The following is a 230,686-nucleotide window of genomic DNA, read 5'->3' as shown; positions in this document are numbered from 1 at the left end:
CCGGTGGAGCGATCGCCCTGCAGGCCTGGATCGGTGTGCTTGACCTCGAGCTCGACGGTGACGGGAAGCTCGACGTACAGCGGAACGCCCTCGTGCATGGCGACCTGAACGCGCAGGTTCTCGAGCAGGAAGCGTGCGCCGTCACCGACGGTGGCCTCACCGATCGAGAGCTGGTCGTATGTGTCGGCGTCCATGAACACGTAGTCGCTGCCGTCGTGGTAGAGGTACGTCATGTCGCGGCGGTCGACCGTTGCGGTCTCGACCTTCACACCGGCGTTGAACGTCTTGTCGACGACCTTGCCCGAGAGCACGTTCTTGAGCTTGGTCCGCACGAATGCGGGTCCCTTACCGGGCTTGACGTGCTGGAATTCGATGATCGACCACAGCTGGTTCTCCAGGTTGAGAACCAGTCCGTTCTTGAAATCGCTGGTGGAAGCCACTTGCTTCGCGTCTCCTCAATCGTTTGTGCGCGTGACGCGCCGTCGGTCACGTGCGGGATTCGCTCCCGCCCGTGCGCTAGACGGACGTGAGTTCCTTGCTTGTCAGGGTGAGCAGTTCCGGACCCCCGTCGCGAACGACGAGTGTGTCCTCGATCCGAACGCCGCCGCGACCGGAGAAGTAGACACCCGGCTCGACGGTGACCGCTGCACCGCTCAGCAGTGTACCGGTGCTCGTCTTCGCGATTCCCGGCGCTTCGTGGATTTCCAGGCCGACGCCATGGCCGAGCCCGTGGAGGAAGTACTCCCCGTACCCTGCGTCCTCGATCACCGAGCGTGACGCGGCGTCGACCGAGGCGGTGGTCACTCCCGGTGCCAGGGCTTCGCGACCGGCAGTCTGCGACCGCTGCACCAGCTCGTACAGATCGCGCTGCCACTGCGCGGGAGTCCCGATGACGAAGGTTCGAGTCATGTCCGAGTGGTAGCCGCCGACGAGTGCGCCGAAGTCGAGCTTGACGAAGTCGCCGTCGGCCAACACCGCATCGGTGGGCCGGTGGTGCGGGACCGCCGAGTTGGCTCCCGCAGCAACGATGGTCTCGAACGAGATCGCATCGGCACCGTGGTCGAGCATCGCCGATTCCAGCTCCCGGGCCACCTCACGCTCGGTCCGGCCTGCTCGGATACCGCCCCCACCGATCAATCGAGCCAGGGCCTCGTCGGCGGCGCGGCAGGCGTCCCGGAGCAATCCCACCTCGAACTCGTCCTTGACCATGCGCAACGACTCCACGACACCCGGTGCACGCACCAACTCCGCAGCACCGTCGAGCTCGGACCACGCGCGATGGGCGTCGACGGTCACCACATGACTCTCGAAACCGATCCGGCCGCCGCTACCCGACACGCCCGATCGAAGCAGGTGTATCGCCGACGCCCGGTCGATCTCGGCCCGAAGATCCGGCACCTGCTCGGCCACCTGGGTGACGTACCGACCGTCTGTGCAGATGACCGTCCGATCCTCGTCACCGGCCGAATCGGCCACCGAGACCAGTAGCGCGGCGTTGGACCCGGTGAATCCAGTCAGATATCGCACGTTGAGCAGATCGGTGATCAGCATCGAATCGAGTCCGTCGGCGGCCAACAGTTCTCGTAGGGCACCACGACGGGCACCGAAATCGGCAGGCATGAGCCCGACATTACCGGTCGCCCCACAGGCTCCCCCTCCCTCGACCGGCTCGTCGAACTTGTGGGCCCCGACACACAAACTTCGACGTGCGGATATGCTGTGCCGCATGACTGGGTGGGCAGTGCGTGGCATAAGTATGGGATTGGTCAACGTCGTCGTTCGACTGCTGCTGGGGGCAGCAGTGTCGATGTGGCCGCTGAGCGGATCGGCACTGCGCTGGGTGGCATACGCCCTCGTGCTGCTCGTCATCATCGTGTGGGCCGGCATCGATGGAATCCGCGACCGGCGCAAGCATCCCGACCCCGAGGACGGCGAGGACCTCACCATGGTCTGGCTCAAAGCCGCTGTGGTCGGTGGACTCCTCGGTGGTCTCCTGAGCTGGATCGTCGACTTCTTCGTCGATTTCAGCCTGGGTCAGAACGGTCTGGTCTTCGAGCTCACGTCCGGAGCCGCGTTCACGATTCTCACCATCTTCATCGGCGCCAGCGTCGCGGTGTTCGTGGGACGACAGATCGTCAACCGCGAGGCCAAGAAGAAGTTGGCCACTTCGGACGCCGAACGCGCGCACGACCGCCAGCTGGTCAACGCCGGCCAGGAGAACCGTTCGGGTCAGGCAGAGGCGACGCGGACCGAACCCACGCGGACCGAAACGCAGTGGGCTCCCGAGCACGGCGACGCCGACACCGAGGTGTTCTCGGCAGTGGACGCGGACGGCAAGCCGCGGCTGGACAAGCGCGGCAGCCACGGCAGCGCCGACGGTTCCTGACTCCCCTACATCGACCTACGGGCGGTGATCGACGCTGTACGCGTCGATCACCGCCCGTTGTCGTCAGGCCCCGAGACTGGCCGACGGCGTCACAACATGATGGCCGACCCACCTGCGGCCGGGGCCTCGCGGCCGACCGCGGAGAATGCAGCGACGAGCAGTGCCGGATCCGGACCTTCGAGCCGTCCGGGCTTGGCCAAACCGTCCAGAACCACGAACCGCAGCAGCCCGGCCCGGTTCTTCTTGTCCGTCTGCATGCCCTTGAGCAGATCCGAGAACGCATGCTCGTCGTAGGTGACCGGCAAGCCGACCGATTCGAGAATCGAACGGTGGCGGTCGGCAGTAACGTCGTCCAGGCGTCCGGCCAGGCGTCCCAGCTCGGCCGCGAACACCAGACCGACCGACACCGCGGCACCGTGACGCCACCGGTACTGCTCCCGCCGCTCGATGGCGTGCGCGAGCGTGTGCCCGTAGTTCAGGATCTCGCGCAGGTTCGACTCACGCAGATCTGCCGCCACGACCTTCGCCTTGACCTCGACCGAGCGCCGAATCAGCTCCGGGAGCACGTCGCCGGTCGGATCCAGCGCCGCGGCAGGATCGGCTTCGATGATGTCCAGAATCTTCGGATCGGCGATGAATCCGGTCTTGATCACCTCGGCCAGGCCCGAGACGATCTCGTTCTTCGGCACGGTCTCCAGGGTCGCCAGATCGATCAACACGGCAGCCGGTTCGTGGAAGGAGCCGACGAGGTTCTTGCCGGCATCGGTATTGATGCCGGTCTTGCCGCCCACGGCCGCGTCGACCATGGCCAGCAGCGTCGTCGGAACGTGGACGATACGAACTCCGCGCATCCAGGTCGCGGCCACGAATCCGGCCAGGTCCGTCGCCGCTCCACCGCCCAGACTGACGATGGCGTCGCTGCGAGTGAGACCGATTCGGCCGAGAACCTCCCAGCAGAAACCGGCCACGGCCAGATCCTTGCCGTCCTCGGCGTCCGGAATCTCGATGCGATGAGCGTCGATTCCCTTGTCCGCCAACGCCGCTCGCACTGCTTCCGCGGTCTCTGCCAGCGGAGGCTGGTGGAAGATCGCCACGGTGGCCGTTCCGGCGAGCTGGTCGACGAGATCCGTCAACAGACCTCGGCCGATGATCACCGGGTACGGGTTGGCAGTCTCGACCTGGACGCGCACTGGCTCTGTCATCGAATCACCTTCATCTACTGGGGGTTTTTCTCGTTCGCATCGCGCCCGGGAACAGGGGCGATGGCGGTCAGCTTCGACACCAACTGGCCCACGACCCGAGCGGGGCTGCGACTGTCGGTGCGCACGCGCACCGTGGCCACCGATCGATAGAGAGGTCGCCGATGGCGCATCAGTTCCTGGTACTTCGCACGCGGGTCAGGACCGGCGAGCAACGGCCGAACCGTGTTCGCACCGGTACGCCGAAGCCCTTCGGCCACACTGATTTCCAGGTACACCACAGTGTGCCCGGACAGCAGGGCGCGGGTGGCGGGCGACAGCACAGCACCACCGCCGAGGGAGACGATCCCGTCGTGCGAGGCCAGAGCACCGGCGACAATCCGCTCCTCGATCTGCCGAAAGGCCGGTTCGCCGTCGTGCGAGAAGATATCGGCGATCGTACGACCGGTGTCTCGCTCGATGGCCACATCGGTGTCGAACAGGTCCAGGTCGAGAGCCTGTGCCAGCCGTCGACCGATCGTCGACTTGCCTGCTCCCGGCGGTCCGACGAGGACCGCGTACGGGGTCATCGTGGAGGTCGGGCGGCGGTGCCCTTCACGTAGTGGTCGACGTTGCTCGTCGTCTCCGCCAGCGAGTCCCCACCGAACTTCTCCAACGCTGCCTGCGCGACGACCAGGGCGACCATGGTCTCGGCCACGACACCGGCAGCCGGAACAGCGCAGACGTCCGAGCGCTGATGAATGGCCACGGCCTCGTCGCCGGTCGTCATGTCGACCGTTGCCAACGCGCGCGGAACCGTCGAGATGGGCTTCATCGCCGCCCGCACTCGCAGGGCCTCACCGTTGGTCATACCGCCCTCGATGCCGCCTGCCCGGTTGGTCGAGCGCAACACACCGTCCGGACCGGGCTTGATCTCGTCGTGAGCGACGCTTCCTCGTCGACGCGCGGTCTCGAAGCCGTCCCCGATCTCGACCCCCTTGATGGCCTGGATTCCCATCAGTGCCGCGGCGAGTCTTGCGTCGAGCTTGCGTTCTCCGGAGACGAAGGACCCGAGGCCCACGGGCAGACCGTGGACCACGACCTCGACGACGCCGCCGAGGGTGTCACCGTCCTTCTTCGCTGCTTCGATCTCGGCGATCATCGATTCTTCGGCGGCCTTGTCGAAGGCGCGCACCGGAGATGCGTCGATGGCGTCGAGGTCCGCGCCAGCGGGCGGCGGCCCGACATAGGGGTCGGATGCCCCGATGGAGATCACGTGGGAGACGACATCCACTCCGAACGCCTGCTTCAGGAACAGGCGGGCGACGGTGCCGATGGCGACCCGGGCGGCTGTCTCACGCGCGCTGGCGCGTTCGAGCACCGGGCGAGCGTCGTCGAAGCCGTACTTGAGCATCCCGGAGTAGTCGGCGTGGCCGGGCCGCGGCCGCGTCAACGGGGAGTTGCGCGCGAGATCCGCGAGCACTGCCTCGTCGACGGGATCGGCCGACATCACCTGCTCCCACTTGGGCCACTCGGTGTTGCCGACCTCGATCGCGACCGGACCACCCATCGTGCGTCCGTGTCGGACTCCACCGGTGAGGGTCACCTTGTCGGCCTCGAACTTCATACGGGCACCTCGGCCGTAGCCGAGGCGACGGCGAGCGAGTTGAGAGGCAATGTCGTCCGAGGTCACCTCTACTCCCGCGACCATTCCTTCGAGAATGGCGACGAGAGCGGGTCCGTGGGATTCTCCGGCAGTTATCCAGCGCAGCACTCGAACATCTTTTCACGCCAGGGACGCCGCGGATGCCAGCAGGGTGGCCGCGCACATGGACGGGCCGTGCGGGATGCGGGCTCGCCTGTGCCCCAACGCCGCGGCGATCGACCCCACCACGGCAGTTGCCACCGGTGCCGACAGCGCGGCGATCGCCCATCCTCCCCCGCCGCCGACGCACGCGATCGAGCCGACCGACCAGGCGAGTTTGACGTCCCCCGCTCCGAACGCCGCGGGCGCGAGAAGGTGAACGACGAGGTAGATCGCGAACAACAGAGCACCGCCCAGCAGTGCCCCCGGCGAGCCGGTGAGAACGAGCGCGATCGTCACCACGAGCGCCCCGGGGACGGTCAAGGCGTTCGGCAACCGGCGTCGCTGCAGGTCGACCGCGCTGAGTGCGGCGAACCACCACGTCGTCACGCACAACGGAACCGCGTATTCGGTACCGCCGAATCGCCACCAGACCCATCCGGTACCGATCGCAGACAGCAGCGGCAGGAGCCGAGGACTCCATCGGACCAAACATCGGCGCATCGCCAGCCCCACAACGGCACCGACCACGACCGCACCACACACGACAATCATGAGCGAAGGGTGGCACCACGGCAGCGATCGACTGTGACGAAAGCCCAGGTGGGACATTGCCCTGTGCACAACTCGAACCCTGTGGACAACTCGCGTCCCGTGGACTACTCCGGCCCGTGGACTACTGCCGGCTCGAACTCACAACGCGGTGAACAGTGCGTCCCGCATGATCGCTCGCGGTGCCGGCCTGCCGGTGAACTGCTCCACCTGCCCGTACGCCTGATTGAGCAGCATCGACAATCCGCTGATGACGGTTCCACCGGCTGCGTCCACGGCAGTTGCCAGGGGCGTCGGCCACGGATCGTAGATGGCGTCGAGGACCAGGGGTGCCTGGGCGAGTTCCGACGCGATGTCCGCGGCCCCGGCCGCGGGCACGGTGCTGACCAGCACAGCGGACTCCGCTGCGACGGCTGCGAGCCGAGGGTCGGTCATGTCCACGAACTCCGCGCGCATCCCCGCGGCGACGGCGCAGTCCAGTGTGTCTCGGGCGCGGTCGGCCGACCGCGCGACGACAGTGACCGCAGTCGCTCCGAGTCCGGCCAGCGCCACGATCGCCGGCCTCGACGTTCCTCCTGCGCCGACCACCGTCACGGTGCGACCGGACAGGTCCTCGATTCCGGCGTCGCGCAGTGCGCCCACGATTCCGTCGACGTCCGTGCAATCGGCGCGCCAGCCCGACTCGGTGCGGACCAGGGTGTTCGCCGAGCCGGCCAGAACTGCCCGCGTGGTGCGCTCGGTCGCGTACGCCAGAGCCGCGACCTTGCCCGGCATGGTGACCGACACGCCGACCCATTCGGGGCCGAAACCGTCGAGCAGGCCGGGCAGCTGCTCACCGGTGCAGTCGATGCGCTCGTAGGTCCAGTCGGCGAGGCCGAGCGCGCGGTACGCGGCACAGTGCAGCACCGGCGACTTCGAGTGTTCGACAGGGCTTCCGAGTACAGCGGCGCGCACGTCAGCGGCCGCTGTCGAGGAAGCCACCCTCGACCTTGGTGATGTTGGCCAGGTGTTCCTCGTAGCTGCGGGTGAACAGGGTTTCGCCCGCCTGGTTGATGGTCACGAAGTACAGCCAGTCACCGTCGGCGGGCATCTCGACCGCCTGCACCGCTCCGATACTCGGCGAGGAGATCGGGGTTGCCGGCAGCCCTTCGCTGGCATAGGTGTTCCACGGTGTGACGCGGGCGCGGTCGGCGTCGGTGGTGGCCACCTCGGTCGTGTCGAGCGAGTAGTTGACCGTCGAGTCGAACTCGAGCTTCTGCGGCACCGCGAGCCGATTGAGGATCACCCGGGCCACCTTGCTGAAGTCCTGCGGCAGCGACTCCCGCTCGACGAGCGACGCGGCGACGAGGGTGTCGTACGGAGTCAGCCCGGAGTTGGCGCCCGCGGTGAGGATTCCGGTGTCCTCGTAGCGGGTCGCGCTCTCGGACACCAACTGCTTCAGAATGTCGGTCGGAGCCGCGCTGGGATCGAAGTCCCAGGTTCCTGCGGCGATCAGGCCTTCGAGCTGGCGATCGCGGTCCGGGACTCCCTCGACGCGATCGGTGGCCCAGTCGGGCACGCCCAAGGCGGCCGGGTCGTCCACGGCTCCGGCCACGTTGAGGTCGTCGTAGCTCACGCAGGTGGGGGTTCCACTGCCGGTTCGGTCCACGCAGCTGGCCTCGGAGATCAGGGTGTAGATGCCCTTCTTGACGGCACCGGTGTTCACGTCGCGCGCGTCGTGCAGCTGACGGCCTTCCGAGATCACCATGTTGCCCACCCGGGAGGCGGGGTCGACCAGTTCGTTCACGGCCTGCGAGGCAGGCACGTTACTGGCGAGCAGATAGAAACCGGGTTGAACCGAGGTGATGGCGTTGTTCAGGAGCGCCGCTTCGAGGAAGGCTCCCGAACTGGCGACCACACCCTTGTCCGCTGCCTGGGTACCGATCTGTTGCGCGGTGTCGTTGGGATGAACCTGAATCACCACGCCGTCGCCCGGTGAGCCCGCGGTGAAGTCGGCGTTCGGTGTCGTGCGATTGCCGAACTTGTTCACCGCGAAATACGCTCCTCCCGCGACTGCCACGACCAGTACGAGCCCGAGTACCAGAGCGACCAGGCGGCCGCGGCGCTTGCGGCTGGAGGCAGCTCGGTCCTTCCGGGTCGCGGCACGGCTGCGGCCGACCTCCTGTGGCAACGCTCCGCGCTCGGCCTCGGGCTCCCGATCTGCGTCACGAGAGGACCGGGGATGCGGCTCCTGACGCTGCGGCGGGCCGTGCACAGTGCGGTGGAACTCGCTGCCCTCGTCCACGCGATAGCCGATCGGGTCGGTGTGCGCCTCGTCCGAGCGCGCATCTCGCCGGTCCCGATCGGACCCTTCGTAGTTCACTCGTCGACCTCCGTCGATCCTGAATTGTTCGCTGCACGATCCGATACGGCACGGCGCTCGTCGAGCCAGCCCTGCAGTATCGCGACCGCCGCAGCCTGATCGATCACCGATCGTTGGTTCTTGGCTCGCACTCCACTGTCCCGTAGCGCGCGCGATGCACTCACGGTAGTCAGTCGCTCGTCGGCCATCCGAATCGGCACATCACCCAATCGCCGGTGCAGGGAGCGGCCGAATTTCTCGGCTGCGTCGACGGCATTGCCGCGCTCTCCGCGCAGCGTCCGAGGAAGCCCGATGACGATCTCGACGGCCTCGTATTCGGCGACGATCTCCGCCACCCGCGCCACGTCCGGGGCGTCGGGACCCTTGATCTTCGATCGCGGCACGGTCTCGACAGGCGTGGCGAGTACACCGTCGGGATCGCTCGAGGCGATGCCGATGCGGACACTACCGACGTCGATGCCGATACGACGGCCGCGGCCGGGATCGTCGACTCCTGGCCGATCGGGGCCGCGCCCCTGAGCTACCACGATCGTCAGTGGGTGGTGAGTTCGGTCAATCGAGCCCGGGCTGCGTCGATACCGGCTTCGATTCCGGCGACGTCCGATCCCGACCCCTGTGCCAGCTCGGGCTTGCCGCCGCCTCGGCCACCGATGCTCGGACCGAAGGCCGCCACCAGATCGCCTGCCGCGATGCCTGCATCCTGAGCTGCCTTGTTGGTCGAGACCACGAACGGGACCTTGCCGTTCACGGTGCCGAACAGCACCACCACGGCCGGATCCGCGCCCAGCCGTCCTCGGATGTCGGTGACCAAGGTGCGCAAGTCGTTGCCGCCGACGCCGTCCGGTGCCTGCGCGATGACCGCTCGCACGTCTCCGAATCGCTCGGCCTTGCCGACGAACTCACCTGCCGAGGCCAGCACTGCGGCGGCCTTGACGGCGTCGAGTTCCTTCTCCGCGACGCGCAGACGCTCGACCAGGGTCTCGATGCGGGCCGGAACCTCCTCGGACGGCACCTTGAGCGAGGACGCGATGCCGGCCAGCAGCGCGCGTTCCTTGGCGAGATAGCGGTACGAGTCGAGGCCGACGAAGGCTTCGACTCGGCGCACTCCCGAGCCCACGGACGATTCACCGAGAATGGTGACCGGGCCGATCTGCGACGAGTGCTGCACGTGCGTACCACCGCACAGTTCCATCGAGAACGGTCCGCCGATCTCTACGACGCGCACTTCGTCGCCGTAGTTCTCACCGAACAGGGCCATGGCGCCCATCTTCTTGGCACTGTCGAGGTCGGTGACCATGGTGTTGACCGCGAAGTCCGAACCGACCGCATCGTTGGCGACATTCTCGATGTCGTCGCGCTGCGCGTCGGACAGCGCACCCTGCCACGAGAAATCGAAGCGCAGGTAACCGGGCTTGTTGAGCGATCCGGCCTGTGTCGCGTTCGGCCCGAGTACCTGTCGCAGTGCCGCGTGCACCATGTGGGTACCCGAGTGGCCTTGAGTCGCGCCCTTACGCCACGCGTGGTCGACGTCGACGTGCACGGTGTCGCCCTCGGTGATCTGCCCCGACTCGACCACCGACTTGTGCGTCCAGAGCTTCTTGGCAATCTTCTGCACGTCGTTGACCTTGACGCCGAGGCCGGGTGCGGTGATCGTGCCGATGTCGGCGATCTGGCCACCGGACTCGGCGTAGAGCGGGCTGCGGTCGAGGATGATCTCCACCGAGTCTCCCGCAACCGCGGTCGGAACGCGGACGCCGTTGGAGATCAGGGCCAATACCGTTGCCTCGGAACCGAGCTCGTCGAATCCGGTGAACTCGGTCGGCGAACCGTCGACGAAATCCTTGTAGACCGTGAGGTCTGCGTGTGCGTGCTTGCGGGCACGGGCGTCGTCCTTGGCCCGGTTGCGCTGCTCGGCCATCAGCGAGCGGAAACCGTCCTCGTCCACCGACAAGCCGGCCTCGGCGGCCATCTCGAGCGTCAGATCGATCGGGAAACCGTAGGTGTCGTGCAGCGCGAATGCCTCGGCACCGCCGATCTTTTTCGCACCCGACGCCTTGACAGCCTCCGCCGCTCCCTCGAACAGCCGCGAACCCGAGGTGAGGGTCTTGAGGAACGCCGTTTCCTCCCCCACTGCGACGGTCAGAATGCGATCGAAGTCGGTCACCAGATTCGGGTACGACTCGGCCATCGTGTCTCGTACGACGGTGACGAACTGCGCCATGGTCTCGTCGGGTGCGCCGAGCAGGCGTGCCGATCGGACGATGCGGCGCAGCAACCGGCGCAGCACGTAGCCGCGACCGTCGTTGCCGGGATTTACTCCGTCGGAGATCAGCAGCGCGGCGGTCCGGGCGTGATCGGCGATGACGCGGAAACGCACGTCGTTGTCGTGGTCGGCACCGTAGGCGCGTCCCGAGAGTTCCTCGGCCTTGGCGATCACCGGTCGGACGAGGTCGGTCTCGTAGACGTTGTCCACGCCCTGGAGCAGGAAGGCGACACGCTCGACGCCCATGCCGGTGTCGATGTTCTTCTTCGGCAGCGGACCGAGAATCTCGAAGTCGTCCTTGCTGATTCCCTTGCCGCGTTCGTTCTGCATGAACACGAGGTTCCAGATCTCGATGTACCGATCCTCGTCGGCCTCCGGACCGCCCTCGGCACCGAACTCGGGTCCTCGGTCGTAGTAGATCTCCGAGCACGGGCCACAGGGTCCGGGAATGCCCATGGACCAGTAGTTGTCGGCCATTCCTCGACGCTGAATTCGCTCGTCGGGCAGGCCTGCGATCTCCTTCCAGAGCTCGATCGCCTCGTCGTCGTCGAGATACGCGGTGGCCCAGATCCGCTCGGGATCGAACCCGTATCCGCCGTCCTCGACGCTGTCGGTCAAAAGAGACCAGGCATGCCGGATGGCGTCCCGCTTGAAGTAGTCGCCGAACGAGAAGTTTCCTGCCATCTGGAAGAACGTGTTGTGCCGGGTGGTGATGCCGACGTTCTCGATGTCGAGGGTGCGCACGCACTTCTGGACGCTCGTCGCCGTCTTGTACGGCGGTGTCTGCTGACCGAGGAAGAACGGCACGAACGGAACCATGCCCGCATTGACGAACAGCAGATTGGGGTCGTCGAGGATCAACGACGCACTGGGTACTTCGGTGTGTCCCGCCTTCACGAAATGGTCGAGGAAACGCCTGCGGATCTCATGGGTCTGCACGGATACAGGTTAGCGTCGTCGGACCCCGCACCGACTCGAGGGCCTATCGGCCTCGGATGATGCGGCGCAGTTTCCCGACCCTGGTCGCGATTTCCCGCTCGGCACCGTGCTCGGTGGGCTCGTAGTAGTTCACGCCCACCAGTTCATCCGGCGGATACTGCTGCCCCAGTACGCCGCCAGGACTGCTGTGCGGATACCGATACCCGACGGCGTTCCCCAGCCCTTGAGCTCCCTTGTAGTGGCCGTCGCGCAGATGCGGCGGCACCGACCCCGACTTGCCTGCAGCCACGTCGGCCATGGCAGCACCGAGTGCGCCGATCACGGCACCGGACTTGGGCGCAGTCGCCAGATGGATCGTGGCCTGCGCCAGCGCCAACCGCGCCTCGGGCATCCCGATCATCTGCACGGCGCTGGCAGCGGCCGTCGCCGTCTGCAACGCCGTGGGATCGGCCATCCCGATGTCCTCGCTGGCGTGCACCACGAGACGTCGCGCGATGAACCGCGCGTCCTCGCCTGCCGTGATCATCCGCGCCAGATAGTGCAGGGCTGCGTCGACGTCGGACCCTCTGATCGACTTGATGAACGCGCTGATGACGTCGTAGTGCTGATCTCCGTCGCGGTCGTAGCGCACGGCGGCCTTGTCGACACTGGCCTCGACCGTCGCGAGGTCGAGCATCCCGTCGGTTGCAGCGCCCGCTGCCGCCTCGAGGGCCGTCAACGCCCGTCGGGCGTCGCCGGCCGCGAGACGCACCAGGTGATCCATCGCGTCCTCGGCGATGGTCACTGCACCGTCCAGGCCGCGTGGATCGTTCGCGGCGCGAGTGAGCAACAACTCGATGTCCTCGGATCCCAACGGCTGCAACTGCAGAACCAACGACCGGGACAGCAGCGGCGACACCACCGAGAACGACGGGTTCTCCGTGGTCGCAGCCACCAACAACACGATCCGATTCTCGACGGCAGCGAGCAGTGCATCCTGCTGCGTCTTGGAGAATCGGTGCACCTCGTCGATGAACAACACCGTCTGCTCGCCCGAGAGCAGTCGGCGACGCGCGAGTTCGATGACGTTGCGTACTTCCTTGACACCGGCCGAGAGGGCCGACAGCGCCTCGAACTTGCGTCCGGTCGCTCCCGAGATCAGCGACGCCAGCGTCGTCTTGCCGGTTCCCGGTGGTCCGTAGAGCATCACCGAGGACGCACCGGAGCCCTCGACGAGGCGGCGCAGTGGAGCACCCGGAGCCAACAGATGAGACTGCCCCACCACCTCGTCGAGGCTCGTCGGACGCATACGCACCGCCAGAGGTGCGTCGGGCCTGACGTAGGTGGACGTGGGACGGGACTCGGCGATCATCGCCTCCGGGGGCGCAGGCGCGTCGAACAGCCCGTCGCCCAACTCGTCGCTTCCCGAGATGTCCCCGCCGGAGAAGTCACTACCGATGCCGCCGCTCACCCGTCGAACGCTACCGATGCGACCGGCGGATGCGCGAACGACGTCTTCCTCAGCGCTCCCACTTGGTGCGCAGAGCGGTGGCGACCGACGTCGCGTAGTCGGCGATATCGGTCTCACCGACGCGCGCGGCACTGTCTGCCAGCGCCGTCCACCGCGAAATCAGTGCCTGCGACCGCGGAACCGACAGGTGGTGAGCACGCGCCGCTGCGATGCGAGTGTGGTCGTCGGGCAGGAACCAGTAGGTGCTGAGCCACACCCAGATCAGACGTGCGTCGAGAATCTTGCTCGCCAGCGTGGTGTCGTCGGCCAACGCGGGCCATATGCCCACCACTTCCGAACGCCACGCGTCGATCATCGCCTGCTCTCGAGCGTGCGAGAGGTCGAAGCTGCACAGGCAACCGGGGAACGACGCCAACGCGTAGGTGATGTCGAGGGTGGCGTCACGAAATCCGCCCCACTCGTAATCGAGGAACCGCACGCCTTCGTCGTTGACGATGATGTTGTCGGGACACAGGTCGGACGGGCTGAAGGCGCGGAAGGCGCCATGCGCGAACAGCCGTCCGCTGCGAGAGACGCGATCGAGAATTGCATCCGGGGTCGTTCCGACGCCCAGAAGATCGGTCAGCAGCCCGGGGACCTCGGCGAGAGCGTCGGGTATCTGGGCGGAGATCCCGTCGGTGGAGTCGGGTTGTCCCACCCGTCGCAGCAGAGCGGCGAAGTCGTCCTCACGGCCGACGGTGGCGGCGTGCATGCGGCCGAGCGCCTGCGCCATGGCCATCAAGGAATTGGTCACCGCGGCTTCGTCCGAGTTGCGCAGCAGAGTGGTGATGGGACTGGCGTCGCCGAGGTCGCTGAGCACCAGCAGTCTCGCGTCGAGGTCGTACGCGTGCAGCTCGGGTCCGGGCCTGCTGTCCGTGGCCAGAGCGTTGGCGAACTGATAGGACGCTGCCTCGCGCAGGAAGGCGCTGGAACCGGAGATGTCGGCGAGCTCGGCATGCAGTTCCGATTCGGCGGGCAGGTCCCGGACCTGCTTGATCACCAGGGTGCGGGGCAGCTGAAACGGGTTCTCGGACACTCGGACTCGCAACACGATCGCTTGGCCGCTACCCCCCAGATTCACCGGGTCGATCAACGTCACCGGAGCTCCGGTGCGTTTGGTGAGGAGTCGCTGGGCTGCTGCTACTACCTCTGATACAGGGTCTGCCAGTGTTGCGGTCATCGATATCCAAGCTACCCGTTCGGTGTGTTCTGCTGTGCCGTCTCGGTGACTACGAATGGAAAACGATTGTCCGTTTTGCGGCTTTTCGCACGTTGCATTCGTAGATTCGACCAGATGGTCGGTTACCCCGAGCCACCGAAGTATGCCGGGTTCGCTACTGCGGTGCAACGTCCACCGATACGGCGATGGTGCTCTCCTCCGCTTCGGTGTAGATCACTCCGCGCAGGGGAGGCACGTCGGCGTAGTCGCGTCCCCACGCCACGGTCGCGTATCGCTCGTCGACCAGCTGATCGTTGGTGGGATCGAAGGCGAGCCACCGATCGTTCGGCATCCACACCGCAGCCCACGCGTGGGTCGCGTCGACACCGATCATCCGCTCCTTGCCGGGCGGAGGCTCGGTTGCGAGGTATCCCGACACGTACCGGGCCGCCAGACCCTGGGACCGCAAGCACGCGATCGCAAGGCGAGCGAAGTCCTGGCACACTCCCGATCTCGCGGCGAGGACGTCGACAACGGTGGTCGAGACCGTCGTCGAGCCGGAGAGATAGCGAAAATCGGTGAAGATCCGATGTGTCAGATCCACGACGACGTCCGCGAGGGGACGACCGGGCCAGAAGCTGGGGGCCGCGTAGGCGCGCACCTCGTCGGTGATCTCCGGAGTCGGCAGATCGAGAGCGAACTCCACGGCCGACGCACGGGCCGGATCCGCCGGCACGTTCGCACCGAACAGCGCCATCCGAGCCGACTCCCAGGATGCAGTCGCCGGCCACGACGTCGTCTCGTCCGCCGGACGGGGATAGACCTCCACCAGCGAATCCGCCGTGACCACCAGCTTCTCGTGGTCGTGCGTGACGTGGAAGTACACATCCTCGTTGCCGTAGACGTCCACGCCGAAGGATTGATCGGTGGGTGCCGGCTCCACCGTGACCGACTTCTCCACGCAGTGCTGCCCGTCCATGTCGCGCGGCGCGAGGAATCCGCGCCCGTAGGACGAGGTGACACGGTCGGAATACGTGTAGGTGGTGATGTGCTTGATTCGGTACCGACGACTCATCACCGCACCCCGTTCGCAGTTCGGATGTTCGCGCTGCCCCACAGCGGCTGCGTGCCACCGGGCAACGACATGTGCGTGGCGAGGACGACGCGGGACAATTCCTCGAGCGAGTCGTGGATGCCGTCCACCAGCTCGAGCAACTCCACCCGCCTGCCGTTCGCATCGACCGATTCCAGATCGCCCGGGTCAACGCGCCGCAACCGCACCCGCATCTGCTCGACGAGCTGCTCGGGCCGCGACGTACCCGAGGCATCGGGCAACGAACCCAGGTCGTCCCGCAGCCGATCGAGCTGGTAGACCAACGCTCGCGGGTTGCCCTCGTCGAACAACAACAGTTGCGCGACGGCCGCCGGACGTGCGCGCCCGCTGTTGCGTCTGCGGTAGATCACCGAGGACTCGGCCGCGGACAGCACCGAATCGATGACCGCTTGTTCGGTGGAGGGCGTGAGAGCGTGGCTCAGCGTGGCCGAGAGCAGCGCAGTCAGCTGCAGACCACGCTCGATCCGTTTGCCTGCATCCATCAGGTACCAGCCCGCGTCTCGCACCATCGATTCCGATGCCAAGCCGGCCAGCGCAAGCAACCCGCGCAGCACACTCGACTGCGACGACGCCAATTGCGCGCCGTTGTGAACCGGCGACTCGGCCAACTCCTCGAGCGCGGTGTCGATGCGGTTCAGCACCGCCCAGGTGTCGTTCGAGAGCTGGTCGCGCACCGCGCGCGCCGCTTGCTGCATCCGATCCACCGATTGGGCCAGCGAACCCAGACGTCCCGTCGAGAGCATCAGCGAGCGCATTTCCACGCTCGCATCACTGCGGTTCTTCTCGTCGAGGAACCCCGGCCAGGTGCGCGAGACCTTCGTGACCGCTTCGAGAAGGATCGGCAGACTTTCGCTGCCTTCGAGCCACGGCATCGATCGATAGTCCTGATTGCGTTCGCGCGCAGCGATGAGCAATCGAGTCATGTCCTCGGCACGCTCGCTGTAGCGGCCGAACCAGAACAGGTCGCCGAGCACACGCGGGGAACTGACGACATCGACGTTGGACGCGGCGTACTGCGGCAACTCCTCCACCGTGGCGGGCGGCGTGTGCGGAGCGGAGTCGGCCGGGGTGACCCGTTCCACCGACTTGACCCACACATCCTTCGACGCCACCGTGATGAGCGGTTCGGTGACCGGTGCGGTGAGCACCACCTGCCCCAGGCCGCCGCGCATCGGCGTGTACCCGCCCCGCTGCGCAACCGTGAACAGCCGCATTCCCACCTGCGCCGGCGCCACCGACAACTGCGAACCCGAGCCGCCGTCGATCGACGAACCGACCGGAGCCAACGAGAACTCGGGGACTTCCTGCCCGGTCCACTTCCACGGCTCGGCGAGAATTCGCTTCCACAGCTCCTCCGCGGCGACGTCGGTGAGATCGTGCCCCACCACCGTGCGACGTGAGGTGGTCGAGCGCAGCACCAGCGAACGCATCCGGCTTCCGAGGTGCGAGAGCTGATCCGGGTCGCCACCCCAGTAGGTCTGTACCGAACCGAGAATCAGATCCTCGTCCAGCAGGGCACGACTCAACGCCGGAAGCAACGGAAGCAGAGCCGGGTTCTCGAGCACACCGCTACCGAGCGTGTTCACCACGCTCACGGCCCCGCGCCGCAGCACTTCGACCAGACCGACGACTCCGAGATGAGAATCCGGGCGCAGATCGAGTGGGTCGGCGAACTCTGCGTCGACTCGGCGCAGCACCACATCGACCCGCCGCAGCTTGCCGAGCGACCGCATCCACAAACAGCCGTCGCGCACCACGAGATCGGCATTCTCCACGAGCGGAAAGCCGAGAACCGTTGCGAGATAGGCCTGATCGAATGCCGTCTCGGAATGCGAACCGGGACTGAGCACCACCACGACCGGATTCTCCGCCGATGCGGGTGCCGCATCGCGAAGCGCCAGACGAACCGCCCGAGCGAACGTGGACAGCGGCCTGGGATTGCTGGCCTGGAACAACTCCGGCATCGCGCGCGACATCACCCGCCGATCGGCGAGCGCGTAGCCCACTCCCGACGGTGCCTGCGTGCGGTCGGCGACGACCCGGAATTCGCCGTCGGAACCTCGGGCGACATCGGCGGCATGCATGAACAGCTGATGCGGCCCCGGAACGGTGATCGCATGCGCCGTCCGCAGATAGCCCGGGTTGCCGAAGACCAACTCCGGCGGAATCAACCCCCGACGAACGGTTTCCTGGGCACCGTAGATGTCGGTGAGCATCGCATCGAGCAACATCGACCGCTGAACCAAACCTGCTTCCAGACGGTCCCACTCGTCGGCCGCGACGACCAACGGAACACTGTCCAACCCCCACCGAACAGCACTGGGCAACGCCTCGCTGCCACCCGACGGAATCGGGTTGTACGTGATGCCGTGGTCGTCGACCAGACGGCTCACCCGCGACTGCAACGTCTGCATGGCACCCGAGCCGGCCTCGCGCATACCGTCGATTAATTCCGCCCAATGCGGACGGACGTCGTCGCCGTCTAGCATCTCGTCGAACCGATCGACACGACCGGTCACGGCCTCACGCCGACCGCGATACGCGAGCCACGGCGACCCGGCTCCACTCGAAACGTCTTCGTTCCTGCCGGCTCCACTCGAAACATCGTCGTTCCTGCCGGCTCCACTCGAAACATCTTCGTTCCTGCCGGCTCCACTCAGGGTGGTATCCACGGGCACCATCGAGCCGTTGTTCCTTCCGTCGGTCGATCACACTCCGCCGCCGGGTGACTCCGCTGCCTGCGGAACCACCCGATACGCGTCGGACCGAGATCGCTACCGGTCGACTCGTTCTCCTGTGCAATCGCGCGTCAGGACGTGATGACTCCGGTCCGGCGCAGGTCGAGCATGCCGGGCGCGGACACATCGATCGCTTGGCGAGCGTGCATCTCGAGCAATCTTGCTACGTCCACCTTGCCCGAGGTGAACCCGCCCTCCTCGAAGCGGCCGTTACGGCGTGCTTCGGCTTCCACCGAGTTGACCGGAGGCCCCTCGTACGAGCGACCGCCCGGGTGCACGACGTGGTACGAGCACCCACCGACCGCACGTCCGGTCTGCATTTCCACCAGATCGAAACGCAGTGGACTCTGCACCTCGATCGTCGGGTGCAGAGCGCTCGGCGGCTGCCAAGCGCGGTAACGCACGCCGGCGACCTGCACGTCCTGACGCTCGGTCCGCAACATCGGCACCGGCACCCCGTTGCACGTCACCATGTATCGGCCCGCGTCGGCTCCGGCGACCTGCACCTGGATTCGTTCCACCGAAGAGTCCACGTACCGGGCGGTGCCCGAGGATGTCGATTCTTCGCCGAGGGTGTTCCATGGCTCGATCGCACCCCGCAGCTCGATCTCGGCGTCACCGACCACGGTGGTACCGATTCGGGGGAATCTGAACTCGGTGAACGGATCGAGCCAGCTGGTGTCGAAATCGATGCCGTGCTCGCGGAGGTCCTCGATGACACGACCGATATCGTTGATGACGAAGTGCGGCAACATGTACCGACCGTGCAGATTGGCACCGTGCCGGATGAGAGGTGCCTTCAGCGGGGTGTCCCAGAACCGCGAGACCATCGATCGCACGAGCAGTGACTGCACCATCGCCATCTGATGGTGCGGCGGCATCTCGAACCCGCGCAGTTCGAGCAGTCCCAGTCTTCCGCGAGTGGAATCGGGACTGTAGAGCTTGTCGATGCAGAACTCGGCGCGGTGCGTGTTGCCGGTGATGTCGGTGAGCAGGTGCCGCAGCGCTCGGTCTACGACCCAGGGCGACGCCGATCGGTCGGCCCCGGTCAGTCGCTCGATCTCGCTGAATGCGACCTCGAGCTCGTAGAGCGATTCCTCGCGTCCCTCGTCGGCGCGAGGAGCTTGCGACGTGGTGCCGATGAAGCGGCCCGAGAACAGGTACGACAGCGACGGGTGCCGCTGCCAGTGCGTCAGCAGCGAGACCAACAGGTCCGGCCGACGCAGAACGGGTGAATCCACCGGCGTCACGCCGCCGAGGGTGATGTGGTTTCCACCGCCCGTTCCACGTGTGGTGCCGTCGTTGTCGAATCCCTCTGTGCTCAAACGGGACTGACGCGCCTCGAGGTAGAGACGCTCCATCAGATCGTTCTGTTCCGCCCACGAGGAGGTCGGTTGCACGTTGACCTCGATCACACCGGGATCCGGTGTGACGGTGAGGGTTTGGATACGCGGATCGGACGGCGGACCGTAGCCCTCGATCACGACGGGCGTGTCGATGGTCGACGCCGCCTGCTCGACCCGCGAGACGAGATCGACGAAATCGTCCAACCGATCCATCGGTGGCATGAACACGTGCAGGACGCCGTCGCGAACCTCGGCGACCAGTGCGGTGACGGCGGTGCCACCCACCCCGGACGTCTCGTTCACCAACTGCGCGTACCGCGACTCGGCCGGGTTCACCGCACGCGGCGGTTGCTGGGTCAGCTGCGGTGTCGGCAGATCCGGCTTGGGCGCGGTGGGGTCTGCCGGATTCTCGACGGGACCGCCGTCCCAGGAGATCGCGCGAAGTGGCAGCCGCAGGCCCGCGGGAGAATCGCCCTCCAGCAACACTATTCGGCCGCGGCGCAACTTCCAGTCCGAGCTCTCCCAGCCGGAGCCGTCCTCGGTGCGCGAGATGGGCAGCACGAATGCCGCAGGCTCGTCGGTACTCGCATCGAGCCGTTCGAGCAGTTTCTTTCTGGCATCAGCGGAATCGGCTCCCGGTTCGAGATCCTCGTCGTCGTCGGGCGGATCACCGTAGGGCTGGCGAACCAGGTCCAACAGTTTCACCAACGGGTCCTCGTAGGCGGGACGCGCCTGTGAGGCGGGCAGTCCGAGCGCCTTGACCAACTCGTCGATCAATGCCTGCGACGCCGAGTTGTCCACCGGTTCCGGGCGCAGGTCCTCCGCCAACCAGGGATCGGCGATCAGATCGGAGTCGTGCCACAGAGCTTGACCGTCGGTGCGCCAGAACAGTCCCACCTGCCACCGCGGCAGAGGTTCGCCGGGGTACCACTTGCCCTGGCTGCGCTGTACCAGACCGTCCGGTGCGTAGATGGTGCGAAGCCGTTCGGCGAGCACGCTTGCCAGCTTGCGCTTGTGCGGGCCGTCGGCCGTGGTGTTCCACTCGGGCGCTTCCTGATTCTCGATCGCGACGAACGTGGGCTCGCCGCCGACGGTCAACCGAATGTCCTGGTCGAGCATCCGCTCGTCGATCTTCTCGGCTGTGGCCTTGATCGATTCCCACTGCTCGGCGGTGTACGGCAACGTCGTTCGCGGATCCTCGTGGACGCGGACGACAGTGTTCGAGAAATCGAGTTCGGCCTTGCACTTGCTCGTCGCACCGGAGATGGCGGCGGCCGTCGACGGGTGCGGCGTCGCCGACAGTGGAATGTGGCCCTCGCCGGCGAACAGACCCGATGTCGGGTCCATCCCGACCCAGCCCGCACCGGGGAGATAGACCTCGGTCCAAGCGTGGAGATCGGTGAAGTCCTCCACCGGCCCGGACGGGCCGTCCAGCGACTTGACGTCGGAGGACAACTGCACCAGGTAACCCGAGACGAACCGCGCTGCCAGACCCATCTGACGTAGTACCGACACCAGCAACCACGCCGAGTCGCGGCACGACCCGACAGCGGACGTCAGGGTCAGATCGGGGGTCTGCACTCCGGGTTCCATGCGCACGGAGTACCCGACGTCGCCCATGACGGCTTGGTTTGCCATCACGAGAAAATCGATGGTGCGCAACGACTCTCCGCGTTCGGTGACAGCCGCCTGCAGCTTCTCCACCCAGGCCGAGACCACCGGTCCCGGTCCGGATCCGGCCTTACCCTCGTCCACCGGCCGTAGATACGGCTCGAGGTCGGGAAGGTCGTGCTCTTCGTACGCGAAGCCGTAGTGCTCGGCCCATTCCTCGACGAAGAAGTCGAGGGGATTGATCGACGCCATGTCCGCGACGAGTCCGACGGTGATCGACAGGTGATCGGTTCGCTCGGGGAAGACCACCCGAGCGAGGAAGTTTCCGAACACGTCCTGCTGCCAATTGACGAAATGCTCTGCCGGCTCGATCTTCAGCGAGTACGCCTCGATGGGAGTACGCGAATGCGGTGCCGGTCGCAGCCGAATTTCGTGCGGAAAGATCTTGACGGTGCGGTCGAATCGGTAGCTGGTGCGGTGTTCGAGTGCAACCTTGATGCCCACGGCGAGCCCCTCGTGATAGTCCCGGTATGGGTAGAACACCCAACCCTAGTAGGACCGGGCCCGGTGCGCTCGGCGAGAAATCGTGTCCGAAATGTACTGACCGGGCAGGTGTGTAGTGCTTGACACCCTCTCCGTGGTGGGGTTCGCTCGGCGAGAATCGAGTATTCGTTCGACGCACGCCACACTTTGCAACCAAAGGGAATCTCGTGAGTGACAATTCACCCAACGGACCGCAGTACGGCTCCGATCCGAACCAACCCCAGTACCCCACGAATCCAGCGTCCGGTTACCCACCGCCCGGCAACTACCCACCGCCCGGCAATTACCCGCCCCCGGGCAACTATCCTCCGCCACCGGTAGGCGGAAACGCCGGATTCGGACTGGGCTCGCAGTTGCCCGGCGGCGCGCAGCCCGGCAGCCTCGGATCACGTTTCGCGGCGCGCTTCCTGGACTTGCTCATTCTCGCGATCGTCCAGATCATCCTGTACTTGATTCTCCCCAGCGGGTTCTTCGGAACTTTCCTGATGGGTCTCGCGACTGCGCTCCTCGGCTTCGCGTACTTCACGCTGCTCGAGTCCTCCCGCGGCCAGACTCTGGGCAAGCAACTCCTCGGCCTACGCACCCTCGGCCCAACAGGCGGACTGCCCACTCAGGCCGAGGCGGCCAAGCGCAATGCCTTCCTTCTGCTCAACATCGTGCCGTTCGTCGGCAGTTTCCTGGTGATCGTGGCGTACATCGTCGTTGCGGTGACCATCAACTCCAGCCCGACCAAACAGGGCAAGCACGACGAGATCGCCGGCGGAACCCAGGTCATCAGCATCTCGTAACAACCTGTCCACGCACGAGCGGACCTCCGACATCAGGCGGAGGCCCGCTCGTCTGCGTTCACAGTGTTACGGGGTCTCGGTGCTCCGAACCACCCCACGCGTCCCGACCACAGACCAGGAGAACGACGTGAACGACGATCCGACAGACGAACCGCGGCCCGGCCAGGGTTCCGATCCCGACGGCCCCGAAACGCCGAACACTCCCCCGCCGAACACGGAAAACACCCCGCCGCCTGCCGGCGGTCAGTACCCGCCCCCGCCCGGGAACTATCCGCCGCAGGGCAACTACCCACCGCAGGGACCTCAGGGCGGCTACCCGCCTCCCGGTGGCTACCCACCCCCGCCAGGAAACTACCCGCCCCAGGGCAACTACCCACCACAGGGACCACAGGGCGGCTACCCGCCTCCCGGTGGCTACCCACCCCCGCCAGGAAACTACCCGCCTCAGATCGGCGCGCCCGGCAGCTATCCACCGCCACCCGGTGCGTATCCACCCCCGCCCGGCAACTACGCGAGCTACGCGAACTACGAGAACCAGGGCTACGGTCAGGCTCCGCTGGGCCCGAACCCCGGCCGCCTCGAGGTCGGTGCCGCGCTGAGCTACAGCTTCGACAAGTTCAAGGCCAATGCGGGACCGTGGATCGGTTTGTCGGCCATCGTGTTCGTTTTTGGTGCGGTTGCGTTCGGTGTGGTCTTCGCATCGAGCATCGCCGCGGCGATGAACGCCGACAATCGAGGCGAGACCATGGACACCGGAGCCTTCTCGGTGCTGTCGATTCTCGTCACGATCGTCGTGAGTATGGTCAGCTACTTCGTCAACGCGGCATTCGTTCGCGGAGCACTGGACGAGACGGGCGGATTCCAGAAGCCGCCCCTCGGTCGATTTTTCCAGCTCACCAACGTTCCGCAGATCGCGATCCTGGCAGTGATCTGGACTGCCGTCAGCGTGCTGTCGAGTTTCGTTCCGTTCCTGGGGACGGTGCTTCTGCTCGTGGCGAGTGTCCTGACGATCTTCTCCTTGACATTCGCCCTGGACCAGAATCAGTCGGCCATCGACTCCATCAAGTCGAGCGTGGACCTGGTGGTCAAGAACTTCGGGCCCGTCATCTTGTTGATTCTGGCCTTGGCCGCGATCAACATAGTCGGTGCTATCCCCTGCTTCCTCGGATGGCTGGTGACCATCCCGATCTCGGTGATCGCGACCAACTACGCCTACCGCGTCCTCACCGGCGGTCCGCTGTCCCCCGCACGCTGACCTGATCCGAACAGACGAATGTCCCCGTAACGCACTGCGCTACGGGGACATTCGTTTTCGAACCCTTCTAAGCCTCGGCTGGTTCTTCCTTCTTCTCCGGCTTGAAGTCGACGCCCGATTCCTTACGCTGCTGCGGCGTGATCGGTGCGGGCGCGTCGGTCAACGGGTCGATGCCGCCACCGGACTTGGGGAACGCGATGACCTCTCGGATGGAATCGACTCCGGCGAGCAGCGCGGTGATGCGATCCCAGCCGAACGCGATGCCGCCGTGCGGCGGTGCGCCGTACGAGAAGGCATCGAGAAGGAAGCCGAACTTCTCCTGTGCCTCTTCCTTGCCGATACCCATGATCGCGAACACCCGTTCCTGAATGTCCTTGCGGTGGATACGAATACTGCCGCCGCCGATCTCGTTGCCGTTGCAGACGATGTCGTAGGCGTAGGCCAGAGCAGATCCGGGGTCGGTGTCGAACGTATCCATCGACTCCGGCTTCGGAGAGGTGAACGCGTGGTGCACTGCCGTCCACGCACCGGATCCGACGGCCACGTCCCCACTGGCTGTGGCGTCGGACGTGGGCTCGAACAGCGGGGCATCGACGACCCACACGAACGCCCACGCCTTCGGGTCGATCAGGTCGAGCTTACGAGCGATCTCGCCGCGCACGGCACCGAGCAATCCACGGGATGCCTTGACAGGGCCGGCGGAGAAGAAGATCGCATCGCCGTTGTTCGCGCCGACGTGTGCGGCGAGGCCGTCGCGCTCGGCGTCGGTCAGGTTCTTGGCAACCGGACCACCCAGCGTGCCGTCCTCACCGACGAGAACGTAGGCGAGGCCCTTGTGGCCACGCTGCTTGGCGAATTCCTGCCATCGGTCGAGCTGCTTCCGGGGCTGGGTCGCGCCACCGGGCATGACGACCGCACCGACGTACGGGGCCTGGAATACTCGGAAGGTGGTGTCGGAGAAGAAGTCCGTGCACTCGACCAGTTCGATCTCGAACCGAAGATCGGGCTTGTCCGAACCGTAGCGGCGCATGGCCTCGGCGTAGGTGATCCGCGGAATCGGAGCCGTGAAGTGATACCCGACGAGCTTCCACAGCGATGCCAGGATCTCCTCGGCCAGCAGGATGACGTCGTCCTGAGTGACGAAGCTCATCTCGACGTCGAGCTGAGTGAACTCCGGCTGACGGTCGGCGCGGAAATCCTCGTCCCGGTAGCACCGGGCAATCTGGTAGTAGCGCTCGATACCGCCGACCATGAGCAGCTGCTTGAACAGCTGCGGACTCTGCGGCAGAGCGTAGAAGCTACCCGGCTGCAACCGCGCCGGCACCAGGAAGTCGCGGGCACCCTCGGGGGTGGATCGCGTGAGCGTCGGAGTCTCGACCTCGACGAACTCGTGGTGCGCGAGCACCGAGCGGGCGGCGGCGTTGACGTGCGAGCGCAGGCGAATGGCATGCCCCGGTCCCTCACGACGCAGATCGAGGTAGCGGTACTTCAGACGCGCTTCTTCGCCCGGCTGGTCGTCGAGCTGGAACGGCAGCGGTGCCGCCTCGGACAGGACCTCGATCTCGGAGGCCTCGACCTCGATTGCACCGGTGGGGATCTCGTAGTTGGCGTTGCCCTCGGGGCGGCCCTCGACCTTGCCGGTCACCTTCACGACGTATTCGGCGCGCAGGCGATGGGCCTGCTCGAGTGCTGCTCCCTCACGGAAGACGACCTGGGACACACCGGACGCGTCGCGCAGATCGATGAAGATGACGCCGCCGTGATCGCGTCGGCGGGCCACCCATCCCGTCAGCGTCACGGTTCGGTCGACGTGCTCGGGGCGTAATGAGCCGGCGAGGTGGGTGCGCAGCACGGGTGTCCTTTCGAGAAAAATCCGCTGATCGTGTTCTTCGCTCACCGATCCTACGGAGCACATGACCGTAGAAGGAAACGAGATCGCGACGCGGCATGCGAAGCTATGGCCGACAGCAGCGATGTGCGTTCTCGCCACAGGGTGGGAGCTCGGCGGAGAGGAACTCGGGCATGACCTTCAGAGAAGGTTCGCGGATGGAGCGGGGTCGAGTCTCCGTCGGCGGCAGCGGTGGCGGCGGACGCGGTGGCAAACTCGCCATCGGCGGTGGTGCCGGCGGCCTGATCATCATCGTCATCGCACTGCTCTTCGGCGGAGATCCCGGTTCGATTCTCAACCAGATCAGCGGTGGTGACAGCTCGGCGGGGCAGGTCGACTCCGGCACCTCGGGGACCCTCGAGGGCTGCGAGACCGAGGCGGACGCGAACAGCAAGATCGACTGCCGTATCGGATTCACGGTGTCGAGCCTGGACACCGTCTGGGAATCTCAGCTGCAAGCGCAGACCGGCGTCGCCTACGTTCAGCCCGGCGTGAATCTGTTCTCGGGAGCAACCAACACCGGCTGCGGCAACGCCACCAGCGCCGTCGGGCCGTTCTACTGCCCGGCCGATTCCACCGCCTACTTCGACACGAGCTTCTTTCAGGTTCTCGTCGACCAGTTCGGCTCGAGCGGCGGCCCCTTGGCGCAGGAGTACGTGGTGGCGCACGAGGTCGGCCATCACCTGCAGAACCAACTGGGCGACATAGGCCGCGCGCAGGCCGATCCGCAGGGACCCGAGTCCGGTGGCGTCAAGGTGGAGTTGCAGGCCGACTGCTACGCCGGAATCTGGGCGCACTACGCAGCCGACACGGTCGATCCGGCCACCGGGGTTCCGTTCCTGGAGCCGCTGACCACCACCGACATCGACGACGCTCTCTCCGCCGCGTCGTCGGTGGGCGACGACCGAATTCAGCAGGCATCCACCGGCAGCGTCAACCCCGAGGGCTGGACGCACGGTTCGTCTGCACAGCGACAGGCATGGTTCACCGCGGGCTACGAGACCGGGCAGGTCGCGGCCTGCGACACGTTCTCGGCACGCGACCTGAACAATCCCTGAACCCCGAAGTAGTCGGAACGACGTAGTCAGAACAGGGTGAGGGCCGGCCCCGAGGTCACCGACGCTCGGGGTTCGGCAGGTTCGTTGACCGGCAGCGAGCGGGTCTGCTCTGGGGCGAACCCGTACTTGTCGAGCAACGGATCGATGCGGCCACGTAGCCACTGCTTGTACTCCGGAGTCACGTACGCCCCGTGCCCGTAGAGCTGACGGTACCGCCGCACCAACGCGGGGTGCTCCTTCACCAGCCAGCTCATGTACCAATCTTTGGTGCTCGAACGCAGATGCATCGGCAGGGCCGTCACGGTCGTCGCACCCGCCTCGGCCAGAGCACCGATGAGGCCGTCCAGTTGCTTGGCCCCGTCGGTGAGAAACGGAATGACCGGTGCCACCAGAACTCCGCACTCCAGTCCGGCGTCGCGGACCGCTCGAACGAGGTCCAATCGCGCTCGCGGACCGGGGGTTCCGGGCTCGAGCTGCTTCTGCAGGTCGGCGTCGTGAATAGCGAGGCTGATGCTCACGTGCACATCGACTTGCTGGGCGGCCAACGTCAACAGAGGTAGATCGCGTCGCAAGAGTGTGCCCTTGGTCAGAATCGAGAACGGAGTGCCGGATTCGGTCAGTGCCCGAATGATGCCGGGCATCAACCGATATCGACCCTCCGCGCGTTGATAGGGGTCGGTGTTGGTTCCCAGCGCCACCGGCTCACGCTTCCACGATCGCCGCGAAAGCTCCTTGCGCAGAACGGCCGCGACGTTGGTCTTGACGACGATCTGCGAGTCGAAGTCGTTGCCGGAGTCCAGATCCAGGTACTCGTGCGTCGGGCGGGCGAAGCAGTATCGACATGCGTGCGAGCATCCGCGCATCGGGTTGACGGTCCACGAGAAGGGCACCTGCGATTCGCTCGGGACCTCGTTCAGGGCGCTCTTGCACAGCACCTCATAGAAGGTGATGCCCTCGAACTCCGGCGTCTGCACGCTGCGGACCAAACCCGACCGCTCGAGCCCCGGTAGCGCCCCGTCGTCCGCGGCGTCGAGAGTCTGGCCCGCCCATCGCATGCACACAGTCGAACATTTGTTCTATGTCGTGTCAAGGCCGGCTCGCCCCGGCCGATCCCCGCTCGGGTGTGGTCATCGGAAGGCGATACCGTAGGCCCCCAGTCGATCCTAGGAGTGCACCGCCGTGACCGCCCCGAACACACCGACCCTCGAACCCATTCTGCGTCTTGGCCTCACACTCGGACCGGGAATCGACATCGGTTCGGTACCCGCGGGCGAGCGGGTCGTCACCACCGTGCTCGGCGGCGCAGCTCCCGGCCCCGACATCGAGGGGACTCTCGCAGCCGGATCGACCGTCGTCAGCGTGACGCGGCCCGACGGATGCACCGAGTTCAGCAGCGACCTCGTTCTGGAATTGGCGACCGGAGGCTACCTCTCCTTGGACTATCGAGGGGTTCAGTTCGGGCCTGCCGAGGTCATCGAAGCTCTGAACGATCCCGAGCGTGAGGTCGATCCCGCCACGTACTACTTCCGCGGCACCCTCCGCGTGTCGACGGCGGTGCCGAAGTTCACCTATCTCAACCGCGCACTCGTCGTCACGTCCGGATCCCGCTCCGCCGAAGCCGTTGTGCTCGACGCTTTCCTGGTCACCTGATCACGGTTCAGTCAAGCAGCTGCGCGACCTCGCGGTCGGTCAGCGTGGCCTGCGGAGTTCGCCCTTTGCTTCGAACCAGTTCGACAGCGCGATAGAGCGGCCGCTGATCGAGTCCGGCATCGCGTGCCTCGGCACGCAGCTGATCCACCAGCACCGATGCGATCGCTGCGGCGGGCACCAGCTCGGTGGTCCACAGCGAGTCGGCGAGGCTGCGTAACGCGAGAATCGGCAGCTCACGGCCCCCGTCCCTGGTGTAGAGCGCAAGAGGAACCACGATGTGTGTACGCCCGTCGTAGAGCCGCAGCGAGATCTGATCGATTCCGGCCGTTCGAATCGTCAGTTCGGCCGTCACCACCTCCGGCATCTTCAGCCGGCGCGTGCGCAACCCTCGCGCGCACAGTTGCGGGCCGTCGAGCCACACCCGTCGGCGCAGACCGAGCCAACCCGACAGCACTGCGGGACCGCCGACGATCACCCCGACGAGAACTGCAACCCATACCGGCGCGAACAGCGCCAGGACGACGGCGAGAAGAATCCCGATCGCAGCCGACCCGACCATTATCTTGCGCAGGCGCGGTGCCAGGAACTCCACCGAGACCAGGTCGAGGGCTACCGGCCCCGCGTTGGACCGAGAGTCACCGGGCCGGGACTCACTGGGCAAGGCGCGCTCCGAGGGCGTCGACCACGTCGGCCATCGGAACGGTGTCCTGCTCGCCGTTCGAAAGGTCTTTCACCAGAACCGATTCCGCGGCCAATTCCTGGTCACCGAGCATCAACGCGAACCGCGCCCCGGACCGGTCGGCGGCCTTCATGGCACCCTTGATCCCGCGATTGCCGTAGGCCATGTCCACGGCTATTCCTCGTTCGCGTAGCTGAGCCGCGATGTCGACGATCGCCAGCTTGGCGCCGGCACCCATCGGAACGCCGAAGACCTGGCATCGTGACGTCGCGCCCGCGGTCTTGCCTTCGGCGGCGAGGGCCAGCACGGTGCGATCGACGCCGAGGCCGAACCCGATTCCGGAGAGCGCCTGCCCGCCCAGCTGTTCCATCAGCCCGTCGTAGCGTCCGCCGCCGCCGATGCCCGATTGTGCGCCGAGCCCGTCGTGCACGAACTCGAACGTCGTCTTGGTGTAGTAGTCCAGGCCCCGCACCATCCGCGGATTCACCAGGTACGGAACGTTCATCACGTCCAGGTATGCCAGCACTTCGTCGAAGTGTTCCTTCGCCGATTCGGAGAGGTGATCGAGCATCAGCGGTGCGTCTGCGGTCATCGCGCGCACCTCAGGGCGCTTGTCGTCGAGCACCCGCAGCGGGTTGATCTCGGCGCGTCGACGGGTGTCCTCGTCGAGCGGAAGCGCGAACAGGAACTGCTGCAACAGCTCTCGGTACTGCGGGCGGCAGGTGTCGTCGCCGAGCGAGGTGATCTCGAGCCGGAACCCGGTGAGCCCGAGGGTCCGGAAACCGGCGTCGGCCACCGCGATGACCTCGGCGTCCAGCGCCGGGTCGTCGACGCCGATCGCCTCGACACCTACCTGCTGCAGCTGCCGGTACCGGCCGGCCTGCGGGCGTTCGTAGCGGAAGAAGGGCCCGGCGTAGGCGAGCTTGACCGGCAGCGCTCCCCGATCCAATCCGTGCTCGATCACCGCGCGCATGACTCCTGCGGTGCCTTCGGGACGCAGCGTCACCGATCGATCTCCGCGGTCGGCGAAGGTGTACATCTCCTTGCTCACCACATCGGTCGACTCCCCGACTCCGCGGGCGAACAGCCCGGTGTCCTCGAAGATCGGCAGTTCGATGTGGCCGTAGCCGGCGTTGCGGGCGGCGTCGAGCAGCCCCTCGCGGACGGCGACGAACTCGGCCGAGTTCGGGGGGAAGTAATCGGGGACGCCCTTGGGCGCAGAAAAGGCGGTCGGCTTGCTCACGTTCACAGCTTCCCTTGCTCGGGGTCGGTGAGTCCAACGAGGAACGGATTGGACTCACGCTCCTGGCCTATCGAACTCTGTCCGCCGTGCCCCGGGAGCACCACCGTGTCATCACTGAGCGGTAGCAGCCGACTCGCGATCGATCGCAGCAGCTGATCATGATCGCCGCCGGGCAGGTCGCTGCGCCCGATCGATCCCGCGAAGAGGGTGTCCCCGGTCAGTGCCAACGGAACCGAGCCGTCGGGCCCATCTGCGTGGGCGAGGAACACGACGGATCCCTGGGTGTGCCCGGGTGTGTGCACCACCGTGAACTCGATTCCGGCGAGCTCGAGCCGGTCACCGTCCGTGAGCTCGATCACCTCGGGCGGTTCGTGGAACTCGAGGTCGCCCAGCACTGCCGCCAACGTCGGGCCCGTTCCCTTGATCGGATCGGCCAGCATGTAGCGGTCCTCGGGTGCGATGTACGCCGGGACGCCGTACTTTGCGCAGATCGGCTCCACCGACCACGTGTGGTCCAGATGACCGTGCGTGAGCAACACTGCGGTGGGGGTGAGCGAGGACTGCGTCAGGAAGTCGATCAGCGGATCCGCGGCGTCCTGACCGGGATCGACGACGACACACTCGGACGCGTCGTCCTGGGCCAGGATGTAACAGTTGGTCTGAAACATGCCTGCGGGGAATCCGGTGACGAGCAAGACAAACGCTCCTAAAGGCTGAGGCCGAAGTACCGAGCAAGCTTAGTGTGGCCGCTCGCGTCGGGTCCCCCCAGCATGCTCTCAGGCAACAGTGGCAAACTCGCGTTGGCCGATTCTCGGCCGGTTACCACACGATCGGTCCGTGCAGCGAGCGGGCGAGGTCGTTTTTCGACAAGCGGGAGGAACACGAATTGCCCAGCAACGAGCAACGGCGCGAGGCTGCCAAACGAAAGCTCGAACGCCAACTCGTACGCCGCGCCGAGCGAGCGCGGCGTCGTAAGCAATTGACGATCGTCGGTTCCGTTCTCGGCGTCGTCGCGGTCGTGGCCGTCGTCTCGGTCGTGTTCGTGGTGACGCGCGGTGACGACGATGCGAGCACCGCGCAGGAATCGTCGACGTCGGCACCTGCCGATTCGATCATCGCAGCGGGACGCACCGAGCCGCTGCCCGAGACGGTGAACTGCTCCTATCCCGCTGCGACGCAGCCGGCGGCCAAGGAGAACACTCCCCCGCGCACCGACAACGTCCCCACCAGCGACGAGCCGCTGAGCTACAGCATGACCACGTCTGCGGGCAACATCGGTCTGACGCTGAACAATCCCGAGGCTCCGTGCACGGTCAACAGCTTCGTATCGCTCGCCAATCAGGGCTACTTCGACGGCACCACCTGCCATCGACTCACCACGGGCGCGGGCCTGCAGGTGCTGCAGTGCGGCGATCCCACGGGCACCGGCTCCGGTGGTCCGGGGTACCAGTTCGCGGACGAATTCCCCACCGATACGTATGCCGAAGGCGACCCCGCCGCACAGACCCCGATCGCATACCCGCGCGGAACGTTGGCCATGGCCAACGCAGGCCCGGGTACCAACGGCAGCCAGTTCTTCCTCGTCTACGGCGATTCCGAACTGCCGCCCGCCTACACAGCGTTCGGCACCATCGACGAGACCGGACTCGCCACTCTCGACGCCATCGCGGCCAAGGGAGTGGAGGGCGGCGCATCCGACGGAGCGCCCGCCGAACCGGTCGACATCACGTCCATGCTGAGCGACCTGTGAACCGCACCTCGGCGCTGACGATCGCGGTCTCGGCCACCGCGCTGGTACTCGCAGGGTGTTCCGGTTCGACCGAACCGGCGGCCGCACCGACCACGACACCGTCGTCGACGACGACCACGACGACCGAAGCACCCGCGCCGCGTCCTGCACTCGACCTGTCCCGGTTCGGTGCGTTGCCGCCCGTGCCGCAGCCGACGACCGATACGGTGTCCTGCTCGTATCCGGCGGAGTCGCCTGCCGCCAAGGAGGTCGACGCTCCTGCGACCGACAACATCGACGTGTTCGGAAACGTCGACGTGACGCTGTCCACCAATCAGGGTCCGATCGACATCACACTCGACCGGACTCAGGCACCGTGCACCGTCAACAGCGTCGTCGGCCTCGTTCAGCAGGGTTATTTCGACGGCTCGCCCTGTCACCGACTGACGACGTCACCGGGCCTCGAGGTATTGCAGTGCGGTGATCCGTCCGGGTCCGGTCGAGGTGGACCGGGATACACCTTCGCCAACGAATACCCCACCACCGCGTACACCGACGACCCGGCGCAGGCCGAGAATCCGGTGGTCTACCCCCGAGGAACGTTGGCCATGGCCAACGCAGGCCCCGATACCAACGGCAGCCAGTTCTTCCTGGTGTACGCCGATTCGGTGCTGCCGCCGCAGTACACGGTGTTCGGCACGATCTCGGACTCCGGTCTGCAGACCCTCGACGCCATCGCTGCGGGCGGGGTCACCGGTGGCTCAGAGGACGGCGCACCGGCGAACCCGGTGATCGTGGAGTCCGCCGCCTGAGTTCGCGTTCGAAAGCCGAGAGGGTGAGCAGAACATCTGCTCACCCTCTCGTCGTTCTCGGACTGCCGCTCAGGCAGCGGACGTCAGGCGGTACACGTCGTAGACGCCCTCGACGTTGCGCACGACGTTCAGCACGTGCCCGAGGTGCTTCGGGTCGCCCATCTCGAACGTGAACTTGCTGATCGCAACCCGGTCCCCCGACGTAGCGACGGACGCCGAGAGAATGTTGACCTTCTCGTCGGCGAGCGCCTTGGTGACGTCGGAGAGCAGTCTGTGACGGTCGAGTGCCTCGATCTGAATGGCGACCAGGAACACCGACGACGCCGACGGTGCCCACTGAACCTCGATGAACCGTTCGGACTGTTCCTCGAGCGAGCGTGCGTTGGTGCAGTCGGTGCGGTGGACACTCACCGATCCACCACGGGTGACGAATCCGAGGATCTCGTCTCCCGGCACCGGGGTGCAGCACTTGGCGAGTTTCGCGACGACGCCCTCGGATCCGGTGACCAGTACGCCCGCGTCGCCGACCTGACGTGGTCGAGTCGGGATGGTCGACGGTGTCGACCGCTCGGCGAGCTCTTCCTCGACATCGCCGACGCCGCCGAGATGGGCGACCAGCCGCTGCACCACATGGCGAGCGGACACATGATTCTCGCCGACCGCGGTGTAGAGCGCAGAGACGTCGACGTACCGCAGCTCGTGCGCGATTGCCGACATGGACTCGGCATTCATCAAGCGCTGCAAGGGAAGTCCGCCTCGACGGACCTCCTTGGCGATGCCGTCCTTGCCCGCCTCCAGAGCTTCCTCGCGGCGCTCCTTGGCGAACCACTGGCGAATCTTGGTCTTGGCACGCGGTGAGGCGACGAAACCCTGCCAGTCCCGGCTCGGTCCGGCAGTGGCGGCTTTCGAGGTGAACACCTCGACCACTTCACCGTTGTCGAGAGTGCGTTCCAGTGCCACGAGTCGACCGTTGACCCGCGCGCCGATACAGCGATGCCCCACCTCTGTGTGCACCGCGTACGCGAAGTCGACCGGACACGATCCGGCGGGCAGGGTGACCACGTCGCCCTTGGGCGTGAAGACGAAGATCTCCTTGACCGCGAGGTCGTAGCGCAGCGACTCGAGGAACTCCCCCGGATCGGCGGCTTCTCGCTGCCAGTCGAGCAACTGACGCATCCACGCCATGTCGTCGACCTCGGCATTGTCCTGCGAATGCTTGCCCTTGGTCTCCTTGTAGCGCCAGTGCGCCGCAATTCCGAACTCGGCTGTACGGTGCATGTCCCGCGTCCGGATCTGCACCTCGAGGGGCTTGCCCTCGGGTCCGATCACCGTGGTGTGCAGCGACTGGTACACCCCGTAGCGCGGCTGCGCGATGTAGTCCTTGAAACGGCCCGCCATCGGCTGCCACAGCGAATGCACCACGCCGACAGCGGCGTAGCAGTCGCGGATCTCGTCGCACAGGATGCGGACGCCCACCAGGTCGTGGATGTCGTCGAAGTCGCGGCCCTTGACGATCATCTTCTGGTAGATCGACCAGTAGTGCTTCGGGCGACCCTCGACGACGGCACTGATGCGCGACGCGGCGAGTGTCGCGTTGATCTCGGCCCGAACCTTTTCGAGGTAGGTGTCGCGGGACGGCGCACGATCGGCCACCAGACGCACGATCTCGTCGTACTTCTTGGGGTGGAGTATGGCGAACGCCAGGTCCTCGAGCTCCCACTTGACCGTGGCCATTCCGAGCCGATGGGCAAGCGGCGCAATGACTTCCAGCGTCTCTTTGGCCTTGCGCGCCTGCTTCTCCGGGGGTAGGAACCGCATGGTGCGCATGTTGTGCAACCGGTCGGCGACCTTGATGACCAACACCCGCGGATCCCGCGCCATCGCGATGATCATCTTGCGGATGGTCTCGCCCTCGGCCGCAGTTCCGAGCACGACCTTGTCGAGCTTGGTCACTCCGTCCACGAGATGTGACACCTCGTCGCCGAATTCCTCGGTCAACTTGGCGAGCGAATATCCGGTGTCCTCGACGGTGTCGTGCAGCAGCGCCGCAACCAGCGTGGTCGTGTCCATCCCCAGCTCGGCCAGAATGTTCGCCACGGCGAGGGGGTGGGTGATGTAGGGATCGCCGGACTTGCGCATCTGCGAGGCGTGCAACTCGTCGGCCACGTCGTAGGCCCGTTGCAGCAACGTCAGGTCGGCCTTGGGATAGAGCTCCCGGTGCAGGCTGACGAGTGGCTCGAGCACCGGCTTGACCGCCGCGCTGCGTCCAGCGGTGATGCGGCGCGCCAGACGTGCTCGCACTCGCCGCGATGCCGAGGTGGGGACAGGTGCCGAATTACGGGTTCCCGACGGAGCCTGCGAATCGTTCGCCACCGGGTCGTGGGGAACCGGAGTGTCGACGGCCGGGCGGGATTCACCGGACGCGGCCTCGTCGGTCGTGACGCCGTCGACGCCGGTCCGATCGCTGACGCCGGTCTGATCGGCAACTGCGGGCCGCTCGGGGACGGCAGGCCCATCGGGCAAGGGCTGATCGATGTAACGGGTCACTCTCATCACCTCCTGCCACACGTTCCGCGTTGTCGCCGGAATTGTTCGGTCAACGCTTCGTGAAAGAGACTTTAGTCCTCATACTCGAACCAGGCAGCCGAGCGGGTAGCCACTGCACTTGTCGCGCCCACCCAGAACAGCGATCTCGAGAACCACAGCGGCTCCGGCGATCACCGCTCCCTGCTCGGCCAACAACCGAGCCGTCGCATCGACGGTACCGCCGGTCGCCAGTACGTCGTCGACCACCAGCACTCGCTTCCCGGTCACGTCGATCGCAGTCGGGATCTGCAATTCGGCGGTTCCGTACTCGAGATCGTACGACCGTGAATGCACCGGAGGCGGCAACTTTCCCGCCTTGCGCACCGCCAGCACACCGCACCCGAGTTCGAGGGCAACTCCGGCCCCCAGCAGAAATCCCCGTGCGTCGATACCCGCCACCAGATCGACGTCCTCGAATCCCTGCGCCAACTCCGATACGACGCTGCGTAACGCCGGTCCGTCCGCGAACACCGGTGTCAGATCGCCGAAGCGCACACCGGGGACGGGAAAATCGTCGACCCACCGCGTCAGCCTGGCCACGGCAGCGGCCGCACCCACTGCACCGCCTGCATCGTTCATCGAAGAAGCACCCACCGATCCATGTTCCATCCGGCACCAGCGGCCGTCGGGTTGGGCACCACGTCCTGCATGCCGTCACTGACGACAGTCGTCCGCGGCTCGTTGTACAGGGGAAGCGACGGCATGTCGTTCCACAGGATGTTCTCGCCCTCGGTGGCCAGCGCCAGAATGCGCTCGGGATCATCGGTCACCGCCAATTGATCGACGATGGAATCGATCCTGCCGTTGCTGTATCCGCCGACGTTCAAACCGATTCCCGTGCGCAGCGAATACCGTGCGGTCGCCGCGGCAGCCGAACCCGACGGTCCAGGAAGCGATCCGCTGCTACCCAGAACGGCATCGACCGCCCCGGCCCGCAGGGCGGACGGTGTGAAGTCCGGCGAGCTCGCGTCCTCGACGGTGATGCCCGCGGCGGCACAATCGGCAGCCATGCGGCTCACCACCTGGGCGCGCCGCGCGTCCGGTCCCCGGTAGCCGACACGAACGGTCATTGCATTCTCGCCTGCGGCCTCCAGCTCTCGGCTCGCCTGGTCCAGGTCCGAGCGCTGGTAGCGATCACCCGCTACCGCCGCGACCGACGGGTACACCAACGTGTCGGGCTGGACGAGGCGAGAGTCGACGACACCCGAGCCGAGACCCGCATCTGCCGCCTCGGAACCGGGGTGACCCAGTGTGTCGAACAGATCCGATCTCGGGATGCACGCGGCCACTGCTCGACGTGCACTCGCCTCGCCCAGCACCCCCTGGGTCGAGAACGTCAACTGCTCGACGCCTCGCGACGGTTCCTCGGTGGTGCTGAAACCCTCGGTGGTCCCGAGATCGACGGCACCGGCACCGTGGTCGACCACGTCCAGCGAGCCGTCCGCGGACTTCGCCGCCAGGTCGGTGCCCTTGGGCCAGACGACCACCTGTTCGGTCTGAGGCGGGTTTCCCCACCAGGCGTCGTTCGCCACGAGCACGAGACCGTCCTCGGCGGAGTAGGACTCGACACGGTACGGGCCGGCCGAGGGCAGCAGCGAGAGGTCGATCGAACCCGGTGTCAGGGTCCATCCGGTGTTCCAGAAGTCGGCGATGCGGCGCACCACGTCGTCGTCCTCGGCCAGGATGGGATCGACGACGTTCGGCACGCCCGCTGCCCGGGCCGCGACATGCGCCGGTAGCAGGTCGGTGGCACCGAACAGCGCTCGCCAGTTCTGGTAGCTGCGGCCGGATGCGAAGACGACGGTGGCTTCCTTGGCCCCCGGAACGCAATCGATGCGCTCGATGTCGGAGTACCCGGCCGTCGACGCCGCGTCGAACATGGGGCGGTCGGTGGCGAACCTTCCGCTGTTCGCCGCCCAGGCCAACACCAGGTCGTCGCAGGCCATCGGCGCACCGTCCGAGTACGTCGCGGCCGGGGCGATGGAGTACTGCACGGTCAGGGTGTCACCGGGTACCACCGACACTGTTCCGATGTCGTTGTCCGACAACGCATCTCCCTCGGGCCCGAGGTAGCTGAAGCCCACCTGCACCCGGGTGAACGCCTGTCGGGCTCCCGACGCCGCGCCGTCGACGGTTCTGGCGTTGTACGTGTTCACCACGTTGTCGAACGAGTAGCCGATCGAGGGCACCTTGTCCTCGGGCGACGAACACGCCGTGATGGACACCGCGCCGACACTCGCTGCCACCAGTGCCGCGCTCCACCGTCGTTTCACGTGCACTCTCCGTCCCTGTCGAAGGTGGTCTACCGACGCTTCTTGTTTCGTTTCCCGGTGGGGCGGTTGCCCGGCTGGGGAGCAGAAGACTTCGGAGTGGCCACGCCGACAGCCACCGGCTCCGGAACGAGACCGGCCGCGCGAGCCGCCGCTTCGGCACGCTTGGAGTGGACCTTGCGGGTGTGGACTGCGACGGGGCCCCACTTCTCCTTGAGCGTCACCAGCAACGGAGTGGCGAAGAAGATCGACGAATAGGCACCGACGATCATGCCGACCAGCTGTACCAGCGCCAGATCCTTGAGCGTGCCCACTCCGAGTAGCCACACCGCGATGATCATCAGTGCGATCACCGGGAGAACACCGATCACGGTGGTGTTGATCGAGCGCATCAGGGTCTGGTTGACGGCCAGGTTCGCCTGTTCGGCGTAGGTCTTGCGATGCAGGTTGAGGATGCCGCGGGTGTTCTCCTCGACCTTGTCGAACACCACCACGGAGTCGTACAGGGAGAAGCCGAGGATCGTCAGCAGACCGATGACCGTCGCAGGCGTCACCTCGAATCCGACGAGCGAGTACACACCTGCGGTCACCAGAAGGTCGAAGGCCAGGGCAGCCAGAGCCGCCAACGCCATGTCTCGCTCGTATCGGACCGCGATGTAGATACTGACGATGACCAGGAAGACCACGAGTGCGATCAGGGCTTTCTGGGTGATCTGGCTGCCCCAGGTCTCACTGACGTCGGACACGCTGATGGCGTTCGGGGTCGCGGTACCCGAGTTGTCCTGCGGCTGGAAGGCCTCGAACAACGCCTGGCGAAGGGTGTCCACTTCGGCGGGGTCGAGAGCTTCGGAGCGAATCTGCACCGTTGCTGCTGCACCCGAACCGACGGTCTGAACCGAGACCGGCGGCATGCCGAGCGAGTCGTCGTAGACGGTTTCGACCTGCTCGGTGGAGATGTTGTCGGCGGCGGGCAGCGCGATCCGGGTTCCGCCCTCGAAATCGATACCGAGGGTGAAGCCGCGGACGAGGAAGCTCAGCAGGCACACCAGCACGATGACGCCGGTGAGGATGTAGTAGAACCGGCGACGACCGACGATGTCGAAGGCACCGGTGCCGGTGTACAACCTGGACAGCCAGCTGTGCTTGGGCTGGGTGGATTGATCGACGCCCGAATCGTAGAGGGGCGATGGGGTCGACGTGGTCGTGTCCGACATGTCATGCCTCCTTCGACGGCGCAGTGCCGGTCTTGACGGCGAGTGCCTTGTTGGCTGCGCGCTTGCGTTCGAGCGCGATCTGCTGGACGGCACCGAGGCCGTTGACCGACGGCTTGGACCAGAACGTGGATTTCGACGCCAGGTACACCAGCGGCCAGGTCACCAGCACCACGACGATGATGTCCAGGATCGTCGTCAGTCCGAGGGTGAACGCGAAGCCGCGGACCTGACCGACGGCCAACACGTACAGCACCGCGGCAGCGATGAAGCTGACCGCGTTGCCGGACAGGATCGTCTTGCGTGCGCGTGCCCAACCACGAGGAACCGCCGACCGGAAGCTGCGGCCTTCCCGGATCTCGTCCTTGATGCGCTCGAAGAACACCACGAACGAGTCCGCGGTCATACCGATACCGATGATCAGGCCTGCGATTCCTGCCAGGTCCAGCGTGAAGCTGATCCATCTACCCAACAGAACGATGATTCCGTAGACGACGAGACCGGCCAGCGCCAACGACAGCGCGGTGAGCAGCCCGAGGGCACGGTAGTAGAGCAGGCAGTAGACCAACACCAGCGCCAGTCCGATGGCACCTGCGAGCAGTCCGGCTTCGAGCGAGGCCAATCCCAGTGTGGCCGACACAGTTTCGGCCTCGGAGGACACGAAGGAGAGCGGCAGCGAGCCGTACTTGAGCGTGTTGGCCAGCTCCGAGGAGGTCTGGGCATTGAAGTTGCCGGTGATCGAGGTGGCGCTGCCGGCTGGGGTGGCCCCCTGGATGACCGGCGCACTGATCACCTTGGAGTCCAACACGAACGCAGCCTGCTTCTGCAGGTTGGCCGCGGTGAACTGAGCCCAGGTGTTCGAGCCCTCCGTGTCGAACGTCAGGCTCACCTGGAACTGTGCCTGCTGACTGTCGAACCCGGAGGTCGCGTCGGATATCTGCTGACCGTCGATGATCGTCGGACCGAGTAGATAGACGGCCGTTCCATCGGTCGAGCATGCGACGAGGGGAAGAGCAGGATCGTCGTTGCCTGCGAGCGGGTCGGCGGCGTTGCAGTCGAGGGACTGCATCGCGAGTTGTTGGACCTGCTGGTCCTCGCTCTGCCGCAGCGCCTTCGCGTCGGCGATCTCCTGGGCGGCGCGATCGGCGTCGGACAGCGAAGCGTCGGTGGCGGGGTCCTCGGCCGGTGCATCGGTGGCAGGTGCATCAGTGGCGGGAGCGGGAGTCGGATCGACCGCAGACGGATCCTGCGCCGGGAACACACGTTGCTGCGGAGTGGCCGGATCTGCAGGCGCAGCCGGGTCCGCCGAAGCAGCCGGGTCTGCCGGTGCAGCAGGATCGACCGGCGCGGCCGGGTCGGCCGGGGTCTGCTGCGTGCCTGCACCCTCGCCCGTCGACGGAGCAACGGATCCGATCACGGGACGGATGAACAGTCGCGCGGTCTGCCCGAGGGTGCGGGCCTGGGAGCTGTCGTCGCCGGGCACCGTGATGACGAGGTTGTCGCCGTCGATGACCACCTCGGAGCCGGAGACACCGAGACCGTTGACGCGGGTCTCGATGATCTGCTGCGCCTGCTGCAAGCTGTCCTGCGTCGGTGCGTTGCCGTCGGGGGTCCGCGCGGTGAGTGTCACGCGCGTGCCGCCCTGCAGGTCGATTCCCAACTTCGGCGAGGGGTCTTTGTCTCCGGTGAAGAAGACCATGGCGTACACCGCTGCCATCAGCACCGCGAAAACGGCGAGATAGCGGGCGGGTTGCACCGGTCCGCTGGAAGGTGCCACGGTGTGTGTTTCTCCTCTGAGGCGATGGAAAATGTCGGTTCCTGGAGGGCCTGGCGGCCCGCTGTGTCAGCGGTGAGCGGTGCGATTGTGCACCACATCGGTCACCGCAGAGAAAACCGCTGCCGGATACTGTCTCCGACAGCGGTTGTCGATCACATCGAGCTCACTCTTTTTCGAGCCTCTTCGCCGTCTGCTCGACGGTCTCGTCCGGCCGGGCCGCGTCTGTCTTGCTCAGCGACGGTCCCGCGGTGTTGTTCGAGCCGAGGGCCGCGATGTCCGCATCGGTGGTGGCGTCGATGTCGGTGTCGTCGAACTCGGAATCGTCGGGCAGCACCTCACGCACGACTGCGCGCGACCACGTGGTGATGACGCCGTCGGCGATCTCGAGGTCGATCGTGTCGTCCTCGACCAGGACGACGCGGGCGTACAGACCGGCGGTGGTGACGACCTCGTCGCCGATCTTCAGCGAGTCCTGCATTTCCGTGGTCTTGGCCAACACCTTCTTCTGTCGACGCGCATTGAGAAACAGCGGTACCAGAAGGGCCACGATCAGCAGCGGAAACAGCAAATCCATCGGAAGGTCAGTCCTCGAAGTCGGGTTCGATATACGTCATTGTCTCGTGCGAGAACGCCGCCGGTGCGGGCCTCGCAGCTACCCAGTGTGCCATTACCTGGAACCGGTCCGGTCCGTTCGTGTCCTGTTGTGCCCGATTCATTCGAATAATCCCTGCTGGACCTCCGAGGATCGGACTGAAATCCCACCCACTGCGAGGTCCGGTGGCGGTGTCAGACCGAGGTGTTGCCACGCAGCAGCGGTCGCCACGCGCCCGCGGGGGGTGCGGGCGATCATTCCGGCACGCACCAGAAACGGCTCGCACACTTCCTCGACCGTCGACGGTTCCTCGCCGACGGCGACGGCCAGTGTCGATACACCCACCGGCCCACCGCCGAAACTCCGGATGAGCGCGCTGAGTACCGCGCGGTCGAGTCGGTCGAGCCCGAGCTTGTCGACGTCGTAAACCACCAGGGCGGCCTTCGCGGTGTCCTGGGTGACGGTGCCGTCGCCGCGCACGTCCGCATAGTCGCGAACTCGCCGAAGCAGTCGGTTCGCGATTCTGGGGGTGCCGCGCGAGCGCCCGGCAATTTCCGCGCAGCCGTCCCGGTCGATCGGTACGCCCAGAATTCCCGCCGACCGCATGAGGATGCGCTCGAGTTCGCTGGGCTCGTAGAAATCCATGTGCGCCACGAATCCGAAGCGATCTCGCAGCGGCCCGGTGAGCGCACCCGACCTGGTGGTGGCACCGACAAGGGTGAACGGTGCCACCTCGAGTGGAATCGACGTCGCTCCCGGCCCCTTGCCGACGATGACGTCGACGCGGAAATCCTCCATGGCCAGGTACAGCATCTCCTCGGCCGGACGAGCGATGCGATGGATTTCGTCGATGAACAGCACGTCCCCCTCGACCAGGTTGCTGAGCATCGCCGCAAGATCGCCTGCCCGCTCGAGCGCCGGACCCGACGTGAGCCGCAGCGAGGTTCCCAGCTCCGCGGCGATGATCATTGCCATGCTGGTCTTACCGAGTCCCGGCGGACCGGACATCAGGATGTGATCGGGGGTGCCGCCGCGCATCTTGGCACCCGACAACACGAGCTGGAGCTGCTCTCGCACGCGCGGTTGACCGATGAAATCGGTGAGATTCTTCGGACGCAGACTCGTCTCGACATCCAGATCGTCGGACATCGCGTCCGCACCGACCTGGGATTCGGCGAATTGGTCGTCCTCGGTCACCCGGGCCTACCTGGACTTTCCGAGATACGCCAGCGCCGACCTCAACGCAGTCGACGTCGTGGCCTCGGGCTGCTGGGCGAGCACCGCGTCGGTGGCTTCCTCGGCCTGCTTGGTGGGGAATCCGAGACCGATCAGCGCTTCGACGATCTGGTCTCGCATCGAGTTGCCGGCACCGGACCCCGGCACGGCTGCGCTTCCGGCGCGTCCGACCACCGCGTCGACCTTGTCGCGCAACTCGACGACCATCCTCTCCGCGCCGCGCTTGCCGATACCGGGCACCCTGGTCAGAGCTCCGATATCACTGTCCGCCAACGCAGTTCGCAGCGCATCGGGCTCGTGTACGGCAAGAGTCGCCATGGCGATTCGCGGGCCGACGCCGGTCACGGTGAGGAGCAACTCGAACAGCTCACGCGACTCCTTGTCGGGGAACCCGTACAGCGTCTGCGAATCCTCGCGCACGATCATGGTCGTCAGGAGGGTCGCTTCGCTCCCCCGGTGCAGCGTGGCCAGCGTCGCCGGAGTGGCGTTGACCCGGTACCCGACGCCCGCAGCCTCGAGCACGGCGTGATCGAGCGCGATGTCCACCACCGAACCCCTGATCGACGCGATCATCGTGCGCCCGCCTCCTTCTTGGCCATTTTCTCGATCCTGCGTGCCACGACGGCGCGAGCCTTGCGCTCCTCGGCCAGACGCGCGTCGTACTTGCGTTTCTGCTCGGCGGCCATCGCTTCGGCCTTCGCCATCCGGGCGATCATGGGTGCTCGCCAGCAGTGACAGATACCGAGGGCCAATGCGTCGGCCGCGTCGGCGGGAGTCGGTGCAGTCTGCAGTCCGAGAATGCGCATGACCATGGCGGTTACCTGAGCCTTGTCGGCCGAACCGTTGCCCGTGACGGCCGCCTTGACCTCACTGGGAGTGTGAAAGCAGACGTCGACGCCACGCCTGGCCGCTGCGAGGGCGATGACGCCACCGGCCTGGGCCGTGCCCATGGCCGTGCGAACGTTGTGTTGAGCGAACACTCGCTCGATCGCCACCACCGAGGGCTTGTGGGTATCGAGCCAGTATTCCGCGGCCTCGGAAATCCGCAAAAGACGCTGCGCGAGGTCCATGTCCGCGGGCGTTCGCACCACATCGACATCGAGCGCGACCACCGTTCGGCCCACACCGCCCTCGATCAGACTGAGCCCACACCTGGTGAGACCGGGGTCGACACCCATCACCCGCACGCCACCACACCTTCCGCTTACGAACTGTTGTTCGATAGCGTAGCGGAGCCCACCGTCGGATCAGGGATACGACACCCGGTCGATCACGTCGTCGGATGCGAGTGGCGTCAGTCCTCGGCGTCGAGCTCGGCCATGACCTCGTCGGAGAGGTCGACGTTGGACCACACGTTCTGGACGTCGTCGCTGTCTTCGAGTGCATCGATGAGCTTGAACACCTTGCGTGCACCGTCCGCGTCGACCGGGACGTTCACCGACGCCTGGAAGCTCGCCTCGGCCGAGTCGTAGTCGATTCCGGCCTCCTGCAGAGCGGTGCGCACGGCGACCAGGTCGGTCGGCTCGCTGACGACCTCGAACGTGTCGCCGTTGTCGTTGACTTCCTCGGCACCGGCTTCGAGAACGGCCATCAGGACGTCGTCCTCGCTCTGACCGTTCTTCTCCAGGGTCACCACGCCCTTGCGCGAGAACAGGTACGACACCGAACCCGGGTCGGCCATGTTCCCGCCGTTACGGGTCATCGCGACACGGACCTCGCCTGCGGCGCGGTTGCGGTTGTCGGTGAGGCACTCGATGAGGATGGCAACACCGTTGGGTCCGTAGCCCTCGTACATGATGGTCTGCCAATCGGCCCCGCCGGTCTCTTCGCCTGCACCTCGCTTGCGCGCCCGCTCGATGTTGTCGATGGGCACAGAGGTCTTCTTCGCCTTCTGAATGGCGTCGAAGAGCGTCGGGTTGCCGGTGGGGTCACCGCCACCCGTGCGGGCCGCCACCTCGATGTTCTTGACGAGCTTGGCGAAAGACTTGCCACGTCGGGCGTCGATCACCGCCTTCTTGTGCTTGGTGGTGGCCCATTTTGAGTGGCCGCTCATGCGATAGGGCCCCTTCCTGCTCGAAATCAGTGTTGTCGACTTTACTCGCCCGGTACCGCGCTCGGCACCGACCGACCGTCGAAGGTTCTAGCGGCTGCGCACCATGTCGACGAAGAGTGCGTGCACTCGATCGTCGCCGGTGACCTCGGGGTGAAAACTCGTCGCGAGAACGGAGTTCTGGCGAACGGCCACCACGCGTCCGGCGGCCGGTCCGTGCGGCACGGTGGCGAGCACCTCGACGTGCTCGCCCACCCGCTCGACCCACGGCGCGCGGATGAACACCGCCCGCACCGGCCCACCGTCGATACCGGTGACGTCGAGGTCGGTCTCGAACGAATCGACCTGACGACCGAAAGCGTTGCGCCGCACGGTGATATCGAGGCAATCCAGATGTCGGGCGTCGGGCCTGGTGTCGAGAATCTCGGACGCCAGCAGAATCATGCCCGCACAGGAGCCGTAGGCGGGCAGTCCCTCCGCCAACCGCGCGCGCAGCGGGTCGAGGAGCTCGAACACGCCGAGCAGGTTGCTCATCGTCGTCGATTCCCCGCCGGGGATGATCAATCCGTCGATCTGCGCCAGTTCGGCGGGACGCCGCACGGTGACTCCGCGCGCACCGCTCGACTCGAGCGCAGCCAGGTGTTCGCGAACGTCGCCCTGCAGCGCGAGAACACCGATGGTCGGAGCGATCACTTGCGGCCGAAGGGATCGACATGAGGCGCGTCGGGGTCCCGCTCGTAACGCATCAGCCCTTCTTGCACCACCGCGGCAACCATGCGTCCGGACGTGTCGAAAATTCGCCCCTGAGCCAGTGCCCGGCCGAAATCGGCCGACGGTGACGTCTGGTCGTAGAGCAACCATTCGTCTGCCCGGAACGGCCGCAGGAACCACAGCGCGTGATCGAGGGAGGCGGTCTGGGTGACGGCGTCCGGGTGCGGCACCTTGGCGGAGCCGATCAACGTCATGTCGCTCATGTACGCGAGGGCGCAGACGTGGAACACCTGATCGTCGGGCAACGTATCGCGGTAGCGGAACCACACACGTTGCTGCGCAGCGAAACTGGGATGCTTGACGGTCTGGTCATCAGGAATGAGACGGATGTCCCATTCCGACCATTCCTTGTAGTACGAGTGGTCGTATTCGGCGAGGGTGGTGGGATCGGGCAGGCTGTCCGGTCCGACGACCTCGGGCATGACGTCCTGGTGCGAAATGCCGTCGTCGTCGCCGTGGAACGAGGCAGACATCGTGAAGATCGCCTTGCCGTGCTGAATTCCGGTGACGCGGCGTGTGCAGAACGACCGGCCGTCGCGGATTCGATCGACCATGAAGACGGCCGGTTCGTTCGGATTGCCCGGACGCAGAAAATAGCCGTGCAGCGAGTGCACACGAAACTCGGGAGCCACTGTGCGCACCGCCGCGACGAGCGCCTGGCCCGCCACCTGACCGCCGAACGTACGGGGCAACCGAGAAGGGAAAGTCCGTCCCCGATAGATGTCGTTCTCGATCCGTTCCAATTCGAGAATGTCCTCGATGCTGGCCATGGCTGGTGTCCACCTTTCTGTGACAACGGCTCAGGCTAACAATGGATGGACCAGGCAAGATGGTCGGTGTGGGTCAACCGATGCCGATATTTCCCGATCTTCTCGTCGAGTCGATCGTCGACTCGTGCCCGGACGGGGCCCGCTCGATCGTCGTGATCGACGGTGCCGATGCCGCGCGACCGGTCGACTTCGCCACGCGCACAGCCGAACACGCCCGCTCTCGGGGCCGTCCGGCTGCCGTGGTCGACCTGCACGACTACGTCCGACCTGCGTCCATTCGATTCGAGTACTCGCGAACCGACGAATTGAGCTATCGCACACTGTGGTTCGACTACGACGCCCTGGTTCGAGAGGTCATCGCCCCGCTGGGGCCCGGTGGCGGAGGTCACTTTCTACCGCGACTGTGGGATGAGGCCACCGACCGCTCGGCTCGGGCCCGCACCACCTCGGCGGCGGCGAATCAGATCGTCCTGATCGCGGGACCCATGCTGCTCGGCCGGGGATTGAACGTCGATCTGTCGGTGCAGCTACGCCTGTCCGCGAACGCTTTACGCCGCAGAACGAGCGCCCCCGATCAGTGGACCTGCGCCCCGTTGCTCGAGTACTACGAGAGCCTCGACGGCTCGGCCGAGCGGCCGGATCTTCTGGTCCGATGGGACCATCCCGACCGCCCGGCACTCGAACGCTACTGACGCAGAACCGTCACCAGCCACGCTCGGCGAGACGGTGTCCGACGGGGAGGTCGTCGACGTTGATGCCGACCATGGCCTCACCGAGACCGCGGGAGACCTTGGCAAGCACATCGGGGTCGTCGAAGAACGTGGTGGCCTTGACGATCGCCTCGGCGCGCTCCTTGGGGTTGCCGGACTTGAAGATTCCCGATCCGACGAACACGCCCTCGGCACCGAGCTGCATCATCATCGCTGCGTCCGCGGGAGTGGCGATGCCACCGGCGGTGAACAGTGTGACGGGCAGTTTGCCGGCCCGGGCGACCTCGACGACGAGGTCGTACGGGGCCTGCAGTTCCTTCGCCGCCACGTACAGCTCGTCTTCGGGGAGCGAGGTGAGGCGACGGATCTCGTCGCGAATCTTGCGCATGTGCGTCGTCGCGTTCGAGACGTCGCCGGTTCCGGCCTCGCCCTTGGAGCGAATCATGGCCGCTCCCTCGGTGATTCGACGCATCGCCTCACCCAGGTTGGTGGCACCACAGACGAAGGGAACGGTGAAGTTCCACTTGTCGATGTGGTTGGCGTAATCGGCCGGGGTGAGCACCTCGGACTCGTCGATGTAGTCGACGCCGAGGCTCTGCAGGATCTGCGCTTCGACGAAGTGGCCGATGCGGGCCTTCGCCATCACCGGGATGCTGACCGAGGAGATGATGCTGTCGATCATGTCGGGATCGCTCATCCGCGACACCCCACCCTGAGCGCGAATGTCTGCGGGGACGCGCTCGAGGGCCATGACGGCAACTGCTCCGGCGTCTTCGGCGATCTTGGCCTGATCGGCGGTGACCACGTCCATGATGACGCCGCCCTTGAGCATCTCGGCCATCCCCCGCTTGACGCGCGCGGTGCCGATTCCGTTCTCGCCCGAACCGCCTTCGGCAGATCCAGCGGGTGTAGTGGATGCGTGTGGGGTACTCAAGCCGACTCCTGTGTTCTGGGCACCGTTCGTGGCGCACCGGACTGATATGTGCAACTACGTCCATCCGCGCAATCGATCACGCGCGGCGCGAAGTCGCGCCCAGAACTGTAGGCCTCCTGGCGACGGTTTCCCATAACCACTTCATGATTGCTGGACTGCTCGAAAAGGGTCCAGATTGCTAGCGAATAGCGCGCACGTCAGGGTCGCCGCGTCGAGCGAGAGCCACGTTCACCTCGTCCAGCAGTTCCGCGAGGTCCTGGGGATAGACGTTCTCGCCGACAGCGCTGAGCGCACGGATGTCGGCCTCGGTGCACCACTGATGGCCGGTCACGGTGCGGCGCTCGAAATCGGTGAACCCGGCGCTGTGCGGCTCGAACTCCTGCGTTCGGATCGCGAAGAACAGTTCCTCGGAACGGATCAGGGTTCCGTTGAACGGGAACGTCGCAACCCGTCGCCACAGTGGACCGCGCAGATCTGCCGCCGCGACGGTCAGGCCGGTTTCCTCGTGCACCTCGCGCACCGCTGCTTCGCGGAGCGACTCGCCCTTCTCCACTGCCCCACCGATGGTGAACCAGAAGAAGGTGTCGGGCACCGTCGGATCGTGTCCGCGCAACAGCAGAACGCGGCCCCGTTCGTCGAGCAGCACCACCCGAGCGGATGTTCGCGGAGTGGCTCTGTTCTCGCTGCCGAACGTCGCGGCAGCAGACCGCTCGGCGATCTCGAAATACGACGGCAGGGCCGCGGTACCGCCCAGATGCAACCACCGGACCGGGCGTCTGACCCGCAGCGCCAGAGTGTCCCGGACGGCGTCGTTGTGGAAGCGCCGTGCGATCAGGACGCGGGCCTCGGCGTCGGCCAGTTCGGCGACCAGTTGCGGGGGCAGGGCATTCGGCTCGACGACGGCAAGTGCCATGGACACCGCGTTCTCGGCCTCTTCCCGCTGCGACCGGTCGGCGCGTTCGGCCCGATCGGCCAGTGCGGCGAGTTCTCTGCTCGACGAGGCCGTGTCGCGGGTGGCAGCGGACACCGCTCGCGCGACGACGGCGCGGCGGGCCAGTGCTGCATCGAGTGCCTGCCAGGCAAGGTCGGTACGCACGTGCAAGCGGTCCAGTCGGTTCGCCGTGCCGTACGCCCACAGGCCGACGACGAGAATCAGTACCGCGACCAGACCGAGTACCAGGATCGTGAGCGCCGAGAGGGTCATCAGTTCGCCGCCCGCACTTTCTGGCCCCCGAGGGTGACGGTTTCGTAGACCCGCAGGATCTGCTCGGCGACGACGGGCCAGTCGTAGGCGGCCACGGCGAGCGAGGCGGCATCGACGAGTCGAGCACGAACGGCGTCGTCGGAGAGGATCGCGGTCACTGCGGCGGCGACGGCATCGGAATCGTCGATCGGAACCAGCAGTCCGCAGGTGCCGTCCTTGAGCACCCGCCGGAATGCGTCGAGTTCGCTTGCCACCACCGGAGTTCCGGCGGCCATGGCCTCGACGAGGACGATGCCGAAGCTCTCACCGCCGAGGTTGGGTGCGCAGTAGACGTCGGCGCTGCGCATCGCCGATGCCTTGGTCGCATCGTCCACCTGCCCCAGGAACGTCAGGTGCGAGGCGAGTGCGCCTGCGTCCTTGCGGAGCTTGTCCTCGTCGCCGCGGCCGACGATGAGGATCTCGATGTCGGGATGGGATTCGACGAGGGTGGGCAGTGCCCCGAGCAGGACCGCCATTCCCTTGCGTGGTTCGTCGAAGCGGCCGAGGAAGAGCACCGTGCGACCGGCACGTGGATAGCCTTCCAGCACAGGGGCGTCGGCGAAGGCAGGAACGTCGACTCCGTTGGGGATCTCGACGGCGTCGGAGCCGAGGGCCTCGACCTGCCAGCGTCGGGCGAGTTCCGAGACGGCTATACGTCCGCTGATCTTCTCGTGATAAGGCCGCAGCACACCCTGAAAGGTGCTGAGCACCAAGGACTTCGTCGTCGAGGTGTGGAAGGTTGCCACGATCGGTCCGTCCGCGGCCTTGAGCGCCAACATCGACAGGCTGGGCGCGTTCGGTTCGTGGATGTGCAGCACGTCGAAATCGTTGTCGGAGATCCACTTACGGATTCGGGAATACGTGATCGGCCCGAATCGAAGCCGCGCGACGGATCCGTTGTAGGGAATGGCGAGCGCCTCGCCCGCCGAGACCACGAAATCCGGCAACTCGACGTCGTCCGACGCCGGAGCCAGGACACTGACGCGATGTCCGCGTTCGATGAACACCTCGGCCAGCTGCTGAACGTGCGCCTGCACTCCACCGGGAACGTCGAACGAGTACGGGCACACCATGCCGATCTTCACGCGCCCTCGATTCGGGCACGTCGCTCGGCCGACCAGTCGCTCATCCACAACGGTTGCAGCATGTGCCAGTCCGCCGGATGCGCTCGGATGCCGGCAGCGAAATGATCGGCCAACGTCTGGGTGGCGGGCCCGACTCCGGCCGAGACGTCCACTGGAGGCGAAATATCGAAGCCCCAGCCGTCGCCGTCGAAATAGCCGTGTACCGGCAACAGCGTCGCTCCGGTGTCGATTGCGAGTTTTGCGGCACCGGCGGGCATCCGGGTCGGTTCACCGAAGAAGGTGACCGGTACCCCGTGCTTGGCGAGGTCACGCTCACCGAGCAGGCAGACCACCTTGTTCTGGCGCAGTCTCTCGGACAGTGCGAGAAGCGGCGGTTGCTCGCCGCCGCTGAGCGGAAAGATCTCGAAGCCCAGGCTCTCCCGATAGGCGACGAATCGCTGGTACAGAGATTCCGGCTTCAGCCGTTCGGCGACGGTCGAGAGCCCACCGTGCGTGCGTACCAGCCACATTCCGGCCATGTCCCAATTGCCGCTGTGCGGCAACGCCAGCACCACTCCCTTACCGGCGGCGAGTGCACCCTCGAGATGTTCCTTGCCGTTCACGCACCGATCGATGACGGCGGCCTGCGCAGCCAGATCCATCGACGGCAACCGAAACGCCTCGCGCCAATAACGGGCGTAGGAGCGAACGCTGTCGCGGATCAGATCGTCGGGCACCTCGGCGGAAGTGGTCCCCAGGACTCGAGCGAGATTGCGACGCAACTGTTCCGGGCCACCGCCTCGCGTCGCCGCGAAGTCGGCACCGCGATCGAACAGGCGTCGCGCCACCGGCTCGGGTAGAGAACGGACGAGTCGCCAACCGGCCGCGTAGCCCGCGTCGCTCGCCCTGTCGGAGAGATTCACGACGCGGCCACGTCGCCGTCGCCGGATGCCGGTGCCACCGGAGGCACGATGATGTCGCGAGCACCCTCGGATCCGCGGACCGCGAGAACGCGCTGAAACACGGTCACGACACTGAGCACGGCGAGAATCCACATCGCCGGGTAGATCACGCTGTCCAACCACGGAATGTCGAAATGCCGCCCGACACCGGTGAATCCGGCACCGACGAGCACGATGACCAGGCGATCGGGACGTTCGATCCACCCCCCGTCGGCCGAGAGTCCGCTGGCCTCGGCGCGTGCCTTGGCGTACGAGATCACCTGGGAGGTGACCAGACAGATCAGGGTGGCAACGAGCAGTAGTTTGTCCTGCTCGGAGTACACCGCCCACCAGGCCAAGCCGCCGAAGATCGCACCGTCGGCCACTCGATCACACGTCGCGTCGAGGACGGCACCGTACTTGGTGCCACCGCCCCGAGCCCGCGCCATGGCCCCGTCGAGCATGTCGAACAACACGAACAGGGTGATGACGACCGAACCCCACCACAGGTAGCCGGCGGGGTACATCGTGACCGCGGCCGTGACGGTGACGACGGTGCCGATGATCGTCACGGAGTTGGGGGTCAGCCCGGTGCTGTTGAGGGCACGCCCGAGCGGGGCGGTCACCTTCGACACCGGCGCACGGCCGAAAATGCTCAGCACGGCGCGTGCTCCTCTCGCCTGTGGTTCATTCGTTCCAGGCCGACGCGAGCAGGGCCCGAGTGTCACGGAGCAACTGCGGCATCACCTTCGCACCGCTGATCACGGTGATGAAGTTCGCGTCGCCGCCCCACCGGGGCACGATGTGCTGATGCAGGTGCTCGGCCAGCGATCCGCCCGCGGCAGCACCGAGATTGAGTCCGACATTGAAGCCGTGCGGACGCGACACTCGCTTGATGACGCGAATCATCTGCTGCGTGAATGCCATCAACTCGGCGCTCTCCGCAGGTGTGAGGTCTTCCAGTGCCGCGACGCGGCGGTACGGCACGATCATCGCGTGGCCGGGGTTGTAGGGGTACAGGTTGAGTACCGCATAGACCGATTCGCCTCGTGCGACGACCAGTCCGTCCTCGTCGCTCATCTTGGGAATGTCGGAGAACGGCTCGTTCGACTTCGCCGAGCCCTGCGGAGCCTCGGCGATGTAGGACATCCGGTGCGGTGTCCACAGTCGCTGCAGCCGATCGGGCTCACCGGCCCCGGTGACGACGATCGACTCGTCCTGTTCCGACATGATCAGCTCACTCCTGCGGGGTCGGTCTGCACGAGCTCGGCGGTCGGTGATGCGTTGTTGCGCTGAGAGATCCAGTCGGTCACGACCGTGATGGCCTGCGCCACGGGGACGCCGTTGACCTGGGTGCCGTCCCGGAATCGGAAGCTCACGGCTCCGGCTTCGACGTCGCGTTCGCCGGCGAGAAGCATGAAGGGAACCTTCTGCGCCGTCTGGTTGAAGATCTTCTTCTGCATCCGATCGTCACTGGCATCGACCTCGGCGCGCACTCCACGCTTCTTCAGTTCGTTCACCACCGCGAACAAGTGATCCTGGTAGACCTCGGCAACCGGGATGCCGACGACCTGAACCGGTGCGAGCCAGGCCGGGAACGCGCCCGCGTAATGCTCGGTGAGCACCCCGAAGAAGCGCTCGATGGAACCGAACAGAGCGCGGTGGATCATCACCGGGCGTTCCTTGGTTCCGCCCGAGCCGGTGTATTCGAGCTCGAAGCGCTCGGGCAGGTTGAAGTCGAGCTGAATGGTCGACATCTGCCAGGTGCGCCCCAGCGCATCCTTGGCCTGCACCGAGATCTTCGGTCCGTAGAACGCGGCACCGCCCGGATCTGGCACCAGGTTCAGGCCCGACGCCGCCGCCACCTCGGCGAGGGTGTTGGTTGCCTCTTCCCAGACCTCGTCGCTGCCGACCGACTTCTCCGGGTTGCGAGTGGAGAGTTCGAGGTAGAAATCGTCGAGGCCGTAGTCCTTGAGCAGCCCGAGAACGAATTCGAGGGTGCTGGTGAGCTCACCGCGCATCTGCTCGCGGGTGCAGAAAATGTGCGCGTCGTCCTGGGTCATGCCGCGCACGCGGGTGAGACCGTGGATGACGCCGGACTTCTCGTAGCGGTAGACCGAGCCGAACTCGAACAAACGCAGCGGCAGTTCTCGGTACGAGCGGCCGCGGGAACGGAAGATCAGATTGTGCATCGGGCAGTTCATCGGCTTGAGGTAGTAGTCCTGGCCGGGCTTGCGCACGTCACCGTTCTCGTCGAGCTCGGCGTCCAGGTGCATCGCCGGGAACATGCCGTCCCGGTACCAGTCGAGGTGACCCGAGACCTCGTAGAGATGGCCCTTGGTGATGTGCGGGGTGTTGACGAACTCGTAGCCCTCTTCGATGTGCCGCTGCCGCGAGTAGTTCTCCAGCTCGTTCCGGATGATGCCACCCTTGGGATGGAACACCGGCAGACCGGAGCCCAGTTCGTCGGGAAAGCTGAACAGGTCCAGCTCGGAGCCGAGCTTGCGGTGATCGCGACGCTCCGCCTCGGCCAGCAGTTCGAGATGCGCGTCGAGCGCTTCGGTGGATTCCCACGCAGTTCCGTAGATGCGCTGCAGTCCGGCGTTGTCCTGATTGCCGCGCCAGTACGCAGCCGAACTACGGGTGAGCTTGAACGCGGGCACGTACTTGGTGGTGGGGATGTGCGGTCCGCGGCACAGATCGCCCCAGATCCGCTCGCCGGTCCGGGGATTGAGGTTGTCGTAGGCGGTCAGCTCTCCCCCACCGACCTCCATGACCTCGGGATCGTCGATGCCGGACTTGTCGTCGATCAGCTCGAGCTTGTACGGCTCGCCGGCCAACTCCTCGCGGGCCTGCTCCACCGACTCGTACACCCGACGCGAAAAGCGCTGTCCGGCTTTGACGATCTGCTTCATCTTCTTCTCGAGTGCCGTCAGATCCTCGGGAGTGAACGGCTGCTTCACGTCGAAGTCGTAATAGAAGCCGTCCTTGATGAACGGCCCGATGCCCAACTTGGCGTCGGGAAAGAGCTCTTGAACGGCCTGCGCCAACACGTGCGCGGCCGAATGCCTGATGACGCTTCGTCCGTCCTCGGTGTTCGCCGGAACGGGATCGACCTCGGTGTCGCCCTCCGGTGCCCACGACAGGTCACGGAGCTTGCCGTCGGGATCGCGTACCACGACCACTGCGTCGGGTCCCTTGTTCGGCAGGCCGGTCTCGCGGAGCGCCGTACCTGCCGTGGTTCCGGCCGGCACCATGATGCGGGCGGGCGAAACGGCGGCGACAACGGGCATGCTCACAGCGATGTACTCCTCGATCGGTTCTTCTGGCCAGGAAGGCCTCCGACAGCCTATCGGCAACGGTCCACTCGATTGGCCTCAGCGCGACGGGTGACGTCAGATCGGGCTCTCGAGCCACGTCCACTCGAGTCCGATCCAGCCCCCGACCAACGCGAACGTGCCGAGCAGCCACAGCGTGGCCAGCACGACGACCGTGGTGAACAGAACTCCGAGACCCTTGACGAACATCGATTGCTTCGAGAACCACGCCATGAATGCGTCGTATCTCTTGCGGACGAACCGCAGCGCACTCTTGGCCCAGGCGAATTCCGACGCCAGGATGCCCAGGCCGGCAAACACGATCAACCAGCCGGGCCCCGGGTAGGGAATGGCGAGTACACCCAGCACCAACACCACTGCTCCGACGACACCGACCGTGATTCGGTACGCGAGATCGAGGGACTTGTTCTCGGCGATGCGCGCCCGGAAGCGACGGTGCTTCACCTTTGCTGTGTCCATCGGACCCTGGTCGGCGACGGCCTGCGGCTTCGATTCTTCGGTGCTCACCGGCTCAGGCTACCGGCCTCGAACGCAAGAAGGCCCGCACCGACGGGCGGTGCGGGCCTTCTTTTCTGTGGTCCCGGCTGGGATCGAACCAGCGACCTTCCGCGTGTGAAGCGGACGCTCTCCCACTGAGCCACGGGACCGAACGAGGCAAAACATTAACACGAGGTGCCGCGACGAACCGAATCGCCTGCCCGATCACCGAATTCGTCCACGGACTGCCTTCGCAGGGCTCCCATCGCCTCTGCTTTCACATCTTTCACAGCGCCGATCGTTCGAATTCCGGGGCTGACCACGAGATTTGTGAGTTTCACTCCCGTTGGGTTAATGTTTTCCCCGCACCACGGAGACAACAACTGCCCAGCAGTGAGCGCCTCCGGGGTATGCGGATGTGGCGCAGTGGTAGCGCATCACCTTGCCAAGGTGAGGGTCGCGGGTTCGAATCCCGTCATCCGCTCGAGGGTCTCGACCCATGGTGGAGTGGCCGAGTGGTGAGGCAACGGCCTGCAAAGCCGTGCACACGGGTTCGATTCCCGTCTCCACCTCGCTAGTGCATCGGTCGCAAGACCGTTGCGAGGACACGCGCGATTAGCTCAGCGGGAGAGCGCTTCCCTGACACGGAAGAGGTCACTGGTTCAATCCCAGTATCGCGCACCACAGCAAGACAAATCAGGCCCCCTTTCGAGGGGGTCTTTTTTGTGCTTCACGAATCAATTGTGGTGATTCGCGCCATAGAAGTGCACAGTGGAGACGACGCACACACTTCGATGGAAGGACACACACGTGTCGGACGATGCTCAGAGCGAACCCACAGTCGACGACGCCACCCTGGAGGAGGCGAAGAAGTCCGTGGAGGGCCTCGACGATCGCTATCGACCCGGTGCCCGGCCCACCGTCGCACTGCCGGGAACCAACGGCACCGTCGCCGGAACCGCCTTCGCGGACATGGTCGACGACAACGGCGAGATGGTGGACGCCGATGACCGGGACTCCACCGACTCCGACGGCTCTGCTGACACCGATCACGCCGACACCCAGGAAAAGGTAACGTCCTCGAACGATGCCTGAACTCGATGGTCTCGACGCCCCCGCCGACATCGATCTCGGCGGGGGCGTCGCATTTCTGCACACGCCCTCCATACCGTCACGAGGCGGCCTCGCTCTCACGCACGGTGCGGGCGGCAACTGCGAGTCGCCGCTGCTGCAGCGCATCGCGTCGGTATGGGCGGCAGCCGGATTCACGGTCCTGCGTTTCGACCTTCCGTTTCGAGTACGCAAACCCAAGGGACCGCCGCACCCGTCGAGGGCGGCCGAGGATCGGCTCGGAATCGCGTCGGCCGTCGACCGCCTCCGCGCCGAGACCTCTGGATTCATCGCATTCGGTGGGCATTCCTACGGTGGCAGGCAGGGCTCGATGATCGCGGCCGAGCGACCGGGTCTCGTCGACGGACTCGTGCTGACCTCCTATCCCCTGCACCCGCCGGGCAAGCCGGACAAGGCTCGTACACAACACCTTCCCGAACTTCGAACACCGACGGTGGTGGTGCACGGCACGAAGGATCCGTTCGGCACCACAACCGAATTGACCGCTGCGCTCGCGCTCGTGCCGGCCCCCACCGAGCTCGTCGACATCGAGGGCGCGGGCCACGACCTCGCTCCGATGAAGTACGACGCAGCGACGAAAACCCTTGCCGGAGCCGCCTCGTTGTTCGGTGCCCCGACGCCCGATTCGTCGGTTGTCGTCCCGCTCTTCGACCCGTCGCGCTGAAGTGGTCTACTAAGGCATGCCGACCTGGGGATGGTTCATCGTGGCGTTGGTCCTCGTCGACGCTGCAGTGCTCGCGGCGTGGCTGTTGGCCCGCAAGAAGCCGGGCTCGTCCCCGGAGACCTCGCGCAACATCAGGCTCATCGGTCTCGACGAGAGCGCCCGCGCAGACATTCATTCGCTACTGGCCGCGAACAAGAAGGTTCAGGCCATCAAGGTCTTTCGTGAACGAACGGGTGCCGGACTCGTCGACGCGAAGAACGCGATCGAGAGCGTCCAGCGCGGCGAGCCGTTTCCGTCCTCCGCCACCATCGTCGACGCCGCACAATCCGGCCCGACACCCTGGGACGATCTGATCCCGCGATTGCAGTCACTGAAATCCGAGGGTAAAGCGATCTCTGCCATCAAACTGCTGCGCGACCGAACCGGGCTGTCGTTGCGCGATGCCAAGAACGCGGTCGATCTGCTGTGACCGTGCGCGTGGCAGCACGTGCCGATGCACGTCGCGTCGCCGAGGTGGCCGCGTCGACCTTTCCCCTCGCCTGCCCGCCGGGAACCCGGCCCGAGGACATCGAGCAGTTCGTCTCGAACGTGTTGTCGGCCGAGCGCTTCGAGAACTACATCGCCGACGCAACCAGAACGGTGCTGATCGACGAGACAGCCGATGCCGACGTCGTGGGCTACGCGATGCTCGTATCCGGGCCGCCGGCGGACCCCGGAATTCGCGCGACACTCTCGCCCGAGCCCACCATGGAAGTCAGCAAGCTCTACGTGCAGCCGACCCAGCACGGCAGCGGGGCCGCGGGGCGATTGATGTCGTCGTCACTCGACCATGCACGCCACTCCGGTTGTGCGACAGCATGGTTGGGCGTCAACCAGCAGAACGTGCGGGCGCAGAAGTTCTACGCCAAACACGGATTCGAGATCGTGGGCACCAAGACGTTCGTCGTCGGCGTCCAGACGCACGACGATTACGTCATGCAGGTGAGGCTGTGACGACCGCTCAGCCGACTGCAGCGAAACGAGACAGTGCCAGCAGACGCGAGGTGGCGCGCAGGTACTTCTTGCGGTAGCCGCCGGCCAGCATCTCCTCGGTGAAGATCTCGTCGAGCTTGCCGCCCGAGGCCGTCACCGGGATGCCCGCGTCGTACAGGCGGTCGGCGAGGACCACCAGGCGCAGAGCGATGGCCTGATCCGATGCCGGGTGCACGTTCTTCAGGAACACTGCCGGAATGCCGTCGAGCAACTTGCCGTAGCGGGAGGGGTGCAACGTGCTCAGATGCGCCAGCAGCTCGTCGAAATCGTCCAGGGTTGCACCCTCGACGGTATCGGCGCGGTCGATCAGCTCGGACTCCGAGGTGGGCTCGGGAGCCGGAGGTAGATCGCGGTGGCGGTAGTCGGGACCGTCGACCCGGATGGACTCGAAGATGGAGCCGAGTTTCTTGATCTCCCGCATGAAGTCCTCGGCGGCGAAGCGCCCCTCACCGAGCTGCCCGGGCAGGGTGTTGGACGTCGCGACGATGGATACCCCGCGCTGCGAGAGCTCGGAGAGCAACCGCGAGACCAACATCGTGTCGCCGGGATCGTCGAGCTCGAACTCGTCGATGCACAGCACGCTGTGGCTCGAGAGTTCCTCGAGTGCCTTGTTGAAGCCGAGAGCACCGACCACGTGGGTGAGTTCGACGAAAGTGCCGAACGCCTTGGGCTCGGGAACGCTGTGATAGATCGACGCGAGCAAGTGAGTCTTGCCGACACCGAAGCCGCCGTCGAGGTACAGGCCTGCACCGATGGCCGGGGTCTTCTTACCGAAGAGACCGCGCTTGCCCTTGCCGCGGATCTTCTGCACCTTGCTCGCGAACTCCTCGGCCTTCGCAACCGCAGCAGCCTGCGTCGGCTCCTTGGGGTCGGGAATGTACGACGAGAAACTGACGTCGTCGAACATCGCCGGCGGGACCATCTGCGCGATCAGCTGATCGGATGGAACCACGGGATTTCGGTCGACAAGGCGTGCGGGCATTTGCCGAGCGTAACGACGTGGTCTGATCTCTCTCATGCAGCTTCTCCATATTGGGACCTACTTCACATCGGAGCAGGCACCCGAGTCCGTGCCCAGCGTCGGATCGACACTCGACGACGATGCCGTCCGCGCCCTGCACGCGTATCCCACCGACGTGGACCGACCGTGGATTCGCACGAACTTCGTCGCCAGCATCGACGGATCGGTGACCGCGAACGGTAAGTCGGCGGGCCTGGGAACCCCCGCCGACGCCCGCCTGTTCGGCATCCTGCGAGAACTGTGCGACGCCGTCCTGGTCGGTGCCGGAACCGCGCGCGCCGAGAACTACGGCGGCGTCTCGCTGTCCACCGAAGCGAAGGCACGTCGAGTAGCGGCCGGGCTGGCACCGGTTCCGACGATCGTGGTGGTCACCGCCTCCGGTTCGATCGACGCGGACTCTCGATTGATCACCGACACCGAAGTGCAGCCGGTGGTGCTGACCTCGGCAGCGGCGGACGGCTCGAAGGTGGCCGCGCTTCGGGCAGCGGGAGCGACGGTGATCGAGGTGACCGGCGAATCGGTCTCGACCAGCGACATCGTCGCGACACTCAGCGACCTCGGATTTCGCCGCATCCTGTGCGAGGGCGGACCGGGACTGTTCGGACAGCTCGTGTCCGACGGGGCGGCGGACGATCTGTGTCTGACGATCTCGCCGATGCTGGTCGCCGGCGAGGCGGGCCGTATCGCCCACGCATCCGACGCCGCCGACGCGCCGATGCACCGGGTACACGTTCTGGGCGATGCCGACGGAACGCTGCTCACGCGCTGGATGCGTCGGCCATGAGCAGTGCGCGGCCCGGCATCGATCGAAAAGTCGATAGCCTCGCACGGTGACGCAGAAATCAACGTTGCTCGCCGCGGTCCTCGTCCTCGCCACGATGTGCGCGGCCTGTGGTGCCGGCCCGTCGATCCGACCCGACGTCGCGGTGGAACAACGCTCACCCGGTCAGCCCGCCGAGTCCTCGGCAGAAGCGCCACCGGAACCGGTCGCACTTGCCGTTCCGGCCACCGATCTCGCCTGGGCCGACTGCACCGCAGCCACACTCGGGACGTTCGGGCTCACCGCCACCACTCCCGGCCTGACACTCGAATGCGCAGAATACGAAGCCGACGTCGATGCGAGTGGACAGATGTTCGGCACCTTCGCCGTCGGTGCATTGCGTGCCCGCCTCGATCGGACGCCGGCCGATGCGGGCCCGCTGGTGTTCACCTCCGGCTCCGATCGGTCCTCGACGGCCACGTTGGCCACGATGGCCGCAGGCCCGCTCGCGACACTGCTCGAGGCTCATCCGATCGTCGCGGTGGATCGACGCGGCATCGGCCGATCCACTGCCGTGGACTGCATCGACGCAGAGACCAAAACTGAGGTCGACGCGCTGGGGCAGTTCACCAGATCCGATGCCGACACGGTCGACCGCGCCGTCGACGCCGGTCGTGACGCCACGATCGAGTGCACCGACACGTTGCAACCGCAGGAACTCGCGTTCGGAACCACCTACGCGGCGGACGATCTGGAGCGCCTGCGGCAACTCTGGGGTGTGGAACAGATAGGCCTGATCGGATCGGGCAACGGCGCGCTCACCGCGTTGGCCTACGCAGCGAAGTTTCCGGCCAACATCTCGCGTCTGATCCTCGATTCACCGACCGGAGTCGGCGCCGACCAGATCACGTTGGCCGAGCAACGGACACAGGGCAAGGAAGCAGCCTTCGCAGCGTTCGCGCAGCGATGCGTCGCGCTGAACTGCTCCCTCGGCAGCGATCCGACGGCGGCCGTCGCCCAGCTGCTCCTACGCGCCGCCGGTGGCGAATTCTCGCCGCTGTCCACGCACGAGATTCTCGACGGCATCACCTTCGCCCTGGCATCCACCGCAGGCGACGCGTCGTCCCGCGCCACCGGGCTCTCCACCGCCCTGTCCTCGGCCGCCGAGTCCGACACCACCGCGCTGGCCGCGCTCGCCGAGCGGGGTCGGAACGCCTACGGCACCGACGGTCAGTTCGTGTCCCGGTGCACGGACGGCCAACAGTGGCCGTCGCCGCAGGGCGTTCGCGACCTGTCGTCGCAGTGGACCGACCGCTATCCGATCTACGGCACCGACGCTGCCCTGACGGCTCTACTGTGCTCGTCCTGGCCGACTGCGCCGTCGACTCCGCTGCCCACCTCCCTGGATGTCCCGGTGTTGGTGCTGGCCAACGCAGGCGACCCGATCGTCGGCAACGGCGGGCTGTCCTCGGTCACCGGGTTGGTCGGGGCAACCGGTGCGGCCGTCGCCTCGGCCGCGTGGCAGGGCAGCGGGCATCCGAGTCTGGGCGGATCTCAGTGTCTGCAGGGCGCCGCGGTGAACTACGCACGAGACACCGCGCTTCCGACCGACGGCACTGTCTGCCCCGCCTGAGTCGGGTACGCATCGCGGGGTGTCCTTCGCCGGTACGGTCAGCGCCTCGGGTACCGTTCCCGGGTGTCACTTAGCTTTCTGGAGCCGCGGTCAGGGCGGACGACCGCCGAGGTAATCAAGTACGCCCTGTGGCCGATCGCCATCATGACCGTCATCCAGCGCGTGGTGATCAAAGCGGTCAACGGAGACATCACCAACGATTTCAACCCGGTGTACAGCGCCGCCCTGGCATTCCTCAACCGCCAGCCGGTGTACACGGCGAACTTCGACTCGGTCGATCCGCACTACCTGTATCAACCGAGCGCGACGATGCTGCTCTCCCCCATCGCCGTCATCGACCCCGAGCGATCCCGTTGGCTGTTCATCATCGCGAGCACCGTCGCGATACTGCTGGCCCTGTACATCCTGTTGCGCATCTTCGGATTCCGCCTCGATTCGGTGGCGGCCCCCGCACTCCTGCTGGCCGCCTTCGTCAGCGAAACAGTGACCAACACGTTGGTGTTCACCAACTTCAACGGCTTCGTACTCCTCGGCGAGGTCGCCTTCCTCGGGTTCCTCCTCCAGCGCAAGGACCTGTCGGCCGGTGTCGCCATGGGTCTGACTCTGGCGATCAAGCCGATGCTCGCCCCGCTGCTGTTGCTTCCGCTGATGACGCGTCAATGGAAGGTCTTCATCACCTCGATCGCCATCCCCGTCGTGATGATGGCCATCGCCTGGCCGCTGTCGGTGGATCCGATGAACTTCATCGACCGGACACTGCCGTATCTGCTGCAGACCCGCGACTACTTCAACAGCGCCGTCGTCGGTAACGGCCGGTACTACGGTGTTCCCGAACTCCTCACCCTCGGAATCCGAGCAGTCCTCGGAATCATGGTCCTGATCTCACTGTGGCTGCTCTACCGATACTGCCGCGAGGACCGCCTCTTCTTCTTCGCGACCACCTCGGGCTTGATCCTCACCGCACATTGGCTGTTGGGCTCGCTGGGTCAGATGTACTACTCCATGATGCTGTTCCCGCTGCTGATGACCGTCGTGCTGAAGAACTCGCTGCTGCGCAACTGGCCCGCCTGGCTCGCGATCTACGGGTTCATGAACTACGACCGATGGCTGTCGGGTCGCTGGATCGAAACCGGGCGCGCCTTGGACTACCTGCGCACCACTTTCGGCTGGGCCCTGCTCATCGTCGTCATCTTCGGCGTGCTCGTCGGACGCTATTTCGCCGCCCGAAGCGAAGGACGACTCGACGACGGAATCGAACCGAGCTACCTGCTGCCGAGCGCTCCACCTGCGAAAACGGCATAGCCCGACAAATCGTATTAGCGTGTGAGCATGAGTTCAGCAACCGACAACAATTCTGCCCCGGCCGTCCAGCTCACCGACGCACAGTGGCGCGAGAAGCTGACCCCCGAGGAGTACGCGGTGCTGCGGCAGGCAGGCACCGAACGCCCCGGCGTCGGCGAATACACCGACACCACCACCGAAGGTATCTACGAGTGCCGCGCCTGCGGAGCCGAATTGTTCCGCAGCACCGAGAAGTTCGAGTCCCACTGCGGCTGGCCGTCCTTCTTCGACCCGGCCGACAGCGACGCCGTCATCCTGAAGGAAGACACCACACTGGGAATGCGCCGAGTCGAGGTCGTCTGCCGCAGTTGCCACAGCCACCTCGGGCACGTCTTCGAGGGTGAGGGTTACCCCACCCCGACCGATCAGCGGTACTGCATCAACTCGATCTCGTTGACGCTCAAGCCCGCATCCTGATCGGACAGGACGCTCGGATGTCGCCGCGCTGAACGCGCCACGAGCTACAGATTCGACGAAATGGAGCCCAGACCGGTAAATTTACCTTTGATTACCTATGCATAAGGTAAATTTGCCGTCATGGCCACTTCGATCAAAACATTCTGGTGGCGTCAGGTAAAACTCACCGGCGTCAGACCCAATTTCGGCGACGAATTGACGCCCGAACTGGTGAAATCACTGTTCAGGCAGAAATGTTCCTGGCGTCGTGCGAAGCGAAGCGACATGATCGGGGCAGGTTCCACTCTCGAAATGGTCCAGCTCATGCAGGCGCGGAAGGATCTCAAGGTCTGGGGTTCGGGATTCATGCTCAGCGAGACTGCCCACGAAAAAGACTTCAGCTTCCCCGACTTCGACTTCCATGCAGTACGCGGACATCTGTCGCGTAGTCGGATCGAGTCCGACCGCAAGGTCGCGGTCGGGGACCCCGGGCTGTTGGCGAACAGGGTCTATTCACGCTCCCCGCGGGTACCTGGTCGAATCGGTCTCGTCTACCACTGGGTGCACAAGAAGGATCCCGTAGTGCTCGCGCTTGCGCGAGAAAAGAACGTGACGTTGATCGACCCGTCCCGAAAGCCGGCCAAGGTCATCGCCGACATCACCGCATGTGACTTCGTGATGTCGACGAGTCTGCACGGCTTGATCGTCGCTGACTCCTTCGGCATCCCCAATGCGTGGATAGAGCTGACGCAGGATATCGGCGGCAACGGATACAAATTCGACGACTACTACTCCGTTTTCGACCGAGAAGCAGTTCAGCATTCGTCGGACCTCGCGCGCGATCACGACAAGATCGCGCAGCTTCGGAGCGAATATCGACCGGTCCCGAATCTGACGGAAATCCAGGACAGTCTGATTGCCGCTTTTCCGTTCGCGTCGCGCTGTACGGCCTGAATTCAGCAGACCGACAACGACGCCGAACATCGCGCACCGCGCTCGTTCACCGTCGAGCGTCCTACTACGACGGTGCATACTGTGAGTATGCGCACTTTCACCTCACCAGAGCAGATCAAAGCGGCCGTCGGGGAAGACCTCGGCACCAGTGACTGGCTGCAGATCACCCAGGAACGGGTCAACACCTTCGCCGACGCCACGGGCGATCACCAGTGGATCCACGTCGACGTCGAGCGGGCGAAGAAGGAAAGCCCCTTCGGCGCACCCATCGCCCACGGATTTCTGAGCCTGTCCCTGGTATCGATGCTCAACTGGCAGATCTACACCATCGAGAACACCAAGCTCGGAATCAATTACGGCTCCAACAAGGTTCGCTTCATCAACCCGGTGAAGGTGGGCGCGCACGTGCGCCTGCAGACCACCCTCGTCTCCGTCGAAGAGGTATCGGGCGGGGCGCTACAGATGGTGACGGCAGGAACGTTGCAGATCGAGGGCGAGGACAAGCCGGCGCTGGTCGCCGAGATCATCTCTCGGGTCGTGTTCTGAACTCGGACCGAGCAGGTGGATCGAACGCGGTGATCGGCGGCAACGGCTCGTCGTAGCGTTCGATCTCCACCAGTACGTGCTGGCCGGTGCAGCCGCGCGCGAGCGCCGACGAGCCCTCGTCCGCGGTGAGCACGTTCACGCTGCCGTGCACGCACATCGAATCGGGATCTGCCGGATCGAGCGGGTCGTACCAGGCCCCGGTGGACAACTGCACGACCGATTCCAGCATCGCGTCGTCGACAACCACACCGGCCAAGCACGAGCCGCGGTCGTTGAACACCCGTACGACGTCGCCGTCCGACACTCCCCTGGCCCCGGCCGCCGACGAGTGCATTCGTATCGGCTCTCTACCCTTGATCTTCGAGTTACGGCTCACCGCACCGTGATCGAGCTGACTGTGCAGCCTGGTGCGCGGCTGGTTGGCGATCAGATGCAACGGAAACTGCTGCGCCCGGTGTCCACCGAGCCATTCCTGCGGCTCGAACCACATCGGATGCCCACGGCAGTCCTCGTAGTCGAACCCCGCCACGGTCGCCGAGAAGATCTCGATCTTTCCACTGGGGGTGCGCAGCGCGTTGCCCACCGGGTCGCGTCGAAAATCCTCGAAGAACGTCAGATCGTCCTCGGTCTTCATCCGAAACGAACCCTCGCGACGGAAACTGTCGTACTCCGGAGTAGCGACTCCCCCGGCGCGCAGATATCCGCGCCACTGCTCGTACAGATGCTCGAGCCACTGTTGCGAGCTACGCCCCTCGGTGAACTGTTGACCCACACCGAGTTTCGTAGCCAACTCCGCGAACGTGTCGTAGTCGTCGCGGGAGTCCGCGTACCGCGGGGCGGCCGGCTCCATCGCGACGAGCAAGGGATCGTTGCGTGTGCAGCTCAGATCCGATCGTTCCAACGACGTCGTCGACGGGACGACGATGTCGGCGTGCTTGGCCATCGGTGTCCAATACGGGTCGTGCACAACGACGGTGTCGGGCCTACCGAGAGCGCGACGCAGCCGCCCCAGATCCTGGTGGTGGTGGAACGGATTTCCGCCGGCCCAATAGACGATCTTGATATCGGGATAGGTCAATCGCCTACCGTCGTAGTCGAATTCGGCACCGGGATTCAGCAGCATGTCCGAGACCGCGGCGACCGGAATCAGGTCGGGAACGGGATTGACACCCTGCGGCAAGGTCGGCAACGGATACGGAACCGGTGCCAGACCCGGCTCGTTCATCGACCCGTAGCCGTGCCCGAATCCCCCACCCGGAACGCCGATCCTGCCCAGCATCGCCGCGAGTGTCACGCCCATCCACGGGGCCTGCTCACCGTGTCGCGTCCGCTGCAGTGACCAGGTGACCGTCACCATCGTGCGTTTCGACGCCATCTCCCGGGCGAGTTCCGCGATCACGGCGGCCTCGACGCCGCAGATCGCCGACGCCCACTGCGGTGTCTTGGGAATTCCGTCCGTGATGCCGAGCAGATATCGCTCGAACTCGGGGTATCCCTGGCAGTACTTCTCCAGAAACTCTGTGTCGTGCAGCTTTTCGTCGGCGAGCACGTGAGCCAGAGCCAGCATCATCGCCACGTCGGTACCGGGCCGCGGGGCGATCCAGCGCGCGTCGCCGTTCATGTCGTTGCGGAGCGGACTCACGGTGACGATCTGCCCACCGCGGGCGCGCATCGCGTCGAGCGAATCGACGGTCGGATGATCCGAAGTACCGCCGTGATTGATGCCGGTGTTCTTCACCGGAACTCCGCCGAACGCCACCAACAACTCGGTGTGGGCGGCGATCACGTTCCAGGAAGTGGAGCGCGAGAACATCTTCCAATGCGCACCGAGGACGTGCGGCATGATGACCCCGGTCGCGCCCAGTGAGTAGCTGTGGACCGATCGCGTGTAACCGCCGATGCAGTTGAGAAAGCGATGCACCTGACTCTGCGCGTGATGGAAGCGTCCGGCACTCGCCCACCCGTACGACCCGCCGTAGATGGCCTTGTTGCCGAATGCGTCGACGACCCTGCGTAATTCGGCTGCCAGCAGATCGGTGAGCTCGTCCCACGAGACGTCGACGAACTCGTCGCTGCCACGGGTGTCGGTCGGCCCCGGCCCGTGCTCGAGCCAGCCCCGGCGCACCGCCGGTGACGTGACACGGGATCGATGAGTCACCGAACCGACGAGGTTGCCCAACACCGGGGAGGGATTGCTGTCCGTCGACCGGGGATGGACTGCAGTGACATCGCGTCCGTCCGACTCGGCGCGGAACATGCCCCAGTGGCCCATGTGCTGGACTCCGGCCACGCCAGTCATCGAACCACCCCGGTCATCGAATTCCAAACTCGCGCAGCGCCTTCAATAGTGCATCGGGCCGCTGCGACGTCGGCGCCGGATCGACGAGAGCGAAGTGGCATCCGATCTCTCGTGCCGCACCGTCGGCCTCGTCGCTGTCGCCCACCATCAGCGTCACCGCGGGGTCCACACCCAACGCCGTCACCGCGTGCCGGAAGATCTCTGGCTGTGGCTTGACGTGACCGACCTCGAACGAGAGCACAAATTCGTCGACGAACCTGTCGAGACCGCGATCGATGAACGCGGGACGGATGTCGAATGCGATGTTGCTGAGGACCCCGATCCGAATCGACTCGGCAGCAAGCTTTTTCAGCACTCCTTCGGTATCCGGGTACGGCGTCCAAGAATCTGCGTCGATCACACGACCGTAGACGGATTCGGCGTGCGTCGGATCGGTGACACCGGACTGCGCAAGCACATGCAGATAGGCCTGCCGGTGCAGGGCCGGATCCAGGTCTCGGTTTCGCCACGCATGACGCGTCGCGTCGTCGAACTCGACCGTCTCCCCCACCGGTGCCGTCATACGGCGCATCAGTTCCGCGGCTCCCGCACCGTCGACGGGGGTGCCGTCGGCGTCGTGGATCCCGTCGAACCACGAGGGGTGCTCCTCGAGCCTGAACAACGTGCCCGAGAAGTCGAACAGAACGGCCTCGATCGCGGGTGCGCCCGTCGTCGTCACGGCAGGGATTCGACGAGCGCGTCCACCTCGACCCGAGGGCCGGTGAAGAACGGGGTCTCCTCGCGCACGTGTCGCCTCGCCTCGGTGGCCCGCAGGTCGCGCATCAGGTCCACGATGCGGTCGAGCTCGGGGGCCTCGAAGGCCAGGATCCACTCGTAGTCGCCGAGTGCGAACGACGGCACGGTGTTCGCCCGCACGTCCTTGTAGTCGCGTGCGGCCTTGCCGTGATCGGCGAGCATCGTGCGACGCTCGTCGTCGGGCAGCAGGTACCAATCGATCGAGCGGACGAACGGGTAGACGCAGATGTACGCGCCCGGATCCTCGCCGGCGATGAAGGCCGGGACATGGCTCTTGTTGAATTCGGCCGGGCGATGCAGCGCGGTGTTGCTCCACACCGGGGTGCTCGCCTTGCCCAGCGCGGTGGTGCGACGGAAATCGGAGTACGTCGCCTGGAGGTCCTCGATGCGCTCGGCGTGCGTCCACACCATGAAGTCGGCGTCGGCGCGCATACCGGCGATGTCGTACACCCCGCGCACCGCGACACCTTTGTCTTCACGACTTTCGAAGAACATCTTCGCCTCTTTGGCGGCCGCGGCCCGATCTTCGCCGAGAACGCCGGGCGTGACCTTGTAGACCGAGAACATCAAGTAGCGAAGAGTCGAGTTGAGCGCTGAGTAATCGAGGCGTGCCATGGCCCTATCGTGCCACTTCGATCAGACGGGCGGCAGCGGTGGTGGCGGACGCAATACACGCGGGCACCCCCACACCGCGCTGCCAGGCCCCGGTGACCTCGAGACCGGGTAGGTCCGCGACTCCTGCCTCGATGGCGGCGACGCGATCGAGGTGCCCCGGCGCGTACTGCGGTAGGCCTCCCGGCCAGCGCTGCACGGTCGCAGCGATCGGCTGCGCATCGATGTCCGCCACCGTCGCGAGATCCGCGAGTGCGATCTGGATCGACTCCGCGTCGGATCGGTCCGACGCCGCCGTGTCACCGAAGCGGCCGAGCGAGGCCCGCAGCAGTACCGCGTCACGCTCGGCCAGGTGCGGCCACTTGCGGCTCGACAGGGTGAATGCCTTCACGTCCAAGCCCGCGTCGGTGGCCACCAGGATTCCCGAATTCTGCGGCAGCTCGGTCGTCTTGGGAAAAGCGAGCGCGACGACGACCGAGGACGCGAGATCGATGTTCCGCGCGGCCTGCGACGCCGCGGGCGCCACCTCGGCGATGAGCCGACCGAGAATCGGCGCAGGGACCGCCAGCACCACGCCGTCGACGCGTCCGACTCCTTCGACGAACCATCCGCCGGACTCGCGGCGGATCTCACCGACGCCTGCACCGACCACCGTCCGGGCATCGGTTGCAGCGACGAGGGCATCGAGCAACACCGCGTAACCGTCGCGCAGCCCGCCGAACACCGGCCCCGGCGACGGGGTGGGCAGCGCAGCCAGCACTGCCTCGGTCAGGTTGGCTGCTCCACCGTCCAACGCGGCAGCCAACGTGGGCAGTGCCGCACGGATGCCGATGGAGCTCGACGAACCGGAGTACACGCCGCCGAGCAGCGGATCGACCGAACGGCTGACCACCTGGGAGCCGAACCTGGTGCCCACGAGATCGGCCACACCGACGTCCGAACCCGCGGTCCAGGCGAAGGGCCGAGAGGTCTCGGTCTCGATGAGGTGCAGGTCCTCGGGGTCCACCAGATCCCGTACCGAATCCGCGGACGACGGGATGCCCATCAGAGTGCCGACCGGGAGCGCGTGAGTTCGACCACCGGAGTAGACGAGCGGACGGACCGGCGCCGGGTAGACCAGCTGATCCGACAGACCGAGCTCGGCGAGAAGTGCCGGTACTTCCGGACGTCGACCGATGAAAGCCTCCGCACCGACGTCGAGCGAGTCCGCGCCGACCGCGGTGGTGCGCAGCGTGCCGCCGAGACGCGACGACGCCTCGACGACAGTGATCTCGGCACCCGGCCCGCAGGACTGTCGAAGGCGATACGCCGCGACGAGGCCGGAGATTCCGCCGCCGACCACGGCGTATCGCCGAACCGTCACAACGAATGTACCAGCGAGACCACCCGGGTCAGAATTTCCGGGTCGGTGTCGGGGAGCACTCCGTGGCCCAGGTTGAACACATGTCCGCGGGCACCGGCCGCCAGCGCGCGATCCGCCTCGGCGGTGATGCGTCGAACCTCTGCCTCGACCGCATCCCAGCCGGCGAACAGCACCGCCGGGTCGAGATTTCCCTGCAGCACCTTGCCGCCGCCTACGCGATGCACGGCGTCGTCGAGTGGGATTCGCCAGTCGACACCGACGACGTCGGCACCGGCTTCACCCATCGCCCCGAGCAACTCGCCGGTTCCGACGCCGAAGTGGATCTTGGGTACACCGGCCGAGGACACGGCGTCGAACACGCGCGTCGAATGCGGCAGCACGTACTCGCGGTAGTCGGCGAGCGACAGCGCACCCGCCCAGGAGTCGAACACCTGCACTGCGTCGACGCCTGCGGCGAGCTGAGCCTGCAGGAAGGTGATCGTCGTGGTGGCCAGTGCGTCGAGCAGGGCGTGCCAGGTCGCCGGATCGGACCGCATAAGAGCCTTGGTCTTCTCGTGATTACGACTAGGGCCGCCCTCGACCAGATACGACGCGAGAGTGAACGGTGCGCCCGCGAAACCGATGAGCGGTGTACCGGCGAGCTCACGGGTGAGGATCCGCACCGCATCCGCCACCGGCTCCACCTGATCCGAAGTCAGGATCGGCAGTGCGGCCACATCGGCAGCCGACCGCACCGGCTGCGCGACGACCGGCCCGGTGCCTGCGACGATGTCGAGATCGATACCGGCGGCCTTGAGCGGAACGACGATGTCCGAGAACAGGATTGCCGCATCCACGTCGTGCCGACGCACAGGTTGCAGGGTGATCTCGGCCACGAGGTCGGGTCGGAAGCACGAGTCCAACATGCCGATGCCGGCGCGAATCTTGCGGTACTCCGGCAGCGATCTACCGGCCTGGCGCATGAACCACACCGGCCGACGCGAGGGAGCTCGACCTGCGATCGCGGCCAGGAACGGCGCGTCCGGGAGTTCTCGACGGGCGGGGGCTGTGGAGTGCGGTTCGGCGTTCATCGGGTTCCATGCTGCCACGCGCGGGGAAAGCTCCTGCCACCAAGGGCGACACACCGACTTCGGTTGCATCACGGCCCGGCGCGCCTCCGCGTCCAGGCAACGTGACGCGTCTAACGTCCGGTGACGTGACCGAACCCCAATCCACCGCCGAACCTGCGCCGTTCCGCGCCGCCATCGACGCGATGCATCGGGCTCAGGTACACCCGGCGATCGAAATCGGTCCGATCCGGCCGCCGCAGCGTCTCGCTCCCTACAGTTACGCGATCGGGGCCGAGGTCAAGCATCCGGAATCCGACCGGATCGACGAACAGAGCGACGGCGACGCCTTCGGCCGCCTGATCCTGCTGTACGACCCCGACGGTGCCGAAGCCTGGAACGGCACCCTCCGACTGGTCGCCTACATCCAAGCGGACGTGGACGAATCCCTCGCCGACGATCCTCTGCTCCCCGAGGTCGGCTGGAGTTGGCTGGTCGACGCACTGGAGTCGCGGTCGGAGCCGCTCAACGCACTCGGCGGCACGGTCACCTCGACCAGCTCGGTGCGCTACGGCGACATCGCCGGGCCACCCAAGGCCCACCAGCTCGAACTACGCGCCTCGTGGACGGCCACGTCCGAGGACCTCTCGACGCACGTCGAGGCGTTCTGCGAGGTGCTCGCCTACGCCGCCGGTTTGCCGCCCGCGGGCATCACCACCCTCGGCCAGCGCAGTTCCAGCCGGACATAGTGGGCGGTCCTTCCACTCGCAGGGCTTAGAGTCACATCTCATGTCAGCCGAGAGTTCTCCCGAGACCACGCCGGACGACGAGGCGAACGAGCCTGTCGCCGTTCCGCTACTGGCCCCGGCTGACGGCGTACCCGACGTGGTCGACACGCCGGACGCCGTGCGCGCGGCTGCCGCCCTTCTCGCATCGGGACACGGCCCCCTCGCCGTCGACGCCGAACGTGCGTCGGGCTTCCGCTACTCCCAGCGCGCCTACCTCCTGCAGTTCCGCCGCCGCGGCGCAGGCACGGTTCTGCTCGATCCGATCCCGGTCACCGGCGACCTCGCTCCGCTCGCCGAGGTGATCAACCCGCTCGAGTGGGTGCTGCACTCCGCAGATCAGGACCTGCCGGGACTCGCCGAGCTCGGCCTGGTACCCGCCACGCTCTACGACACCGAACTCGCAGGCCGCCTCGCCGGATTCGATCGAGTGGGGCTCGGAGCCATCGTCGAACGCACCCTCGGACTGGCCTTGCAGAAAGGCCACGGAGCGGCAGACTGGTCCACCCGGCCGCTACCCGACACCTGGCTCAACTACGCAGCACTCGACGTCGAGGTTCTGCTCGAACTGCGCGACGCAATGGCCGAAGAGCTCGAACAGCAGGGCAAAACCGAATGGGCTGCACAGGAATTCGCCCACATCCTCACCCTCGGGCCACCCAAACCCAAGACCGACAGATGGCGTCGGACATCGGGGATCCATGCGATCAAATCTCCCCGCACTCTTGCTGCCGTTCGCGAATTGTGGAGCACACGAGACGAACTGGCGGCCAAGCGTGACGTGGCACCGAGCCGGGTGTTGCCCGACTCGGCCATCGTGGCGGCCGCAACGGCGGACCCGAAATCCGCGCGCGAGCTCGAGCAGCTACCGGTCTTCGGCGGTCCACGTCAGCGCAGATCGTCCCGATTGTGGGCCTCGGCCCTGACCCGTGCGCGGGCGCTCCCGACATCCGAACTGCCCTCGATGGCAGCGTCTTTCGACGGTCCACCCCCGGTCAATCGGTGGGCTCGCCGCGATCCCGATGCAGCTGCGCGACTTGCCGACGTACGAGCCGCGATGACAGAGCTCAGCGAATCGGTGTCGGTTCCGGTCGAGAATCTGTTGATGCCGGATCTGCTGCGCCGCCTGGTGTGGGATTGGCAGAGTCCGGTAGATCCCGACGTCGATCCGGCCGAGCTGATCGAGGCCCGCCTGGCCGACGGCGGGGCCCGACCCTGGCAGCGGACACTGGTGGTGCCGGTACTGACGAAGGCACTGCACCCTTCCCAAGTTACCGACGGGTAATACCCGCTACAGTAGGGGTCGCGTCCGGGCACCCGGGCGAGTCGTCCGCATCTGTCGGGAGGATCGAAAAGCGTGTCTGTACCCGCGTCCACCAGCTCACAGAGGAATGTTGTCTTCGTCGACGGCATCCGTACCCCGTTCGGCAAAGCAGGCCCCAAGGGCATGTACGCCGACACTCGCGCAGACGACCTCGTCGTCAAGGCAATCCGCGAACTCCTTCGCAAGAACCCCAACCTCCCTCCCGAGCGCATCGACGAGGTCGCGATCGCCGCGACCACGCAGACCGGTGACCAGGGCCTGACCATCGGCCGTACGTCCGCACTGCTCGCCGGCCTCCCCCGCAGCGTCCCCGGATTCGCGATCGACCGCATGTGCGCAGGCGCGATGACCTCGGTGACCACCACCGGGTCGGGCATCGGCTTCGGCCAGTACGACGTGGTGATCGCCGGTGGCGTCGAGCACATGGGCCGCCACCCGATGGGTGAGGGCGTAGACCCCAACCCACGTTTCCTCGCCGACAAGCTCGTCGATCCCAGCGCGCTAGTGATGGGCAACACCGCCGAGAATCTGCACGACCGGTTCCCGAGCATCACCAAGGACCGCACCGACGCGTACGCCGTCGCCAGCCAGAACAAGTACGACGCCGCCAAGAAGGCCGGCTTCATCGCCGACACCCTCGTGCCCGTCGCCACCAAATCCGCCGCAGGATGGGGCCTGGCCACCGAGGACGAGCCGCCTCGCCCCGGCACCACCGTCGAGGACCTCGCCAAGCTCAAGACGCCGTTCCGTCCCGCCGGTCGCGTCACCGCAGGCAACGCCGCAGGACTGAACGACGGTGCCACCGCCGCGATCCTGGCCGGCGAGGACACCGCACACGAACTCGGCCTGAACATCGGTATGCGCATGGTCGGCTTCAGCTTCGCCGGCGTCGATCCTGCCGTCATGGGCATCGGACCGGTCCCCGCGACCGAAAAGCTCCTCGGCCGAACGGGATTGAGCATCGACGACATCGGCCTGTTCGAGATCAACGAGGCCTTTGCCATCCAGGTCCTCGCGTTCCTCGAGCATTACGGCATCGCCGACGACGATCCACGCGTCAACCAGTGGGGCGGCGCCATCGCGTGTGGCCACCCCCTCGCATCCTCGGGTGTTCGCCTGATGACGCAGCTGAGCCGCCAGTTCGCTCAGCAGCCCGACGTCCGTTACGGCTTGACGACCATGTGCATCGGTCTCGGCATGGGCGGAACCGTCATCTGGGAGAACCCCAACCACGCTGACTATTCAGGAGCGAAGGCATGAGCGACATCACCACAGCGTTCAGCGACGAGGTAGTCACGAACGCGTTCACGAAGCTTGTCTCCGTACCGGGGCTCGACGGCTCCATCGCCCTGGTGACCTTGGACAACGGCTTCGATCACACCAAGCCGTCGACCTTCGGTCCCGGTGGACTGGCCAAGTTCGACGCCGCCCTCGACGAGGCATTCGCGGCGAACCCGGTGGCCATCGCCGTCACCGGTAAGCCGTTCATCTTCGCCGTCGGTGCCGACCTCAACGGTGTGCCGAACATCAAGACCAAGGACGAGGCGCTGCAGATCGGGCAGCTCGGTCACAAGGTCTTCCGACGCCTGCGCGAGTCGACCGTTCCGACGTTCGCCTTCATCAACGGTGCCGCACTCGGTGGTGGCCTCGAAGTGGGACTGCACTCGCACTATCGGACCGTCGCGGAGAACGCTGCCGCACTCGGTCTGCCCGAGGCCTTCCTCGGCCTGGTGCCGGGATGGGGCGGAACTCAGTTGCTGCCCAACATCATCGGAGCCTCGAACGCGGTCACCGTCGTCATCGAGAACGCACTGAACCAGAACCGCGTCCTCAAGCCGCAGCAGGCACTCGACCTCGGCATCGCCGACGCCCTCTTCGGCGGAGCCGACTTCCTCGAGCAGTCCCTTGCGTGGGCTGCTCAGGTCGTCAAGGGCGAGATCACCCCGGCGCGTCCCGAGATCGACCGCGGGCAGGCCTGGGACGACGCCATCGCCCGCGCCAAAGGCATCGTCGCGGGCAAGACCAACAACTTCGCCCCCGGCCCCGTCGCAGCGGTGGAGCTGCTCGAGCTCGCCAAGAGCACCGACATCACCGACTCTGCCTCACTCGACAAGGCCTTCGCGGCCGAGGACGAGGCCCTGTCCACGTTGCTGGTCAAGGACGAGCTTCGCGCCGGGCTGTACGCCTTCGATCTGGTGCAGAAGCGCGCCAAGCGTCCCGCCGGTGCACCCGACAAGTCGTTGGCGCGCAAGATCTCCGGCGTCGGCATCGTCGGTGCCGGCCTGATGGCCAGCCAGCTCGCACTGCTGTTCGTGCGGCAGCTGAAGGTGCCGGTGATCCTCACCGACATCGATCAGGAGCGCATCGACAAGGGCGTCGGCTACGTCCACGGCGAGATCGACAAGCTGCTCGGCAAGAAGCGCCTGGCCCCCGATTCCGCAAATCGGTTGAAGGCGTTGGTGTCCGGCTCGATCGACAAGTCCGCGTTCGCGAATACCGATTTCGTCATCGAGGCCGTGTTCGAGAACCTGGACGTGAAGAAGAAGGTGTTCGCCGAAGTCGAGGAATTCGTCTCTGCCGACACTATTCTCGCGACCAATACGTCGTCGCTGTCGATCACAAAGATGGCGGCCGACCTGAAGCACCCCGAGCGCGTGGTGGGCTTCCACTTCTTCAACCCCGTCGCAGTGCTGCCACTGCTCGAGGTCGTCAAGGGTGAGAAGACCGACGATGCGACTCTCGCAACAGCATTCGCCACCGCGAAGACTTTGAAGAAGTCTGCCGTGCTGTCGGCGGATCTCCCCGGATTCGTCTTCAACCGTCTCGTCACTCGCGCGTCGAACGAGATCATCAGCGCGATCGACGAGGGCACTCCGTTCGATGTCGCCGACGGCGCAGTGGGCGAACTCGGCATGCCGATGAGCCCGCTGACGTTGCTGGCACTCGTCGGACCGGCCGTCGCTCTGCACACCGCCGAAACCCTGGCCGAGGCATACCCGGAGCGATTCAAGGACTCCGCCGGATTCCGTGCACTCGTCGAGGCGAAGAAGCCGGGTGTGTGGACCTACGGACCCGAGGGCCAGGTCGTCGATCCCGAGGTCGCCGCACTGTGGCCGCAGGGCGACTCGCCGTCGACCGCCGAGCAGGTGCTCGAGCGCACCCGCAACGCGATCGCCGACGAGATCAAGATCATGCTCGACGAGGGCGTCGTGGCAGCAGCCGAGGACATCGACCTCTGTCTGCTCCTCGGCGGCGGATTCGGCTTCTGGAACGGCGGCATCACTCCATACCTCGACCGTAGTGGGGCCTCCGAGGCCGCCACCGGTCAGCGCTTCCTCGCACCTGGCGTAGCCAGCGTCTAGCACTGCCCGCCGAGTTCGAGGTTGTGGACGGATTTCTCCGGATTTTCGTCCATGACCTCGAACTCGGCTTTTTCGTGTCGAGATAAGGTCTGACCCGATGAACAGCGAACGCAGTCGGTTGATCGGAATCGGCTACCGCATGCTGGGTTCCTACAGCGACGCCGAAGACGCCGCCTCCGAGGCTCTCGTTCGCTGGTACCGACTCACCGACGCCGAACGTGGCGCCATCGACGTCCCGGCGGCGTGGCTCACCCGAGTGGTAGGTCGCATCTGCCTCGACGTACTGAGTTCTGCTCGCGCTCGACGCGAGAACTACGTCGGTCAGTGGTTGCCGGAACCGGTCCCCGGCGCCGATTCCCGCGACGCGGCCACGATGGACCCGGCCGACCGAGTAGTGCAACAGGATTCGGTGACCCTCGCGCTGCTCGTCGTGCTCGAGTCGCTCGGTCCGGCGCAGCGAGTCGCCTTCGTACTGCACGACGCGTTCGCCGTCCCGTTCGACGAGATCGCCACCGTCCTGGATCGATCACCGGCCGCCTGCCGCCAACTCGCCTCTGCCGCACGAGCTCACGTGCATTCCCGTCACCGCTCCGTCGCCGACCCCATCGACCACGACCGCGTCGTGCGGGCTTTCGCGTCGGCCTCGGCGGGCGGAGATCTCGCATCCCTCGTCTCGGTGCTCGCGCCCGACGTCGCCCTCGTCAGCGACGGCGGCGGCCACGTCTCCGCGGCCCGCAACGCCGTCCTCGGATCCGATCGAGTCGCTCGGTTCGTTCGCGGCATCACCGCCAAATCGACCGACCTCGAGTGGTCCATCGAACCCGTCAACGGCCTGTCGGGCATCGTGATGCGGCGCGGCAGCGCGGTGTTCGGCGTCATCGGGTTCGACGTCGCCGACGGCGTTGTCTCGAACGTCTGGATCGTGCTCAATCCGGACAAACTCCGCCACTGGGTCTGATGCACGCATACATTCGTCGCGGCTGTGTCGTCAGAGAGTAGAGGCCCGCCACATGCGGTCCGATCAACTCTCGAGAAACAGGTGGATACACGATGAAGCTAGCCGTAGCCGGGGGAACCGGAACAGTCGGAGTGCACGTGGTCGAGGTTGCGCGTGAACGCGGCCACGACGTGGTCGTTCTGTCGCGATCTGCGGGTGTGGATCTCGTCACCGGGGCAGGACTGTCCGACGCCATGGCCGGAGTCGAGGCGGTCGTGGACGTCGCGTCGACGCGGACAGTCTCGGCGAAAGAGTCGACGGCGTTCTTCGCCGCCGTCACGCGAAACCTGCTCGACGCGGAGAGCGCGGCCGGTGTCGGCCATCACCTGGCGCTGTCGATCGTCGGAATAGACAAGGCACCGCACGGCTACTACGCCGGAAAGGTGGAGCAGGAGAGCCTCGTTGGTGCTGGAGCAGTGCCCTGGACGATCCTTCGAGCCACCCAGTTCCACGAGTTCGCCGGCCAGATCCGCGCGCAGGCGTCGTTCGGTCCGGTGAGCATCATCCCGAAGATGGTCTCGCAACCGATCGCGGCCCGCGAGGTCGCCGAACGACTGATCGACCTCGCGGAGCGGTCCCCGGCAGGTCGGGTCGCGGATCTCGGTGGACCACGTGAAGAACGCATGGCCGAGATGGTGCGGCGCTACGCACGGGCCATCGGTGCGCGCGGCCTGGTGCTCGAAGTCCCGATCCCCGGCGCGTACGGTCGCGCGATGCGAGACGGAACGCTGGTCACCACGACCGAGTCGGATCACGGTCTCCAGACCTTCGATCAGTGGTCGGCCGCCCAGGCGCACTAGCCATCTGCCGCCGAACTCGAAGCTGTGGACGACTTTCGGCAGTTTCCCGTCCGCAACTTCGAGTTCGACAGCCGGAATATCGGACAATTCACCTTTTTCGGCGAGCCGATTCCTGTACGCCACGAATATCGAGTCGATTTCGCTCCCACTCCGTCGGTGCGAGGACGATGATGGCGATCGACCACCAAGGATGCTGGTTCACCTCGAAAGCTGGGTCACGTGATGACGCAATCCACCGATCGGCACACTGCCAAAGTCATCGGAGTCACGATTGCCGCCGCTGTCGGCGGTTTCCTGTTCGGGTTCGATTCGTCCGTCGTCAACGGCGCGGTGGACTCCATCCAGGAGAACTTCGCACTGTCGTCGTTCGTCACCGGCTTCGCGGTGGCCATCGCACTTCTCGGTTGCGCGGTCGGTGCCTGGTTCGCCGGCCGACTCGCCGACAGCTGGGGCCGAAAGAAGGTGATGCTGCTCGGTTCCGCACTGTTCACCATCTCGTCGGTGGGATCCGGGTTCGCGTTCAGCGTCCCGGATCTCATGCTCTGGCGTGTACTCGGCGGCCTGGGCATCGGCATCGCATCGGTGATCGCGCCCGCATACATTTCGGAGATAGCCCCGGCCCGCTATCGAGGTGGATTGGCCTCGCTGCAGCAGCTGGCCATCACCATCGGAATCTTCGCTGCTCTGCTGTCGGACGCGGTGCTGCAGAACGCCGCAGGTGGGCCGTCGAACGACCTGTGGTTCGGACTCGAGGCCTGGCGGTGGATGTTCCTGGTCGGCGTCGCACCGGCACTCGTCTACGGTTTTCTCGCCACGCTGATTCCCGAGTCGCCCCGATACCTCGTCGGAAAACATCTCGACGAGGAAGCGGCCCGCATTCTGGGAGACATCACCGGGGAGGTGAACCCGAACGAGAGGGTGAAACAGATCCGACTGACCTTGCGTCGGGAATCGAAATCATCTTTCGCCGATATTCGTGGACCGAAGTTCGGGCTGCAACCGATCGTCTGGGTCGGTATCACCATGGCCATCCTGCAGCAGTTCGTCGGAATCAACGCGATCTTCTACTATTCGACGACTCTGTGGAAGTCCGTCGGCTTCAGCGAGAATCAATCGTTCGTCACCTCGGTCATCACTTCGGTCATCAATGTCACGATGACATTCGTCGCCATCTTGTTCGTCGACCGATTCGGCCGACGAAATCTGCTCATGATCGGCTCGATCGGAATGTTCGTCGGCCTCGTACTCGCGGCCGTCTCGTTCAGCCAGGCAGTGGGTAGCGGGGACCAACTCGAATTGCCGTCGCCGTGGGGCCCTGTGGCTCTCGTCGGTGCCAACCTCTTCGTCGTGTTCTTCGCCGCAACCTGGGGCCCGATCATGTGGGTGATGCTCGGAGAGATGTTCCCCAACCGAATGCGAGCCGTCGCACTCGGTATCAGTACTGCCGCGAACTGGATTGCCAACTTCGCCATCACACTCGCATTTCCGCCGTTGTCCGACACCATCGGACTCGGATTCATCTATTCGTTCTTTGCGTTCTTCGCGATCGTGTCCTTCTTCTTCGTCAAGTACAAGATCAAGGAAACCAAAGGAATGGAGCTCGAGGACATGGAGATCTGACATGCCGATGTTCGTCGTCGAATACGCGTACACCCCCGAGACCTCCTCGGGCCGTGACGATCACCGCACCGATCACCGCGCCTGGTTGCGAGAACTCGAGCGCCGCAAGATCCTCCGATCGTCGAGCCCGCTCGCCGATCACAGTGGTGCCACGATGATCGTCGAAGGCACCGACAAAGCAAGTGTGGAGCGGATGTTCGCACTCGACCCCTTCGCCCTGGCCCATCTGATAGATCGCGTTCAGATCGAAGAATTGGTCGCTGGGACGTAACGGATCGTCGAGTCCTTGCGCAATCCTGTCGCCGCTACCGCCAGAACGATCACGTAGACAACGCAATACGCGTTCCGCAGTCCTCCGTCGAGAATCGGCGATACGGACTGCATGAACGTGCCGATCACCACCACATCGGCCTGAGTGCGATACCAGGCCACGAAAGGCGCTGTGGCGGCGAGTACTCCGAGAACGCGGAGGATGCGGTGTCGTGTGCTCGACCGCGAACACGCGTCGAGTCCGATCACCAGCAGCGGAACGCACCACACCCAGTGATGGCCCCAGGAGAACGGCGAGACCATCGGGGCCGTGAGACCGCACAGCGTCATCGCCAGCAGTGTTCTACCCGCCCGGTGAGCTCGATACGAGACCCACATCCCCGCGGCAAGGACGACCACCGCCACCGGCAACCACACGAACACAGGCGGATGCTCGGTTCCCCACGCCCGCGCCACCATCCCCCGAACCGACTGATTGGCGGGAGACGTGGTCGACCCCACCCGGTCCGAGGCGAGGATCGCAGAGGTCCAATAGCGCCACGCGTCGGAGAACACGACCACGAACCCGATCAGCACCGTGACAAGACCGGTGACGGCCGCGGTCCATGCCGTTCGCCACTGCTTCTGCACGATCGACATGACGACGAACAGGCCCGGCGTCAGCTTCAGGCCGGCCGCGATTCCGACACCGACCCCTCGGAACCGACTGCCCTCGGGCCGACCGAGATCCCACAGCACCAACGCGAGCAACAGCAGATTGATCTGGCCCAACCACAGCGACATGCGCACCGGCTCGAGCCACGAGCACCCAACTGCAAGAGCCACACTCACCACCTTGGTCCGCGTGCTGTTCTCGTAACCGAGTCGACGCCAACTGAGATGGACCACTCCGTAGAGCAATACGACGTTGGATATGTTCACCAGCAATCCGGTGGCGGTATCGGACAGCAAGCCCAGAGGCGCGAACAGCACCGCGGCGAACGGCGGATACGTGAACGGTAGCGTGCCGAACAACGAGAACGAGTACAGCCCTTCGCCACTGAGCACGGTTGCGCCGCCGTGCCGGTAGACGAGAGCGTCGACACCGTTGCCGAACAATCCGTACAACGAGTCGAACGACAGCAAACGATCGTGAGCGGCGAATGCCACCACACCGATCACTGCCGACATCGCCACGAACCACCGCGAATGTCGTCGCTCCACCCCGTCGTTCCGGGAATCCAGAGCAGGAGCGTCATCCACGCATTCGACGGCCGCCCAGTCGGAGTCACCGGTGCCGAGAGCCGGATCGACTCGGCTGTCCGAGACGTCGGTTCTACCGTCGAAGACGAGGGTCATGGACAAAACATGCCAGTCGTCCCGGTTTGTGCAGCAACGACACACCAGTCACACAGGTCACATATTCGCAAAGAAAATAGTCGGCTGGGTCGACAAGGTTTTCACCTGACCGGTAGTGCATTGTGAGCTATCGAAACAATCCGTGGATCCGACACCGGAAGCAGGCAATGAATTTCCGAACCGTGTTCGCTGTCGTCACCGTCGTGGCATTCGGTCTCTGCCTGCGCCTGTTGTTCGGCAGCACCTCTGCCCTCACCTCGGATATTGCAGCGTTCTACTCTGCCGACTCCGTCTCGATGGCGCTGTTGACGACGGGACCGGTGATCATCCTCGGTGTGTGCGCGGCCGTGGCGGGGTACTTGCTGCGTCGCGCGCGGGTGACACACGTGCTCGTCGGATGCTTGATTGTCATCGCGTTCGGCACCGCGGTGCGCGCCGTGCCGTCCTGGCCGGTGCTGGTGGCAGGAACCCTCGTCGCGGCTGCAGGCATTGCGGTGGCGAATGTGTTGGGTCCGGTTCTGGTGCGCGTGATCGTGCGGGAGTGGAGCCTGCAGGAACGACCCGATGGGCGGGAGTGGAGCCTGCAGGAACGACCGGATTGGCAGGAGAGTCCGGCGGTGTCGGCTCGGCGGTTGGGGTTGTTGACCGGCGTGTTGACTGCCGTGATCAGTGCCAGCGCCGGTGTTGCGTCGGGGTTCTCGGTTCCGTTGACGGAGTCGCTCGACGGCGCGTGGCGGTGGGCGCTCGGGTTGTGGGCGGTTCCGGTGGTGATCGCGGTGTTGTGTATGGCACTGCTGTCCCGGATGTTCGCGAGGGCAGGCTCGTCGCCGGCGATGTCCGGTGCCGTGGGATCGCACGGCGGTTCGGGCGTGCTGCGCTCCCCCGTTGCGTGGGCGGTGACGGCGTTCATGGGTGTGCAGTCACTCATGGCGTATTCGTTGATCGCGTGGCTGCCCACGATTTACCAGGATCGCGGAGTGGACCCCGCCGCGTCCGGTCTGTTGTTGACTGCTCTGTCGGTCAGCAGTGTCGTGACTGCGCTGACGGTGCCCAATGTGGCCACCAGGTTGCCGAGACAGAGCGTTCTGGCCGTTGCAGTGGTGCTGCCGACGGTTGTGGGTTTGCTGGGGGTGCTGTCCTCGGCCGATTCCTGGGCGTTGCTGTGGGCCGTGTTGCTCGGACTCGGCCAAGGTGGGCAGTTGTCTCTGGCGATGACGTTGATGAATCTTCGGGCCGCGACGGCGCGGGATGCCGCATCGCTGAGTTCGATGGCACAGACGGTCGGCTACGTCTTGGCAGCCTGCGGCCCGCTGGTGTGCGGCGCTGTGCACTCGGCAACGCAACGGTGGGAACCGTCGGTGCTCTTCCTACTCGTGATGACGGTACCCATGGCAGTCGCGGGCGCGGTGGCCGGACGCCGCGCGTTCTACGGCGTCGACGTCCGGCGGAAAGCCTGCGTCAGAGGCTCTTGACCCAGTGCGAAACCCGCTGCACGACGTCCTCGCAGGTGAGACCGAGTTCGTGGTGGAGCTGCTCGCGCGATGCATGGTCCAGGAATCGTTGTGGCACGCCGAGATCGCGACACGGGGTGTCGACGCCTGCCGCGCGAAGAGCCGCGGACAGAGTCGAACCGATACCACCGTGCAGGCCACTGTCTTCGAGGGTGACCACCATCCGGTAGTCCTCCGCCAATTTCAGCAGCGCCTGCGGGATGGGCAGCACCCATCTGGGGTCGACCACGGCCGCCGAGATGCCGTCCTGTCGGAGTTTCTCCGCGGCGTGCATAGCCAGCGGACCGAACACTCCGACGGCCACGATCAGCACGTCGCCCGTGGCCCCGGACGGCTCGGTCAGTACGTCGACGATTCCGTCCAGTCTGCGTACTGCCGGCACGGTCTCGGTCACTGCGCCCTTCGGAAAGCGCAGGGCGGTGGGTCCGTCGGACGTGGCGATCGCCTCGGCCAACTCTTCTCGCAGTGTCTCGGCATCGCGCGGTGCCGCCACCTTCATGCCGGGAACGATGCCGAGCAGAGACATGTCCCACATGCCGTTGTGGCTGGCACCGTCGGCCCCGGTGACACCGGCGCGGTCCAGTACCACGGTGACCGGCAGTCCGAGCAGCGCCACGTCCATCAGCAATTGGTCGAACGCTCGATTGAGGAAGGTGGAGTAGATCGCGACCACCGGATGCATGCCGCCCAATGCCAGCCCGGCAGCCGACGTCATCGCGTGCTGCTCGGCGATTCCGACGTCGAACAATCGGTCGGGGAAGCGAACTCCGAACGCGGCGAGACCGGTGGGCGCGGCCATCGCTGCGGTGATCGCCACGACGTCTTCGTTCTGCTCGCCCTGCTCGATCAATGCCGCCGAGAACACCGAGGTCCAGTCCGGTGCCGACTTGGATCGCGCCAGTCCGGTCAACGGATCGATGATCCCGGTGGCGTGCATCTGGTCTGCGACGTCGTTCTCGGCGTGAACGTAGCCCATGCCTTTACGCGTCACCGCGTGGACGATGACCGGACCGCCGTACGCCTTGGCTCGGCGCAGAGCCGATTCCATCGCGTGCTGGTCGTGGCCGTCGACAGGACCCAGGTATTTAATGCCGAGATCGGTGAACATCACCTGCGGGCTGATGGCGTCCTTCACACCGGCCTTCATGCCGTGCAACATCGCGTAGGCCGTGGGCCCGACGATCGGAATGCGACGAACGATACGACGACCGTTGTCCAGCACCTTCTCGTACCCGGGCTGGAGCCGTAGAGCCGCCAGATGATCGGCCAGGCCCCCGATGGTCGGGGCATAGGAGCGACCGTTGTCGTTGACGACGATCACCAGGGATCGGTCGCGGCCTGCGGCGATGTTGTTGAGGGCCTCCCAACACATTCCGCCGGTGAGCGCACCGTCGCCGACCACGGCGACGACGTGCCGGTCGGTCTCGCCCTTCAGAGCGAACGCTTTGGCCAGGCCGTCGGCGTAGGAGAGAGAGGCCGACGCGTGCGAGGACTCGACCCAGTCGTGTTCGCTCTCGACCCGTGACGGGTAGCCCGACAGGCCGCCCTGCTTACGAAGCGTGTCGAACAGACCGGTGCGCCCGGTCAGCATCTTGTGCACGTATGCCTGATGACCGGTGTCGAAGATGACGGGATCACGCGGGGAGTCGAAGATGCGATGAATCGCCAGTGTCAGTTCCACCACACCGAGATTGGGACCGAGGTGGCCGCCGGTAGCGGACACCTTCTCGACGAGGAACGCACGGATCTCGCGGGCCACTTCGGCCAGCTCCGCACTGCCGAGGTCGCGCAAGTCCTCGGGCGTCTGAATTCGAGCTAGGACACCCAACGAGATCGCTCCCTCCGGCCGGAAAACACAATGGAAATTTCAGTCTACGGAGTTATCGAGCACTGCTGCTCCGCCCAGCATCGTGACGCCGACAGTACCGTCGAACGTCGAGATGCCCTGGGTCAGCCGCCCCTAACCTGGGCAGTGACGAAACGGACATCACACATACAGTGTGGCCTATGAGCAACGTGGTCGATGCCATCCTGCGCCGAGTTCACGAACTGTGTCGCGACGATACGTCCGGGCAGGTGGCGGACTACATTCCCGAGCTCGCTGCCGTCACGCCGGACGGGTTCGGTATCGCGCTGACGACCACGGACGGTTACGTCTACGAGGTCGGCGACACTCGACTCCCTTTCACGATCCAATCGATCTCCAAGCCGTTCACCTACGCGTTGGCGTTGGCCGACCGGGGCCTGGACGTCGTGGCGAGCAAGATCGACGTCGAGCCGTCCGGTGAACCGTTCAACGAGATCAGCCTCGACCCCGTCACCGAGCGACCACGCAACCCGATGATCAACGCCGGTGCCATCACATCGGCGTCGCTGATCGTCGGGCGAAGTGCCGAGGATCGATTCGAGCGCATTCGAGCCTCGTACTCGCGGTATGCGGGACGGTCTCTGACGTTCAACGACGCCGTCTACCGGTCGGAGGCCCGCACCGGCAATCGCAACCGCGCAATCGGGTACATGCTCCGTTCGTTCGACATCATCGACCACGATCCCGACGCCGCTGTCGATCTGTACTTCCGCCAGTGCTCGATCGACGTCACCGCCGCGGACCTCGCCATGATGGCGGCAACCATGGCCAACAACGGCGTCAATCCACGCACGCGTGAACGCGCATTGGCACCTGCCCTGGTCGAAAGAGTGCTGTCGGTCATGACCACGTGTGGGATGTACGACGGCGCAGGCGACTGGGTCGCGAGGGTCGGCCTGCCGGCCAAGAGTGGGGTGGGAGGCGGGATCCTGGCGGTACTTCCGGGGCAGATGGGCATCGCCGTCTACTCTCCGCGGCTCGACTCGCACGGGAACAGCGTGCGCGGAGTCGCCGCCTGCCGAGAACTCTCGACACGGCTCGAACTGCACTTCCTGCACGTCACCCGAGCGGCGAAATCCTCGATACGGCGCCGATACGTGGTCACCGAGGCACCCTCACGCAAACGGCGATCGGAGGTGGAACAGGCCACCTTGGCTGCCGTGGGCGATCGCGCCCGCGTGTACGAACTGCACGGGGATCTATTGTTCTCCGGTGCCGAGACTGCCGTCCGTGAGATCGGCGACCTCGATCGGGAACTCGATGCCCTCGTCATCGATGTGCGCGGCGTCGACGAGGTCAGTGACATCGCCCGGACGATGTTCGAGGATCTACGTCAGGATCTCGCGGAGCACGGCTGTGTGGTGGGTCTGGTGGATCCCAGGGCGATCATGGGTCACACGACGTCGAGTCTCGACCCGGCGGACCCCGCGGGCCGAACCTACTCGAGCCTGGGTGCGGCCATCCAGTGGGCCGAGAATCTGTTGCTCGATCGTCATTGCGCGGGTGTGCGACAACCGACCGTGGTCACCACGGCCGAGCATCCGTTGCTGGCCGGGCTGTCCGCCGCGCAGTTCGAGGCGGTGACTCCGTATCTGGAGAAGCGGCACTACGCGCGCGGAGATGTGATCGTTCGCCAGGGAGATGCGGCTGCGGGCCTGTTCCTGATGCTGCGTGGTGAGGTGACGTCCACGGCCGTCGCCGCCGACGGTGGCAAGCACCGTATCACCACACTCTCCCCCGGGATGAGCTTCGGTGAGATGCCTCTGCTGATGTCGGTACCGTTCCTGCTCGACATGGTCGCCGACACACCTGTCGATCTCGTGGTGGTGTCGGCGGCGCACTTCCGGGCGCTCACACGCGACGCACCGGAGGTCAAGTTGGCGCTGCTGGAAAATCTCGCCACCGGAGCCTACGGCCAGATGGCAGCGGTGATCAGAACGCTCGGGCGGTTCGACATCGGCCTCTGACCGAACGTCGAACCGCCCGAGGCGACTGTGCGTGTGCTGTTCTCAGGCACCCAGCGTCAGCATCGTGAGCACCTCGGTGGGCTGCGCAGACCCGCCCGCGGGTTCGAGCGAGAACGCGAAGTTCGTCGACGACCCGAGACCGTCGACCACCGTGCCGTCCTCGGAGGTGAGCTGATCCTCGGTCACCACGCCGGCAGAGCGAGGTGAACCGTCCACGAACCACATTTGGTAAACGCGGCCGGGTGGTGGCTGCGGGACTCCGTCGAGATCGACGACTACCGCGTTCTGGGACAGCGAGTACGCCACGGTCGCCGAGCCGCCACCGGGGAACTCCGCCGTCACCTGTCGTGAATCGGGCGCGGCCACGATCTGATCCGCCTGAGACGGCTGCGCATCGTTGCCCATGGTCTGGCTGACCACCACTACGCCGCCGACGGCGACGACCACCGCGGCCGCAGCCGAGACCATCGAGTACCGCCAGGCCTTCGAACGTTCCCGCCGATGCCGGTGCAGTGGCGTGACGTTCGGTGGCAGCTTGTGGACCGTGGGCTCCTGATCGCTGACAGCGACCTGATCGAGCACTCGTTGCCGGAGGCGCTCGGGTGCAGGAGCGGCGTCGGCCGCCGCTGCCAAGGCCAGCGTCTCGTGGATCTCGCCCACGAGGACGTCGAACTGGGCGCGTGCGGTCTCGTCGACGCGCAACCGTTCGGTCTCGATGTCGCGTCGTTCGGCTTCGGTGGTCGCGTGCAGGGCATAGACCTCCGCGTCGTCGAGCAGTCGTTGTCGTGACGATTCGTTCATTGCGGGATCACCCCCAGGCATGTCTTCAATTTGATCAATCCGTCTCGTATGCGCGACTTGATGGTAGGAACCGCGACCCCGAGCCGCTCCGCAACTTCGCGATAGGTGTAACCGCTGTAATAGGCCATTCGGACCGACTCGCTCTGCGTATCGGTCAAAGTGTCGAGACAGGCAACCACGGCCTCCGATTCGAGCCGCTGCGTCACCGTTTCGAGTACCTCGTCGTGCTCCGGTGTGTGACTGACTGCGCCGTACGCGGCCTCACGGTCGGTACCGGACTGCTCGCTCCGAACGCGATCGACGGCGCGACGGTGAGCCAGCGTCATGATCCAGGCCAGTGGACTGCCCTGGTTCGGGTCGTAGTTCGGTGCCGCACGCCAGATCTGGAGGAAGACCTCCTGCGCGGTCTCCTCGCTGTACCCCGGGTCGCGTAGCACCCGCAGCACCATGCCGTACACCCGCGACGACGTCGCGTCGTACAACTCGGCGAACGCCGCCCGATCGCCCTGTGCGACCGACGCCATCAACCGACGGAGACGATCCGTTTCGTCGGCACGCAGGTTCTTGAGCTGTGGACTGGGAACAGCGCACACCGCATCCTCTGCCGCGTAGTTCTCCGAGGCATCGGACGTCGGCCGGTCACGGCCGGCATCCGACGATCCGGACGCATCCGACAACGGCGCGCTCATCGGAAGGTCGTCCCAACAGACGGGTTCATGATCGAGTTCATCGATCACGACACTAGTGGTCATATCGCTCTCATATCGAAACCTCCGCGTTTTCCCGCCGCAGTACATATTCGGAACAAACCGACCGGAGGATGGTTCGGAACCGAAATTCGTTTGCGGAGTTGTGGACCGCGTTTCATCCTTGGTGGAGAATCGGACAATCGTGGGGAATCGGGCAACCGGCCCACCGGAGGGATAGAGAGACATGGCGGCGATCGAGACACACGGTCTGATCAAACGTTTCGGCACGAACATCGCTGTCGACGGAGTCGACCTGTCCATCCCGTCCGGTGGTGTCTACGGCGTGCTCGGGCCCAACGGTGCAGGGAAGACGACGACCATCCGGATGTTGGCCACCCTGCTTCCGATCGACGGAGGCAGCGCCCGGGTCCTGGGTCACGACGTCGCGAACGAACCGGAGGCCGTACGGCAGAAGGTAGCTCTGACAGGACAATTCGCTTCTCTGGACGAGGATCTCACCGGTACGGAGAATCTGGTGCTGCTCGCTCGACTGCTCGGCTACTCACGGCCTGCCGCCCGATCACGAGCCGAGCAGTTGCTGACGGCGTTCGACATCGCCGATGCCGGACCGCGGCAGGTCAAGACCTACTCCGGCGGCATGCGCCGTCGCATCGACATCGCCGCCAGCATCATCGTCACTCCCGAACTGATCTTCCTCGACGAGCCCACCACGGGACTCGACCCTCGCAGCCGAAACCACGTGTGGGAGATCGTCCGCGCGTTGGTCGCGGGCGGAACGACCGTGTTACTGACGACACAGTATCTGGACGAGGCCGATCAACTGGCCGGGCGTGTCGCAGTCATCGATCGAGGCAAGGTCATCGCCGAAGGGACGACGGGCGAGCTGAAGGCATCGGTGGGATCGAATTCACTGCACATGCGAGTTCTCGAAACGTCCCAGCGAACGGCCGCTGCACGGATCCTGCGAGATCTGCTCGGCGACAACGTCACCGAGGACCCGGATCCGTTCACCGTGACCGCACGTTTGGACAATCCGGCACAGGCCGCGCCCGTGCTGCCTGCACTCGAGACCGCAGGCATCCCCATCGCGTCGTTCACGCTGGGGCAACCGAGCTTGGACGAGGTGTTTCTCGCCCTCACCGGCCATGGGGCGGGAGTGGAGCCTGCAGGAACGACCCGAGGGGCGGGAGTGGAGCCTGCAGGAACGACCTATCGGGCCAGCACCACAGTCGAATCCGACCGGGAGGTTGCGTCATGACGACCGAAGCCCAGCAGTCGACGCCACAGGCGTCGACCATCATCGATGTGCTCGGTGCCGCCGGGCCTCGTCCGCCGCGTCCGTCGTCGTTGTCGACGTCGTTGAGCTTCGGGTGGCGTGCGCTGCTCAAGATCAAGCACGTACCCGAGCAATTGTTCGACGTGACGGCCTTTCCCATCATGTTCACGTTGCTCTTCACCTACCTGTTCGGTGGCGCACTGGCCGGGTCGACCGAGGCGTACATCCAGTTCCTGCTCCCCGGCATCCTCGTGCAGACCGTGGTGATGATCACGATGTACACCGGCGTGACCATGAACAAGGACATCGAGAAGGGCGTGTTCGATCGATTCCGTTCGCTGCCCATCTGGCGTCCGTCGCCCCTGGTCGGTGCGCTGCTCGGTGACGTCGTTCGCTACACACTGGCCTCGGTGATCGTGCTGATCCTCGGGTTGGTCCTCGGCTTCAGGCCGCAAGGTGGTGTCCTCGGCGTCGTGGCGTCCATCGCTCTGCTGCTGGTGTTCTCGTTCTGCCTGTCCTGGATCTGGACCATGATCGCGATGATCGTGCGCACCGAGGCCGCGGTCATGGGCGTGTCGATGTTCATCCTGTTTCCGCTCACCTTCGCGAGCAACATCTTCGTCGACCCCAGCACGATGCCCGGTTGGCTGCGCGCGTTCGTCGACGTCAACCCGGTCAGCTTCCTCGTCACGTCACTGCGCGGACTGATGCAGGGCGATGTGGACACCGGTCGGCTGGGAGTGACGCTGGTGCTGTGCGCGGTGTTGCTGGCGGTCTTCGGGCCCATCACGATGCGCCTGTACAACCGAAAGTCCTAGCGAACACGGTGCGCATCGCCTCGATCACGAGGCCGCGCGTGCTCGATGCCTGCGGACCGCGTCGCGATTGGAGCACACCGTTCCGCAGTAGCGTTGCCTGCCTGTCCTCGAGGTGTCGGCGAACGCGAGCGTGCAGTCGGCGGCGGCGCAGCGATCGAGGCGAGACATTCCGCGTCCGGTCAGATGCAACGCTGTGCCTACGCTGACCAAGGCCCTGATGACGCCGCCGAGTGCGATGTTGGGATCGCGATAGTGCATGTGCCAGCCGTCGTCGGCATGGTTGGTCAGCCGCGGGTACGCCGACGCCTGTGCCAGCAGCACATTGAGCTCGTCGGCCCGATCGTTCTCGGTGGTTGCATCCACCACACGGGCCCAGTCACGCAGGAACTCGAGGGTGTCGAGAAGATCGGCGTCGGTTGCTGTCCAGTCCGGTACGAGGCCGGCGTCGACGCAGCGGTTGCCCAGTTCGGTCGCCGACGTGGGCGGTGAATTGAGCAGGTCGATACCGAGTTTCACCGCATATTCACCGTAAGGGTTGATGTGCACAAGACCATTACATCACGATGGACGCATGCACACCGAACACACCACACACACCTGGACCACCCACTCCACCCACGACACGAGCGAGGGACTCGTCGGATATCAGGGGTGCACCTGCGGCGCACAGCGCATCGTGACCGTTCCCACGCACACCTTCGCCCCGGTCGCCGAAGTTGCGTACCGGGCCTGATCGGTCGCCGCCCTCACCGACGAACGAAACGGCCGATGCATTCGACGTGGCTGGTCGAAGGAAAGGCGTCGAATGCGCGCATGTCGATCAATTCGTATCCCGCAGCTCGATACAAGCTCACATCCCGTGCGAACGAGGCCGGATCACATCCGATGTGCACCACCGAACGCGGAGACCTGACGGCGAGGGCATCGATCACGTCCCGTCCGGCACCCGCCCGAGGTGGATCGAGCACCGCAACCGCCGCCGGCTCGGTCAACGTCTCGAACGACCGCTCGACCCGACCCGGCACGAACGAGACCTGCGGTAGATCCTGCAGCGCCGAACGGCCGTCCTCGGCGGCGCGACGGGAGAATTCGACGCTGGTGACTCGGCCGCTCGGACCCACCCGATCGGCCAGCGCGGCGGCGAACACACCGACACCGCCGTACAGATCCCACGCACCGTCACCGGCTGTGGCGTCCGCCCAGTCCCCCACAACGTCGGTGTACACCTGCGGCGCGCCGCGGTGGGCCTGCCAGAATCCGGTGGCGTCGAGGGTCCACGCCCTGTTCGAGACGTGTTCGGTGACCCGACCCGATCCGATCACGGCCTTCTCCGGCCGGGACCGCGACGACGCAGCCCGACGCGCGGCCGCGCCACGACGCCCCGGCGATCGGCGTCCGGTGGGCGAAAGCTGCGCAGGCGCGATCTCCACCACGTGCCGCTCACCTTCCCCGTCGAGCACCACCTGCAGCTCGGCACCCGGCCGCCATTGCTGATCCGCCAGACCCTCGAAGGCCGCGGAATCCATTTGCGGACACGTGAGTTCGGTGACGATCGAGCTACTGCGATAGCGGTGATAGCCGGGCCGTCCGCCGGAATCCACGGCGAGTCGCACACGGGTTCGCCACCCGGTGCCGTCGCCGGACCCCGGTAGTTCCTCCACCTGCACCTCACGCTCGATTCCGGCGACGCGGCGAAGTTGTTCGGCGACGACGAAGGACTTCAATCGCCGTCCGGCATCGGCACTCGCGTGGGAGTAATCGCAGCAGCCCGAGCCGCCGGGTCCGGAGATGGGACAGCGCGCGTCCACCCGGTCCGGAGAGGCAGACAGAATCTCCACGGCATCGGCGCGACAGAACGATCCGCCCCGGTCCTCGGTCACCTTGGCCAGGACCCGTTCACCGGGCAATCCGTGACGCACGAACATCACCCGGCCGTCGTGGCGGGCCACACAGAACCCGCCGTGCCCTGGCGCGCCCAATTCGACCTCGAGCAGCAGCCCGAACCAACTCTCGCTCACTTGCCGGCCGGAGGCTCGTAGCCGCGACGCGACGCACCGGGCGCATTGCCGAGCACCTCACGCTTGGCCTTCTCGGACGACCGAAGCTGCCACGGCACGCTGGTGACCATCACGCCCGGCTGGAACAGCAGTCGGGATTTGAGTCGCAGCGCGCTCTGATTGTGCAGAACCTGCTCCCACCAGTGACCGACCACGTACTCGGGAATGAAGACCGTGACGACGTCCCGAGGCGAATCGCGGCGAACTCGCTTGACGTAATCGAGAACCGGTTTGGTGACCTCTCGGTACGGCGACTCGACGACCTTGAGCGGCACCGTGACGTCACTCGCCTCCCACTCCCTGACCAGCGCGCGCGTGTCGGCTTCGTCGACGTTGACGGTCACCGCCTCGAGCGTGTCGGGCCTGGTCGCCCTGGCGTACGCCAACGCGCGCAGGGTCGGCATGTGCAGCTTCGAGACCAACACGATCGAGTGCGTCCGGCTGGGCAGCACTCCGTCCCATTCCTCGTTCTCGAGTTCACGGGCCACGGTGTCGTAGTGCTTTCTGATCATGCGCATCAGGACGAAGATCGCCACCATCGCCACGATCGCGATCCACGCACCGGCGGCGAACTTGGTGATCAACACGATGACCAGCACCGTTCCGGTCATGCCGAGACCGACACCGTTGACCACCCGCGAGCGCTGCATGCGCCGGCGTTGCTCGGGATCGGTCTCGGTGGCCAACAGCCGCGTCCAGTGCCGAACCATGCCGGTCTGACTGAGGGTGAACGAGACGAACACACCGACGATGTAGAGCTGAATGAGCTTGGTGACCTCGGCGCCGAACACGACGACGAAGGCGATCGCGGCTCCGGACAGGAAGAGGATGCCGTTGCTGAAGGCCAGGCGGTCACCGCGAGTGTGCAATTGGCGCGGCAGATACCGATCCTGTGCCAGCACCGAACCCAGGACCGGGAAACCGTTGAACGCAGTGTTGGCCGCAAGAACGAGAATGAGGGCCGTGACGGTGGTGATGAAGAAGAACCCGATGGGGAATCCGCTGAAGACCGCCTCCGCCAACTGCGCGATGAGCGTCTTCTGTTGGTAGCCCTCCGGCGCTCCGACGAGTTGGTATTCGGGATCCATCGCGTATTTGATGCCGATCTTCTGCGCGAGCAGGATGATGCCCATCAGCAGTGTGATCCCGATGACTCCGAGCAGCAGCAGCGTCGTCGCGGCGTTGCGCGACTTCGGCTTCTCGAATGCCGGTACCCCGTTGCTGATCGCCTCCACCCCGGTCAGTGCCGCACAACCGGACGAGAACGCTCGCGCGATGAGGAAGGCGAACGCGATGCCGTACAGGTGGGAATCCTCGGCCCGCAGATCGAAGGCCGCCGACTCGGCATGGATGTCGTCGCCGAGAACGTAGACCCGGAACAGGCCCCACCCCAGCATCAGGACCATGCCACCCATGAAAGCGTACGTCGGGATGGCGAACGCAGTTCCGGACTCCCGGATGCCGCGGAGATTGACGGAGGTGACCAGGACGATGGCCACGACGGCGAACAGCACCTTGTGCTGGGCCACGAACGGCACCGCGGACCCGATGTTCGACGCGGCCGCCGAAATGGACACGGCCACGGTCAACACGTAGTCGACCAACAGTGCGCTGCCGACCGTCAATCCGGCTGCGGGGCCCAGGTTGGTGGTCGCGACCTCGTAGTCACCACCTCCGGAGGGATAGGCATGCACGTTCTGTCGGTAGCTGGCCACGACGACGGCCATCACCACGCAGACGGCGAGACCGATCCACGGGGTGAACGCGACTGCCGAGATGCCCGCGACCGACAGCACCAGAAAGATCTCCTCGGGTGCATACGCAACCGACGACATGGCGTCCGAGGCGAACACCGGCAACGCGATCCGCTTGGGAAGCAACGTATGACCGAGCTTGTCGCTGCGGAACGGCTTACCGAGCACTAGCCGCTTGGCGGCAGTCGAGACCTTGGACACGCACAGAAGCGTAGGCCGTCCTCCCACGGGCGTCTCAACCACGCGCCCGAAACTGCGTCGGAGCGCACCCTCGATCCGTACGGTGGCCGATCCCCCGATACGTTGGTGCACGCCTGCCGGTCATGGCAGTGTCGGTCGGCAGTGGTCGACCATCGAGATCGGGACGGAGCTGGGCGTTGTACGTAGTTGTGATGGGATGTGGCCGCGTCGGCGCATCGCTGGCCGGGGCGCTCGAACGCATCGGACACGAGGTAGCGATCATCGACCGCGACGAAACAGCCTTTCTGCGTCTGGAACCCGACTTCGCCGGACATCGCGTCGTCGGCATGGGGTTCGACCGAGATGTGTTGGTGAGCGCGGGAATCGAGAAAGCCGAGGCCTTCGCGGCCGTGTCGTCCGGCGACAACTCCAACATTATCTCCGCCCGCGTCGCACGAGAGACGTTCGGCGTCGACAAAGTGGTCGCGAGGATCTACGACGCCAAGCGCGCCGCCGTCTACGAACGCCTCGGCATCCCGACCGTCGCCACCGTCCCCTGGGCCACCGATCGTTTTCTGCACAACCTGCTGCGCGACGACCCCACCACCAAGTGGCGCGATCCGTCGGGCAGCGTCGCCGTCGTCCTGCTCGACTTCCACGACGCCTGGATAGGCAAGAAGCTCTCGGTACTCGAGGAAGCCACCAACTCGCGGGCCGCGTTCGTCATCCGTTTCGGCAGCGGACTGCTACCGGACAAGCGCACCGTGATCCAAGCCGGTGACGAGGTGTACGTCGCCGCGGTCTCGGGAACTGTCGCCGAAGCCATTGCACTGGCGGGCAACCCGCCGCCGTCGGACGACTGATGCACGCGCGCACATTCCCCACCTCCCCCATCGACCCGAACGGGAAGCCATGAAAGTCGCTATCGCCGGAGCCGGCGCAGTCGGCCGATCCATCGCACGCGAATTGATCCGCAGCGAACACGATGTGATGCTCCTCGAACGCAAACTCGACCACGTCGATCAGGCCGCCATCCCGGAAGCGGAATGGGTGCTGGCCGACGCGTGCGAGTTGAGTCTGCTCGAAGCCGCCCACCTCGAGAATTACGACGTGGTGATCGCTGCCACCGGTGACGACAAGGCGAACCTGGTGCTCAGCCTGCTGGCCAAGACCGAGTTCGGCGTCAATCGCGTGGTGGCCAGGGTCAACGATCCACGCAACGAGTGGCTGTTCGATGCCGCCTGGGGCGTCGACGTCGCGGTGTCGACGCCGCGAATGCTCGCGTCCCTGGTCGAAGAAGCCGTGTCGGTAGGCGACCTCGTTCACCTGATGACGTTCCGCAAGGGTCAGGCGAACCTCGTCGAGATCACGCTGCCGGAGAACACTCCCCTGGCAGGAAAGCCGGTCCGCAAGCTCCAATTACCCAGGGACGCAGCGTTGGTGACGATTCTGCGCGGCGGTCGAGTGATCGTTCCACAGCACGACGATCCGCTCGAAGGCGGCGACGAGCTGCTGTTCGTCGCGGCCAAAGAGGTGGAGAACGAACTACGCTCCGCTGTCGGCCTGATCTGACGACAGCCGATCCCGACTGCGGTTCGCGCTCGACGCAGCGTCGAGCGCGCGATCGGCAGCACGCACGGCCCAGAGCGTGACCAACAGCGCCACTCCCGTCAGCGGCCAGCCCATGCCGATGCGGGCGACGGCGAGCCAGCCCGTCTGGTCGGAGTCGTAGAGCTGCGACTGAACGATGTATCGAGCACCGAACACCGATGCCCAGGCGATGGTGGCCACGTCGTAGTAGCGCACAGCCGACCGGTGGCCACGCCACGACGTTCCCTTGCCGTTGAGGTATCCCCAGATGATGCCGACCAACGGCCAGCGCGCGAGCACCGACAACACGAAAGCCGCACCGTAGGCGAGCGAGGTGTAGATGCCGAACAGGAAGTAGCCCTTGGCATCTCCCGTCCGGTATGCAATGAACGCGCAGATCCCGACTCCGAAGAATCCCGAGATGGCGGGTTGAATCGGGCTACGACGAACCAAGCGCCACACCAACACCGCGGCGGCAACTCCCAGAGCGGACCAGAGGGCGACCGACAGGTTGACGTAGCTGTTCACCGGAACGAACACGACGACGGGCAAGGTGGAGTAGACGAGCCCGCTCAGACCGCCGAGCTGTTCGAGGACGGTGGGAGCCACCTTCTCGACGCGGTCCGTGGTCGACGCGTCGGTTGTGGGTTCCGGCGTGTTCGATGTCGGCGTGGGCGGCACGGAATCGTCGCTGTTGGTCACGACAACGAGAGTGCCATACCGGCGACGATCAGCTGTCGTCGCGCAGTTCGTAGTAGGGGTTGTAGACGATCTTGCGTCCGTCTCGTTCGCCGACACGCCCGCGCACGAGCAGAGTCTTGCCGGGCTCGATGCCGGCGATCTTGCGGCGCCCGATCCAGAGCAGCGTCACCGTGTCGGTGCCGTCGAAGAACTCGGCTTCGATGTTCGCATTGGCCGCCTTCGAACAGGCTTCGACGCTACGCAACCGACCGAGCATGGTGACTTCCTCGCCTCGCAAGCAGTCGCACGCTCGCCGAGCCCCGGAGGCTTCGGAGGTTTCGGCCATCTCCTCGGCATCGAGTTGATCGATGTCCTCTGTCAACTTCCGCGTCAAGCGGCGAAAGTATCCTGCGGCAGCGGGTGCCATTGTGCGCTCCAGCGGTGGGGGTCGTTCCCTCGTCAGGGTGGGTACTTCGCCACTGTAGACCCGAAGTGTCACGCTGACCAACCGCCGCTACGGAGGTGTCGGAAGGCGTGCACAATCGTGTCGTGCACAGCCGATTCGACACCCGCACCGCGATCGTTCTACCGGGAACGGGGTCCGATGCCCGGTTCGCCGCCGACGCGTTCTCGGCCGCATTCGAGAGTGTGGGATTGACCACCATCGCGGTCGAACCCGACCCGGCCGCGGTGGTCGAGAGCTACCTGAACGCCCTCGACGACGCTGCGCACCGACACGGACACATCGTGATCGCGGGGATATCCCTCGGGGCCGCGGTAGCGGTTCGATGGGCCGCAGACCACGCATCGAACACTGCGGCTGTTGCACTCGCGCTCCCGGCGTGGACCGGAGACCCGGCCGGCTCCCCCGCGGCCCTGAGCGCGGAGTTCACCGCTCGATCCCTGCGTGAACAGGGGCTCGACGCCGTCACCGCGGCAATGGCAGCGTCGAGCCCGCCGTGGCTCGCGCGCACGCTGCGGAGGTCATGGGCTGCCCAGTGGCCCGCGCTTCCGGACGCGCTGGACGAGGCGGCTCGCCACCGCAGCCCCGAACTCGACGAGCTCGCTCGGCTGGAGCTGCCTGCCGTCGTCGTGGGCGCAGTGGACGATGCGGTCCATCCGATCGAGGTGGCTCGACAGTGGGCGCGGGCGCTACCGAACTGCGCGCTGCGCACCGTGACCCTGGACGACATCGGCAGCGACCCGGGATGCCTCGGCCGAGCGGCGGTCGACGGTCTCGACGGTCCGCAGGCTCAGCCGCCCAGCTGCTGAATCGCCGATCCCGACGCGCCCCGACGCGGCGCGCGGTCACGCTCGGCGGCGGTCGGCTGCGGCGTCGAATCCTGCTGCGGCACAACAGGTTCGGCGGTGGGTACCGCGGCCTGGGGCGGCGCGGCCTGTTGCGCAGCGTTCTGCTGAGCGGCCGCCTGCTGCTGCGCGGCTGCAGCAAGTTGCTCGGCCAGTACCTGCGGCAACACCACCGGCAACGGGGTCCGAACGGGATGCGGCTCGGTACCCCGATCCACCACGGTCTGCCGAAGGATCGTGTGCGCCAGCCGCACGAGCGGTTGGCCCTCGCCCACCGCACCCGACGGACCCGCCAGCACGCAGCGGACCATCCAGCGATAGCCGTCGACTCCGATGAAGCGGAGGTCGGCGTTGGCCGTGACACCGAGGAGTTCGCGTCCCCACGGACCCGTCTCGACCGTCGTCTCGGCCTTGTCGTTGCGCAGAGACGACGCCAGATCGGCTGCCACCTCGCGCCACTGACCGGGCGATTTGGGTGCCGCGTAGGCAGCGATGGTGATGCGCCCGAACTGCGTCACGATGTGCACTGCCTGCGGGCTACCGGCCTGCGACATCTCGACCTGGAGTTGACCGCCCTCCGGCAGCGGAATCAGCACCGAGCCGAGGTCGAGTCGGGTCTTGGCGACGGTCTCGCGATCGTCGTCGAGGTCCTCGAGATCGTGGGGCCCGTCTGCGGTCGTGTCCGCGGCCTCGACATCGTCGTCTTCGTCTTCGACGCTGTCGACGAATGGCTCCGCACCGGGCGCGGAGGCACTGCCGGCGTCGTTCTTCTTACGCCGTCCGAACATGTTCAGCTCTCTTCTTCTCGGTTGCTTCCACTGTGCCTGCCACCGGTGAACGTCGTGGCGGAACTCACTGCTTCAGACTCGCATGGCCACCGGTCGAACCGTGACCACCGGCCCCTCGAACGGTGTCGTCCAACTCGTCCACCTCGACGAACGTCACCAACTCGACTCGCTGCACGATCAGTTGGGCGACGCGGTCGCCGCGCTCGAGTTCGATCGAAGTGTGCAGGTCGTGGTTGATCAGACAGACCTTGATCTCCCCGCGATAGCCGGCATCGATGGTGCCCGGGGTGTTGACCACCGACAGGCCCGACTTCGCCGCCAACCCCGACCGCGGATGCACCAGCCCGACGGTTCCCAACGGGAGAGCGATCGCGATTCCGGTCCCCACCAGGACGCGTTCGCCCGGTGCGATGGTCACCGGAGCCGTGATTCGCAGATCCACGCCCGCATCACCGTCGTGCGCACGCGTCGGCACCGGAAGCTCGGGATCGAGCCGGCGTACCAGGACCTCGGACACCGGATCGGAAGGCAGGCGCGGGATGGTGGGTCGATCGACGGATGGTTCGCTGCCGGACTCGGTGACTTCGTCGCTCACGTCGTACGAGACTACGCTGGCCGGCTTCCGTCTCGGTGTGGCGACTACCCTGGGACTCGTGACTGCAGATCGACAGGCCGAACACGCGTCGGAGTCCGGCGACTCCACTCCCCACACGGGTTCCTCGGCACCCGCGAACTCCGTGCTGTACTCGGAGCGACTCTGGGTGCCGATCTGGTGGTGGGCGGCGGGTGCGGCCGTGGCGGTCTTGCTGGCTGCGGAGATCCACATGGGGGCACCGGGCATCCGGGCCTGGCTGCCCTACGTCGTGTTGCTCCCGCTGATCGCCTGGGCGTTGTTCGCCTTCAGCAGGCTGCGCGTCGAGGTGGGCACCGGTGCGACCGGCACCGAGCTACGCGTCGGGTCTGCTCATCTGCCACTCGATGTGGCATCCAAGGCCGCGATCGTTCCCGCGACAGCAAAAAGTGCGGCGCTGGGAAGGCAACTCGATCCATTGGCCTTCGTGCAGCACCGCACCTGGGTGAAACAGATGGTGATCGTGGTCCTCGACGACCCGGACGATCCGACGCCCTACTGGCTCGTCAGTACCAAGCGCCCCGAAGAGCTGCTGGCAGTCCTGACCGCGCACGGCGTCGAAGCGCGCTGATCCATCCGTCGATCGACGGTCGGAACCGTCGACACAGACCTGACCCGCTGGATCAGGTCTGTGTGGAAAAGGTCACGCCGCGCAGTCGCGGCACATCAGTACACCGTTGGCGTCACTGGCCAGCCGGCTGCGGTGATGGACCAGGAAGCAGCTCGAGCAGGTGAACTCGTCGGCCTGCTTGGGAACGACCCGAACCGACAGCTCCTCGCCGGACAGATCTGCACCCGGCAGCTCGAACGACTCCGCGGTGTCGGATTCGTCCACGTCCACCACGGCGGACTGAGCCTCGTTGCGTCGGGCCTTCAGTTCTTCCAGCGAGTCCTCCGACACATCGTCGGATTCTGTTCTTCTCGGTGCGTCGTAGTCGGTTGCCATTGTCTTCGTACCCCTCATCTTCGTGCGTGTGTGTGGTGAAAGCTGCCGATGTGGTCGGCTTGTGGCCGTCGGCTGTGAAGAGGGCGCTTGCTCGCTCCCACCGATGTTCGTATCTGTTCAAACCGTTCGTCTTCGCGCGGTGCCCGAAACTACACCGGGTAGTTCCCAGAACTCGCCGGTTGAAACCCGATCGAGACCTCGCTCACCTGATCGATCGTGCACCGGTGTCCGATTCTTGAAGCACCGCGGCCGCCAGACAATAGCCGAAGCCGGTCGCAAAGCAGAAACCGAATCGCCGATTGGTCCTTCACCTGGCTGCACGCCGCAACAACACCGGGATGGGCGGCTTCATTCCTTGCATCGCAGAACACTTCTCGCCGCCGGTTTCGGGCTCCGAATCGGGCGTCGCGCACGGGATCGGAGTAGGTGCCGGCCGAGTGTGCCGCCCCCACCGACCGCGGGCATCTACAGTAGGCACCGCGTCGGTGTGAACCGACTCTGTGGACCGGTCTCGGCAACTGCCGACGGAAAGGCGAAGATCACCGTGGTTTCTCTGATCACCGAAGGCCATTCGGTCGACGGTCGAGGTCGTCCGTTCCGTCGACGCCGCGCGTTTCCGATGATCGCGGTCTTCGCCGTGCTGGCCCTGCTCGGAGTGCTGGTGTGGGTCAAGGTGTTCACCACCTCCGAAGCCGCCTCCGCAACGGCCGAATGCAACGTGCCCACCACCACCGCCGCGACGGACGGGACGCAGCCGGCACCTCTCGGCGAAGAAGTGGACCCGACGACACTGCTCGACGTCGAGCCTGCCGCCCTGTCCGCGTCGAAAGTGCGCGTCTTCAACGCGAACGGTGAGCGCGGACAGGCAGCTCTCGTCGCCGCCCAGCTCATCGATTACGGTTTCGCCAGCGCACCGGACGTCCAGGTCGGCAACGATCCGGTCTACGTCGATCAGAACATGCAGTGCCAGGGCCAGATTCGGTTCGGCCCGGCCGGCCTGGCGGCAGCCAGTGCCGTGTCACTGGTCGCGCCGTGCGCCGAACTGATTCAGGATGCCCGCGCCGACGACTCGGTCGATCTGGCTCTCGGTACCTACTTCAGCGAGATCCAGCCCAACGACGACGCCGAGGAAGTGTTGCGCACGCTCGCCGGTACCGCACCCGGTGCCGCCCCTGCGCCACTCGACGCCGATCTGCTCTCGGCAGCACGCGAATCGCGCTGCTGACCGACCGGCGGCGCGTCAGCCGGGGATCGGATCGAGTGCACCCGCGCTGCGCAGTACCGCCAGGAAGGCGTTCGAGACACCTGGGGCAGCGGCCACCGTCACCGCACCCTGAGCGCTGGTGCTGTCGGCAGCAGGCAGCCTGACCGTCGCGCCAGCCTCGGCTGCGATCAGCCCACCCGCCGCCCAATCCCACGGACTGAGCCCGTGCTCGAAGTGTGCGTCGACAACTCCGGACGCGACCATGCACAGATCGAGCGCAGCCGAACCGATCCGGCGGATGTCACGCACCTGAGGCAGCAGTTCGGAAATGATCGCGCCCTGCACCGCGCGACGACCGGATCCGTAGCCGAATCCGGTGGCCAACAACGTCATCGACACATCGGTGACTCCCGAACAGTGCAGCTGCTCCTGGGTACCGTCGGCTCGCTCCACGGTCGCCCCGCGCCCGAGAGCGGCCGAGTAGACGAGCTCGCGGGCGACGTCGACCACGGCCCCCGCAACACTGACACCGTCGATCTGAACCGCGACCGACACCGCGTACGCCGGAATTCCGTACATGAAGTTCACGGTTCCGTCGATCGGGTCGAGCACCCACCGCACGCCGTCGAGCGAGTCGTTCTCGCTGCCTTCCTCCTCGCCGAGAATGGCATCCTGCGGCCGAAGCCGCGCCAGCAGCTCGCGGAGGACGCTCTCGGTTTCGGTGTCCACGATCGTCACCGGATCGGTCGGCGTGCTCTTCGACTGCACCGCGCCGTCACCCTCGATCGGTTCGCCGCCGAAGACCTCCGGGCGGCGTCGCCTGACGTGCTCGGCGGCTCGCGTCGCGACCCGTACGGCGACCTCGCGCAGCACGTCCACCTCGCGGGTGTTCGATCCATCTGCTGCCACCTGCTCTTCCGGCAATTGTGTACTGGCGGTGTCGGTCTGAGATCGGTCTGGTTTCGGCACACGTACATCGCAACACACACCGACGTTCGAGCACCACCGCAGCGACCGCCGGTGACGTCACCGTCCCGCGAACGCCGAAACACACTATTGTTCGGAACCGACGGCATCACACGGATTCGATCACGCCAGGAGCGGCATCCACATGACACAGGCAGGTTCGGACAACACCACCGCTGCGGCAGCGCGCCACGGGTTCGGCGTCGACGTCGGCGGCAGCGGCATCAAGGGCGGAATCGTGGACTTGAGCACCGGTGAGCTCGTCGGCGACCGCTACAAGATCGAGACGCCGCAACCGTCGACCCCCGATGCCGTCGCGCGCACCGTGGCCGAGATCGTCGCGCACTTCGAGTGGACCGGCTCGGTGGGCGTCACCCTGCCCGCGGTGGTGACCAACGGTGTCGCTCGCTCGGCCGCCAACATCGACAAGTCCTGGATCGACACCGACGCCCGCGCGCTGTTCGCGAAGGCCATCGACACCGAGAACGTCACCGTGCTCAACGATGCGGATGCAGCCGGAGTGGCCGAGGACAAGTACGGCGGCGGCAAGGGCAGGGACGGCGTCGTCGTGCTGTTGACGTTCGGCACCGGGATAGGTTCGGCCGTGCTGCACAACGGCGTTCTGCTTCCCAACACCGAATTCGGCCACATGGAGATCGACGGCAAGGAGGCCGAGCATCGTGCGGCGTCGTCGGTGAAGGAGAACCAGGGCCTGTCCTACAAGGAGTGGGCCAAGGAGGTCTCGAAGGTTCTCGAGACGTTCGAGGCGCTGCTGTGGCCGGATCTTTTCATCGCCGGCGGCGGCATCAGCCGCAAGAGCGAGAAGTGGATTCCGCACCTGACCAATCGCACACCCGTGGTTCCGGCAACCCTGCTGAACACTGCCGGGATCGTCGGTGCCGCACTCGCAGCGGACTCCGCCGTACCGTCCGCCGAGACCGGTACGTCCGCGGGATCGCTGGGCTGACACGCGGGTTGCCACCTGCGTAGGGCGAGGGTCGGTAACAAACTCCTGAGAGGTCGTTACAATGGTGTGTGCCGGTACGCAGCCGGCCGAATCCGAAGACCTCTCCGCCGGAAACAACTCTGGCGTGACGCCGCACGACTTCGTCACGAAAGGGCGTACGTGGCAGCCACCGATATCCGTCAGACCGTAGATTCCGAAACCGAGTCTGCGACACCTGCACCTGCTGTCAAGGCACCCGCTGCGAAGGCACCGGCAAAGAAGGCACCGGCCAAGCGTGCCGCAGCCAAGAAGGCCCCGGCGAAGAAGGCCGCAGCGAAGAAGACAGCAGCTGCTCCGGCTTCCGACGACGCCGACGAGAGCACTCCCGGGATCGAGGACATCGACATCTCCGAGGGCGACCTCGCCGCTGCCGCCAACGATGTCGTCGAGGTGGTCGCCGCCGGTGACGACACCGAGGAAGACGCCACCGCCGAGCCGACTGCCGAGGACAAGGCGTCCGGCGACTTCGTCTGGGACGAAGAGGAATCCGAGGCGCTGCGTCAGGCCCGCAAGGACGCCGAGCTCACCGCGTCCGCCGACTCCGTCCGCGCGTACCTCAAGCAGATCGGTAAGGTCGCCCTCCTCAACGCCGAAGAGGAAGTCGAACTGGCCAAGCGTATCGAGGCAGGCCTGTTCGCGGTCGAGAAGATGCGTGAGTCCGCGGAGAAGGGCGAGAAGCTCCCCGTTGCGCAGCGTCGCGACATGACGTGGATCTGCCGTGACGGCAACCGCGCCAAGAACCACCTCCTCGAGGCGAACCTTCGACTCGTCGTCTCCCTGGCCAAGCGCTACACCGGCCGTGGCATGGCGTTCCTCGACCTCATCCAGGAGGGCAACCTCGGTCTGATTCGCGCGGTCGAGAAGTTCGACTACACCAAGGGCTACAAGTTCTCCACGTACGCCACGTGGTGGATCCGTCAGGCCATCACCCGGGCCATGGCCGACCAGGCCCGCACCATCCGCATTCCGGTGCACATGGTCGAGGTCATCAACAAGCTCGGACGCATCCAGCGTGAGCTCCTCCAGGATCTGGGTCGCGAACCCACTCCCGAAGAGCTCGCGAAGGAAATGGACATCACGCCGGAGAAGGTGCTGGAAATCCAGCAGTACGCGCGTGAGCCCATCTCGCTCGACCAGACGATCGGTGACGAAGGCGACAGCCAGCTCGGTGACTTCATCGAGGACTCCGAAGCCGTCGTTGCCGTGGACGCCGTGTCGTTCACGCTGCTCCAGGATCAGCTGCAGTCTGTCCTGGAGACTCTGTCCGAGCGCGAGGCAGGCGTCGTTCGTCTGCGATTCGGCCTGACGGACGGTCAACCCCGCACCCTCGACGAGATCGGACAGGTCTACGGCGTCACGCGCGAGCGGATCCGTCAGATCGAGTCCAAGACCATGTCCAAGCTGCGTCACCCGTCGCGTTCGCAGGTACTGCGCGACTACCTGGACTGATTCGTTCGATCCACCTGGAACAACGACCGCCGATCATTCCGATCAGCGGTCGTTGCTTTTTGCGGCGTGGATGCCGTCACACCTGCGGCACCCCGAACGTTCCGTCCGGCCCCGGCCGATAGTCGACGACCGCAGTCACGGCCGCGATCGGTAGCGGTCCGTACAGGTGCGGGAAGACCATCGACTCCGGATCTGTCGGTACCCCCGGTTCCCACCGAACGGGTGCCGTCAGACGAGCCGGATCGATGCGCAGCAGAACCAGATCCGTGCGCCCGGAGAAGAGCCGATTCGCCGGCAGGTGCACTTGGTCGGGTGTGGACAGGTGCACGAACCCGACGGAATCGTACGAGTCCGGGGTGTAGTCGGCCCGACCGCGCATCGCGAGCCACTCCCCTGCCGTGCAGATGTGAACGAGGTCGTCCTGCTTGCTGGTCACCGTTCCATTCTGCAGTGTCGAGTGCGGCTCAGGGCGGTGGAATGTCGGCAACGCCACGATCTCTGCGGGCCGGCAGGCCACCGACGACGACGGCAGCGATGACAGCCACGATTCCCAGAGCCTCGAGAGCCGTCGGAATCTGGGTCAGCACCACGGCACCGACCACCGTCGCCGTCGCCGGAAGCAGCGCCAGCAACAATGCGAAGCGCGCCCGGCCCACTCGCACCAGGACGTACTGATCGAGAACGTAGGGAACCACACTCGACAGCAGCCCGACGCCCAATCCGAGAACCCAGATCCGCCAGTCTCCCAACGCATTCGAGTGCTGGACCGCGAACGGTCCGAACAACGGCACGGCCAGGAGTACGGATGCGATTCCGAACCCGGCAGCCATGTCGTCGAGTCCCTGGCCTGCGTCGGCAACCGACTTGCCCAGCACGATGTAGGCAGCCCACAGGGCCGCCGAGCCCAGCGCGAACGCGATCCCGACCAGCCCCACCTCGCCGCCCTCGAACTGCGCGGAAGCGACGGCCCCGACACCGGCCACCACCAGGAGCAACGCGCACACATCGGCAGGCCTTCTCGACCCGGCAGCAGCGACCGCGATCGGCCCGAGAAACTCGATGGCCACCGCCGCGCCGAGGGGAAGCCGGGCGATCGCCTCGTAGAACATTGCGTTCATGCCGATCGTCGCACCGCCGAACGCGGCGGCCGTGATCGCCCGACGCACGGTCCACGCCCCGCCGGTGCCCGCCCTACGCCGCCACGGCCGTCGCCAGAGCACCAGCACCAGCGCCGCACCGAAGCCACGCAGCCACGCCACCGCGGCCGGATCGACGACGTCGAACAGGAACACACCGATCGCCGCACCGACGTACATACACACCGCGCCGATGACGAACAGGGATGGAATACCGAGCTTCGATGCGCCGGAGAGCGAAGTGGAAGTCGAAGACACATCGGCGACCCTACTGCCGTGGCTCGCGTGAACCGGTATCAGCTCTCAGCGAACACTCTGGGAGATGTTCCTGCTCGTGGGACATGTTTCGTGTTAGTGACAACACAAAGAAACGCGCTCGGGAACAACGCGTGACCGCCATACGTCTGACAGAGTGAACGAACCGCGCCATACCGACGCGGCGGACCGGCCCCAGGCGAACGGGACAACCCGCAAGCCAGTACGGAGGAGTCATGCCCGGAACATTGACCAGCCCACAATTGACAGCAGCGGACCGGTGCGACCGGTGCGGTGCAGGGGCTCGCGCGCGTGTCGTGCTCTCGACCGGTGGAGAACTTCTCTTCTGCGGTCACCACGCCACCGAGCACGAAGCCCGTTTGCGTGAAGTGAACGCAACGGTGATGACCGAATCGGACTCCACGGTGTAACCCACCTTTTGTGTCGGGGGAAACAGGTTCGCCACGATCGACGAACACGAAGAAGACGGACGGTCACCAGACCGTCCGTCTTTTTCGTGCCCGGTTCCGCCCGAGGCGCTACATCTTCCGCAACTGCGCGATTCGCTCACCCAACTGATCGGCCGACGCCATCGCCGTCGGCGGGCCGCCGCAGATACGACGCAGATCGCCGTGAATCACCCCGTGCGGCTTCCCGGTGCGGTGGTGGTACACCGCAACCAAACTGTTCAATTCACGCCGCAGGCCGGCCAACTGGCCCGCACTGGTGGCCCTGTCGTTGACGACGGCAGGAGCCGGCACCGCAGGGCCCGCAGCGGGCTTGTCGATCTGCTCTTGCTGACGCTGACGCAACAGGTCGCGCATCTGCTTCGCGTCGAGCAAGCCGGGCAGACCGAGATAGTCGGCTTCCTCGTCGCTGCCCGAGAACGTCGCGGTACCGAACGAGGAGCCGTCGTAGATCACCTGGTCCAGTTCCGCATCTGCACCGAGCGAGGTGTACGCCTTCTCTTCTTCGCCCAGTTCGTCCTTCTGCTTGTTGGCGTCGGCCAACAGCTCGTCGTCGAAACCGTCTTTCTCCCGGTGCGGTTTTCCGAGAATGTGATCGCGCTGCGCCTCGAGCTGCGACGCGAGATCCAACAGCACCGGTACCGACGGCAGGAAGACGCTCGCGGTCTCCCCCTTGCGCCGAGACCGCACGAAGCGGCCGATGGCCTGCGCGAAATACAGCGGGGTCGACGCGCTCGTCGCGTAGACACCGACGGCCAGTCGCGGAACGTCGACGCCCTCGGACACCATGCGAACCGCGACCATCCAACGCTGATCGCTCTTGCCGAACTCGGCGATGCGAGCCGAGGACGTGGGGTCGTCGGACAGCACGATCGCCGGTGTCTCCCCCGTGATCACCTCGATCAGCTTCGCGTAGGCCCGCGCTACCGTCTGATCGGTCGCGATCACCAGACCGCCTGCATCGGGCATGCCGCCTGCCCGCAGTTGCGCGAGACGCGTGTTCGCCGCCAACAGCACGGCCGGCATCCAGTCGCCCTGCGGATCCAGTGCCGTGCGCCATGCCCTCGCGGTCTGTTCGGCATTGAGCGGCTCACCGAGCCGGGCGGTGTACTCCTCACCGGCACTGTCCCGCCAGCGCGCTTCTCCGGAGTACGCGAGAAACACGACCGGACGGACGACGCCGTCCGCAAGAGCATCGGAGTAGCCGTACGCGTGATCGGCCTTGGACCGCATCAGGCCGTCCTGATCCGGTTCGTAGTTGACGAACGGAATGGGACTGTCGTCGCTGCGGAACGGCGTACCGGTCAGTGCGAGCCGTCGCGTGGCGTCTCCGAACGCTTCGCGAATGCCTTCACCCCAGCTCTTCGCGTCGCCACCGTGGTGAATCTCGTCGAGAATCACGAGAGTCTTACGCGATTCGGTGCGCACCCGATGCTTGAACGGGTGCGATGCGATCTGCGCGTACGTCACGACCACGCCGTGATAGTCGCTCGAGGTCTGCCCGGTCGAGTTCGAGAAGCGCGAGTCCAATGCGATGCCGACCCTGGCCGCCGACTCCGCCCACTGGTGCTTGAGGTGCTCGGTGGGCGCGACGACGGTGACCTGATCGACGGTGCGATGGGCCAGCAGTTCGGCAGCCACCCGAAGGGCGAACGTCGTCTTGCCTGCGCCGGGCGTTGCGACCGCGAGAAAGTCCTTGGGCGAGGCGACGAGATACTTCGTCAGCGCCCGTCGCTGCCACGCGCGCAGCGGTGCTCCCCCGCTCGTGGGAGCGGCAGGCTGCTCGGTCGATGGTGGTGTCGGATCGAACATGTCAGCGCTCACTGGCCGCCGGTTCCTGGCATCGATGTAAATTCCTCGCGCTCTCGGTAGCCCTGCAGTGTCCGCGGAGGAGCCTATCGCTCCGCACCGACCGATCCCGCATCGCTGGGGCGAGTCGGATGCGACACGGCGAGTCGGCTGTTAGGCGAAGACGCCTTTCGTCAGGAATGCTGGAGGAACCATGAGCGAGTCTGCAGGCGGAACTCCACCACCGGAACGATTGTCGGCGAGAAAACCACTACACGCGGTGTGGAAAGTGACTGTGCGCACTCTGAGCAAAGCGTGGGACGATTCGATCTTCAGCAAGGCTGCAACGGCCGCGTTCTGGCAGACGCTGTCACTGCCGCCGCTGCTGCTCGGTGTGCTGGGCAGTCTGGGACTCGTCGGCGGATGGTTCGGACCCAACACCGTCGAGATCATCGAGTCCAAGATCATCACGTTCAGCAACACCCTGTTCAGCGGCAGCGTCGTGGACCAGATCATCGCTCCGACGGTCAAGGACGTCCTCGCTCAGGGCAGCGGAGAGATCGTGTCCGTGGGCTTTCTGCTCTCGTTGTGGGCCGGGTCGTCGGCGATCTCGACGTTCGTCGATTCCATCGTCGAAGCGCACGGCCAGGCCGACGCGCGAAACCCCGTCTGGCAGCGGTTCTTCGCGCTGCTTCTCTACGTGGGTTTCCTGGTGATCGCGGTCTTCGTGCTTCCGCTCGTCGCCCTCGGACCGGTGTACGTGCAGCAGATCCTGCCGGATTCGTGGATCACGGTGGGCAGCGAGCTCGTCGACTTCTTCTACTATCCGGCCGTCGGTCTACTGCTGATCATGGGTTTGACGACGCTGTACAAGGTTGCTCTGCACACCTCACTGCCGTGGCATCGTCTCCTCGGCGGCGCTCTGCTGGCCGGGGTGTTCTTCATGATCGCGAGCGCGGTCCTGCGTCGATACCTCGGCTGGGTGACGAGCACCGGGTACACCTACGGCGCCCTGGCGACACCCATCGCGTTTCTGCTGTTCACGTTCTTCCTCGGCTTCGCCGTCGTGCTCGGGGCCGAGTTCAACGCGACGATCCAGGAGTTCTCGCCTGCACGGGCAACACGAATGGACCAGATGCGCGAGTGGATCGCAGCGCAGACGGCAACCGACGACAAGCCGTCGGGGCCGGTGACCGCTGTCGCCCGACGGCTGGCCACGGGGCCGATCAAACTGTCCGGCGACCGCGTCCGCTCGGGGCGTCCCGAGCCGACCCCCGACCGACACCCGGGAGACGGTGCTCAGTCGCCTTTCTTCAGGCCCTCGTAGACCTTCTTGCAGTCCGGGCACACCGGTGATCCGGGCTTCGCCGACTTGGTGACGGGAAACACCTCACCGCACAGCGCGACGACGTGCGTACCCATCACCGCGCTCTCGGCGATCTTGTTCTTCTTCACGTAGTGAAAGAACTTCGGCCGGTCGTCTTCCGTGGTTTCGTCCGGTGCGATGTCGGGACGGTCCTTCGTCTGAGTGCTCATGGACCCAGATTAATCCGTGGATCCCCATCGAGGGGTAACCGGTTGCACAAGCTCGTTGCAAGCATTCTGTGAGCAGTAGTGCCACAGTGGAGGTATGACGAGAACCCCAGGGTTCGACGGAAGCGCGTACAGCGACTCGCCGGATGGGCCCGTCCTTATCACCGAGGCGCAGCAGTCGGTCGAGGAGCAGCACAAAGCTCGCGTCCGCAAATACATGTTCATCATGTCGTTCCGCATCCCGGCGTTGGTGTTGGCTGCCATCGCGTACGGGATGTGGATGAACCCGTGGATCTCCATGGCAATAGTCGGAGCGTCCATTCCTCTGCCGTGGATGGCTGTGCTGATCGCCAACGATCGGCCGCCCCGCACCAAGGACGAGATGAGCCGGTACGACTACCGGACCGTCGACAGGCCGCAACTGGAATCGAGCAACCACCGGGTGATCGAAGCGGGCGACGACTGACGCACCGGCTCTCGCCGATGCGACACTTGCGTCGTGACTGCACCGAACTCCACGTCCCCGCTCGTCCTCGCCTGCTCCGATCTTCGTGATGCCTTCGAGCGGGCGGGGTACGACGCCGACGGCGTCCTGACGCTGCTCGGGGACGACGCCCATGCTGCCCTCGGTCGCAGCGAACCGGTGCCGGTGCGCAACGCCAGTCGGGACGGCGGTGCGCTGGGTGTTCTGGTACGCCTGTTCCTGCTCGTCGACGACTGCGCCGAGTCCGACGTCGCCGACGCCATCGCGCCGTTGACGGTCGACGACGCCGTCTCGGCCGGGATCCTGACCCGTTCCGGGTCCACGGTGCGGACGCTGCTCGACATTCGACCGCTCGACGCCGGACACGGAACCCGATGGATCGTCTCCGATCCGGACGGCAGCATGCGCGTCGCGGAGACTGCTCGCGACCACGTGCTCGGCGTCGGCCAGGCCTCGTTGTCGCTGCTGAGGGGAACCCCCACGTCGCCGGTGACCAGTGTTCTCGACGTCGGTACCGGCTGCGGCGTCCAGGCCGTCCACGCCTGCGACTATGCGGCGCAGGTGACCGCAACGGACATCAGTCCGCGGTCGATGGACCTCGCGGCGGCGACGATGGCGCTCAACGGCCTCGACGTCGAGTTTCTGCACGGTTCGTGGTTCGAGCCGGTTACCGGGCGTCGATTCGATCGCATCGTCGCCAACCCGCCGTTCGTCGTCGGCCGCGCCGAAGTGCTGCATTCGTACCGCGATTCCGGCCTCGATCTCGACGGCGCGAGCGCTCTGATGATCGGCCGGGCCCCGGACCATCTGACGCTCGGTGGTACCGCTGCCATCCTGGCCTCGTGGGTGCACGTCCGCGGCGAGGACTGGCGTGCTCGCGTGGCGTCGTGGCTTCCCGCGCACGGGATCGACGCCTGGGTCGTCGAGCGCGACGTCGCCGATCCCGCGCTGTACGTGGGCACGTGGATGCGCGACGGCGGACTCGATCCCCGCGATCCCGACGCGGCCGCGGTGGCACAGTCCTGGCTCGATCACTTCGCTGCCGCCGACGTGGAAGGAATCGGTTTCGGGTTCGTCTATCTCCGCAGTACCGATGCGCCGACCGATCTTCTCGCCGAGGAGCTCACGCACGGCTTCTCCGACCCGCTGGGCAACGAAGCGATCGAGTACTTCGCGCGGCTGGACTGGCTGCGAGAGCACGACATCCTCGACTCGGTGCTGACTCTGGAACCGAACACCGCACTCGAACGCGTCTATCTCCCCGGCGACGAGGGCTGGGCTCCGATAGCGGTGCGAGTCCATCGCGGAAACGGCCCGCAGTGGCAGCACGACGTCGACGAACTCGGTGCGGCTCTGCTCGCCGGGCTGCGACCCGATGGCCTACCGGTCGGTGAACTGGTGGAGTTGCTCGCTGCTGCGCACGACGAGGACGCAGAGGAACTGGCACAGCAAGCGGTGACGATGATGCAGGGGCTCGTCCGGCACGGCCTGGTTCTGCCGGCCCGATGAGTCCCGGACGTCACCCCACGAGAGCGACCGTTCCCGGCGGTTTCACTTCTCAGCAACTTCTCAGGACGAACATGACGTAATCCCTGGTCACGCGGGTATCCACCGGATCGGCGTGGGAACTTATCGGAGTCTCCCGAGCGTTGAACCCTGTGAGACACCACCGACCAGGAGGCAAGTCATGACCAGCCCCAGCACCACGATTCGTCCACGGCCGACCGACGCCGATCTGGACGCCCAGAGCCCAGCAGCCGATCTCGTTCGCGTGTACCTCAACGGAATCGGCCGCACCGCGTTGCTGACGGCTGCCGAGGAAGTAGATCTGGCCAAGAGGATCGAGGCTGGTCTGTACGCGAAGCAGGTTCTCGAGAACACGAAGAGGTTGAGCGCGGTCAAGAAGCGCAACCTCGCCATCATCGTTCGCGACGGCAGCGCCGCCCGCAGCCATCTCCTCGAAGCGAACCTTCGCCTGGTCGTGTCTCTTGCCAAGCGCTACACCGGGCGCGGTATGCCCTTGCTGGACCTGATCCAGGAGGGCAACCTCGGACTCATCCGCGCGATGGAGAAGTTCGACTACGCCAAGGGCTTCAAGTTCTCGACCTACGCGACCTGGTGGATTCGTCAGGCCATCACCCGCGGAATGGCAGATCAGAGCCGCACCATCCGGCTGCCTGTCCACCTGGTCGAACAGGTCAACAAGCTGGCCAGGATCAAGCGTGAGCTGCATCAGCAGCTCGGCCGCGAGGCAACGGACGAGGAGCTGTCGAGCGAATCGGGTATCGCGGTGGAGAAGATCGCCGACCTGCTCGACCACAGCCGCGACCCGGTGAGCCTGGACATGCCGGTGGGCAGCGACGAGGAAGCACCCCTCGGCGACTTCATCGAGGACTCCGAGGCGACGTCCGCGGAGAACGCCGTCATCGCCGGACTGTTGCACAGCGACGTTCGCGTGGTTCTCGGCACTCTCGACGAGCGGGAGCAGCAGGTCATCCGTCTCCGTTACGGCTTGGACGACGGACAGCCCCGCACCCTCGATCAGATCGGCAAGCTCTTCGGGCTCTCCCGTGAGCGTGTCCGTCAGATCGAGCGCGAGGTGATGGTGAAGCTTCGGCAGGGCGACCGCGCCGAGAAGCTGAGGTCCTACGCCAGCTGAACGTCACCACCGACCGGTGGCGCAGCGGTGACCATCCCCGCTCGCGTCACCTCGTGCGGTAGCCGAGTCGACGTCCTCTCCCCCTGGGACGTCGACTCGGCTTCCGCCTTTTCGAAGCCGGTCTCGGTCAGCGCAATCGACGCGGGCCCAGATCGGCCTTGGTCGGTTCCGGACCGATGCGGACGCGAGCATCGGTGATCTGTGCGCCGTCGGCGGACGCCAGAACCGGCTCGCAGGAGATCTCACGAATGTCGGCGATGTCCTCTGCCAGTGCAGATATTCGCTGCACGAGATCGATCAATGCGTTCTTGTTGACGGGCACCGCATTGCGATATCCGGACAGCAGCGGAGCCGCCTTGGGCGCGTCGATCAGCTGCGCGGCCTCGTCCTCGGTCAGCGGAAGTACCCGATAGGCACGGTCGCCCAGCAGGTCCGAGATGACGCCGGCCAGACCGAACGAGATGAGCGATCCGAACGACGGGTCGTCCTGTACGCGTACGACGCAGCCGATTCCCTTGACCGCCATGCGCTGGACGTGCAACAACGGCTCGCCCGAGTCTGCCGCCAGATTGCGATACGCCACCCGCACCGCGGACGCGTCCGCCATGTCCAGTCGCACTCCGCCGAGATCCGGCCGGTGCCGCCACCGTTCACCGGTCGCCTTGACCGCCACCGGGTAGCCGAGTTCGTCTGCCGCTGCGACGGCCTCGTCCTCGTCGGTCACCGTCCGGAAAGCGACGACGTCGAGGCCGTAGCAGCCCAGCAACTCGGCGGTTTCGAAATCGGAGAGCCACCGTCCGTGACTGCCTGCCGAACGCCAGCCCTCGACCAGCTGCTTGGCGCGTTCGGAATCGATGCTCTTGGGGCGGACCAGGTTCGACACCGGTCGCGACCGCCACGCGGAGTAGCGCCACGCGGCGGCGAGGGCAGCAACCGCTCGCTCCGGGCTCGAGTACGAAGGCACCGAACCGCGGATGGGGTATCCACCCGGCCCGCGGACCGCCAGGACGTCCGGAATGCCCTCGGTAGCGAGGAACGTCGAGAGTACGGGCTTGTCGGATCCACGGACGGCGTTGCCGAGCGCGGTCGCGAACGGCTCCACCTCCACCGCCACCGGGGGTACGAACACGACGATGACGGCGTCGATGTCCGACGCGGCCAGTGCCGACGACACCGCCGCGGCGAAATCCTCGGGACCGGCCTGCGGACCGACATCGATCGGGCTGCTCGCATGCAAGCCCTTGGCCCGCGCAGCGTCGACCGCCAACACCCCGAGCGCAGTCGAGTTTCCCACCACGGCAACCCTCGGTCCGACGGGCAGCGGCTGATTTCCGAAAAGCACCGCGCAATCGAAGAGTTCCGAGATGGTGTCGACCTGGATGACTCCGGCCTGAGCGAACAGTGCGCGCACGATCGAGTCGTCGATGTCGGCACCGATCGCGTGTGCGGGCGGCACGGCCCCGCGGCCGCTCTTGACCGCGATGATGGGCTTGCTGCGCGCCACCCGTCGGGCGATCCTGGTGAACTTCCTGGGATTACCGAAGCTCTCGAGGTACAGCAGGATCACCTCGGTGGCCGGGTCCGAATCCCAGTACTGCAATAGATCGTTACCGGACACATCGGCGCGGTTTCCGGCCGAGACGAAGGTCGACAGTCCGAGCCTGCGGTTGGCGGCCTCGTCCAGAATCGCGATGCCGAGGGCACCGGACTGACAGAAGAACCCGACGTTGCCCGGAGTGGGCAGATGCGGAGCCAGAGTGGCGTTCAGACCGAACTCGGGATCGGTGTTCGCCACACCGAGCGCGTTGGGCCCGATCAACCGCATTCCGTGCGCCCTCGCCGCGAGCACCAGCCGTCGCTCGCTCTCCTGCCCCGCAGGTCCGGTCTCGCCGAATCCACCCGAGACCACCAGCAACGCTTTGACGCCCTTGTCGAGGCAGTCGTCGAGTACCGCGTCGATCGCATCGGCCGGTACCGCGGCGATCGCAAGATCGACCGGATCCGGGATGTCGTGCACCGTGGCGTAGGCGCGGACCCCGCGAACCGAACGATGGTCGGCGTTGACGGGATAGACGGGCCCGGTGAAGTTGCCCGCCAGCAGATTCGCGAGAACGGCGTTGCCCACCTTCGAGCTGTCCGTCGACGCTCCGATCACGGCCACCGATCGTGGGCTCAGTACGTTGCGCACACTGCGGGCCTCGGCGGCACGCTCACGGGAATTGCGCACCGACAGCAGAGCTTCGCTGGGGTCGATGGCGAACTCCAGTCGCAGCACACCACCCTCGAAGGACCTGCTGACCTGGTACCCCGCCTCCCGGAAGACGGTGACCATGTTCCGGTTCTCGGCGAGCACCTCGGCGACGAACATGTTCACCCCGTTCTCGGCGGCCGCTCCCGCGAGGTGTTCGAGCAGGATCGGACCCAGCCCGCGGCCCTGGTGCGCGTCGGCGACGACGAAAGCCACCTCGGCGGAGTTGCCGTCCCCCTCGGGCAGTCGCTCGTAGCGGCCGACCGCAATGATGTCGTCACCGAGCACTGCGACGAACGCCACCCGGTCATGGTGATCGACCGTGGTGAAGTTGAGCACGTCACGCTGCGGCATCGTGGGGTACGGGCCGAAATACCGCAGGTATCTCGTCCGCTCGGACAACCGGCCGTGGAATGCGACGATCCGTTCGGAGTCCGACGGGACGATGGGACGCAGGTGCACCACACCGCCGTCGGAGGTCAGGACGTCGGCAACCCAGTGCCGCGGAAAGGATGTTTCCGCTCGCTCCCTGGCCAGGTCCTTGTCGCTCGGTTCCTGGTCGCTCGGTTCCTTGTCACTCGGTTCCTTGTCACTCGGGTCCGACGCCGCAACGGCCGGCTCCTCGTCCGAGGGGCTGTCGGTCGGATCAGTCACGCGGGTCCTCCGGATCGAGTCCGAGCAGTGGAAACACTGCTCGACGGGTGGCGATGATGGCCGAGTCGACGCGTTCGAGCGCCCTGTCGGTGCCGTCGGTCCCGGCCAGAGAGCCCCCGGGTCCGTCCCAGGCGGGATAGTCGACGTCTCCCCCGTCACCCATCGTCTGCGGGAGGTCGACACTCGGTGCCATGGTCCGTACTCGCTCCCGCCACGTGTCCGGCAACGCCGACATCGGGTCGATGTCGCGACCGAGCGCGGCAGCGATCAGGTACGTCCAGGCCCGTGGAACGACGCGTACCAAGCCGTACCCTCCGCCGCCGACGGCCAACCACCGACCCTCGGAATGTTTGTCCGCCAGATCACGCATGGCCAGGAATGCCGCGTTCTGGCCGTCGACGGTCAAGGCCAGGTCCGCGAGGGGATCCTCGCGGTGGCTGTCGACACCGCACTGGCTGACGATGATCTGAGGCGCGAACGCCGCGATCGCACCCGGCACGATCGCGTGGAACGCGCGCAGCCACAACCGATCCGCGGTGCCGGGCAACAATGGAACGTTGATCGAGGTTCCCTCACCGCGTTCGGCTCCCACCTCGGTCGACCATCCGGTGTTCGGCCACAGCGTCGCCGGATGTTGGTGCAAGGAGACGGTGAGCACCCTCGGGTCACCGAGGAATGCCGCTTGAACGCCGTCCCCGTGATGAGCGTCGACGTCGATGTAGGCGATCCGGTCGAACCCGTTGTCCAGCAACCACGAGATGGCGATCGCGGCGTCGTTGTAGACACAGAAGCCGGAGGCCCAGTCGGCCATCGCGTGGTGCATGCCGCCGCCGATGCTCACCGCGCGTCGAGCACGTCCCGACGCGATTTCGCGGGCGGCGGCCAGAGAGCCACCGGCGAGCATTGCGCTCGCCTCGTGCATCTGCGGAAACACCGGGTTGTCGTCGGAACCCAGTCCGTGGACGACGTCGTCCGGATCTCGCAGAGCCGGGCCCTGCGACGGTGCCTGTTTGACGGCCTCGATGTAGGCGCTGGTGTGAAATCGGAGGAGCTCGGAATCCGGCGCGGCAGTGGGCTCGACGAGTTCGACGCCCGCGAGCAGGCCGATGTCCGTGGCGAGTGCCATTGTCAGATCGAGTCGAGTCGGATTCATCGGGTGGTCGTCGCTCCACCGGTAGCCGAGGTAATCCGCGCTCCACACGACGATGTTCTCGGGGCGGTTCGGGATGGACGCGGCGGCGCGTGTCGCCTGATCAGACATACGGACAAAACTACGTTGTCGGACGGGATGGTGTTGCCGGGTTCCGGTGTTGTCCCCACAGTCCCCTTGTGAGAAGCCATGGGAAACGGCGTACGCCGTTGTGGTGCGCCGCGCCCGCTGCGGCTGGGTGCAGCGCTCATTTCGGGGCGCTGACGGTAGGATCGAGCCCGACGAAGGGGTTGAGTGTGAAGGATCTGGTCGACACCACGGAGATGTACCTCCGGACGATCTACGATTTGGAAGAAGAGGGCGTGATTCCGCTCCGCGCGAGAATCGCCGAACGGCTCGAACAGAGTGGTCCCACCGTCAGCCAAACCGTTGCTCGGATGGAGCGAGACGGGCTGTTGTCCGTCGCAGGCGATCGACACCTCGAGCTGACCGAGAAGGGCCGAAGCCTGGCGGTCGCAGTCATGCGCAAACACCGTTTGGCCGAGCGTCTGCTCGTGGACATCATCGGTCTGCGTTGGGAAGACGTGCACGCCGAGGCGTGCCGTTGGGAACACGTGATGAGCGAGGAGGTCGAGCGACGTCTGGTCACCGTCCTGAACAACCCGACCACGTCGCCGTACGGCAACCCGATCCCCGGTCTGGAGGAACTCGGTCTCGGCCAGTCGACTCTGGCACCGGAAGCTCTCATCCGCCTCACGGATGTGCCCGTCGGCCAGCCGACCGCTGTCGTCGTGCGACGCCTCGCCGAGCACGTTCAGTCCGACCCGGAGGTCATCGCTCAGCTTCGCGAAGCAGGCGTGGTCCCCGATGCTCGGGTTACAGTCGAAGCCAAGCCCGGGTCGGTCACGATCACGGTGCCAGGACACAGTGGTGTCGACATATCCGAGGAAATGGCGCACGCCGTCCAGGTGAAGAAGGTCTGACCTCACACCGACGACGGCGTCGGACGCGTGTGAGGGAGAACGAACAGTGAAGCTTCTGGTTACCGGTGGTGCTGGCTACGTCGGCAGCGTCTGCGCGGCTGTGCTCGTCGAGCGCGGTCACGAGGTCGTGGTTGTGGACAACCTGTCCACCGGTAACCGGGACGCCGTGCCCGGTGGTGCCACATTCGTCGAAGGCGACATCAAGGACGTCGCCGCGGACGTACTGATCGGCGGTGGGTTCGACGCAGTCCTGCACTTCGCCGCGCAATCTCTTGTCGGCGAGTCGGTGGTCTCGCCCGACAAGTACTGGAGCGGAAACGTCGTCACCTCGCTGGCGTTGCTCGATGCCATTCGAGCATCCGGTACCGCGAAGCTGGTGTTCTCCTCGACCGCCGCCACGTACGGCGAGCCCGAGAAGACCCCCATCACCGAGGACGCACCCACCCGCCCCACCAATCCTTACGGTGCCACCAAACTCGCGATAGATCACGCGATCACGTCGTACGCCGCGGCCTACGGCCTCGCCGCCACAAGCCTTCGGTACTTCAACGTCGCCGGTGCCTACAACGGTTTCGGAGAGAATCGCGTCGTCGAGACCCACCTGATTCCGCTCGTGCTCCAGGTCGCACTCGGGCAGCGCGAGAAGATCTCGGTGTTCGGCACCGACTGGCCCACTCCGGACGGTACGGCTGTTCGCGACTACATCCACGTTGCCGATCTCGCCGAGGCGCACATACTCGCTGTCGATGCCGCACAACCGGGCGAGCACACCATCTACAACCTCGGCAGCGGCACCGGATTCTCCGTGCACGAGGTCATCTCGTCCTGCGAGCGCGTCACCGGTCTGCCCATCGCCGTCGAACATGCTCCCCGTCGTGCCGGTGACCCTGCCGTCTTGATCGCCTCGAGCTCGCGCGCAGTCGAGGAGCTGAAGTGGACGCCGGAGCTGACCGATCTCGATCGGATCGTGGCCGATGCGTGGACATTCCTGCAACAGCTCGGCGATCGGTCGCACGCGGCGCGCTGACCCACTCGTCTGCCGATCATCGATGTGCTCGACTGCTGTCACCGTCGCCCGAAGGGGTCGCCGGGGAGCCGAACTCCGCAGGCGCGAGCACACGCGAAGCCGCTCTCGGCCACTTCCCGAACGAGCTCGGGACCTGCGCCGGCGCTGAGCGACCGGTCCAACAGTCGCGCCAGCGAGTAGTTCTCGTCGGCTTCCAGTGCCGCATCGATCGCGATGCGGGCCATCGGTCCGTCTCCGCGGACGTACGCGCTGAAGGCCAGAAGTGTTGCGGCAATGGCTCGTTCGGCCTTCGGCAGGACGCGGGACATCCTCGCCCAGAACTCTTCGACGAATCCCGCGTCGTCACCGAGAGTCAGGGCCAGCAGTGCGTCACGCACCTGGACATGACCGATCGCGAGTGCGATCCGAGCGATGTCGGTCGGATCCAATTCGGTGTCGTACGGCGCTCGCGCGACGTACGGCAGCACCGACGTCAGCTCGTCGTTACGAGATCGAACCCCGTCCCGTCGTTGTCGCGCGATCTCGGCGGCAACGGCCCGCACGGTCGCGTCGGGGCCCGGCGCGATGGTCTCGGCCAGCTCGGACCTGGATCGGCGGACGGAGTAGCCGTCGAGCACGCGGGCCACGGTCATCGGCGACGCCGACGGATCGGACATCAGGCCGTGCCGCTGTGGTCCGCGCAACGTCCACCAGTCGGCGGATTCCGCGATCTCCGACGCCGCAAGGGCCTCACCGAGCTGCACTCCGAACGATGCGAGTGTGGCGTCGAGTTCGGTCACCAACGCTTCCACGTCGAGAAGATGCGGTGTCCGGACGGTTCGATCGAGCCTGTCGTCGACGAACACCGCCATGACCGCGGGAATGTTCTCCATCGCGCAGTAGCCGGCCAGGTAGGCGATGACGTCGAGCATCTCCGGGGTCGCGCGGGTGTGACTGCCCGCGCGCCGATCGATGTGATCGCCGGCCAGGACGAGGTCGTGACGCATCGTGGGTCCTACGCTCGCACCGCCGTCCTTGACCGCGATGAGCACCATCGACCGGTGCGGGTGGAACCCGAGCATGGCCGGTACCGCTGTGATCAGGTCGCTCGGGTGACCGAGCCGTACGCGATGGCGGGAGTCGAAGTTGCCGTGAGAGTTCGTCGGTGTGTACATATCGGAGAATCCTGGCCGGGGTCCCGACGATCGAAAAAGTCTCGACCTGGGCTTTCGCACTGCCCTGTGGAGAACTGCCGCGCTGTGGATGAATCGCGACGCCGGCGCTGTGTCCGACCGATTCGTGTCGGTGTCGTCTGCTAGTGCTGCGTCAGCTCTGGCCGACCTTCTGGACTGCCGCGGTGAACAGCTCGTCGAGGGTCATCGCATCGGGCGTGCCCGAGCCGAACGACATGAACGTGGCCGACACTCGCACTCCGTCGACCTGGGCCATCAGAGTCAGCATCGACTGGGTGACGGCGTCGCCGCCTGCTCCCGATGCGACGGTCTGCCGGACGGCCAATGTGTCGTCCGCATCGATGGGCGGTGCAGGCGTCAGAGTGGAGGTCACCGTCGAGGTCGCGCCGGACTTGGTTGCGGTCACCTCGCCGCACTGTTCGAGCTGCTCCTTGCGCGCCGAGAGCGGTTCGTCCACCGCGGTCAACTCGATCGAGATGGTGGACCGGCTGTCGTTGTCGGTGCCGACGATCATGGCCGTGCCCGTCGGGCCGAAATCCTGGTCGGCGGGCTTGCATCCCGCCGGGCTGACCTCGGCACCGGCAGGAATTCCGCTGAGATCGGGTGCGGCTTGCGAGATCGCCTGCTGGGGCAGCACCAGGGCGTCGTACGGTGCCGGGAAGCTGGACGGATCGATCAGCAGCGTGTTCAGATCCACGCCGGACTGCGGCGACGAGGTGGTGGCACCCGCACTGGGCTCGGGAGAGCCGGTGACGGTCGAGCTGCAGCCGACCAGCACGAGAGCTGCGCTCGCCGCCGAGGTCACGGCGATGGACAGGCGGGTTCTGCGTGCGGCGGGGCTCACAAGACGTCCTCTTCGGATCGATGGGACGCCGAAGCACACGCTCCGGCGTCCCACCACTGTCTCATTCCGACCACCTCGAACGCGGCAGGCGACCTACCGCAGTGTCGCGAATTCAGCTGCCGCGGGCGATCCACTCCTCGAGGTGCGGTGCTTCGTCGCCGATGCGTGTGCCGTCACCGTGGCCGGTGTTGACTCGGGTGTCGACAGGCAGGGCGAAGAGCCGATCGCGGATGGACCCGATGATGGTCGGGAAATCCGAGTACGACCGTCCGGTGGCACCCGGGCCGCCGGAGAAGAGGGTGTCGCCGCTGAACAACTCCCCCGCTTCCGGCAGGTACAGGCACGTCGACCCGGGTGAGTGCCCGGGTGTGTGCAGCGCCAGGATGTCGGTTCCGGCCACGGTGATGCGCTGACCGTCCTCGAGGGTCGAATGCCCGACGCCCGGGTGCGTCTGTTCCCACAGCATGTCGTCGGCGGGGTGCAGCAGAATCGGCGCGTCCAAGGTCTCGGCCAGTTCCGGTGCCACGGTCACGTGGTCGTTGTGGCCGTGGGTGCAGATGACGGCCTTGACCGTCCTGCCGGCAACCGCGTCGACGATCGGGGCCGCGGTGTGCGCTGCGTCGACGATCACCACCTCGTCGTCGTCGCCGATCAGCCAGATGTTGTTGTCGACGTCCCAGGTGCCACCGTCGAGACTGAACGTTCCCGAGGTGACGACGTTCTGGACGCGGAACTTCCCGCTCACAGGACCACCACCGAACGCAGGACGGTGCCCTGATGCATCTTCTCGAAGGCGGCTTCGACGTCGTCGATGGTGATGCGTTCGGTGACGAACTTCTCGAGCGGCAGACGGCCCTGCTGATACAGATCGACCAACTGCGGGAAGTCGCGCTCGGGCAGGCAGTCTCCGTACCAGGATGACTTGAGCGATCCGCCGCGGGAGAAGAAGTCGATCAGCGGCATCTCGAGGGTCATCTCGGGTGTCGGCACGCCGACGAGCACCACGGTTCCGGCGAGGTCGCGGGCGTAGAACGCCTGCTTCCAGGTCTCCGGGCGACCGACGGCGTCGATGACCACGTCGGCACCGAAGCCTCCGGTGAGCTCCTGGACTGCTTCGACGGCGTCGACCACCGACGAGTCGACGGTATGGGTGGCTCCGAGGCCGAGTGCCCATTCGAGCTTGCCCGGGTCACGATCGACCGCGATGATCGTCGACGCGCCGGCCAGGCGTGCTCCGGCGATCGCGGCATCGCCCACACCGCCGCAGCCGATCACGGCCACCGAATCTCCGCGCGAGACGTTGCCGGTGTTCATCGCCGCTCCCAGACCGGCCATCACGCCACAGCCGAGCAGTCCGACCACGGCGGGATCGGCGTCTGCGGCGACTTTGGTGCACTGGCCCTCGTGGACCAGGGTCTTCTCGGCGAATGCGCCGATGCCCAGCGCCGGGGTCAACTCGGTACCGTCCTCGAGGGTCATCTTCTGTGCTGCGTTGTGGGTGTCGAAGCAGTACCACGGAGTGCCGCGCTTGCAGGCTCGACATTCGCCGCACACGGCGCGCCAGTTCAGTACGACGAAGTCTCCGACCTCGACGTGCTCGACGCGGTCGCCGATGGTCTCGACGATTCCGGCCGCCTCGTGTCCGAGCAGAAACGGGAATTCGTCGTTGATGCCGCCTTCGCGGTAGTGCAGGTCGGTGTGACACACCCCGCAGGCCTGGATCTTCACGACGACCTCGTTGGGCCCGGGATCGGGGATGGTGATCGTCTCGATGGAGACGGGCTCGCCCTTGCTCTTGGCGACGACGGCGCGGACCTGCTGCGGCATGTGTTCCTCCACTGAAAATCGGGTGTTTCGTGCTCTGTTCAGCCTCGCACAACGCATCAGCACGTGGCGACATCTGCATGGGTTCGACGCACCGAATCGCGAAGTTCACAAGGTTGTGACCGGGTGGGCACGCAGTCTTTGCGTGCGAGCGGTAACTATGACGAATGTCTGAACCCATGCAGTACGACCTGGTGGTCATCGGCTCCGGCCCCGGTGGCCAGAAGGCGGCCATTGCGGCTGCGAAGCTCGGCAAGCGGGTGGCGATCGTGGAGAAGGGCCACATGCTCGGCGGGGTCTGCGTCAACACCGGGACCATTCCGTCCAAGACGCTGCGCGAGGCCGTTCTGTATCTCACGGGCATGAATCAACGGGAGCTGTACGGGGCGAGTTACCGAGTGAAGGCCGATATCACTCCTGCCGATCTGTTGGCCCGAACCCAGCACGTGATCGGCAAGGAGATCGAGGTGGTGCGTTCGCAGCTGCTCCGGAACCGCATCGAGTTGATCACCGGCGTCGGCAAGTTTCTCGACGCGCACACCATCGTCGTGGAGGACGAGACGCGGGGTGAGCGCATCACTGTCGCGGCCGCCAACGTGGTGATCGCCACCGGCACCGCTCCTGCCCGTCCGGCCGACGTCGCGTTCGACGACTATCGAGTGCTCGACTCGGACGGAATCCTCAATCTCGAGTTCATTCCGGCGTCGATGGTCGTCGTCGGGGCCGGCGTCATCGGAATCGAGTACGCGTCGATGTTCGCTGCCCTGGGAACGAAGGTCACCGTCGTCGAGAAACGGGATTCGATGCTCGACTTCTGCGATCGAGAGATCATCGAGTCGTTGCAGTTCCACCTCCGCGATCTCGCGGTGACGTTCCGATTCGGCGAGGCGGTGACCGCGGTCGACGTCGGGCCGAACGGGACCGTGACCACGCTGGCGAGCGGCAAGCGCATCCCGGCCGAAACGGTGATGTACTCGGCCGGTCGGCAGGGCCTGACCACGGCGCTGGATCTCGAGAACGCAGGTCTCGAGGCGGACGCCAGGGGTCGGATCTTCGTCGACGAGCATTTCCAGACCAAGGTCGATCACATCTATGCCGTCGGCGATGTCATCGGGTTCCCGGCATTGGCTGCGACGTCGATGGATCAGGGCAGGTTGGCCGCGTATCACGCGTTCGGCGAGTCCGATGCGAAGTTGACCGACGTTCAGCCCATCGGCATCTACTCCATCCCCGAAGTCTCGTACGTCGGAGCCACCGAGGTCGACCTGACGAAGGGATCTATCCCCTACGAGGTCGGGGTATCGCGGTACCGCGAACTCGCCAGAGGTCAGATCGCCGGCGACTCGTACGGGATGTTGAAGTTGCTCGTCTCCACCGAGGATCGGTCGATTCTGGGCGTGCACATCTTCGGTTCGGGTGCGACGGATCTGGTGCACATCGGGCAGGCGGTGATGGGGTGCGGCGGCACCGTCGACTATCTCGTCGATGCCGTGTTCAATTACCCGACGCTGTCCGAGGCGTACAAGGTCGCCGCCCTCGACGTCACCAACAAGATTCGCGCGCTGGCCAACTTCGACCGCTGATCGTCTCGAGTCACCGAGAGCCCCTCGGCGCAGGATGGGCGACCGTCCGGGAATGAACGGCGGGCAACCGGTTGTTCTTGTCGGTAGTGATTCGCCACGTTCGACGTCGGCGCGTACACGGCGCGAGCCGAGGGTCGGCGTATTCTGGCTCGAATCTCGTGTCGAGGTACCGACGAGTCGATCCGAAAGGGGCCAGGCCATGACCGAACAGTCGAAGATGTACGAGCTGGAGTTTCCGGCACCGCAAATCTTCTCCAACGACGGCGTCGGACCCGTCCTGGTGCACGGCCTGGAGGGTTTCTCCGACGCGGGTCACGCGGTGAAGTTGGCCACCACCCACCTGCGCGAGAGTCTGGAGTCGGAGCTGGTCGCGTCGTTCGACGTCGACGAGTTGATCGACTACCGGTCCCGGCGGCCGACGATGACGTTCAAGTCCGATCATTTCTCGGACTACGACGCTCCCGAGCTGAACCTCTATGCCGTCAAGGACAAGTCGGGGACTCCGTTCCTGCTGCTCGCCGGTATGGAACCGGATTTGCGATGGGAGAAGTTCACCACCGCTGTCAGGCTCCTCGCCGAACAGCTCGGTGTGCGCCGCACCATCGGTCTCGGCTCGATCCCGATGGCCATTCCGCACACCCGGCCACTCGGTGTGACGGCTCACGCCAGCGACAAGGAGCTGGTCAAGGAGGGCAACAGCTGGGCAGGTGATCTGCAGGTGCCGGGCAGCGCCTCGTCCCTGCTCGAGCTTCGGATGGCGCAGCACGGTCACGAGTCCATGGGCTTCTCTGTGCACGTCCCGCACTACCTCGCACAGACGGACTACCCCGGTGCGGCCGAGACGTTGCTCGAGAACGTCGGTGAGGCCGCCGACCTGGATCTGCCGCTTGCCGCCCTGGGTGAGGCCGCGGCGCGAGTTCGGGAACAGGTGAACGAGCACATCACCGGGAACGAAGAGGTCCAATCGGTGGTGCAGGCGCTGGAGCGTCAGTACGACACGTATGTCGCCGCGCAGGAGCAGCAGTCGACGTTGTTGGCCAGTGACGAGCCACTGCCGAGCGGCGACGAACTCGGGGCCGAGTTCGAGCGCTTCCTGGCCGAGCAGGCAAATCTCGACGAGGGTGAGGGCAACACCGAGCAGTGACAGTGTGAGTGGTCACAGAAGATGATCGATTCGGCGGGCATATAGGACAGTCCGGGCCGATCGAAACATACCTGTAACCGCAAATACGCTCGATGTTCTGCCCCGAGCGTCATCTCGTGCGAGAGTCGTAGCAACACGTACTCCGGTACGTACGTCCACACACTCGTGCACGGCGTCGCCGTTCTGTGCCGCATCGCGCGGTGCACCAGGGAATTTCAGGAGGCGCAGATGAGCACCAATCCGCGCAGTCGCAAGCTCCGTCCGGTTCCCGACGAAGAACCACGGCTGATCTTCCGGACCATTCACGGATACCGGCGGGCATTCCGCATGGCCGGCGAAGGTCCGGTGCTGCTGTTGATCCACGGTATCGGTGACAACTCCGAGACGTGGAACGAAGTCATCCCGCACCTCGCGAAGAACTACACCGTCATCGCTCCGGATCTGCTCGGTCACGGTCGCTCGGACAAGCCGCGTGCGGATTACTCCGTCGCCGCGTACGCCAACGGCATGCGCGATTTGCTCTCGGTGCTGGGCATCGAGCACGTCACCGTCGTCGGGCACTCACTGGGCGGCGGCGTCGCCATGCAGTTCGCGTACCAGTTCCCGGGCATGGTCGACAGGTTGGCTCTGGTGTCCTCCGGCGGCGTCACCAAGGACGTACATCCCATTCTTCGACTGGCGTCCATGCCGTTTCTGAGCGAGGCCGTCAAACTGCTCCGCCTGCCCGGCGCGATCCCGGCGGTGAAGCTGGCGGGCGGCCTGCTGAGCAAACTGCACAGCTCTCCCCTGCGACCCGGATCGCTCCTGCACGACACTCCGGATCTGATCCGCGTGCTGAGCGAGCTCCCGGCCCCGACGACGTACGAGGCGTATCTGCGGACCCTGCGCGCCGTCGTGGACTGGCGCGGCCAGGTGGTCACGATGCTGGACCGCTGTTATCTCACCGAGAACCTTCCCGTTCTGCTCGTGTGGGGTGATCAGGACTCGGTGATTCCGGTCAGTCATGCGCGCCTCGCGCACTCGGCCATGCCCGGTTCCACGTTGGAGGTGTTCGAGAATTCCGGACACTTCCCGTTCCGGGACGATCCGATGCGCTTTTTGCAGGTCGTCGAGGACTTCATCGATTCCACCCCGTCGCTGACTTTCGACGAGGTGCGGTGGCGCAACCTGCTCATCACCGGTGTCGGTGAGGACATGATCACCGGAAGCGCCAGCACTCGGATGGCCGTTCTCGGTGCGATGGGTTCCGACGAGCGCAGCGCGACCTGAGGCGTCGCGACGGCCGCTCGGTGTCGATGCGGGTTCGGCCGTCGATCCCACATAGCCTGTAGAGGTGCTTCTCACCGAACTGATTCCCGATGCCGCCGCCGCTCGGTCCGACGGCGTCGACCCGGACGTCCTGTTCGACACGTTCACCACCTGGACTGCCGATCGCGGTCTGACCCTGTATCCCGCGCAGGAGGAAGCTCTCATCGAGCTGGTCTCCGGCTCCAACGTCATCCTGGCGACGCCGACCGGATCGGGTAAGTCGATGGTGGCCATCGGAGCCCACTACGCCGCGATGGCCGCAGGCGTTCGGAGTTTCTACACTGCGCCGATCAAGGCACTCGTCAGCGAGAAGTTCTTCGCCCTGTGCGAGATCTTCGGCGCTCAGAACGTCGGCATGATGACCGGCGACGCGTCGGTCAATTCCGGTGCTCCGATCATCTGCGCCACCGCCGAGATCGTCGCGAACCTCGCTCTGCGCCAGGGTGCCGACTCCGACATCGGGCAGGTGATCATGGACGAGTTCCACTACTACTCCGAGCCCGATCGGGGGTGGGCCTGGCAGGTTCCGTTGATCGAGCTGCCGAACGCTCAGTTTTTGTTGATGTCGGCGACTCTCGGCGACGTCTCGTTCTTCCGGGACGATCTGACCCGACGCACCGGACGCACGACCACCGTGGTCTCGGGCACCGAGCGTCCGGTTCCCTTGATGTTCTCCTACGTCACCACCCCGATCAGCGAAACCATCGAAGAGTTGGTGCAGACGCACCTCGCGCCGGTCTACGTCGTGCACTTCACCCAGGCTTCGGCACTCGAACGCGCTCAGGCATTGACGAGCGTGAACGTTGCGTCCAAGCAGGAGAAGGCCGAGATAGCCGAGGCCATCGGTGCCTTCCGCTTCACCACCGGGTTCGGCAAGACGCTGTCGAGGTTGGTTCGGCACGGCATCGGGGTGCATCACGCAGGCATGCTGCCCAAGTATCGACGGTTGGTCGAGAAGTTGGCGCAGGACGGGCTGCTCAAGGTGATCTGCGGAACGGACACCCTCGGTGTGGGCATCAACGTCCCCATTCGCACCGTGTTGTTCACCGGACTGACCAAGTACGACGGCGTCCGCACCCGCAAGCTCCGAGCCCGCGAGTTCCATCAGATCGCGGGCCGCGCGGGGCGAGCCGGATACGACACCCTCGGCACCGTCGTGGTCGAGGCCCCCGAGCACGACATCGAGAACGCCCGTCTGGTGGCCAAGGCCGGCGACGATCCGAAGAAGCTCAAACGCGTACAGCGCAAGAAGGCACCCGACGGTTTCGTCTCGTGGGGCGAGCCGACGTTCGAACGGATCATCACAGCAAGTCCTGAGCCGCTCACCTCACGGTTCTCGGTGAGCAACGCCATGCTGCTCAATGTCATTGCCCGGCCGGGCAATTGCTTCCATGCCATGCGTCACCTGCTCGAGGACAATCACGAGACCCGGCCCGCTCAGCGCAAGCACATTCTGCGGGCACTCTCGCTCTACCGCGGTCTGGTCGATGCGGGCATCGTCGAACAACTCGACGAGCCGGATGCCGACGGTCGACACGCTCGACTGACCGTGGACCTGCAGCCGGACTTCGCGCTCAATCAGCCGCTGTCGACGTTCGCGGTCGCGTCGTTCGATCTGCTCGACGCCGAATCACCGACCCATGCCCTCGACGTCGTCTCGATCATCGAATCGACCCTCGACGATCCGCGTCAGATCCTGATGGCCCAGCAGCACGCGGCGCGCGGCGAAGCGGTCTCGCAGATGAAGGCCGACGGAATCGAGTACGACGAGCGAATGGAACTGCTCGAGGAGGTCACGTGGCCGAAACCTCTTGCAGAGCTGCTCGTTCCGGCATTCGAGATCTATCGCGGCACGCATCCGTGGCTCTCCGAGGTCGGCCTGTCCCCCAAGTCCGTGGTCCGCGACATGGTCGAGCGCGCGATGACGTTCGCAGAATTGATCAGCCACTACGGTCTGATGCGGTCCGAGGGGCTCGTCCTCCGCTATCTCGCCGACGCCTATCGCACACTGCGCCAGACGGTTCCGCCGGAGTCTCGAACCGAAGAGGTACAGGACATCACCGAGTGGCTGGGTGAACTCGTGCGGCAGGTGGATTCGAGCTTGCTCGACGAATGGGAGAACCTGACGGACCCGGGTGCCGAGCCGGAGGCGCTCGTCGAGGCGTACGGATCCGATGTGCCGCGTCCGATCTCGGCCAACCCGCGGGCCTTCCGAATTCTCGCGCGCAATGCGATCTTCCGCCGAGTCGATCTGGCGGCGCGCCGACAGTGGAACGCCCTCGACGACCTCGACGACGGCCCGGACTGGGAGACGGAACTGGAACCGTTCTTCGCCGAGTACGACTCGATCGGAACCGGACCATCGGCCCGCGGCCCCGCGCTGTTCACGCTGAACGTCGGTGCGGAGTCCACCACGGTGCGTCAGGTGTTGGAGGATCCCGACGGTGACCACGGCTGGTCGCTCGACGCCGTCGTCGATGTGCCGGAGTCCGATGCGGCAGGCGAGATCGTGTTCGACGAGATCGTGATCACGCCCGGCTGAGTCCACGTGTGTTGTCGGCGAGGACTTCTGCGGCGAGAAGACCTGCGAGCGCACTGTATTCGGCGGCGCGCGCACTCGAAGCTCGGTGCACGAGACCGATGGTGCGGCCGGGAGCAGGGTGGGCGAACTCTGCGGTGGACAAGCCCGCACGAGCGACCTCGACCTCGACGGCGCTGCGCGGCAGCAGCGTCAGGCCGAGCCCTCCTGCAACGCACTGCACCACCGTGGTCAGCGACGTTGCCCGGGTATCGCTCGCATCGGGTGCGGTGTCGACCGAGCGGCACAGATCCAGGGTCTGCTCGCGCAGGCAGTGCCCCTCGTCGAGGAGGAGCAGTGGGAGACCGCGGAGGTCGGCGACCGTCAGATCCCGACGCCCCGCGAGAGGGTGCTCGGCAGGGAGCGCGAGCACGAAATCCTCGGTGTACATGGCCGTTTCGATCAAACCCGGATCGGCGAGGGGCAGCGCGAGAACGGCGACGTCGAGTGCACCGGACCGGAGTCCGTCGAGCAGTCGAGCGGTGTGATCCTCCACTATTCTCGGTACGAGGTCGGGGTACTCGACGCGCACGGCCGGGAGCACTGCGGGCAGCACGTAGGGCGCCACGGTGGGAATGATCCCGAGCCGCATACCACCGGTCAGCCGACCGCCCAATCCTGCTGCGGTAGCGACCAATCCGTCCACGGCGTCGAGTGCCGCAGTCGCCCGACCGAGTAACCGACCACCGGCCGACGTCAGCAAGACCCTGCGGGTGCTGCGCTCGATCAACTGCACCCCCAGCCCCTGCTCCAGCGTGGCGAGAGCCTGCGACAGAGACGGTTGAGTGATGTTCAGTTGCGTTGCTGCACTGCCGAAATGGCGATGTCGGGCGACCGCGACGAAGGCACGCAGATGCGACAGGGTCGGCTGATAGCTTCGATCGGTCACGCCTATCAGTCTAGTGCCACTCATCACGTTTACCTTTCACCACATTTTTGGCACACTCGTACCGGTCGGCCGGGCTCGTACGGCTGCATTCACGCCACCGATCCGAACCGCCCACATACGGAACCGACGCGATCATTCGACACGAGGAGACCACATGGCACTGTTGACAATTGGCGACCAGTTCCCTTCATACAACCTCACCGCCGTCATCGGCGGAGACCTCTCCAAGGTGAACGCCCAGCAGCCCGACGACTACTTCACCACCGTCACCAGTGACGATCACGCGGGCAAGTGGCGCATCGTCTTCTTCTGGCCCAAGGACTTCACGTTCGTGTGCCCCACCGAGATCGCCGCGTTCGGCAAGCTGAACGAGGAGTTCGAGGACCGCGACGCACAGGTCCTCGGCGCGTCGGTCGACAACGAGTTCGTTCACTTCCAGTGGCGGGCACAGCACGACGAGCTCAAGACGCTTCCCTTCCCCATGCTGTCGGACCTCAAGCGCGAATTGGCTGCTGCCACCGGTGTTCTCAATGCCGACGGTGTGGCCGACCGTGCCACCTTCATCGTCGACCCCAACAACGAGATCCAGTTCGTGTCGGTCACGGCAGGCTCGGTGGGGCGCAACGTGGACGAGGTCCTGCGAGTTCTCGACGCCTTGCAGTCCGATGAGCTGTGCGCCTGCAACTGGAAGAAGGGTGATCCCACCATCGACGCAGGCGAACTGCTGACGGCGAGCGTCTGACATGACGATCGACAACCTCAAGAACGCCGTCCCCGAGTACGCCAAGGACCTCAAGCTCAATCTCGGTTCCATCGCCCGCTCCACGGTGCTCAGCGAGCAGCAGCTGTGGGGCACCCTGCTGTCGGTGGCCGCAGCGTCGAAGTCCGCGACGACGTTGAAGGAGATTGCCGAGGACGCAGCCGATTCACTGTCGGCCGAGGCGTACAACGCCGCCCTCGGTGCCGCGTCGATCATGGGCATGAACAACGTCTTCTACCGAACCAAGGGATACCTGGACGGCAAGTACGACGATTTGCGCGCCGGTCTGCGCATGAACATCATCGGCAACCCCGGTGTGGAGAAGGCCGACTTCGAGCTGTGGTCGCTCGCGGTCTCGGCCGTCAACGGGTGCAACCACTGTCTGGAGGCACACGAGAAGACGCTGCGCGCCGAGGGCGTCGACCGCGAGAAGATCTTCGAGGCCATCCGCGCCGCGTCGATCGTCGCGGGTGTCGCGCAAGCGATCGAAGCAGGGCGAATCCTCGACGGTGCCGCCGTCTGAGCGTCGACCCGACCTGATCACCGAACGAGGGATCCGCGACCGCGGGTCCCTCGTTCGGCGTTTGGTACCGTCCGGGCATGGCTACCGACGTGTCCGTCGTCCGAGTGTTCACCGATGCCGACGGCAGGTTCGGCAACCCCCTCGGCATCGTGGCCGCGGATGACGTCGCCGAGGCGGACCGACAGCAGTTCGCCACCGAGCTCGGCTTCAGCGAGACGGTGTTCGTCGATCGCACCGACTCCGGTACAGCCTCGGCCACCATCTACACGCCCGCCGTGGAATTGCCCTTCGCCGGGCATCCCACGGTCGGACTCTCGTGGTGGCTGCGCGAGCAGGGACACCCGATCGATGTGCTCACAGTTCCTGCCGCGCCGCTGAACATCCGCTACGAGGGCGAGCACACCTGGGTTCGGGCCCGAGCCGACTGGACTCCGCACTTCACCTTTCATCAGGTCCAGGACGCGGCCGAGGTGACGGCAGCGGACCCGAGTGCGTACGACAGCGGGCACCACTACGTCTGGGCCTGGACCGACGAGGAGCACGGCGCGCTGCGATCACGCATGTTCGCACCGATGATGGGTATCGCCGAGGACGAAGCGACCGGCGCTGCCGCCGTCCGGCTGACCGGTGAACTCGGCCGGAGCCTGAACATCCTGCAGGGAGCCGGATCTCGATTGCACACCACCTTCGAAGCCGGATGGGTGGAGCTGGGCGGACGTACCGCGGCGGACGCGTCGATCAGCCTCTGACGGGTACGTCCACCTCGATTTCCTCGCCCAGACGAACACCGTCGGCGAGTGGGAGTCGATCGCCGCTCCAGAACTTTCCTGGGTCGAACCAGTTGGCTTTCTTGTTGCCGGTGAGCAGACCCATCGCGTCGTAGGTCATGGCCACCACCTCTGCGCAGTAGGCGGTTTCGAGGGCTGCTCCCTCGCGTTGGCTGCGACGCAGTGTGGGGACTCGGCCCCGGAACCAACGACCGGCGAGCGAGGCGGTGGTCGGAAAGGCTGTGCCGTCCAAGCGGGCGATGGTGCGAAGCAGGGCGTCCTCCTGCTCTTTCGTCACGGACGGGGTGGAGCCTGCAGAACGACCCGCGTATCCGTCCAATTGTCGCAGCCAGCACCGCTGTTCGTACTTCGTGGCCCACTGGGTCACGGCCGCTCGCAGATCGTGCAGCTGCACTCCGCGCTGGAAGTTACCGGTCCACATGTCCTGCAACGACTTCCCCAGTTCGGCGTGCCACATCAGCGGAGGCAGGTCGTCGATCACGACGGACATGCCGACGTGATTGACCGGACTGTTGGTCAGTGCCTGGATTGCGCGATCGGCGTTCGACTGTCCGCGGAAGATCCAGATGTCCCCCGTTCTGGTGGCCTCGACTGCGGTATCGAGGCTGATTCGCGACGGATTCATGGTCCACACCCTAGATCTCGTGACGGTACGGTGGCCGGATGAACGTGTGGAAGGCTGTCGGTCTCGCCGGGATGGTCGGTGTCGCGGCCACCGGGGCGTTGGTGGTTCGATCCGAGCGCAAGCGTCGTGCCTACGCGCCCGAGGAAGTGCGCGAGCAGCTGCACCGTCGTTTCGCGGCTGTCTCCGACGAGCCGACACCGGCACCCGCTCCCCCGCTGTCGCGAGGGAAGCAGCTGCTCGGCAGACTTCGGTTCAGCCGAGCGCGCTGAGGATCCGCGCGGCCAGCTCTTCGATCTCGGCGTCGGTCATGACGAATGCGGGCGAGATCTGCATCGCACCCTGGCCGGCGGCGCGGCCGGAGACCCCGTGTGCCCGAAGCGTTTTGACGAAAGGCAATGCTTCGGCCGGGTCGGCGAGCTGCACGGCGGCAACAGCACCGATTCCGCTGCGGATCTCCGATACTCGTTCGTGTGCGGCCAGTGGCGCGAGGTGGGTGTGCAGGGCCGCCTCGATGCGCTTGGAGTGCGAGAGCAGCTCTTCGCGCTCGATGATGTCGAGGTTGGCCATCGCTGCCGCCGCCGCTCCGGCGTGGCCGCCGTAGGTGTACCCGTGTCGCCACCACACGCCGCCCGCGAAGAACGGCTCGGCGATCTTCGGGGCGATGAAGACAGCACCCATCGGTACGTACCCGGACGTCAACCCCTTGGCGGTCGTCATCAGGTCGGGTTCCAGCTCGAACCGGGTGGAGGCGAACCAGCTGCCGCCGATCCGACCGAACCCGGTGACGACCTCGTCCGCGACGAACAGCACGTCGTTGTCGCGACAGATCTGCCGCACCTCGCGCAGGTAGCCCTCCGGCGGCAGGTAGATTCCGCCGGCACCGATCACCGGCTCGCAGAAGAATGCGGCCACGTTCTCGGCACCGACCTCCTCGATCAGCGCCAGCAGCGACTTCGCGTCGTCCCACGCCACTGTCCTGGCGTCGGGCATCAGCTCACCGTAGTTCTCCTTGTTGACCGGGATACCGGCCAGCGCGGTGCCGGCGACGTGCATGCCGTGATAGGCCTTCTGCCGTCCGACGATGATCTTCTTGGCCGGTTGTCCCATTTCGACCCAGTAGCGGCGCGCGAGCTTCGCGGCGGTGTCGATGGAGTCCGAGCCACCGGAGGTGAAGAAGATCTTGCTACCCGGAACCGGTGCGATGGCAGCGAGACGATCGGCCAAGGCCAACGTGGTCTCGGGTACGAAGTCGCCGAAGTTCGAGTAGTGAGCGATCGAGCTCAGCTGTGTGGCAACGGCATCGGCGATCTCGCGTCGGCCGTGACCGACGTTGGTGAACCACAGACCGGCGGTCGCGTCGAGATACTTCGTTCCCTTGTTGTCGAAGATGTACGCACCCTCGCCTCGCGAGACGACGAACGGCCCGCTGGCGGTGACGTTGCCCATGTCGGCGAAGCCGTGCCACAGCGCGGAGGAGTGTGTGGTGGCCGCTGGATCGAGGTCGGAAGACATGCGCTACACAGTAGTGGAGTCCGTTTCGCTCGAGACCGATCCGTGCCTCCACCGTCCCGCGAGCCGTCCGAGAGCATTCACTGCCAGCGCCATGAGCGCGAAAGCGACGGTCAACACCACCAGCCCGACCGCAAGCGCGGGGTATCCCCGTTCCCTCGGATCGAGGAAGGGATAGGGGTACCAGTCGACGACGGGTCCACGGATCAGGGTGTAGATCCCGTAGACCAGCGGGAAGAGCAACCACGTCAGGCTGCGTGACTCGGAGATCTGCCGACGCGGTGGAGCGAGAATCCAGTCGAGCAGAAGGACCACGGGCATGATTCGATGCACCACGTTGTTGGTCCACGGATCCGCGACACCGACATCGATGTTCGCAAGCAACACCGCGTAGATGATCCCGGTGATCACCATGTAGAGCGTCACCGCTCCGCGAAAGAGCTGCCATCCCGAAGTCCGCGGATCGATCACGCCGCCGATCGTGAGGACGAGCACCGTCAGGACGTTGCTGATCACGGTGAAGTAGCTGAAGTAGTTGACCAACGAGAACGTCGGGGCGGCAAGTCCGTCCAGAACGATCGAGACGAGCGCTGCGGCGGTGAGCGCGGCGAACAGCACCCGCAGCGTCCTGATCGGTACCGGCGTACGCGGTTCGGCAGTGACATCGTGCACGATGCTCATACGGCGATCCTGGCACAGTCTCGGCCGGCATTCACGGCGGTTGCGTCGATGCGGATATCCTGGACAGAGTATGTCTAACTCGAATTTGTCCGGTCAGCGAAAATCTCTCGCCACACGTCTGGCAGACGTCACGATCCGGGACGAGAACCGGCTGCGGCGGCGACTGGACAAGGCTCGTACCGACGACGCGTTCGCCGCTCTCGAACGCGATGTCGCCCGCGCCGAGACGGTAGTGGCCAATCGCCGGGCGGCGGTGCCGACCCTCGAGTTCCCCGAGTCGCTTCCGGTCAGTCTCCGCAAGGACGACATCGCAGCCGCCATCGCCGAACACCAGGTCGTCATCGTCGCCGGTGAGACCGGTTCGGGTAAGACCACTCAGATTCCCAAGATCGCTCTCGCACTGGGCCGCGGAATTCGCGGTTCGATCGGCCACACTCAGCCTCGACGCCTCGCTGCCCGCACGGTGGCCGAACGCATCGCCGAGGAGGTGGGCGAGCCCCTGGGTGAATCCATCGGCTACAAGGTGAGATTCACCGACCAGTCCTCGGATTCGACCCTCGTCAAGCTGATGACAGACGGCATCCTGCTGGCGGAGATCCAGCGAGACAGACTGCTGCGACAGTACGACACCCTGATCATCGACGAAGCGCACGAGCGCAGCCTCAACATCGACTTCATCCTGGGTTACCTGGCGCAGCTTCTCCCCCGGCGTCCCGACCTCAAGATCGTCATCACCTCGGCGACGATCGACCCCGAACGGTTCGCCCAGCACTTCGCGCGGGACGGCGTGCCTGCCCCGATCATCGAGGTCTCCGGTCGCACGTTCCCGGTCGAGATGCGCTATCGGCCACTGACCGTCGACGCCGGGGACACCACGATCGATCTCGACCCCGTCGACGCGACCTGCCAGGCCGTCGACGAGCTGATGGCCGAGGGCGACGGCGACATTCTGGTGTTCCTGTCCGGTGAACGCGAGATTCGCGACACCGCCGACGCCCTGAACGATCGCAATCTCCGCAACACCGAGATCGTTCCTCTGTATGCGAGACTCTCTGCGGCCGAACAACACCGAGTGTTCTCCCCGCACTCGGGCCGACGCGTGGTGCTCTCGACGAACGTCGCGGAAACATCGCTGACGGTCCCTGGCATCCGCTACGTGGTCGACCCCGGTACCGCCCGCATCTCGCGATATTCGTTGCGCACCAAGGTGCAACGACTCCCCATCGAGCCGATCTCCCAGGCGTCGGCGCGGCAGCGGGCCGGCCGCTGTGGCCGCGTCGCCGACGGCATCTGCATCCGGCTGTATTCCGAAGAGGATTTCGAGTCACGTCCACAGTTCACCGAGCCGGAGATACTGCGCACCAACCTGGCGTCGGTCATCCTGCAGATGACCGCACTCGGGCTGGGCAAGATCGACGCGTTCCCGTTCGTCGAACCGCCCGATCCGCGCAGTATCAGGGACGGAATCGGACTGCTCGAGGAACTCGGGGCGCTGAAGCCGGCCACCAAGGACGGCACTGCAGAGCTGACCCCGATCGGCCGGGAACTCTCTGCACTGCCGGTCGATCCTCGGATGGCTCGGATGCTCGTCGAGGCCAACGGCAACGGCTCTCTTCGCGACGCGTTGGTGGTCGTGGCGGCCCTGTCGATTCAGGACGTTCGCGAGCGGCCCGCCGAGCATCAGCAGGCAGCGGACGAGAAGCATGCACGCTTCGCAGTGGAGAACTCCGACTTCCTGGCGTACGTGAAACTGTGGACGTATCTGCGCGAGCAGCGAAACGAATTGTCCTCCAACCAGTTCCGACGCATGTGCCGAACAGAGTTCCTGCACTACCTACGTATTCGCGAGTGGCAGGATCTGCACGGCCAACTGCGTCAGATCACGCGCGGGCTCGGGTGGACGGTGCCCGACGCCGATTCCACCGAGACCGCCCTGCATCAGTCGCTGCTGTCCGGGCTGCTCTCGCACGTCGGACTCAGGGAGGGGGACAAACGCGAATTCCTCGGCGCGCGCGGAGCTCACTTCGCGATCTTCCCGGGTTCGGGTCTGTTCAAGAAGCCCCCGCGCTGGGTCATGGCCGCCGAGCTGGTCGAGACCGGGCGATTGTGGGGCCGCATGGCTGCTCGCATCGAACCGGAGTGGGCCGAGCGGTTGGCACCGCATCTGGTCAAGCGGACGTACTCGGAACCGCACTGGTCGATCAAGCGTGAATCGGCGATGGCCTACGAGCGGGTGACGCTGTACGGCATTCCGTTGGTGACGCAACGTCCGGTGAACTATCACCGTATCGACCCCGAGGCGTCCCGAGAGCTGTTCATCAGACATGCGCTGGTGGAGGGCGAGTGGAAGACCCAGCATGCCTTCTTTCACAAGAACAGGGCACTGCTCGACGACGTGGGTGAACTCGAACATCGCGCCCGACGGCGAGACATCGTCGTCGACGACGACGCTCTGTTCGACTTCTACGACGCCCGCATCGCCCCGGAGGCGGTGTCGGCACGGCACTTCGACACCTGGTGGAAGAAGGCCCGCAGACAGGACCCGGCGCTGCTCGACTTCACCACCGACACCGTCGTCAACTCCGACGCGGCCTCGGTACTGACCGGCGCGTATCCCGACGCATGGCGACAGGGCGAGATCCAGTTTCCCCTGACCTACCAGTTCGAGCCGGGCACGGCGGCCGACGGCGTCACCGCACGAATTCCGATCGCTCTGCTCGCTCAGGTACAGCCGGTGGGCTTCGACTGGCTGGTCCCGGGGATGCGCGGCGAGTTGGTGACCGCGCTGATCAAGACGCTTCCGAAAGCGTTGCGCCGCAATGTCGTGCCGGCCCCCGACTTCGCAGCCGCGGCATTGGCGGTCATGCGGCCCCGCGCCGAAACGTTGGTGACGGCATTGGCCCGTGAGCTCTCGCGGGCGGCCCAGTGCCACATCACGGCGAAGGACTTCGACGTTGCGGCACTCCCCGAGCACCTGAGAATGACGTTCGCGGCCGTCGATCCGTCCGGAAAGGTGTTGGGCAGCAACAAGGATCTGACCGCTCTGCGTACCGGTTTGTCCGGTGAGGTCGGCCGTCAGGTGGCCAGCGCGGTGGGTGACGCCGAGCGTGCGCCCTCGCTGGCGTGGACCTCGAGCACGCTGGGACGGTTGGAGTCGACCGTCACCCGAGATGTGGGAGGCCAGAAGGTCACCGGCTATCCGGCTTTGGTGCCGGAAGGACCGGGCGTGGCGGTGCGAGTCCTGAGCACCCCTGCTCAGCAGCGGGCAGCGATGCGTTCCGGAACCAGGGCTCTGCTGCTGTCGACTGCGCCGAAGGGCACCAAAGCACTGTTGGCCGGATTACCGACGGCGGAACGGCTTGCCCTCGGCCAGAATCCGTACGGCGGAGTCGATGCACTGCTCGAGGAATGCCAGGTTCTCGCGGTCGAGGAAGCAATGGACGCGCACGGTGGACCGGTACGAGATCCCGAGGCTTTCGACAAGCTCAGGGCGCTCGTGCACGCGGAGGTTCCGCAGCGTACCGCCGCGGTTCTCGCCCTGGTTCGTCCTGTACTGACCGCTGCCCTGGCTTTGTCGGCGCAACTGCAGTCAGCCTCGGGTGAGCCGGCAGACGATGTTCGGGAGCAGCTCGACGGCTTGATCTTTCGCGGATTCGTCACCGAGTTCGGTTCTCGCAGATTGGCGGACCTGCCGCGCTATCTCGCGGCGGCGACGAAGCGGTTGGCCACTCTGCCGAGCAGCGCAGGCCGTGACGCGGCGGCGATGGATGTACTCGATCGGGTGTACGCGTCGTACGGACGACTGCTGGACTTGCTTCCGGAGAGCAGAAAGAACAGTTCCGGGGTGCAGGAGTTGTTCTGGATGATCGAGGAGCTGCGCGTGGGACTGTTCGCCCAAGGGATTCGTACGGCGTATCCGGTCTCCGAGAAGCGCATCGAGAAGGCGATCTCGGACCAGAGCCGCTGACGGGCGGAACTGTCAGTCGATGTCGGCGGACTCGCGGTGCTTACGCAGTTCGTGGATTTCCTTCTCGAAGTCCTCGGCCGAACTGAACGAGCGGTACACGGAAGCGAAGCGCAGGTACGCCACTTCGTCCAGATCACGGAGCGGACCGAGAATGGCCAATCCCACTTCGTTGCTGGGGATCTCCGCTGATCCCGCTGCACGGATTGCGTCCTCGACCTGCTGTGCCAGCAGGTTCAGCGCATCGTTGTCGACATCTCTGCCCTGGCACGCGCGTCGAACTCCCTTGACGACCTTCTCGCGGCTGAACGGCTCGGTCACGCCACTGCGCTTCACGACTGCAAGCACTGCTGCCTCGACGGTCGTGAAACGACGACCGCACTCCGGGCAGGAGCGACGCCGCCGGATTGCCTGTCCCTCGTCCATCTCACGCGAGTCGACCACGCGTGAGTCGGGATGCCTGCAGAACGGGCAATGCATGAGGGACCCTCCGTCGTAGCCGATGCTCCGACGACGAGCACGCACATCGGGGCAGTCCACCGAGGATACTCAGCCTTCTCGAACCCGACGGGGGCGGTGGTCATCTGCCGGTCGTGTACTCGACGAGAGCTCCGTCGTGCACTTCGACCACACCGGCCGGCTGCACACCTGCATCGGGTGTTACGGCTCGCAGGTTCGCGATGCCGATCAGACCACCGGCCACGACGACCACTGCGAGCATCCACAACACCAGCGATCGCAGTCGAACCGGCTGGCTCGCGAAGTGCGCGGAGGTCGCGTCGAACTCGCGGTCGGCATCCTCGCGGTCGGTGACGTCGGTCCACGACGGGTCGAGGACCGGAAGGCAAGGTGCGCTCTGTGTACGGGGCACCGTGGTGACGCCGTGCATCCCGAGGGGACTCCGCAGAACGGGACGGGCCCGGCGACGACGCTCGACGACGGTGGACCGGGCACGGACACCGGCGGCGGTGGGGCGATCGGTGATGATGGTCATCGGAACCTCGACTTCGCTCGTTGGATCGATTGTTCGATCAGGCGTTCGATGGACGCTTGTTCGAAGTTCTATCACGAGCCTCCGACAAAGTCTGCAGAAAACGCGACACGAGTCGAACAGATGTTTGATTCAACAGCTGATACACGCTAGATTCGTGTCAGAAACCACACGCCACACGAGTCGACACCATCAACTCCAGTCCGCGCAGACCTACCCCGCAGACCGGATCCCAGGACACCAGCAGGAGGCCGACAGCATGAAGGACGAGACCTCGACGAGGTCGACCACGCGTTCCACGACGACGGGTTCCAGGACGACCGGAGCCAAGGCCACCGCCACCAAGGCCGCAGCAGGAAAGCCGGCTGCGGAACCCACATCCAAGGCCATGGAGGTCGGCACCGACATCAGTGCGGGTCTGACCGAGCGGCAGCGGAAGGTACTCGAGGTCATTCGCGCGTCGGTCACCGAGCGCGGCTACCCGCCCAGCATCCGGGAGATCGGCGATGCGGTCGGTCTGACATCGACCTCCTCGGTTGCTCACCAGCTTCGCACCCTCGAGCGCAAGGGCTTCCTCCGGCGCGACGCCAACCGTCCCCGTGCCGTCGACGTCCGGGGTCTCGACGAGGTGCAGGCCGACCAGGCTGCCGCCGCGGTCGACGGTTCGCCCGCGTCCGAGGAACAGGATCGGTTGCCGACCCCGACGTTCGTGCCGGTGCTGGGCCGGATCGCCGCCGGCGGTCCGATCCTGGCCGAAGAGGCCGTCGAGGACGTGTTCCCGCTCCCCCGCGAGCTGGTCGGTCAGGGCTCTCTGTTTCTGCTCAAAGTGGTCGGCGAGTCGATGATCGACGCGGCCATCTGCGACGGCGACTGGGTGGTGGTTCGTCAGCAATCCGTGGCCGACAACGGTGACATCGTCGCTGCGATGATCGACGGGGAGGCCACCGTCAAGACGTTCAAGCGGTCCAAGGGCGAGGTGTGGCTGCTGCCGCACAATCCGCTGTTCGAGCCCATTCCGGGCAACAACGCCGCGATCCTCGGCAAGGTCGTGACCGTGATGCGCAAGCTGTAGAGATCGTCACGGCAGTGACATACGAAGGGCCGCAGCACATGTGCTGCGGCCCTTCGTGTTGTTCGGATCAGCGGATCACAGATTCAATCCGCGGCCGATGATCTCCTTCATGATCTCGGTGGTGCCGCCGTAGATGGTCTGCACACGGGAGTCCATGTACGCCTTGGCGATCGGGTATTCCTTCATGTAGCCGTAGCCACCGTGCAACTGCAGGCACCGGTCGATCAGTTTGACCTGGTTCTCGGTGGTCCACCATTTCGCCATCGCAGCTTCTTGGACGGTCAGCTTGTCTTCGTTGAGCAGTTCGATGAACTTGTCCACCATGATGCGGGTGGCGGTGGTCTCGGTGGCCAACTCCGCCAACACGAATCGGGTGTTCTGGAACTTGCCGATCGACTTTCCGAAGGCCTTGCGGTCGCGGCAGTACTGGATCGTCATCTCGAGCGCGGATTCCATCGCGGCGGCGGCGACGACGGCGATCGACAGGCGTTCCTGGGGCAGATTCTGCATGAGGTAGATGAAGCCCATGCCTTCCTCGCCCAGCAGGTTGGCGGCGGGCACGCGCACGTCGGTGAAGCTGAGTTCGGCGGTGTCCTGAGCCTTCATGCCGATCTTGTCGAGGTTGCGGCCGCGCTCGAATCCGGGCATGTCGCGTTCGACGACCAGCAGGCTGAAGCCCTGTGCGCCCTTCTCGGGGTCGGTGCAGGCCACGACGATGATCAGGTCGGCGTTGATTCCGTTGGTGATGAACGTCTTCGAGCCGTTGAGCACCCAGTCGTCGCCGTCACGGACAGCCTTGGTCTTGATGCCCTGCAGGTCGCTTCCGGTGCCGGGCTCGGTCATCGCGATCGCGGTGATCAGTTCGCCGGAGCAGAATCCGGGGAGCCAGCGCTGCTTCTGCTCGTCGTTGGCAAGGTCGATGAAGTACGGCGCGACGACGTCGTTGTGCAGGGTGAAGCCGATACCGCTGTATCCGCCGCGGGTGGTTTCCTCGGTGACGATGGCGTTGTAGCGGAAGTCCTTGACTCCGCCGCCACCGAATTCCTCGGGCGCTGCCGTTCCGAGGAAGCCCTGCTTACCGGCCTCGACCCAGACGTCGCGGTCGACGATGTTCTGCTCTTCCCACTTCGCATGGTTCGGCGCTACGTGCTGATCGAGAAATTTCCGGTACGACTCCCGGAACAGCTCGTGCTCGGGCTCGAAAAGTGTGCGTTCCACGCAGATCTCCTTGTTCGGTGCATACCGACATCGACCTGTGAACGGTGTCATTCGCGGTCGTCGGTACGACTGACGTCACGCTCCAACAGTACGTTCGGGACGTCACGGAGGTCGATGACCAAAACGCGCGCGATTCGTGACCGACCCCGCTACCGTGCGCGTTTGCCCGCGCTTCGCGCGAGCGCCGAGACGATCGGGTACCCGAGAAGGATGCCGACCGAACCCCACGCGATACCGCCGAGCTCGACCGATCCGACGGACAGCGTCAGGTCACCGATTCCGGCGACGAGCGCGGCAGCGACGACCATGAGATTGACCGGATCGGTGAAGTCGACCTTCGCGTCGGTCCAGATGCGTACGCCCAACAGCCCGATGAGGCCGTACAGAACCAGGGTTGCGCCGCCGATGACCCCGTCGGGCACGGTGAAGATCAGTGCACCGAACTTGGGCGAGAACGCGAGCACCGTCGCGGTGATCGATGCGACCCAGTACGCGGCGGTCGAGTAGACACGAGTGGCCGCCATGACGCCGATGTTCTCCGCGTAGGTGGTGGTTCCCGAACCGCCGCCTGCTCCGGCCAGCGTGGTCGCCAGCCCGTCGGCGATCAAGGCGTCGCCGGCCACATCGTCGAGGTTCTTGCCGGTCATCGCGGCGACGGCTTTGACGTGCCCCACGTTCTCGGCGACCAGGACGATCACCACCGGCAGCGCCACGAGGATCACCGACAGCTCGAACGACGGTCCACGAAACTCGGGCAGACCGATCCAGCTCGCAGCGCTCAGTGCGTCGAGTCGCGGTTGCGCGATCCCTCCGGTGACTGCGGCGAACACCCAACCCACGACGACGCCGAGCAGGATTCCCAGTCGCCCGATCAGGCCGGGTCCCACGGCTGTCGCCAGCAGAATCGCGACCAGGGTGATGGCTGCGATCAGCGGCTGTGCCTCGAACGACGTGGTGGCGGCCGGTGCCAGGTTCAGCCCGATGAGCACCACGACGGCACCCGTCACGACGGGCGGCATCGCCGCGTCGAGTACCCGCTGCCCTGCGAACTTCACCACGAAGCCCACTGCTGCCAGTACGACGCCCACACACAGCACGGCTCCGAGCTGGGCGGCAGGTCCGTTGGCTTGGGTGGCACCGAGCGGGGCCAGAAACGCGAAGGAGGAACCCAGGTAGCTGGGCACCCGGCCTCGGGTGATGACCAGGAACAGCGCCGTCCCTATGCCCGAGAACAGCAGTGTCGTCGACACCGGAAATCCGGTGATCGTCGGAACCAACAGGGTCGCGCCGAACATCGCGACCACATGCTGCATTCCGATACCGATGGTGCGGGGCCACGTCAATCGCTCATCGGGCGAGACCACCGCCCCGGCGTCGACGGTCTTTCCGTTTCCGTGCAGCGTCCAACCGAGAGTTCTCATGATGGAAGGCAACACTATTGGATCAGCCGAGAATCGCGCTCACTGCCTCGCGGGCAGCGGCGGTGCTGTCCGTTTTCAGCGCGGCCGCTGCCGCTTCCTTGCACTGAGCGAGTGTGACCGTTGCCAGTTTCGACCCCACGTGCGCGACGGCAGCCGACGCAGCCGAGAGCGAGGTGATGCCCAGCCCTACCAGCACGCAGGCCAGCAGTGGATCGGCAGCGGCCTCACCGCAGACTCCGACGGGCTTGCCCGCCTTGGCTCCCGCGGCCGCGGTGTGCGCCACCAGTGCCAGCACGGCCGGCTGCCACGGATCGGTCAGGCCGGCGAGCTGAGCGGACATGCGGTCGGCGGCCATCGTGTACTGCGCCAGGTCGTTGGTGCCGATGGACAGGAAGTCGACGTGCTCGAGGATGTGTTCGGCGAGCAGAGCGGCGGCGGGGATCTCGATCATGACACCCGGAGTGAGTCCGCGCTCGCGGACGTCGGCAGCGAAATCCTTTGCCTCCAGCGCCGTCGCGATCATCGGAGCCATCACCCACGGGGAGGAATCGGTCGCCTTCGCGGCTGCCGCGATGCCGTCGAGCTGGCGGTACAGAATCCCTCGGTCGGCCTCGGCGATGCGGATACCGCGAATGCCCAGTGCCGGGTTGGCCTCGTCGGGATGAGTGGCGAACCGAAGTGGCTTGTCCGAGCCGGCGTCGAGAGTCCGAACGACGACCTTCTTGCCTGCGAACGCGTCGAGTACCTGTGCGTAGATCTCGGCCTGCTCGTCGACGGTGGGTTCGGAGTCGCGGTCCAGGAAGCACAGCTCGGTACGAAACAGACCGACGCCGTCCGCTGCGCTCGACCGCGCCGCGCGAGCACCGGCACCGTCCTGGACGTTGGCGAGAATGTCGACTGCGTGGCCGTCGGCGGTGGTTCCGGGACCGACCCACTGGGATACCCGGTCGAGCTCGTCGCGGGCAGACACGACGGCAGCGCGGGCCGAGTCGGCGTCGGGTTCGAGATCGATGCGGCCGCTGGTTCCGTCGACAGATGCGTTCGTACCCGCGGCGATGTCGTCGAGCCCCGCCACGGCGACGATGCACGGAATGCCCAGCTGGCGCGCAATGATCGCGGTGTGACTGGTCGGACCGCCCAGCGAGGTGGCGAGTCCCACGATCAGGGTGGGGTCCAGGCCGGCGGTGTCGGCGGGCGCAAGATCGTCGGCGAACAGCACCGACGGTTGGTCGGGTACCGGAACACCGGGCTCCGGAACGCCGAGGATCTCGGCGATGACGCGATCGCGAATGTCGCGCAGATCGGTCACGCGCTCGGCCATCAGTCCGCCGAGCTGGGTGAACATCGCGGCGAACTTCTCCGTTGCCGCCGCCGTTGCCGTGACGGCAGAACTGCCCTTGGCGATCGAGGAGCGAGCGGCCCCGAGCCATCCGCGGTCGGTGGCCATTGCGGCGTTGGCAGACAGAACCTCCGAAGCAGCGCCGGTCGCGAGCTCCGCGCGACCGCGTAGTCGGGAGGCGACAGCATTCGCTGCGGCGTCGAAGACAGCCTTCTCGGCCTCCCGATCGGCCTCGGCCACCTCGCCGGTGTCGGCCGGGATGGACGGGCGGGCACCGGGACGAATGACGGGGCCGTATCCGACGCCGGGCACGACGGGTGTGCCGCGCAGTGTCGTCTGCGCTGCTCCGGCCCCGGCTGCATCGACTGTCGTGTCGGTGTGTCCGGTCGAAGCGGTGCTAACCGATCCCGTCATGTGGTCCTCCTCGGATCCTGCGTGAACAAAGGTCATCGCATCTGTTCGGCGAGCTGTGGCGTACTCACTCACTTGCCTGTGTTGTGACCGAGATTACTCCAAACCCTTGACATGTCAACACACACGGGCGTAAAACAACATAAAGCAACATCAACCGGGAAGGAGACGCAGGTGTACGCCGAAGAACGCCAACACGCCATCGCCGAACTGATCAGCACGCACGGCCGCGTCTCCGTCAACGATCTGTCGGCCACGTACGGCGTCACCACCGAAACCGTGCGACGCGATCTCGCCACCCTCGACCGAATGGGAGTCGTCCGCCGCGTCCACGGTGGAGCAGTACCCGCGTCCGCACTGACCACACTCGAGCCCGGCGTCTCCGAGCGAGAGTTCACCCGCGCCGACCAGAAGGACGCCATCGCAGCCGCGGCGTTGTCCTTCCTGCCACCGGTGGGCGGCAGTGCGGTGTTCGACGCGGGCACCACGACGGGCCGGTTGGCGGGCCTGCTTCCCCACGACCGCGAGCTGACTCTGGTGACCAACTCGGTGCCGATCGCCGCGCGGGCCGCAACCATGCCGAGCGTGAGTCTTCGACTGCTCGGCGGGCGGGTGCGCGGAACGACCCAGGCTGCCGTCGGCGACGAAGCACTGCGCGCCCTCGAATGGCTACGGGTGGACGTCGCGTTCATCGGTACCAACGCCATCAGCGTCGGGCACGGCCTGTCCACCCCGGACAGTGACGAGGCAGCCGTCAAGCGCGCGATGGTCGATGCAGCCAATCACGTTGTGGTGCTCGCAGATTCGTCGAAGATCGGACGCGAGCACCTGGTGAGCTTCGCCCGAGTGCAGTCCATCGACGTCATCGTCACCGACAGCGATATCTCGAACAACGACCGTAAGAAGCTCAGCGACAAAGGAATCGAGGTGGTGATCGCATGATGGTCACACTCACGGCCAACCCGAGCATCGACCGCACGGTCACGCTCGACACACCACTGGTTCGCGGGGGCGTGCACCGGGCATCGACGTCGGTCTCCGACCCGGGCGGCAAGGGCGTCAACGTCGCTCGCGTCCTCGGCGGATCCGGAATCGACGCGATGGCCGTACTCCCGGCCAATGTCGGAGACCCGCTGCTCGACGCGATGTCCGACAAGGGCGTGCGGTACTCCGCCGTTCCGACGTCGGGGCCGGCCCGCACCAACATCACGGTGAGCGAGGTCGGTGGCACCACCACCAAGATCAACGAGCCCGGTGCGACGGTGTCGGAGCAGACCCGCACCGAGCTGCGGGAGCGAATCCTCTCTCTCGCAGTCGATGCCGAATGGGTGGTGCTCTCCGGTTCGCTTCCGCCCGGTCTGCCCGTCGACTGGTACGCAGAGCTCGTCACGGCGCTGCGTGCCACGTCGGCGAAAGTTGCGGTGGATACCTCCGACGAGCCACTGCTCGCTCTCGCGGCGGCCTTCCCGGCGTCGGCACCCGATCTGATCAAACCCAATTCCGAGGAACTCGCCCAACTCACCGGGTACGATTCCGAAGAGTTGGAAAGCGCAGCGGCGCAGGGTGATCCGACGGCTGCGATCGCAGCCAGCACCATCCTTCTCGGCCGAGGTGTCGGCGCGGTGTTGGCCACTCTCGGCAGCGCCGGAGCCGTTCTCGTCACCGAGGACGGATCCTGGTACGCCAGCCCACCCCCGATCACCGCGGTCAGCACGGTCGGCGCAGGCGATTCCTCGCTCGCCGGCTACATCCTCGCCGACGCCGAGAACTGTTCCGACGCAGACAAACTTCGCCGCGCCGTCGCCTACGGAACGGCGGCAACCGCGCTTCCAGGCACCACGCTTCCACTGCCCGAGCAGACCCATCCGAATTCGGTGACGGTCCGTGCGCTCGACATCCCCACCTCCGTCAGCCCGTCCACGCTCTCCCCTTCTTCGAATCGTCTCTAGGAGCCTGCAATGTCCACCCCCACCGAAGATCAGCAGATCATCGCCGAGGATCTGATCCTCCTCGACGCCGATCTCGGCGAATCCAAGGAAGCCGTCATCGAACGCCTCGCAGGCGTTCTGGCTTCCGCGGGTCGCGCAACCGAGACCGATGCTCTGCGCGACGCCGCTCTGGCTCGTGAAGCGCAGTCGGCAACAGGCCTGCCCGGCGGCATCGCCATCCCGCACTGCCGCTCCGAAGCGGTCACCTCGGCCTCGCTCGGATTCGCCCGACTGAACCCCAAGGTCGATTTCGGTGCCCCCGACGGCCCCGCCGACCTCGTGTTCCTCATCGCCGCGCCGGCCGGTGCCGGATCGGCACACATGAAGTTGCTCTCCAGCCTGGCGCGCGCCCTGGTCAAGCCGGAGTTCGTCACCTCCCTGCGCAACGCGTCCTCGGCAACCGAGATCGTCACGCTCGTCGACGGCGTCATCAACCCTGCTGCCAAGCCGGCCGCGACGACCACTGCGGCAGCCCCCGTGTCGACCGCCAAGCACAGCGCGGCCGCCACCCCGGCCGAGGCCACTGCCCCCAAGCACATCGTCGCAGTCACCGCCTGCCCCACCGGAATCGCGCACACCTACATGGCTGCCGATTCCCTCGTCGCCGCCGGTGAGCGCGCCGGAGTCACGGTGCACGTCGAGACCCAGGGCTCGAGCGGCAGCACGCCGCTGGACCCGAAGATCATCGCCGGAGCCGAAGCAGTCATCTTCGCCACCGACGTGGGCGTCAAGGGCCGCGAGCGTTTCGCCGGCAAGCCCGTCATCTCCTCGGGCGTCAAGCGCGCCATCAACGAGCCCGACGTCATGCTCACCGAAGCCCTACGCGCTGCACTGAACCCGGACTCAGCTCGCGTCGGCGGTACCGCAGTGGCTGCCGGCTCGAACGACTCCGCAGGTGAACTCGGCTGGGGCACCCGCATCCGCCAGATCCTGCTCACCGGTGTCAGCTACATGATTCCGTTCGTCGCTGCCGGTGGTCTGCTGATCGCTCTCGGCTTCCTGCTCGGCGGATACGAGATCTCCGGAGTTGCCGAGGACATCGTCGTCAACAACTCCATCACCTCACTGCCCGAGGGCGGAATCGCCGCCTACCTCGGTGCCGTGCTCTTCCAGATCGGCGCGCTGTCGTTCAGCTTCCTGGTGCCCGCGCTGGCCGGCTACATTTCCTACGCGATTGCCGACAGACCAGGTCTGGCACCGGGATTCACCGCAGGTGCGGTGGCCGTTCTGGTGGGTGCAGGCTTCATCGGCGGTCTCGTCGGTGGTCTGATCGCCGGCTTCGTCGCACTCTGGATCAGCAAGTGGAAGATCCCCGCAGTTCTGCGCGGCCTCATGCCGGTCGTCATCATTCCGCTGTTCGCCACACTCATCGTCGGCGCGATCATGTTCCTGCTGCTCGGCAAGCCACTTGCCGCGATCACCAGCGGACTCACCGACTGGCTCAACGGCCTCAGCGGTTCCTCGGTCATCATCCTCGGCATCATTCTCGGCCTGATGATGTGCTTCGACCTCGGCGGACCGGTCAACAAGGCAGCCTACGCATTCGCCACCGCAGGCCTGTCGGTCACCGACACCGCGTCGCTGCGCATCATGGCAGCGGTCATGGCCGCTGGAATGGTGCCGCCACTGGCCATGGCACTCGCCTCGACCGTCCGCGCACGCCTGTTCACCGAAGCCGAACGCGAGAACGGCAAGGCTGCGTGGTTCCTGGGAGCTGCATTCATCTCCGAGGGCGCAATTCCGTTCGCCGCGGCCGATCCGTTCCGCGTCATCCCCTCGATGATGGCCGGCGGCGCAGTGACCGGTGCGATGATCATGGCGTTCGACGTCACCCTCAGCGCACCCCACGGCGGCATCTTCGTGTTCTTCGCGATCGGAAACATCCTGTGGTTCGTCCTTTCGCTGGCAGCGGGCACCATCGTCTCCGCGTTCCTGGTCGTCTCGGCCAAGCAGTTCGTCAAGGGCAAGAACGCCCCGTCGGACGCCGAACTCGATCCCGCACTCGCCACCGTCTGACACTCGCTACGATCGCAACAACCCCACTACGAAGGAGCACCATGCCCAGCACCACAGTCGCCGTCGGATCCTCGATCGGTCTGCACGCCCGCCCCGCAGCCCTGATCGCCGACGCCGTCGCCGAAGCCGGCGTAGACGTCACCCTCGCAGTGGCCGACTCGGAGCCGGTGGATGCAGGTTCGGCCCTGATGATCATGACGCTCGGTGCCACCAAGGGCACCGAAGTCACCGTCAGCAGCGACGACCAGGCAGCGTTGGACAAAGTCGTCGCCCTCGTCGAAGCAGACCTGGACGCTTAGGTCGTTCCGCAGGCTCCACTCCTGCGACGCCTAGGTCGTTCCGCAGGCTCCACTCCTGCGACGCCTAGGTCGTTCCGCAGGCTCCACTCCTGCGACGCCTAACGAGAACGCATCGATCGCCGGACGGTGAATCCCACCGCTCCGGCGATCAGCACCACACCGGCAGCGACGGCCGCTCGGAATTCCCATTCCGAGTCCGTCGCTGTCGGCGTTTGCGTGGGTTGATCTATGCTGGAGGTCGGCGATACCGACTCCGGCGCACTGGATTCGGCGGCGGTGGGCTCCGGAACAACGAGTTCGAAAGACAGCGCATCCGTGAATCGGAGAATCGGCGGGAGGCTTCCGTCCGTCGGAGCGAAACCCGCTTCCGATGCGAAGAGCAGACTTCCGTCGTCGAGGAACGCCAGTGCCTCGCCCTGCGGTTGATCGGGCAATGCCGTCACTGCCCGCGGCGTGGCAGGATCGACCAGCGCGGACGCAATATCGCCATCGGAAAAATCGAACAGGTACGCGTCGGTGTACGTGCGCACCGCGGCGACGCTGCCGTCGGCGCTCACCGCTCCCCCGGTCGCCAATATCGATCCGACCACGAACGGCGGCCCACCGACCGTGTCCGTTGCGGTGAACGCCAGATCTCCCACCTTGCGCATCGGCGTCGGCCCTGGACTGCTCAGGTCGGTGACGGATTCGTCGCCTGCAGGTACGTACACCCCGCTCACGCCCGAGAGTTCCTTGGTGACGATCACCGGTCTACCACCGGGCTCGATCAGGATCGCCTCGGCGTCGTGTGCGCCGTCCGGGTAGGTCAGTCGGTACAGTTCGCCCGCGCCCGATGCCGGGTCCATGCGCGTCAATGCCACTGTGTCGCGTCGCATCTGATTGTCGCCGATGTCCGCCAACCACAGCGAGCCGTCGTACGAGGTCAGGTCCTCGACGTCGTACGGGTCGACGGGAACGTCGATCCATCGCTCGACCGTGCAGTCGGCACCGAGCGCCGCAACCCGATCATCGGCTCCGCTGTCGCCGATTGCGTAGAGGACCCCGTCGATCGAGGTCAGGCCTGACAACTCGGCGAGACCAGGATCGGTTGGTCGACAATACGTTTCGGTCTCGATCGGAGCGGCGAAGGCAGGCCCCGAGAACGCGACCGCCGTGGCGACCGCAGCCGCGGCCGCCCCGCACACCACCAGCCGTGGCCCCACCGAGATCAGGCGGTGGGAACGGTTGCCGTGAACTCGACCAGCGCTGCCGCGAGCGATTGCGGCACACGCGCTTCCACGCGCGTGCCCTCTTCCTCATGGGTGGATTTCACGATCCGGCCGTCGGTGTGGATGCGCGCGACCAGATCGCCACGGGTGTACGGCACGAGTACGTCGACCAACACGTCCGGCTCGGAGAGGATCTCGGCCAGGTGATCTCGCAGGGCGTCGATTCCCTCGCCGGTCTTGGCCGAGACGAACCGCGCACCGTCGAGCAATCCGCGCAGCTGGGTCAGCTGCACCGGATTGGCAGCGTCGATCTTGTTGACCACCAACAGTTCCGGTGGCATCTTCGCATCCTGCTCGCGAACCACCTCGGTGATCACCTCGCGCACGGCCTTGATCTGATCGATCGGAAGAGGATCCGATCCGTCGACCACGTGCAGCAGCAGGGTTGCATCGGTGACTTCCTCGAGGGTCGAGCGGAACGCTTCGACCAACTGAGTCGGAAGGTGCCGAACGAAGCCGACGGTGTCGGTCAGCACGATCTCGCGGCCGTCTTCGAGGGTCGACTTGCGCGTGGTGGGATCGAGGGTGGCGAACAACGCGTTCTGGACCAAGACACCGGATCCGGTCAGGGCATTCAACAGACTCGACTTGCCCGCGTTCGTGTACCCCACGATCGCGATGGACGGCACCGTACCGCTCAGGCGCTGTTCGCGTTTGGTGTCGCGGGCCTGCTTCATGCCCTTGATCTCGCGGCGCAGCTTGGCCATTCGCTCACGAATGCGTCGACGGTCGGTCTCGATCTTCGTCTCACCCGGTCCGCGCAGACCCACACCACCGTTGCTGCCCGCACGTCCACCGGCCTGCCGCGACATGGATTCACCCCAGCCGCGGAGCCTGGGCAACATGTACTCCATCTGGGCGAAGGCGACCTGCGCCTTGCCTTCTCGCGAGGTCGCATGCTGGGCGAAGATGTCGAGGATCAGCGCGGTGCGGTCGATGACCTTGACCTTGACGACCTTCTCCAGCGCATTGAGCTGAGCAGGCGTCAGTTCACCGTCGCAGATCACCGTGTCGGCACCGGTCGCGAGGACGATGTCGCGCACTTCCTTGGCCTTGCCGGAACCGATGTACGTCGCGGCATCGGGCTTGTCGCGTCGCTGCATCAGCGCTTCGAGTACCTCCGAGCCGGCGGTCTCGGCCAGCGCAGCCAGTTCGGTCATGCTGGACTCGGCCTGCGCGGCCGTGCCGGTGGTCCAGACTCCGACCAACACGACGCGTTCGAGGCGCAGCTGCCGGTACTCGACCTCGGTGACGTCGGTGAGTTCGGTGGACAGTCCGGCCACTCGACGCAGCGCGGTGCGGTCTTCGAGCTGCATGTCGCCGGACGACGGGGAGTTCTCGTCGTTCAGCGGAGACCGAGCCAGTCGCCTCGACCACGCGTCGGACTCTTCGCGAGTCCAGGCGGATTCGGTTTCGGGAGCACCGTCGACCTCGTCGCGACTGTCGTCGACCGGTTCGCCCGCAGGGGATGTTTCATGTGAGTTCGTCATACGTCACCCATGATCCACGAAAAGCCCAGCGTATGCACGCGGGTTTCGGTCCGGGCGGATGCCGAGGCCGGTGCGATCGTCAGGACTGAGCCTTCAGCCACCGGTCGTCGATCTCGCCGCGGGCCAGCAGCACCGACGGTCCGCGCAGAGTGGCACCGACATGATCGATGTTCACGCGCACCCGACCGCCGAGGACACCGACGCTCACCTCACCGGTCTCGAGACCCTCGTAGGACAGCGCCGCCGCGGCCGCCGCCACGGTTCCGGTGCCACACGATCGCGTCTCCCCGACGCCACGCTCGAACACGCGCATCTCGACGGCACCGTCGTCGAGCCTGGTCAGGATCTCGACGTTCGCGCCGCGGGGAAAGAACTCGGAGTCCAGTGTCGGCGGTGCGGACAGGTCGAGAGCGCCGAGAGATGCGCGCGTCAACGTCCCGTCGACACAGGCCAGGTGCGGATTGCCGACGTCGATCCCGACGCCCTCGTACGTTCCGCCCGCGAGGGTCACCGAGCTCGAGCCCATCAGAGTGACGTCACCCATCGCCACGGTGACATCGGCGTCGGTGTCGTCGAACGAGTGAACGGTCACAGCGCGTGCGCCCGCACGCGAACCCACCACGAACTGATCGCGTTGCTCGAGGTCGTGTACCCGCAGGTAGTGCGCGAACACGCGGACGCCGTTGCCGCACATCTCGGCGATGGTGCCGTCGCCGTTGCGGTAGTCCATGAACCAGTCCTCGGGCTCGACACCCGACGGAATGCGATCGAGTACGCCTGCATCGCGGAGCACCCCGGCCCGGGCAACGCGCAGAATGCCGTCGGCACCGAGCCCCTGGCGTCGATCACACAACACCGAGACCGCCGACCTGGTGAGTTCGAGCTCGGCTGCCGGATCCGGCAGTACGACGAAGTCGTTCTGAGTTCCATGGCCTTTGGCGAAGTGCATGGCCGCGAGTCTACGGGGGTTCCGTTACGCGGGGTCGATCGCGGACAGGGCGTCCGACGTCAGCGTGGGCGAGGCACCGTCGAGCCAACGGACACGGTCGTCGCGGCGAAACCACGAGCGTTGGCGTCGCACGTAGCGTCTGGTTCCGATGAACGTCCGTTCGCACGCGAACTCGACGTCGTACTCCCCCGCCAACACGTCGAGAGCCTGCGCGTACCCGATCGCGCGCGACGCGGTGACGCCCTCACGCAGCCCCAGACCGAGCAGCCCTTCCACCTCGTCGAGCAGTCCGGTCTCGAACATCTGTCGCGTGCGCTCGGCGATCCGCTCGTCCAGTTCGGCCGTGTCGCGGTCGACTCCGAGCACCACCGTGCCCCAGCGAGGTGCGCCGATCTTCGGAGCCGAAGCCGCGAACGGCTGCCCGGTCAGCTCCACCACCTCCAGCGCCCGGACCATGCGCCTGCCGTCGGTGGGCAGTATCGACGCGGCAGCCTCGGGATCGGCGGCCGTCAACGCGCGATGGATCTCCTCGACACCGTTGCGATCGAGGACTGCTTCCCACTTCGCCCGCACGACGGGGTCGGTTGCCGGAAAGGCCCACTCGTCGAGCAACGATTGCACGTACATCATCGACCCCCCGACGATGATCGGTCGCAATCCGCGCGATCTGATGTCCTCGACGTCGGCGACCGCAGCCGCTTGATACCGCGCCACGGTAGCGATGTCGGTGACCTCGAGCACATCGAGTTGATGGTGCGGAATCCCCCGCCGCTGAGCGACTGGCAGTTTCGCGGTCCCGATGTCCATTCCCCGGTACTGCTGCATCGCGTCGATGTTGACGATTTCGCCGCCGAATTTCTCGGCCAGATCGAGAGCCAGATCGGATTTACCTGCGGCCGTCGGGCCGATGATCGCGACCGGAGTCGTGGCCGGATCGCTCGCCCCGTCAGTCACGAGACCAGGTCCCCACGAAGTACCCGACGCCGAAGGGGGCACCTCGGTAGAGCTCCGTCGTCGTCTTCGCATCGGCTCCGGCGAGTGCTGCCAACACCTGCCACGCCGCTCGGCCGCCGACACCGAGCGATGCGCACAGGTCCGGTTCCAGACCGGCCAACGCGTCGACGTCCGCTGCCGCGAGGGCATCGTCGATCCGGCGCTGGACCTCCTGGGCGCGCTCGTCGAACGATCCGGGGGCCTTCGGAGTCAGCGTGTTCGCCCCGTCTGCCAGCACCAGCACGCCCCAGCTCTCCGCCGAGGCGTCGAACTCTCGGCGCAGCTCCTCGCCGAACTCCGCGCACCACTCGGGGCTCGCATCGGCCGGGATCATGCGGACCTCGACCGCGTCGTCGGGCGCAGCCTGTCCTCGCAGCCACCCCGCGATCAGAACGGCCAGCGGCAGGTCCGGGTCTGCCGCAGTCTGATCCGCGGCGCCGGACAGGCTCACGACCACGTCGACTCCGAAGCCCCGAAACGTGCCGACAGTGGCCTCGCCGAATGTGGAGGACGTGCGATCGACGCCGACGGCGATCCAGCGGTCGACCGTCGACGTCAGGTGTGTCGTCGCGCTGACGGCGGCGGCCCGAAGATCTGCTGTCTCGGCCGCCCCCGCGCCCATCAGTTCGGGGACCAACAACGGCGGAGAGGGCACCAGGGCCGCGGCACGAAGCACGAGCACCACGCTAGTCGCTGGTGCGACTTGGCCGGACGGGTCCACCTCGAGTCGTCTGAGCTGTTTCAATGGTCCGATCGGTCGTCACCTAGTTCAATGGTGTCCAGATCGCGATTGAGGCAGCCGTGACGCGCGGCAGAGATGAGGAACAATGACCGACCCGAACGCCGGTACCCCCACCACCCCCGAGGCTCCGTCCTCGGATGCACCCGCCCAGCCCCCCGGTGCCACCGCTCCCGATGCGGCGAACCACGGCGGACCCAAGCCCGGAGGTGGACCCAAGCCGGGCGGTGGACCGAAGCCCGGTGGTGGACCGAAGCCCGGTGGTGGACCCAGGCCCGCGGGCCCAGGTACCGGTTCTCCTCGGCCCGGCAGTTCGGCCGGTGCCAAACCTCACCCCACGCCCTCCCACGTCCCCACGGCAATCCCGGCGGTCACGCCTGCGAGCGATCCCAGCAAGTTCGGCAGAGTCGACGAGGACGGCACGGCGTGGGTGACCACCTCCGACGGCGAGCGTCAGATCGGGTCCTGGCAGGCCGGAGACGCAGCGGAAGGGCTCGCCCATTTCGGTCGGCGTTACGACGATCTGGCCACCGAGGTCGGTCTGCTCGAAACTCGATTGACCTCCGGTACAGGCGATGCCAAGAAGACCAAGGCCGCAGCGTCCGCGCTGCTGGAGAGCCTGCCGACTGCGGCAGTGATCGGTGACCTCGATCTGCTCGCGAGGCGACTCGACGCGGTCGTCGAGCATTCGGATGCCGCAGCAGCGGTGGCCAAGCACGAGAAGGAGCTCGAACGCGCCGAACACACGGCACGCAAGGAAGCTCTCGCAGTCGAAGCCGAACAGATCGGCAGCGAATCGACCCAGTGGAAGCACGCGGGAGATCGGCTACGCGAAATCCTCGACGAGTGGAAGACGATTCGCGGGGTCGACCGCAAGATCGACGATGCCTTGTGGAAGCGGTACTCGAAGGCTCGGGAGAACTTCAATCGTCGCCGCGGCGCGCACTTCGCCGATCTCGATCGTGAGCGCGGTGCGGCCAAGACTCGCAAGGAAGAACTCGTCGAGCGGGCCAAAGCCCTGTCGTCGTCCACCGATTGGGGTCCCACCGCAGCTGCGTTCCGCGATCTGCTGGTGGAGTGGAAAGCATCCGGCCGTGCTCCTCGTGATGCCGACGACGCTCTGTGGAAGAACTTCAAGGCCGCACAGGACGTGTTCTTCGCCGCCCGCAACGCCGCGGCCTCCGAGCGGGACGCCGAGTTCGAGGCCAACGCCGAGGCGAAGGAAGCCCTGCTGGCCAAGACCCACATCGACCCGAGCAAGGACCTCGACGCTGCCCGCTCGGCGCTGCGCGATCTGCAGGACAAGTGGGATGCCATCGGCAAGGTCCCGCGCGAGAAGATGCAGGAACTCGAAGGCAAACTGCGTGCGATCGAGAAGTCCGTGCACGACGCGGTCGAGTCGCAGTGGCGTCGCTCCGACCCCGAGGCCGTTGCCCGCGCGGCCCAGTTCCGCGAACGGGTGGCTCAGTTCGAGGATCAGGCTGCGAAGGCGACCGCAGCAGGCAAGACCAAGGATGCCGAGCGTGCGTTGGCACAGGCCCAGCAGTGGCGCGAGTGGGCCGACGCAGCGGAGAGCGCCGTCGACGAGCTGTGAGTCGACGAACTGGGATTCGCTGACCGGGGACGGCCGTTCGGGCCTACGGGGCCGAGTGGCCGTCCCACAGTCGTAGCTTCTGCTCACCCGACGCGGCCGCGATGCGTCGCTGCTCCTGGGCGGCGAGTTGGGCGTTCGTCTTCTTCCACACGGCCTTGAGCCAGTGGAACGTCAGAGCGATGACGGTGATCCACGCGATGATCAGGCCGATTCCCGGTCCGGCGCCCTGCACGTTGTCCGGCACGGTCTGCCGCGTCCAGATCGAGAACATTCCGTACACCGACGACACCGCGCACCCTGCCAGGGCAGCCCAGGCCAGCGCCCAGATGCGGGTGACGAGTGCGAGCACCGACATCACCACACCGAACGTGAGCACGAGCACGACGAAGACGCGCGACGGCAGCGCGATCGATTCGGCAACTGCGGCATCGCTGCCCGTGAGCACGTCGAACCCGCTGGCCGATCCGGTGTGCGGCAACGCGAACGTGAACAGCAGGACCATGACCAGCCCGGCCACCACCATGGCCCGCGCGCCCGGATCCAGTTCGGTCATCACCGCCCTCTCGGTCCGTCCGAGTTCCTCTGCGGATCGAGAGGGTACGACGCGATCGGGTCCGTCTGTCTCTGTCATGCGGTGCATCCTGTCTCTGGCGTCAGCGGCGCCGGTGCGCCGATCGAGGGAAGTCCGAGGCCGACGCCGATCGGTGCCGTCTTCGGCATCACTCCGCGTTCGTGGGCATCGCCTGCTGCCGTACGCCTGTGGGTGTGCACGCCGGCATCGGCGATGAGGTGGTACGGGGCGGCTGCAGTGAGTGTGGTCGTGACGACGTCACCCGGACGAATCTCGCTCGCCCTGTCGGCGTCCACGGCGAAGTGGACGAGTCGGCCGTCCCTGGCTCGCCCGCTCATCCGATGGGTTGCTGCGTTCTTGCGACCTTCACCGGTGGCGACGAGCAGTTCGACCTCGGTACCGATCAGCGCCTGGTTGGCCGCGAGAACGATCTCCTCCTGCAACGCGATCAGCCGCAGATACCGTTCTTGCACAACCTCTTTGGGAACCTGGTCGGGCATGTCGGCCGCCGGGGTGCCCGGACGCTTCGAGTACTGGAACGTGTAGGCGTTGGCGAACTTCGCCCGTCGCACCACGTCGAGGGTCTGCTCGAAGTCCTCCTCGGTCTCGCCGGGGAAGCCGACGATGATGTCGGTGGTGACAGCCGCGTGCGGCATGGCCGCACGCACCTTGTCGATGATGCCCATGAACTTCGTCTGCCGGTAGGACCTGCGCATGGCCTTGAGGATTCGGTCCGATCCGGACTGCAACGGCATGTGCAGGGTGGGGCAGATGTTCGGGGTCGACGCCATGGCCTCGATGACGTCGTCGGTGAACTCGGCCGGGTGCGGAGACGTGAAGCGCACCCGCTCCAGCCCCTCGATCGAGCCGCATGCGGTCAGCAGCGAGGCGAACGCGCCGCGATCACGAGGCATGTCCGGATCGGCGAACGAGGCACCGTACGCATTGACGTTCTGGCCGAGCAGAGTCACCTCGAGGACGCCCTGATCCACCAAAGCCTGTACCTCGGCGAGGATGTCACCCGGCCTGCGGTCGATTTCCTTGCCGCGCAATGCCGGGACTATACAGAACGTGCAGGTGTTGTTGCAGCCCACCGAGATCGACACCCAGCCGGCGTAGGCGGATTCTCGCTTCGCGGGGAGGGTGGAGGGAAAGGCCTCGAGGGATTCGAGAATCTCGACCTGCGCCTGTTCGTTGTGCCGGGCGCGCTCGAGCAGAACCGGCAGCGACCCGATGTTGTGGGTGCCGAAGACGACGTCGACCCATGGTGCCTTCTCCACGACGGTGTTGCGGTCCTTCTGCGCCAGGCAGCCACCGACAGCGATCTGCATGTTGGGATTGCGCGTCTTCGCGGGCCGCAACATGCCCAGGTTGCCGTAGAGCTTGTTGTCGGCGTTCTCGCGCACCGCGCACGTGTTGAACACGACCAGATCCGCGTCGGTGCCCGAGTCCGCCGGCACGTAGCCCGCTTCCTCGAGCAGTCCGGACAACCGCTCCGAATCGTGGACGTTCATCTGACAACCGTGCGTACGCACTTCGTAGCTGCGGGCACCTGTCGCCGACCCGTCGGTGAGCGGTACGGGCTCGGAAACCCCGCGTTCGGTCACGTCCATGGTCGGAAAAACACTCGTTTGCACCCCTCCAGGGTACGTCCATCGCACCGACCGACACGCCGGGGTCGAGGGCTCCACCGGAGACTGTCCAGGGCCGATGCAGACCGTCAGTAAAGTTTCCATTACATAATCGAAGATGACGGGCGAAAACACCGGTCGGCGAGGAAACTACGCATAGGGTTTCGATCTATGACGCACGCCACCGACGCGCCGGCATCGACTCCCCCGCCGGGCGCACCTTCGATGATCTCGCTCAAATCCGTCGACAAGCATTTCGGTGATCTGCACGTCCTCAAGGACATCAACCTGGAAGTGCCGGCCGGACAGGTCGTCATCGTCGTTGGTCCTTCCGGATCGGGCAAGTCGACCCTGTGCCGGACGATCAATCGGTTGGAACCGATCGATTCCGGTGCCATCGAGGTGGACGGAGACCTGCTCCCCGCCGAGGGCAAGGCCCTGGCCGCACTGCGTGCCGACGTGGGCATGGTGTTCCAGTCGTTCAACCTGTTCGCGCACAAGACGATTCTGCAGAACGTCATGCTCGCGCCCATGAAGGTGCGCAAGCAGAAGAAGGACGAGGCAGAGAAGAGCGCGTTGGCTCTGCTCGAACGCGTGGGCATCGCCAACCAGGCCGACAAGTACCCCGCCCAGTTGTCCGGTGGTCAGCAGCAGCGTGTCGCCATCGCTCGATCTCTCGCCATGAACCCCAAGGTGATGCTGTTCGACGAGCCCACCTCGGCCCTCGACCCCGAAATGGTCAACGAGGTACTCGACGTCATGACCTCGCTTGCCAAGGAGGGCATGACGATGCTCGTCGTCACCCACGAGATGGGCTTCGCCCGCAAGGCAGGCGACCGCGTCATCTTCATGGCCGACGGAGCCGTCGTCGAGGACACCGATCCGGAGACGTTCTTCAAATCCCCCAAGTCCGAACGAGCCAAGGACTTCCTCGGCAAGATTCTCGGCCACTGACCCGCTGCACCGTTCATTCCGTTCACCCCACCCGATCCTTAAGGACATTCACAGTGAGAATCACCCGCCCGATCCGCCTCGGAGTTGCCATTGCAGCTCTGTCCATCGTTGCGACCGCCTGCGGCGGCGGCGAGGAAGCTCGCACCATCTCGACCAGCGCCGAGTCCGGCAACCTCATCGTCGGCATCAAGTTCGACCAGCCCGGCCTCGGGCTGCGCAACCCCGACGGCACGTTCAGCGGATTCGACGTCGAGGTGGCCAAGTACGTTGCCGGTCAGCTGGGTGTCGACGAGGCCAACATCGAGTTCAAGGAATCCCCCTCTGCCCAGCGCGAGACGCTGATCGAGAACGGTGAGGTCGACTACATCGTCGCCACCTACTCGATCACCGATACGCGCAAGGAAAAGGTCGGTTTCGCCGGACCGTACTTCGTGGCGGGACAGTCACTGCTGGTGAGCCAGGACAACACCGACATCACCGGTGCCGATTCGCTCGAGGGCAAGCGTCTGTGCTCGGTCACCGGCTCCACCCCGGCCCAGAACATCGCCGACGAGTACCCGGGTGTGCAGCTCCAGCCCTTCGACACGTACTCAGCCTGCGTCGAGGCACTGCGCAACGGCACCGTCGATGCGGTGACGACGGACGACATCATCCTCGCCGGCTACGCCGCACAGTCTCCCGGACAGTTCAAGGTGGTCGGTGAGCCGTTCACCACGGAGAACTACGGCATCGGCCTGAACAAGGACGACACCGAAGGACGCAACCAGATCAACGACGCCATCGAAGAGATGGTCTCCAGCGGTGCCTGGGAGCAGGCCTTCAACGACACCGTCGGCGCATCGGGCTACCCGCTTCCCGCCGCGCCGACAGTCGACCGCTACTGATCGACTCGATCGTCGTGCCCCGCAAGCCTCGCTTGCGGGGCACGACGGTTCGATCTCTCCGAGCCGTGAGGATCAACAAGCACCGTGAATCTATTGAGTAAGTACGGCGATCAACTGATCGAAGCATTCCTGACGACGATCTATCTGACATTGGCATCACTCGTCGGTGCGCTGATCATCGGAACCATCGTCGCCGCCATGCGGGTATCTCCTATTCCGATCGCACGCGGAATCGCTGCCACGTACGTCACCATCTTCCGTAACACTCCGTTGACCCTGGTCATCCTGTTCACCTCGTTCGGCCTGTTTCAGACAATGGGCGTCTCTCTGGCATCTCAGTCGTCCCCTACGGGCCTCGACGACAACAACTTTCGCCTGGCAATCCTCGGTCTGAGCATCTACACCGCGTCGTTCGTCGCCGAATCGCTGCGGTCCGGAATCAACACGGTCCCGGTCGGTCAGGCCGAAGCGGGTCGCTCACTCGGCATGACGTTCACACAGAACATCTCCATCGTCGTTCTGCCACAGGCATTCCGAGCCGTGATCGGACCTCTCGGCAGCGTCGTGATCGCGCTCACCAAGAATACGACCATCGCATCGGTGATCGGCGTCGCCGAGGCGTCGTTCCTGATGAAGAACATGATCGAGAACGAGGCCGCGATCTTCGTCGTCGGTGGCATCTTCGCACTCGGGTTCATGATCCTGACGCTCCCGACCGGGTTGCTGTTCGGCTACATCAGCAAGCGATTGGCGGTGTCATGATGAGTGATGCAGTAGCAGTTCTGTACGACGTCCCCGGCCCGAAAGCGGTACTGCGATACCGCATTCTGACCGTGGTCGTTGCAGTCGTCTCGCTGGGGATCGCGTTTCTGATCTACCGGGCGCTCGACTCGAAGGGGCAGTTGACCGCTGAGAAGTGGGATCCGTTCCTCGAATCGACCACGTGGACCACCTATCTGTTGCCCGGTATTCAGGGCACGCTGGTGGCAGCGGCCCTGTCGATCGTGTTCGCCCTGATCCTCGGTGCCGTACTCGGTATCGGCAGGTTGTCCGATCATCGAGTCGTGCGAGTGATCAGCGGCGCATTCGTCGAGGTGTTCCGCGCCGTTCCGGTGCTGATCCTGATGATCTTCCTGTACGCCGTCTACGCCGACTACGAGGTCTTCAAGGTCAAGTACCTGGCCTTGGCTGCGGTGGTCACGGGTCTGACCCTGTACAACGGTTCGGTCATTGCCGAGATCGTGCGTGCCGGCGTCAATTCCCTGCCCAAGGGTCAGCGCGAAGCCGCGTCGGCGTTGGGCATGCGCAAGAGCCAGGTCATGCTCCTGGTTCTGCTCCCCCAGGCCGTCACCGCCATGCTTCCGGCGATCATCTCGCAGATGGTGGTGGCACTGAAGGACTCGGCGCTGGGTTACGTCATCGGTTACGTCGAAGTCGTCCGTTCCGGGCAGCAGGTGGGCGCGTTCTACAGCAACTACCTGCCGTCGTTGGTGATTGTCGCCGTCATCATGATCATCATCAACTCCGCTTTGACGAAGCTGGCCACCGTGGTCGAACGTCGTCTGCGTTCTCGCAAGCGCAAGGCCGGCGCGACTGACGTGGTTCCGGCTCTCGACGGTGGTCAGGCAGCCTGACCCACACGACACTGCAACTGGTCGAGGCCGTCGACAAGTAAGGCCCGCAACACCGATGGTGTTGCGGGCCTTACTGTTTCTCGACGGCACCGGCTCGAGGTGGACGATCACATCGAGTCGGGGCCGTCGAAGTCTTCGGTATCGGCACCCGCGCGGTCGAGCTGCTCTTTGACCACTGCGAATGCCATCGACTGCGAGTAGCCGCGGCGGGCGAGCATGCCGACCAGCTTGCGCACAACCTTGTCTCGCTCGGTTCGAGCATCGGGTCCGCTGGGATCGGGCAACTGCAGCGTGCGGAATCGCTTGCGTACCAACTCGGCTGCGCGCTGACGCTCGTCGTCGGCATCGATCAGATCGAGTGCATGCACAGCGAGTTCGTTGCTGACTCCCTTGTTGCGGAGCTCCATGCTCAATGCACGTTTGCCCTTGCCGGAGTACTTGTGCCGGGACTGGACCCACTGCTGAGCGAACGATTCGTCGTCGACCAGCTTGGCCTTCTCGAGCCGGTCGAGAACGGCGCTCGCGATCTCGGGGGTGAACCCCTTCTTGGCCAGGCTAACTTCGAGTTCGTGCCTGCTGCGCGCTCGGTCGGTCAGCAACCGAAGGCAGACATCTTTCGCCTGCGCCTCGGTGCCGCCGCCTTCGTCTCGCTGCTGCACAGCGACAACAGGTTAGAAGTCGACCGGAGCAGCTGCGGGCTCCTCTGCGGTGACGTCCGCGCCGATCTGCAGCTTCTCCATGATCTTCTTCTCGATTTCGTCACGCACGTCCGGGTTCTCGAGCATGAACCTGCGGGCGTTCTCCTTGCCCTGGCCGAGCTGGTCACCTTCGTAGGTGAACCACGAACCCGACTTACGGATGAAGCCGTGCTCGACGCCCATGTCGATCAACGAGCCTTCGCGGCTGATGCCCTTGCCGTAGATGATGTCGAACTCGGCCTGCTTGAACGGCGGCGCCACCTTGTTCTTGACCACCTTGACCCGAGTGCGGTTACCGATAGCGTCGGTTCCGTCCTTCAGGGTCTCGATACGGCGGATGTCGAGGCGAACCGAGGCGTAGAACTTCAATGCCTTACCACCGGTGGTGGTTTCGGGAGAGCCGAACATGACGCCGATCTTCTCGCGCAGCTGGTTGATGAAGATGACCGTGGTGCCCGAGTTGCTCATGGCACCGGTGATCTTGCGCAGCGCCTGGCTCATCAGGCGGGCCTGCAGACCCACGTGGCTGTCGCCCATCTCACCCTCGATCTCGGCGCGCGGCACCAGTGCCGCCACCGAGTCGATCACGAGGATGTCGAGAGCACCCGATCGAATCAGCATGTCGGCGATCTCGAGAGCCTGCTCACCGGTATCTGGCTGCGACACCAGCAAGGCATCGGTGTCGACGCCGAGCTTCTTCGCGTAGTCCGGATCCAGAGCGTGCTCGGCGTCGATGAAGGCAGCGATGCCGCCCGCGCGCTGAGCACTGGCCACTGCATGGAGGGCGACGGTGGTCTTACCCGAGGATTCCGGACCGTAGACCTCGATGACACGTCCACGCGGCAACCCCCCGATGCCGAGTGCCACGTCGAGCGCGATCGATCCCGTGGGGATGACGGCGATGGGCTGTCGGACCTCGTCACCGAGGCGCATCACCGAACCCTTGCCGAAGTTCTTGTCGATCTGCGCAAGTGCGAGATCGAGCGCTTTGTCGCGATCGTATGCAGCCATCGTGAGCTCCCTGTGTCGTGTCGTTCAGCTGTGTCGTATCGATCAGCTTTGTCGTCGGTAACGCTAGAACGGGGTACCGACAAGAAGTTTCTCGAGACCGCTCAGCAACCGTTGACATCAGCATAGGGGAACACGTGTTCGAGTCAACTACCTCGGCTTTCGACACGCCGGAAAAGATCGGCAGGACCGGTGCGGACTACCAGCGCTCTTTCGGAACGTCGAACTCGTAACAGATCGAGCGCCACACTTCTCGCGGGTCGACGCCGTCCTCGATGGCCTGCGCTCCGGTGCGACCGATGCCGGACAACACATGATCGGCAAGCAGGGAGTTTCCTCGAACGGAGCCGAACTCCTCGGTGAGGAGTTCACGAAATTCGGTCAGACGCACAACGACAACCCTAGTGCCCGCTCCGTGGACCGCTGCGGGCGAGCACGTGACGACACACCGACACCGGATCCTCGACGGACTGCGACCCGTCCGCCGCCGCCCCCGCTGCCCGAGCGAAACGCGGATCGGACAGCACCGTGGCCACCGCGTCGGCGATCGAGGTCGGCGTCGGGGGTCGTACGATGACCGCACTCCCCTGCCGGGCGGCCCGATTCGCCAGCTCCCACTGATCACCACCGCCAGGGACGGCCACCACCGGAACGCCGTGGACGAGAGACTTGGCCAGCATGCCGTGGCCACCGCCGCATACCACTACATCGGCACGGCGCAGCAGTTCGTCCTGGCGGCCGAGGCCTGCGTTCGCCCAGTTCGGGAGGGCGTCGGGACCTCCGTCGAGAACGGAGGCCACGACCCGCACCCCCTTGCCGTCCAACCCTTTCAGCGCCATCTCGAGCATTCCTTCCGCACCGGTGAAGGCGGTCGACGGCGCGACCATCACCAGCGGTGCCGAGCCGTCGGGAGCATCGAGCAGGTCGTCCGTCGGCTCCCACAGCAGCGGGCCGACCACGTGCGCCTCCGCCGGCCAGTCGGGACGGTGCACCTCGAGCGCGGGAATGGTGGCAACGAGCCGAGCAGTGGGGCCCGGGTCCTCGGCAGGCAACCCGATGCTCGTCCGTGCGTTGGAACGCTGTACGCGCCCCTGAGCGATCGAGCGTGCCGTCAACGCGCGCATCACGACATCGCGCAGCCTGCCCCGAATCCCGATACCCGGAGCCAAGCCACTTCCGATGGGCGGCAACCCTTTCGAGGGCGAATACAGAGGATGGGGCGAGAGTTCGACCCAGGGGATACCGAGACGCTCGGCGGCCATGCCACCCCCTGCGGTGAGGATGTCGGACACGACGAGATCGACGTTCTCCCGCTCGAGGTCGGGTAGCAACTCGGTCGAGACGAACGCCGCCCGAGAGTGGATCCGTTGTCCGGCATCGAGATCGTCGTCTTCCGGTCGCGGTGCGAGTCCACCCAGCGGGAGGGCCCGCAGGCCCGCGGCGTGCGCGGCGGGTACCCAGCGGCTACCGGTGAAGAGGATCGGTTCGTCGCCGGCCGCGCGGAAGAGCAGAGACAGGGCGATCGCCGGAAAGGCATGCCCCGGATCGGGCCCGGCCACCACTGCTACTCGCACCGACCCAGCGTGCCACACTCGAGCCGTACCGCTCGACGTGTGCCGAGATCAAGTCGCGAGAGGGGCGGTCAGGTCAGGACGCAGCCTCGTTCACGCACCCTCGGGTCGCAGATAACGGTCGACGGCTAACGCCATCTGGCGTGTCACCTCGGCACCGGACACCCTCTCGGACACCATCTCCGCGGACTGGACCGCAGACTGCACCATCAGCAACACCAACGTGGCCAGAGTCGTGGGATCCCCCGCACGAATCGAGGAATCACGTTGTCCGGCAACGACCAGAGAAGCCAGTGCATCGATGATCAACGCCTGACTGGTTCCGAGCCGATGCAGAATGTACGTGGCGAGCACGTCGGAATCGGAACGCAGAATCTTCACGAAAAGCGGATGGAGTCGAATGCGGTCGGCAACGTCACCCACGGCAGTCACGAGCTGATCACGAGCCGGCGCCGAAGCGTCGAAGCTCGGAATCAGGGCACCGATCTCTCGTGTGAGCAGGCTCGACACCACAGCTCGTGTATCGGCCCATCTTCGGTACACGGTGGGCCTGCTGACCTTGGCGCGACGCGCAATCTCGGCCAAGGTCGTGCGCTTGACTCCGTGTTCGAGGATGCAGGACCGGGCCGCGTCGAGAACGGTGTTCTCGACCGACTTCTCGGGAGCAGCGGTCACGGACGACGACTGCGGTTGCTCCGACGAGACAGGACTCGACGCCGGCTGCTCGATCACGTGCCACCTTTCTCGATTCGGACAAAAAGACCGTATTACGCGTAGTAACAGTCTATTTCGTTACAGTACCTCACGGTTACACGCACATCGGGCCCGAAGATCGCCGGTAACACGCATGCGCAATCTGCGTCGGGGGCGTTCGACCAGGAATCGCCTCGGTCACCACCACGGCAATCGTCGACCCTGGCAAGCTGATCGATGTGATCGAAAAATCGTTGCGAGCATGACCCGATCGGTGACGGTGTTGACCAATCCGATGGCCGGCGGTGGGCACGCGGGGCACGCCGGACGGTGCGCCGTGGCTCGACTGCGGGAGCGTGAACTTCACGTCACGGCCATCGAGGGCCGCACACCCGGGGATGCGTTGGCTTTGCTCGAGAAGGCAGTCGGCAGCGGTACGGACGCGGTGGTCGCCGTCGGCGGCGACGGGCTCGTCAATCTCGTCGTCCAAGTACTGGCCGGCACCGACGTCCCGATGGGCCTGATACCTGCCGGTACCGGCAACGATCTGGCACGGTCTCTGGGACTGCCTCGTGGCGATGCTGTTCACGCCGCCGACATCGTCGCCGACAACGTCACCCGCGCAATCGATCTCGGACGGATCGGCGAGCGCTGGTTCGCCACCGTCCTGTCCAGTGGTTTCGACTCGCTGGTCACCGAGAGGGCCAAGCGACTGCGCTGGCCACGCGGACCGCTGCGGTACAACGCAGCGATGATGCTTCAGCTGGCGTCCCTCCGAAAGCTGCCGTACGTCATCGAACTGGACGATGCCGAGCTTCGTCTCGACGCCACCTTGGTCGCTGTCGGAAACGGCAGAAGTTACGGTGGCGGGATGGTCGTGTGCCCCGCCGCGCTCGTGGACGACGGCCTTCTCGACGTCACCGTCATCCGAGGGGTGAGCCGGACTCGACTGCTCGGACTGTCCCCCACGCTCTACCGGGGAACACACATCGACCGGCCCGAGGTGGACACCTACACCTCGACACAGGTCACGCTGCGATGCGACGGAATCGTCGCCTATGCGGACGGTGAGCGAGTCGCCGAACTACCTGTCACCGCGCGTTGCGTGCCGCGGGCACTTCGGGTGTTCGTGAATCAGGATTCCATGGCTCGCGGGTGACCGAGCCGCTGCGTCAGAACTTCAGCGATGAGCGATCGTTGTCGGCGGAGATCGCCTTGTACAGCCACACCAGGCCCAATACGATCGCGCCGGCCACCACGAGCCAGAAGACACCCTTGATGATGGTGCCCAGCAGCGCGAGCGCAATCCAGATCAGAACGATGAATCCCAGTACTTTCCAGAACATGAGTGCTCCTACCGTGTCGCCGCGCACCGTGTCGTTTCGCGTACTTCGATACTGGCACTCGCGCGCGACGAACACATCGGGGTTAACCCTGAATTGTCTCACCGGTGCCGCGACCGAATCCGGTCGAGTTCGGTGAGCGCCTCGGCCCACCCCTGCAGTCGATCCGTAGCCGACAGCAGCTCGCGTCGATGCGATTCCACGACCGTCGTCGACGCCGATCCTGCCGGTCCGGTCATCCGCGCGGCCGCGGCCACGAGCTGCTCGTACTGATCGACACCGGTGGCGAGTTCGGCTGCAGCCGAGGCTATCCCGCCGCGCAGGTGCTCGCGGGTCACAGCGCTTGCCGCCCCCGCACGTTCCAGAGCGGCGATGTCGACGGCGACTCCTTCGAGGCCGCGGGCTGCGTCGGAGGTCACCCCGATCATCTCCTCGACGTCCTCGGCACCGATCGTCTCGGACCTCGCCAGGATTCCCAGTAGCTCGAACAGACTCTGCTCGGCACCGGCCAATCGGGTCATCGACTCGTACGCGGCAGATCCGCGCTGCGGCAACACGCGCTTGGTCGGTAGTCCCACCGGCACCGGTTGGGCTCGAAGTCGCCGCAACCGCGTCACCGCGAATGCGGCCGGGACGGCCATCAGCGCAGCACTACCGCCGCCCACGAACAGAGTCCACTCCGGTGCCGACAGCACGGCCATCCCCGCAGTTCCCACGGCCGTCGTCGTGGACGCGGCACCGAACCTGATTCCGCGTCGTCTGGCGCGGCGAATCTTCTTCAGGTGCTTGACGCGGGGATCCCTTCGGCGCCCTGCGGCGTCGAGAATCGAGGTCCCGACACTCCGAGCGGACTCCGCCAGAGATTTGACCACGGCACCGGACTCGGTGACGGCTGCGGTCACGGACTCACGATCGAGCGAAACGGCCGGCCGCTTACGCGACCGGCCGGATTCGTGCTCTCTACTATTCATGTCGACGTTGCTGTCGGACGTCCGAGCTGTTCGCCGGCTCGATCTATGCCTGAGCCGGCGGCTCGGGCGTCGCGTCCGGAGACTTCGAGATCGACGGCTTCGCCGCGGCATTGCCCGACGGCAACGAGTCGCCTGCCATCGATGCACGAATCTGTTCGAGGCGGCTGTGACCCGCCATCTGCACCGACGCCTGCTGAACCTCCATCATGCGACCCGACACGGTGTTCTGGGCCAGCTCTGCCGATCCGAGGGCATCTGCGTAGCGACGTTCGATCTTGTCGCGCACCGCGTCGAGGCTCGGGGTGTTGCCGGGCGCGGACAGCGTGCTGTCCATCGACCGCAGGGATTCGCTGACCTTCTCCTGCATCTTCGCCTGCTCGAGCTGGCTCAGTAGCTTGGTGCGTTCTGCGACCTTCGACTGCAGAGCCATGGCGTTCTGCTCGACGGCCTTCTTCGCCTGGGTGGCCGCCTGCAAAGACTGGTCGTGCAAGACCTTGAGGTCCTCGACACTCTGCTCGGCGGTCACCAGCTGTGCTGCGAACGCCTCGGCTGCGTTCGTGTACTGCGTGGCCTTCTCGATGTCGCCTGCAGTGGCGGCCTGATCGGCCAGCGTCACCGCCTGCCGCGCGTTCGCGTTGAGCTTCTCGACCTCGTCCAGCTGACGGCTGAGCTTCATCTCGAGCTGGCGCTGATTACCGATGACCGACGCGGCCTGCTGGGACAGAGCCTGATGCTGTCGCTGTGCGTCTTCGATCGCCTGCTGAATCTGAACTTTGGGGTCGGCCTTCTCGTCGATCTTGGAATTGAAGAGCGCCATCATGTATTTCCAGGCCTTGACGAAAGGATTAGCCATGGGGTGGTCCTGCCTCCATCTGTTGCGCCGCGGTGGCCGCGTACGGGTCGGCTGCTCTCGCAGTGACCGAAATGAACCTGTCCGTGCTGTGAAAGTCGGGTGCGTGGTCTGGGTCAGGAGTGGAAACTGGGTACTTTTCCGATCTTAGGCGGCGGCGAGTGCTCTGGCAGCAGGTGCCGGAATCACGACGCGAGTATCGCCGTCGATGCGGGTGGCGACCGCCGCCTCGTCGAGCCGCGCGGCGGCGGTCGAGGCGTCGGACAGTGTCACACTGACATCGCTCATGACGTCCGAGAGCGGGACGGCGAGGGCGTCGCAGATCGCAGCGAGGAGCTCGCTCGACGCTTCCTTGCGACCGCGTTCGACCTCGGAAAGGTATCCGAGGCTGACGCGTGCGGTGTTCGAGACTTCACGCAGGGTTCGGCTCTGTGCGACGCGAGTACGCCGCAAACTGTCGCCGAGTGCTTCACGCAATAGCAGCGCCATCTCGCTCCTCCTCGTTGGTGTTCGTGCCGACGGCTGTGCCGTCGAGACGACAACGTTCACATCTCGTTCGTCCGGAGCCGTCACGATGTTCAACGTCCCAGTCGGTCCGATTGGTTCCCGACCCTATATGCCCGTTCACTGCGACACGCGCCGAAACAGCTGCGACACGGCCACCACGACTGTAGCCCGCCGACGAGTTCACGCGGAGGACACGCCTCGGCGCAGACGAACGGCCTGCACCACGTAGTCCACACCGGTGTAGACGGTGAGCAGTACCGCCAGCGCCATCAAGGCGACCGCGACCGGGTCGAACACGGTCGGCAGCGGGCACAGGTACACCCCGATCGCGAACGTCTGCACCAGAGTCTTCACCTTGCCGCCGCGCCCTGCGGGGATCACTCCGTGGCGGATGACGGCGAACCGCACCGCGGTGATGCCGATTTCCCGCACACCGATTATCACCGTCACCCACCACGACAGGTCGCCCAACATCGACAGTCCGACGAGCGCGGCACCGATCAGAGCCTTGTCCGCGATCGGGTCGGCCATCTTCCCGAAATCGGTGACGAGACCGTACTTGCGGGCCAACTGACCGTCGATCCGGTCGGTGATTGCAGCAGCAGCGAAGATCGCGGTTGCCGCCAGCCGCCAGGATGTGTCGTGGCCGTCACCGACGAACAGTGCGGCGAGAAAGACCGGCACCAGTGCGATTCGGAGCACCGTCAGGACATTCGCGATATTGAGCAACGGCACTTCGTCCGGACCACCGGTGACAGCGTTGCCGTGAGGCAGTCCCGAATCACGTGGGGCCGACGAACCGGAGGGACGGTTGCCCGGAATCTCGCCACTGGATGGAACGCCGTGATCGGGCGTCACCGGCCCGCTCATCGGCAGAACCGCGCGCCGTCGACGACGTACCGGTCGGTGTGTCGGCTTCGGCGCAGCACCGATCCGCCGAGACGGGGACACAGCTCACTGAACGACACACGAAAAGTTTATCGGTTGCGGTACTGACTACTGTTCACCCCATGACTTCTGGGCCGAATCGGGCGAGTCGCGACATCGCAGACCCCGAATCCGACGTGCAATCCGACATCGCGGACCTCGGCTCCGCGAACGACGGCACCCTCGTCGTGCGTCGAGCCAGAACCTCCGACATCCCCGAGATCAAGCGTTTGATCGACATCTACGCCGGACGCATTCTGCTCGAGAAGAACCTCGTCACCCTGTACGAGGCGGTGCAGGAGTTCTGGATCGCCGAGCGTGACGGCGAGATCATCGGCTGCGGTGCGTTGCACGTGCTGTGGGCCGATCTGGGCGAGGTTCGCACGGTCGCCGTCGATCCCGCCGCCAAGGGGCACGGCGCAGGCCACCTGATCGTCGCCAAACTGATCGAGGTCGCTCGTGATCTGGCGTTGCAGAAAGTGTTCGTGCTGACCTTCGAGGTGGACTTCTTCTCTCGACACGGGTTCGCCGAGATCGACGGAACCCCCGTGACGGCCGAGGTCTATGCGGAAATGTGCCGTTCCTACGACACCGGCGTGGCTGAGTTCCTGGACCTGAGTTACGTCAAACCGAACACTCTGGGCAACACGCGGATGTTGCTGTCGCTCTGACAGAATTCCGGGATCACCCCTCGAATCCGGAAGAGAGCTCCATGCCCCTGATCGCCGTCAGCTACACCTACTCACCCGCCACCACAGACGGGCGCGACACCCACCGCGCAGCACATCGCGCCTGGTTGGCCGACCTACTCGACCGGAAAACCCTGGTGTCGAGTGGACCGTACGCCGATGGCAGCGGTGCTCTGCTGCTGGTGGAGGGCGCGGATGCTGCCACCGTCGAGACGCTGTTCGCGCAAGACCCGTTCGCGGTGGAGAACCTGATCGAGTCGGCGACGTTCCACGAATGGACGCCCGTCATGGGCACCTTCACGTCCTGATCTTCCCCGCTCACCCGGTTCGCGTGAATGGACCACTGCACCGCCGAGACGGCTGCAGTGGTCCATCCACCCAGGCCGGGAAGCGGTCAGAACTCCTCCGACGCGGGCTGCTCGTCCGGGTCGCCGCCCTTGATCGACCACAGCAGACCGTCGAGCTCGTCGGGCTTGACGAGTACCTCGCGGGCCTTCGAGCCTTCGCTCGGGCCGACGACTCCGCGGTTCTCCATCAGGTCCATCAATCGCCCGGCCTTGGCGAAGCCGACTCGAAGCTTGCGTTGCAGCATCGACGTCGAACCGAACTGACTCGTCACGACCAGTTCGACCGCCTGCAACAGCACGTCGAGGTCGTCGCCGATGTCCGGGTCGACGTCCTTCTTGTCCGAGACCTTCGCAGCGGTGACGGTCTCGTTGTACTCCGGCTCGGCCTGGTTCTTGGCGAAGTCGACGACGGCGGCGATTTCCTCGTCGGTGATGAACGCACCCTGCAGACGCGTCGGCTTGCCGGCACCCATCGGTAGGAAGAGCGCGTCTCCCATACCGATGAGCTTCTCCGCACCCGGCTGGTCCAGGATGACGCGGGAGTCGGTCAGAGACGACGTGGCGAAGGCCAGACGCGACGGCACGTTCGTCTTGATCAAGCCCGTCACGACGTCGACCGAAGGACGCTGGGTGGCGAGCACCAGGTGAATGCCGGCGGCGCGCGCTTTCTGGGTGATCCGCACGATCGCCTCTTCGACGTCACGCGGGGCGGTCATCATCAGGTCGGCCAGCTCGTCCACGATGGCCAGGATGTAGGGATACGGACGGTAGACGCGTTCGCTGCCCAGGGGCGCGGTGATCTCGCCGGACCGCACCTTCTTGTTGAAGTCGTCGATGTGACGGACCTTGTTGATCTGCATGTCCTGGTAACGCTGCTCCATCTCCTCGACGAGCCAGGCCAGCGCCGCGGCAGCCTTCTTGGGCTGCGTGATGATCGGGGTGATGAGGTGCGGAATTCCCTCGTAGGGCGTCAGCTCCACCATCTTCGGGTCGATCAGGATCATCCGAACCTCGTCCGGGGTCGCCCGTGCGAGCAGCGAGACGAGCATCGAGTTCACGAAACTGGACTTACCGGAACCGGTGGAACCGGCCACCAGCAAGTGCGGCATCTTCGCGAGGTTGGCGCTGACGAAGTCGCCCTCGATGTCCTTACCGAGTCCGATCACCAACGGATGGTGATCCTTACGCGTCGACGGCGCAGTGAGCACGTCCGCCAGACGGACCATCTCACGGTCCGAGTTGGGCACCTCGATACCGACCGCGGACTTGCCAGGGATAGGCGCGAGCAGGCGAACGTTGTCGGTGGCGACGGCGTAGGCGATGTTGCGTGCGAGTGCCGTGATCTTCTCGACCTTGACGCCGGGGCCCAGCTCCACCTCGTAGCGGGTGACCGTGGGGCCGCGGGTGAAACCGGTGACCGCGGCATCGATCTTGAACTGTTCGAGTACCTCGGAGATCGCCTCGATCATGGCGTCGTTGGCCTGGCTGCGGGTCTTGGGCGGATCTCCGTCGATCAGCAGCGACAGCGACGGCAGCGTGTAATCCCCGTCGACGACGCGATCGACGACGATCTTGTCGTCCTCGGCCGGCTGTTTCGGTTCGGCCGCCTTCACGATCGGCTTGGGCTTCGGCCGCGGCGGTGCGGCCGGCTCGGGAGCAGGTGCGGGGACAGCGGCGGCAGGTGCGATGACCTCGGTGGCAGCCTCGGGCGGCGGGGTCTTGCGCGCGCGTGGCGGCTTGACGACCGGGATGTATTCCTCGGTCGGGTAGTTGTCGTAGGGGTCTGCGCCGCCGTGGACCGGGTAGCCGTCGGCGTCGAAGTTGCTGTCGTAGTCGCCGTAGCCCTCGTCACCGAATTCGGAGCCGAAGTCGGCCGGGTCGTATTCGTCGTATTCGTCGCCGCGGCTGTCGGTGCCGAACAGTGCACGCATCCGATCGGGTACGTCGCGCACGGTGGTGCCGGTGAGAAGCAATACTCCGAACAGGCCTGCGAGCAGCAGCAACGGTACGGCCAGCCACACGGTGAGGCCGTCGGCTATGGGTCCACCTGCCACGTATCCGACGAAGCCTGCGCCCTCGGATCGCCCGGCGGCGTCGGTCGGTGAGCCTGCGGCCATGTGCCACAGGCCGAGGATCGGCAGGCCGAGCAGGATCGATCCCAGAACAAGTCGCGGCCGTACCTCGGGATGCGGTTCGGACCGCATAAGAACGACGGCGATGGCGACACCGAGCACGGGCGCGACGTAGCCGGCTTCACCGATGACGGCGCGAATACCCACCTCGATCCATTCGCCGACCGGTCCCCCGGCGCTCAGCCACACACTCGCGGCGACGACGACACTGACGGCGATCAGTCCGAGGGCGATCCCGTCCCGGCGGTGGCCGTGCTCGATGTCGGCGGCTTTGCTCACCGTCCGCGTCGTGGCACCGACTCCGCGTGCCGCCATCGACCAGGTGGACGCGATGCCTCGCCCGATCGCGTCGAGGGCACCGCGTGACTTCTTCTTCGCCGCCGGGCGCCGAGCCGTCGACGCACCCCTGGTTGGGGCCTTGCCACGGGAGGACGCGTTCGCACGCGACGTCGCGGGGTTGCGCGGCGCGGTGGGCTTCTTCGGCGTCGTCACGGTGCGCGCAGTACGCCCGCCACCGGATTTACGGGCGGTGCCGGACGCGCGCGAGGAGCCGGATCCGCTGGACCCGGCTCTGGCGGTGGAGGTGCTGGTCTTTCCTGCCATGCCCCCAGGCTAGTCGCAACAGCCCCGTCGAAACCATCCGCAACACCAGTAACAGCGGGGGTGAATGTGTCAGAAGCTCAGATCGAGTGCCTTCACGGCAGCCACGTCGTCCGCCGAACCCTCGTACAGCACCTCGATCTGATCGCGCCCGAACGCGTAGAGCAGCAGTTCCGACGGCTCCCCCACCACGGTCACGCCCGGGCCCGATCCACCCTTGAACGTGGCTGTGCGGCTGTCCGGGGTTCGGACGTGCACCGGAATCGGCGCGGAACGGTGTCCGGCTCGGCCAATCAAACGAACCTGCGGCCACAGGCGCGTTTCCACCGCGGCCGGCAACACTCGTCGAGTCCAGCTCTCGCCTGCCCGGCGCAGATCCTCGTGATGAACGAACATCTCACCGAGATTGATCAGGGGGTCCAGCAGTGCGAACGGCGACCACATGGGCGGCCCCGTCCGTATGTCCTCGACCACCGTCGTGAACGGCTTGTTCGCAACGGATCGCTGGACGCGCTCCGTGTACCCCGCGAGCGGAGAGAGAAATATGCCGGGCGAGGCGTCCAGGCGTCGTTCCCGGACGACGAGATGCGCCGCCAGATCGGCTGCGGTCCACTCACCGCACAGCGTCGGCGCATCGGGACCCACGTCGAGAAGGGTCTGGACCAGTTGGGAACGTTCATCCTGGGCGAGGCTCACGCGGTCCACGGTACGTCCCGAGCGATCCGACGGCATCCCGCCGCCCCACACTCCCCGATGTTCGAGGCACCTGCGGCGTCGGTAGCCTCCCAACAGTGCCGGTATCGGAAATTCTCGTCATCCTGCTCGCCGGACTCGGAGCCGGAGCCATCAACGCCGTCGTCGGTTCCGGGACGCTGATCACGTTTCCGACGTTGGTCGCATTCGGCTATCCCCCGGTGGTCGCCACCATGTCCAATGCGGTGGGCCTGGTGGCGGGAAGCGTTTCGGGTACGTGGGGTTACCGGCGCGAACTGCGCGGGCAGTGGCATCGACTGCGGTGGCAGTTGCCTGCCTCGTTCTTCGGCGCGCTCGGCGGTGCCTGGCTGCTGCTCCATCTACCCGAAACCGTGTTCGCCGCAGTGGTTCCGGTATTGCTCATCGGCGCGCTGATTCTCGTTGTCGCACAACCGAGAATCCAGGCCTGGGCCAAACGGCGGTCGGAAGCCGCAGGCAAGGCCGCGAACCACATCAGCCGTACCCGGATGGCCTTGGTCACCGGCGGCACTCTGCTGGTCGGCATCTACGGCGGCTATTTCACCGCCGCACAGGGCATTCTGCTCATCGGGGTGATGGGAGCGCTGCTCCCCGAGACCATGCAGCGGATGAACGCAGCCAAGAATCTTCTGTCATTGGTCGTCAATGTCGTTGCAGCGGTGACGTACACGATCTTTCGCTTCGACGACATCAGCTGGCAGGCAGCGGGACTGATCGCGGTCGGCTCGCTGATCGGAGGAGCCGTCGGAGCGCGCTACGGCCGCCGGCTCTCGCCGGCGGCCCTGCGCTGTGCCATCGTCGTCCTCGGTCTGATCGGACTCTGGCGACTGCTCGTCTAGACCATCGCGTCCAGTTCGGCTGTGGGAGCGCCTAGTTCGACTGCGGTTGTGGCTTGACCGCGATGATCGTCGGAACGATCATCGGCTTGCGGCGATACTTGTCCGCCACCCACCGACCGACGACACGACGCACTGCCTGAGCGATGCGGTGCGTATCGGACACGCCGTCGGACGCCAGCCGCTGCAACTCCGACTCGACGAGTTGACCGGCTTCCTTGAGTGCAGCCGGATCGTCGGAGAATCCGCGACCGGACACCTCGGGTGCGGTCACTGCACGACCGGTGGCCGAATCGACGGCGACGCTGATCGCGATGAAACCGCCCTCGCCCAGCACCAGTCGGTCGGACAGCGTCGAATCGCCGACGTCACCGACAGAGAGGCCGTCGACGTAGACGTGCCCCACAGGCACCTGTCCGACGATCTCGGCGAGACCGTCGACCATGTCGACCACCACGCCGTCCTCTGCCAGCACCACTCGCTCCTCGGGTACGCCCGTCGCCTTGGCCAGCGCCGCGTTGGCGCGCAGGTGACGCCACTCGCCGTGCACCGGCATGGCATTGGTGGGCCGAACGGCGTTGTACAGGTAGAGCAGCTCTCCCGCCGACGCATGGCCCGAGACGTGAACCTTCGCGTTCTGCTGCGTCACGACGGTCGCACCCCGCTTGGCGAGGCCGTTGACCACCGCGAACACCGAGTTCTCGTTGCCGGGAATGAGTGAGGACGCCAGCACCACGAGATCGTTCGCCTTGACGTTGATCTGGCGATGCTCGCCGCGAGCCATCCGGGACAGCGCCGACAACGGCTCGCCCTGCGAACCGGTGGAGATCAGCACCAACCGGTCGTCGGGAAGCGTTGCGGCAGTGTCGACATTGACCTCGAGGCCGTCGGGCACACGCAGGTAGCCGAGATCCTGAGCGATCTGCATGTTGCGGACCATCGACCGGCCGACGAATGCCACGCGGCGGTTGTATCGCTCGGCGACGTCGATGACCTGCTGAATGCGGTGCACGTGGCTGGCGAACGACGCAACGATGACGCGCTGCTTCGCCTTGCCGATGACGGTGTCGAGTACTCCGCCGATCTCGCGTTCCGGCGTGACGAATCCGGGCACCTCGGCATTGGTGGAGTCGACCAGGAAGAGGTCGACACCCTCGTCGCCGAGCCGGGAGAAGCCGGCCAGGTCGGTCAGACGACCGTCGAGCGGCAGCTGATCGAGCTTGATGTCACCCGTGTGCAGCACCAGCCCGGCATCGGTCCTGATGGCGATTGCGAGCGCATCGGGAATGGAGTGGTTCACCGCGAAGTATTCGCAATCGAACGGGCCGTGCTGCGTGTGCTGGCCCTCGATGACCTCGACGAGGTTCGGCCGCAATCGGTGCTCACGACACTTGGCCGCGACGAGCGCGAGGGTGAACTTGGATCCGACGACGGGTAGGTCCGGACGCAGTCGTAGCAGGAACGGGACAGCACCGATGTGGTCCTCGTGACCGTGCGTCAGGACCACGGCCTCGACGTCGGCCATGCGATTCTCGATGTGCCGGAAGTCGGGCAGGATCAGGTCGACACCCGGCTGCTGATCCTCGGGAAAGAGCACGCCGCAGTCGATGATCAGCATTTTGCCCTGGTGCTCGAACACCGTCATGTTGCGACCGATTTCGCCGATGCCACCGAGTGCGACCACTCGCAGGCCCTTGAACGGGGCCTTCGGCGGTGTGCCGAGACGCTCCGTCGGGTCGAATTCACGACGCTTGTCGGGACGCTGAGTGCGCGCCGAGTTCTGCACCATCGGCTTTCCCTGCCGAGCCCCTGCCGGTTGGCCCTGCTTCGGGGCCGGACGCTCGGAGGGGGGTCCGGCGTTTCGGGTTGCGCGTCCGCGCGATCTGTTCGGTCGTGTCATACAAGAACTCCTGCCGCCCGCAGCTCTGCTGCGAGCAATTCGATGTGGTCGATGCTCGGTGGCACCTGGGGAAGTCGTGGTTCGCCGACATCGATTCCGATGAGGCGAAGGCCGGCCTTCGATGCGCTGACGCCGCCGAGGCGCGCGACCGAACGAATGACCGGGATGAGGCTGACGTTGATCGCCTGAGCACGCGCGATGTCGCCCATCATGAAGGCGGTGTGCAGCTCGCGGAGGCGAGCCGGAACGAGGTGGCCGATGACGCTGACGAAACCGGTTGCACCGACCGAGAGCCAGGGCAGGTTCAGCGGGTCGTCGCCGGAGTAGAACTGCAACCCGGTCGACGCGATCAGTTCGGCACCTGCGTTCAGATCGCCCTTGGCGTCCTTGACCGCGAGGATCCGTGGATGTTCTGCGAGTCGACGCAACGTCTCGGTCTCGATGGGAACGACCGACCGCGGCGGAATGTCGTAGAGCATCACGGGCAGGTCGGTGGCGTTCGCGACCGCGGTGAAGTGCGCGTACAGACCGGCCTGCGGCGGGCGGGAGTAATACGGGGTGACGACCAGAAGACCGTGTGCGCCTGCACGGGCGGCGTCACGGGCCAGCTCGACGCTGTGTGCGGTGTCGTTGCTGCCGGCTCCGGCGATGATGCGTGCCCGATGACCGACCGCGGCAATCACTGCGCGAAGCAGTTCGAGCTTCTCGTTCTCGGTGGTGGTCGGCGACTCGCCCGTCGTGCCGGCCAGAACCAGTCCGTCGTTGCCCTGCTCGACGAGATGATGTGCCAGCCGAACGCCCGCATCGATATCCAACTTGCCGTCCGCTGTGAACGGGGTCACCATCGCGGTGAGCACCGTACCGAACACAGGCGCAACGGAATGAGCGGCGTCACCGTAGGTCATGGCAGCAGATTACCCGGTGCTTTGCCCACTCTCGCGCAGCGGGACTCCCCGCCGACACCGTCCAGCCATACCCGGTCTACGCCGCAACCGAACCTCGTACTCAGACCTCGGTCACGAACGGGCTGCGGGCGACTTCCGTACCGTCCGGCAGCGTCGAGATCTCGAAGTCGCCGAACACGTCGGGAGCCACTCCCACGAGCTTACGCAGACATTCGACGGCAACGCGTCGAATCTCCACGTCCGCATGCTCGGAGGCGCGCATCGACACGAAATGCCGCCATGCTCGGTAGTTTCCGCTCACCACCACGCGTGTCTCGGTCGCGTTCGGCAACACCGACCGAGCCGCCTGCCGCGCCTGTTTACCCCGTAGAGCGGCGTTGGTGACCGATTCCAGTTTCCCCTCCAGCGCACCGAGCAGTTCGGTGTAGGCCGCCCGACTCGCCTCGGTCGCAGACGCGAACAGCGCCTCGAGCTCGGGATCTCCTTCGACAGCCGGTGGAAGAACCACGTTGGCGTCGTGTTCGGGAACGAATCGCTGCGAGAGTTGCGAGTAGGAGAAGTGCCGGTGCCGGATCAGTTCGTGTGTGCACGATCGCGAGATTCCGGTGATGTAGAAACTCACGCTCGCGTGCTCGAGAACCGACAGGTGTCCGACGTCGAGCAGATGACGCAGATACGATGCATTGGTCGCGGTCCGAGGATTGGGCTTGGACCAGCTCTGGTAGCAGGCACGACCGGCGAACTCGACCAATGCCTGCCCGCCGTCCGCGTCGGTTTCCCAGGGAATGTCGACGGGCGGAACGAACTCGGTTCGGGCGACCAGTTGCACTTTCAGCGCAACCGTCCGCGGCACAGCTCTACCTTCGTTTTCTGCTGACACCGCACAACCCTAAACGCGGCACCGATGCCCGGCGAACGATGGCGTCACGGTGCCGCCACATGACGTCACCAGGCACGCTTGACCGACGTCAACTATGACGCCACACTGGCGTCATGGAACTGGACAAGTACACCGCGTCGCTACGCACGGATCTACTCGCGGCGGCCGCTCTGGGCGACGAGCACACCCGCCAGACGGCCGAAGCTCTCGGCAAGACGGCGGAGGCGTCGGCCAGATTGATGCTGCTCACGGCACTGTCGGACTTCGCGGCAGAGGTATCGAACGACCTGGATGGTCATACGGTCACCGTTCGCCTCGACGGTACGCAGGCGCACGCCGATGTTCGACGCGACGGCCCGCTGCCCGGTCTGCACGACGGCGATCCGGCAGAGCCCGTCACCGAGGACTACCCGACCATGGACGACGTGTCCGGTGAGGTCCGACGGGTGACGCTGCGACTGGTCGAGCAGATCAAGGAACGGGCCGAGGACGCCGCGAACAACAGCGGAGTGTCGCTCAATTCGTGGTTGTCGCAGGCAGTTCAGGGCGCACTGCGTGATCAGATGCGCAAGGACCGTGGCTGGAACAACTGATCGGCCTACTTCTTCTCGCGCCACTCCCGCTCGAAGGGCAACCGCCACGCGTGTGGGGCGATGAGCTGATGAATTGCGTTGGGCCCCCACGACCCCGGTGCGTACGACCGGACCGGGGGTGGATCGGCCAGCAGCGGTTCGGAGACCTGCCACAGCCGCTCGATGCCCTCGGCCGTGGTGAACAGGGTGTGGTCGCCGTACATGGCGTCGAGGATCAGCCGTTCGTAGGCTTCGAGTACGTCTCCGACTCGTTCGGTTTCGTGAATCGCGAACTGCATGCTGAGTTTGTCGAGGTGCATACCGGGACCGGGCCGCTTGCCGTAGAACGACAGCGAGACCTTCGAGGCGTCCGCGAGGTCGAAGGTCAGATGGTCGGGACCTTGCGCTCCCACACCCGAGCCGGCCGGGAACATGCTCTTCGGTGGTTCCCTGAAGGCGATCGAGATGATGCGCTGCCCTTCGGCGAGTCGCTTACCGCTGCGCAGATAGAAGGGCACACCGGCCCAGCGCCAATTGTCGATCTCACACTTGAGAGCCACGAAGGTGTCGGTATCGGAGTCGGGGGCTACACCCTCTTCTGATCGGTACCCCGAGTATTGTCCTCGCACAACGTTTTTCGGGTCCAGGGGCAGCATGGATCGAAAGACCTTGTTCTTCTCCTCGCTGATGGCGCGGGGTTCGAGCGCCGTCGGCGGTTCCATGGCCATGAATGCCAGCACCTGGAACAGGTGCGTGACCACCATGTCCTTGTACGCGCCGGTGGATTCGTAGAATCCGGCTCGGCCTTCCAGTGCGAGTTTCTCAGGGATGTCGATCTGGACGTGATCGATGAAGTTGCGGTTCCAGATCGGCTCGAACAACCCGTTGGCGAACCGGAAGGCCAGGATGTTCTGAGCGGGTTCCTTGCCGAGGAAGTGATCGATCCGGAAGACCTGATCCTCGTCGAACGTTTGGTGAACCCGAGCGTTCAGCGCGATCGCGCTCTCGAGGTCGGTGCCGAACGGCTTCTCCATGATGATCCGTGAGCGCTTCACCAGATCTGCCGATGCGAGCGTATCCACCACTGCCAGAGCAGCTCTCGGCGGAACAGACAGGTAGTGCAGCCGTTCGGCGCTTCCTCCGAGGTCGATCTCGGCCTCGGCCACGGCCTCCCCCAACGCCGCCGGTCCTGCCTGTTGCGACACGTAGGTCAGTCGCGAGGCGAAACGATTCCATTGCTCGTCGCCGACTTTGCGACTCGAGTGGGTGTTGATCGATTCGCGAGCGAGAGCGCGGAATTCGTCGGTCGACATCTCTTCGAGAGATGTGCCGACGACCCGGATGTTCGGCGCGAGATCGGACAGCGCCAGATGCATCATCCCGGACAGCAGTTTTCGCTTGGCCAGGTCTCCTGTCGCCCCGAAAAGGACGACGACCTGGGGTGGGAGTTCGGGGGCGGTGTCTGTCCGGCGCGAAGTCACACTGGAAATAGTGACACCGATTCTGCCGACCTGCACTTCGGCAGAATCGAACCCCCGACCGACGTCATCGCAGTGCGGCGACGAGGTCTCCCCGGTACCCCACCACCACGCGTTCGAGTTCGAGCCAGTCCGCCATCTCTCGCAGGACGTCTCGTAGTCGAGGCGCAATGTCACCGGCGTTGCGGTCGCCTTCGACGTAGGCCGCGATCACGTGCAGTTCGGACTGCGCTCGCACTGCCTTGAGATCGACGCGAGCCACCAGATGCCCGTCGAGCAGAAAGGGAAACACGTAGTAGCCGTGAACTCGCTTGTGCTGTGGGGTGTATATCTCGATTCGGTAGTGGAAGTCGAACATTCGCTGCACCCGGGGCCGAAAGAAGATCATCGGATCGAACGGGCACAGCAGTGCGGCGGCGGTGGCCGTTCGCGGTGTCCTGGCGTCGCGGTGCAGGTATGCCGGTGCGTTCCAGCCTCGGACGGTCACCTGTTCGAGTACGCCGTCCTCGACGAGATCGCCGATCGCCGCCTTGGCCTGCTTCTGCGAGAGCCGGTAGTAGTCCCTCAGATCCGGCTCGGTACCGATTCCCAATGCCCGAGAGGATTTTTCGATCAGTTGCCGTACCGCGTCCGGTTCGTAGACGCGCCTGTGCAGAACGTTCTCCGGGATCACCCGTTCGCTGAGCTCGTACCGGCGCACGAATCCCGTCCGTGTCGGCACGGTCACCACGCCGCCCGCGAACAGCTGTTCGCAGACGACCTTGACATCACTGCGATCCCACCAGGGACCTTTGCGACCGGGGGTGTCCAGTTCGAGGTGCTTCTCGATCTCACCCGCGCTGGCCGCACCGATGTCGCCGATCACCGCGAGGACGTCGTCGACGAGAGTCGGTTCGCGATCGAGGATGTGAGCAGCTCCGCCCCACCGCCCGTGTCGATACAGCTCCATTCGCCATCGCATCAGCGGCCAGTCCTCCACTGGCAGCAATGCGGCCTCGTGGGCCCAGTACTCCACCATTCGACGAGGTCGACGCGCAGTGTCGGTCCATGCGGCGTCGTCGACGACAGTGCGATCGTAGGCACCGACGCGGCTGAACACCGGTGCGTAGTGCGCCCGCACCACCACCGACACGGAGTCGATCTGCAACAGTCCGGTGGTGTCGATGGCTGCGTGAACCGCGGCCTTGCTCGCCGGCCGAGTACGCGACCGCCTCGACGCCAGCCCTTGGGCGGCCAGGGCGGTACGACGCGCGGCGGCGGCACTCATCTCCTGCATCGAACCAGCCTGTCACGGCCCACCGACACGTCGACTCACGTGCTGAACAGGTTCGCCGCCTTGAGGATCAGTTCGTACAGTCCGTAGGCGAACGGCACGGCAACCCACGCCCATGCGACCGCCATCGTGACCTGCTTGCGTCCGCCGCTCATGCCTTCGCTCCTGTGGTCGTCGCGGCCTTCGCCGGATCGGCTTCGTGATACTTCGATGCGACCGGCTTGATCGCCTCGTTGGCAAGGAAGCCGACCACGAGCAGACCGATCATCACGTAGAACGCCGGTAGGTATCGGCCGGTGGTTCCGGGTTCTCCGGCGTCGGCGATGGCGTTGACGATCAGCGGCCCCAGGACACCGGCCACCGACCACGCGGTGAGGAGTCGTCCGTGGATCGCGCCTACCTGATACGTACCGAAGAGGTCCTTGAGATAGGCCGGAACCGTGGCGAATCCCGCACCGTAGAACGAGAGAATGAGCAAGGCCGAGACCATGAACAGGATCTTGTTGGTGTTGGTGAACAACGCGATGTACAGGTACAGGAGAGCGCCGACACCGAGGTACATCCGGTAGATGTTCTTACGCCCCACCACGTCGGACACCGAAGACCAGACGAACCGTCCGATCATGTTGGTCAGGGAGAGGAACGCGACGAAACCGGCAGCCGCAGCGGCGAGAGATTCGGGCGAGGTCGCGTCGGGAAAGAAATCCTGATAGATGCCCGATCCGCGCTCGAGAATGCCGATTCCGGCAGTGACGTTGAAGCACAGGACGACCCACAGCAGCCAGAACTGGGGAGTCTTCACTGCGTTCGCGGCCGAGACGTTGTGCGTCGAGATCATCGCCGAGGACGCGGGCGGGGTCCATCCGGCCGGGGTCCATCCCTCGGCCGGCACTCTGATCAGCACGACTCCCAGTGCCATGAACACCGCGTATCCGACGCCGAGCGTGAGGAACGTCTTGGCGATGGACCCGTCGGTGAAACCGCCGAAGTTCACCATCAACTGGCTGGTGAGGGGCGACGCGATGAGTGCGCCGCCGCCGAAGCCCATGATCGCGATACCGGTGGCCATGCCCGGCCGGTCCGGGAACCACTTCATCAAGGTCGAGACCGGTGAGATGTAGCCGATTCCGAGGCCGATACCGCCGACGAACCCGTAGCCGAAGATCACCAGCCAGAACTGTCCGAGGGCCATGCCGAGCGCGGACAGCAGCAGTCCCGAGACGAAGAAGACCAGGGAGACGGCCATCGCCCACCGCGGACCGTTCTTCTCGACGCGGGTTCCGAAGATCGCCGCGGACAGGCCGAGCATCACGATGGCGAGCTGAAACGGAATGGCAGTGACGGTGCCGCTGAGCCCGAGTGCGTCGGGCTGCGAGATGGCGTTCTTGAACACGCTCCAGGCGTAGGCGGATCCGATCGCGAGGTGAATGGACAGCGCGGCCGGGGGTATCAACCAGCGGCTCCACTCGGGTGTCGCGACGATGGCGGAGCGATCGAGAATGCGGAGGGTCATCGAAATCCCTTGAGATAGAAAGCGGTACAAGCGTGCAGTATCTCCTGCAGTCAAACACGTGCAGCGCCCTGCTCGCTCACAACTGCCAATAGTTTCTTCACCGAACTCACTTTTCTGGCCGCGTATCCTCGCGGCAGTGGATATCGAGCGGTGGCGCAGCAGATTGCCGGTGAGACGAGCCTCCGACGGTGAGGTGATCGGGTGGACCGTCGCCCACGACACGAGTGCACAGGACGAATACGACGACGATTACACCGTCGATGCCGTCAATCCCGCCGGCATCACCGTTGCGCACGGCGTGCCGATCGAGACTGCGATCGCCCACCTCGAGGATCGCGGTCTGGCATCGCTGTCGGCTCCACATTGGACCAAGGCACCCCTGCCACTCGAATCCGAGACCGATCTGAGTGCACCGCAGGAGGACTGGCCGTGGCGGCGGGTGCTGATGACGCAACTCGACGACAATCGAGTGTGGATCAGGCCCGCGTATCCGAGTTGGCCGGAGCGCCTGCTCGAGATTCCGCTGCCGATCCCGGCCGACGACATCCTGCGCCCGGACTCCCCCGCCGACTCCGACTGAATAAGTAACGCGCCACCAGGGACCTCAGCGCGTCGGCTACGTCGTAGCTCTCGGGTCGGGTGTGCGAGCAACCCGAAGGAGCTCGCGAGGAAGTCCTCAGATCGACAACCCCGCCGCAACGGTTCCGCCGAGCTCGTAGCAGCGTTCACGTGCAGGTTTGCCGCTCTCGGCGACGTGCAGGGTGCCGAACACCTTCTCCAGACCCCAGCCCGACGCGATCTTCTCGATCGCCCGGCCGGCACCCACGGTGTCGTCGTTGCCGTGAACCCAAGCAGCGTAGGGCTTTCCGGCAACGGCACCGAGGCATGGGTAGTACACGGTGTCGAAGAAGTGTTTCAGAGCCCCGCTCATATATCCGAAATTCGCCGGTGTTCCGAAGAGAAAGCCGTCGGCACCGAGTACGTCGGGAACGGTCGCGCCGAGAGCAGGCACACTGCGCACGTCCACGCCGGTGATCTCGGGGTCGTGAGCGCCGTCGAGAACTGCCTCGAGCAGCTCGTGCGTGAGCGGGCTCGGGGTGTGATGAACGACCAGCAGGGTGCGCGGCATCGAAGGTCAGTTCTCGTCCCGTTCGAGTGCCACAGCACGCTTCATCGTCTCGCGGGCGCGTCCACGGTCACCGGCGTAATCGTAGGCACGAGCCAGTCGGTAGGAGTTGCGCCAGTTGTCCGGATCCTTCTCCCACTCGGTCTTGACCTGTTGGAACAACTCGTCCGCCGCATCGCGTTCGATTCGTCCCGACGGCCTGCGCGGAAGATCCGCGACGTCGAGTTCGAGGCCCTCCTCGTGAATGCGCGAGGCCAGCCGCTGGTGGTCGAAGCCGGCTTTGAGGGTGGCCCACACGATCCACAACCCGAGTATCGGCAGCAGCAGGACCCCGATCCCCAGGGAGATGCTCGCCACGCCACCGTTCTGGATCAGCGTCACACCGCGCTGGCCGAGCAGAAAGAAGTAGAAGCCGAGAATCAGCACCATCACCGCGAGGATGGCGAGCACCTTCGTCGTCTTGTTCACCGTCGATCAGCTCACAGATCCAGCAGAGGATCGAGGCCGACGGTCAACCCCGGTCGTCCGGCGATCTCGCGGACTCCGAGAAGCACACCGGGCGCGAACGACGTGCGATCGAGCGAATCGTGCCGAATGCTCAGTGTCTCACCCTGCGTGCCGAGCAGAACCTCTTGGTGCGCAACCAGTCCCGCGAGCCGGATCGAGTGCACACGCACTCCGTCCACATCGGCACCACGTGCGCCGTCGAGTTCGGTCGTCGTCGCATCGGGGCTCGCCGGAGTGCCTGCGGCGGCGCGTGCCTCGGCAATCAGCGCGGCGGTTCGGTACGCCGTGCCCGACGGCGCATCGGCCTTGTTAGGGTGGTGCAGTTCGATCACCTCGACCGAGTCGAAGAACCGGGCGGCCTGCTGCGCGAATCGCATCGACAGCACCGCGCCGATGGCGAAGTTCGGTGCGATCAGTACACCCGTCTGCGGCGATCCCGCCAGCCATTCGCGAACCTGCTCGAGCCGCCGTTCGTCGAATCCGGTGGTGCCGACCACTGCATGGATACCCTGCTCGATCAGGAACTGCAGGTTGTCCATCACCACGTCGGGGTGTGTGAAATCGACGACCACCTGGGCGTTCGCATCGACGAAGTTCGCCAGCGGATCGCCCTGATCGACGGTCGCCACGAGCTCGAGATCCTCGGCTGCCTCGACGGCGGCACAGATGGCCTGCCCTACCTTGCCGCGTGACCCCAGTACCCCTACTCGAACAGGTGCCGTTGCACTCACGTCGTACCCACACTCGTTTCGTCGTCTTGTCGGTTCTACCGACCTCAGAGCCTACTTCTCCACGATCCGTCCCAGCAGCTACGGTCGTCCGGTGCCATCCACCGTCCTGTTCGCCGACCGCGTCGATCTCGTCCGTGGCGGGCGATACCTGCTCAGCGATGCGACGCTGCGGGTCGAGGAGGGTGAGCACTGGGTGTTGCTCGGTGCCAACGGCGCGGGCAAATCCACCTTGCTCAGCTTGCTCGGCGCGCTCGTCCATCCAACGCACGGCGCAGTGCACGTTCTGGGCCATCGCCTCGGACGAGTGGACATGCGCGAATTGCGGACGCACATCGGCCACGTCGACCCGCGGTTGAAGATCGAGGCTCCGCTGACGCTGTTCCAGGTGGTGCTGACCGGGCTGACCAACACTCCGGATCTGATCCCGAGATGGTCGGCCGACAACCACCAGATCGCCCGCGCTCACCGTCTGATCGAGTCCCTCGGCGTCGCCCATCGCACCGACGCGTCGTGGCACACGCTCTCGCAGGGCGAGCGAGGACGAGCGCTCATCGCGCGCGCTCTGCTTCCCGACCCGGCGCTGCTGTTGCTCGACGAGCCTGCCACCGGGCTCGATCTTGCTGCCCGCGAACAACTTCTGAGTGCACTCGACTCGTTGCGGGCCGAACACCCGACCCTGGCCAGCATTCTGGTGACTCATCACCTCGAGGAAATCCCGACCTCGACCACCCATTCCCTCCTCATCCGCGACGGAAGAGTGCAGACACAAGGAGCCGTCGACGTAGTACTGACCACCGACAACATCAGTGAGTGTTTCGACCATCCCATCGAGATCTCGAAGCAACGCGGGCGGTGGGTCGCCACGGCGGCCCACCGCTGATGCTCGGTCGAAGACAGCTGAAACTCAGTCGAACACGATGACCTGACGGATCGCGTTGCCGTCGGCCAATTCGTCCATGCCGCGGTTGATCTCGTCCAACGTGATTCTCGACGAGATCAGCTTCTCGACGGGAAGCCGTCCCTCACGCCACATCTGTGCGTACGTCGGGATGTCGCGAGCCGGTACAGCGGAGCCCAGGTAGCTGCCGATGATCGTGCGGGCTTCGGCCACCAGGCCCAGCGGTGAGATGGACGAGCGGGCGTCGGGTGCGGGGAGACCGACGGTGATGGTCTTGCCGCCGGGAGCCGTTGCAGCGACTGCAGTTTCGAAGGCTCGGGCGTTGCCGGCGGCCTCGATGACGATGTCGGCCTTGATTCCCTTCTCGGCGAGCTCGGCCGGCGAATACACCTGTGTTGCACCGAGATCGGTTGCGGTGGACAGCTTGTCCGGCACCCCGTCGACTCCGATCACCTCACCGGCACCCACCGATACGGCCGTCAGAACCGCTGCCATACCTACTCCGCCGAGGCCCACCACCATCACCGACTGTCCGGGCTTCGGAGTACCGGCGTTGAGCACAGCGCCACCGCCGGTCAGTACCGCGCAACCGAGGACCGCTGCGATATCGGCGGGGATGTCGTCCTCGACCGGAACCACCGACTTTCGGCTCACCACAGCGTGTGTGGCGAATCCGGAAACTCCGAGGTGATGCTTGACCTCTTCCCCGTCACGGTGCAACTTGATGCCTCCGCCGAGCAGTGTCCCGGCATTGTTCGACGCGCTGCCGGTGACGCACGGCATCTGGCCGTCGGTGGCGCACCCGGCGCATTCGCCGCAGCGTGGCAGGAATGTCATGACGACGCGGGTGCCGACCGCGATGTCGTCGACGCCCGCGCCGACCTCCTCGACGCGGCCTGCGGCCTCGTGGCCGAGCAACATCGGCACCGGACGAACTCGGTTGCCGTCGACGACCGACAGGTCCGAGTGGCACAGTCCCGCGGCTTCGATTCTGATCAGCAGCTCCCCCTCGCCCGGCGAACCGAGCTCGAGGTCGGAGACGGTGATGGGATGCGAGTCCGCGAAGGGACGAGATCGGCCGATTTCTTCGAGTACTGCGCCGCGAATCTTCATCCCGCCAGACTATGCGGCTCCGCCGCATGTGCGTGGAACTTCGTAGCCCACTACGAAGTTCCACTCACATGGGCCGCAGGCCCTCACAGCGGCAGACGGGGCCTGAGCAGGTGCGCAACCAGTGCCGTCCACCCGGTTTGGTGCGTTGCTCCGAGTCCCTCGCCGGTGTCCCCGTCGAAGTATTCGTTGAAAGTGGGGTGCTCACTCCACAGTGGATCGGAACTCGATTCGATCCGCCGACCGTCGGCAGGCCGCTTGCCATCGACAGGGCGGAACAATCCGGCCAGACCGGTGTCGATCAAGTCCGCGGCATCGGTGAGTGTGCGATGGTTTCCCGAACCGGTGGGGATCTCGATGGTGAACGAGTCGCCGTAGTACCGGCCGTAGGCGCGCAGCTTGTCGGCCAGCAGGACGTTCACCGGGAACCACACCGGACCGCGCCAGTTGGAGTTGCCCCCGAACATTCCGGTGCGCGACTCCCCCGGCTCGTATTCGATGGACAGGCTCCGGCCGTCCACGTCGAACGTGACCGGTTCGCGGTACGAGGCCGAGAGCGATCGAATCCCGAAGTGCGACAGAAACTCTTCGGAGTCGAACATGCGAGCCAGGATACGCTTGAGCCGTTCGGGTTGGACGAGTGTCAGCAGCATGCGCACCTCGCCGCCCTCGCGCCGAGCAAGCAGCGGGCTGACCATCTCCGGTCGCCTGCGTTGAATCCAGCGCAGTCGAGCGGTGAGATCGGGACATTCCTCCTCGACCCACGGCGGGATCTCGGTGGCACCGAGGATGGGCAGCAGTCCCACCATGGACCGCACGCGCATCGGTACCGCATCGCCCTCGGGCTGAACCAGGACGTCGTAGAAGAACCCGTCCTCCTCGTGCCACAGCGAAATATGCTGCGATCCGAAGGAGTTCACTGCCTTGGCGATCGAGAGGAAGTGCGAGAAGAACTTGGTCGCGACGTCGTCCCAGGCGCTGTCGTGTCGCGCGAGTTCCAGCGCGATCTTGAACATCTGCTGGCAGTAGAACGCCATCCAACTCGTCGCGTCCGACTGTTCGAGCCGAAATCCGGGTGGCAGTGGGGCAGATCGATTGAACAGTCCGATGTTGTCCATGCCGAGGAATCCACCCTCGAAGATGTTCGAGCCCTCGGAGTCCTTTCGGTTTACCCACCAGGCGAAGTTGAGCAGCAGCTTGGTGAACACCCGCACCAGGAATTCGCGATCGCGGTAGCCGTCGATGCGATAGACGTGCCATGCCGCCCACGCGTGCACGGGTGGGTTGACGTCACCGAACTCCCACTCGTATGCGGGCAGTTGGCCGTTGGGGTGCATGGCCCATTCCCGGCACATCAGCACCAACTGTTCCTTGGCGAAATCGGCGTCCACGTGCGCCAACGGAATCGCGTGGAAAGCCAGGTCCCAGGCCGCGAACCACGGGTACTCCCACTCGTCGGGCATCGAGATCACATCGGCCAACGCCAAGTGACGCCAGTGCGCATTGCGCCCACCCGGGTCCTGCCTCGAGTCCGGAGCCGGAGCGCCGACCTTGTCGCCCTCGATCCACTCCTCCACGTCGTATCGGTAGAGCTGTTTGGTCCACAGCAAACCGGCGTAGGCGCGCCGCGCAACATGCCGGTCGACATCGGTGAGGTCGGCTCCGATCACGGCACCGTAGAACTCGTCGGCCTCGGCCTGCCGGTCGGCGTGGACGGCATCGAATCCGGCCCCGAACGTCTGCTCGTCCGGCCGGTTGGGCGACAACCGCAATCGGACCGATTCCGTTGCACCGGGGGCGATGTCGTCGAAGCGGTACCAGAACGCAGCCTTCGTACCGGTCTGCTCGGGGTTGACCGCATCGAGCTCCCCGTCGACGACTCGGCGGCCGATGCCGTCCTTGGGGTACGCCGAGATGTTCTCCTGTCCCCACAGAGCCTCGGCATTGGTTTCGTTGTCGCAGAACAGAACTGCCGGTGTTCCCTCGGCACTGAGGTAGTAGCGACCGAGAAATCCGTGGTCGACGGCGATGGCTTCGAGTCCACCTGCCATCAGGTCCGGTGGGCTCAGCTGCGCCAGCGTGCCGCCCCGGTCGTCGCGTCCCCACGACCAGGTGTTGCGCAGCCACAGGTGCGGCAGTAGATCGACCGATGCCGCCTCGGGGCCGTGGTTGGTGATCGAGATGGTGATGCAGATGTCGTCGGGTGAGGCCTTGGCGTACGTGACCTGAACGTCGAAGAATCTGTTCTCGTCGAGGATGCCGGTGTCGGCCAGCTCGTATTCGCGGTCGTCACGTCCGCGTCGAGCATTCTCTTCCCGCAGGCGGGCGTACGGATACTCCGCGTGCGGATAGCGGTAGAGCCACTGCATCCAGCTGTGCGTCGGTGTTCCGTCGACGGCCCAGAAGTATTCCTTGACATCCTCGCCGTGATTGCCCTCCTCGTTGGCGAGGCCGAACAACCGTTCCTTGAGGATCGGGTCCTTTCGATTCCACAGTGCGAACGAGAAGTTCAGGAACCCGAAGCGGTCGCAGATTCCGCCGATACCGTCCTCGCCCCAGCGGTAGGCGCGCTTGTGCGCCTGATCGAACGGAAACGACGCCCAGGCATTACCGTCCTCCGAGTAGTCCTCGCGCACCGTGCCCCACTGGCGCCCCGCCAGGTACGGGCCCCACTGACGCCACGGTCCACTGACCCCGGGCGATTCCGCCAACCGATGGTGTTCGACGGTGGACGGGATGGGAACGCTCACGGGATTGGTGGTCACGGCACACAGTCTGGTCGTTGCCGGTCATCGATGCACGCCGACGTTGGCCGCCAGATACCCGACGCGTCGTTGCACCGCGGCGATCTCGCGGATGCCGTCGGTGAGCAGACTCCGCTCCAGAGGTGACAGATCTGCCATGATCAGCACGTCACCGGGTCGGTGGCCGGCCGTGATCTGGTCGATCTGATGCGACAGTCGGAGCCGCTGCAGCAGCTCGAACACCTCGGACAGAGCAGCGACATCACGTTCGGAGAGCATGCCGTTGCCCGACGCCGCCGCGAGCCGCGCGGGGGTCGAGGCCGATGCCATGCCGACCGACAGCCCACCCCACCGAGCGAGGTTGACGATGGGCGTCAGGGCATGGGCCTTGAGGTCGAACGTGCCGCCGCGCCGCGCCAACACGTCTCGAAGCGATCGCAGCCGAGCCCGTCCGGCGAGGGCGTCCCGCAGTTGCAACCGCAGGGCGTCGGGGTGATCGACCAGGAGTCGCCGGTAGGCCTCGGGCACCGTGTGCAGTTCTTTCGGGCCCCACACCACTCTGCCGTCGATCATCAACGAGGACATGATGAGGCCGGAGTCTTCCGCCGGATTGCCACGTTCGGCGAACGGGTTGCTGAGCCAATGGGCAGCGGCCCTTTCCCATTGACCGGCCGAGCGTGCGAATCGGGGCGAGCTCGCGACCGCGCCGTTGGTGTCCGACGGCAATCCGGCACTGTCGAGGCTCACGTGCACACGGGCGGCCAAGTCCATCAACGCCTCGTCGCGGGTCCACGACACCGCGTTCGATGTCCCTCGCACATCGGGATCTGCGGTGGCATCCGCCCAGGTCAATGCACTGTCGACGTCCGAGGAGGGCATGGCTTCTCGACGCGCCACGCTGCCGAGAGTGATCCACGCGAAATGGTCACGGGGCACGTCCGGACGTGCGGTCCATTCGATCTCGACGGCCCGGCGGACGAGGCTGTCGACCACGACGGAGAGGATCGCGCTGACCGCCATCGCATCGGTTCCGCCCTCGAACAGATCCACCACCAGGCGGGGCACGAGCCTGCCTGCGTCGGCGAGTTCGGCGGCGGTCGACGCCGATGCCACAGCTCGGCGGACCACGAAACTGCGTCGGGTGGACGCGGCATGCAGATCCGAATCCTCGACGACGCCGAGTACCTCGCCGCGGGTCGACACCACCGGCATGTGCCGCAGGCCTCGCTCGAGCATGTCCATCAGCACCGTGCCGGCCAACCGGTCCGCCGTCACGGTCTCGGCAGGCGAGGTCATGACCTGCTCGATCGGAGTATCGACGCCGATCCCGGCGGCCACCACCCGAATTCGGAGGTCGCGGTCGGTGAAGATGCCGTGGCGAGAACCGCGCAGCGGAACCAGAACGTAGGAGCTGCCCTGCTCGGTCATGTGCCGGACAGCATCTCGAACGGTGGTGCCGACGGGCGTGAACACCGCTGGGGCCGAGAGTAATTCACCGACGGTGCGGCCCGCGCTCCCCTCGATCGGCCCGCCGCGGTGCGCGGTGGCCGAGGTGACGGCGTCGGCCAGGAACGCCAGGCCGGTCGGCGTCGCGAACAACGGCCGAATCAGCTCGCCGGGCAATCGAATCACGATGCTCGGTTCCGTTGCTCGCGCACGGAATTCGACGGTTCCGCCGGACAGCAGAGCCGAGAAGCCGAAGACACCACCGGGCCCGATGGTGTCGATCGGCACCTCGGTGGGAGAGGTCGCATCCGGGTGCGTGATCACCACGCGCCCGGTGCGCACCACCCATACGGTGTCGGCAGCTGCCGAGACGTCGGTCCGCGGAGGGTCCACAACCCATGCCCCACCGCCGTACTCGCGTTCGACGGCCGAGGCAGCCAGCTCGGCCAGGACTGCCGGTGACGCGCCCTGAAACGGTGGATGCGCGCCGAGAAAATCGGCCAGCTCCGATCTATCCGCCACGGATCAGGTCGGCGCATTTCTCCGCCATGGTCATCACCGTGATGTTGGGATTGACGTACGGCAGCTTCGGCATCGCCGACGCGTCGACCACGCGCAGGTGCGCGATGCCCTTGACGCGCAACTCGGGATCCAGCACGGCCATGGTGTCGTCAACCGATCCCATTCGCGCCGTGCCTGCCGGGTGATAGACCGTGTTGTGGGTCTTGTGCACGTAGTCCAGCAGGTCGTCGTCGGTGACAGCATCGGGTCCGGGAGCAAGCTCTCGTTCTATCCAGCCAGCGAGCGGACCGTCCGCGGCAATCCGACGAGCGAGCTTCAGACCGGCGAGCATCACCGCGTCGTCGTGGCCGTCGGGGTCGGTGAAGTAGCGAGGATCCACCTTTGCCCGATCGCGAAAATCCCTGCTGCGCAACCGAACAGTGCCCCGGGAGCGCCCCTGGGTGACGTTGGGCGTGAGACAGAAACCGTTGTCGGTGGTCGGGTAGCCCCAGCGAAGGGTGTTCATGTCGAACGGCACGCTGCCGTAATGCATCATGATGTCCGGGTAGTTCAGCGAGTCGTCGGTCTGCGCGAACACTCCGATCTCCCACCACTGCGAGGACGTGGTGGCCATCGGCCTGCTCGCCTCCCAGAACACCAGCCCCTCGACGTGGTCGTCGAGATTCTCGCCCACTCCGGGTGAATCGACCCGAACGGTGATCCCCATCTCCTGCAACTGTGCCGCCGGTCCGATTCCGGAGAGCATCAACAACTTCGGCGTGTCGATGGCACCGGCTGTGACGATCACCTCGCGACGCGCCGAGACGGTGTCGTAACCGGTGAGATCGGGGCGTTGGTACCGCACTCCGGTCGCGGTCAGCGATTCGTCGATCAGAATCTCGCTGATCCAGCAGTCCGTTCGCACCTCCAGGTTGGGGCGCGTGCCGATGATCGGATGCAGGTAGGCGTGTGAGGTCGACATACGCAAGCCGTCTTCGCCCGCATTGATCTGGAACCAGCCGGCACCGTTGAGTACCGGCGTTCCGCGGTTGAATGCGACCGTCGGAAGACCCATCCCGGCGGCCGATTCGAGCACTGCCGCACCGCACGGATCGTTCGGTGGCACGTCGCGAATCCGCACCGGCCCGTCCTGTCCACGACCGGTGTCGTTGCTCTCGACTCGCGCGACGAGCGGAAGGATGTCCGACGCGCCCCATCCCGTCGCGCCCGCAGCCGCCCAATCGTCGAGGGTTTCCGCCGGCGGGTGAAAGGCGATGCAGGAGTTGTGCGAGGAGCAGCCACCGAGCACTTTCGCCCGCGCGTGCCGCATGAAGCTGTTGCCGCGCTCCTGCGGTTCGACGGGATAGTCCCAGTCGTAGCCGGAGTCGAGTAGATGCATCCACTCCGCCAGTTCGAGAATTGCCTTGTCGCCGACGTCGGTCGGCCCTGCTTCGACGAGGCAGACACTGACGGAGGGGTCCTCGCTGAGCCGAGCAGCGAGGACACACCCCGCCGTCCCGCCACCTGCGACGACGTAATCGAACTGGGTGTCTGTCACTGCACGCTCCTTCTAGTCGCCCGTGGAGGCATGTGATTTCAGAGTGCCGATGTGCTTGCGTCCCTTGACTGCGTACCACAGCAGGCCGACGCCCAGAATGCCGCCGATGTAGACGAACGCCCCGAACGTGTTGTACCAGGGGGTTCCGTACACGGCCTCGCGAGGCCAGGCGAGGTTGATCGCCATCCCTGCGCCCCACACCACTGCCGCGATGTTCACCGGCAGACCCCACCTGCCCATCGTGAAGTACCCGCCGGGCTTCAGGTCCTCCGGCGGCCACTCCCCCTTCACTCGTTTGACCAACAGCGGCGCGGTGACCATCAGATACGCGAGGTAGATCATGATGATCGCGATCGACGTGAGGACCGTGAAGATCTGCGGCTGACCGATGTTGACGACGAGAATGACGATGGCCAGCACGCCGATGGTCACTGCTGGCACCACCGGTGTCTGGGTCTTCGGGTTCACCTTGGCCAGACTCTCGCCGAAGGGCAGTGCGTTGTCTCGCGCCATCGCGAACGTGAGCCGAATCGCCGCGGTGTGCACCGCCAGCGAGCAGACGAAGACCGCGATGACGATGCAGATGAGGAAGACGGTGCCCAGTGGGCCCCACATCACGGCTTCGACGATGGACTGCAAGCTGCCGTCCGGGCTGCCGAGCGACGGATCGTTGAGGTCCGGCGCGGCCATGACGGCGAACACCAGGATGGCTCCACCGATGACGAACGACGCGAGAATGGCGCGCAGGATGGCCTTCGGCGCGGTACGCCGGGGTTCGACGGTCTCCTCTCCGAGCGAGCTCGCAGTGTCGAAGCCGTACATCACGTAGCCCGACGCCAACGACGCCACCAGGAAGGCTCCGAGGTACCCGCCGCTCTCACCGGCACCGTAGCCGTTGGTGGAGAAGAACACCTCGGGGCCGCGGTTGATGTTGGCCGCGAGCAGAGTCGCGATCAACACGGCCGCGATGAGCTCGATGAACACTCCTGCGCTGTTGATCATCGCCATCAGCCGGACCCCGAGCGCATTGATCGTCGTGGTGATGGCGATCAGGATCGCACCGAGCAGCACCGCGTTGGCCGCGAAATCACTGGCACCGGAACCGTCACCGATGATCTGGAATCCGCTCCAGATACGGGGCAGATTCAGCTGCAATGCCAGCGCCACGGCGGACAGCGTCACGATCGAGGCCGTCAGCATCAACCAGCCCGCAGACCATCCGACGATTCTGCGGCCCAACAACTTCGCCCAGTTGTACACCGAACCCGCTACCGGATACTTCGCGGCCAGTTCCATGAAGCACAGTGCCACGCAGAGCTGACCGACGAACACTGCAGGCCACGACCACAGATACGCCGGTCCGGCCGCACCGAATCCGAAATAGAACAGCTGGAACGTACCGGTGAGAATGGAGATGTAGCTGACGCCCGCAGCGAAGCTGGCGAATTTGCCGAGGCTTCGATCGAGTGACTCCTTGTAGCCGAAGTCGTCCATTCCGCTCGAACTGTCGTTCAGTAGTGCCATGCGCCTGGCCTTTCCGATCTTTTCGTTATCGGGTGCCGAACCACCCCGCCGCCGTGGGCGAGGTGTTGTGCCAAATATGTTTCGCCTCTTGATATTCGGACATTCCGGACGGACCGAGTTCGCGGCCGTTACCGGATTGCTTGAAGCCGCCCCATTCTGCGGCAGCGGTATAGACACCGAAGTCGTTGAGCCACACCGTTCCATGGCGAAGCCCACGCACCATTCTTTCGCCTCGCGCGGCGTCGGATGTCCGAACTCCCGCGGCGAGACCGTAATTCGTATCGTTACCCAGCAGGAGTGCTTCGGCCTCGGTGTCGAAGCGTTCCACAGTGAGTATGGGCCCGAATGTCTCCTCCTGCACGATATTCATCGACCGATCGCAATGGTCGAAAATCGTGGGCAGAAAGTAGCTGCCGGCATCCAGTTCCGGATTGTCCGGTTCGGTACCACCGATGACCAACGTCGCACCCTCTTCGATTCCGCCCGCGACGAAGGCTGCGATCTTCTCTCGCTGAGCCTGCGACACGAGCGGTCCGGTCTCGCTGGCCGGGTCCATACCCGGGCCGATCACGATGGTCTTCGCACGTTCGGCAACGGCAGCAACGAAACGGTCGGCGACCGATTCTTCGATGATGAGCCGGGTGCCTGCCGAACACACCTGACCCGAATGCAGAAAGACTCCGGTCAGGACGTTGTCGACCGAGTCGGCGAATGCCTGATCGTCGGCCACCGCGTCGGCGAACACGATATGTGGATTCTTGCCACCGAGCTCGACGGCCACCTTGGTGACGTTCTCGGCCGCCGCGGCCAAGATGTGCCTACCTGTCGCCAGCCCACCGGTGAAGGAAATGAAGTCGACGTCGCGGTTCCTGGTGAGCGCGTCCCCGAGAACCGCGCCGCTGCCCTGCAGCAGGTTGACCACACCGGCCGGCACTCCGGCTTCTTCCACCAACTTGGTGAACGCGATGGTGCTGAGCGGAGTCACCTCGCTCGGCTTGAGCACCATCGTGCAGCCGGCCGCCAGCGCCGGGGCGATCTTCCACGAGATCTGCAGCAGCGGATAGTTCCACGGCGCGATCATGACGCAGACGCCGATCGGTTCGTGCACCACTCGGCTGATGATTTCGGGTCGGTCGACGTCGATCAGACGATCGGCTTCGACCACTGCAAGATCGGCGTAGAAGCGAAAGACCGACGTCACGTCGTCGATGTCGATTTCACTCTCGCCGAACGTTTTTCCGGTATCGAGAGTCTCGATACGCGCGAGCTCGGCCTTGTCTCTCTGGAGCAGATCTGCGATGCGATTCAACAGATTGCTGCGCTCACCCACCGTCACCGACCGCCACGGCCCGTCGTCGAACGCCGCCCGCGCCGAGGCCACCGCGCGCAGAGCATCGTCCGGAGTGGCCTCGTCCACGACGGCGACCGTGCTGCCGTCCGCGGGGTTCACGATGTCTCGGGTTCCGCCGTCACCGGATCCCTGCCACTGCCCGTCGACGAACAACGAGGGCCGCAGCGCGGTCGGGTCGAATCCTGCATCGGAGTCGGTCACCGAAACACCTTCTTCCGTATGGGGGGTCGTGTCGTGTGTCTACGCTATGCCCTCAGCGCCCGGCGGTCCCGTCGATCCGTTCGTGAACCTCGTCTTCCCGCGGACCGATGCGCGAACATACCGTCCTCCCCGCTGAGAGGCATTGGCCTCCGCCCCTTTTCCTGCTGCGATTGTCGAACATGCGACGGCACTGTGTCGGACATGCAACAGCACAGTGCAGCGCAGCGCATTACGCTGGGATTCATGACTATCGAAGATGTGGGCGGCAGACGAACGGTGACGGCGGACGAGCTTCTTCTCCTGGTGGGTGATCACCTGCTCATAGAGGAGGGTGTCGCGACCGGGTTCATCGAGAGCGCGGGCCAGGTTGCCGAGAGCGTGGCGGTGACGGTGACCGACGGCGTCGACGGAACCACGACGACCGAACGGGTGTTCCTTCCCGATGCCGAGGTGACCATCGAACCCGCCGATCGCGGACGCGCCCCTGTCACGATGTGAGGGCAGGACAATCCCTGCTCAGAAGTACATTCATGTAACTCGAACAACTCTGCTCACATTAGTCACACAGGCACCGAACTGAGCTAGGGTGGCGGAAACCCGTCACCGTTCGGAAGGACGTCAGCAGTGCGACAAGGCCGAGGACACCCGACCGTTCGCGTTGCCGTCGTGTCCTGTGCCGCTGCCCTCGCCGTCGGTTTCGGCTCGTTCACGGCAGTGGCCGATCCCGAGGCGTCGGCCCCGGCAACCGCCGCCGAGTCGGTCCGCTCGGCCGACGCAGATCAGTACAACGGCGCGCAGGACGCACTGGTGAAGGGTCGCTACGACGACGGTTTCGCTGCCCTCGACGCACTCGCACTCGCCGCCCCGGACGACGCCAACGTGGCAGCGCTGCAAACGTTCTATGCCAACGCGACCGCCGATACCGATGCGCGTGCGCAACACTCGGCTCGCCTGCACACGCTGTCTCCCGCCCTCGCCGATGCAGTCGACCGGGCCATCGCCGTCATCGACGAAGCCGCGACGGAGACAATCGACTTCGACCCGATCACCGACGGACCCCGCACCGCGATCGTGGTACTCGGTCTGGGCCTGAACGGCGACGGCAGCACGACCCCGGAGTTGGTGGAGCGTCTGCGCTCGGCCGTCGCCGCGGCGGAGCGCTCCCCCGAGTCCCCCATCATCGTCACCGGCGGAAATCCGCAGAGCGGCGTCACCGAGGCCGAGGCGATGCAGCGATGGCTCGTCGAGGAAGGCATCGCGGCCGACCGCATTCACACCGAATCGACCGCGAATTCGACGGTGCAGAACGCACAGCGAGCTACCGCACTGGCCGCCGAGATCGGCGTCGACGATCTCGTGCTGGCGACGACCCCCAGTCATCTTCGACGAGCGATCTCCGACTTCGAGATCGCGGGCGGCGCTGTGATCGGCGCTGCGACAGCAACTCCCGACGATCTTCCGGATCTGCCTGCACTCGCTCCGACGGCACGGTTGGGCATGACCGTCGATGCCACCAAGATCCTCGGGATCCCGCGCACCTACTGACGCGTCCACCCTCGCAGCACCGACTCCGTTCCGGCTTCGAACGTCGCCCGACGGGTCTCGTCGTCGGAGTTCGTCGGCATCGCCAGTTCCAACGACACCAGACCGTGCACGATCGCCCAGAACGAGTGGCTGATCAACTCGACCGGCGCCCCGGCCATGATGCCGTCCGCAACGGCGCGTGCCACCGCCGCCCGGAGCGGGTCCATAGCCGCGGATGCGAGTTGCGCCTCGTCGGATACATCGATCGAACCGAGTACTCCGCCGAACATCACCGCGTACAGATGCGGATTACGTAGCGCCCACTCTCGGTACGCGATAGCCAGTGCACGCAGATCGACCTCGGGATCGCCGGTGACCGGAACCCTGCGCTGAGCGTCCCCGAAACTCGAGAACGACGTGGCGAACAGTGCCACGAGCAGCTCGGCGCGACCACCGAACAGTGAGTAGATCGCGGTGGTCGAGGTGCTCTGCGCAGCCGCGAGTTTACGTAGCGACAACGAGTCGACGCCTTGCTGCGCAACGGTTTCCGCCGCGGCCTCGAGTAGCCGTGTCCGCAACTCGGCGTCGTGAATTCTTGGTCTCGCCACTTGCGAAACCTACCACAACGGTGTTTTATAACAGTGTCACACAACGCTTCGATCATCGAACGGACGGGAACAAGTCATGCCAACCATCATCGACGGCCGCACCACGGTCGAATCCGAACGAGACACCGTCACGGTCTTCCTCATCGGAATGCGCATCAACAATCCCCTTGCCGTTCGCTCCTGGTTACCCGCGGTGCGGGCGATGCCGCGGATGCTCGGCCATCTCGAGCGGGATCCCGCCTCCGGGCTGCTCGGATACCACTCGTGGTTGGGACGCACCACCATGCTGGTCAGCTATTGGCGCAACGCCGAGGACCTCACCCGGTTCGCCTCCGACCCCGACGCACCACATGCACCCGCCTGGCGCGCCTTCAATCGATCGGTAGCCGCAACCCGCCATGTCGGTGTGTGGCACGAAACCTATACCGCGACAGCACAGAACAGTGAGGCGATCTACGTCAACATGCCTGCGTTCGGACTCGCGGGAGCCATCGGTGGACTCCCGGTCGGTAGCGGCTCGCACACGTGGAAGCAGCGAATGAAGTCTCCGAACTGATTGCTCGACGGCTACAGGAAGTTCCCGGCACGCGCAGCCAGGTCGAGAACGGGCTGCGGGAAGACTCCGAGGGCCACGGTGACCACCACCGAGACCCCGATCGCGCACGACACCGACGCCGTCGGCCGCACGATCGTGGCGGTCCGCTCTCCCGGATCGGTGAAGAACATGAGCACGATCACCCGCACGTAGAAGAACGCTGCAATCGCGCTGCACACCACTCCGACCACGACCAGTGCCGCTCCCCCAGCGCCCGAGGCAGCGCTGAACACCGCGAACTTGCCGATGAATCCACTGGTGAGCGGAATGCCGGCGAACGAGAGCAGGAACAACCCGAACACTGCCGCCACCAGCGGTGACCGACGACCGATTCCGGCCCACCGTTCCAGATCGCTCACTTCACCGCGTTCGTCGCGCGCCAAACCGATGATCGCGAACCCTCCGAGAGTGCTGAAGGCATACGCCAACAGATAGAACATCGTGGCCGACACACCCGAATCACCCACATCACCCAGTGCCGTCACTCCGGTGAGGATGAATCCGGTGTGCGCAACGGACGAGTATGCCAGCATCCGTTTGACATCGGTCTGCGTCACCGCGACGACGGAACCCAGCACCATGGTTGCGATCGCCACGACCCACAGCATCGGCCGCCAACTCGATTCGAGACCGGGAAGCGCCACCCCGAAGATGCGAAGAATCGCACCGAACGCCGCGACCTTGGTCACCGTGGCCATCAGAGCCGTCACCGGCGTGGGGGCACCCTGGTAGACGTCGGGAATCCACGAATGAAACGGCACAGCACCGACCTTGAACAACAGACCCACCGCGAGCAGGGCGGTTCCGATCAGCGCGAGCGATCTGCCCTGACCGTCCACCGCGATGGCGTCGGCGATGCCGTCCAACCGAACGGTTCCGGCGTATCCGTACAGGAAGGCAACCCCGAACAGGAAGAACGCGGACGAGAACGCGCCCAGCAGAAAGTATTTGAGGGCAGCTTCCTGCGAGAGCAAGCGCCGTCGCCTGGCCAGTCCGCAGAGCAGATACAGCGGCAAGGACAGCACTTCCAGCGCCACGAACATCGTCAGCAGATCCGTGGCCGCCGGAAAGAGCAACATGCCACCGATCGCGAACATCGCCAGAGGAAACACCTCGGTCTGGGCGACGCCTGCATCGATGGCCTCCTTCTCCGCCACGCTGCCCGGAGTGGTCGATGCCTGCGGGGTGAACGAATCGATGCGACGCTCGGCACCGGCCCCGGTGACTGCAACGGTGCGCTCCGCCAACAGCGCGATCGCCGGAATCGACACCAGCACAATGGTTCCCTGCAGAAACAGCGTCGGCCCGTCGATCGCAACCGCGCCGGACATCGCCGACGCCTCGGTGCCTGCCAGACCCAGGATGGCCGCCAGCGCCGCCACCAGTCCCGCGAGAGCGAGACCCACATGCGTGATCCGACGGGCTCGCAGCGGCACGAACGCCTCGACGAGAACACCGAGAACTGCGACCGAGAACACGATCAGCATCGGTGCCAGCAGACCGTACTGCACCTCGGGTGTGGTCATCGCTGACCTCCTGAACTGTCGACGATCGTGGATTGCACTGCCGGAGTGATGACATCGAGCGCGGGTTTCGGATACACCCCGAGCACGATCAGCAACGCGATCAGCGGCACCACCACGGCCAGCTCACGGCGAACGAGATCGGGCACCGTCTCGTTGCCCTCCCGGACCGGCCCGGTCATGACGCGTTGGTAGAGCCACAGTATGTAGATCGCCGACAGCACGAGGGCTCCGGCGGCCACAATCGCGGCGACTCCGTATCGACCGAACGTGCCGATCAGCACGAGGAATTCGCTCACGAACGGGGCGAGGCCGGGTAGGGAGAGCGTGGCGAGTCCCGAGATCAGGAACGTTCCGGCGAGCACCGGTGCCACCTTCTGCACACCGCCGTAGTCGGCGATCGCTCGTGATCCTCGACGCGACACGAGGAAGCCTGCGATCAAGAACAGTGCGGCCGTGGAGATTCCGTGGTTGACCATGTACAGCGTGGCACCGGCCTGACTCTGACCGGTCATGGCGAAGATACCGAGGATGATGAATCCGAAGTGCGAAATCGACGTGTAGGCAATCAGTCTCATCATATCGGTCTGGCCGATCGCCAGTATCGCGCCGTAGACGATGCCGATGACTGCGAGTGTGATGATCCACGGCGCGAACGTCTGCGACGAGCCGGGGAACAGTTCGAGACAGAACCGCAGCATCGCGAACGTGCCCACCTTGTCCACCACCGACATCATCAGCACCGCGGTGGCGGGTGTGGACTGCACTGCGGCGTCGGGTAGCCACGAGTGGAACGGCCACAACGGTGCCTTGATAGCGAACGCGAACATGAAGCCGAGGAACAGTGCGTTCAGAACCATCGGATCCACACCGAGTCCGCCCGATGCCGCCGCGTCGGCAATCACGCGCAGATCGAATGTCCCGCCGTCGAAAGGCCCGTCGGGTCGCGCGGTCACCACGTACAGGCCGATGACGGCAGCCAACATGATCAGACCGCCGAACAGGTTGTACAACAGGAATTTCACCGCGGCGCGCGTTCGACGCACTCCCCCGAAACCACCGATGAGGAAGTACATCGGAATCAGCATCGCCTCGAAGAAGATGTAGAACAACAAAACGTCCAACGCGAGGAACGACACGAGCACCATCGACTCGACCACAAGGATCAACGCCATGTACGTGTGCGACACCCGACGGGAGCCGTAATTCGCGACGCGACTGCCGTCGTACCAGCCCGCGACGAGCAGCAGGGGCGTCAGAACGGTGGTGAGCAACACCAGGACCAGGCCGATTCCGTCAAGTCCGAGGGTGTACCGCGCACCGAAAGCCGCTATCCACGAGTGGTCTTCGACGAATTGGTACCGATCACCACCGGAGTCGAACGACACTGCCAGGGCGACCGACACGGCCAGTGTTCCGGCAGCGAAACCCACTGCCACACTGCGCGCGACGGTCGGGCGAGCGGCGGGCACCAGGGCGACGACGATCGCTCCGAGCATCGGGAGCACCCACAGGACGGTCAACCAGGGAGTCGTCACAGAGCCACCACCATCAGTACCACGAGAACGGCTCCCGCGAACATCGCCAACGCGTACGAGCGCACATAGCCCGTCTGCAGTCGCCCGGACCGCGTCGATGCGCCGCCGATCGAGCTCCCCACCCCGTCCACGACGGCGTCGATACCGTTGTCGGCGTGCACCAGTGCGCGCGTGAGTGTTTGTCCTGGCCGCATGAATGCCGCCTCGTTGACGGCATCTCCGTAGAGATCGGCACGTGCAGCTCGGGTCAGGGGCGAGACATCCTCGGGTGGTGTCGGCGGAACCTCGTTCGCGATGTACTTGCGGTACGCGATGCTCGCACCGACCAGCACGACCACCAGGACGGCGACGGTGACCACCCAGGCCGGAATCGCGTGCTCCTCGTGTTCCGATCCCACCACCGGTTCCAGCCATGCCTCGAGGCGCCCACCCACCGCGAGGAAGGCTCCCGACGCCACCGAGCCGACGGCCAACACGATCATCGGGACGGTCATCGTCGCCGTCGCCTCGTGCGGATGTGCCTGCGCGGACCAGCGTTTCGGACCGAAGAACGTCAACAGCATCACCCGAGTCATGTAGAAGGCCGTCAGCCCTGCACCGAGCAATGTCACGCAGCCGAGAATCGGACCTGCCACTCCCTCGGCGGCGAATGCGACCTCGATGATCGGATCCTTGGCGAAGAAGCCGGAGAACGGCGGCAGTCCGATGATCGCGAGATAGCCGAGGCCGAACGTGACGAACGTGATCGGCATCGCGGCGCGGAGTCCACCGAACTGTCGCATGTCGGTCTCGTCGTTCATCGCGTGCATCACCGAGCCCGCGCCCAGGAACAAGCCCGCTTTGAAGAAGCCGTGCGAGATCAACAGCACGATGGCGTAGGCGTAACCGGAGGGTCCGAGCCCGGCCGCGAGCACCATGTACCCGATCTGACTCATCGTCGACGCCGCGAGCGCCTTCTTGATGTCGTCCTTTGCACAACCGATGACGGCACCGAACAGCAAGGTGACCGCACCGACGGTGACGGTGGCCGCGCGGGCGGTGGGCGACGCCTCGAACACCGGTCCGGAGCGCACGATGAGATACACCCCGGCCGTGACCATCGTGGCCGCGTGAATCAGTGCCGACACCGGTGTCGGGCCCTCCATGGCGTCCCCGAGCCACGATTGCAGCGGCACCTGCGCCGACTTTCCACACGCCGCCAACAGCAACATCAGCGCCATGGCGGTGGCCACCGATTCGCTCGCCTCGCCGATTCCGGCGAACACGTCGTCGTACTGCACGGAGCCGAAGTTCACGAACATGATCATCAGCGCAACGGCCAGGCCGATATCGCCGACTCGGTTGACCACGAACGCTTTTCGGGCAGCCGATGCAGCCGACGGCTTGTGCTGCCAGAAGCCGATCAGCAGATACGACGCCAGACCGACTCCCTCCCACCCCAGATAGAGGCCGAGGAAGTTGTCGGCCAGAACCAGCAGCAGCATGGCGGCGAGAAACAGGTTGAGGTACGCGAAGAAGCGCCGCCGCTCGGCGTCGTGGCTCATGTAGCCGATGGAGTACACGTGAATGAGCGACCCGACTCCGGTGATCAGCAGGACGAAGCAAATCGACAGTTGATCTGCGCGCAAGCCGAAGTCGACCTGCAGTTCGTCGACCGGAACCCACCGGAACAGGGTCTGGGTGAGCGTCCTGTTCGACTCGTCACGCCCGAGCATCGAGGCGAACACCACCGCGGCCACCACGAACGACGACACCGCTGCCGCCGTCGCGACCAGATGTCCCCAGGAGTTGCAGCGCCGGCCACCGAGCAACAGGAACGCCGCACCGAACGCCGGCAGAGCCGGAAGAAGCCACAGGATCGACATCGTTGTTCCCCCGTCAGTTCTTCATCAGTGAGTTCTCGTCCATGGAGATAGAACGACGAGAACGGAAGATGGCCATGATGATGGCCAGGCCCACCACCACCTCGGCAGCGGCGACCACCATGGTGAAGAACGCGAACAACTGCCCGTCGAGATTGCCGTGCATGCGGGAGAACGTCACGAACGCGAGATTGACTGCGTTGAGCATCAATTCGATGCACATGAACACGATGATGGCGTTGCGCCTGACGATGACGCCTGCCGCGCCGATCGTGAACAGCAGAACGGACAGGTAGAGATAGTTCTCCGGATTCATCGCTCGTCACGCTCGATCCGAGGATCGGCGAACATGGCGTTGACGGAGGACTCGGATTCGGTTCCGTCGGGCAACAGAGCGCGGCGATCCACCCCGTTGTGGCGGGCGTACACCCCTGGACTCGGCAGCGGTGTCACCCTCGAACCATCGCGGAATCGATCCCGGGCCATTTCTCGCTGACCCTTGACCGGCCCCAGAGCTTCCCGGTGCGCCAGAATCATCGCCCCGATGGTGGCAGTGATCAGCAGTGCCCCGGTCAACTCGAACGCCCACACGTACTCGACGAAGATCAGCTCGGCCAGGCCCTCGACGTTTCCGGTGGAGTTGACGGCGTCGAGACCGGCGAAGTCGAGCCGACCGCTCCGGACCGAATCGCGCAGCAGCACCCCGATGATCAACAGCCCGAAGCCGATTCCGATGACGACGGCCGCGATGCGGTGCCCGCGCAGGGTTTCGGTCAGCGACTCCGAGGTGTCGACTCCGACGAGCATCAGCACGAACAGGAACAGCATCATGACCGCGCCGGTGTAGACGACGATCTGCACGACACCGAGGAACAACGCCCCCTGCGCCATGTAGAAGGTCGCCAGCACCACCATAGTTGCGGCGAGGAACAATGCCGAGTAGACGGCTTTGGTACTCATCACCACCCCGAGCGCACCGATGACGGCTACGACGCCGAGGGTCCAGAACTGCACTGCCTCACCGGTGGACGTGGCCTCGAGGGCGAGCTGAGCGATGGCAGTCATCGAACCGGACCGCCCTCGGTTTCGTTTGTTTTCTCATCGCCGGTGACGATGCCGCGGTAGTAGTCCTCCGCCGAACGGCCCGGAGCCATCGCGTGCGGCGGGGCCACCATGTCCGGCTCGAGCGGAGCCAGCAGGGAGTCCTTCTCGTAGATCAGATCGGCTCGGTTGTCACCGGCGAGTTCGTACTCGTTGGTCATCGTGAGAGCCCTGGTCGGGCAGGCCTCCACACACAATCCACACCCGATGCACCGCAGGTAATTGATCTGATAGACCCCGCCGTAGCGCTCACCCGGAGAGAACCTCTCGGTCTCGGTGTTGTCGGCTCCTTCGACGTAGATGGCGTCGGCCGGGCAGGCCCACGCGCACAGTTCGCAACCGATGCACTTCTCGAGACCGTCGGCGTACCGATTGAGTTGATGACGACCGTGGTAGCGAACCTCCGTCGGCTTCTTCTCCTCCGGATACAACTCCGTCTCGGCCTTCTTGAACATCGTCGCGAAGGTGACTCCGAAACCGGCTATGGGACCGAGAAATTCAGGCATCGGCGTTCTCCTTCGGTGACCTGGCGGCGGATGAGCGCACACCGGCGTGCCGGCTCGGGAAAGTCGAGCCCTGGGTGGGAATGGGAGGTATCGGGAATCCGCCTGCCACAGCGTCGAACTCGGCAACGGGCACACCAGGCGGCACGTTCCGCTCCCGCGCACGCCTGCGCACCATCAGCAGCAGTGAACCCAGTACGGCCACCGCGAAGATCATCGACACGACAAACGTGACCAGCGGTACGTCGTAACGATCGGCCCCGAGTACCCGCACCGTCGCGATCACCATCACCCAGATCAGCGCAACGGGAATGAGAATCTTCCAGCCGAAGCTCATGAACTGGTCGTAGCGCAGCCTCGGCAGCGTCGAACGCAGCCAGATGAACACGAACAGGAACACCCAGACCTTGAGGGTGAACCACAGCACCGGCCACCACCCCGAATTGGCACCGCTCCACAGACTCAACGGGATCGGAGCCTGCCAGCCGCCGAGGAACAGCGTGGTCGCGAGCGCCGAGACGGTCACCATGTTGATGTACTCGGCGAGCATGAACATGGCGAAACGAAGAGACGAGTACTCGGTGTGGAATCCGCCCACCAACTCACCCTCAGCCTCGGGCAGATCGAACGGAGCGCGGTTGGTCTCGCCGACCATCGCCGTCACGTACACCAGGAACGACGGCAGCAGCAGGAAGATGTACCAGGTGTTCTGTTGCGCAGCAACGATTCCGGAAGTCGACATGGTCCCGGCGTACAGGAAGACCGCCGCGAACGACAGGCCCATCGCGACCTCGTAGGAAATCACCTGCGCCGTCGAACGCAGCGCACCGAGCAGCGGATACGTCGAACCCGACGCCCACCCCGCCAACACGATCCCGTACACACCCACCGACGTGACCGCGAGAATGTACAGAACACCCACCGGCAGGTCGGTCATCTGCAGCGGCGTCGTCGTACCGAACACCGACACCTCGGGACCGAACGGAATCACCGCGAAGGCCATGAACGCAGGAACCACCGAAATGATCGGAGCCAGAACGTAGATCGGCTTGTCGACACCGGTCGGAGTGATCCCCTCCTTCAATGCCAGCTTGATCCCGTCCATCAGCGACTGCAACAGCCCCCACGGGCCCACCCGGTTGGGTCCCACCCGCATCTGCATCCACGCCATGATCTTGCGTTCGGCGTAGATCGCAACCAGCGGTGTCAGCACCAGGAAGACGAAGACCGCCAAAGCTTTACCGACAACCAACCACCACGGATCGTTGCCGAACATCGACAGATCGGTCGGCGCGGCCATGATCATGACTGCCCACCTCGGGGTCGTTCCGCAGAACCATGCCGAATACTCACCACTGCGCCCGACTGCACCCCAAGCGAGCGATACACCGTCGAACCGGGCGAGTTCATCGGTATCCACACCACGGTGTCGGGCAGATCGGTGATCGTCAGCGGCAACGTGATCGAGCCACGGTCCGTCGCAACACTCACCAGATCGCCGGTCTCGGCTCCGATGGCCGAGGCCGTTGCCGCAGACAGCCGAACGGTAGGTGCGCGACCGGTCGCGGCGAGATTGTCCTCCCCGTCCTGCATTCGTCCCGCATCGATGAGCATCCGCCACGTGGCCAGAATCGCCTGTCCCGGACCGAGGGTCGGAACGTCCGCGCGGGGCGCCACCCGGGCCACCGCGGTGCGCGGGCCGTTCCACACACCGAGGCGAGCCAACTCGGCGCGTACCGCTGCCGCGTCGGGCACGGCCAGTTCGACGCCCATCTGCGCGGCGATGGCGTCGAGGATGCGTTGATCCGGCATCACCGCGCCTGCACCGAGTGCAGTGTCGAACGTACGGGGTCGGCCTTCCCAGTCGACGAAAGTTCCCGACTTGTCGACCACCGGTGCCACTGGGAACACCACGTCGGCCCGCTCGGTGACCGCGCTGTGGCGCAGTTCGAGGCTCACCACGAACGCCGATCGGTCCAATGCGTCGAGTGCCTCCCGGGGGTCCGGCAGATCGTCGAGATCGATTCCCGCAGTGACCAGAGCGCGATCCGGTCCTGCGTCGGCCAGGATCGCCGCCGTGTCGCGGCCCACCTCCGCCGGCAACTCGGGCACTCCCCACACCGCGGCCACCTCGGCGCTCGCAGCCGCATCGGCAACAGGACGCCCGCCGGGCAGGACGTTCGGCAGCGCCCCTGCGTCGAGCGCACCGCGTTCGCCGGCGCGTCGAGGAATCCAGGCCAGGCTCGCGCCGGTGTCGTCCGCCAGTTTCGATACCGCCGCCAGACCACCGGGAACGCAGCCGAGCCGCTCGCCCACGAGGACGATCGCACCGGGCTCCCGGAGGAGGTGTGCAATCGATTCGGTGCCGCGATCGCCGACGTGCAACGCATCGAGCCAGCCCGGCTCCTCGCCGGGAATCGACTGCAGCAGGACGCCGTCCAGCTTGCGTAGGCCCCGGGTGGAGAACGGCGCGATCGATGCCACCACCACTGCGCTCGTGCGGTGCGCCTTACGTAGCCTCAGGAACACCAGGGGTGACTCTTCCTCGGGCTCGAAGCCGACCAGTAGCACCACGGGGGCGTTCTCGAGATCGGAGTAGGTGACGCCCAACCCGGTCGCCGCGATACGACCGGCCAGGAAACTTGCTTCCTCGGCGCTGTGATCCCGATTGCGGAAGTCGATGTCATTGGTGGCCAGAACTTTTCGGGCGAACTTGGCATAGGCGTAGGAGTCTTCGAGAGTCGATCGTCCGCCCACGAGTACCGCGGCACGTCCGACCGACCCGGCCAATCCCGTTGCCGCAGCCGCCAATGCAGCCGACCACGACGTTTCGATCAACTCCCCGGATTCGTCGCGGATCATCGGCGAGGTGATGCGGTCGGGTTCGGTGGCGTACTTGAATGCCCACCGGCCCTTGTCACAGTTCCATTCCTCGTTGACCTGGGGATCGTCACCGGCCAGCCGTCGCATGACCTTGCCGCGTCGATGGTCCGTGCGTTGAGCACAGCCCCCTGCGCAGTGCTCGCACACGCTCGGCGACGAGGTGAGGTCGTACGGGCGCGCCCGGAACCGATACTCGGTGTTGGTCAGCGCACCCACCGGACAGATCTGCACGGTGTTGCCCGAGAAGTAGGAGTCGAACGGCTCGTCGCCGAAGATCCCCACCTGTTGAATCGCACCACGTTCGAGTAGCTCGATGGACGGATCGCCGGCCACTTGAGCTGCGAAGCGAGTGCATCGCGCACACAGGACGCACCGTTCGCGGTCCAGCAACACCTCGGCCGACAGCGGAATCGGCTTGGGGTACGTGCGTTTGGTCTCGACGAACCTGGACTCGGCCCGGCCCGCAGCCATCGCCTGGTTCTGCAGTGGACACTCACCGCCCTTGTCACACACCGGGCAATCGAGCGGATGGTTGATCAGCAGCAGCTCCATGACGCCGCGTTGCGCCTTCTCCGCCGACTCCGATGTCACTTGGGTGCGCACGATCATGCCCTCGGCCACTGTCGTGGTGCAGGACGCCAACGGCTTGCGCTGCCCTTCGACGTCGACCAGGCATTGCCGGCACGCCCCCACCGGATCGAGCAGCGGGTGATCGCAGAAGCGCGGAATCTGCACGCCCATCAGCTCGGCGGCGCGAATCACCAACGTGCCCTTGGGAACACTGATCTCGTGGTCGTCGATGGTCAGTGTCACCATGTCGACCGGAGTGACCGATTGCTCCGTCTGTGCCGTCATGACGTCAGCTCCTCTGCCATCAGGGTCGATCGGTGTGGATCGAATGGGCATGCCTGTTCGGTGACGTGTCGGATGTATTCGTCGCGGAAGTACTTCAGCGAGGACACGATCGGGCTTGCGGCTCCGTCTCCCAACGCGCAGAACGATTTTCCGGCGATGCCGTCCGCGATGTCGAGCAGAGTCGTGAGGTCGGCTTCGGTACCGGTTCCGCCGTCGAGGCGGCGCAGGATCTGCACCAGCCAGTAGGTTCCTTCTCGGCACGGCGTGCATTTGCCGCAGGATTCGTGTGCGTAGAACTCCGTCCATCGCAACACTGCTCGCACGACGCAGGTCGTGTCGTCGAAGATCTGCAAGGCCTTGGTGCCCAACATCGATCCGGCGGCGCCGACGCCCTCGTAGTCGAGCGGCACGTCCAGATGCTCGCCGGTGAACATCGGTGTCGACGATCCTCCCGGTGTCCAGAACTTGAGCTCGTGACCGGGCCGGATACCGCCCGCGTAGTCCAGCAGTTCCCGCAGGGTGATGCCCAGCGGGGCCTCGTACTGGCCGGGTCGACACACGTGGCCGGAGATCGAGTACAGGGTGAACCCGGGTGACTTCTCGCTTCCCATCGATCGGAACCATTCGATGCCCTTGCGCAGGATCACCGGGACGCTGGCGATGGATTCGACGTTGTTGACCACCGTCGGCCGCGCGTATAGGCCCGCCACCGCGGGGAACGGTGGACGCAGTCGGGGTTGACCTCGTCGCCCCTCGAGCGAGTCGAGCAGCGCCGTCTCCTCGCCGCAGATGTAGGCCCCGGCCCCGGCATGTATCACCAGCTCGAGGTCGAACCCCGATCCGAGGAGGTTCTTGCCCAGGTAGCCGGCGGCGTAGGCCTCGGCAACTGCGGCCTGCAGTCTGCGCAGCACCGGTACCACTTCGCCGCGAACGTAGACGAATGCGTGCGATGCACGTATTGCGTAGGCCGCGATGATGATTCCTTCGATCAACGTGTGCGGACTCGCCATCATCAAGGGCATGTCCTTGCAGGTGCCCGGCTCCGACTCGTCGGCGTTGACCACCAGATAGTGAGCTTTCCCGTCACCCTGTGGAATGAAGCTCCACTTCGTTCCGGTGGGGAATCCCGCACCGCCACGGCCTCGCAGGCCGGAGTCCTTGACGAACGCGATGAGATCGTCGGGGTCCATGGCGAGGGCCTTCTCGAGCCCCCGATAGCCGTCGTGACTGCGGTAGGTGTCGAGTGTCCACGAGTCCTTCTCGCCCCAGAACTCGCTCAGCACCGGCGTCAGGGCCATGTCATTTCCCCTTCGTCGGTGGGTCGGTTTCGGTGGTGTTCGGCTGCGGTGGAACGGTCGCCGAAGGAGCCGGAGCCGGTTTCTCGCGCACCGTTTCCGCCACTGCTTCGGCACCGAGATCGGGATGGTCGTCCGGGGAGCCGGTGACGGCCCGGGGAGCCGTCATCGAATGCTCACGGGCGTACCGCAGACCCGCGAGACTGGCTTCGCCTGCGCTGCCGGTGGATTCGAGTGCACCCGGCCGATCGTCGGCGAAGCCGGCCAGAATTCGCTCGGTCTCGCGGAACGTGCACAGCGGAGCGCCGCGGGTCGGGGTCACCTGCGCACCGGATCGAAGCGCATCGACCAGTTCCCGTGCCGACGCCGGAGTTCTGTTGTCGAAGAACTCCCAGTTGACCATCATCACCGGCGCGAAGTCGCAGGCGGCGTTGCACTCGATGTGCTCGAGGGTGATCGCACCGTCGGCGGTGGTCTCGCCGTGGTCGATATCGAGGTGATCCCGCAGCGCGTCCATGATGGCGTCGCCGCCCATGACGGCGCACAGGGTGTTGGTGCACACTCCGACGCGATAGTTTCCGGTGGGCTCGCGGCGGTACATCGAGTAGAAGGTCGCGACCGCGGTGACCTCTGCTCCGGTGAGATCGATTACGCCCGAACAGAATTCGATTCCGGCCGGCGTGAGATATCCGTCCTCGGATTGCACCAGGTGCAGCAGCGGTAGCAACGCCGATCGGGCCTGAGGATAACGACTCAGGATGATCTCGGCGTCGGCGCGCAGGCGGGCACGCACGTCGGCGGGATAGGACGCACGGGCGTCGGGGCCGACCAGCTGTACTGCTTCCTCGGGGCGAGCTCCGAGTTGGACGAGCACCGGCTCCGAGCGTGGCGTGGTCATCGGTCCACCCCGCCCATCACCGGATCGATACTGGCAACGGCAGCGATGACATCGGAGATCATGCCGCCCTCGCACATCGCGGCAACCGCCTGCAGGTTGGTGAACGAGGGGTCTCTGAAATGCACTCGGTACGGCCGAGTTCCACCGTCACTGACGATGTGCACACCCAGTTCGCCTCGCGGCGATTCCACCGTGGACAGCACTTGGCCCGCCGGCACACGCATGCCCTCGGTCACCAATTTGAAGTGGTGGATCAACGACTCCATCGAGGTGTCCATGATGGTGCGCACGTGGTCCTGAGAATTGCCGAGACCATCGGGTCCGGAGACGAGTTCGGCCGGCCAGGCGATCTTCTTGTCGTCGATGACCACCGGTCCGGGCCGAAGACGATCGAGAGTCTGCTCGACGATCTTGAGCGATTCCTTCATCTCTTCGACGCGAATCAGATAGCGCCCGTAGCAGTCGCATCCGGTGTCGGTGACGACATCGAACTCGTAGTTCTCGTACCCGCAGTAGGGGTCGGACCGGCGCAGATCGTAGGGCAGTCCGGTCGACCGAAGCACCGGCCCGGTGACGCCGAGGGCCATGCACCCGGTCAGGTCCAGGTAGCCGACGTTCTCGGTTCTGGCCTTCCAGATCGGGTTGTCGTTGAGCATGAGTTCGAGATCGCGTAGCCGTCCGGGAAGAACCCGCAGCAACTCGCGAACCTTGTCGATCGCATCGGCGGGCAGGTCCTGAGACAAGCCGCCAGGACGGATGTAGGCGTGGTTCATTCGAAGTCCGGTGATGGCCTCGAAGACGTCGAGAATCAGCTCGCGCTCCCGGAAGCCGAACAGCATCGCCGTCACGGCACCCAATTCCATTCCACCCGTGGCCAATGCCACGAGGTGCGACGAGATCCGATTGAGCTCCATCAGCATCACCCGGATCACCGTCGCGCGCTCGGGAATGTCGTCGGTGATGTCGAGCAGCTTCTCCACCCCGAGGCAGTACGCGGTCTCGTTGAAGAAGGGCGAGAGATAGTCCATCCGAGTGACGAACGTGACGCCCTGAGTCCAGTTGCGATACTCGAGATTCTTCTCGATACCGGTGTGCAGGTAACCGATTCCACACCGGGCCTCGGTGACGGTCTCGCCTTCGATCTCGAGAATCAACCGCAGCACACCATGGGTCGACGGGTGTTGCGGACCCATGTTGACCACGATGCGTTCCGTGGTCGACCCGCGCGCAAGTTCGACCACGTCGTCCCAGTCCTGGCCCGACACTGCATAGATGGTTTCGTCCGTTGCGCTCATCAGTTGTACGACCTGCGCTCGTTGGGAGGCGCGACCCGAGCGCCCTTGTACTCGATGGGAATACCGCCCAGGGGATAGTCCTTGCGTTGCGGGTGCCCGACCCAGTCGTCCGGCATCTCGATCCGCGTCAGCGCGGGATGACCGTCGAACACGATGCCGAAGAAGTCGTAGACCTCGCGTTCGTGCCAATCGTTGGTCGGATAGACCGCGCAGAGCGACGGTGTGTGCGGATCCGCATCGGGTACAGCGACTTCGAGTCGCAGGCGGCGTCCGTGGGTGATGGACACCAGATGGTAGACCGCGCGCAGTTCCCGGCCGACCTGATCCGGGTAGTGCACACCCGATGCCCCCGTGCACAATTCGAATCTCAGTTCCTCGTCGTCACGGAGAGCGCGGGCGACGGCGGGCACGTGTTCTCGCGAGAGATGCAGCGTCAGTTCGTCGCGAAAGATCACGGCACGCTCGACGGCGTCCTCGAAGGGTACGGCCGCGTCACCGGTGTCGAGGACCGCGGCCAATCGGTCGACCACGGCGTCGAAGTAGCTGCCGTAGGGCCGGACAGCCGTGTCCACCGATGCCACCGGCGGCTGCAACCGGCCGTAGCCGGAGGTGTCACCGCTCCCCCGGACGCCGAACATCCCGCGGGGCCCGTCCGCCGTCATCGCAGCAGCCCCTTCAGATCGATGGTCGGGGTGGACGCCAACGCCGCAGCCTCGGCGGCCACGCGCACCTGCTCGCGATTGACACCCAGCGGCATCTGCTGAATCTTTTTGTGCAGCTCCAAGATTGCGTTGAGCAGCATCTCGGGTCGGGGCGGACAACCGGGTAGGTAAATGTCGACGGGAACGATGTGGTCGACGCCCTGCACCACCGCATAGTTGTTGAACATTCCGCCCGAGGACGCGCAGACGCCCATGGCCAGAACCCATTTCGGTTCCGCCATCTGGTCGTACACCTGCCGCAGCACAGGTGCCATCTTTTGGCTGACACGGCCGGCCACGATCATCAGGTCCGCTTGGCGCGGAGACGCACGGAACGCTTCCATGCCGAATCGTGCGAGATCGAACCGACCGGAGGTGGTGGCCATCATCTCGATCGCGCAGCACGCGAGACCGAAGGTCGCGGGCCACAACGAGCCCTTACGGGCATATCCGGCCAACCCCTCTACGGTGGTCAGCAGAAATCCGCTGGGTAGCTTCTCTTCGAGTCCCATCGATCACACTCTTTCCGCATCCGTTCGAGGTGAGAACCGTGCATCGTGCCGTCGCCGATCAGTGGTTGGACGTCAGTCCCATCCGAGTCCGCCTCGCCGCCACTCGTAGACGTAGGCCACCGACACGTTGACGACGAACAGTGCCATGGCAACCAGTCCGAACGCGCCCAGCACATCGAGATGGACGGCCCACGGATACAGGAAGACGATCTCGATGTCGAAGATGATGAACAGCATCGCGGTCAGGTAGAACTTCACCGGAAATCGTTGTCCCGTCGGCGCATGCATCGTGGGCTCGATGCCGCACTCGTACGCGTCGAACTTCGCTCGGTTGTACCGCGCGGGTCCCACCATGGTGCCGACCATCACCGAGAACACCGCGAACACGACCGCAATGGCACCGAGAACGAGGATCGGAACGTAGGCGTTCATCCCGGCATCTGCTCCCTCGATCGACTACCGCGCCGGCGCGTAGTAAATGCGACGGCCGTACCAATGTGACCTGAACCACACAGTATGGGTTCGGTGTCGATCTCGCGGGATTTCGACGAGTCCAGTTTTCGTAAAGCGTTGACGCGCATGGATCACCCGAATTCGTCCGCCCCATGCAGTGTGACTCAGATCACCTGTCAGCCCCATGCGATCCGCACCGACGAAAACGACAAACCTCCCGACGATCTCGGCCGGCCGAACCAGGCTGCCGACATGGAACAGGAGAAATGATGAAATCGATTTCCGTCTCGGCGCTCGCCGCCGAGGGACTGGGAACTGCCCTGCTCGTGATCTTCGGCGTCGGCACCGCCGTGATCGCGGGCGACACCGTCGGAACCCCGGGCATCGCCCTGGCGTTCGGCCTCACGCTGCTCGCACTGGTCTATGCGATCGGGCCGATCTCGGGATGCCACATCAACCCGGCTGTGACGATCGGAGCCCTGATCGCTCGCGCCATCACCCCGATCAAGGCTGTGTTCTACATCGTCGCTCAGGCCGTCGGTGCACTGATCGGCGCGCTGATCGTACTGTTCGTCGCATCCGGCCGTCCCGGATACGACATGGCGGCGGACGGTCTGGGCACCAATGGGTTCGGCAGCGCCTCGCCCGGAGGATACGGGCTGGCGTCGGTCGCGGTGTTCGAGACGATCGCGACCGGCCTGCTCGTCCTCGTCGTACTCGCCACTACGGCCCCCACCGTTCACCCCGTCGTGGCAGCCGGCATTCCGATCGGCCTGACACTGACCGTGGTTCACCTGCTGGGCATCGGAATCGACTCGACGTCGGTCAACCCGGCTCGGTCCTTCGGCCCGGCCCTCCTCGCCGGCGGACCTGCCCTGTCACAGCTGTGGGTGTTCGTGGTGTTCCCCGTGCTCGGAGCTGTCATCGCAGGCGTGATCCATCGGCTCGTGCTGACGGTGCCCGCATCGGAGAAAACGGTCTGATCTAGCGCGATCGAGAGACCCGGGCACCGACGCGTACCGAGTGCTGCTTCAGCAGATCGACCACCGCTCGACCCAGCCGGATCGGATCCAGCGGGTGCGGAACAGCAGCCTCGGCGCGCGACCACTCGGCCAACCACGCATCGTCCGGACGTCCGATGAGTACCAACACCGGTGGGCAGTGAAGGATCTCGTCCTTCAACTGCTTCGCCAGACCCAGACCGCCGACAGGTGAGGACTCGCCGTCGAGAATCGCCAACGCGACATCGCCTGCATCCATGTGCTCGATGACGACGGCTGCCATGGCGATGTCGACGTACTCGATGTCACCGAGTGCGGGATCCGGTCGAGTTCCGACGGCAGACCGCACCTGGGCGCGGGTCGCGGCATTGCTGCTGTACACGAGCACGCGGACACGACCGGATGGACTCGCTCCCGCTGTGGCGTCGGACACATCGCGATGCTACCGCGCGGTCCCCGGCAAACGGATCGAAACAGCCACGGCCGACAGGTAATCGACGTTGCTGCGCCGGTCAGTTCTCGACGGTCACGACGACCGCGGCTGGTTCTTCGGTGGTGGTCACCGTGAACGCGGGTCGATCGGCCGCAACTCCGATGAAAGCCTGCGAGATTCCGCCGGGATCAGCCAGGAAATCGACCGAGGCGATCGCAGATTCCGCACCACCTCGCACCCGTTCCGGCCCGGCATACGAAGAGAAGGTGTCGTCGGAGTCCGTCGACGTACCCGACAGGTCCACCTGCAACACCGATCTCCCCGGCACTGCCAGCGGTTCACTGGTGCCGTAGCGAATGGCCTCGTCGACGTACCGCACCGTGTAGGACACCGGGCCGTTGCCTGCCAACCCGAACTCGACCGAAAACTCCTCCACCAGCACGTCGGTGACACCGACCGGCGACGCACCAGGGAATCGCGCGCCATCGAGGATCGGAGGAAGCTCTGTCACCGCGGGCGGCAGCGCTTCGACGGTCGGCCTGGGATTGGACATGGGATTACCGACGACCAGTGATCCCGTGACCGTGGTGTAGTTCGTGTCGGCCGAGACCTCGTCGACCGGGCCGCTGCCCCCTGCGCCGGCACAGCCCGCGGCCAAACCGAGCATCAGTGATCCGACGGCCGAGAGCGCGACCGGAGCCCTGCGGTGGCCGTCGTACATCGCCTCACCGTACTGAAGAAACCGATCGGTTCGGTAGTGCTGCGTCGACGCGATTCGGTCACGATTGCACCGACCTCCGATCCTGCTAGCGTCAGAGGGTATGGACCCGAAGAGCTATTCGTCCGGTGAGCGTGTGTTCGGTCCGCCCAACGGAACTTTCGACGCGGATTGGGCTGCGACCGCACTGCGATCGAACCGTCCCGAGTTGGACCACCCCACCTCGGTGCGCCTGGTGGAACAAGCCTGGGACCTACTCCGAACGCAAGGGCTGCGCGGAGAACGTCTCGCCACTGCGCTGGACCTCGAGCCCGGTCTTGCTGCTGCCGTGTCCGCGGTCGCCACCGAGACCGCCGAGCTGTACCTGGACCCTCGATAGCTCCAGGTCTCAGCTCCGTCCGAACTGCTCCCACGCGAACCCGGCCACGAGCACCGCTGTACCGCCGATTTCGGCGACGATCAACGACACCATGAACAGGTGCGTCCCCGGGACGGGATCGACGAACTGGTTTTCGGTGTCTCGCCGAAATCCGTGGACGGTGTAGCTCACCACGGCAGCGACGAAGAACACCAGCACCACCGACGCGGCGATCAGATCCACCATGACCGACCAGGCGCTGAACTGCGCCAGCACTGCGAGCACCAGGGCTGCGAACGAGTACATCAATGCTGCCCGATGGGCGATGTCGACATAACGATGCGCAGTGCCATCCGGCGACGTCGACATCTGGTGATACTTGATCACCCCCAACCCCAGTGCCCACAGCAGCAGGAGACCGGCCACGAGGACGATCACCTTGGTGTCCAGGTCCAGCTGCATGTCTTCCTCCCCCACTCGATCCCGCGCCGAAGGTATCACCGGCACCGGAGTTGATACCGTTCCGCAATGCCGGCCGACCCCGTACTGTCCCAGAACGCTTTCGGGCTCCGCTTCGACTGGGGTCTGTGCGGTGCCGACGCCATCGTCGACGGCGCAGACGTCGCCGTCGTCGTGGACGTCCTGTCCTTCACCACCACTCTCACGGTTGCTGTGGACGCAGGCATCGACGTCATCCCCAGTCGGTGGCGCGACGACCGGGCCACGCAGTTGGCCGAGCAGTTCGACGCGGTGCTCGCAGTGGGGCGGTCGGCCGCCTCACCGGGCCTGATCAGCTTGTGCCCGGCGACCGTACGGGCCGTGCCTGCTCCGGCACGGCTGGTGCTCCCGTCACCGAACGGATCCACCATCGCCCACGAGCTCGCGAGCATGGCCCCGCTGTGCGTGGGAGCGTCGCTCAGAAACGCATCGGCCGTAGCGCAGTGGATACGTGCCAGGAACCGAGATGCAGTGACAGCGGTCATAGCGGGCGGTGAAAAGTGGCCGGACGGATCCCTCCGGCCTGCCGTCGAAGACCTGTGGGGTGCCGGTGCAGTCATCGCTGCCCTCGTCGACGCCGGAGCTGCCGATGTCTCCCCGGAGGCGCGCGCAGCTGCGTCCGCGTGGCGAGCCGTGGAGCGAGACGTGGGCTCGGAGCTGCGGCAATGCGGCTCCGGTCGTGAATTGGCAGCGATGGGGCACCCGGAAGACGTGGACATCGCAGCCGAGGTCGATTCGAGTTCGAGCGTTCCGATTCTGCGCGACGGCGTATTCGTCGACGCGACTCGGGCATGAGTCGACCGGCGCTCGAAAACGACCCACGATGCCGACCCGACACGGCCGGTTGTGTCCGATATTTGGATCGGAACCTCGAATCACGGATCATACGGTGGTGAGTACGGAACGAGTCGCCCCGAAGACCACCGTCGTTGTACCGACGTACAACGAACGTGAGAACCTCCCCAAGCTCGTCGAGCTGCTGGCAGGGTTGCAGGTGGAGGGGCTCGGTGTGTTGGTCGTCGACGACAATTCGCCCGACGGCACCGGCGACGTCGCCGACAAGTTGGCCATCGACGGCCCCATCGAGGTCAGCGTTCTGCACCGCACGGAGAAGAACGGGCTCGGACGCGCGTACGTCGCAGGCATGACGAGGGCTCTCGACGAGGGTGCGGACATCGTCATTCAGATGGACGCCGATCTGTCGCACCCCACCGAGGTGATCCCGGCGATGATCGACAAACTGAACACCACCGACGCGGCCGTGGTGCTCGGATCGCGATACGTACCGGGCGGAGCGGTCGCCGCCGATTGGCCCTGGCACCGCAAGGCCCTGTCCGCATGGGCGAACTTCTACGTCAACACGATCCTGCGCCTCGGCGTCAAGGATGCGACGGCGGGATTCAAGGCGTGGCACGCGCGCACCCTGCGCACCATCGATGTTGCCTCGGTCGAGAGCAACGGGTACGCATTCCAGGTCGAGATGAACTACCGAACCGTCAAGCACGGCCTCACTCTCGCCGAAGTGCCGATCACCTTCGAGGAGCGCAGCGAGGGCGAATCCAAGATGAGCCTGTCGGTTCAGCTCGAGTCGGCATTGGTGCCCTGGAAGTTGTTGCTGCGCAAGAACAAGCTCTGACCGAAGCGTCACGGCGTGAAGCGTCGGAATCCGCCTTCGGCACCGATGACCTGGCCGGTGATCGAGCCCGAATCGGGCGAGAGCAGCAGCGCCACGACCGCCGCGGCCTCGTCCGGAGAGTTCCACCGACCGCGCGGCATGTGGCGCGAGACGAACTCGTCCAGATCGGCACTCGCCCAACCGGTGTCGGTCGGACCAGGATTGATCTTGTTGACGGTGATACCCCGTTCGATCAGCGAATCGGCCAAGGTCGGTGTGATCGCGGCGATCGCACCCTTGGTCACCGCATAGGGAATCTCGGTCGGCATCGGCCCCTCCCCCTGCCCGGACGTGAACAGCACGACGCGTCCGCCGTCGCGGTGATCGACGTACCGTTGCGCAAATTCCTGCACCAGAACTAACGACGCACGCACGTTCACCGCCCACGTCAGGTCGAGGTTCTCTGCCGTCAGAGACCCCAGGTCGCCCAGCTGTGACCGGGCATGGTTGATCACCAACGAGTCGACGGCACCGAACCTGGACTCGGCAGCATCGAACAGGGCGGCAGGTGCTTCGGGATCGGAGAGATCGACGTCGAGATGCCCGAGTCTGCCTGGCGCGGTGGACAACTCGGCGAGCACCTGCACCGCCCCCGGTGTCCCTGCTCCCCACGGCTCGCTCACGTCGTAGGCATCGCAGGATTGCGCGAAGACGCGGGCGCGCTCATCCTGCAGCAACCTACGGGTGATGGCGTAGCCGATACCGCGGCGTCGACCCACACCGGTGACGAGGACGGTACGCCCATCGCTGTTCATGCTGCATTGTCGACCGTAGCGGCATACACGTCAACGCCGAGAGCACGGTTGGTACCGTCGCACCGGAGAATCCACAGTTCACCGCCCTGCGACTGTGGACCTCCGTGCACGGAAACAGCGACGTGATCGCCGACGCTACCGAACCAGAGACTTGACCGACGCCGGTAGCTGGCGGACGTTTTTGTAGGGGCCGACCACCGCGGCACCGAAAGGACGGTCGAGCAACACGGCAGCGACCTCACGTACTTCGTCGTTGCCGACACTGTCGATCCGCGCCAACGTATCGGTGATGTCGCGGTGATTGCCGTAGTTCAGTTCGCTACGACCGATCCGGTTCATCCGAGAGCCCGAATCTTCGAGTCCCAGAACCAATCCGCCGCGCAACGAACCCTTGGCCCGCGCACACTCCGCGTCGGTGATGCCCTCGGAGGCGACCTTGGCGAGCACTTCCCTGATCACCGTGGTCACTTCGCCCAGGTTCTCCGGCTGACAACCCGCGTAGACGGAGAACGCACCGCTGTCGGCAAACGTGTCCACCGAGGAGTACACCGAGTACGCCAGTCCGCGCTCTTCCCTGATCTCCTGGAACAGACGAGAACTGAGCCCGCCGCCCACTGCCGAGTTCAGCACGGACAACGCCCAGCGATGCCCTTCGTGTCGACCGAACGCACGTACGCCGAGGCACAGGTGTGCCTGCTCGCTGTCACGAGTGGTCAGGCTCAATGTGGGGGCGTTACGCAATCGCGCTGTGCCGCTTCGCCTTTCGGCCGGTCGCAGTCCCTTTTCCAGATGGCCCGCGAAAGCGCGACGCACCAACGACACAATCTGCTTGTGATCGACGTTGCCCGCGACAGCAACCACCATGCGCTGCGGCGTGTAGCGGCGAACGTGGAACGAGTGCAATTGCGCACGGGTCATCGACTCGATGGATTCGACGGAGCCGATGATCGGGCGCCCGATCGGATGATCACCGAACATGGCTTCCAGGAAGGCATCTCCCAGCAGATCCTCGGGATCGTCGTCGCGCATGGAGATCTCTTCGAGGACCACCTGACGCTCGACGTCGACATCTGCCGATCGGCAGCGGCCGCGAAGCACCACATCGCTGACGAGATCGATGGCGAGCGCCACGTCCTCGTCGAGCACGTGCGCGTAGAAGCACGTGCTCTCCTTCGAGGTGAACGCGTTCAGCTCTCCCCCGACACCGTCCATCACCTGGGCGATCTCGAGCGCACTGCGCGTGGGCGTCGATTTGAACAGCAGATGTTCGAGGAAGTGTGCTGCACCGGCAACACTGGGTTGCTCGTCGCGCGAGCCGACTCCGACCCACACACCGACCGAGGCCGAGCGAACGCCGGGCACGAACTCGGTGACGACCCGAAGACCGCCGGGCAGAGTGGTGCGTTGCACGCCCGTGTCGATGCCGGTGCTCTCTGGAACGGCCGAACGGTACGTCCCGAGGGGACGTACCGTTCGGCTCGATTGCTTCTTACTCAGCGCTGACCTCGGCGGGTGCCTCGGGAGCGTCGGCGGGAGCAGCAGCGTTGTCGTCTTCGACGGGAACGAGGCTGATCTTGCCGCGGTTGTCGATATCGGCGATCTCGACGCGCAACTTGGATCCGACGCTCACGACGTCCTCGACCTTGTTGATGCGCTTGCCGTTACCGAGCTTGGAGATGTGCACCAGTCCGTCGCGGCCCGGGAGCAGCGAGACGAATGCACCGAAAGCCGTTGTCTTGACGACGGTTCCGAGGAATCGCTCGCCGACCTTCGGCAGCTGCGGGTTGGCGATGGCGTTGATCATGTCGATCGCGGCCTGTGCGGACGGGCCGTCCGCTGCACCGACGTAGACAGTGCCGTCATCTTCGATCGAGATGTTGGCACCGGTCTGCTCGGTGATGGAGTTGATCATCTTGCCCTTGGGCCCGATGACCTCGCCGATCTTGTCGACCGGCACCTTGATCGCGGTGACGCGAGGTGCGTACGGGCTCATCTCGTCCGGGGTGTCGATGGCCTCGGCCATGACCTCGAGGATCGTCGTGCGCGCATCCTTGGCCTGCGACAGCGCGCCGGCGAGCACCTTGGAGGGGATGCCGTCGAGCTTGGTGTCGAGCTGCAGTGCGGTGACGAAATCCTTGGTTCCGGCGACCTTGAAGTCCATGTCGCCGAATGCGTCCTCGGCACCGAGGATGTCGGTGAGGGCGACGTAACGGGTTTCACCGTCGACCTCGTCGGACACGAGGCCCATTGCGATTCCGGCGACCGGGGCACGCAGCGGCACACCGGCGTTGAGCAGCGACAGGGTCGATGCGCAGACCGAGCCCATCGAGGTCGAGCCGTTGGAGCTCAGTGCCTCGGAGACCTGGCGGATGGCGTACGGGAACTCTGCCTGGCTGGGCAGAACCGGCAGCAGAGCGCGCTCGGCGAGTGCGCCGTGACCGATCTCGCGACGCTTCGGCGAACCGACGCGGCCGGTCTCACCGGTGGAGTACGGCGGGAAGTTGTAATGGTGCATGTAGCGCTTGGACGTCTCGGGCCCGAGCGAATCGACCTGCTGCGCCATCTTGACCATGTCGAGGGTGGTGACGCCCAGGATCTGGGTCTCGCCGCGCTCGAACAGGGCGGATCCGTGGGTACGCGGGATGATCGCGACCTCGGCGGACAGCGACCGGATGTCGGTGATGCCGCGGCCGTCGATGCGGAAGTGATCGGTGAGGATGCGCTGGCGAACCGACTTCTTGGTCAGTGCGCGGAATGCGGCACCGATCTCCTTCTCGCGGCCGGCGAAGCTGTCTCCGACCGACGTGAGGACCTGAGCCTTGACCTCGTCGAGCTTGCTCTCACGCTCGGCCTTGCCTGCGATGGTCAGTGCCTCGTTGAGCGGGATCTTCGCGGCGTTCTCGACGGCCTCGAAGACGTCCGACTGGTACGCCGGGAAAACCGGGTAATCGCCGGTGGGCTTTGCTGCCTTGGACGCGAGCTCCTGCTGTGCGGTGCACAGGGCTGCGATGAAGGGCTTCGATGCCTCGAGTCCCTCGGCGACGACCGCTTCGTTGGGGGCGGTAGCGCCACCCTCGATGAGCTCGATGACGTTCTCGGTGGCTTCTGCTTCGACCATCATGATCGCGACGTCTGCGTCGGCACCGGAGCCGGAGACGATGCGGCCGGCGACGACCATGTTGAACACGGCCTTCTCGAGCTGCTCGTTGGTCGGGAACGCGACCCACTGCTTGTCGATCAGGGCGACGCGAACGCCGCCGATCGGACCGGAGAACGGCAGTCCGGCGATCTGCGTCGAGGCCGATGCCGCGTTGATCGCAACGACGTCGTACAGATCGGCCGGGTTGAGGCTCATGACCGTGATGACGACCTGGATCTCGTTGCGCAGTCCGTCGACGAACGTCGGACGCAGCGGCCGGTCGATCAGGCGGCAGGTGAGGATGGCGTCGGTGGACGGACGGCCCTCGCGGCGGAAGAACGATCCGGGGATACGGCCCGCGGCGTACATGCGCTCTTCGACGTCGACCGTCAGCGGGAAGAAATCGAAGCCCTCACGGGGGTGCTTGCCGGCGGTCGTTGCCGACAGCAGCATGGTGTCCTCGTCGAGGTACGCGGCGACTGCGCCTGCGGCCTGCTGTGCGAGGCGGCCGGTCTCGAAGCGGATGGTCCGCTTGCCGAACGTGCCGTTGTCGATGATCGCAGTTGCTTCGTAGACGCCTTCTTCGACGTCCAAAGTTGTGGTTTCCGACATGTGTTCTGTTCTCGTCCTCTCGTCTTTGCCGTGCCCGCGTGGACACACCACCAGCCCTCCTGGCTGTGGCGGCATACCTGTGCCGTCCATCTCCGAGCTTCTCTCGGGACGCGGCTGCGCGGAGGCGGCCATCGATCGAAGCCCACCGGATCTCGTATCCGAAAGGCCACTACCGAAGACCGTCACCACGGCGTGACAGGCATACACGGCGTGTGCGAATGCTGTGCATCCGCTTTCTCGTGCTGGCGTAACTGTTCTTGCGGTACAAACACAGATAGCCAACGAGGAACAGTCTAAGCACTGCCTCGTTGGCTACTGCACTATTGCTGCGAGTCGGGTGCGCACCGGCGCGTCGAACCGTGCATCGGTGACTTCCTCGCGTCGTTCTGAATTATCGACGCAGACCCAGACGCTCGATGAGCGAGCGGTAGCGGGTGACGTCGACCTTCGCGATGTACTTGAGCAGACGACGACGACGTCCGACCAGCAGCAGCAGGCCGCGGCGGGAGTGGTGGTCGTGCTTGTGCGTCTTGAGGTGCTCGGTCAAGTCGACGATGCGCTTGGTGAGCATTGCAACCTGCGCCTCGGGCGAGCCCGTGTCGGTGGGGTGCAAGCCGTACTCGCCGAGAACGGCCTTCTTCTGTTCGGTGGTCAATGCCACTGGTACTACTCCTGATCAATGACGTCCGCGTGAAAGGAAGCTACGCGCCCGGTGTCGAGACAACGGGATCGAAGCCGGTACAGCCGCCGCGGACCGCAGCGAGCACCGAGGGGAGCCTATCAGGCCGTGCTGGCCGCCAGGATCGTCCGGGCCCGCTCGGCGTCGCGGCCCATTTCCTCCACGAGGGCTTCCATCGAGTCGAACTTCTCCATGCCGCGCAGTCGGTCGACGAAGTCGACTGCCACGTGCTGGCCGTACAGGTCGGCCTCACCGTCGAGGACGAATGCCTCGACGGTCCTGGTACGACCCGAGAACGTGGGATTGGTGCCCACCGACACGGCAGCCGGATGCCGCTCCCCCGGAGTGACCGTCCCCATGATCGGACCCGGCCCGAGCACTGTGAACCATGCCGCGTACACACCGTCGGCGGGAATGGCCGAGTACATGGGTGGCGCGACATTGGCTGTGGGATAACCCATTTGGCGACCTCGGCCGTCTCCGTGCACGACGACTCCTTCGACGCGATGCGGTCGCCCGAGCGCGGCGGTGGCTGCAGCGACGTCACCGGCGTCCACGCACGATCTGATGTACGTCGAGGAGAACGTCACGGCGTGCTCGGCGAGCAGGTTGACTCCGTCGACTGCGAAACCGGACCGTTCGCCGATCTTGCGCAGCATGGGCACGGTGCCGAGCGCCTTCTTCCCGTAGGTGAAGTTCTCGCCGACAACGACCTCGGCAACGTGCAGACGTTCGATCAGGATCTCGTGCACGTATCGCTCGGGAGTGAGCTTCATCAACTCCGGCGTGAACGGCATGACGCAGAAGACGTCGATACCCAATTCCTCGGCGAGTTCGGCTCGCCTCGTCAGGGTCGTCAACTGAGCAGGATGGCTTCCCGGTCGCACGACCTCCATCGGATGGGGATCGAACGTCATGAGCACGCTGGGAACGCCGCGCTTCTTCGCAGCGGCCACCGCTCGCCCGATCAGTTGTGCGTGTCCGCGATGAACGCCGTCGAAGACGCCGATCGTGAGCACGCACCGACCCCAGTCGGCAGGTACATCGTCGAGACCTCGCCATCTCTGCACACCGCGAAGCCTACGGCCCGACGGCCGCTCGGTCACTCTCGGACAGGCGTGTCGCGCGCGGCACGTATGGACAAAAAGGTATCCCCACGGTAAATATTTCGGTGTGCCTAACTTTTTTCTTCGCCGGTGTGGATCGCGCCGTGGGCGGATTCTCGCGAGCTGGGCCGTGGTGGGACTACTGGTGGCAGCCTCGAGCGGCTGCGCCCGTGCCGTCGGGGACGACGATCCGGCGATGCTCGACGACGGCAGACCCCTGGTTCTGACGACCTTCACCGTCCTCGCCGACATGGCCGCCAATGTCGCAGGCGATCACCTCCGAGTGGAATCGATCACAAAAGCCGGGGCCGAGATCCATGGCTACGAGCCGACCCCAGGAGACCTACGCACAGCAGAGCAGGCCGAGCTGATCCTGGACAACGGGCTCGGGCTGGAGGCCTGGTTCGAGAAATTCGTCGAGCGCATCCCCGCACCCCACGCCGTGGTGAGTGCGAACGTGGACCCGATCTACATTCGCGACGACGCCTACGCGGGCAAAGCGAACCCCCACGCGTGGATGTCCCCCGTCGTGGCCGAGACGTACGTCGAGAACATCGCCGACGCGTTCGTCGCGCTCGATCCCGCCAACACCGACGACTACCGCGCGAACGCAGCCGCATACGTGGGACAACTTCGCGAGGTCGGTGCCGAACTGGCCGCGGATCTCTCCGGGCTACCGGCTCGTCAGCGCGCGCTCGTCACCTGCGAGGGCGCATTCGGCTATCTGGCCCGCGACTTCGATCTGCAGGAGGCCTACCTGTGGCCGGTCAACGCCGAGCAGGAAGGAACGCCGAAGCAGGTGGTCCGCACCATCGACTTCGTTCGCGACAACGACGTACCCGCCGTGTTCTGCGAGTCGACGGTCTCGGACAAGGCGCAGCTGCAGGTCGCCGAGGACACCGGCGCGCGCTTCGGCGGACAGCTCTACGTCGATTCTCTGAGCGACGCCACCGGACCGGTCCCCACGTACCTGGATCTACTGCGCTACGACGCACGGTTGATCGCCGACGCACTGGTAGGAGAACGATGACCCAGCACACTGGTGACCCTCACTACAAGGCCCCGCACGAGACCGTGGCAGCGCTGACGGTGGACGCCGTCAACGTTCGATACCGCGACGTCGTAGCCCTCACCGATTCCAGCCTGACCCTTGCACCCGGCCGGGTGTGCGGGTTGGTCGGAATGAACGGATCGGGCAAGTCGACGCTGTTCAAAGCCATCATGGGAGTGGTCAAGCCCAACTCCGGCTCGATCACCGTGTTCGGCGGAGACCCGGCGCAGGCGCGCAAGGCCGGCACGGTCAGCTACGTGCCCCAGGCGGAATCCGTCGACTGGACGTTCCCGATCAGCGTGCGCGACGTGGTGATGATGGGCCGATACGGGAAGCAGAATTTTCTCCGCAGTCCCCGAGCCGCCGATCGACTGGCCGTCGACGAGGCTCTGCAGCGCGTCGACCTCGCCGAACTGGCGAACCGACAGATCGGCCAGCTCTCCGGCGGTCAACGCAAGCGCGCGTTCGTCGCCCGCGCCATCGCCCAGGAGGCATCGCTGCTGTTGCTCGACGAGCCCTTCGCCGGTGTGGACAAGAAAACCGAGGCCACCATCACCAGGCTGCTCCGCGAACTCGCAGCACAGGGTGCGTCGGTTCTGGTGTCCACACACGATCTTCACGCCCTACCGGAACTGTGCGACGAAGCGATCCTGCTGCAACAGCGCGTGCTCATGCACGGCAGTCCGATCGACGTACTGCGCCCGGAGAACCTGGCGCTGGCCTTCGGCATCGACCCGTCGAAGGTCGGCGAGTTGGGTGCGGGCACTCGAACTCCGTCCACCCGAACCACGGAAGCGAGCTGAACCGTGTATCTGATCGATTTTCTGGTGGACCCACTCGAGTACACCTTCATGCAGCGAGCCCTCCTGGTCACCGTCACCGCCTCGATCGTGTGCGCGGTACTGAGCTGCTGGCTCGTCCTCATCGGGTGGTCGCTGATGGGCGACGCCGTCTCGCACGCAGTTCTTCCCGGCGTCGCGCTGTCGTACCTGTTCGGGGCACCGTTCGCGATCGGAGCGCTGGTGTTCGCGCTCATCGCGGTCGGTGCCATCGGAGTGGTCCGCAACACCACCATCGTCAAGGAGGACGCCGCTATCGGCGTCGTCTTCACCACCTTGTTCGCGCTCGGTGTCGTCCTGATCTCCAAGTTTCCGAGTCAGATCGACCTCAACCACATCCTGTTCGGCAATCTGCTGGGAGTCTCGCAGGCAGACATGGTCCAGGTGTTCGTCCTCGGCGGTATCGCGCTGGTCGTCATGATCGTCAAACGTCGCGACTTCACTCTCTTCGCCTTCGACCGCACCCAGGCCCGCGCCGTAGGCATCAACCCGACGGTGATCTCGGCCGTCATGCTGACCCTGCTCGCCCTGACGACCGTGGTCGCGCTCCAGGCCGTCGGCGTCATCCTCGTGGTGGCGATGCTGATCACTCCCGGTGCGTCCGCCTATCTGCTCACGCACAGCTTCGGCCGCATGCTCGTGCTGGCACCGCTCATTTCGGTGGGTTGCGCGCTGGTGGGGATCTACGCCAGCTTCTACCTCGACGTGTCCTCCGGCGGCAGCGTCGTACTCACCCAGGGACTCGTCTTCGTCCTTGCCTACCTCTTCAGCCCCTCACAGGGCATCGTCGTCCGCGCTCTGCGACAACGCGGCCAGGTGCCGGTGGCTCCGGCCGGGTGAGATGTCTTTTTCCATTGGATTGCCTAAGCTCGGCGACGTGGCGCTACGAAAAGACGATCCCGCACCGGCCGACGAGGGCGTCCAGCTGTCCGCAGTTGCGCAGGACTATCTCAAGGTCATCTGGACGGCCAGTGAGTGGAGCGAGGACTCGGTCAGCACCAAGATGCTCTCCGAGCGCATCGGTGTTTCCGCCTCGACGGTGTCCGAGGCGATTCGCAAGCTCGCCGACCAAGGCATGGTCGACCACGCCCGCTACGGAGCCATCTCACTGACCGAGAAGGGTCGTCTCGCTGCCATCGGTATGGTGCGTCGGCATCGTCTGATCGAGACCTATCTGGTCCGAGAGCTGGGTTACGGCTGGGACGAAGTGCACGACGAGGCGGAGATCCTCGAACATGCCGTCTCGGATCTGATGATGGATCGAATCGACGCCAAACTGGGCCACCCCGAACGCGATCCGCACGGCGACCCGATTCCGTCCGTCGACGGTGCGATCGAGGCCCCGTCCGCGACCCGCCTGA

At 65.4% G+C, this 230,686-nt stretch carries 218 protein-coding genes and 4 tRNA genes (2 of these 222 running past the window's edge); 86 read left to right on the top strand and 136 right to left on the bottom strand.

Annotation, left to right across the window (positions count from 1 at the left end):
• Together efp and AB0362_RS02495 are read right to left on the bottom strand one after the other, a co-directional pair.
• Positions 1-440 carry the 5' portion of an elongation factor P gene (efp, locus tag AB0362_RS02500; RefSeq protein WP_027496978.1) on the bottom strand. Its footprint begins 124 nt before the window's first position, so 440 of the gene's 564 nt are visible here — the first part of the coding sequence; its start codon is at positions 438-440; the stop codon falls past the left edge of the window.
• A 76-nt stretch (positions 441-516) separates the two neighbouring features.
• Positions 517-1,620, bottom strand: a complete 1,104-nt coding sequence (locus tag AB0362_RS02495) for a Xaa-Pro peptidase family protein (protein ID WP_317547266.1) — start codon at positions 1,618-1,620, stop codon at positions 517-519.
• Positions 1,621-1,726: 106 nt separating this feature from the next.
• On the opposite strand from AB0362_RS02495, the gene AB0362_RS02490 reads away from it, so the two are divergent.
• Positions 1,727-2,386, top strand: a complete 660-nt coding sequence (locus AB0362_RS02490; protein ID WP_366234747.1) for a B-4DMT family transporter — start codon at positions 1,727-1,729, stop codon at positions 2,384-2,386.
• Positions 2,387-2,475: 89 nt separating this feature from the next.
• Here AB0362_RS02490 and aroB read toward each other — a convergent pair whose 3' ends face one another.
• The 13 genes from aroB to AB0362_RS02425 all read right to left on the bottom strand — a co-directional run bounded on the left by aroB (position 2,476) and on the right by AB0362_RS02425 (position 21,445).
• A complete protein-coding gene (gene aroB, locus AB0362_RS02485; RefSeq protein WP_366234746.1) occupies positions 2,476-3,588 on the bottom strand; it encodes a 3-dehydroquinate synthase in 1,113 nt (370 codons plus the stop codon).
• A gap of 14 nt (positions 3,589-3,602) precedes the next feature.
• Complete coding sequence (locus AB0362_RS02480) at positions 3,603-4,154, bottom strand: shikimate kinase (RefSeq protein WP_068050563.1); 552 nt, start codon at positions 4,152-4,154, stop codon at positions 3,603-3,605.
• Entirely contained in the window at positions 4,151-5,338 is a 1,188-nt protein-coding gene (gene aroC / locus AB0362_RS02475) for a chorismate synthase (protein WP_149405850.1), read from the bottom strand. Before aroC ends, AB0362_RS02480 begins: the two co-directional genes overlap by 4 nt.
• A 12-nt stretch (positions 5,339-5,350) precedes the next feature.
• A complete protein-coding gene (locus tag AB0362_RS02470) occupies positions 5,351-5,923 on the bottom strand; it encodes an A24 family peptidase (RefSeq protein ID WP_366234745.1) in 573 nt (190 codons plus the stop codon).
• Between the two features lie 138 nt (positions 5,924-6,061).
• Positions 6,062-6,874, bottom strand: a complete 813-nt coding sequence (locus AB0362_RS02465; protein ID WP_366234973.1) for a shikimate dehydrogenase — start codon at positions 6,872-6,874, stop codon at positions 6,062-6,064.
• Between the two features lies 1 nt (position 6,875).
• Positions 6,876-8,282: an endolytic transglycosylase MltG gene (locus AB0362_RS02460; protein WP_366234744.1), complete on the bottom strand. Its 1,407-nt coding sequence runs from the start codon at positions 8,280-8,282 to the stop codon at positions 6,876-6,878.
• Positions 8,279-8,809 (bottom strand): Holliday junction resolvase RuvX, encoded by a 531-nt coding sequence (gene ruvX / locus AB0362_RS02455; protein ID WP_068050567.1) that lies wholly within the window; start codon positions 8,807-8,809, stop codon positions 8,279-8,281. The genes AB0362_RS02460 and ruvX overlap by 4 nt, the downstream gene beginning before the upstream one ends.
• 5 nt (positions 8,810-8,814) lie before the next feature.
• Positions 8,815-11,484: an alanine--tRNA ligase gene (alaS, locus tag AB0362_RS02450; protein ID WP_366234743.1), complete on the bottom strand. Its 2,670-nt coding sequence runs from the start codon at positions 11,482-11,484 to the stop codon at positions 8,815-8,817.
• A 43-nt stretch (positions 11,485-11,527) separates the two neighbouring features.
• The gene (locus AB0362_RS02445; RefSeq protein WP_262498356.1) at positions 11,528-12,835 is read right to left on the bottom strand and encodes a replication-associated recombination protein A; all 1,308 of its coding nucleotides are present in this window, start codon (positions 12,833-12,835) and stop codon (positions 11,528-11,530) included.
• A gap of 148 nt (positions 12,836-12,983) precedes the next feature.
• A complete protein-coding gene (locus AB0362_RS02440; protein WP_149405853.1) occupies positions 12,984-14,153 on the bottom strand; it encodes a kinase in 1,170 nt (389 codons plus the stop codon).
• Between the two features lie 154 nt (positions 14,154-14,307).
• Positions 14,308-15,207, bottom strand: a complete 900-nt coding sequence (locus AB0362_RS02435) for a transglutaminase family protein (RefSeq protein WP_366234742.1) — start codon at positions 15,205-15,207, stop codon at positions 14,308-14,310.
• Positions 15,207-17,735 carry a circularly permuted type 2 ATP-grasp protein gene (locus AB0362_RS02430; protein ID WP_366234972.1) on the bottom strand — a complete coding sequence of 843 codons (2,529 nt, stop codon included), beginning with the start codon at positions 17,733-17,735 and terminating at the stop codon, positions 15,207-15,209. Before AB0362_RS02430 ends, AB0362_RS02435 begins: the two co-directional genes overlap by 1 nt.
• Before the next feature lie 320 nt (positions 17,736-18,055).
• Complete coding sequence (locus tag AB0362_RS02425) at positions 18,056-21,445, bottom strand: transglutaminase family protein (RefSeq protein ID WP_366234971.1); 3,390 nt, start codon at positions 21,443-21,445, stop codon at positions 18,056-18,058.
• A 206-nt stretch (positions 21,446-21,651) separates the two neighbouring features.
• Between AB0362_RS02425 and AB0362_RS02420 the strand changes: the two genes are divergently transcribed.
• Complete coding sequence (locus tag AB0362_RS02420; protein ID WP_317784664.1) at positions 21,652-22,272, top strand: RDD family protein; 621 nt, start codon at positions 21,652-21,654, stop codon at positions 22,270-22,272.
• A 127-nt stretch (positions 22,273-22,399) separates the two neighbouring features.
• Complete coding sequence (locus AB0362_RS02415) at positions 22,400-23,527, top strand: hypothetical protein (protein WP_366234741.1); 1,128 nt, start codon at positions 22,400-22,402, stop codon at positions 23,525-23,527.
• A gap of 67 nt (positions 23,528-23,594) precedes the next feature.
• On the opposite strand, the gene aspS is transcribed toward AB0362_RS02415, so the two are convergent.
• Positions 23,595-25,379 carry an aspartate--tRNA ligase gene (aspS, locus tag AB0362_RS02410; protein ID WP_366234970.1) on the bottom strand — a complete coding sequence of 595 codons (1,785 nt, stop codon included), beginning with the start codon at positions 25,377-25,379 and terminating at the stop codon, positions 23,595-23,597.
• 170 nt (positions 25,380-25,549) lie between these two features.
• On the opposite strand from aspS, the gene AB0362_RS02405 reads away from it, so the two are divergent.
• A complete protein-coding gene (locus tag AB0362_RS02405) occupies positions 25,550-26,473 on the top strand; it encodes a neutral zinc metallopeptidase (RefSeq protein WP_366234740.1) in 924 nt (307 codons plus the stop codon).
• 26 nt (positions 26,474-26,499) lie between these two features.
• Here AB0362_RS02405 and AB0362_RS02400 read toward each other — a convergent pair whose 3' ends face one another.
• The gene (locus AB0362_RS02400; RefSeq protein WP_366234739.1) at positions 26,500-27,528 is read right to left on the bottom strand and encodes an Rv2578c family radical SAM protein; all 1,029 of its coding nucleotides are present in this window, start codon (positions 27,526-27,528) and stop codon (positions 26,500-26,502) included.
• 124 nt (positions 27,529-27,652) lie between these two features.
• On the opposite strand from AB0362_RS02400, the gene AB0362_RS02395 reads away from it, so the two are divergent.
• Positions 27,653-28,123 carry a DUF3237 domain-containing protein gene (locus tag AB0362_RS02395; RefSeq protein WP_317533092.1) on the top strand — a complete coding sequence of 157 codons (471 nt, stop codon included), beginning with the start codon at positions 27,653-27,655 and terminating at the stop codon, positions 28,121-28,123.
• 7 nt (positions 28,124-28,130) lie between these two features.
• On the opposite strand, the gene AB0362_RS02390 is transcribed toward AB0362_RS02395, so the two are convergent.
• The 3 genes from AB0362_RS02390 to AB0362_RS02380 are packed head-to-tail and all read right to left on the bottom strand — an operon-like array spanning position 28,131 to position 30,740.
• The gene (locus AB0362_RS02390; RefSeq protein WP_366234738.1) at positions 28,131-28,784 is read right to left on the bottom strand and encodes a hypothetical protein; all 654 of its coding nucleotides are present in this window, start codon (positions 28,782-28,784) and stop codon (positions 28,131-28,133) included.
• Entirely contained in the window at positions 28,774-30,045 is a 1,272-nt protein-coding gene (gene hisS / locus AB0362_RS02385) for a histidine--tRNA ligase (protein ID WP_269594190.1), read from the bottom strand. The genes AB0362_RS02390 and hisS overlap by 11 nt, the downstream gene beginning before the upstream one ends.
• Positions 30,046-30,047: 2 nt before the next feature.
• Positions 30,048-30,740, bottom strand: a complete 693-nt coding sequence (locus tag AB0362_RS02380) for an MBL fold metallo-hydrolase (RefSeq protein WP_366234737.1) — start codon at positions 30,738-30,740, stop codon at positions 30,048-30,050.
• A 191-nt stretch (positions 30,741-30,931) separates the two neighbouring features.
• On the opposite strand from AB0362_RS02380, the gene AB0362_RS02375 reads away from it, so the two are divergent.
• Together AB0362_RS02375 and AB0362_RS02370 are read left to right on the top strand one after the other, a co-directional pair.
• Complete coding sequence (locus AB0362_RS02375) at positions 30,932-31,795, top strand: peptidylprolyl isomerase (protein WP_094670240.1); 864 nt, start codon at positions 30,932-30,934, stop codon at positions 31,793-31,795.
• Entirely contained in the window at positions 31,792-32,586 is a 795-nt protein-coding gene (locus AB0362_RS02370; protein WP_366234736.1) for a peptidylprolyl isomerase, read from the top strand. Before AB0362_RS02375 ends, AB0362_RS02370 begins: the two co-directional genes overlap by 4 nt.
• Before the next feature lie 69 nt (positions 32,587-32,655).
• On the opposite strand, the gene AB0362_RS02365 is transcribed toward AB0362_RS02370, so the two are convergent.
• From AB0362_RS02365 to AB0362_RS02310, 12 genes are all read right to left on the bottom strand, one after another.
• Positions 32,656-34,959 (bottom strand): RelA/SpoT family protein, encoded by a 2,304-nt coding sequence (locus tag AB0362_RS02365; protein ID WP_317784300.1) that lies wholly within the window; start codon positions 34,957-34,959, stop codon positions 32,656-32,658.
• Positions 34,960-35,211: 252 nt separating this feature from the next.
• Positions 35,212-35,751, bottom strand: coding sequence for an adenine phosphoribosyltransferase (locus tag AB0362_RS02360; protein ID WP_149405864.1), 540 nt, complete (start codon positions 35,749-35,751; stop codon positions 35,212-35,214).
• The gene (locus tag AB0362_RS02355; protein ID WP_366234735.1) at positions 35,748-37,451 is read right to left on the bottom strand and encodes an ABC transporter substrate-binding protein; all 1,704 of its coding nucleotides are present in this window, start codon (positions 37,449-37,451) and stop codon (positions 35,748-35,750) included. The genes AB0362_RS02360 and AB0362_RS02355 overlap by 4 nt, the downstream gene beginning before the upstream one ends.
• A gap of 23 nt (positions 37,452-37,474) precedes the next feature.
• Complete coding sequence (gene secF / locus AB0362_RS02350; RefSeq protein ID WP_366234734.1) at positions 37,475-38,656, bottom strand: protein translocase subunit SecF; 1,182 nt, start codon at positions 38,654-38,656, stop codon at positions 37,475-37,477.
• 1 nt (position 38,657) lies between these two features.
• Complete coding sequence (secD, locus tag AB0362_RS02345) at positions 38,658-40,430, bottom strand: protein translocase subunit SecD (RefSeq protein ID WP_317784280.1); 1,773 nt, start codon at positions 40,428-40,430, stop codon at positions 38,658-38,660.
• 163 nt (positions 40,431-40,593) lie between these two features.
• Complete coding sequence (gene yajC / locus AB0362_RS02340; RefSeq protein ID WP_269594195.1) at positions 40,594-41,004, bottom strand: preprotein translocase subunit YajC; 411 nt, start codon at positions 41,002-41,004, stop codon at positions 40,594-40,596.
• Between the two features lie 138 nt (positions 41,005-41,142).
• On the bottom strand, positions 41,143-42,171 hold the full coding sequence (gene ruvB, locus AB0362_RS02335) for a Holliday junction branch migration DNA helicase RuvB (RefSeq protein ID WP_052047563.1): 1,029 nt from the start codon (positions 42,169-42,171) through the stop codon (positions 41,143-41,145).
• A 54-nt stretch (positions 42,172-42,225) separates the two neighbouring features.
• Positions 42,226-42,831: a Holliday junction branch migration protein RuvA gene (ruvA, locus tag AB0362_RS02330; RefSeq protein ID WP_068050592.1), complete on the bottom strand. Its 606-nt coding sequence runs from the start codon at positions 42,829-42,831 to the stop codon at positions 42,226-42,228.
• On the bottom strand, positions 42,828-43,445 hold the full coding sequence (gene ruvC, locus AB0362_RS02325) for a crossover junction endodeoxyribonuclease RuvC (RefSeq protein WP_037189428.1): 618 nt from the start codon (positions 43,443-43,445) through the stop codon (positions 42,828-42,830). The genes ruvA and ruvC overlap by 4 nt, the downstream gene beginning before the upstream one ends.
• A gap of 107 nt (positions 43,446-43,552) precedes the next feature.
• Complete coding sequence (locus tag AB0362_RS02320) at positions 43,553-44,311, bottom strand: YebC/PmpR family DNA-binding transcriptional regulator (protein WP_366234733.1); 759 nt, start codon at positions 44,309-44,311, stop codon at positions 43,553-43,555.
• An 87-nt stretch (positions 44,312-44,398) separates the two neighbouring features.
• Positions 44,399-45,001, bottom strand: coding sequence for a pyridoxal 5'-phosphate synthase glutaminase subunit PdxT (pdxT, locus tag AB0362_RS02315; RefSeq protein WP_366234732.1), 603 nt, complete (start codon positions 44,999-45,001; stop codon positions 44,399-44,401).
• Complete coding sequence (locus tag AB0362_RS02310) at positions 44,998-45,849, bottom strand: acyl-CoA thioesterase II (RefSeq protein ID WP_094669040.1); 852 nt, start codon at positions 45,847-45,849, stop codon at positions 44,998-45,000. The genes pdxT and AB0362_RS02310 overlap by 4 nt, the downstream gene beginning before the upstream one ends.
• Positions 45,850-45,929: 80 nt before the next feature.
• On the opposite strand from AB0362_RS02310, the gene AB0362_RS02305 reads away from it, so the two are divergent.
• Positions 45,930-46,541 (top strand): hypothetical protein, encoded by a 612-nt coding sequence (locus AB0362_RS02305; protein ID WP_317547251.1) that lies wholly within the window; start codon positions 45,930-45,932, stop codon positions 46,539-46,541.
• Between the two features lie 10 nt (positions 46,542-46,551).
• Here the strand turns inward: AB0362_RS02305 and pdxS are convergent, their stop codons facing one another.
• From pdxS to AB0362_RS02260, 9 genes are all read right to left on the bottom strand, one after another.
• A complete protein-coding gene (gene pdxS, locus AB0362_RS02300; RefSeq protein WP_032398431.1) occupies positions 46,552-47,427 on the bottom strand; it encodes a pyridoxal 5'-phosphate synthase lyase subunit PdxS in 876 nt (291 codons plus the stop codon).
• 244 nt (positions 47,428-47,671) lie between these two features.
• Positions 47,672-48,697, bottom strand: a complete 1,026-nt coding sequence (locus tag AB0362_RS02295; protein WP_149405868.1) for an NUDIX domain-containing protein — start codon at positions 48,695-48,697, stop codon at positions 47,672-47,674.
• Positions 48,697-49,821 (bottom strand): glycosyltransferase family 4 protein, encoded by a 1,125-nt coding sequence (locus AB0362_RS02290; protein WP_317784278.1) that lies wholly within the window; start codon positions 49,819-49,821, stop codon positions 48,697-48,699. Before AB0362_RS02290 ends, AB0362_RS02295 begins: the two co-directional genes overlap by 1 nt.
• Positions 49,818-50,723 (bottom strand): phosphatidylinositol mannoside acyltransferase, encoded by a 906-nt coding sequence (locus tag AB0362_RS02285; protein ID WP_317784277.1) that lies wholly within the window; start codon positions 50,721-50,723, stop codon positions 49,818-49,820. Before AB0362_RS02285 ends, AB0362_RS02290 begins: the two co-directional genes overlap by 4 nt.
• Positions 50,720-51,403 (bottom strand): phosphatidylinositol phosphate synthase, encoded by a 684-nt coding sequence (gene pgsA, locus AB0362_RS02280; protein WP_068050599.1) that lies wholly within the window; start codon positions 51,401-51,403, stop codon positions 50,720-50,722. Before pgsA (AB0362_RS02280) ends, AB0362_RS02285 begins: the two co-directional genes overlap by 4 nt.
• 25 nt (positions 51,404-51,428) lie before the next feature.
• A complete protein-coding gene (locus AB0362_RS02275) occupies positions 51,429-51,971 on the bottom strand; it encodes an HIT domain-containing protein (protein WP_032397953.1) in 543 nt (180 codons plus the stop codon).
• 2 nt (positions 51,972-51,973) lie between these two features.
• A complete protein-coding gene (gene thrS / locus AB0362_RS02270) occupies positions 51,974-54,034 on the bottom strand; it encodes a threonine--tRNA ligase (protein ID WP_317784299.1) in 2,061 nt (686 codons plus the stop codon).
• A 102-nt stretch (positions 54,035-54,136) separates the two neighbouring features.
• Positions 54,137-54,538, bottom strand: coding sequence for a TIGR02611 family protein (locus tag AB0362_RS02265; protein ID WP_317547326.1), 402 nt, complete (start codon positions 54,536-54,538; stop codon positions 54,137-54,139).
• A 116-nt stretch (positions 54,539-54,654) separates the two neighbouring features.
• Positions 54,655-54,726, bottom strand: a tRNA-Val gene (locus AB0362_RS02260).
• Positions 54,727-54,968: 242 nt separating this feature from the next.
• On the opposite strand from AB0362_RS02260, the gene AB0362_RS02255 reads away from it, so the two are divergent.
• The 7 genes from AB0362_RS02255 to AB0362_RS02225 all read left to right on the top strand — a co-directional run bounded on the left by AB0362_RS02255 (position 54,969) and on the right by AB0362_RS02225 (position 57,344).
• Positions 54,969-55,040 (top strand) — tRNA-Gly (locus AB0362_RS02255).
• A gap of 17 nt (positions 55,041-55,057) precedes the next feature.
• A tRNA-Cys gene (locus AB0362_RS02250) sits at positions 55,058-55,128 on the top strand.
• A gap of 37 nt (positions 55,129-55,165) precedes the next feature.
• Positions 55,166-55,240 (top strand) — tRNA-Val (locus AB0362_RS02245).
• A 126-nt stretch (positions 55,241-55,366) separates the two neighbouring features.
• Positions 55,367-55,651 (top strand): hypothetical protein, encoded by a 285-nt coding sequence (locus AB0362_RS02240; RefSeq protein ID WP_256980953.1) that lies wholly within the window; start codon positions 55,367-55,369, stop codon positions 55,649-55,651.
• Complete coding sequence (locus AB0362_RS02235; RefSeq protein ID WP_366234731.1) at positions 55,644-56,351, top strand: alpha/beta family hydrolase; 708 nt, start codon at positions 55,644-55,646, stop codon at positions 56,349-56,351. Before AB0362_RS02240 ends, AB0362_RS02235 begins: the two co-directional genes overlap by 8 nt.
• A 16-nt stretch (positions 56,352-56,367) precedes the next feature.
• Positions 56,368-56,820 carry a hypothetical protein gene (locus AB0362_RS02230; RefSeq protein WP_223145640.1) on the top strand — a complete coding sequence of 151 codons (453 nt, stop codon included), beginning with the start codon at positions 56,368-56,370 and terminating at the stop codon, positions 56,818-56,820.
• Positions 56,817-57,344, top strand: coding sequence for a GNAT family N-acetyltransferase (locus AB0362_RS02225; RefSeq protein ID WP_317784275.1), 528 nt, complete (start codon positions 56,817-56,819; stop codon positions 57,342-57,344). Before AB0362_RS02230 ends, AB0362_RS02225 begins: the two co-directional genes overlap by 4 nt.
• A gap of 7 nt (positions 57,345-57,351) precedes the next feature.
• Here AB0362_RS02225 and zapE read toward each other — a convergent pair whose 3' ends face one another.
• Positions 57,352-58,365 carry a cell division protein ZapE gene (gene zapE / locus AB0362_RS02220; RefSeq protein WP_094641984.1) on the bottom strand — a complete coding sequence of 338 codons (1,014 nt, stop codon included), beginning with the start codon at positions 58,363-58,365 and terminating at the stop codon, positions 57,352-57,354.
• A gap of 34 nt (positions 58,366-58,399) precedes the next feature.
• On the opposite strand from zapE, the gene AB0362_RS02215 reads away from it, so the two are divergent.
• From AB0362_RS02215 to AB0362_RS02190, 6 genes are all read left to right on the top strand, one after another.
• Positions 58,400-59,188: a pyrimidine reductase family protein gene (locus AB0362_RS02215; RefSeq protein ID WP_366234730.1), complete on the top strand. Its 789-nt coding sequence runs from the start codon at positions 58,400-58,402 to the stop codon at positions 59,186-59,188.
• A gap of 46 nt (positions 59,189-59,234) precedes the next feature.
• Complete coding sequence (locus tag AB0362_RS02210; protein ID WP_366234729.1) at positions 59,235-60,797, top strand: alpha/beta fold hydrolase; 1,563 nt, start codon at positions 59,235-59,237, stop codon at positions 60,795-60,797.
• A gap of 63 nt (positions 60,798-60,860) precedes the next feature.
• Positions 60,861-62,099 (top strand): glycosyltransferase family 87 protein, encoded by a 1,239-nt coding sequence (locus AB0362_RS02205; protein WP_068050607.1) that lies wholly within the window; start codon positions 60,861-60,863, stop codon positions 62,097-62,099.
• Between the two features lie 27 nt (positions 62,100-62,126).
• Positions 62,127-62,555 (top strand): peptide-methionine (R)-S-oxide reductase MsrB, encoded by a 429-nt coding sequence (gene msrB, locus AB0362_RS02200; RefSeq protein WP_068050608.1) that lies wholly within the window; start codon positions 62,127-62,129, stop codon positions 62,553-62,555.
• Positions 62,556-62,675: 120 nt separating this feature from the next.
• A complete protein-coding gene (locus AB0362_RS02195) occupies positions 62,676-63,488 on the top strand; it encodes a polysaccharide pyruvyl transferase family protein (RefSeq protein WP_366234728.1) in 813 nt (270 codons plus the stop codon).
• 87 nt (positions 63,489-63,575) lie between these two features.
• Complete coding sequence (locus AB0362_RS02190) at positions 63,576-64,034, top strand: MaoC family dehydratase (protein WP_045195371.1); 459 nt, start codon at positions 63,576-63,578, stop codon at positions 64,032-64,034.
• Here the strand turns inward: AB0362_RS02190 and AB0362_RS02185 are convergent.
• The 5 genes from AB0362_RS02185 to hemE are packed head-to-tail and all read right to left on the bottom strand — an operon-like array spanning position 64,012 to position 70,173.
• A complete protein-coding gene (locus AB0362_RS02185) occupies positions 64,012-66,333 on the bottom strand; it encodes a molybdopterin-dependent oxidoreductase (RefSeq protein WP_366234727.1) in 2,322 nt (773 codons plus the stop codon). The genes AB0362_RS02190 and AB0362_RS02185 overlap by 23 nt on opposite strands.
• A 13-nt stretch (positions 66,334-66,346) precedes the next feature.
• Positions 66,347-67,051, bottom strand: a complete 705-nt coding sequence (locus AB0362_RS02180; protein WP_366234726.1) for an HAD family hydrolase — start codon at positions 67,049-67,051, stop codon at positions 66,347-66,349.
• Positions 67,048-67,743, bottom strand: coding sequence for a hydrogen peroxide-dependent heme synthase (hemQ, locus tag AB0362_RS02175; RefSeq protein ID WP_366234725.1), 696 nt, complete (start codon positions 67,741-67,743; stop codon positions 67,048-67,050). Before hemQ ends, AB0362_RS02180 begins: the two co-directional genes overlap by 4 nt.
• A 4-nt stretch (positions 67,744-67,747) precedes the next feature.
• Positions 67,748-69,103 (bottom strand): protoporphyrinogen oxidase, encoded by a 1,356-nt coding sequence (locus AB0362_RS02170; protein ID WP_366234724.1) that lies wholly within the window; start codon positions 69,101-69,103, stop codon positions 67,748-67,750.
• Positions 69,100-70,173, bottom strand: a complete 1,074-nt coding sequence (hemE, locus tag AB0362_RS02165; RefSeq protein WP_366234968.1) for a uroporphyrinogen decarboxylase — start codon at positions 70,171-70,173, stop codon at positions 69,100-69,102. The genes AB0362_RS02170 and hemE overlap by 4 nt, the downstream gene beginning before the upstream one ends.
• Positions 70,174-70,298: 125 nt before the next feature.
• Between hemE and AB0362_RS02160 the strand changes: the two genes are divergently transcribed.
• The 8 genes from AB0362_RS02160 (at position 70,299) to AB0362_RS02125 (ending at position 79,308) form a co-directional block, all read left to right on the top strand.
• Positions 70,299-70,898, top strand: a complete 600-nt coding sequence (locus AB0362_RS02160) for a DUF3000 domain-containing protein (RefSeq protein ID WP_068050617.1) — start codon at positions 70,299-70,301, stop codon at positions 70,896-70,898.
• Between the two features lie 40 nt (positions 70,899-70,938).
• A complete protein-coding gene (locus AB0362_RS02155; RefSeq protein ID WP_094688727.1) occupies positions 70,939-72,219 on the top strand; it encodes a ribonuclease D in 1,281 nt (426 codons plus the stop codon).
• 72 nt (positions 72,220-72,291) lie between these two features.
• Positions 72,292-73,518 (top strand): acetyl-CoA C-acyltransferase, encoded by a 1,227-nt coding sequence (locus tag AB0362_RS02150; protein ID WP_068050622.1) that lies wholly within the window; start codon positions 72,292-72,294, stop codon positions 73,516-73,518.
• The gene (locus AB0362_RS02145) at positions 73,515-75,620 is read left to right on the top strand and encodes a 3-hydroxyacyl-CoA dehydrogenase NAD-binding domain-containing protein (RefSeq protein WP_366234723.1); all 2,106 of its coding nucleotides are present in this window, start codon (positions 73,515-73,517) and stop codon (positions 75,618-75,620) included. Before AB0362_RS02150 ends, AB0362_RS02145 begins: the two co-directional genes overlap by 4 nt.
• 97 nt (positions 75,621-75,717) lie before the next feature.
• Complete coding sequence (gene sigJ, locus AB0362_RS02140; protein ID WP_366234722.1) at positions 75,718-76,578, top strand: RNA polymerase sigma factor SigJ; 861 nt, start codon at positions 75,718-75,720, stop codon at positions 76,576-76,578.
• A gap of 92 nt (positions 76,579-76,670) precedes the next feature.
• On the top strand, positions 76,671-77,417 hold the full coding sequence (locus tag AB0362_RS02135) for an SDR family oxidoreductase (protein ID WP_269594213.1): 747 nt from the start codon (positions 76,671-76,673) through the stop codon (positions 77,415-77,417).
• A gap of 222 nt (positions 77,418-77,639) precedes the next feature.
• The gene (locus AB0362_RS02130) at positions 77,640-79,037 is read left to right on the top strand and encodes a sugar porter family MFS transporter (protein ID WP_149405882.1); all 1,398 of its coding nucleotides are present in this window, start codon (positions 77,640-77,642) and stop codon (positions 79,035-79,037) included.
• Position 79,038: 1 nt separating this feature from the next.
• A complete protein-coding gene (locus AB0362_RS02125; RefSeq protein WP_366234721.1) occupies positions 79,039-79,308 on the top strand; it encodes a YciI family protein in 270 nt (89 codons plus the stop codon).
• On the opposite strand, the gene AB0362_RS02120 is transcribed toward AB0362_RS02125, so the two are convergent.
• On the bottom strand, positions 79,278-80,645 hold the full coding sequence (locus AB0362_RS02120) for a glycosyltransferase 87 family protein (RefSeq protein WP_366234720.1): 1,368 nt from the start codon (positions 80,643-80,645) through the stop codon (positions 79,278-79,280). The two genes, AB0362_RS02125 and AB0362_RS02120, sit on opposite strands and share 31 nt — an antisense overlap.
• A 167-nt stretch (positions 80,646-80,812) precedes the next feature.
• On the opposite strand from AB0362_RS02120, the gene AB0362_RS02115 reads away from it, so the two are divergent.
• Positions 80,813-82,117, top strand: coding sequence for an MFS transporter (locus tag AB0362_RS02115; RefSeq protein WP_366234719.1), 1,305 nt, complete (start codon positions 80,813-80,815; stop codon positions 82,115-82,117).
• On the opposite strand, the gene dxs is transcribed toward AB0362_RS02115, so the two are convergent.
• Positions 82,104-83,984: a 1-deoxy-D-xylulose-5-phosphate synthase gene (gene dxs / locus AB0362_RS02110; protein ID WP_366234718.1), complete on the bottom strand. Its 1,881-nt coding sequence runs from the start codon at positions 83,982-83,984 to the stop codon at positions 82,104-82,106. The two genes, AB0362_RS02115 and dxs, sit on opposite strands and share 14 nt — an antisense overlap.
• A gap of 179 nt (positions 83,985-84,163) precedes the next feature.
• Between dxs and glsA the strand changes: the two genes are divergently transcribed.
• The gene (gene glsA, locus AB0362_RS02105) at positions 84,164-85,990 is read left to right on the top strand and encodes a glutaminase A (protein ID WP_317532451.1); all 1,827 of its coding nucleotides are present in this window, start codon (positions 84,164-84,166) and stop codon (positions 85,988-85,990) included.
• Between the two features lie 42 nt (positions 85,991-86,032).
• Here glsA and AB0362_RS02100 read toward each other — a convergent pair whose 3' ends face one another.
• Both AB0362_RS02100 and AB0362_RS02095 read right to left on the bottom strand, forming a co-directional pair.
• Positions 86,033-86,791, bottom strand: coding sequence for an anti-sigma factor (locus tag AB0362_RS02100; protein ID WP_317532450.1), 759 nt, complete (start codon positions 86,789-86,791; stop codon positions 86,033-86,035).
• Positions 86,788-87,543, bottom strand: a complete 756-nt coding sequence (locus AB0362_RS02095) for a sigma-70 family RNA polymerase sigma factor (RefSeq protein WP_094642013.1) — start codon at positions 87,541-87,543, stop codon at positions 86,788-86,790. The genes AB0362_RS02100 and AB0362_RS02095 overlap by 4 nt, the downstream gene beginning before the upstream one ends.
• A 181-nt stretch (positions 87,544-87,724) precedes the next feature.
• Here AB0362_RS02095 and AB0362_RS02090 point away from each other — a divergent pair, with 181 nt between their 5' ends.
• Both AB0362_RS02090 and AB0362_RS02085 read left to right on the top strand, forming a co-directional pair.
• Positions 87,725-88,759: an ATP-binding cassette domain-containing protein gene (locus AB0362_RS02090; RefSeq protein ID WP_366234717.1), complete on the top strand. Its 1,035-nt coding sequence runs from the start codon at positions 87,725-87,727 to the stop codon at positions 88,757-88,759.
• On the top strand, positions 88,756-89,595 hold the full coding sequence (locus tag AB0362_RS02085; RefSeq protein WP_269596107.1) for an ABC transporter permease: 840 nt from the start codon (positions 88,756-88,758) through the stop codon (positions 89,593-89,595). Before AB0362_RS02090 ends, AB0362_RS02085 begins: the two co-directional genes overlap by 4 nt.
• A gap of 24 nt (positions 89,596-89,619) precedes the next feature.
• On the opposite strand, the gene AB0362_RS02080 is transcribed toward AB0362_RS02085, so the two are convergent.
• Positions 89,620-90,141, bottom strand: a complete 522-nt coding sequence (locus tag AB0362_RS02080; RefSeq protein ID WP_366234716.1) for a CGNR zinc finger domain-containing protein — start codon at positions 90,139-90,141, stop codon at positions 89,620-89,622.
• A gap of 25 nt (positions 90,142-90,166) precedes the next feature.
• Here AB0362_RS02080 and AB0362_RS02075 point away from each other — a divergent pair, with 25 nt between their 5' ends.
• Complete coding sequence (locus AB0362_RS02075) at positions 90,167-90,328, top strand: hypothetical protein (protein ID WP_179272008.1); 162 nt, start codon at positions 90,167-90,169, stop codon at positions 90,326-90,328.
• 13 nt (positions 90,329-90,341) lie between these two features.
• Here the strand turns inward: AB0362_RS02075 and AB0362_RS02070 are convergent, their stop codons facing one another.
• Positions 90,342-91,613, bottom strand: a complete 1,272-nt coding sequence (locus AB0362_RS02070) for a TRAM domain-containing protein (RefSeq protein ID WP_366234715.1) — start codon at positions 91,611-91,613, stop codon at positions 90,342-90,344.
• On the bottom strand, positions 91,610-93,607 hold the full coding sequence (locus AB0362_RS02065; protein ID WP_068050635.1) for an APC family permease: 1,998 nt from the start codon (positions 93,605-93,607) through the stop codon (positions 91,610-91,612). The genes AB0362_RS02070 and AB0362_RS02065 overlap by 4 nt, the downstream gene beginning before the upstream one ends.
• A 176-nt stretch (positions 93,608-93,783) precedes the next feature.
• Here AB0362_RS02065 and AB0362_RS02060 point away from each other — a divergent pair, with 176 nt between their 5' ends.
• Positions 93,784-94,449: a TrkA family potassium uptake protein gene (locus AB0362_RS02060; RefSeq protein ID WP_188078627.1), complete on the top strand. Its 666-nt coding sequence runs from the start codon at positions 93,784-93,786 to the stop codon at positions 94,447-94,449.
• A gap of 49 nt (positions 94,450-94,498) precedes the next feature.
• Entirely contained in the window at positions 94,499-95,158 is a 660-nt protein-coding gene (locus tag AB0362_RS02055) for a TrkA family potassium uptake protein (protein ID WP_068050636.1), read from the top strand.
• Here AB0362_RS02055 and AB0362_RS02050 read toward each other — a convergent pair.
• Together AB0362_RS02050 and AB0362_RS02045 are read right to left on the bottom strand one after the other, a co-directional pair.
• Complete coding sequence (locus tag AB0362_RS02050; RefSeq protein ID WP_366234967.1) at positions 95,132-95,785, bottom strand: DUF3159 domain-containing protein; 654 nt, start codon at positions 95,783-95,785, stop codon at positions 95,132-95,134. The genes AB0362_RS02055 and AB0362_RS02050 overlap by 27 nt on opposite strands.
• Positions 95,786-95,906: 121 nt before the next feature.
• Positions 95,907-96,284: an OB-fold nucleic acid binding domain-containing protein gene (locus tag AB0362_RS02045; protein ID WP_068050637.1), complete on the bottom strand. Its 378-nt coding sequence runs from the start codon at positions 96,282-96,284 to the stop codon at positions 95,907-95,909.
• Positions 96,285-96,406: 122 nt separating this feature from the next.
• On the opposite strand from AB0362_RS02045, the gene AB0362_RS02040 reads away from it, so the two are divergent.
• Positions 96,407-97,129: an alpha/beta fold hydrolase gene (locus tag AB0362_RS02040; protein ID WP_317784259.1), complete on the top strand. Its 723-nt coding sequence runs from the start codon at positions 96,407-96,409 to the stop codon at positions 97,127-97,129.
• Here the strand turns inward: AB0362_RS02040 and AB0362_RS02035 are convergent.
• Both AB0362_RS02035 and dut read right to left on the bottom strand, forming a co-directional pair.
• A complete protein-coding gene (locus AB0362_RS02035) occupies positions 97,111-97,953 on the bottom strand; it encodes a DUF3710 domain-containing protein (protein WP_300521800.1) in 843 nt (280 codons plus the stop codon). The genes AB0362_RS02040 and AB0362_RS02035 overlap by 19 nt on opposite strands.
• 64 nt (positions 97,954-98,017) lie before the next feature.
• The gene (gene dut, locus AB0362_RS02030) at positions 98,018-98,470 is read right to left on the bottom strand and encodes a dUTP diphosphatase (RefSeq protein ID WP_317809480.1); all 453 of its coding nucleotides are present in this window, start codon (positions 98,468-98,470) and stop codon (positions 98,018-98,020) included.
• Between the two features lie 220 nt (positions 98,471-98,690).
• Here dut and AB0362_RS02025 point away from each other — a divergent pair, with 220 nt between their 5' ends.
• A complete protein-coding gene (locus AB0362_RS02025) occupies positions 98,691-99,155 on the top strand; it encodes a DUF3093 domain-containing protein (RefSeq protein ID WP_068050644.1) in 465 nt (154 codons plus the stop codon).
• Between the two features lie 72 nt (positions 99,156-99,227).
• Here the strand turns inward: AB0362_RS02025 and AB0362_RS02020 are convergent, their stop codons facing one another.
• Positions 99,228-99,530, bottom strand: a complete 303-nt coding sequence (locus AB0362_RS02020) for a DUF4193 domain-containing protein (RefSeq protein WP_027496891.1) — start codon at positions 99,528-99,530, stop codon at positions 99,228-99,230.
• Between the two features lie 544 nt (positions 99,531-100,074).
• Between AB0362_RS02020 and cei the strand changes: the two genes are divergently transcribed.
• Complete coding sequence (cei, locus tag AB0362_RS02015; protein ID WP_068050645.1) at positions 100,075-100,755, top strand: envelope integrity protein Cei; 681 nt, start codon at positions 100,075-100,077, stop codon at positions 100,753-100,755.
• Between the two features lie 15 nt (positions 100,756-100,770).
• Here cei and AB0362_RS02010 read toward each other — a convergent pair whose 3' ends face one another.
• On the bottom strand, positions 100,771-101,613 hold the full coding sequence (locus tag AB0362_RS02010; protein WP_094688905.1) for an inositol monophosphatase family protein: 843 nt from the start codon (positions 101,611-101,613) through the stop codon (positions 100,771-100,773).
• 232 nt (positions 101,614-101,845) lie between these two features.
• Here AB0362_RS02010 and ppgK point away from each other — a divergent pair, with 232 nt between their 5' ends.
• Together ppgK and AB0362_RS02000 are read left to right on the top strand one after the other, a co-directional pair.
• Positions 101,846-102,667, top strand: coding sequence for a polyphosphate--glucose phosphotransferase (gene ppgK / locus AB0362_RS02005; protein WP_317809460.1), 822 nt, complete (start codon positions 101,846-101,848; stop codon positions 102,665-102,667).
• A gap of 159 nt (positions 102,668-102,826) precedes the next feature.
• Positions 102,827-104,155: an RNA polymerase sigma factor gene (locus AB0362_RS02000; RefSeq protein ID WP_068050647.1), complete on the top strand. Its 1,329-nt coding sequence runs from the start codon at positions 102,827-102,829 to the stop codon at positions 104,153-104,155.
• A gap of 76 nt (positions 104,156-104,231) precedes the next feature.
• Here the strand turns inward: AB0362_RS02000 and AB0362_RS01995 are convergent, their stop codons facing one another.
• Together AB0362_RS01995 and AB0362_RS01990 are read right to left on the bottom strand one after the other, a co-directional pair.
• Complete coding sequence (locus tag AB0362_RS01995) at positions 104,232-104,591, bottom strand: DUF952 domain-containing protein (RefSeq protein ID WP_317532443.1); 360 nt, start codon at positions 104,589-104,591, stop codon at positions 104,232-104,234.
• 28 nt (positions 104,592-104,619) lie between these two features.
• Positions 104,620-105,549: an EamA family transporter gene (locus tag AB0362_RS01990; protein ID WP_317532442.1), complete on the bottom strand. Its 930-nt coding sequence runs from the start codon at positions 105,547-105,549 to the stop codon at positions 104,620-104,622.
• 233 nt (positions 105,550-105,782) lie between these two features.
• Here AB0362_RS01990 and AB0362_RS01985 point away from each other — a divergent pair, with 233 nt between their 5' ends.
• The gene (locus AB0362_RS01985) at positions 105,783-105,977 is read left to right on the top strand and encodes a hypothetical protein (RefSeq protein ID WP_027496884.1); all 195 of its coding nucleotides are present in this window, start codon (positions 105,783-105,785) and stop codon (positions 105,975-105,977) included.
• A 108-nt stretch (positions 105,978-106,085) separates the two neighbouring features.
• Here the strand turns inward: AB0362_RS01985 and AB0362_RS01980 are convergent, their stop codons facing one another.
• Positions 106,086-107,825: a DEAD/DEAH box helicase gene (locus AB0362_RS01980; RefSeq protein ID WP_094642023.1), complete on the bottom strand. Its 1,740-nt coding sequence runs from the start codon at positions 107,823-107,825 to the stop codon at positions 106,086-106,088.
• Positions 107,826-108,015: 190 nt separating this feature from the next.
• Between AB0362_RS01980 and AB0362_RS01975 the strand changes: the two genes are divergently transcribed.
• Complete coding sequence (locus AB0362_RS01975) at positions 108,016-109,128, top strand: YihY/virulence factor BrkB family protein (protein ID WP_317532441.1); 1,113 nt, start codon at positions 108,016-108,018, stop codon at positions 109,126-109,128.
• Here the strand turns inward: AB0362_RS01975 and AB0362_RS01970 are convergent.
• On the bottom strand, positions 109,101-109,337 hold the full coding sequence (locus AB0362_RS01970) for a DUF3039 domain-containing protein (protein WP_068050652.1): 237 nt from the start codon (positions 109,335-109,337) through the stop codon (positions 109,101-109,103). The genes AB0362_RS01975 and AB0362_RS01970 overlap by 28 nt on opposite strands.
• Positions 109,338-109,431: 94 nt before the next feature.
• Between AB0362_RS01970 and AB0362_RS01965 the strand changes: the two genes are divergently transcribed.
• The 3 genes from AB0362_RS01965 to AB0362_RS01955 all read left to right on the top strand — a co-directional run bounded on the left by AB0362_RS01965 (position 109,432) and on the right by AB0362_RS01955 (position 112,477).
• Positions 109,432-109,800 carry a DUF3099 domain-containing protein gene (locus tag AB0362_RS01965; protein WP_068050653.1) on the top strand — a complete coding sequence of 123 codons (369 nt, stop codon included), beginning with the start codon at positions 109,432-109,434 and terminating at the stop codon, positions 109,798-109,800.
• A 33-nt stretch (positions 109,801-109,833) separates the two neighbouring features.
• On the top strand, positions 109,834-111,327 hold the full coding sequence (locus AB0362_RS01960) for a methyltransferase (protein ID WP_317532440.1): 1,494 nt from the start codon (positions 109,834-109,836) through the stop codon (positions 111,325-111,327).
• A gap of 178 nt (positions 111,328-111,505) precedes the next feature.
• Positions 111,506-112,477, top strand: a complete 972-nt coding sequence (locus AB0362_RS01955) for a sigma-70 family RNA polymerase sigma factor (RefSeq protein ID WP_032377730.1) — start codon at positions 111,506-111,508, stop codon at positions 112,475-112,477.
• A 127-nt stretch (positions 112,478-112,604) separates the two neighbouring features.
• Here the strand turns inward: AB0362_RS01955 and AB0362_RS01950 are convergent, their stop codons facing one another.
• The gene (locus tag AB0362_RS01950; protein WP_317532439.1) at positions 112,605-115,379 is read right to left on the bottom strand and encodes a GNAT family N-acetyltransferase; all 2,775 of its coding nucleotides are present in this window, start codon (positions 115,377-115,379) and stop codon (positions 112,605-112,607) included.
• The gene (locus tag AB0362_RS01945) at positions 115,372-116,640 is read right to left on the bottom strand and encodes an acetoin utilization protein AcuC (RefSeq protein WP_317532438.1); all 1,269 of its coding nucleotides are present in this window, start codon (positions 116,638-116,640) and stop codon (positions 115,372-115,374) included. The genes AB0362_RS01950 and AB0362_RS01945 overlap by 8 nt, the downstream gene beginning before the upstream one ends.
• Before the next feature lie 185 nt (positions 116,641-116,825).
• Between AB0362_RS01945 and AB0362_RS01940 the strand changes: the two genes are divergently transcribed.
• Together AB0362_RS01940 and galE are read left to right on the top strand one after the other, a co-directional pair.
• Entirely contained in the window at positions 116,826-117,512 is a 687-nt protein-coding gene (locus tag AB0362_RS01940; protein ID WP_068050657.1) for a metal-dependent transcriptional regulator, read from the top strand.
• Positions 117,513-117,558: 46 nt separating this feature from the next.
• On the top strand, positions 117,559-118,539 hold the full coding sequence (gene galE, locus AB0362_RS01935; RefSeq protein ID WP_094642029.1) for a UDP-glucose 4-epimerase GalE: 981 nt from the start codon (positions 117,559-117,561) through the stop codon (positions 118,537-118,539).
• A 38-nt stretch (positions 118,540-118,577) separates the two neighbouring features.
• Here galE and AB0362_RS01930 read toward each other — a convergent pair whose 3' ends face one another.
• The 4 genes from AB0362_RS01930 to AB0362_RS01915 form a co-directional block, all read right to left on the bottom strand.
• Positions 118,578-119,693 (bottom strand): DUF4192 domain-containing protein, encoded by a 1,116-nt coding sequence (locus AB0362_RS01930; protein WP_317532437.1) that lies wholly within the window; start codon positions 119,691-119,693, stop codon positions 118,578-118,580.
• A 151-nt stretch (positions 119,694-119,844) separates the two neighbouring features.
• Complete coding sequence (locus AB0362_RS01925; RefSeq protein WP_317532436.1) at positions 119,845-120,555, bottom strand: DUF5642 family protein; 711 nt, start codon at positions 120,553-120,555, stop codon at positions 119,845-119,847.
• Positions 120,556-120,667: 112 nt separating this feature from the next.
• Positions 120,668-121,300, bottom strand: coding sequence for an MBL fold metallo-hydrolase (locus tag AB0362_RS01920; RefSeq protein WP_317532435.1), 633 nt, complete (start codon positions 121,298-121,300; stop codon positions 120,668-120,670).
• Entirely contained in the window at positions 121,297-122,382 is a 1,086-nt protein-coding gene (locus AB0362_RS01915) for an S-(hydroxymethyl)mycothiol dehydrogenase (RefSeq protein ID WP_068050661.1), read from the bottom strand. Before AB0362_RS01915 ends, AB0362_RS01920 begins: the two co-directional genes overlap by 4 nt.
• 164 nt (positions 122,383-122,546) lie before the next feature.
• Here AB0362_RS01915 and sthA point away from each other — a divergent pair, with 164 nt between their 5' ends.
• From sthA to AB0362_RS01895, 4 genes are all read left to right on the top strand, one after another.
• Positions 122,547-123,962: a Si-specific NAD(P)(+) transhydrogenase gene (gene sthA / locus AB0362_RS01910; RefSeq protein WP_149405903.1), complete on the top strand. Its 1,416-nt coding sequence runs from the start codon at positions 122,547-122,549 to the stop codon at positions 123,960-123,962.
• A gap of 199 nt (positions 123,963-124,161) precedes the next feature.
• Positions 124,162-125,106 (top strand): PAC2 family protein, encoded by a 945-nt coding sequence (locus AB0362_RS01905; RefSeq protein WP_149405904.1) that lies wholly within the window; start codon positions 124,162-124,164, stop codon positions 125,104-125,106.
• Positions 125,107-125,334: 228 nt separating this feature from the next.
• Positions 125,335-126,375 (top strand): alpha/beta hydrolase, encoded by a 1,041-nt coding sequence (locus tag AB0362_RS01900; protein ID WP_037190102.1) that lies wholly within the window; start codon positions 125,335-125,337, stop codon positions 126,373-126,375.
• A gap of 64 nt (positions 126,376-126,439) precedes the next feature.
• Positions 126,440-128,956: an RNA helicase gene (locus tag AB0362_RS01895; RefSeq protein ID WP_149405905.1), complete on the top strand. Its 2,517-nt coding sequence runs from the start codon at positions 126,440-126,442 to the stop codon at positions 128,954-128,956.
• On the opposite strand, the gene AB0362_RS01890 is transcribed toward AB0362_RS01895, so the two are convergent.
• Complete coding sequence (locus AB0362_RS01890) at positions 128,943-129,881, bottom strand: hydrogen peroxide-inducible genes activator (RefSeq protein WP_366234714.1); 939 nt, start codon at positions 129,879-129,881, stop codon at positions 128,943-128,945. The two genes, AB0362_RS01895 and AB0362_RS01890, sit on opposite strands and share 14 nt — an antisense overlap.
• 154 nt (positions 129,882-130,035) lie before the next feature.
• On the opposite strand from AB0362_RS01890, the gene AB0362_RS01885 reads away from it, so the two are divergent.
• The 3 genes from AB0362_RS01885 to AB0362_RS01875 all read left to right on the top strand — a co-directional run bounded on the left by AB0362_RS01885 (position 130,036) and on the right by AB0362_RS01875 (position 131,913).
• Positions 130,036-130,623: a peroxiredoxin gene (locus AB0362_RS01885; protein ID WP_032397906.1), complete on the top strand. Its 588-nt coding sequence runs from the start codon at positions 130,036-130,038 to the stop codon at positions 130,621-130,623.
• A 1-nt stretch (position 130,624) separates the two neighbouring features.
• Positions 130,625-131,164 (top strand): carboxymuconolactone decarboxylase family protein, encoded by a 540-nt coding sequence (locus AB0362_RS01880; RefSeq protein WP_094642035.1) that lies wholly within the window; start codon positions 130,625-130,627, stop codon positions 131,162-131,164.
• A 77-nt stretch (positions 131,165-131,241) separates the two neighbouring features.
• On the top strand, positions 131,242-131,913 hold the full coding sequence (locus tag AB0362_RS01875) for a PhzF family phenazine biosynthesis protein (RefSeq protein WP_149405907.1): 672 nt from the start codon (positions 131,242-131,244) through the stop codon (positions 131,911-131,913).
• On the opposite strand, the gene AB0362_RS01870 is transcribed toward AB0362_RS01875, so the two are convergent.
• The gene (locus AB0362_RS01870) at positions 131,903-132,577 is read right to left on the bottom strand and encodes a hypothetical protein (RefSeq protein WP_317547218.1); all 675 of its coding nucleotides are present in this window, start codon (positions 132,575-132,577) and stop codon (positions 131,903-131,905) included. The two genes, AB0362_RS01875 and AB0362_RS01870, sit on opposite strands and share 11 nt — an antisense overlap.
• A 38-nt stretch (positions 132,578-132,615) precedes the next feature.
• Here AB0362_RS01870 and AB0362_RS01865 point away from each other — a divergent pair, with 38 nt between their 5' ends.
• On the top strand, positions 132,616-132,846 hold the full coding sequence (locus AB0362_RS01865) for a hypothetical protein (protein ID WP_068050670.1): 231 nt from the start codon (positions 132,616-132,618) through the stop codon (positions 132,844-132,846).
• Here the strand turns inward: AB0362_RS01865 and AB0362_RS01860 are convergent.
• Complete coding sequence (locus AB0362_RS01860) at positions 132,830-134,089, bottom strand: aminotransferase class III-fold pyridoxal phosphate-dependent enzyme (RefSeq protein WP_269596126.1); 1,260 nt, start codon at positions 134,087-134,089, stop codon at positions 132,830-132,832. The two genes, AB0362_RS01865 and AB0362_RS01860, sit on opposite strands and share 17 nt — an antisense overlap.
• Before the next feature lie 3 nt (positions 134,090-134,092).
• A complete protein-coding gene (locus AB0362_RS01855) occupies positions 134,093-134,767 on the bottom strand; it encodes a Pr6Pr family membrane protein (protein WP_149405910.1) in 675 nt (224 codons plus the stop codon).
• 70 nt (positions 134,768-134,837) lie between these two features.
• On the opposite strand from AB0362_RS01855, the gene hrpA reads away from it, so the two are divergent.
• Positions 134,838-138,734 (top strand): ATP-dependent RNA helicase HrpA, encoded by a 3,897-nt coding sequence (gene hrpA, locus AB0362_RS01850; RefSeq protein WP_317809456.1) that lies wholly within the window; start codon positions 134,838-134,840, stop codon positions 138,732-138,734.
• A 12-nt stretch (positions 138,735-138,746) separates the two neighbouring features.
• Here hrpA and nrdR read toward each other — a convergent pair whose 3' ends face one another.
• Together nrdR and AB0362_RS01840 are read right to left on the bottom strand one after the other, a co-directional pair.
• Entirely contained in the window at positions 138,747-139,211 is a 465-nt protein-coding gene (nrdR, locus tag AB0362_RS01845; RefSeq protein ID WP_008716872.1) for a transcriptional regulator NrdR, read from the bottom strand.
• A 100-nt stretch (positions 139,212-139,311) separates the two neighbouring features.
• Positions 139,312-139,725: a hypothetical protein gene (locus tag AB0362_RS01840; RefSeq protein WP_317809454.1), complete on the bottom strand. Its 414-nt coding sequence runs from the start codon at positions 139,723-139,725 to the stop codon at positions 139,312-139,314.
• Between the two features lie 385 nt (positions 139,726-140,110).
• Here AB0362_RS01840 and lexA point away from each other — a divergent pair, with 385 nt between their 5' ends.
• Positions 140,111-140,794: a transcriptional repressor LexA gene (lexA, locus tag AB0362_RS01835; protein ID WP_149406047.1), complete on the top strand. Its 684-nt coding sequence runs from the start codon at positions 140,111-140,113 to the stop codon at positions 140,792-140,794.
• 75 nt (positions 140,795-140,869) lie between these two features.
• Here the strand turns inward: lexA and AB0362_RS01830 are convergent, their stop codons facing one another.
• The 3 genes from AB0362_RS01830 to ptsP all read right to left on the bottom strand — a co-directional run bounded on the left by AB0362_RS01830 (position 140,870) and on the right by ptsP (position 145,186).
• Complete coding sequence (locus tag AB0362_RS01830) at positions 140,870-142,012, bottom strand: acyl-CoA dehydrogenase family protein (RefSeq protein ID WP_068050674.1); 1,143 nt, start codon at positions 142,010-142,012, stop codon at positions 140,870-140,872.
• Positions 142,013-142,161: 149 nt separating this feature from the next.
• Positions 142,162-143,433, bottom strand: coding sequence for a solute carrier family 23 protein (locus AB0362_RS01825; protein WP_269593702.1), 1,272 nt, complete (start codon positions 143,431-143,433; stop codon positions 142,162-142,164).
• Positions 143,434-143,455: 22 nt separating this feature from the next.
• Complete coding sequence (gene ptsP / locus AB0362_RS01820; protein WP_317809453.1) at positions 143,456-145,186, bottom strand: phosphoenolpyruvate--protein phosphotransferase; 1,731 nt, start codon at positions 145,184-145,186, stop codon at positions 143,456-143,458.
• A 171-nt stretch (positions 145,187-145,357) separates the two neighbouring features.
• Between ptsP and AB0362_RS01815 the strand changes: the two genes are divergently transcribed.
• From AB0362_RS01815 to AB0362_RS01800, 4 genes are read left to right on the top strand one after another with little or no spacing between them, the layout of a single operon-like run.
• A complete protein-coding gene (locus AB0362_RS01815) occupies positions 145,358-146,125 on the top strand; it encodes a DeoR/GlpR family DNA-binding transcription regulator (protein ID WP_068050675.1) in 768 nt (255 codons plus the stop codon).
• Entirely contained in the window at positions 146,122-147,132 is a 1,011-nt protein-coding gene (locus tag AB0362_RS01810) for a 1-phosphofructokinase family hexose kinase (protein WP_317809451.1), read from the top strand. Before AB0362_RS01815 ends, AB0362_RS01810 begins: the two co-directional genes overlap by 4 nt.
• Before the next feature lie 9 nt (positions 147,133-147,141).
• A complete protein-coding gene (locus AB0362_RS01805; RefSeq protein ID WP_269593699.1) occupies positions 147,142-149,187 on the top strand; it encodes a fructose-specific PTS transporter subunit EIIC in 2,046 nt (681 codons plus the stop codon).
• A gap of 41 nt (positions 149,188-149,228) precedes the next feature.
• Complete coding sequence (locus AB0362_RS01800; RefSeq protein ID WP_068050678.1) at positions 149,229-149,486, top strand: HPr family phosphocarrier protein; 258 nt, start codon at positions 149,229-149,231, stop codon at positions 149,484-149,486.
• A 98-nt stretch (positions 149,487-149,584) separates the two neighbouring features.
• Here the strand turns inward: AB0362_RS01800 and AB0362_RS01795 are convergent, their stop codons facing one another.
• The 5 genes from AB0362_RS01795 to AB0362_RS01775 all read right to left on the bottom strand — a co-directional run bounded on the left by AB0362_RS01795 (position 149,585) and on the right by AB0362_RS01775 (position 154,862).
• A complete protein-coding gene (locus AB0362_RS01795) occupies positions 149,585-150,688 on the bottom strand; it encodes a hypothetical protein (protein ID WP_317809450.1) in 1,104 nt (367 codons plus the stop codon).
• Positions 150,689-150,693: 5 nt separating this feature from the next.
• A complete protein-coding gene (gene hflX / locus AB0362_RS01790) occupies positions 150,694-152,070 on the bottom strand; it encodes a GTPase HflX (protein ID WP_317809479.1) in 1,377 nt (458 codons plus the stop codon).
• 253 nt (positions 152,071-152,323) lie between these two features.
• Entirely contained in the window at positions 152,324-153,193 is an 870-nt protein-coding gene (dapF, locus tag AB0362_RS01785; RefSeq protein WP_317809449.1) for a diaminopimelate epimerase, read from the bottom strand.
• Positions 153,194-153,217: 24 nt separating this feature from the next.
• Positions 153,218-154,147: a tRNA (adenosine(37)-N6)-dimethylallyltransferase MiaA gene (gene miaA, locus AB0362_RS01780; RefSeq protein ID WP_366234713.1), complete on the bottom strand. Its 930-nt coding sequence runs from the start codon at positions 154,145-154,147 to the stop codon at positions 153,218-153,220.
• Positions 154,140-154,862, bottom strand: a complete 723-nt coding sequence (locus tag AB0362_RS01775) for a class III extradiol dioxygenase subunit B-like domain-containing protein (protein ID WP_366234712.1) — start codon at positions 154,860-154,862, stop codon at positions 154,140-154,142. Before AB0362_RS01775 ends, miaA begins: the two co-directional genes overlap by 8 nt.
• Positions 154,863-155,013: 151 nt before the next feature.
• Here AB0362_RS01775 and AB0362_RS01770 point away from each other — a divergent pair, with 151 nt between their 5' ends.
• On the top strand, positions 155,014-156,519 hold the full coding sequence (locus AB0362_RS01770) for a DUF349 domain-containing protein (protein ID WP_366234711.1): 1,506 nt from the start codon (positions 155,014-155,016) through the stop codon (positions 156,517-156,519).
• A 43-nt stretch (positions 156,520-156,562) separates the two neighbouring features.
• Here AB0362_RS01770 and AB0362_RS01765 read toward each other — a convergent pair whose 3' ends face one another.
• Entirely contained in the window at positions 156,563-157,150 is a 588-nt protein-coding gene (locus AB0362_RS01765) for a hypothetical protein (RefSeq protein WP_068050689.1), read from the bottom strand.
• Positions 157,147-158,703, bottom strand: coding sequence for a tRNA (N6-isopentenyl adenosine(37)-C2)-methylthiotransferase MiaB (gene miaB, locus AB0362_RS01760; protein WP_366234966.1), 1,557 nt, complete (start codon positions 158,701-158,703; stop codon positions 157,147-157,149). The genes AB0362_RS01765 and miaB overlap by 4 nt, the downstream gene beginning before the upstream one ends.
• 243 nt (positions 158,704-158,946) lie before the next feature.
• On the opposite strand from miaB, the gene AB0362_RS01755 reads away from it, so the two are divergent.
• The 4 genes from AB0362_RS01755 (at position 158,947) to AB0362_RS01740 (ending at position 162,193) form a co-directional block, all read left to right on the top strand.
• Positions 158,947-159,675 (top strand): amino acid ABC transporter ATP-binding protein, encoded by a 729-nt coding sequence (locus tag AB0362_RS01755; RefSeq protein WP_170944851.1) that lies wholly within the window; start codon positions 158,947-158,949, stop codon positions 159,673-159,675.
• 53 nt (positions 159,676-159,728) lie between these two features.
• Complete coding sequence (locus AB0362_RS01750; RefSeq protein ID WP_094688752.1) at positions 159,729-160,559, top strand: glutamate ABC transporter substrate-binding protein; 831 nt, start codon at positions 159,729-159,731, stop codon at positions 160,557-160,559.
• Between the two features lie 84 nt (positions 160,560-160,643).
• Entirely contained in the window at positions 160,644-161,321 is a 678-nt protein-coding gene (locus AB0362_RS01745) for an amino acid ABC transporter permease (protein ID WP_149405920.1), read from the top strand.
• Positions 161,321-162,193 carry an amino acid ABC transporter permease gene (locus AB0362_RS01740; protein ID WP_366234710.1) on the top strand — a complete coding sequence of 291 codons (873 nt, stop codon included), beginning with the start codon at positions 161,321-161,323 and terminating at the stop codon, positions 162,191-162,193. Before AB0362_RS01745 ends, AB0362_RS01740 begins: the two co-directional genes overlap by 1 nt.
• A 107-nt stretch (positions 162,194-162,300) precedes the next feature.
• Here the strand turns inward: AB0362_RS01740 and AB0362_RS01735 are convergent, their stop codons facing one another.
• The 5 genes from AB0362_RS01735 to AB0362_RS01715 form a co-directional block, all read right to left on the bottom strand.
• Complete coding sequence (locus AB0362_RS01735) at positions 162,301-162,852, bottom strand: regulatory protein RecX (protein WP_366234709.1); 552 nt, start codon at positions 162,850-162,852, stop codon at positions 162,301-162,303.
• Between the two features lie 12 nt (positions 162,853-162,864).
• On the bottom strand, positions 162,865-163,902 hold the full coding sequence (gene recA / locus AB0362_RS01730) for a recombinase RecA (RefSeq protein ID WP_366234708.1): 1,038 nt from the start codon (positions 163,900-163,902) through the stop codon (positions 162,865-162,867).
• Positions 163,903-164,098: 196 nt separating this feature from the next.
• Positions 164,099-164,290 (bottom strand): DUF3046 domain-containing protein, encoded by a 192-nt coding sequence (locus AB0362_RS01725; protein ID WP_027496833.1) that lies wholly within the window; start codon positions 164,288-164,290, stop codon positions 164,099-164,101.
• Between the two features lie 10 nt (positions 164,291-164,300).
• Entirely contained in the window at positions 164,301-165,473 is a 1,173-nt protein-coding gene (locus AB0362_RS01720; RefSeq protein WP_366234707.1) for a nucleotide disphospho-sugar-binding domain-containing protein, read from the bottom strand.
• Between the two features lie 90 nt (positions 165,474-165,563).
• On the bottom strand, positions 165,564-166,202 hold the full coding sequence (locus tag AB0362_RS01715; protein ID WP_366234706.1) for a helix-turn-helix domain-containing protein: 639 nt from the start codon (positions 166,200-166,202) through the stop codon (positions 165,564-165,566).
• Positions 166,203-166,425: 223 nt separating this feature from the next.
• Here AB0362_RS01715 and AB0362_RS01710 point away from each other — a divergent pair, with 223 nt between their 5' ends.
• Positions 166,426-167,322: a diacylglycerol kinase gene (locus AB0362_RS01710; RefSeq protein WP_366234705.1), complete on the top strand. Its 897-nt coding sequence runs from the start codon at positions 166,426-166,428 to the stop codon at positions 167,320-167,322.
• 13 nt (positions 167,323-167,335) lie between these two features.
• On the opposite strand, the gene AB0362_RS01705 is transcribed toward AB0362_RS01710, so the two are convergent.
• The 5 genes from AB0362_RS01705 to pgsA (AB0362_RS01685) form a co-directional block, all read right to left on the bottom strand.
• Positions 167,336-167,509: a hypothetical protein gene (locus AB0362_RS01705; RefSeq protein WP_366234704.1), complete on the bottom strand. Its 174-nt coding sequence runs from the start codon at positions 167,507-167,509 to the stop codon at positions 167,336-167,338.
• A gap of 98 nt (positions 167,510-167,607) precedes the next feature.
• Positions 167,608-168,408, bottom strand: a complete 801-nt coding sequence (locus tag AB0362_RS01700) for a hypothetical protein (RefSeq protein WP_197478022.1) — start codon at positions 168,406-168,408, stop codon at positions 167,608-167,610.
• Positions 168,409-168,520: 112 nt separating this feature from the next.
• On the bottom strand, positions 168,521-169,330 hold the full coding sequence (locus AB0362_RS01695) for a PspA/IM30 family protein (RefSeq protein WP_068050702.1): 810 nt from the start codon (positions 169,328-169,330) through the stop codon (positions 168,521-168,523).
• Positions 169,331-169,474: 144 nt separating this feature from the next.
• A complete protein-coding gene (locus AB0362_RS01690) occupies positions 169,475-169,816 on the bottom strand; it encodes a helix-turn-helix transcriptional regulator (RefSeq protein ID WP_032397883.1) in 342 nt (113 codons plus the stop codon).
• Between the two features lie 198 nt (positions 169,817-170,014).
• Positions 170,015-170,704 carry a CDP-diacylglycerol--glycerol-3-phosphate 3-phosphatidyltransferase gene (gene pgsA / locus AB0362_RS01685; RefSeq protein ID WP_366234703.1) on the bottom strand — a complete coding sequence of 230 codons (690 nt, stop codon included), beginning with the start codon at positions 170,702-170,704 and terminating at the stop codon, positions 170,015-170,017.
• A 140-nt stretch (positions 170,705-170,844) separates the two neighbouring features.
• On the opposite strand from pgsA (AB0362_RS01685), the gene AB0362_RS01680 reads away from it, so the two are divergent.
• Both AB0362_RS01680 and AB0362_RS01675 read left to right on the top strand, forming a co-directional pair.
• Complete coding sequence (locus tag AB0362_RS01680) at positions 170,845-171,432, top strand: amino-acid N-acetyltransferase (RefSeq protein WP_262498345.1); 588 nt, start codon at positions 170,845-170,847, stop codon at positions 171,430-171,432.
• A gap of 41 nt (positions 171,433-171,473) precedes the next feature.
• On the top strand, positions 171,474-171,758 hold the full coding sequence (locus AB0362_RS01675) for a YciI family protein (protein ID WP_068050703.1): 285 nt from the start codon (positions 171,474-171,476) through the stop codon (positions 171,756-171,758).
• 86 nt (positions 171,759-171,844) lie between these two features.
• Here AB0362_RS01675 and AB0362_RS01670 read toward each other — a convergent pair whose 3' ends face one another.
• A complete protein-coding gene (locus AB0362_RS01670) occupies positions 171,845-174,532 on the bottom strand; it encodes a DNA translocase FtsK (RefSeq protein WP_366234702.1) in 2,688 nt (895 codons plus the stop codon).
• 69 nt (positions 174,533-174,601) lie between these two features.
• A complete protein-coding gene (locus tag AB0362_RS01665; RefSeq protein WP_366234701.1) occupies positions 174,602-175,225 on the bottom strand; it encodes a TIGR03085 family metal-binding protein in 624 nt (207 codons plus the stop codon).
• Between the two features lie 95 nt (positions 175,226-175,320).
• Between AB0362_RS01665 and AB0362_RS01660 the strand changes: the two genes are divergently transcribed.
• Positions 175,321-176,100: a sulfite exporter TauE/SafE family protein gene (locus AB0362_RS01660; RefSeq protein WP_366234700.1), complete on the top strand. Its 780-nt coding sequence runs from the start codon at positions 175,321-175,323 to the stop codon at positions 176,098-176,100.
• Between the two features lie 31 nt (positions 176,101-176,131).
• On the opposite strand, the gene AB0362_RS01655 is transcribed toward AB0362_RS01660, so the two are convergent.
• From AB0362_RS01655 to thyX, 3 genes are all read right to left on the bottom strand, one after another.
• A complete protein-coding gene (locus AB0362_RS01655; protein ID WP_230596220.1) occupies positions 176,132-177,997 on the bottom strand; it encodes a ribonuclease J in 1,866 nt (621 codons plus the stop codon).
• Positions 177,994-178,902: a 4-hydroxy-tetrahydrodipicolinate synthase gene (gene dapA, locus AB0362_RS01650; protein ID WP_283275385.1), complete on the bottom strand. Its 909-nt coding sequence runs from the start codon at positions 178,900-178,902 to the stop codon at positions 177,994-177,996. The genes AB0362_RS01655 and dapA overlap by 4 nt, the downstream gene beginning before the upstream one ends.
• Positions 178,903-179,002: 100 nt before the next feature.
• Positions 179,003-179,755, bottom strand: a complete 753-nt coding sequence (thyX, locus tag AB0362_RS01645) for an FAD-dependent thymidylate synthase (protein ID WP_068050707.1) — start codon at positions 179,753-179,755, stop codon at positions 179,003-179,005.
• Positions 179,756-179,895: 140 nt separating this feature from the next.
• Between thyX and AB0362_RS01640 the strand changes: the two genes are divergently transcribed.
• Complete coding sequence (locus AB0362_RS01640) at positions 179,896-180,375, top strand: hypothetical protein (RefSeq protein ID WP_149405926.1); 480 nt, start codon at positions 179,896-179,898, stop codon at positions 180,373-180,375.
• 5 nt (positions 180,376-180,380) lie between these two features.
• Here AB0362_RS01640 and zwf read toward each other — a convergent pair whose 3' ends face one another.
• The 3 genes from zwf to AB0362_RS01625 form a co-directional block, all read right to left on the bottom strand.
• The gene (gene zwf / locus AB0362_RS01635) at positions 180,381-181,835 is read right to left on the bottom strand and encodes a glucose-6-phosphate dehydrogenase (protein WP_366234699.1); all 1,455 of its coding nucleotides are present in this window, start codon (positions 181,833-181,835) and stop codon (positions 180,381-180,383) included.
• A gap of 64 nt (positions 181,836-181,899) precedes the next feature.
• Positions 181,900-183,108, bottom strand: coding sequence for a crosslink repair DNA glycosylase YcaQ family protein (locus AB0362_RS01630; protein WP_366234698.1), 1,209 nt, complete (start codon positions 183,106-183,108; stop codon positions 181,900-181,902).
• A gap of 148 nt (positions 183,109-183,256) precedes the next feature.
• Positions 183,257-184,618, bottom strand: a complete 1,362-nt coding sequence (locus AB0362_RS01625; RefSeq protein WP_068050714.1) for an OFA family MFS transporter — start codon at positions 184,616-184,618, stop codon at positions 183,257-183,259.
• Positions 184,619-184,754: 136 nt separating this feature from the next.
• Between AB0362_RS01625 and AB0362_RS01620 the strand changes: the two genes are divergently transcribed.
• Positions 184,755-185,198, top strand: coding sequence for a hypothetical protein (locus tag AB0362_RS01620; RefSeq protein WP_317809437.1), 444 nt, complete (start codon positions 184,755-184,757; stop codon positions 185,196-185,198).
• A 96-nt stretch (positions 185,199-185,294) separates the two neighbouring features.
• On the opposite strand, the gene AB0362_RS01615 is transcribed toward AB0362_RS01620, so the two are convergent.
• From AB0362_RS01615 to dapB, 3 genes are read right to left on the bottom strand one after another with little or no spacing between them, the layout of a single operon-like run.
• Positions 185,295-185,747 (bottom strand): NAD(P)H-dependent oxidoreductase, encoded by a 453-nt coding sequence (locus tag AB0362_RS01615; RefSeq protein WP_068050715.1) that lies wholly within the window; start codon positions 185,745-185,747, stop codon positions 185,295-185,297.
• 6 nt (positions 185,748-185,753) lie between these two features.
• Complete coding sequence (locus AB0362_RS01610; protein WP_068050722.1) at positions 185,754-186,173, bottom strand: hypothetical protein; 420 nt, start codon at positions 186,171-186,173, stop codon at positions 185,754-185,756.
• 50 nt (positions 186,174-186,223) lie between these two features.
• Positions 186,224-186,982: a 4-hydroxy-tetrahydrodipicolinate reductase gene (dapB, locus tag AB0362_RS01605; RefSeq protein ID WP_068050716.1), complete on the bottom strand. Its 759-nt coding sequence runs from the start codon at positions 186,980-186,982 to the stop codon at positions 186,224-186,226.
• A 91-nt stretch (positions 186,983-187,073) separates the two neighbouring features.
• On the opposite strand from dapB, the gene AB0362_RS01600 reads away from it, so the two are divergent.
• On the top strand, positions 187,074-187,862 hold the full coding sequence (locus AB0362_RS01600; protein WP_366234697.1) for an ATP-binding cassette domain-containing protein: 789 nt from the start codon (positions 187,074-187,076) through the stop codon (positions 187,860-187,862).
• Positions 187,863-187,886: 24 nt separating this feature from the next.
• Here the strand turns inward: AB0362_RS01600 and AB0362_RS01595 are convergent, their stop codons facing one another.
• The 6 genes from AB0362_RS01595 to AB0362_RS01570 all read right to left on the bottom strand — a co-directional run bounded on the left by AB0362_RS01595 (position 187,887) and on the right by AB0362_RS01570 (position 198,315).
• Entirely contained in the window at positions 187,887-188,993 is a 1,107-nt protein-coding gene (locus AB0362_RS01595) for an alcohol dehydrogenase catalytic domain-containing protein (RefSeq protein ID WP_094642078.1), read from the bottom strand.
• Positions 188,994-189,076: 83 nt separating this feature from the next.
• Positions 189,077-191,755 (bottom strand): glucosidase, encoded by a 2,679-nt coding sequence (locus tag AB0362_RS01590; RefSeq protein ID WP_366234696.1) that lies wholly within the window; start codon positions 191,753-191,755, stop codon positions 189,077-189,079.
• Between the two features lie 24 nt (positions 191,756-191,779).
• The gene (locus AB0362_RS01585) at positions 191,780-193,702 is read right to left on the bottom strand and encodes a putative nucleotidyltransferase substrate binding domain-containing protein (protein ID WP_366234695.1); all 1,923 of its coding nucleotides are present in this window, start codon (positions 193,700-193,702) and stop codon (positions 191,780-191,782) included.
• Positions 193,692-195,239: a GMC oxidoreductase gene (locus tag AB0362_RS01580; RefSeq protein WP_366234694.1), complete on the bottom strand. Its 1,548-nt coding sequence runs from the start codon at positions 195,237-195,239 to the stop codon at positions 193,692-193,694. The genes AB0362_RS01585 and AB0362_RS01580 overlap by 11 nt, the downstream gene beginning before the upstream one ends.
• Before the next feature lie 12 nt (positions 195,240-195,251).
• The gene (locus AB0362_RS01575) at positions 195,252-196,763 is read right to left on the bottom strand and encodes an amino acid permease (RefSeq protein WP_366234693.1); all 1,512 of its coding nucleotides are present in this window, start codon (positions 196,761-196,763) and stop codon (positions 195,252-195,254) included.
• Between the two features lie 25 nt (positions 196,764-196,788).
• Positions 196,789-198,315, bottom strand: coding sequence for an aldehyde dehydrogenase family protein (locus AB0362_RS01570; protein ID WP_094642083.1), 1,527 nt, complete (start codon positions 198,313-198,315; stop codon positions 196,789-196,791).
• Between the two features lie 243 nt (positions 198,316-198,558).
• On the opposite strand from AB0362_RS01570, the gene AB0362_RS01565 reads away from it, so the two are divergent.
• Together AB0362_RS01565 and AB0362_RS01560 are read left to right on the top strand one after the other, a co-directional pair.
• Complete coding sequence (locus tag AB0362_RS01565; RefSeq protein ID WP_068050740.1) at positions 198,559-198,813, top strand: hypothetical protein; 255 nt, start codon at positions 198,559-198,561, stop codon at positions 198,811-198,813.
• A gap of 126 nt (positions 198,814-198,939) precedes the next feature.
• Complete coding sequence (locus AB0362_RS01560; protein ID WP_366234692.1) at positions 198,940-199,860, top strand: YdcF family protein; 921 nt, start codon at positions 198,940-198,942, stop codon at positions 199,858-199,860.
• On the opposite strand, the gene AB0362_RS01555 is transcribed toward AB0362_RS01560, so the two are convergent.
• Positions 199,854-200,447 carry a TetR/AcrR family transcriptional regulator gene (locus AB0362_RS01555; protein WP_366234691.1) on the bottom strand — a complete coding sequence of 198 codons (594 nt, stop codon included), beginning with the start codon at positions 200,445-200,447 and terminating at the stop codon, positions 199,854-199,856. The genes AB0362_RS01560 and AB0362_RS01555 overlap by 7 nt on opposite strands.
• A 76-nt stretch (positions 200,448-200,523) precedes the next feature.
• Between AB0362_RS01555 and AB0362_RS01550 the strand changes: the two genes are divergently transcribed.
• Positions 200,524-201,003, top strand: coding sequence for a DUF4188 domain-containing protein (locus tag AB0362_RS01550; RefSeq protein WP_366234690.1), 480 nt, complete (start codon positions 200,524-200,526; stop codon positions 201,001-201,003).
• 11 nt (positions 201,004-201,014) lie between these two features.
• Here AB0362_RS01550 and nuoN read toward each other — a convergent pair whose 3' ends face one another.
• The 14 genes from nuoN to AB0362_RS01480 form a co-directional block, all read right to left on the bottom strand.
• Complete coding sequence (gene nuoN, locus AB0362_RS01545; RefSeq protein ID WP_366234689.1) at positions 201,015-202,568, bottom strand: NADH-quinone oxidoreductase subunit NuoN; 1,554 nt, start codon at positions 202,566-202,568, stop codon at positions 201,015-201,017.
• The gene (locus AB0362_RS01540) at positions 202,565-204,103 is read right to left on the bottom strand and encodes an NADH-quinone oxidoreductase subunit M (protein WP_366234688.1); all 1,539 of its coding nucleotides are present in this window, start codon (positions 204,101-204,103) and stop codon (positions 202,565-202,567) included. The genes nuoN and AB0362_RS01540 overlap by 4 nt, the downstream gene beginning before the upstream one ends.
• Positions 204,100-205,968, bottom strand: a complete 1,869-nt coding sequence (gene nuoL / locus AB0362_RS01535) for an NADH-quinone oxidoreductase subunit L (protein ID WP_094642093.1) — start codon at positions 205,966-205,968, stop codon at positions 204,100-204,102. Before nuoL ends, AB0362_RS01540 begins: the two co-directional genes overlap by 4 nt.
• A gap of 13 nt (positions 205,969-205,981) precedes the next feature.
• A complete protein-coding gene (gene nuoK / locus AB0362_RS01530) occupies positions 205,982-206,281 on the bottom strand; it encodes an NADH-quinone oxidoreductase subunit NuoK (protein ID WP_008717020.1) in 300 nt (99 codons plus the stop codon).
• Complete coding sequence (locus tag AB0362_RS01525; protein ID WP_366234687.1) at positions 206,278-207,030, bottom strand: NADH-quinone oxidoreductase subunit J; 753 nt, start codon at positions 207,028-207,030, stop codon at positions 206,278-206,280. The genes nuoK and AB0362_RS01525 overlap by 4 nt, the downstream gene beginning before the upstream one ends.
• Complete coding sequence (nuoI, locus tag AB0362_RS01520; protein WP_068050732.1) at positions 207,027-207,572, bottom strand: NADH-quinone oxidoreductase subunit NuoI; 546 nt, start codon at positions 207,570-207,572, stop codon at positions 207,027-207,029. Before nuoI ends, AB0362_RS01525 begins: the two co-directional genes overlap by 4 nt.
• Positions 207,565-208,875, bottom strand: coding sequence for an NADH-quinone oxidoreductase subunit NuoH (nuoH, locus tag AB0362_RS01515; protein ID WP_317812927.1), 1,311 nt, complete (start codon positions 208,873-208,875; stop codon positions 207,565-207,567). Before nuoH ends, nuoI begins: the two co-directional genes overlap by 8 nt.
• Positions 208,872-211,307 (bottom strand): NADH-quinone oxidoreductase subunit G, encoded by a 2,436-nt coding sequence (locus AB0362_RS01510; protein WP_366234686.1) that lies wholly within the window; start codon positions 211,305-211,307, stop codon positions 208,872-208,874. Before AB0362_RS01510 ends, nuoH begins: the two co-directional genes overlap by 4 nt.
• A complete protein-coding gene (nuoF, locus tag AB0362_RS01505; protein ID WP_317784219.1) occupies positions 211,304-212,605 on the bottom strand; it encodes an NADH-quinone oxidoreductase subunit NuoF in 1,302 nt (433 codons plus the stop codon). Before nuoF ends, AB0362_RS01510 begins: the two co-directional genes overlap by 4 nt.
• 1 nt (position 212,606) lies before the next feature.
• Positions 212,607-213,500: an NADH-quinone oxidoreductase subunit NuoE gene (gene nuoE, locus AB0362_RS01500; protein ID WP_366234685.1), complete on the bottom strand. Its 894-nt coding sequence runs from the start codon at positions 213,498-213,500 to the stop codon at positions 212,607-212,609.
• Positions 213,497-214,795, bottom strand: a complete 1,299-nt coding sequence (nuoD, locus tag AB0362_RS01495) for an NADH dehydrogenase (quinone) subunit D (RefSeq protein ID WP_068050737.1) — start codon at positions 214,793-214,795, stop codon at positions 213,497-213,499. The genes nuoE and nuoD overlap by 4 nt, the downstream gene beginning before the upstream one ends.
• Entirely contained in the window at positions 214,795-215,457 is a 663-nt protein-coding gene (locus tag AB0362_RS01490; protein WP_149405947.1) for an NADH-quinone oxidoreductase subunit C, read from the bottom strand. Before AB0362_RS01490 ends, nuoD begins: the two co-directional genes overlap by 1 nt.
• On the bottom strand, positions 215,454-216,008 hold the full coding sequence (locus tag AB0362_RS01485) for an NADH-quinone oxidoreductase subunit B family protein (protein WP_366234684.1): 555 nt from the start codon (positions 216,006-216,008) through the stop codon (positions 215,454-215,456). Before AB0362_RS01485 ends, AB0362_RS01490 begins: the two co-directional genes overlap by 4 nt.
• 72 nt (positions 216,009-216,080) lie before the next feature.
• Positions 216,081-216,440: an NADH-quinone oxidoreductase subunit A gene (locus AB0362_RS01480; protein ID WP_032397854.1), complete on the bottom strand. Its 360-nt coding sequence runs from the start codon at positions 216,438-216,440 to the stop codon at positions 216,081-216,083.
• Positions 216,441-216,533: 93 nt separating this feature from the next.
• Between AB0362_RS01480 and AB0362_RS01475 the strand changes: the two genes are divergently transcribed.
• Positions 216,534-216,731, top strand: coding sequence for a hypothetical protein (locus tag AB0362_RS01475; protein ID WP_366234683.1), 198 nt, complete (start codon positions 216,534-216,536; stop codon positions 216,729-216,731).
• Positions 216,731-217,444, top strand: a complete 714-nt coding sequence (locus AB0362_RS01470) for an aquaporin (protein ID WP_366234682.1) — start codon at positions 216,731-216,733, stop codon at positions 217,442-217,444. Before AB0362_RS01475 ends, AB0362_RS01470 begins: the two co-directional genes overlap by 1 nt.
• A 1-nt stretch (position 217,445) precedes the next feature.
• Here the strand turns inward: AB0362_RS01470 and AB0362_RS01465 are convergent, their stop codons facing one another.
• Entirely contained in the window at positions 217,446-217,895 is a 450-nt protein-coding gene (locus AB0362_RS01465; protein ID WP_366234681.1) for a hypothetical protein, read from the bottom strand.
• Positions 217,896-217,974: 79 nt separating this feature from the next.
• Positions 217,975-218,616, bottom strand: coding sequence for a hypothetical protein (locus AB0362_RS01460; RefSeq protein ID WP_366234680.1), 642 nt, complete (start codon positions 218,614-218,616; stop codon positions 217,975-217,977).
• 100 nt (positions 218,617-218,716) lie between these two features.
• On the opposite strand from AB0362_RS01460, the gene AB0362_RS01455 reads away from it, so the two are divergent.
• Complete coding sequence (locus tag AB0362_RS01455) at positions 218,717-218,992, top strand: hypothetical protein (RefSeq protein ID WP_068050747.1); 276 nt, start codon at positions 218,717-218,719, stop codon at positions 218,990-218,992.
• Positions 218,993-219,001: 9 nt separating this feature from the next.
• Here AB0362_RS01455 and AB0362_RS01450 read toward each other — a convergent pair whose 3' ends face one another.
• Positions 219,002-219,433: a hypothetical protein gene (locus AB0362_RS01450; RefSeq protein ID WP_366234679.1), complete on the bottom strand. Its 432-nt coding sequence runs from the start codon at positions 219,431-219,433 to the stop codon at positions 219,002-219,004.
• Between the two features lie 66 nt (positions 219,434-219,499).
• Here AB0362_RS01450 and AB0362_RS01445 point away from each other — a divergent pair, with 66 nt between their 5' ends.
• Both AB0362_RS01445 and AB0362_RS01440 read left to right on the top strand, forming a co-directional pair.
• Positions 219,500-220,264 carry a 2-phosphosulfolactate phosphatase gene (locus tag AB0362_RS01445; protein WP_366234678.1) on the top strand — a complete coding sequence of 255 codons (765 nt, stop codon included), beginning with the start codon at positions 219,500-219,502 and terminating at the stop codon, positions 220,262-220,264.
• Between the two features lie 97 nt (positions 220,265-220,361).
• Complete coding sequence (locus AB0362_RS01440) at positions 220,362-221,105, top strand: polyprenol monophosphomannose synthase (RefSeq protein ID WP_366234677.1); 744 nt, start codon at positions 220,362-220,364, stop codon at positions 221,103-221,105.
• A gap of 8 nt (positions 221,106-221,113) precedes the next feature.
• Here the strand turns inward: AB0362_RS01440 and AB0362_RS01435 are convergent, their stop codons facing one another.
• The 5 genes from AB0362_RS01435 to AB0362_RS01415 form a co-directional block, all read right to left on the bottom strand.
• Positions 221,114-221,899: an SDR family oxidoreductase gene (locus AB0362_RS01435; RefSeq protein ID WP_366234676.1), complete on the bottom strand. Its 786-nt coding sequence runs from the start codon at positions 221,897-221,899 to the stop codon at positions 221,114-221,116.
• Positions 221,900-222,034: 135 nt separating this feature from the next.
• The gene (locus tag AB0362_RS01430) at positions 222,035-223,321 is read right to left on the bottom strand and encodes a pitrilysin family protein (RefSeq protein WP_068050751.1); all 1,287 of its coding nucleotides are present in this window, start codon (positions 223,319-223,321) and stop codon (positions 222,035-222,037) included.
• A gap of 67 nt (positions 223,322-223,388) precedes the next feature.
• Positions 223,389-225,650: a polyribonucleotide nucleotidyltransferase gene (locus AB0362_RS01425; protein WP_094642123.1), complete on the bottom strand. Its 2,262-nt coding sequence runs from the start codon at positions 225,648-225,650 to the stop codon at positions 223,389-223,391.
• 391 nt (positions 225,651-226,041) lie between these two features.
• Entirely contained in the window at positions 226,042-226,311 is a 270-nt protein-coding gene (gene rpsO, locus AB0362_RS01420) for a 30S ribosomal protein S15 (RefSeq protein WP_032397847.1), read from the bottom strand.
• A gap of 119 nt (positions 226,312-226,430) precedes the next feature.
• The gene (locus tag AB0362_RS01415) at positions 226,431-227,399 is read right to left on the bottom strand and encodes a bifunctional riboflavin kinase/FAD synthetase (protein WP_094669994.1); all 969 of its coding nucleotides are present in this window, start codon (positions 227,397-227,399) and stop codon (positions 226,431-226,433) included.
• A 232-nt stretch (positions 227,400-227,631) separates the two neighbouring features.
• Between AB0362_RS01415 and AB0362_RS01410 the strand changes: the two genes are divergently transcribed.
• The 4 genes in view from AB0362_RS01410 to AB0362_RS01395 are tightly spaced (at most 19 nt apart) and all read left to right on the top strand, a layout consistent with a single transcriptional unit that may run on beyond the window.
• Positions 227,632-228,465, top strand: coding sequence for a metal ABC transporter substrate-binding protein (locus tag AB0362_RS01410; RefSeq protein WP_149406057.1), 834 nt, complete (start codon positions 227,632-227,634; stop codon positions 228,463-228,465).
• Positions 228,462-229,289: a metal ABC transporter ATP-binding protein gene (locus tag AB0362_RS01405; RefSeq protein WP_366234675.1), complete on the top strand. Its 828-nt coding sequence runs from the start codon at positions 228,462-228,464 to the stop codon at positions 229,287-229,289. The genes AB0362_RS01410 and AB0362_RS01405 overlap by 4 nt, the downstream gene beginning before the upstream one ends.
• A gap of 3 nt (positions 229,290-229,292) precedes the next feature.
• A complete protein-coding gene (locus AB0362_RS01400) occupies positions 229,293-230,165 on the top strand; it encodes a metal ABC transporter permease (protein ID WP_366234674.1) in 873 nt (290 codons plus the stop codon).
• 19 nt (positions 230,166-230,184) lie between these two features.
• Positions 230,185-230,686, top strand: partial view of a metal-dependent transcriptional regulator gene (locus tag AB0362_RS01395; RefSeq protein ID WP_094642412.1) — the 5' portion only. It continues 233 nt past the right edge of the window; only the first 502 of its 735 coding nucleotides appear in the window; the start codon lies at positions 230,185-230,187; its stop codon lies beyond the right edge, outside the window.

The sequence above is a fragment of the Rhodococcus sp. NPDC079359 genome, assembly GCF_040702585.1.
In the GTDB taxonomy this organism is placed as follows: domain Bacteria; phylum Actinomycetota; class Actinomycetes; order Mycobacteriales; family Mycobacteriaceae; genus Rhodococcoides.
This window is presented reverse-complemented; position numbering and strand designations above follow the sequence as displayed.

What these genes read in the sequence shown, in the direction of transcription:
- AB0362_RS02295 (WP_149405868.1), bottom strand. Translation starts at nt 48,697, where the DNA reads ATGACCCTCTCGGCGCTCACGATCCTGGTACTCGGTCTGGTCGCGGTA.
- hemQ (WP_366234725.1), bottom strand. Translation starts at nt 67,743, where the DNA reads ATGGCACGCCTCGATTACTCAGCGCTCAACTCGACTCTTCGCTACTTG.
- hrpA (WP_317809456.1), top strand. Translation starts at nt 134,838, where the DNA reads ATGTCTAACTCGAATTTGTCCGGTCAGCGAAAATCTCTCGCCACACGT.
- AB0362_RS02055 (WP_068050636.1), top strand. Translation starts at nt 94,499, where the DNA reads ATGAAAGTCGCTATCGCCGGAGCCGGCGCAGTCGGCCGATCCATCGCA.
- AB0362_RS01680 (WP_262498345.1), top strand. Translation starts at nt 170,845, where the DNA reads ATGACTTCTGGGCCGAATCGGGCGAGTCGCGACATCGCAGACCCCGAA.
- AB0362_RS01655 (WP_230596220.1), bottom strand. Translation starts at nt 177,997, where the DNA reads ATGACACGACCGAACAGATCGCGCGGACGCGCAACCCGAAACGCCGGA.
- AB0362_RS01510 (WP_366234686.1), bottom strand. Translation starts at nt 211,307, where the DNA reads ATGACGGCACAGACGGAGCAATCGGTCACTCCGGTCGACATGGTGACA.
- glsA (WP_317532451.1), top strand. Translation starts at nt 84,164, where the DNA reads ATGAGCAACGTGGTCGATGCCATCCTGCGCCGAGTTCACGAACTGTGT.
- lexA (WP_149406047.1), top strand. Translation starts at nt 140,111, where the DNA reads ATGGAGGTCGGCACCGACATCAGTGCGGGTCTGACCGAGCGGCAGCGG.
- secF (WP_366234734.1), bottom strand. Translation starts at nt 38,656, where the DNA reads ATGTCGGACACGACCACGTCGACCCCATCGCCCCTCTACGATTCGGGC.
- AB0362_RS02020 (WP_027496891.1), bottom strand. Translation starts at nt 99,530, where the DNA reads ATGGCAACCGACTACGACGCACCGAGAAGAACAGAATCCGACGATGTG.
- AB0362_RS01445 (WP_366234678.1), top strand. Translation starts at nt 219,500, where the DNA reads ATGCCGGCCGACCCCGTACTGTCCCAGAACGCTTTCGGGCTCCGCTTC.
- AB0362_RS02305 (WP_317547251.1), top strand. Translation starts at nt 45,930, where the DNA reads ATGCCGATATTTCCCGATCTTCTCGTCGAGTCGATCGTCGACTCGTGC.
- AB0362_RS01640 (WP_149405926.1), top strand. Translation starts at nt 179,896, where the DNA reads ATGGAACTGGACAAGTACACCGCGTCGCTACGCACGGATCTACTCGCG.
- AB0362_RS02310 (WP_094669040.1), bottom strand. Translation starts at nt 45,849, where the DNA reads ATGGCCAGCATCGAGGACATTCTCGAATTGGAACGGATCGAGAACGAC.
- AB0362_RS01805 (WP_269593699.1), top strand. Translation starts at nt 147,142, where the DNA reads ATGTCCACCCCCACCGAAGATCAGCAGATCATCGCCGAGGATCTGATC.
- AB0362_RS01980 (WP_094642023.1), bottom strand. Translation starts at nt 107,825, where the DNA reads ATGTTCGATCCGACACCACCATCGACCGAGCAGCCTGCCGCTCCCACG.
- AB0362_RS02185 (WP_366234727.1), bottom strand. Translation starts at nt 66,333, where the DNA reads ATGACTGGCGTGGCCGGAGTCCAGCACATGGGCCACTGGGGCATGTTC.
- nuoH (WP_317812927.1), bottom strand. Translation starts at nt 208,875, where the DNA reads ATGATCATGGCCGCGCCGACCGATCTGTCGATGTTCGGCAACGATCCG.
- AB0362_RS01460 (WP_366234680.1), bottom strand. Translation starts at nt 218,616, where the DNA reads ATGTACGACGGCCACCGCAGGGCTCCGGTCGCGCTCTCGGCCGTCGGA.
- ptsP (WP_317809453.1), bottom strand. Translation starts at nt 145,186, where the DNA reads ATGACGGGATCGGTTAGCACCGCTTCGACCGGACACACCGACACGACA.
- AB0362_RS02265 (WP_317547326.1), bottom strand. Translation starts at nt 54,538, where the DNA reads ATGGACACAGCAAAGGTGAAGCACCGTCGCTTCCGGGCGCGCATCGCC.
- ppgK (WP_317809460.1), top strand. Translation starts at nt 101,846, where the DNA reads ATGACACAGGCAGGTTCGGACAACACCACCGCTGCGGCAGCGCGCCAC.
- yajC (WP_269594195.1), bottom strand. Translation starts at nt 41,004, where the DNA reads ATGGATTTGCTGTTTCCGCTGCTGATCGTGGCCCTTCTGGTACCGCTG.
- AB0362_RS01550 (WP_366234690.1), top strand. Translation starts at nt 200,524, where the DNA reads ATGCCAACCATCATCGACGGCCGCACCACGGTCGAATCCGAACGAGAC.
- AB0362_RS01885 (WP_032397906.1), top strand. Translation starts at nt 130,036, where the DNA reads ATGGCACTGTTGACAATTGGCGACCAGTTCCCTTCATACAACCTCACC.
- AB0362_RS01470 (WP_366234682.1), top strand. Translation starts at nt 216,731, where the DNA reads ATGAAATCGATTTCCGTCTCGGCGCTCGCCGCCGAGGGACTGGGAACT.
- AB0362_RS01705 (WP_366234704.1), bottom strand. Translation starts at nt 167,509, where the DNA reads ATGTTCTGGAAAGTACTGGGATTCATCGTTCTGATCTGGATTGCGCTC.
- AB0362_RS02230 (WP_223145640.1), top strand. Translation starts at nt 56,368, where the DNA reads ATGCCGACCTGGGGATGGTTCATCGTGGCGTTGGTCCTCGTCGACGCT.
- AB0362_RS01965 (WP_068050653.1), top strand. Translation starts at nt 109,432, where the DNA reads ATGACGAGAACCCCAGGGTTCGACGGAAGCGCGTACAGCGACTCGCCG.
- AB0362_RS01755 (WP_170944851.1), top strand. Translation starts at nt 158,947, where the DNA reads ATGATCTCGCTCAAATCCGTCGACAAGCATTTCGGTGATCTGCACGTC.
- AB0362_RS02215 (WP_366234730.1), top strand. Translation starts at nt 58,400, where the DNA reads ATGCAGCTTCTCCATATTGGGACCTACTTCACATCGGAGCAGGCACCC.
- dapA (WP_283275385.1), bottom strand. Translation starts at nt 178,902, where the DNA reads ATGACCTACGGTGACGCCGCTCATTCCGTTGCGCCTGTGTTCGGTACG.
- AB0362_RS01825 (WP_269593702.1), bottom strand. Translation starts at nt 143,433, where the DNA reads ATGAGAACTCTCGGTTGGACGCTGCACGGAAACGGAAAGACCGTCGAC.
- AB0362_RS01905 (WP_149405904.1), top strand. Translation starts at nt 124,162, where the DNA reads ATGACCGAACAGTCGAAGATGTACGAGCTGGAGTTTCCGGCACCGCAA.
- AB0362_RS01975 (WP_317532441.1), top strand. Translation starts at nt 108,016, where the DNA reads ATGAGCGAGTCTGCAGGCGGAACTCCACCACCGGAACGATTGTCGGCG.
- recA (WP_366234708.1), bottom strand. Translation starts at nt 163,902, where the DNA reads ATGGCTGCATACGATCGCGACAAAGCGCTCGATCTCGCACTTGCGCAG.
- nuoD (WP_068050737.1), bottom strand. Translation starts at nt 214,795, where the DNA reads ATGAGCGCAACGGACGAAACCATCTATGCAGTGTCGGGCCAGGACTGG.
- AB0362_RS01955 (WP_032377730.1), top strand. Translation starts at nt 111,506, where the DNA reads ATGACCAGCCCCAGCACCACGATTCGTCCACGGCCGACCGACGCCGAT.
- AB0362_RS01810 (WP_317809451.1), top strand. Translation starts at nt 146,122, where the DNA reads ATGATGGTCACACTCACGGCCAACCCGAGCATCGACCGCACGGTCACG.
- nuoK (WP_008717020.1), bottom strand. Translation starts at nt 206,281, where the DNA reads ATGAATCCGGAGAACTATCTCTACCTGTCCGTTCTGCTGTTCACGATC.
- AB0362_RS01930 (WP_317532437.1), bottom strand. Translation starts at nt 119,693, where the DNA reads ATGTACACACCGACGAACTCTCACGGCAACTTCGACTCCCGCCATCGC.
- AB0362_RS01630 (WP_366234698.1), bottom strand. Translation starts at nt 183,108, where the DNA reads ATGCAGGAGATGAGTGCCGCCGCCGCGCGTCGTACCGCCCTGGCCGCC.
- dapF (WP_317809449.1), bottom strand. Translation starts at nt 153,193, where the DNA reads ATGCACTTCGCCAAAGGCCATGGAACTCAGAACGACTTCGTCGTACTG.
- AB0362_RS01765 (WP_068050689.1), bottom strand. Translation starts at nt 157,150, where the DNA reads ATGACAGAGACAGACGGACCCGATCGCGTCGTACCCTCTCGATCCGCA.
- AB0362_RS01595 (WP_094642078.1), bottom strand. Translation starts at nt 188,993, where the DNA reads ATGAAGATTCGCGGCGCAGTACTCGAAGAAATCGGCCGATCTCGTCCC.
- AB0362_RS02125 (WP_366234721.1), top strand. Translation starts at nt 79,039, where the DNA reads ATGCCGATGTTCGTCGTCGAATACGCGTACACCCCCGAGACCTCCTCG.
- AB0362_RS01690 (WP_032397883.1), bottom strand. Translation starts at nt 169,816, where the DNA reads ATGGCGCTGCTATTGCGTGAAGCACTCGGCGACAGTTTGCGGCGTACT.
- AB0362_RS02195 (WP_366234728.1), top strand. Translation starts at nt 62,676, where the DNA reads ATGGCCACTTCGATCAAAACATTCTGGTGGCGTCAGGTAAAACTCACC.
- AB0362_RS01425 (WP_094642123.1), bottom strand. Translation starts at nt 225,650, where the DNA reads ATGTCGGAAACCACAACTTTGGACGTCGAAGAAGGCGTCTACGAAGCA.
- AB0362_RS02115 (WP_366234719.1), top strand. Translation starts at nt 80,813, where the DNA reads ATGAATTTCCGAACCGTGTTCGCTGTCGTCACCGTCGTGGCATTCGGT.
- AB0362_RS01985 (WP_027496884.1), top strand. Translation starts at nt 105,783, where the DNA reads ATGCCCGGAACATTGACCAGCCCACAATTGACAGCAGCGGACCGGTGC.
- sigJ (WP_366234722.1), top strand. Translation starts at nt 75,718, where the DNA reads ATGAACAGCGAACGCAGTCGGTTGATCGGAATCGGCTACCGCATGCTG.
- AB0362_RS01480 (WP_032397854.1), bottom strand. Translation starts at nt 216,440, where the DNA reads ATGAACGCCTACGTTCCGATCCTCGTTCTCGGTGCCATTGCGGTCGTG.
- thrS (WP_317784299.1), bottom strand. Translation starts at nt 54,034, where the DNA reads ATGCCCGTTGTCGCCGCCGTTTCGCCCGCCCGCATCATGGTGCCGGCC.
- AB0362_RS01870 (WP_317547218.1), bottom strand. Translation starts at nt 132,577, where the DNA reads ATGAATCCGTCGCGAATCAGCCTCGATACCGCAGTCGAGGCCACCAGA.
- nuoI (WP_068050732.1), bottom strand. Translation starts at nt 207,572, where the DNA reads ATGCCTGAATTTCTCGGTCCCATAGCCGGTTTCGGAGTCACCTTCGCG.
- pgsA (WP_366234703.1), bottom strand. Translation starts at nt 170,704, where the DNA reads ATGAGCGGGCCGGTGACGCCCGATCACGGCGTTCCATCCAGTGGCGAG.
- AB0362_RS02445 (WP_262498356.1), bottom strand. Translation starts at nt 12,835, where the DNA reads ATGATCGCCGAGTCCCGTCCCACGTCCACCTACGTCAGGCCCGACGCA.
- sthA (WP_149405903.1), top strand. Translation starts at nt 122,547, where the DNA reads ATGTCTGAACCCATGCAGTACGACCTGGTGGTCATCGGCTCCGGCCCC.
- AB0362_RS02430 (WP_366234972.1), bottom strand. Translation starts at nt 17,735, where the DNA reads ATGCTAGACGGCGACGACGTCCGTCCGCATTGGGCGGAATTAATCGAC.
- AB0362_RS02405 (WP_366234740.1), top strand. Translation starts at nt 25,550, where the DNA reads ATGACCTTCAGAGAAGGTTCGCGGATGGAGCGGGGTCGAGTCTCCGTC.
- AB0362_RS01675 (WP_068050703.1), top strand. Translation starts at nt 171,474, where the DNA reads ATGCCCCTGATCGCCGTCAGCTACACCTACTCACCCGCCACCACAGAC.
- AB0362_RS02100 (WP_317532450.1), bottom strand. Translation starts at nt 86,791, where the DNA reads ATGAACGAATCGTCACGACAACGACTGCTCGACGACGCGGAGGTCTAT.
- AB0362_RS02440 (WP_149405853.1), bottom strand. Translation starts at nt 14,153, where the DNA reads ATGACCGCAACACTGGCAGACCCTGTATCAGAGGTAGTAGCAGCAGCC.
- AB0362_RS01405 (WP_366234675.1), top strand. Translation starts at nt 228,462, where the DNA reads ATGACCCAGCACACTGGTGACCCTCACTACAAGGCCCCGCACGAGACC.
- AB0362_RS01880 (WP_094642035.1), top strand. Translation starts at nt 130,625, where the DNA reads ATGACGATCGACAACCTCAAGAACGCCGTCCCCGAGTACGCCAAGGAC.
- AB0362_RS02130 (WP_149405882.1), top strand. Translation starts at nt 77,640, where the DNA reads ATGACGCAATCCACCGATCGGCACACTGCCAAAGTCATCGGAGTCACG.
- AB0362_RS01575 (WP_366234693.1), bottom strand. Translation starts at nt 196,763, where the DNA reads ATGGCACTACTGAACGACAGTTCGAGCGGAATGGACGACTTCGGCTAC.
- AB0362_RS02360 (WP_149405864.1), bottom strand. Translation starts at nt 35,751, where the DNA reads ATGAACGATGCAGGCGGTGCAGTGGGTGCGGCCGCTGCCGTGGCCAGG.
- AB0362_RS01875 (WP_149405907.1), top strand. Translation starts at nt 131,242, where the DNA reads ATGGCTACCGACGTGTCCGTCGTCCGAGTGTTCACCGATGCCGACGGC.
- miaB (WP_366234966.1), bottom strand. Translation starts at nt 158,703, where the DNA reads ATGGACGTGACCGAACGCGGGGTTTCCGAGCCCGTACCGCTCACCGAC.
- AB0362_RS01740 (WP_366234710.1), top strand. Translation starts at nt 161,321, where the DNA reads ATGAGTGATGCAGTAGCAGTTCTGTACGACGTCCCCGGCCCGAAAGCG.
- AB0362_RS02400 (WP_366234739.1), bottom strand. Translation starts at nt 27,528, where the DNA reads ATGCGATGGGCGGGCCAGACTCTCGACGCCGCGGACGACGGGGCGCTA.
- AB0362_RS02095 (WP_094642013.1), bottom strand. Translation starts at nt 87,543, where the DNA reads ATGACCACTAGTGTCGTGATCGATGAACTCGATCATGAACCCGTCTGT.
- AB0362_RS01860 (WP_269596126.1), bottom strand. Translation starts at nt 134,089, where the DNA reads ATGTCTTCCGACCTCGATCCAGCGGCCACCACACACTCCTCCGCGCTG.
- AB0362_RS02490 (WP_366234747.1), top strand. Translation starts at nt 1,727, where the DNA reads ATGACTGGGTGGGCAGTGCGTGGCATAAGTATGGGATTGGTCAACGTC.
- nuoE (WP_366234685.1), bottom strand. Translation starts at nt 213,500, where the DNA reads ATGACCACGCCACGCTCGGAGCCGGTGCTCGTCCAACTCGGAGCTCGC.
- zapE (WP_094641984.1), bottom strand. Translation starts at nt 58,365, where the DNA reads ATGCCCGCACGCCTTGTCGACCGAAATCCCGTGGTTCCATCCGATCAG.
- AB0362_RS01800 (WP_068050678.1), top strand. Translation starts at nt 149,229, where the DNA reads ATGCCCAGCACCACAGTCGCCGTCGGATCCTCGATCGGTCTGCACGCC.
- AB0362_RS01945 (WP_317532438.1), bottom strand. Translation starts at nt 116,640, where the DNA reads ATGTCTGATCAGGCGACACGCGCCGCCGCGTCCATCCCGAACCGCCCC.
- AB0362_RS02470 (WP_366234745.1), bottom strand. Translation starts at nt 5,923, where the DNA reads ATGATTGTCGTGTGTGGTGCGGTCGTGGTCGGTGCCGTTGTGGGGCTG.
- AB0362_RS01855 (WP_149405910.1), bottom strand. Translation starts at nt 134,767, where the DNA reads ATGAGCATCGTGCACGATGTCACTGCCGAACCGCGTACGCCGGTACCG.
- AB0362_RS02135 (WP_269594213.1), top strand. Translation starts at nt 76,671, where the DNA reads ATGAAGCTAGCCGTAGCCGGGGGAACCGGAACAGTCGGAGTGCACGTG.
- AB0362_RS01565 (WP_068050740.1), top strand. Translation starts at nt 198,559, where the DNA reads ATGACTATCGAAGATGTGGGCGGCAGACGAACGGTGACGGCGGACGAG.
- AB0362_RS01450 (WP_366234679.1), bottom strand. Translation starts at nt 219,433, where the DNA reads ATGCAGCTGGACCTGGACACCAAGGTGATCGTCCTCGTGGCCGGTCTC.
- AB0362_RS01865 (WP_068050670.1), top strand. Translation starts at nt 132,616, where the DNA reads ATGAACGTGTGGAAGGCTGTCGGTCTCGCCGGGATGGTCGGTGTCGCG.
- AB0362_RS02320 (WP_366234733.1), bottom strand. Translation starts at nt 44,311, where the DNA reads ATGAGCGGCCACTCAAAATGGGCCACCACCAAGCACAAGAAGGCGGTG.
- nrdR (WP_008716872.1), bottom strand. Translation starts at nt 139,211, where the DNA reads ATGCATTGCCCGTTCTGCAGGCATCCCGACTCACGCGTGGTCGACTCG.
- AB0362_RS02090 (WP_366234717.1), top strand. Translation starts at nt 87,725, where the DNA reads ATGGCGGCGATCGAGACACACGGTCTGATCAAACGTTTCGGCACGAAC.
- nuoN (WP_366234689.1), bottom strand. Translation starts at nt 202,568, where the DNA reads ATGACCACACCCGAGGTGCAGTACGGTCTGCTGGCACCGATGCTGATC.
- AB0362_RS02145 (WP_366234723.1), top strand. Translation starts at nt 73,515, where the DNA reads ATGAGCGACATCACCACAGCGTTCAGCGACGAGGTAGTCACGAACGCG.
- AB0362_RS02085 (WP_269596107.1), top strand. Translation starts at nt 88,756, where the DNA reads ATGACGACCGAAGCCCAGCAGTCGACGCCACAGGCGTCGACCATCATC.
- AB0362_RS02045 (WP_068050637.1), bottom strand. Translation starts at nt 96,284, where the DNA reads ATGGCACCCGCTGCCGCAGGATACTTTCGCCGCTTGACGCGGAAGTTG.
- AB0362_RS02235 (WP_366234731.1), top strand. Translation starts at nt 55,644, where the DNA reads ATGCCTGAACTCGATGGTCTCGACGCCCCCGCCGACATCGATCTCGGC.
- hemE (WP_366234968.1), bottom strand. Translation starts at nt 70,173, where the DNA reads ATGAACGCCGAACCGCACTCCACAGCCCCCGCCCGTCGAGAACTCCCG.
- msrB (WP_068050608.1), top strand. Translation starts at nt 62,127, where the DNA reads ATGAGTTCAGCAACCGACAACAATTCTGCCCCGGCCGTCCAGCTCACC.
- AB0362_RS01410 (WP_149406057.1), top strand. Translation starts at nt 227,632, where the DNA reads ATGCTCGACGACGGCAGACCCCTGGTTCTGACGACCTTCACCGTCCTC.
- AB0362_RS02075 (WP_179272008.1), top strand. Translation starts at nt 90,167, where the DNA reads ATGCACACCGAACACACCACACACACCTGGACCACCCACTCCACCCAC.
- AB0362_RS01525 (WP_366234687.1), bottom strand. Translation starts at nt 207,030, where the DNA reads ATGACTGCCATCGCTCAGCTCGCCCTCGAGGCCACGTCCACCGGTGAG.
- AB0362_RS01710 (WP_366234705.1), top strand. Translation starts at nt 166,426, where the DNA reads ATGACCCGATCGGTGACGGTGTTGACCAATCCGATGGCCGGCGGTGGG.
- AB0362_RS02120 (WP_366234720.1), bottom strand. Translation starts at nt 80,645, where the DNA reads ATGACCCTCGTCTTCGACGGTAGAACCGACGTCTCGGACAGCCGAGTC.
- nuoF (WP_317784219.1), bottom strand. Translation starts at nt 212,605, where the DNA reads ATGGCCCTGACGCCGGTGCTGAGCGAGTTCTGGGGCGAGAAGGACTCG.
- AB0362_RS01490 (WP_149405947.1), bottom strand. Translation starts at nt 215,457, where the DNA reads ATGACGGCGGACGGGCCCCGCGGGATGTTCGGCGTCCGGGGGAGCGGT.
- AB0362_RS01615 (WP_068050715.1), bottom strand. Translation starts at nt 185,747, where the DNA reads ATGCCGCGCACCCTGCTGGTCGTTCATCACACCCCGAGCCCGCTCACG.
- hflX (WP_317809479.1), bottom strand. Translation starts at nt 152,070, where the DNA reads ATGCAGCTCGAAGACCGCACCGCGCTGCGTCGAGTGGCCGGACTGTCC.
- AB0362_RS02190 (WP_045195371.1), top strand. Translation starts at nt 63,576, where the DNA reads ATGCGCACTTTCACCTCACCAGAGCAGATCAAAGCGGCCGTCGGGGAA.
- AB0362_RS01485 (WP_366234684.1), bottom strand. Translation starts at nt 216,008, where the DNA reads ATGGGACTCGAAGAGAAGCTACCCAGCGGATTTCTGCTGACCACCGTA.
- AB0362_RS01900 (WP_037190102.1), top strand. Translation starts at nt 125,335, where the DNA reads ATGAGCACCAATCCGCGCAGTCGCAAGCTCCGTCCGGTTCCCGACGAA.
- ruvA (WP_068050592.1), bottom strand. Translation starts at nt 42,831, where the DNA reads ATGATCGCGTCGATCAGGGGTTCGGTGGTGGACATCGCGCTCGATCAC.
- aroB (WP_366234746.1), bottom strand. Translation starts at nt 3,588, where the DNA reads ATGACAGAGCCAGTGCGCGTCCAGGTCGAGACTGCCAACCCGTACCCG.
- AB0362_RS01670 (WP_366234702.1), bottom strand. Translation starts at nt 174,532, where the DNA reads ATGGCAGGAAAGACCAGCACCTCCACCGCCAGAGCCGGGTCCAGCGGA.
- ruvB (WP_052047563.1), bottom strand. Translation starts at nt 42,171, where the DNA reads ATGTCCGACGATCTGGATGTCGAGACGAGTCTGCGTCCGAAGAATCTC.
- nuoL (WP_094642093.1), bottom strand. Translation starts at nt 205,968, where the DNA reads ATGTCGATCCTGTGGCTTCTTCCGGCTCTGCCGGCGTTCGGTGCGGCG.
- AB0362_RS02480 (WP_068050563.1), bottom strand. Translation starts at nt 4,154, where the DNA reads ATGACCCCGTACGCGGTCCTCGTCGGACCGCCGGGAGCAGGCAAGTCG.
- AB0362_RS01770 (WP_366234711.1), top strand. Translation starts at nt 155,014, where the DNA reads ATGACCGACCCGAACGCCGGTACCCCCACCACCCCCGAGGCTCCGTCC.
- AB0362_RS01435 (WP_366234676.1), bottom strand. Translation starts at nt 221,899, where the DNA reads ATGAACAGCGATGGGCGTACCGTCCTCGTCACCGGTGTGGGTCGACGC.
- AB0362_RS02435 (WP_366234742.1), bottom strand. Translation starts at nt 15,207, where the DNA reads ATGAGTCGTCGGTACCGAATCAAGCACATCACCACCTACACGTATTCC.
- AB0362_RS01915 (WP_068050661.1), bottom strand. Translation starts at nt 122,382, where the DNA reads ATGCCGCAGCAGGTCCGCGCCGTCGTCGCCAAGAGCAAGGGCGAGCCC.
- AB0362_RS01455 (WP_068050747.1), top strand. Translation starts at nt 218,717, where the DNA reads ATGGACCCGAAGAGCTATTCGTCCGGTGAGCGTGTGTTCGGTCCGCCC.
- AB0362_RS02275 (WP_032397953.1), bottom strand. Translation starts at nt 51,971, where the DNA reads ATGTCGGAACAGGACGAGTCGATCGTCGTCACCGGGGCCGGTGAGCCC.
- AB0362_RS02495 (WP_317547266.1), bottom strand. Translation starts at nt 1,620, where the DNA reads ATGCCTGCCGATTTCGGTGCCCGTCGTGGTGCCCTACGAGAACTGTTG.
- AB0362_RS02155 (WP_094688727.1), top strand. Translation starts at nt 70,939, where the DNA reads ATGTCAGCCGAGAGTTCTCCCGAGACCACGCCGGACGACGAGGCGAAC.
- AB0362_RS01610 (WP_068050722.1), bottom strand. Translation starts at nt 186,173, where the DNA reads ATGGTGCTGATTCTCGGCTTCTACTTCTTTCTGCTCGGCCAGCGCGGT.
- AB0362_RS01695 (WP_068050702.1), bottom strand. Translation starts at nt 169,330, where the DNA reads ATGGCTAATCCTTTCGTCAAGGCCTGGAAATACATGATGGCGCTCTTC.
- AB0362_RS01970 (WP_068050652.1), bottom strand. Translation starts at nt 109,337, where the DNA reads ATGAGCACTCAGACGAAGGACCGTCCCGACATCGCACCGGACGAAACC.
- AB0362_RS02035 (WP_300521800.1), bottom strand. Translation starts at nt 97,953, where the DNA reads ATGTTCGGACGGCGTAAGAAGAACGACGCCGGCAGTGCCTCCGCGCCC.
- AB0362_RS01625 (WP_068050714.1), bottom strand. Translation starts at nt 184,618, where the DNA reads ATGACCCTCCGCATTCTCGATCGCTCCGCCATCGTCGCGACACCCGAG.
- AB0362_RS01840 (WP_317809454.1), bottom strand. Translation starts at nt 139,725, where the DNA reads ATGACCATCATCACCGATCGCCCCACCGCCGCCGGTGTCCGTGCCCGG.